This window comes from Buchnera aphidicola (Schlechtendalia chinensis), from assembly GCF_001648115.1.
Lineage (GTDB): Bacteria > Pseudomonadota > Gammaproteobacteria > Enterobacterales > Enterobacteriaceae > Buchnera_B > Buchnera_B aphidicola_N.
This window is the reverse complement of the sequence record NZ_CP011299.1, coordinates 346,029-576,714: the sequence shown is the minus strand read 5'-3', so window position 1 is coordinate 576,714 and position 230,686 is coordinate 346,029. Positions and strand designations below refer to the sequence as shown.

The window sequence follows — 230,686 nt, the reverse complement described above, 5'->3', positions numbered from 1 at the left end:
TTAGAACGTTTATATATTTTAAAATTTAAAATTAATTTTATAAAACGATAATATTTAATATAAATTTTATTAGTAAAATAGCGGGAAACGAGATTCGAACTCGCGACATCAACCTTGGCAAGGTTGCACTCTACCAACTGAGCTATTCCCGCATTAAAACAAACTTTATTATAAAAATTCAAAAAACACAAGTATTAACTTATAAAAGAATTTTTGGTTCTTAAAATTTAAATTCATAATTTAAATAATTATCGCATATTTTAGTTCAACTATGTCTTCAAAAAATTTTTTCGATAATGTTTTAATTCATTCACTGATTCATATAAATCGTTTAATGCAGTATGTTTTTTTTTAAAATTTTTGAATATTTTAACATTCCATCGCATTACTAGCTCTTTAATTGTACTAACATCTATTTGTCTGTAATGGAAATATTTTTCTAATGCAGGCATGTATTTAAATAAAAATTGTCTATCAGTACTAATAGTGTTTCCGCACATAGGTGATGTATTTTTCGGAACCCACTTTTTTAAAAACGAGATTGTTTCAGATTCAGCTAATGCTTCGTTATATAAACTGTTTTTTATTCGTTCTATTAATCCATTTTTAGTGTGAGTAGTAGTATTCCATTTATTCATTAATTTTAATTGAGAGTCTTTTTGATTAATAGCTATTATTGGTCCTATAGAAATAATTTTTAAGTTAATGTTAGTTATTAGGGTAGCAATTTCAATAATTTTGTGTGCTTTTGGATTTAATCCTGTCATTTCTAGATCAATCCATATTAAGTTTGAATTATTAATATTCATTTTATTTTTAAAAAAAATAATTGTTTTAGTATTATTATTTTTATTTTTGAGAAATATTGACTTTTTTTAGGTCATTTATACAAATAGTTATTCCAATTATTTCCCATAGTTTTTAAAATTTTTTTTATTTAAATATTGATAAAAATTTTTAATTTGTATTAAGAGTTGCAATAATTTAAAATATATATTCTCTAATCTTGATTTATTTTTTAAATGAAATTTAAATAATATTTTTTACATTAGAAGCAATACGTTTTTTATGTTTTATGTGTTTAGAAAAAACTCTTTTTTTTTGATTTTATATCTAAGATAAGAACTTTAAGTTAAAAGTCATATTAAAAAATTTTATGTGGTTTTGTTTAAAGTAGATAAATTTTTATTTTTAAACAAAACTCATTTGTTTTATAAAGATAATCTCAATTGAAATATATATTAAAAAAATTCAATATTATAATATTGAAAAATGATAAGTTTATGTGTCTTTTTTAAAATATATTTTTAATTTACCATAATAGTTTTTATTTTGTAAGAATATTTATATGATTAAAAAGAACAATTTTTTATGTTTTCAAAATAATGAGAAATTTTATGAAGAATATTAATCCTATTGATACGAATGCATGGAAGAGTTTACAAAAGCATTTTTATGAAATAAAAGACGTTCATATGCGAGATTTGTTTTTTCAGGATAACGAAAGATTTAATAAGTTCTCTATAAATTTTAATAATCAAATTTTAGTTGATTTTTCTAAAAATAGAATTACAAGTGATACGCTAAAAAAATTGTTAATGTTGGCAAGAGAAATTGACTTAACAAATTCTATTCGATCTATGTTTAATGGCGAAAAAATTAATCGTACTGAAAATCGTGCAGTTTTACATACAGCGTTAAGAAGTGATAGTAGTTCTATTATGTACAATAATAAAGATATCATGACTGATATAAAAAAAATGCTTGCAAAAGTTAAATTTTTTTCAGAATTAGTCATTAATGGATCTTGGAAAGGATGTACAGGAAAATCTATAACTGATGTAGTAAATATTGGTATCGGAGGATCAGATTTAGGACCTTCTATGGTAGTTAAAGTTTTGGGTTTTTATAAAAATCATCTAAATATGCATTTTGTTTCTAATATAGATGGTTCTCATATTTCCAGTGTTTTTAAAAAAATTAATCCAGAAACAACTTTATTTCTGATTGTTTCTAAAACGTTTACAACTCAGGAAACTATTACTAATGCTAATACTGCTAAATCATGGATGGCTAAACATTTAAAAAAAAATAATTTTATAGAACGACATTTTATTGCGATATCTGCAAATGTCAAGAATGTTATTGATTTCGGGATTAGTTTAGAAAATACGTTCATTTTTTGGGATTGGGTTGGAGGACGTTATTCATTATGGTCTTCCGTAGGACTATCAATATCGCTTGCTATTGGATTTGATAATTTTATATGTTTGTTAAGTGGTGCACGTTCTATGGATCATCATTATTTAAACACAGATTTGGACAAAAATATACCTGTTATATTAGCGTTAATTGGAATTTGGTATAATAACTTTTTTTTATCAGAAACTGAAGCAATATTTCCATATGATCAAAATATGCGCCGTTTTCCGGCTTTTCTTCAACAAACTAATATGGAATCCAATGGTAAAAATGTCGATAGGAATGGTTATTCTGTGCGTTGGCAAACAGGACCAATTGTTTGGGGGGAGCCAGGTACTAATGGACAACATGCTTTTTACCAATTATTGCATCAAGGAACTAAATTAATTCCATGTGATTTTATTGCGTCTATATGTCCAAATGGTCATCATTTTATGAACCATCATATACAGTTACTTTCAAATTTTTTTTCACAAACTCAAGCTTTAGCTTTTGGAAAATTTAAAAAGAATACTGAGAAAAAATTGGATAATGTTAAAAATGGTATACATAAGTCATTCGACGTATCTCTTTACAAAATGTTTGAAGGAAATAGGCCAAGTAATTCTATTTTATTATATAAAATTAATCCTTATAATTTAGGTTCTTTGATTGCTTTATATGAACATAAGGTATTTACACAAGGTATAATTTTTAATATTTTTACATTTGATCAATGGGGTGTTGAATTGGGTAAAAATCTTGCAAAAGATGTTTCTTTGAGTTTAAATGACAATAGTAAAGTAATAAAATACGATTCTTCAACTAACGGTTTAATAAATTTTTATAAATTTTTACGTTAATAAAGGAATATTAGTATTTATAAGTTGATGAGTATAAAGGGATATTAATAATTTGCATTTAATAATAATTACAACATTAATATTTGGAATAAACGATTATATTATGTTTTTTAATCAGTTATTTTGTAAGCATTTTTGCAACTTTTTAAATATAAAATTTATTTAAATTTAATAAATTTTAATAAGAATGTTACTTTTTAAGATAGATAATAATTTTAAATTGTGATTTTCGTATTTAATAACAGATTTTTAAACTTATGTTATAAATTATTTAATTTTATGTGTAAGAAGTAAATTTAAATATTTTTTAAAATAACCTTAATTGTGAAATGTATTATATGTATAAGTATATTTCACTTTTTATGAATAATTTATTTTTTTTAATTTATAAAATTATCATAATATAGTGTTTATGTGAGATTTTAAATATTTCATGTTTTTATATATATATTTAGAAAAATTATTACTTTTGTAAATTGAACTAATGGAGTAAGGGAAAGCATGTCAATGTTAATAAAAGTTAAAATTCAAAATATTGGTCGATTTTTAAGTAAAATGATTATGCCAAATATTAGTGCTTTTATTGCATGGGGATTAATTAGTGGATTATTTCTTCATTATGGATGGATTCCAAGTAAGAATTTAGAAAAAATCATAGATCCGATGATGATTTATCTTTTTCCAATTTTAATTGCTAGTACTGGAGGTCGTTTAATAAATGGTAAAAGAGGAGCGATTGTTGGAAGCATAGCTGTGATAGGAGCTATAGTAAGCACTAATTTTCCAATGCTTTTAGGAGCAATGATGATTGGTCCTTTGAGCGGATGGGTTGTTTTATATTTTGATAAAATTTTTAAAGGAAAAGTTGCTAGTAGTTTTAAAATGTTAGTAAATAATTTTTCAGCAGCAATTGTTGGGATATTATTATCAATAATATCTTTCTTTATTATAGGCCCATGTGTTGAAAAATTTTCTAGCATTTTAGAATATGGTGTAAATTTAATTGTTCAAAAGAATTTTTTACCTTTTATTTCAGTTCTTATTGAACCTGCAAAAGTATTATTTCTAAATAATGCTATTAATCATGGAATTTTTTCTTCTTTAGGTTTACAAGAAGTTAAAGAATTTAATAAATCTGTTTTTTATTTAATCGAATCAAATCCAGGTCCTGGACTTGGTGTACTTATAGCATTGTTATTATTGGAATATAATAATAAAGAATCAAATAGCTCTTTAAGAAATGCCGCAATTATTCAGTTTTTTGGTGGAATACATGAAATATACTTTTCTTATGTATTACTAAAACCTACATTAATCATAGCATTAATTTTAGGCGGAATGACTAATATTTTTATATTAACATTTTTCAATGGTGGATTAATATCTCCTGTTTCTCCAGGTTCTATCATATCAATTTTGGCTCTGACTCCGAAAGGGTTATATTTTGTTAATTTATGTGCAGTAATTATGTCTTTTTTTATATCTTTTTTAGTTTCATTTTGCATATTAAAAACTTTTAATAAAAATTATCAAAATTCTTCAAAAGGCGCATTGCAGAAATGTGAAGTTAAAGATATAGAATTAAACAATTTTATGACAAAAAATTGTAATAACAATTTTTATTTTGAAAGAAAAATAAAAAAAATTGTAGTCGCATGTGATGCAGGAATGGGTTCTAGCGCAATAGGTGCAGAAATGTTAAAAAAAATATTTAATGATTTTAAAATTGATATTATAGTTTTAAATTCTGCAATTGATTCTATTCCTGATGATTCCGATTTAGTTATTACTCATAAGAATCTTACTGAAAGGGCCAAAATAAAACATCCTAATTTTCAACATGTATCTTTGAACAATTTTTTAGATAATAATTTTTACCAAAATTTAGGAAAAAGTTTAATTAAAAGTAATGTTTGCGAGACTAATATTAATAGAAATAATGTTATACAAACATTAGAAAGCGGTATAGATATTAATAATTTTTTCTTTTTTACTAAAAAAAATATATTTTTAAATCAAAAAGCTAAAAATAAAGAAGAAGCTATTAGGTTTATAGGTTCAGAATTAGTTAAACAGGGATATGTAAAACAGGAATATATTTTAGCTATGTTAGAAAGAGAGAAAATTATGTCTACATGGTTAGGGGAATCAATAGCATTACCTCATGGAACTATAAAAGCAAAAGATTCTATATTGAGAACTGGAGCTATTTTTTGTCAATTTCCAGAAGGAGTTCATTTTGGAGATAACCCAGATGAAATTGCGTTTTTAGTTATTGGAATTGCAGCTCGAAATAATGAACATGTTAAAGTAGTAAGTGATATTACGAGTATTTTAGATGATAATGAAGTGATTAAAATTTTATCTAGTACTAAAAACGTCAATTATGTATTAGAATTGTTTCAAAAAAAACGGTTACGAAAATAAGTAGAAGTGAAGTTAGAGTTTTTAAAAGGAATAATTAATTACAATTGTAGTTTTAAACTAAAGCGTATTTTACTTTAATAAATATATTAAATATTTGGAAGAATTGATGAAAGCATTACATTTTGGTGCTGGTAATATAGGTCGAGGATTTATTGGACAAATTTTAGTAAACTCAGGATTTCATTTGATTTTTGCTGATATTAACAAGAATATTGTTAATGCTATTAACTTACATCATGAATACGATATTGAAATACTGGGCAACAACTCGCATTATGAGAAAATCACTGGAATAGAAGCTGTACATATTAAAGATCCAAAAATTTTTTCTGTTATAGCAGAATCAGATGTAATTACAATATCAGTTGGAGTAAACGTTGTAAGTTCTTTAGCATTATTAATTGCAAAAGGAATAGAACATAAAATACATTTAAAAAAAAATAATATTTTAAATATAATAGCGTGTGAAAATTGTTTTCGTTGCAGTTCTATTTTAAAAAAATATGTAATGAATGCATTACCTTCGAAGTATCATGAATATTTAGAAAATAATATTGGATTTGTAGATACAGTAGTAGATAGAATTGTATCTTTTAATAATACAAAAAAATGCAACATATTATTTGTAAGAGTAGAAAAATTTCAAGAATTAATATGTGATATTAATCAGTTTAAAGGTGATATTCCTAAAATTATTGGTATGAAATTAACAAAAAATCTAAATTCCTATAGTGAGCGAAAATTGTTTACTTTAAATACTGGTCATGCGATTACTGCCTATATTGGTTTATTGTATGGACATTCTCATATATACGATGCTATTTTAGATAAGAACATATACAACATTGTGCATGGTGCAATGAATGAAAGTGGGAATGTATTAATATCTCGATATGGTTTTGATAAAGTTAAACATAACAACTATATAAAATCGATAATATCTAGATTTAAAAATTTTTTTTTAGTAGACAGCTTAATGAGAGTTGGTCGTAATCCTTTAAGAAAATTATGCAAAAATGATCGTTTAGTTCAACCTCTTTTAGGAACATTAGAATATCAATATCCTAATATTAATTTGATTAAAGGAATTGCAGCTGCATTATGTTATAAAAATGTTAACGATAGTGAAGCAGTAAAACTAAATTATTTAATTCAATCAAAAGGAGTCAAATATGTTTTGTTGAAATTTAGTAATTTAGATCCAAAGTTGTCTGTTACACTTTTAATTAATAAATATTTTAACGAATTTAACAAAAAATTTATACTAAATAAGTAACATAAATTACTTATTCATAAAATTTTTTTCATGCTTTTTAAAACGAAACTATTATTTCTTTAGAGTGAAATGTATTTATATATTTGTATTATTAATTGTAAGATCTATTTTAATTCAATTTTATATTTGATAATGCGTTATTTAATAAATAATTAGCGATATTATAATTGTTTAGAGAATTTATTGTATGTTCATTAGTATATTACCAAAGATAGTAGCAAATTATATTTCTGCAGGGGAGATAATTCATTCTCCAGCATCTGTTGTAAAGGAGTTAATGGAAAATAGCATAGATTCTGGTGCTACGTGTATAAACGTTGATATTTTAAATGGTGGTTTGAAGTTAATTAATGTTCAAGATAATGGATGTGGAATTTGTAAGGAAGATTTAATAAAATCGTTATCACGTTATGCAACTAGCAAGATTAGATCAATTCAAGATTTGAAGCTTATTACTACTTTAGGATTTCGTGGAGAAGCGTTAGCGAGTATCAGAGCAGTATCTCGTTTAATAATATCATCTTGTTATTATTTGAGAAAAGAAGGATGGAGAGTTTGTTCTTTAAAAAAAAAATTCGAGAATCTTTGCAACCTATAGCTCATCTTCCAGGTACTACCTTAACAGTTATGGATCTTTTCTTTAATAATCCTGTGCGCCGAAAATGCATAAAGTCTGAATATTCTGAATTTATGAAGATTGATGAGATTGTACGCCGTTTGTCTTTACCCTATCATGAGATTAATGTACGTTTAAGTCACAATAATAAGTCAATTAGATATTATCATTCATCTAAAAGTGAAGTTGAAAAGAAGAATAGAATTGATGTTATTTGCGGTTTTTCTTTTACAAAAAAATCAGTATTTATTAAAAATAAATATAATAAAATGAGTATCTCGGGATGGGTATACGTGCATACTAAAAACGATTTAGAAAAAAAAATTCAATACTTTTATGTTAATAAGCGATCTGTAGAGAATAAATTTATACATCATTCCGTTCTTCAAGCAGCAAAAGAAGTTTATAAAAATTTGAATAAAATTTCTTATATTTTATATCTTTCTATTTGTCCTAGAGAGTTAGACGTCAACGTACATCCTGAAAAGAAAAAAATTGATATTTGTAATGTTCGTACAGTACATGGATTTGTGTATCAATCTGTTTTATTTTTTATAAAGGTACAACTTCATAAAATTTCTAGTAAAGATAAATCATCAAAATGGATTTTAAAAAATAAAAATAGTTCTGGCACTAACATTTTTTCGAAAAATCAATGTTTAGATAATGTGTCTGATTTTGAATCTAGCTCGTCAGATTTAAAATTAGATACTGTTAAATCAATCGAAAATAGTACTAAAAAAATATCTTTTTATAAAGATTTTTGGTTTAAGAAATATCATACTATGTTTGGAAATTTTTTGACATTAATAGATAAAAATTATTTGTTGTTAGAAAAAAATGAAAAATTGTTTTTATTATCTTTGCCTATGGCAAAACGATTGATTTATAAGTCTAAATTAAATTTAGGAGTAAAAGGTCGTGGTATTCAATTAAAACATTTTAATACTCCATATTGCGTTATTATAAATCAGAATCAACGAACGATTTTATGTTCATGTAAAGAAGTTTTGTGTCATATTGGAATAAATTATTTTCTATCTTTAAACAATGTACAATTTTATTCTGTTCCTTCAATATTTTCTACTCAAAATCTGAATAATATTATTTTAATCGTATTATTTTATTTAACTCGTGCAAATAAGGTAAAATTATCTACATTAGTACAAATTATTTTTAATAATATGAACGTTAATGTATTGTGTTGGAATCATTTACAAATTTTAGCGCTATTTTCAGAATTTAAAAAATATTGTTCAGATTTACTAAAAAATCCTCTTCCAGAACTTTTACAAAGTGTTAGTATTAATTCAGCGTTAAGTTATTTAAGAATATGATTATTAATAAAATTGAATTAGAAAAGAATTCATTAGTTATATTTTTAATGGGTCCTACTGCATGTGGTAAAAGTGCACTTGCAAAAAAGTTAAAAAAGTTACTTCCAGTCGAATTAGTTAGTGTTGATTCAGCATTAATTTATCGCGATATGAATATTGGGACAGCAAAGCCTACTAGTTTGGAATTGTTTCATTATCCATATTATTTAATTAATATCAAGGATCCTAAAGACGGATATTCAGCAAGCGAATTTCAAAAAGATGTTTTAAAAATAATAAAACGTATTATTTATGCAGGTAAAATACCTTTGTTAGTTGGAGGGACAATGTTTTATTTTAAAACATTATTAGAAGGTTTGCCTGAACTGCCAGAGCCTAATTTTGAATTTCGTTCGTATTTATGTTCATTAGCACAGAGAAAACATAGGAATTTTTTGCATAACATGCTTAAAATAGTTGATTTTGAATCTTCAAAGAGAATTCATTCGAATGATTTGCAAAGAATTTTAAGAATTTTAGAAATATTTTATATGTCAGGAAAGACGTTAACTGAATTAACAAAGTTTAAAAAGTATAAATTTCCATATAAGACTCTTCAATTTTCAATTATACCGAAGAGTAGGAATTGGTTAGTAGAAAAAATATTAATTCGTTTTGAAAAGATGTTATTGCTTGGATTTCAAAGTGAAGTTGAAAATTTATTAAATCGTGGAGATTTAAATATAAATTTACCTTCTATGCGTTGTGTAGGATATAGACAAATGTGGGGTTATTTAACAAAAGTTTTAAGCTATGATGAAATGGTGCAAAAATCTATAAGTGCTACTAAAAAGTTAGCTAAAAATCAATTGACTTGGTTAAATAATTGGAAAAATTTAAACGTATTAATAAATAATGATAATTTAGATACTTTGAGTTATGAAATTGTTAAAATTTTAGAAAAATTGAAATTATAATATTGTATAAAATTAGCACGTATATTTTATTATTTTAAACAATAATTATTATTTTTTTAAAATCTATATATTATTTGAGTTTTTTAAAAAAGTACTTTTGTTTAGCATTGTTCTGTTTTTTATAATGCATAGTTTAATTAATTTTATTTAAAAATATTCACATATATATTTATATAGTTTTATATATTTTATGAGAAATACATCCTATGTAATAAGATGTATTTTGCAATATAATACACTTAATTTAAATTTAATATGATTTTTTAAAAAATATAAAAATAAAATAATATATGGAGACGAACATGGTTTGGAATCAACCAAGTGAAAATGAACCTGAACTAGATCCTTGGAGTAAAAAAAATAAAAATTCAAAACGTTCTAAAAAGAGTAAAAATGGATTATGTACTTTAATCGATTTTAAAAAAATTTTTAATTTTTTTAAAATAAGAATGAAATTATTTTATGGAGGTTCAGGATTTTTTAGAAATGTTCAAAATTCTTCAATATTAGTTTTTATAATCACTTTATTCGTTTTAATAATTAATGGCTTTTATACTATTAAAGAAGCGGAACGTGGGGTAATTACAAATTTTGGAAAGTTTAGTCATTTGGTAGAACCTGGATTAAATTGGAGACCTGTATTTATTAGTCAAGTAACTCCTGTTAATGTTAAGTCAGTAAAAGAGTTAGCTACTTCTGGAATTATGCTAACGTCTGATGAAAATGTTGTTCGTGTAGAAATGAATGTACAATATCGTATTACTAATCCGTTACAATATTTGTTTTCAGTTTCTAATCCTGATGATAGTTTGCGAGAAGCAACTGATAGTGCATTACGTGGCGTTATAGGTCATTCTACTATGGATAGAGTTTTAACTGAAGGTAGAACTGTAGTTCGTAGTGAAACACAAAAAGAAATAGAAGAAACAATAAGACCTTATAACATGGGTATAACTATATTAGACGTAAACTTCCAGACTGCTCGTCCTCCTGAAGAAGTAAAATCTGCTTTTGATGATGCAATTGCTGCTCGAGAAAATCGAGAACAATATATTAGAGAGGCAGAAGCATACGCTAATGAAGTTGAACCGAAAGCTTATGGCCAAGCACAACGTGTTTTAAATAAAGCGAGGTCGTACAAATTTCAAATAATATCAGAAGCAAAAGGAGAAGCGATCAGATTTTTGAAAATGTTATCTATATATAAAACTTCAAAAAATATTACTGCGAATAGGTTATATATTGAATCGATGGAAAAAATTTTTAGAAATTCAAGAAAAATATTAGTTAACAACAATTTTTTATTATTTAATTTAGGAAGTTTATTTTCACAAGATAATAAAATTTCTAAAAATTCGGATTCTTTTCCTAGAAAACAAAAAATATTTGTAGATAATGATTTTACTTCTGAAAAAATAAATGACAATAATGCTATATCTAATATACTTAAAAAAGAAATAATGGATAAAAGGAAATCGAATTCTTTTAGAACTGATTGTCCGAGGAAAGGAAGAGAATAGATTATGAATAAAATTTTTTCAATATGTTTTGGAATAATATTTGTGTTTGTGTTTTTATGTTTTTTTATCGTTCAAGAAGGACAAAAAGGTATTGTATTACGATTTGGAAAAGTATTGCGCAATCATCAAAGTCAACCTGTAGTATATGATCCTGGTTTACATGTTAAGTTACCTTTCATTGATACAGCAAAAATTTTAGACTCTAGAATACAAACAATGGACAATCAAGCAGATCGGTTTGTTACAAAAGAAAAAAAAGACTTAATTGTTGATTCATATGTAAAATGGAATATTAATAATTTTAACCGATATTATTTAGCAACAGGAGGAGGTGATATTTTCCAAGCAGAAATATTGTTGAAACGTAAATTTAGTGATCGATTACGTTCAGAAATAGGGCGTCTTAATGTCAAACAAATTGTAACTGATTCTAGAGGGCAATTAACAACCAAAATTAGGGATTCTTTAAATACTGGAAGTACAGATTATGAATTGGATAATTCTATTAAAAAAAATAAAGGTATAATGTTAGATCGAGTAAATAATAAATATGATGCAATGTCAATAAATAATAATAGTATGACTGAATTAGGAATTAAAGTTATTGATGTGCGAATTAAACAAATTAATTTGCCTATTGAAGTTTCTGATGCGATATATAATAGAATGAGAGCAGAACGTGAAGCTGTTGCTAGAAGTCAAAGATCAAAAGGACAAGAAGAAGCAGAAAAAATTCGTTCATATTCTGATTATAAAGTTATTAAAGTTTTATCAGAAGCGCGAAGAATAGCATTAATTATAAAAGGTGAAGGTGAATCTGAAGCTTCGGGAATATTAGCACATTCTTTTAATCAAGCGCCTAAATTTTATAGTTTTGTCCGTAGTCTCCGAGCCTATGAAAGAAGTTTTAATAGTGGTCAAGACATTTTAATCATTAATCCAGATAATAATTACTTTTTTAAATATATGAAAAAATTTAGGAAGTAGTTTAAAACATATTATTATACAATTTTAATTTTTTTATATTTCATATTAGTATATGAAAATATTAGGTAATAATGTAATGATAAAAGAAAATACTGTTATTCTAGGAACTCAATGGGGAGATGAGGGTAAAGGGAAAATTGTAGATTTTTTAGCTAAGAACGTTGATTATGTTATTCGATATCAAGGAGGTCATAATGCTGGACATACTTTGGTTATTAATGAACAAAAGATAGTTTTGAGAGTCATACCTTCTGGTATCTTACATAATAATGTAACAGCAATAATAGCCAATGGTGTTGTGTTGTCTCCTATCCATTTAATTAACGAAATTGATATGTTAAAAAAACATGATTATCATGTTAAGAATCGGGTAATTGTGTCGAAATCATGTCACTTGATATTTAGTTATCACATTGCTATGGACATAGCTAGAGAGAAAAGACGTGGAAAAAGTTCTATTGGAACAACTCAATGTGGAATTGGCCCTGCTTATGAGGATAAAGTTGCTAGACGTGGATTGCGTGTGGGTGATTTGCAGGATTGGTCTTTGTTCTCTTTTCAAATAAAAGAAAATATAGATTATTATAATTATCAATTAGAAAATTTTTATCATGTTGAAAGTGTTGATTATAATAAAGTTTTAAACGGAATTTTTAAAGTAAAAGATGCTATCTTAAAGATGTCTAAAGATATTTCTGAATTTTTTGAAAGGTTTGTGAATGATAAAAAAATAATCATATTTGAAGGTGCTCAAGGTACTCTTTTAGATATAGATCACGGCACTTATCCATATGTTACTTCATCAAATAGTATTTCTAGTAGTGCTTGCACAGGTTCTGGAATAGGATTATCTAATATAAAATCTGTTTTTGGTGTAGCTAAATCATATTTGACTAGAGTAGGAAATGGTCCTTTTCCAACGGAAATTTTTGGAAGTTTGAATTCTCATATTTGTACTAAAGGAAATGAATTTGGTTCTGCTACAGGGAGGAAGCGTCGTATTGGTTGGTTAGATTCTATACTTTTGAAAAGGTCTATAAATATTAACTCTATATCTAAGCTATGTTTAACTAAATTAGATGTATTAGATGATTTGAAAGAAATAAAAATTTGTATAGGTTATAAGAATACAAAAAATCCTAATTTAAATAATAAAATTCCTTTTTGTCAAGATGATTGGCAATCCGTTGAACCTATATATGAAGTCATAGAGGGTTGGAATAATAAGACATCAGGATTAACTGATTTTTGCAAATTACCAATTTTAGCACAAAAGTTTATTCTTCGAGTTGAAGAAATATTAGACGTTCCTATTAACATAATATCAACCGGACCTGATAGAAATCAAACAATTATTAGAAATTTGTAATTTTTTTAGTAATAATTTAAAAATTTTCATCTTCAAACGTTTTTTATTTTATTTTTGAGATGTTTATTAAACTTTGATATTTTATTTTGGTTTTTAAATTTTGAAAATATTCGAAAATATTTTAGTAGTAGTTCACTATTTTATTATATTTTTGCTTTTAGTTTTTACACGTTTTGAGTTTTATACCTTATATTGAATATTTTTTATTATTCATGTATATTATGAATGTATTTTTAGCATTTTGAATATTTTTTAAAATATTTATTAATTTAAGTTAAATAAGTTTTCAAGAGGTATCTCGGTGAGAAATTATGAAATAATATTTTTAGTACATCCTGATTATAGCGAACAACTTCCTAACATTCTTGAAGAATATAAGAAAATAATTTTTGAAAGTAAAGGGAAAATTCACAGATTAGAAGATTGGGGAAGACGGCAGTTAGCGTATTCTATTCGTAGATTACATAAAGCGCATTATGTATTAATGAATGTTGAAGTATTTCCAAATGTTATTGAAAAGTTGTCAGATAAATTTCGGTTCAATGATTATGTTATACGTAATATCATTATGTGTGTTAAAAAACCAATAACAGAAGCATCTCCAATGATTCGTTCTCGAGAAGATAGAAAATTAGGTAATGCAGTTCATTCAGCATCTTAATAAGTATATTTTTAAAGCCTATTATTGGACAAAGAAAATTATTGAAAACGTTTTTTTATTGAATTATAGAAATTGAAAATTGTAAAGGATACTTTTATTATGGTACGTTATTTTCGTCGTCGTAAATTTTGTCGTTTTACTGCTGATAAAATTTATGAAATAGATTACAAAGATATTTCTATATTAAAAAATTATGTCACTGAAAATGGGAAAATTGTCCCCAGTAGAATTACGGGTACTAAATCTAAATATCAACGTCAATTATCACGTGCTATTAAGCGTGCTCGTTTTCTTTCATTGTTACCATATACAGATCAACATCGATGATTGTAAAATATAAAAGGATGATTTTATAAATGAAAATTATTCTCCTTAGTGGAATAAAAAAATTAGGAAATTTAGGTGATAAGATATGTGTTAAATCTGGATATGCGCGTAATTTCTTAATACCAAATGGAAGTGCTCTTATAGCTAATAAGGCTAATGTTAAGTTTGTTTCTCAAAAGAAAGAAAGTTTAGAAAAAAAATTATTGGATAAATTGCTTGTTGCTGAATTTCGAGCAAAAAAAATTCGAAAAGTCATTCAACCAGTTGTTATAGTATCGAAGTCTAGAAAAGAAGGTAAATTATTTGGATCTGTAGGATCTCGAGAAATTTCTGAAGCGTTATCTAAATTAAGTGGTATTAAAGTAAAAAAGGGAGAAATTCGTCTTCTTAGTGGAATTATCAGAAATATCGGAAAATATGATATAATTTTTAAACCGCATAATACTATTGATGTTTCTGTTAATATTAGTGTTGTACCTAATGAATGAATGGTTTTTAAGGTTAATAATAATTATTCTTAGAAGAAGAATAGAAGAATAGAAGAATATTATTTTAATTTGTAATAATCTTTTATATATATTTTTTTTAAAAGAGTTTAAATTAAAGTTTTTGTTTAATAAATATTTAAAATTTAACTATATTTTAGATTAATTTTTTTGGAAGTATTGTAATTTAATATTTCATATAAAAAATTTTAAAAGTTCAAATTTTAAATTGTTATCAATTTTAGTAAAACTTTTTTAAAGTTTTATGAAGATACTTTAAGTTATTAAAAATGAATGTTAATATTGATATTAAAATTCTAAATTCTTATATAGATGCTCAATATTCTTATCCTAGTTATGCAACTCCAGGTTCATCAGGTTTGGATTTGAGAGCATGTATTCCAAATAATATAGAAATTTCACCAAATTCTACTATTTTATTACCTACTGGAATAGCTATACATATAAAAGATCCTTTTATTTCAGCTTTAATTTTACCTCGTTCAGGTTTAGGTCACAAAAATGGAATTATATTGGGAAATTCAGTTGGGTTGATCGATTCTGATTATCAAGGTCAAATTATGATTTCTATTTGGAATAGAAGTAAACAATCGTTCACTATAATTTCTAGAATGAGAATAGCTCAGATAGTTTTTTTTCCCATTGTTAGGCCTACTTTAAATTTTGTAAAAAAATTTTCTATTGAAAACAATGTTAGAAAGGAAAGTGGATTTGGACATTCGGGATTAAAGTAATTTTTTAATATTTTTACGCATAAAAAGTTTTATGACATTGATTTCATTTTTATATTTTATTTTTTAAAGGTTGTCTTGTTCTATATTTTTTAAATAATGAATTAAATTTTTTTTACTTTTTATGTAATTAATTATATCTTTTATATGAATAATGGAAATTATTTTAAAATTTTGTTTCGTTTTTTCTTTGTTTAAAACTTCATTTTTATCAATTTTTCTATTTAGTGCTACTAATATATTTGATACTATATTTTTAGAACTAGAATGAGATTGAATAAGACTAATTATATCACATATTGATGATCCAGTAGTGATTACGTCGTCTAATAAAATAAAATTATTTTTTAATTTATTTCCGATAAAAATTCCTTTTTCTCCGTGATTTTTTATTTCTTTTCTATTGAAACAGTATCTTGCATTAATGTTAAAATGTTTTTGCAGTGCTATTACAGTTGATATTACAATTGGAATTCCTTTATATGCTATTCCAAACAACATATCACAATTAATATTTTGCTCTACAATTTTTTTAGCATAAAAAAAACCAAGTTTTTCAAGGTCTCTTCCTGTATTAAACAGACTAAAGTTAAAAAAAAATGTACTTTTTTTTCCTGATTTAAGTGTAAAATTACCAAATTGTAATATTTTTTTTTCAAGACAGAACTGAATGAATGTTTGTTTTAAATTATTCATTTAAATTCCAAAGATTTGGCCCCTGTTGGATTTGAACCAACGACCAAGCGATTATGAGTCGCCTGCTCTTACCACTGAGCTAAGGGGCCATGAATATTTAAATAAGTATTTCTTATTATAATAATATATATATATTATAATGTAAAATACTTATTTTTTACAGCTTTAATTTATTGACAATGTATTTTTTATTTGATAAAATTTTTCTTTCCTCTGTAGTTCAGTTGGTAGAACGGCGGACTGTTAATCCGTATGTCACTGGTTCGAGTCCAGTCAGGGGAGTTTTTTATTAAATTTGTTATATGATATATTATATGTTATGACATTTAAATTTAAATATATATAATTATTATGGTATTAGAATCGTGTGATTTTACATTTTTGTTTTATGACTATGAAACTTTTGGAATTCATCCTGCTTTAGATAAACCTTCTCAATTTGCATGTATTCGAACTGATATTCACTTTAATATTATTGATATTCCTAATGAGTTTTTTTGTTTTCCTCCAATAGATTATTTTCCTAATCCTGAATCAATATTAATAACTGGAATTTCTCCCAACTATGTAAAGAAATATGGTTTGAACGAATTTGAATTTACAGATAGGATCCATGAACAATTTAAAAGACCTAATACTTGTATTTTAGGATATAATAATATTAAGTTTGATGATGAATTTACAAGAAATATTTTTTATCGTAATTTTTTTGATCCTTATGAATGGAGTTGGAAAAACGGTAATTCTAGATGGGATATTTTAAATGTATTGAGAGCATGTTATGCATTACGTCCTAAAGGAATTAATTGGCCTTTTAGAAAAAATAGTGATTTTCCTAGTTTTAAATTGTCCGATGTATCTAAATATAACAATGTTAAACATTATCAAGCGCATAGCGCTATTAGTGATGTATATGCTACCCTTCAAATAGCAAAATTATTAAAAAGAAGGCAACCAAGATTATTTAATTATTTTTTTAAATGTCGAAATAAAAAACAGTTGTTAAAAATAATTGATATTAAAAATGTCAAACCTATGATATATGTATCTCAATTTTTCGGTGTCTTAAAAAAAAACGTTGGGTTTATTGCTCCTATTTTATGGCATCCAAATAATTTAAATATATTAATCGCTTTTGATTTAACAAAAAATTTTTCTATTTTTATTGAATATTTAATTAATATTAAGGGTACTATAGAAGATTATAGTCAATTTTTCAAGAGAGGTATTATATTCATTTACGTTAATCGTTGTCCAATATTGGCTCCTATTAATGTTATTAAAATTAAATTTTATGAAAGTTTTGGTATAGATTTTAAATTATTTAGAAAAAATTTATCATTAATACGTAATAGAATTTTTTTAAAAAAAAAATTAAAGGTTGTTATTGGTAATTTCGTAAAGGTTCAGTATGAAAATATTGATCTTCAATTATATAGTAAATTATTGAGTAGTTCTGAAAAAAATATAGTAAAAATTACACATAATTTTCTTAAAAAATGTTCTTTTGATATCCAATTTCCATTCTTAACAGATAGAATGAAATCGTTATTTTTTCGTTGTAGGGCTAGAAATTATCCTAATTTGTTAAATGAAACAGAGAAAGTTATTTGGAGAAAGTACTGTAATTCAGTAATGACTAAAGAAAAGATATCCACATATGTGGATAGAGTATCAGAACTATTAAAATTAAATAGCAAAAATTTTAAAAATGTTCTTTTGTTAAAAGACTTGTTAAGATATGTACGTAATATTAATAAAAAAATTTTACAAGCGTAATGTATTTTATTTTTATATGTTTAAAAATGTTAAATTTAACATTGTTTTTTATATTTAAATATTGCTAATATAGTTCTATTTTTTTAAATTTTATAAAATCATATTTTTTAAATACATTTAATAAATCTTTGTCTTTTTTAGACGTTCTCGACAAGTAAGCTATATTTTCATTTTTAACAAAGTTATTGTTCAAAATTTTATGAAGTTTTTTGGATATTAGAACATTGGAATCAATTATATTTATTTTGTTTAAAAATAATTTTTTTATTTTATGTTTTATAAAGTAAAAATGAGTACATCCTAGTATAATTGTATCTGGTGCTTCTATAGAAGTAATCCATGAGTTTAGTGTTTTTTTTATTAATTTCATTGAATTTGTTTTCTTTTTTAATTCTTCTTCAGTAATTTTAATTAATTTTTCATTGTGTAATGTTTTTATAATAATTCTAGGAGCGTAGAATTTAATTAAATTTTGAATGTTTTTGTTGTAAATAGTTGTTCTAGTTGCAAGTAAACCAATTGTTTTATTTTTAGTGGTTTTAATCGCTTTTTTTATGTTAGGTATAATCCCGATTATAGGAAAGTTAAATTTATTTCTTAATATTAGCAGACTAGTAACGCTAGCTGTATTACATGCAAGTATTGCTAAAGTAATATTTTCTCTAGTTGCAATGGTACTAATTATTTTTAAACATCTTGAAATAATAAACGATTCTTTTTTTGTTCCATAAGGAAAAGCAGCATTATCACACACATATATAAAATTTGCGTTTTTAAAATTGTTTTTAATTTTTTTATAGATAGATAATCCACCTAAACCTGAATCAAGAATTAAAATATTACATGCTATATTGATTTTGTTTGTTTTATATAAATTCATAATTTTTTATGATTTTTTATGAAAAGCAACGTTTTAGTTTTTGATGATATCGAATATTTTAAATATTTTTTATATTTGTTTTTTCTTAAAAAGAAATTTTATCATATAATTTTCTAATATTTTTCTATCATTGATATTAAACATATTTAATTTTTTTTCATTAATCATTTTTGTTTGTTGGAACATCCATTGTTTCCATGCATCTTTAGAAATTTTTTTATAAATTTTATCTCCGATTTTTCCTGGATATGGTTTCCGTTCTAGTTTGTCAGCATATTTGTTGAAGAATTGACAAAAGATTTTTGTATTCATTGGATGTTTTCCTTTAATTATATTTTTTTTACACAAGTATGGTACAATTCATTATTAATAATTTTTTTTATCGGAGATGGTATTCCAACTTTTTGAGGATTAGCAATATTTAACCAAATATTATTATCATTTTTTTTAATGAGAAATTTTTTGTGTATTTGAACTCGAATTGGAGTACAAAAAAGTTGAATATGTGAAAATTTGTGTATAAATGATTGACATATTTTTTTCTCATAAATATAAATATTTTTATTTTGTATCCATTTTAAAATTTCTAAAATTTTTTCAAATGTTGGAAAGTAATATAATCCTTTCCATATTTTTTTAAGTTGATTACGTTCTAAGAAAACAAAATTTTTATATTGAACAATTAAAAAAAGAATCTTTTTACTTTTTTTTTTTAATTGTAGGATATGTATTCCAATTATCATTTTTGAATGATAAACATGTTTTTATTAGAGGACATATTTTACATTTTGGTTTGGACTTTAAACAAATTAGTGATCCTATATCTATTATAGCTTGATTAAATTTGCTAGTGTTGTATATTGGTGTTATGAATTTTATAATATTCCACAATTTTTTTTCAATTGGTTCTTTTTTTTTAAAACTTATATTAAAATATCTTAATAGAAGCCTCTTTATATTTCCATCGAGAATACAACCATATAGGTTGAATCCGAATGATAAGATAGCTCCTGCCGTAGTTCGACCTATTCCTGGTAATTTAATGATATCGGAAAAGTGATTTGGAAATATTCCATTATAGTTTTTTACAACAATTTTAGAAGTATTGTGAACATTATGTGCTCTCGTATAGTATCCTAAACCACTCCATATATTTAGTATTTTATCAATTGAAGTGTGAGCTAATATGTTGATATTTGGGAAAATTTGGATAAATTTATTATAATAAGGTATTACAGAATTTACTTGTGTTTGTTGCAGCATAATTTCTGATATCCAAATTTTATAAGGATTATTTGTAATTTTCCATGGTAAATGTTTTCTACCATTTGTATGGTACCAATTTAAAACTATTTGTGAAAATAACGATGATGGGATCACGCAATAACCGGATTTTTAAATAAAAATTTTTGTTGTGAATTGAGTTAAAAATTATTATACATATTTTTTAACTCATCGTATATGTTCATTGAAAATTACATATTATTTGTAGGAATTGTAAATGTGTTATATATTTATTAGACTAAAATTATTTTTGTATTTCATATGATAAATAGTGTTATTACATCAAAATATTGCAAGAATGGAACTTTTTTGCGGAGAATTCAAAGTTTTGTTTCTAGAAATAGAAAACTGAGCGATTCTCAAAGTAATTTTATTAGTATGTATTGGCCAAAATTCGGAATAGATTTTTCACAATTTTATATAAATATTGATGATTATTTTCATTTTCATTTTCCATTAATATTAGAAATTGGTTTCGGAGTGGGTGATTCGTTGCTAAGATATGCGTTAAGAAATCCATCTAAAAATTTTATAGGAATTGAAGTTTATTTACCGGGTATTGTTTCATGTCTTAAACATATTAATTTTCATTCTTTAAAAAATGTTCGAATTATTTACCATGACGCAGTAGAAGTTTTAAATAATATGATTTGTGATAAAACATTACATGAGATTCAAATTTTTTTTCCAGATCCATGGCCAAAAAGACGTCATAGAAAAAGACGAATTTTTACAAAAATGTTCGCTCGTTTAATTCTTAAAAAATTAGTGTTTAATGGAATTTTACATATATCAACTGATTGTCAATCATATGCAGAAGAAATTGTTTCTATAGTTCATGACATTAGTGGATATTCTAATTTATCTAATTCGAACAGTTATATTTCTCGTCCAAAATTTAGACCTTTTACTAAATTTGAAAAAAAGGCAATACGTTTTAACAACTCTGTATTTGACTTAATGTTTAAGTCAGTGTGAAGTTATTTGGCATGAAATCTTACTTTTGCGTATTTTATAAAATTCTAATTTTTTAAGTTAGAAATATAGATTTCATAATTTATTGATTATTTATATTTTTTCTAGAATTTTCTTTTAATGTTATAAAATATTAAATATTTTTTTAAATACAAAATTTTTTGATAGTTATTATTGGTTTTATGAATATTGAGTTTGGATACGAATTTTGAAATTTATTTAAAATTTAATTAAGTTTTAAACAAGTTTAATTTATATAAATTTTTGTGTAAAAAAAAATTTTATTACAAGATTTTTAGCATTAAACAGATTTAATTTGAAAATATTTTAATAAGTTTTTTAAGTAATTTAGTTATACTTTTTTACAAAAATTTTGTGTTTTTAAAAACGTTTTGTTTATCTTATATTTTAGTAACTTTTAAGAATTTTAAAAGTCTATTTTATAGAGGTTGTAAAAAAATTAAAAAAATCATATTAGCTTTTATTACATTTCATTAATTTTTTATACATATTTTATTTTAAAAAATTTTTTAGAAATATATATATTCTTATAATAATTGTATCAATTATATTTTTTAAATAAAAGATGATTTTTTAAATTTTAAATAAATTTCTAATGTATATTTTTTACTTTTTTTTGTATTATTTTTAAATTTTTATCAAAAATCCTAAAATTTTTTAATATATGTGAATTTTATTTAATTTTTAAACGTTATAATTTTAGAAAATATATTATATTTTATAATTTTTTATATACTTAGTCTTTTAAATTTTTATATACGTTTTTATGTTTAACTCATTTTTTTTATTTATTATTTTGCATTTTTATATTAACTTTACGGTTTTTATTTACTTTTAAAATTTGATTAATATTTATTCTTCTAAAATTTTAAGTGATTTTAATTGCATTTTTTTGTTAGTCAAAATTTTACACATTAAATTTTAATTTTTTATCATAATATCGTAGAGTTTATGTACATATATTAAAAAACTTTAGGACGTTTCAATATATATGTATTTTTTTTTAAATATTATTACATTAAGTTTGTAATATACATTATTTAAATGTTTTATAAATTTTAGGAAAATATTCTTAGTATAAGGAATCATATTTATATATGAAGAGAAAATACAAAATTGCAGTTTTACCAGGTGATGGTATCGGACCTGAGATAATGAGAGAAGGATATAAAATTTTAAATGTACTTCAAAAAAATTTTTGTATGAATATTGAAACAAAAGAATATGATGTTGGTGGAATTGCAATAGATAGACATGGAATTGCACTTCCTGAAAGTACTTTGCGCGGATGCGAAAATTCTCATGCAATTTTGTTTGGAGCTGTTGGTGGTCCAAAATGGGAGAATTTATCGTCTTACTTACAGCCAGAAAGAGGTGCTTTGCTTCCTTTAAGAAAATATTTTAATTTGTTTGCAAATTTGAGACCAGCTCGTTTGTATTCTGGAATAGAAAACTTATCTCCTCTTCGATTTGAGATAGTTTCTAGAGGATTTAACGTTTTGTGTGTGCGCGAATTGATAGGAGGAATTTATTTTAATAAGAGAAAAGGAACAAAATATGTAAATTCTAAAAAGTATTCTTTTGATACTGAAATGTATTATCAATTTGAGATCGAGAGAATAGCTCATATAGCATTTAAATTAGCTTTAAGTAGAAAGCGTAATCTGGTTTCTATTGATAAAGCTAACGTATTGGAAACTTCTGTATTATGGCGAGAAACGGTTAATACTGTGTCATTAGAATATCCTGAAGTGAATTTATCTCATTTATATGTTGATAATGCTACTATGCAATTAATTAAAAATCCTGATAAGTTTGATGTAATTTTATGTTCTAATTTATTCGGTGACATTATTTCTGATGAATGTGCAATAATTACCGGTTCTTTAGGTTTGCTACCGTCAGCCAGTTTGAATGAAGCAGGATTTGGTTTATATGAGCCAGCAGGTGGTTCAGCTCCAGACATCAAAGGAAAAAATATCGCTAATCCTATTGCTCTAATTCTTTCAATTGGTATGCTATTTAGATATAGTTTTCAATTAATTGAAATTTCAAATATTATTGAATCAGTAGTATATGAAGTTTTAAGATTAGGTTATCGTACAAAAGATATCTTGCAAAAGAATAATAATCTTGTTAGTACTAGTGAAATGGGCGATGTTATATCTAAATTTCTATCTTATAGAAGAATACAATGAAAAAAACACTCTATCAAAAATTATATGATGCACATATAGTATGTGAAGAAAAAGATCATCTTCCAATCTTGTATATAGATTTACATTTAATACATGAAGTTACTTCTCCTCAAGCTTTTTGTGAAATGCGTTCTAAGAATAGATTTGTAAGACAACCGAATAAAACTTTTGCTGTTATGGATCACAATGTTCCAACGATTAGTAGAAATTTAGAACTTTCAACTGTTATAGCTAAGAAACAAATGAATGAATTAATCAAGAATTGTGAAGAATTTAACATTAAATTGTTTGATTTAAGCAATCCTAACCAAGGAATTGTTCATGTTGTTGGTCCTGAGCAAGGAATGATTTTACCAGGAATGACTATAGTTTGTGGTGATTCTCATACTTCTACACATGGAGCTTTTGGCACGTTATCTTTTGGGATTGGTACATCTGAAGTAGAACACGTTTTGTCTACGCAAACGTTAAAACAAGATCGTTTTAAAAGTATGAAAATAGAATTGAATGGTAATATTAATTATGGAACTACAGCAAAAGACATAATTTTATTTATAATAAGGCGTTTAGGGATATCTTGTGGATCTGGATATGTTATAGAATTTTCTGGAAGTTTAATTCCTCATTTGAGTATGGAAAGTAGAATGACGATATGTAACATGGTCATTGAAATGGGTGCAAAATCAGGAATTATTGCTCCGGATAAAGTTACTGTAGAATATTTGAAAAATCGTACATATGTCCCAAAAGGCAAAGATTGGAATTGTGCATTGTTGTATTGGAACACTTTAAAATCTGATTTAGGGGCGAATTTCGATAAGAAAGTAGTGTTAGATATATCTTCTGTTTCTCCTCAAGTTACTTGGGGGACTAATCCAAGTCAAACGATTTCTATTGATGAAAAAATCCCGGAACTTTTATCTTATTATGATGTTATTGAGAGAAATAGTGCAGAACAATCATTGCAGTATATGGGACTAGAACCTGGAATGTATTTAACAGATGTATCAATTGATAAAGTATTCATTGGATCATGTACTAATTCTAGAATAGAAGATTTACGTGATGTTGCAAATATTGTAAAGCATAAATGTATTTCTGACACTGTGCATGCCATTATTGTTCCAGGATCAGGTACGGTAAAACGACAAGCAGAGGAAGAAGGGTTAGATAAAATATTTGTTAACGCTGGATTTGAATGGCGTCATTCTGGCTGTTCCATGTGTTTAGCTATGAACGGTGATTGTTTGAAGAGTAAAGAACGTTGTGCTTCGACAAGTAACAGAAATTTTGAAGGTCGTCAAGGTAGAGGTGGAAGAACACATTTGGTTAGTCCAATTATGGCTGCGGCAGCAGCACTTTTTGGTCATTTTGTTGATGTTAGGAAATTATAATTATAATACAAATTTTTTTTTGGAAACATAAATATGGAAAAATTTACTTGTTATACTGGATTGGTAGCTCCTTTAGATATATCGAACATAGATACTGATGCGATTATTCCTAAACAATTTTTACAAAAGATTACTAAATCGGGATTTGGTAAACATTTGTTTCATAATTGGAGATATTTAGATAATTTAGGAAGAATTGAAAATCCTGATTTTTCTTTAAATCAAAACTTTTATAAGAATAGCACAATCTTATTGTCTCGAGAAAATTTTGGATGCGGATCATCGAGAGAGCACGCAGTTTGGGCTCTTTTAGAATACGGATTTAAAGTAATTTTATCGTCTAGTTTTTCTGATATTTTTTATAATAATAGTATTAAAAATGGTTTGTTACCTGTAGTACTGTCTAAAAATTTAATAGATCATTTATTTAATTTAGTTTTAAAGTTCCATCGTATATTTGTAACAGTAAATTTGATTGAGAATAAAATTTTAATAGATAACAAACATCATACATTTGAGATTAATCATTTTCATAAATGCTGTATGTTAAATGGATTAGATGACATTGATTTAACGTTAAAGCATATTGAAAAAATAAAATATTATGAAAGTAGAATCCCAAAATTTTTAAGTCCTTTCAATTAATTTTTAAGATGATTTTAAAACTATCTAATTAGTTTATAAAAAACATTATAAATATCATTTATATTCTAAATTTTTAGCATTTATATTATTTGTCATTGAATTAAAATAAATTTTTTATGATTATATTTTCAATGTTTTTTTATTTCTTTATATTTTTAATTTTTGATATGCAATACTATTTACATACTATGTATGTAGTTGAATCTTTTAATTTTTTAAAATATACAAAGAATCGTAATATATATTTTATAGTTTTAGTATGATTTTTTGAAATAAGCATACGCAATAAACGTTATTTAAAAGTTTCAGTGTTAACTAGTATTCGTAATAAAGAAAATTATTATTTCTTTATTTTATAAATTTTTCAAGAATATCATATTATAAATTTAATTTTTAGGAAGATAAATGAATCAACAATTAATTATTTTTGATACAACGTTAAGAGATGGTGAGCAATCTTTACAAGAAAGTTTAAGTGTTGAAAAAAAATTAAAAATAGCTTTTGCTTTAGAAAAATTAGGAGTTGATATTATAGAGGTAGGATTTCCTATTTCGTCTCCAGGTGATTTTAAATCTATTTGTATTATTTCCAAAAATATTAAAACTTCTAAAGTTTGTAGTTTAGCTAGGTGCATTGATAAAGATATAGATGTAGCAGCTGAAGCGATGAAAAACGCTGATTATTTTCGGATTCATATTTTTTTAGGCACGTCTTCTTTGCATATGGAATCTAAATTAGGACGAACGTTTAACGAAATCGTAGAAATGGCGGTTCGTTCTATAAAGAGAGCACGAAAATATACAGATGATATTGAATTCTCTTGTGAAGATGCAGGAAGAACAGATTTGGACAACTTATGTCGTATTGTAGAAATTGCAATTAGTTCTGGTGCAACGACAATTAATATTCCAGATACAGTCGGTTACACTATTCCTAGCCAATTTCAAGATATAATTACTTCTTTATATCGAAAAGTTCCTAATATTGATAAAGCAGTTATATCAATACATTGTCACAACGATCTAGGAATGGCTGTTGCTAATTCTGTTTCTGCTATACAAGCAGGAGCAAGACAAGTAGAAGGAACTATAAATGGAATAGGAGAACGTGCTGGAAATGCATCTTTAGAAGAAGTAATTATGGCTATTAAAGTACGAAATGACATTTTTAAATTAAATACTAATATAAAATATAAAGAAATTTATAATACTAGTCAAATAGTTAGCAAAATATGTAATATATCTATTCCATCTAATAAATCTATAGTAGGAGAAAATGTTTTTACACATTCTTCCGGAATACATCAAGATGGAGTATTAAAGAATCGAGAAAATTACGAAATAATAATTCCTGAAACTATAGGCTTGAAATCAAAATTATTAAATTTAACTTCTCGCTCAGGGCGCGCCGCTGTTAAACATTACATGTCTAATATGGGATATTTAGAAGATCATGACTATAATTTAAATAATTTATATGATTCTTTTCTAAAACTTTCTGATAGAAAAGGTAGAGTTTTTGATTATGATTTAGAAATATTATCTTTTTCTAATTCAAATAGTGAACTATTAGAATATTTTAAATTAAAAAGTTTTATTATTAAGTCTAGTTCGAATGGTACATCACATTTATCTATAAAAATTTTATGTGGATCACAAATTTATAATCGAGTTATTATTACTAAGAATGGATTGATATATGCAATATATAAAATATTCAATGAGATTGCGTCATTTAAGTTTAAAGTAAAAAATTTTGTAATGATGAATAAGGAAAATATTAATACTTTTGGGAATATTAAGATTGAAGCGTGCTATGGAAATCGAATTTTTTATGGAGTAGGTATCTCAAAAGATATCTTTGAATCTTTTATACAAGCTATGATTGATATTTCAAATAGTATTTGGAAAATAATATATATACGAAAAAAATTAAAAAAATCTTTATTAATGTAGTACTTTCATAACATTATTAATTTTTAAAATATGGATGTAAAAAGTATATTTAATTTTTACGTTCATATATATGATGTACAAATATTGAATTATTTATAAATAATAAATATATTTTAAAATGTTAAAGATGTTTTTATTATAAGAATTATGATTAGATGTTGTTTGAAAACCAACTTTCTAAAATTATAGCTGCAGATATTGAATCAATTCTCGATTTTCGTAATGATTTGAATCCGTGTTTTTCAAATAGTATTGTTTTTGCTTCTACTGTAGTCAATCTTTCATCGTGTAGATAGATTGGTATTTTAAAATATTCAAATATTTTTTTTGAAAATTTTTCTGATTCTTTTGTAATTTTTTGTTTTGTTCCATCCATATTTAATGGTAGTCCAACAATTATAAAATTTGGATGCCATTCATAGAATAGATTTTCAAATATTTCTATTTTTATTTTTTTGTTTTTTATTTTTATAGAAGGCAAAACTTGTGCAGTTTTTGTAATTTTTTGTCCTACTGCTACTCCAATATTTTTTCTTCCAAAATCAAATGCTAAAATGGTCATTTGTATGAATGTCCGTGATTTTATGTAGTTTATTTATATCAATTCTAACATTTAGATCTGAATTTTTTCATATTTTAGACATAAAAGTTCTAAATAATATTTTATTATTTTCTGATATTGTTAGCTATATACTATTTAAAATTTTTTCTATTTTCGTTCTTACTAGTACATACGTTTTATTACTAAGTTTTGAAAAAATAGTTTTTTAAAAGATAGATAGTTAGGAACTATTTTTTAACAGGCGTTTTTCTATGGAGTTTAAAATTATATTGCTTATAGATATTTTGCATTTAGATTGAATTTCATTTATACAAGTTGGACTAGTAATATTAATTTCTGTTAGTTTATTTCCAATGACATCTAATCCTACGAAATATAATCCGTTTTTTTTAAGTGTTTTAGATACAAAATTTGCTATATTCCAGTCATATCGTGTTAATTTTTTTACTTTTCCTGTTCCTCCTACAGCTAAGTTACCTCGATTTTCATTGATTTTTGGAATTCTAGATAAACACCAAGGAAATGGTTTTCCGTTGATAACTAATATTCTCTTATCTCCATTTTTAATTTCTGGAAGATAAATTTGCGATATACACAATTTTTTCCCGTGATTAGTCATAGTTTCAATAATGACCATTGTATTAGGATCATTTTTTTTTATTCGAAATATTGAGAATCCACCCATGCCGTTTAATGGTTTGATTATAATATCTTCATATTTTTGTAAAAAGTTGTGTATTTTAGAAATGTTACTAGTTATTAAAGTTTTGGGAATTAAATTAGGAAACCATATAGTAAACAATTTTTCATTAAAATTACGTAAACTTTTTGGTTTATTTATTACAAGAACTCCTTGATTTTCAGCTTGTTCAAGAATATAAGTGATATATATATATTGTTCATTAATAGGAGGGTCTTTTCTCATTAGAATTATGTCTAAATTTAATAGTGAGATATTTTTTTCTTTTTTAAAAAAAAACCATTTTTTAATGTTGTTCTTTAATGTTAGTAATTTTGCTTTTGCAAATGGTTTATTATTTTCGAGATATAAATCTAATAATTCCATGTAGTATATTGAATATTTTCTCTTTTGAGCTTCTAACAATATAGCAAAGCTAGAATCCTTTTTTATATTAATAGAACAAATAGGATCCATTACAATTCCTAATTTTATTTTCATTTTTTTTGCATTTATACTTGCTCTATATTAATCTTATTTTTTAATATCATTCAAATTCTATTTTTTAAGAATTATTATGTATTTAGAATAATAATATAGGTATTTTTTGTCAACTACATTATTATAGTTTTTTAAAGTGAATGTTAAAATTTTTTAAAAAACTATTTTGTACGTTTAATTTTTTTGTTTCTGAGTTTTTGAAACTTTACAAATATTGTTTTATATACTACAGATATTTTTATATAATAGTAAAACGTATTTTAAAAAGTTAGTCGAAATCATTTTTTTAAATTAATGCCTTTTAATTTCTTTTTATCACATTAGTTTTATTATTTTTTTAATATTGCATTTATAAAAAAAATTTTATTTTTCATAATAATTGGATTCAGAATAGTTATCAAATCGAGACCAATGACCATTAAACGTTAATTTAATTGTACCAATAGGTCCATTCCTTTGTTTTCCTATGATTATTTCTGCAATTCCTTTTAAATCTGTGTTTTCGTGATATAGTTCATCTCGGTATATGAACATAATTAAATCTGCATCTTGTTCCAGAGATCCTGATTCTCTTAAATCAGAGTTTATTGGTCTTTTATCTCCTCTTTGTTCTAACAATCTATTTAATTGTGATAATGCTATTATAGGAACATGCAATTCTTTTGCTAATGCTTTTAGTGTTCTTGATACTTCAGCAATTTCTAGTGTTCTATTTCCGATTAATGATGGAACTTTTATTAATTGTAAATAATCTACCATAATTAGGCTTAATCCATTGTTTTCGCGGTAAATTCTTCGTGATCTAGATCGCATTTCTGTAGGTGTTAGTGTTGATGAATCATCAATATACATGTTTTTTTTCTTTAATAAAATGTTTATTGTACTAGAAATTCGAGACCAGTCTTCATCGTTAAGTTTTCCGGTTCGTATTTTTTCTTGATTTACTCGAGATAATGAGGACAACATGCGCATCATGATTTGTTCTCCTGACATTTCTAAACTGAAAATTAATACCGGCTTTTCATAAGTCATCGCAATGTTTTCACAAATATTCATAGCGAATGTTGTTTTTCCCATTGAAGGACGAGCAGCAATAATAATTAAATTTGAAGGTTGTAATCCTGACGTTTTTTTATTGAGATCCTGATATCCTGTATTAATTCCGGTAATTCCTTTATTAGATGTATTAAGTAACTTTTCGATGTTTTTTAGAGTAGTATCGAGAATTTGTTCTATATTTTTAGGTTGAGAGTTTATCTTTAGACGGTTTTCTGTAATATTGAATATTTTAGATTCAGCTAAATTTAAGAGTTGTTCACTAGTTTGACCTTGTAAATTATATCCAATATGGATAATTTTCCTTGCTTCTTGAATTATTTCTCGAACAATAGAATGTTCACGAACTATTTCAGCGTAAGTTGAAATATTAGCAGTGCTTGGAATATTTTTAGATAATTCTGCTAAGTAAGAAAATCTTCCTATTTTTTCTAATTCTCCTTTTTTCTCTAAAGATTCTGATAACGTTATGAGATCAATAGGATATCCTCGATTTAGTAGACATTGCATTTCTCGGAAAATTAGTTTGTGAGGCAAACTAAAAAAATCGTTTTCTGTAATTTTTTCTGTTATGCAATCCCATTGTTCGTTATCTAACATTAGCCCACCTAATATAGATTGCTCAGCTTCTATAGAATGAGGTGGTATAATGTTTTCTTCAATTTGGTTATTGTATATTTTTTTTTGTGACATTTTTAACATAACACCAAAATTCAATCGTTTTAAGTATAAATTATATCTTTATTTTCAAAATAAGATATGTAACTAAAATAGTTTTACTATTAAATAAAAAGTTTTTGTTTTTAAATTAGACTTTTGATAAATTTATTGAATTTTAATAGTATAATGAATACTGGAATGTATATGAATTTTTGTTTTAAAATTTTTAATAATACGTTATTACTACTTTTAAGCAACAAATTTTAATGCTTTTTCTAATACTTTTATGTTAGAATTTTTTTTATACGAATTTTCAATGATATGTTGTTTCCACCTTTTACATCCATGAAATCCATGAAATAGTCCTAACATGTGTCGTGAAATATGTTTTAAAGGTGTTCCTGTGCATAATTCTTTTTCAATATAAGGATACATATTTTCTGTGAGTACTTTTATAATATTTTTTTTTAATTCAATAATTTCTGAATCTATTTGAGATAGTATAGAAGGATTATTATATATAGATCGTCCTATCATAACTCCATCAACGTACTTTAAATGCATTTTGGAATCTTTTATGGATTTGATGTTTCCATTAATAATTATAGTTAATTTTGGAAAATCTTTTTTTAGTGCATATACTATGTTGTAATTTAATTTTGGAATTGTTCTATTTTCTTTTGTACTAATACCTTGAGATAATGCTTTTCGTGCATGAATTATAAATTTTTGACATAGCCCGTATTTTGAAACGTTCTCTATAAGATTTTTTAGAAAGTAATAGTTATCATATTCATCTAATCCAATTCTTGTTTTTATACTTACTGGTATTGGACTTGCATTTACCATTATTTTGACAATATTTGTTAAAAGAGGGATATTTTTTATTAAATATATTCCGAACCCTGCATATTGTATTTTTTTAGAAGGACAGCCTACATTTAAATTTATTTCATCGTATCCTTGCAAATGAGCTATAATCGCGCATCTTTCTAATTTTTTGGGGTTTTTCCCAGCAACTTGGAGAGCAATTGGATGTTCATAAGTTTCTAAAACTTTATGTTTTGATTGAATTAAATGATCTTCAGTAATCATTTCAGTATACAATAATGTTTTTTTAGTGAATTGTCGATGTAAAAATCTGCAGTGTCGATCAGTGTAATGTAGCATAGGAGCAACTGAAAATTTGTAATAATTTTTCATGTTATTTTGTTAGATATTATGAATTGTTCTAAATGTATAATGTTTAATTAAATTACGATTAAAAGTTTGACATTTATTAATAGTATTAATATTGAATGTTTTAATGTTTTATTTTTATAAATTTTTCAAATAGAATTTATGTATTTATGAAAATTAATATGTTTCATGATATACTAAAAACTCATGAATTTACAATTATTTTAATAAAAATTAATAATTTTTTGAGTTGAGATCAAAATTATGGCTAGTAGAGGGGTAAATAAAGTTATCCTTATAGGATATGTGGGTCAGGATCCAGAAATTAGATATATGCAAAACGGAATAGCAGTGACTAATATTACATTGGCTACGTCTGAAAATTGGAAAGATAAGAATACTGGAGAGATAAGAGAAAAGACGGAATGGCATAAAATTGTTTTTTTTAATAAGTTAGCAGAAATTGCAGGAGAATATTTAAAAAAAGGATCTCAAGTTTACGTTGAAGGATCGTTACAAACTAGAAAATGGCAGGATCAAAATGGAATAGACAGATATGTTACAGAGATTATTGTTGGTGTAGGTGGAACAATGCAAATGTTAGGAAGTAGAAACGTAAACCATCAATCATCTCCTTTAGTAAAATCAAAAAATCACGTTTATGAATCTGAAAAAAGCGTGTTAAAAGTTCATGAGGATAGAGATAATTCTAAAAAGAATTTAGCTGTTCATTCTGATGATCTAGAATTTGATGATGAAGACATTCCTTTTTAAAATCTTTTTTTTGGTACTTAATTATGTATTATATATTGTTAGTATTCAAAAAATAGTTTTTTAAAATCTACATTTTTTATTTCTTGTTCTAACAGTTCAAACTTTTAGAAAATTCTAGTATTATTTTAGAAAATTTATATTTTTTAGAAATAAATGGAGCGTGAGCACATTTTTCCATTATTATTGACTTAGTGTGAGGCCATTTTATGTCTAAAATTTTAACTATTTCCTTTGGCACAAATGTATCTAGTTTTCCATATATTCTAAGAAATGGAATTTTTAGTTTAACTATTTCATTTCTCAAATCTGAAAATTGAAGTATTTTTAATCCTTTTTTGAGTGTCGACGTATTAGGTTTTGGATAAGATAAAATGTCTTTTTTAAGATTGAATATTTCTTCATTATAGTTTTGGTAAATAATTGGCTGCATATCTATAAAATTTTGAATAGTTTCTTCATAGTTTGTTGTTAGTTCATAATAGAGTTTAGATAACGTATGTGCACGAATTCCAGGCCAATTTTGGTGCATTAAGAAGCACGGTGAAGATGAAACGCTAATAAGTCCTTTAATTTTTTTTGGATAAAGTAAAGAAATTTTACTAACGATCAGTCCTCCGATAGACCATCCTAGCAATATAGAATTGTTGGGTATATTTTTTTCTAATAATTCAGCGGTTTTTTTTAAATTCATGAATTTTAATGTATTATTTTCCCCGAATCCTGGTAGATCTATGAGATGTATTGTAAAATTTACGCTTAATGCAGGAAGTAATGCATTCCAAATTTTTGAATTAAATCCAAATCCATGAATTAAAACTAAATTAATTTTTCCAGTTCCTATAGTGTTCCAATAAAAATTTTTCATTATATTGTAATTTTTAGTTATTTCTTTTTAATTGTGATATTTTACGAAATATAATATTTTTTTAAACTTAGTTTTGTATTTTATTGTGTAAAATAAATATTATATTTTATAAACAATTTTGAGGATTTTAGTTAATTTATTAATATTTTAAATTATATCAATATATGTTATAATTTCAAGAAAATGAGAACTTTTAAATGTTATGTGTTTTTTACTAAATACTTTTTAGAATACTATTAAATTCCAATTAGTTGAGTTTATACCATGATTAACATATCTAAATTAGCTCAAAATCATTTTTTAAACTTGCTTTCTAAACAAAAAAAGAATACTCATATTAGAGCGTTTGTAAGTTACCCTGGTACACCTATTGCTAAATGCGGAGTATCTTTTTGTTATCCAGAAGAAATTACAAAACATGATGTAAAATTTAGATATGACAAATTTCAGTTATATATTGATAAAATAAGCATGCCATATCTTAAAGATTCTGTTATTGATATTGTAACAGAAAATTTCCAATCTCAATTGACACTTTTAGCACCTTATGCTAAAAGATGTATCATAAAAAATGATTCTGCCTTAGAAGAAAGAGTAAAATTTTTTTTAGATTCTAAAATTAATCCACAATTGTTATCTCATGGTGGAAGAGTACATTTAATAAATATTACTCAATCAGGATATGTTGTCATAAAGTTTTCTGGGGGTTGTAATGGATGTTCTATGGTAGGTCGTACGTTAAAAGATGGAATAGAACGACAGTTATTAGTTGAATTTTCTGAATTTCAAGGCGTTTACGATGTTACAGAACATCATAAAGGAGAGCATTCGTATTATTAATATAAAATTATGTTTTCCAATATTAAATTGTGTTTGTTAAGTTTTTTAAAGTAATAAAAAATTCTTTTTATAATGTCTTTTTTTATTATTTCAATGTAAGAAATACTTTTCGACTTTTAAAATAGTTTTTTTAGATTTTTAAAAACATAAAAATTTTTATGTTTTAAGAATTTTTTGATTTTTGTGTATCTTAATTTATAATAAACTATTTTTAAAATTGTTATAAGTTTAAAAAATGCATTTTAAGAGTTAGATACATTTTAATCACATTTATTAAATATTTTAAAATTTTTGTGTAAGAATAGTTAGTTTGTGATCAGTATATTTTAATATTTCAAATTGTAGTTTTGTATTAAGTCAGTCAATTATTTTAAAAATAAAATTTAAACATAATTTTTTAAACTATGATTTTTAGTATTTTAAATTGTAAATACTAAATTGAATAGCAATTGAACGAAAATATTTTTGCGCGATTTTTTGTGAATGTATTCAATGTAAGTAGATTAAATTTTCATTTTTGAAATGCTTTCTATATTTAATAGATATTTTTATTAATGTCAATGTGTTTTTTAAAATAGTGTAATAATTAAATTTTTTTAAAAATTGTTACGTAATTTTAAAAAGAAGTTTATTAAATTTTTATTATTTTATATATTTTGTTTAAAATTTTTTTATTTAACGTTAATTTGGAGAACATATGAAACGCGCATTTATTCTAGTCTTAGATTCATTTGGGATTGGTTCAACAAATGATGCGCATGAATTTAATGATGTCGGAGCTAATACATTTGGTAACATAGTTAAATATTGTTACTTAGGAAAAGCAAACAATGGTCGTACAGGCTCTCTTCGTATACCTAATTTAACATCTCTTGGATTAGTAGAAGCTGCCAATAGGTCTATGAAAAAAAAAATGGTGGGAGTTGAAAAATGTGAAAATATTATAGGAAGTTATGCGTATGCTAGTGAAATTTCGTCAGGCAAAGATACGTCTTCCGGTCATTGGGAAATATCTGGAGTTCCAGTATTAGAGAAATGGGATTGTTTTAATAAGGTTATAAACAGTTTTCCAGAATATTTGTTAAAAAAAATTATTTTAGAATGCAATTTAGTTGGAGTGTTAGGGAATTGTCATGCTTCTGGAATTTCAATATTAAATGATTTTGGAGAAGAACATATAAAGACAAAAAAGCCTATCTTTTATACTTCTATTGATTCAGTTTTTCAAGTTTCTTGTCATGAACAGATATTTGGATTAAAAAAATTATATGAACTTTGTAGAAAAATTCGAAAAATATTAGATGAAGAAAACTTTAAAATCGGAAGAGTTATTGCTAGGCCTTTCACTGGAAACAAGAAATTTAATTTTTTAAGAACAGGAAATCGACGTGATTTTTCAGTGGAACCTCATGATACAACTATTTTAGAAAAAGTAATAAATGAAAAGTCTGGAAGTGTAATTTCAATAGGTAAAATTTCAGATATCTTTGCAGGAAAAGGAATAACAAAACAGGTTAATGCTATTGGTTTATCAAATTTGTTTAATTCTACTATATGTGAGATTAAAAAATCTACAAATAATACAATTGTATTTGTTAATTTTGTAGATTTCGATTCTTCTTGGGGACACAGACGTGATGTGTCTGGTTATGCGAAAGGATTAGAATGGTTTGATAATCGTTTACCAGAACTGTTAAAATTAGTACAAAGAGAAGATATTTTAATTATTACTGCTGATCATGGTTGTGATCCTACATGGATTGGCACTGATCATACTAGAGAAAATGTTCCAATATTAGTATATTGGCCAACTATTGAACCAACTTTTTTAGGTCATCGAGAAACGTTTGCAGATATAGCCCAAACATTAACAAAATATTTCAAATTATCTCCAATGAAGTTTGGAAAAGAAATGTTTTTTAAACGGTAAAAATATTAATATTACTAATGTGATTTTATAAAAATATAGGAAAATACATGGCAACTCCTCATATAAATGCAAAAAAGGGAGATTTTTCTGATTTTGTTCTTATGCCTGGTGATCCCATTCGAGCAAAATATATTGCAGAGAATTATTTAGATAATTTTAGAGAAGTAACTAATGTTCGTTCGATGTTAGGATTTACTGGAATTTATAAAGGAAAACGTATTTCTATTATGAGTCATGGAATCGGAATACCATCATGTTTAGTTTATGTAAAAGAATTAATTACAGAATATAATGTAAAAAAAATTATACGAATTGGTACGTGTGGAACAATTTGCAATAATATAAATATTAATGATGTTATTGTTTGTTTAGGTGCTTCTACTGATTCAAATGTAAATAGGTTGCGATTTAATGGTAATGATTTATCTTCTGTAGCAGATTTTGATTTATTATGTAATTTAGTATTAGCATCAAAAAATTTAGGATTTCATATTAAAGTAGGAAATTTTTTTACAACAGACTTATTTTATAAAAATAACGATGATTTTTTTAAAATGATTCAAAAATATAATATTGTTGGAATAGAAATGGAGACTTCTGGTTTATATTCTATATCTTTAGAACACAAAATTCAATCTGTTTCAATTTGCACAGTTTCTGATCATATTATTAGACAAGAAAAAATTAGTGTAAAAGATCGAGAATCTAGTTTAAATCGAATGATTGAAATATCTTTAAACTCAATGTTGATGTAATCAATTTAGAATTAAATAAATTATTTTTTACAATCGAATATTCAAAAATTTAAAGTGTTCTAAAAATTTTTGTATTTCATATTTTTAAATTAAATTTACGGTGAGAAAGGGATTCGAACCCTTGATACGGTTTAACGTATACGCACTTTCCAGGCGCGCTCCTTAATCCTCTCGGACATCTCACCTAAGGGTGTTTTTAGTTTTTACAATTAAAATATTTTTTCATTATTTTGCGATATAGTATACAATAAAAATTGAGAATTAGAAACTTTTTATCAAATATTGATTTTGAACTATATTTAGTTTTTAACTAGTCCAATTTATAGATAGTGTTAATTTTAATTTATTTGATTTAATTTAATATTCATATTTTATATTTCATATTTTATATTTATCATTTTATAATTTTTAAAGTAAAGATAATTTTATGAGATAACATTTTCTAAATATTAATTTTAAAAGTATAAATTTTTATACATTTATTGTAAACACAAAATTTATTTAATGTAATTAGAATATTAGTATATTTATTTTTGACATTTTATTCATTATTATTTTTGAAGTGTGTAATTAATAAAAAAAATGTTGATAACTGGAATTTTTTTTAATAAGAGTAATGATACTGATAGAACTTTAAAATAAAAGTATTCTACATTTAATTACACAAAAAAATTTTGTTGAATTCAAATTCAATCATTTTTTATATATTATAGAACATACTATATTTTATACTCAAATTAGTGATAGTTTTCATTATTATTTTAATTTTTTTGGATAATTTTTTTTATTGAGGAATAATATATTACGCATTTTATCTCCTGCCAGTGAAATTAACTGTGCATGGTTATTACTAACAAATTATTTTAAATAACATTACAAAAAATGGCAGAAAAAAGAAATATCTTCCTAATTGGCCCTATGGGTGCCGGCAAGAGTACTATTGGTCGTCAGTTGTCTCAAAGATTAAATATGGAATTTTATGATTCTGATCAAGAGATAGAAAGGCGTACTGGTGCTGACATCAGTTGGGTATTTGATTTGGAAGGTGAATTAGGATTTAGAAATCGTGAAAAACAAATTATTAGCGATTTGACTAATAAGCAAGGGATTGTGTTAGCCACAGGAGGAGGTTCTATTAAGTCAAAGGAAACTAGAAATAAATTGTCATCTCGTGGTTTTGTAGTGTATTTAGAAACTTCTATAGAACAACAAATTTCTAGAACTCAAAAGGATAAAAAGAGGCCTTTATTACAAATAAAGAATGTGCCTGTAAGAACTATTTTAGAAAAATTATCTAATGAGAGAAATCATTTATATGAGGAAATAGCTGATATTGTTATTAAAATGGGTGAAAAGAGTGTTAAATCAGTGGTATTCCATATTATAAATGTTTTAAACACAATTTAGTTTTTGAGTTTTTTACACAATATTTTTTTTGGAGTATGACAATATTGAAAAAATTAGAAGTAATTTTAGGAAGTCGAACTTATTTCATTCATATTGGATCATCCATATTTATATCAGATAATATTTTTTCTCCTTTAAAGTCAGATGATAAAGTTATGTTAGTTAGCAGTAACATAATATTTAAAATCTGGGGAAATAGTGTTTGTTCTTGTTTAAAAAATTTAGGAGTGAAATTAGATTGTTGTATTTTACCAGACGGTGAATCTAGTAAAAACTTTAGTTCGGTTGATCGCATTATTTCAAAGTTATTAAAAAATTTTCATGGACGAGATACCGTCTTAATAGCATTAGGAGGTGGAGTTATTGGTGATATCACTGGTTTTGTAGCTTCAATATATCAACGTGGAATTAAATTTATACAAATTCCTACTACATTATTATCTCAAGTAGATGCGTCTATTGGTGGAAAAACATCTGTAAATCATGTTCTTGGTAAAAACATGATTGGTTCATTTTGGCAACCTACTTCAGTTATTGTAAACCTTGATTTTTTATCTACTTTACCAAAAAATCAATTGATATCTGGAATGGCAGAAGTTATAAAATATGCCATCGCTTTTGATAGTGATTTTTTTAATTGGTTGGAAGAAAATATTGATTTCGTATTAAAGTTAGACATGAAAGCGTTATCGTATTGTATTTATAAATGTTGCGTTATTAAAAAAATGATTGTGGAACAGGATGAGAGAGAACATCATTTTCGAGCTTTGTTAAATTTTGGACATACGTATGGACATGCTATAGAAACTCATTTAGGTTATGGAAAATGGTTGCATGGAGAAGCAGTGTCCGTTGGAATGGTTATGGCATCTGAAACGTCTGTATTATTAGGATTATTAAGTATTTTTGAAAAAAACAAAATTGTTAATTTATTAAAAAAGACAGGTCTTCCAATATATGGCCCGGATAATATGAATTTTGATTCTTATTTTAAAAATTTTATGAGAGATAAAAAGGTTATGTCTGGTATAGTAAGATTAATATTACCCATTTCTATAGGAAAATCAGTTATTCGTTCTAACATAAGTAAAAGTATATTGACGTTAGCAATTAACAATTGTAAAAAAACGTAGGTTTTAGATTTGTTTTTAATTTTGTGTATTTATTCATTCTATGAAATTTAATTAAGAGTACATGAATGCTATTAATAAAGATTTTTTCAGTAATTTGTGTATAAAAATGTTGTTTAAACAATATAGAATTAAATCTCATAAAGATATAAACATTATTTTTTTGATATATAAAACAGAAATAAGAAATTTTTTACAGTATTTTATAAAAATGCGTTATTTTTTTGACATTAGTTTATAAAATTGTTTTAGGAAATATAATGAAAATTTTGTTAGCACCTTCTATTTTATCTGCAGATTGCTCTCGAATAGGAGAAGAGATTAAAAATGTATTGAAATCAGGAGGAGATATCATTCATTTTGACGTAATGGATAATCATTATGTTCCTAATTTAACTTTTGGACCTATGGTATTGCAGTCTATTCGCAATTTTGGAATTACATCTATTATCGACGTTCATCTTATGGTTACACCGGTAGATAGTTTAATTGTTCAATTTTCAAAAGCAGGAGCTGATTTTATTACTATTCATCCTGAGTCAACTAATCATTTAGATAGGTCTTTAGAGTTGATTAAAAGTTGTGGTTGCAAAGCAGGTATAGCTATTAATCCTGCTACTTCTTTGGGTGTTTTAGAATATGTTATTGAAAAATTAGACATAATATTATTAATGTCGGTTAATCCTGGATTTTCAGGACAAGAGTTCATACCAAGTACGTTTAAGAAATTATTAAAAGTTCGTAAACTTATTGATAAAAGTAATCGAAAAATTTTTTTAGAAGTTGATGGAGGTATAAATTTAACAAATATTCAAAAAGTTGCGTCGTATGGGGCAAATATTTTAGTTATTGGATCAGCTATTTTTAAATCAAAAAGTTATTTAAAAACTATTAAAGAAATGCGTGATCAATTAGTTTTTTAAAATTGTTACAATTTTATGATATGTTGTATTAAAAAATTATATAATATTTTTATATGGAATAGACATAGTGAATGTTTTAAAGAAAATTGTATTTAGTGCTATACAACCATCTGGGCAGTTAACTATAGGAAATTATGTTGGTGTTATACGTCAGTGGATTAAAATGCAGAATAGTTATACATGTTTTTATTGTATTGCCGATCTTCATGCTATTACTATACGTCATGTGTCTTCTGAATTACGGAAAAACATATTAGATACTGTTTCTTTGTATTTAGCGTGTGGAATTAATCCACGCAAAAATATTATTTTTCTTCAGTCACATGTTCATCAACATGCACAGTTAAATTGGTTTTTGAATTGTTATACTTATTGTGGAGAATTATCACGGATGACGCAATTTAAGAACAAATCCAAAAGAAGTATTAAAAATATTAATTCTGGATTGTTAAATTATCCTGTTTTGATGGCATCTGATATTTTGCTATATGATACGAATGTTGTTCCTATTGGTCATGATCAAATTCAACATTTGGAATTAACTAGAAATATTGCACGTAGATTTAATTCATGTTATGGAAACATATTTACAATTCCTGATAAGTATGTTTTTGGACGTAATTGCAATATTTTATCGTTACTGGATCCTGATAAAAAGATGTCTAAATCTGATTCTAATCGTAATAATGTCATTTTTTTATTAGAAAGTATAGATAGTATTTCTAAAAAAATAGCGTTAGCTGTTACTGATTCAAATAGTCCTCCTAGCATTCATTATGATATAATTAATAAAAAGGGAATATCGAATTTGCTTAATATTTTTTCTGGTTTAACTGATAGAACTATATCTAATTTAGAATTAGAATTTTCTGGAAAGTCGTATCAGGATTTTAAATCAGATATAATTGAAGTCATATCTGATTTTATAAAGAATTTGCAATCTTCATATTTTTATTATAGAAAAAATGAAGATTATTTAAAAAAAATATTAAATGATGGTGCATTCAAGGCGTGCATAAAAGCAGATACAATGCTAAAAAAAGTAAAGAGCGCAATAGGATTAATCTAGATTTTTTTTGTGCTAATTAAATTTATTAAAGATATTAAAAATACAATTCCATATAATATGTTAGATGTTATTAAAGCTGATATAAATCCGGAATGCTTTACAATTGGTCCTGTTACGATAAAAGTTAATAGTGTTCCTATCGTACCACTAGTTAAGATTAAGTTAATAATTTTAGGAGAAGGTTTTTTAGTTTGTTGAGAAGCTAAAGTGATGATAATAGTATAGATTGCGCTAGAAAAAAAACCTAATGAAATTATAAAAAATTGTAGTAAAAAATAACTATGCACGTGGTTGAATATATACATTAATAGTGTTGATATTCCTGTTAAAAATATAATTATGTTCTTTAAATTAAAATATTTTAATATGACGCTAAATACCCACATTCCTATCATGTATGACATCCAGAAGTTACTTACTAGTTTTCCAGATTGAATAATATTTAAATGAATTGATTTTATGACATATTCTGGAATCCATGATATAAAACTTAGTTGTCCTAATATGTACAGAAGTGCTGATATTGATAACAAAATAATGGAAATGTTCCATTGATTTTTATAATTATCGTTTTTAATTTTAGTATATGTTAATTTAGGAAATTTTAAATTTAACGTTAGTATAAATATAATTAAATAAAAAATTCCTATCAGAGGATAAATCCAATACCACGTAATGTGATTGAAAATTAAAAAAGTTGAAATAATTGGAAACGTGATTCCCGACATACTGAAGCATGAATCAGTGAGTAGTAATATAGAAGCTCTCTTGCTACCTTTATATAAATTAGTTATTAAAAAGGTGCCTATTGACATAGTTACACCACTCACTATTCCTAAAATAAATATACTTAAGGAAAACAATGCAATAGTATGGTAAAACATTAAAATCCATATAGCTATTATTGTAAGAAAAAATCCCATTATTAGTTGTTTTTTTAATGTAAAAATATTTATTAACCATGAGTTTAAAAAAATAGCAATTAGGATTCCGGCATTTAAAAAAGTAAAGGTATTACTCATTCTAGCAATAGGTATTCCGAAATATTTAGATACGTTTTCTAAGATTATTCCAGTTACAATAATTAGTGCTCCAGTTAAAGCGTAAGAACAAAAACTGATACAAGTAAGTCCGATAATATTTTTTTTCATTATTTTAAGTTTCCGTGGAATATATTTTTTAATGAATTTCTATATATTATAAAGTTAATAGTATATTTATAATTCTTATAGAACAATGATAACTGTTTATTAATTTAGATTAATACGGATTTTATTTTTTAATAATTTTAAGAATGTTCTTTATTCAAAAAAAAATTGAATTAGTGTATTATAATTTACATATATTAAAATATAATAAATATAGGAAAAGTATATTTTCAAATATTTCGTTGATTGTGTTTTTTTATTTCTTATGTAAAAATTTTACAAGTATTTTTTATGTTTGATGAAGAAAAATTTTTAATTTTTTGGAACGTTATTAAATTGTATTAAATTTTTGAAAAAATATTTAGATTGTTAAGATAAGTTAATGTTTGTGTTAACAAAGCAGTTAAGTTATCATTAGTTTTTTGATAATATTGATAGTATTATATTTATGCAAAACGAGTTAGTGATTTTACATTTTAGTCATGTTTAAAAAATGAATTGTATTATTTTTAAAAGTTTACATAGTTAAGATTTTAATTATACTTCGAAATTTTTATAATTAAATTATATATTATCATGTGAGAATCACATCAATTTAAATGTACTTCATGTAGTATTATGCATGCCTTTTAAAAAAATTTAAAATTTTTCTTTATATTTACAGCATATTGTCAAAAATTTTTCTAGTTTTTATACTTTTTTAAATTTATACATTTAAATAAATTTTTCAAAAATTTGTTATTTTCATATTTTTATATTTTGTATTATTTTTGAAAATTTTTTAATTGTTTAAAATTTTTATTAGTAATTGCACTAGTTAATAATTGACTATTTTGTAAAACAATACTTTATTTTTTTTTTTGGAGAGATCATGTTTTCGTTTTTAATTAAGGGAATAGTAATGTTATTTATGACATTTTTTACTTCTACGATAAATTCTAAAGAAATAGGTTCTACAATAGCGTCATCTTTTTCAAATACATCTGTTAATGAACCTTTTAAGAACGAATTTGATCAATGGTCTTATGCATTAGGTGTTTCTTTAGGAAATTATGCAAGCAATCTTTTTTTAGATCAGAGTAAGTTGGGAGTTTATCTTAGAAAAGATGTTTTTTTATCGGGAATTAAAGATTCGATTTTATTTAAATCTAAATTATCTTCCAAAATGGTTTCTCAAATATTAAATAAATTAGAAAAGAAATTGTCAATTTTAGAGGATAATATAGAAAATAAAATACTCAAAAAGAATGCTATTGAAGGAGAAAAATATGCAGAAAAGATTTTAGTTACAAAACACGCGAAACGTTCGAGTACGGGTTTAGTATTTTTAATAAAAAGAGAAGGAAAAGGGCTAAGTCCAAATAAGAATGATATTGTTACTGTTAATTATATTGGCACATTAACTAATGGTCAGGAATTTGATAATTCTTATAAAAGAGGAAAACCATTATCGTTTCCTTTAAACAGTGTGATTTTAGGTTGGCAAGAGGGATTAAAATATATAAAGGAAGGAGGTCGAATTGAATTAATAATTCCACCTTCATTAGCATATGGAACAAAAGGAGTATCTGGAATTCCAGGAAATTCTACTTTAATATTTGATGTAGAATTAATTAATGTACAACCTAGTTCACGATGATGTAATTAGTGTTCTATTTTAATATATATTTTTTTAAAATAAAGTTCAGGTTATAAGATGAAATATACGATTTTAGTTTCTGGTCCTCCTTATGGAACTCAAAATTCTAGTACTGCTTTTTTATTTTCTCATGCTATTATAGCAAGTAAAAATGAATTATTAAGCGTTTTTTTTTATTGCGATGGAGCATTAAATGCCAATAAATTAGCATCTTTTCCTCCTGATGAATGTAATTTGTTCAAAAAATGGACAAGCTTATGCTGTACTCATTCTGTAAAATTAAATGTATGTGTTAGTGCTGCACGTAGGAGAGGAGTGATAGATACAAAAATTGATAACAAATTCTCAACACGATTAGATGACTCTAAATCATCTTTCTGTTTCTCTGGATTGAGTGAATTAGTAAAATACATAGAAGTTAGTGATCGTGTCATGCAATTTTAGTGATTAATTTCATGAAAAATATAGCTTTTGTTTTTTCTCGTGTACCCCATGGTACTAGTTTAAGTCGAGAAGGATTGGATTCTGTTTTATCTATTTCTACGATTAATCAGAATGTTTCTATTTTTTTTATCGGTGATGGTGTATTTCAATTAATGAAATGTCAGTGTCCTGAGCACATTTTATCGCGAAATTATACGGCATCATTTGGTATTCTTCCTCTTTTTAAAATTAATAAGTTTTACTATTGTAAAAGTTCGTTAATTGAACGCGGATTATCGTATAAGCGTGATTTTTTACTGAAAGTTTTTTTTATAAATAGAAAATGTATACGAAAAAAATTAAATAATTATGATTTAATTATCAATTTTTAAGGGATTAATTAAATATGTTACACATTTTAATGCGTTCTCCTTTTCAAATGGATATAATGTTATTAATAGATTTTTTACGGGCTGAAGACGATTTAGTTGCACTACAAGATAGTGTAATAGTTATGGTAGAAAATAATATTTTCATTAATAAATTATTGTCTATTTCAGTAAATATGTATGCTATAAAACAAGATATTTATGCGCGTGGTATTCAAGGGATGGTGTCTAATGAAGTTAATATTATAGACTATGTGCAATTTGTATATTTAACTAATAAGAATAAAACACAAATGTCTTGGTGATATTTAAAAGTTCAATTTTTATCATGCTAAAAATTATATCATATAAAAATTTTTGTACAAATATTTTAAATAAACAATTAAGGTTTTTATGACTACAATTAATCAATTAGTCCGTAAACCTCGTTTACGAAAGGTTATAAAAAACAATGTTCCAGCTTTAAAAAAGTGTCCTCAGAAGAGAGGTGTATGTATTAGGGTTTATACAACTACTCCTAAAAAACCTAATTCTGCGTTGCGAAAAGTTTGTAGAGTACGTTTAACTAATGGTTTTGAGGTCACTGCGTATATTGGTGGAGAAGGTCATAATTTGCAAGAACATTCGGTAATTTTAATTCGAGGAGGACGAGTAAAAGATTTACCTGGAGTTCGTTATCATGTAGTACGAGGAGCATTAGATTGTTCCGGTGTAAAAGATAGAAAACAAAGTCGTTCTAAATATGGCGCTAAAAAACAAAAATAAAAAAATTAGAATTTTTTAAAATTATGAATATGTTTAAAAGGAATATCAATTTTTAGATAATTATTTATTTGGAGTATATTATGCCAAGACGCCGTGTTATTGGACATCGGAAAATTTTGTCAGATCCTAGATTTTCTTCTGAAATTGTTGCAAAGTTTATTAACATAATAATGGTTAATGGAAAGAAATCTGTTGCTGAAGAGATAGTATATAGTGCATTGAAAGTTCTATCTAAGCATACTAAAAAGAAAGAATTAGAATCTTTTGATTTAGCTTTGGAAAATGTTCGTCCAACTGTTGAAGTTAAGTCTCGTCGTGTTGGAGGTTCCACATATCAGGTTCCGGTAGAAGTTCGTTTAATACGAAGACATGCTTTGGCTATGAGATGGATAGTAGACGCTGCTAGAAAGAGAACCGATAAATCAATGTCTTTAAAACTAGCAAGCGAATTATTAGATGCAATAGATAGTCGAGGAGCTGCTGTAAAAAAACGTGAAGAAGTTCATCGTATGGCAGAAGCTAATAAAGCCTTTGCGCATTACCGCTGGTAGTTACGTTAGTTCAAATGCTATGAGTATTTCAAATTAATTTAGATTTAAATAAGAAGAATTAGTTGTATGAAGATTTTAAATTAGAGGAATATAATGGGACGTACTACGCCGATAATACAATATCGAAATATAGGAATTAGTGCTCATATAGATGCCGGAAAAACCACTACTACTGAGCGTATTTTGTTTTATACAGGAGTTAATCATAAAATTGGCGAAGTACATGATGGTGCTGCTACTATGGATTGGATGGAACAAGAACAAGAGAGAGGTATTACTATAACTTCAGCAGCAACTACTACTTTTTGGTCTGGAATGGCTAAGCAATTTTTGCCACATAGGATTAATATCATTGATACTCCTGGGCATGTGGATTTTACCATAGAAGTAGAAAGATCTATGCGAGTTTTAGATGGAGTTGTTATGGTGTATTGTGCTGTAGGTGGAGTACAACCTCAGTCTGAAACAGTATGGAGGCAAGCTAATAAATATAATGTTCCGAGACTTGCTTTTATAAATAAAATGGATCGTATGGGTGCTAATTTTTTTAATGTAATTAATCAAATAAAAACAAAACTTGGTGCTAATCCTATTCCTATTCAGTTAGCTATTGGATCAGAAGAAAATTTTGTAGGCATTATTGATTTAATTAAAATGAAGGCAATTTATTGGAATAATTTAGATCAAGGAGTTACTTTTACCTATGATAATATTCCTATTTATTTACAAGAATTATCTGAGCAATGGAACCGAAATCTTATCGAAGCTGCGGTAGAAAATGATGAACAATTAATGGACAGATATTTGATGGGACAAACAATTTCAGAGGAAGAAATAAAGTTTGCTCTTCGTAAAAGAACATTAAAAAATGAAATTATTCCTGTTACATGTGGATCTGCATTTAAAAATAAAGGTGTTCAAGCTTTGTTAGATGCTATAATTGAGTTTTTACCGTCTCCTAATGATGTCAAATCTATTAAAGGAATTTCAAAAACTGTACGAAACGATTCAGTTGTTCGTTATTCTAATGATCGAGAACCTTTTTCTGCATTGGCTTTTAAAATTGCTACAGATCCGTTCGTAGGAAATTTAACTTTTTTTAGAGTTTATTCAGGTGTAGTGAATTCTGGAGATGTAGTTTTTAATTCAGTAAAACATCAAAAAGAGCGTTTTGGACGTATTGTTCAAATGCATGCAAATAAAAGAGAAGAAATAAAGGAGGTTAGAGCAGGTGATATAGCTGCTGCTATTGGTTTAAAAAGTGTATCGACAGGAGACACTTTGTGTGATCCTAATCATTTAATTATATTAGAAAAAATGGATTTTCCTGATCCGGTAATTTCAATAGCAATTGAACCAAAAACTAAAGCAGATCAAGAAAAAATGGGAATAGCTTTAAGTCGGTTAGCAAAGGAAGATCCTTCCTTTCGGGTAAGTACAGATAAAGAATCAAATCAGACAATTATTTCTGGAATGGGAGAATTGCATTTAGAAATAATTATTGAGAGAATGAAAAGAGAATTTAGTGTTAGTGCTAATATAGGGCAACCTCAGGTTGCTTATCGTGAAACTATTAAAAATGTTATTAAGAATGTTGAAGGTAAGTATATTAAACAGTCAGGTGGGCGTGGTCAATATGGGCATGTTGTAATCGATTTATCGCCCTTTCGATCAACTGAAGAAAGTTATAAATTTGTAAATGATATTAAGGGAGGTGTCATTCCAGGAGAATATATTTCTGCTATTGATAAAGGAATACGCGAACAGTTAAATTGCGGTCCTCTGTCTGGTTATCCTGTTGTTGATATTGAGGTTCGTTTGCATTTTGGGTCTTATCATGATGTTGATTCCTCTGAAATTGCATTTAAACTAGCTGCTTCTTTAGCATTTAAAAGTGCTTTTAAACAAGCAACACCTGTATTGTTAGAACCTATTATGAAAGTTGAAGTAGAAACACCAGAAGAATATATGGGTGACGTAATAGGTGATTTAAATCGTAGACGAGGGGTAATTGAGGGTATGAAGGATTTATTAGTTGGAAAAGTTGTTTCAGCTCAAGTACCGTTATCGGAAATGTTTGGATATGCAACTGATTTGCGTTCTCAAACGCAAGGTCGCGCATCTTATTCAATGGAATTTTTAAAGTATTTAGAAGCCCCTAAGAATATATCGAATTCTATTATTGAGAAAAGAGAAAATAGATAATTTCTAATTTTATATTAAGATAAACGTTTTGAAAAGGGAAATAAAGTTGTGTCTAAAGAAAAATTTAATCGTTTAAAACCTCATATAAATGTAGGTACTATTGGTCATGTAGATCATGGAAAAACTACTTTAACTGCAGCTATAACTACTGTTTTGGCAAAAAAGTATGGAGGTTCGGCACGAGCATTTGATCAAATAGACAATGCTCCAGAAGAAAAAGCAAGAGGAATTACTATCAATACTTCTCATGTAGAATATGATACTTCTATGAGACATTATGCTCATGTAGATTGTCCTGGACATGCTGATTACATAAAAAATATGATTACTGGGGCAGCTCAAATGGATGGCGCTATTTTAGTAGTAGCAGCAACAGATGGACCTATGCCTCAAACGCGTGAACATATTTTATTGGGAAGACAGGTAGGAGTTCCTTATATTGTCGTTTTTTTAAATAAGTGTGATATGGTTGATGATGAAGAACTTCTTGAATTAGTAGAAATGGAAGTACGTGATTTATTAACACAATATGATTTTCCTGGTGAAAAAACACCAATTATAAGAGGTTCTGCTTTAAAAGCATTAGAAGGAGACGCTGTATGGGAAGAGAAGATTGTTGATTTAGCAAATACATTAGATTCATATATTCCTACACCTGAGAGATCGATTGATCAACCGTTTTTACTTCCTATAGAAGATGTTTTCTCTATATCTGGTCGTGGCACCGTAGTTACTGGACGTGTCGAAAGAGGAGTTATTAAAGTAGGAGAAGAAGTAGAAATTGTAGGTATTAAAGTTACTTCTAAAACTATATGCACCGGTGTAGAAATGTTTAGAAAATTACTAGATGAGGGAAGAGCAGGAGAGAACGTTGGAGTTTTATTGCGAGGTACTAAACGTGATGATATTGAAAGAGGTCAAGTTTTGGCAAAGCCGGGGACGATTACTCCTCATATAAAATTTGAATCTGAAGTGTATGTGTTATCTAAAGAAGAAGGAGGACGTCATACACCATTTTTTAAAGGATATAGACCTCAGTTTTATTTTCGAACTACGGATGTTACTGGATATGTTGAACTTCCGGAAGGAGTTGAAATGGTTATGCCTGGCGATAACATAAAAATGGTTGTTACATTAATTCATCCTATTGCAATGTCTGATGGTTTGCGTTTTGCAATTCGTGAAGGTGGGAAAACTGTAGGTGCAGGAATTGTAGTTAGAGTTGTTAGTTAACTTTTCACGTATATTGTTCATGTAGATTTTAAGTCAAGAAAAGAAGTTAGAATTTAGATCTTTTCTTGATTTCTTTATTAATTTTAAAAAAAATGTTTTGTTTTTTTAAGATATAAATCTTGAAAAAAATAATGAATTTTATTAATTCATGCTTTATAATATTTTGTGTAGTTTAATTTTTTTATATAAAAGAATAGGTTGCAATATTAAATATATGCTTCAGATATGTTCTAATTTTTTGTTAATTAATATTATTGTGTAAAATGACTATTGATTTAAATTTTTAAAAAATAAGAATATTTGTTTTTTTTATTTTGTAATATTATTGTAAAATTTTAAAAAAATTTTTAATTACATTAATTTTTGTAAATTGAAAATTTCATACTAACATACCCTGATTATGTTTGAAAAGGATAATGTTTTATACTTGTTATATTATGGGAGTTTCGGTTTTATGCAGCAAAACCAAAGAATACGAATTCGTCTTAAAGCTTTTGATCATCGATTAATTGATCAATCAACTTCAGAAATTGTTGAAACAGCCAAGAGAACTGGAGCACAAGTTCGTGGACCTATTCCTCTTCCCACACATAAAGAACGGTTTACTGTACTTATATCTCCTCATGTTAATAAAGATGCTCGAGATCAATATGAAATTCGTACGCATAAGCGTCTTATCGATATAGTTGAACCTACTGAAAAAACTGTTGATGCTTTAATGCGACTAGATCTCGCTGCCGGAGTAGATGTACAAATTAGCTTAGGTTAATTACTATATATGTAAATGCTTAGAGGGATTAGAAGTGCACATGATTGGTCTAGTTGGAAAAAAAATAGGAATGACTCGTATCTTTACTAAAGAAGGTACATCAATTTCAGTTACTATCATTGAAGTTCAAGAAAATCATATTGTTCAAGTAAAAACTGTAGATGTTGACAATTACAACGCTATCCAAGTTACTACTGGAACGAAGAAAAATAACAAATTAGTTAAATCTGAGATTGGCCATTTTTTACGTTCTGGAGTTAAAATCGGCCGTGGACTATGGGAATTTAGAGTTGAAAAAAATATATCGGATTTTCAATTGGGGAAATCTATAAACTTAAATTTATTTTTAAACGTTAAAAAGGTAGATGTAGTTGGAAAATCTAAAGGAAAAGGATTTTGTGGAACAGTTAAACGATGGAATTTTCGAACTCAGGATTCTAGTCATGGAAATTCGTTGTCTCATCGAGCACCTGGTTCTATTGGTCAAAATCAGACACCTGGTAGAGTTTTCAAAGGGAAAAAAATGGCAGGTCATTTAGGAAATAGTAGAGTTACAGTTCAAAATTTAAATGTAATTAGGATTGATCTCAAAAGAAATTTGCTACTTTTAAAAGGTTCGGTTCCTGGCCCGAAAGGAAGTGATCTCATTATTAAACCAGCAATTAAGGTTAAAGGAGTGAAAAATAGTGAAATTAGCGCTTAGAGATAAAGAAATTTTTATTAATGTATCTGAGACCGCTTTTAATTGTAATTTTAACAAGGCGTTAATACATCAAGTTATTATTTCTTATTTGTCTAGTCTACGTCAAGGAACTAAGGCTCAAAAAAGTCGTGCGGAAGTGTCTGGATCTGGGAAAAAACCATGGCGTCAAAAAGGAACAGGACGCGCGAGAGCAGGTTCTTTAAGGAGTCCTATCTGGAGGTCCGGTGGCGTAACTTTTGCAGCTAAGCCTAAAAATTTTTCTCAAAAAGTTAATAAGAAGATGTATAAGGGAGCATTGAGAAGTATTTTTTCTGAATTAATTCGAAAAAATCGTTTGTTTGTATTTGAAAATTTTTCTATAGATGAACCTAAAACTCAATGTTTGCTGAGTAAGCTAAAATCAGTACAAGTATATGATGTTTTAATTATAACTTTAATTAAAGATAATAATTTAATTTTAGCTTCTAGAAATTTACATAAAGTACATATTAAAACAACTAATGTTATTACTCCTGTTAGTTTAATTACATTTGAAAATGTTATCATTACTTTCGAAGCACTCAAAAAAGTGGAAAAACTATTGTTATGAATGACGAAAAAAGATTATTGAAAATATTTCTTTCTCCTCATATTTCTGAAAAATCTTCTATTTCTTCAGAAAAGTTTAATACTGTAGTAATTAAAGTTCCTATGTACGTTACTAAAAGTGATGTAAAAAAGGTTGTACAAAATTTGTTTAAAGTTCAAGTTAGTAATATTAATACGTTAATCATTAAAAGTAGAAAATTACGTAAAAATGGCCGAATAGGTTATTCAAGTAGTTGGAAAAAAGCTTACATTACTTTAAAAAAAGGACAAAATTTAAATTTTATTGGACACGAAGAATAAGAATAACAAGGAAAAAAGTAATATATGACAATTGTTAAATGTAAACCCACATCTCCTGGTCGTCGTCACGCTATAAAGTTAGTCAATTCTGATTTATATAAGGGTAAACCATATTCTCTTTTAAAACGAAAAAAAAAGAAAAGTAGTGGTCGTAATAATTATGGATGCATTACAACACGTCACATAGGAGGGGGTCATAAAAGAGCATATAGAATTATTGATTTTAAAAGGAACAAAGATAATGTTTCTGCTATTGTTGAAAGATTAGAGTATGATCCAAATAGATCTGCAAACATTGCTTTAATTTTGTATAAAGATGGAGAACGAAGATATATTCTAGCGCCAAAAGGTTTAAAAATTGGTTCGAAAATTTTATCAGGATTATCATCGGATATAAAAATTGGAAATGCGTTGCCTATGAAAAGTATTCCAGTTGGAACAATGCTTCACAATATTGAGATGAAACCTGGAAAAGGGGCTCAAATAGCAAGATCAGCAGGTACTAGTGTTCAACTAGTTTCAAAAGAAGAGTCATATGTTACTATAAGGTTACGTTCTGGAGAAATTAGACGTATAGAGTCAAAATGTAGAGCAACTATTGGTGAAGTTGGAAATGAAGAACATATGTTGCGAGTTTTGGGAAAAGCTGGTGCTTCTCGTTGGAGGGGAATTCGTCCGACTGTTAGAGGAACTGCTATGAATCCAGTTGATCATCCTCATGGAGGTGGTGAAGGGAGAAATTTTGGGAAACATCCTGTGAGTCCATGGGGATTACAAACAAAGGGTAAGAAAACTAGAAGAAACAAAAGAACAGATAAATTCATCGTAAAAAGTCGTAAAAAATAATTTAAGGAGGAAAGGTGTGTCGCGTTCTCTTAAAAAAGGTCCGTTTATTGATGTATCATTATTTAAAAAAGTAGAAAAAGCTGTTAAAGATCGTGACAAAAAGCCTATACGAACTTGGTCGCGTCGTTCCACTATTTTCCCAAATATGATTGGTTTGACAATATCTGTACATAATGGTCGTCAACATATTCCAATATTTATTACTGAAGATATGGTTGGACATAAATTAGGAGAATTTTCTATCACTCGTATGTATCGAGGTCATGTTTCTGATAAAAAAATTAAAAAACGTTAGGAGAAATATTTAATATGGAAGTATTTTCTAAACATCGAAAAGCTAAATCATCTGCTCAAAAAGTGAGATTGGTAGCTGATTTAATAAGAGGTCAAAAAGCCTTATATGCTTTGAATATTTTAACTTTTAACAAAAAAAAATCATCAATACTAGTTAAAAAAGTATTGCAATCTGCTATTGCTAATGCTGAGCATAACAATAATATGGATGTTCGTAACTTAATAATTACAAAGATTTTTGTTGATGAAGGTCCAACTATGAAAAGAATGATGCCTCGTGCTAAAGGTCGCTCGGATCGAATTTTAAAACGTACTAGTCATATTACTGTGGTTGTTTCTGATTGTTTATAATAGTTGGAGAGACTATAAATGGGTCAAAAAGTACATCCTAATGGAATACGATTAGGTATAATCAAGCATTGGAATTCTGTATGGTTTTCTAACACTAAAAATTTTTCAGAGATTTTAAATAGTGATTTTAAGGTTCGAGAATTTTTAAAGATGAAGTTATTCAAAGCTGCGATTTCTAGAATTGTTATTGAGAGGCCCTCAAAGAGCATTCGGATAACGATATATAGTGCCCGACCTGGAATAGTAATAGGTAAAAAAGGTGAAGATGTAGAAAAGTTACGATTAGCTATTACGAATATTGCTGGAGTTCCCGCTCAGATTAACATTTCAGAGGTTCGAAAGCCAGAGCTAGATGCAAAATTAGTTGCGGATAATATCACTTCTCAACTAGAACGTAGAGTAATGTTTAGACGCGCTATGAGACGTTCTGTTCAAAATGCTATGAGACAGGGAGCAAAGGGTATTAAGATAGAAGTTAGTGGACGTTTAGGAGGAGTAGAAATAGCAAGAAGAGAATGGTATCGCGAAGGTAGAGTGCCTTTACATACTTTGAGGGCTGATATTGACTATAATTCTTCCGAAGCTTACACTACATATGGTGTTATAGGTGTAAAAGTATGGATTTTTAAAGGAGAAATTTTAGGTGGTATCTCATCTGTTCCAAAGTTAGAAAAACCTACTGCTAAAGTAAAGAAGCGCCAGAGAAAATATAAAAAATAAGGAGAGAATTAAATGTTGCAACCTAAACGGACAAAATTTCGAAAAATGCATAAGGGTCGGAATCGTGGTCTTGCTGTTGGAACAGAAATTAATTTTGGATCTTATGGATTGAAGGCGATTGGACGAGGAAGATTGAAATCAAGTCAGATCGAAGCAGCTAGGCGTGCCATTTCTAGATCTATTAAGAGACAAGGAAAGATTTGGATTCGAATTTTTCCAGATAAACCTATTACTCAAAAACCGTTAGAAGTTAGAATGGGTAAAGGTAAGGGTAACGTTGAGTATTGGGTTGCTTTAGTTCAACCTGGTAAAATTTTGTATGAAATTGATGGCGTATCTGAAAATTTATCTAAGGAAGCTTTAAAGTTAGCTGCATCAAAGTTACCTGTAAAAACTATGTTTGTAACTAAGAGAATAATATGATGATTATAAAAAAAAAAACTGTCGAAGAGCTACGAGTAAATTTAATAGATTTGTTACGAGAACAATTTGGTCTTCGTTTACAATTTTCTTCTAAAAAATTACAAAAATCTCATTTGTTGCGATTGGTTCGTCGTAATATTGCTCGAGTTAAATATTTTTTAACTAACAAAGGAAAATAATACGGTGGGTAATAAGATTCGAACATTGTCCGGTTATGTTATTAGTAATAAAATGGAAAAATCTTTAGTTATTTCTATAGAGCGAATAATTAAACATCCCTTATATAAAAAGTTTATCCGACGTACAACAAAATTTCATGTTCATGATGAAAAAAACGAGTGTTCATTAGGAGATGTAGTAGAAATTCGTGAATGTCGCCCAATATCTAAAACAAAATCTTGGACTTTAGTTCGTATTGTTAAAAAGGCTGTTGTTCAATAGTAGATATTATTGACATTAACATGAATAGTATTTAAATATTCGCTATTCATGTTTGTTTTTTTAAATATTTTTTACATTTATATATTTTTTTACATAATAATTCATGTCTATAGGTTAGACATCCCAAATTTTATTGGATGTAATATGATTCAAGAACAGAGCGTATTAAACATAGCTGACAATTCTGGTGCTCGTTCTGCTATGTGTATTAAAGTTTTAGGTGGTTCGCGTCGGAGGTATGCAGGGATAGGAGATACTATTAAGGTTGCTATTAAAGAAGCTATACCTAGAGGAAAAGTAAAAAAAGGAGAAGTTTACAAAGCAGTTGTAGTAAGAACTAAAAAAGGAATAAGAAGAATTGATGGTTCTATTATTCGATTTGATACTAATTCTTGCGTTATATTAAATAATAATGATCAACCTATAGGAACAAGGATTTTTGGTCCAGTTACTCGTGAACTTAGAAATGAAAAGTTTATGAAAATTGTTTCATTAGCTTTAGAAGTTGTATAAAGAGAATTTGAAATTATGGCAGCTAAAATAAAAAAGAATGATCAAGTTATAATAATAACAGGAAAAGAAAAAGGTACAATTGGAATTGTTAAAAAAGTATTTCCTAATAAAAGAGTAATTATAGAAGGTGTAAATATAGTTAAAAAACATCAAAAGCCTGTTCCTTCACAAAATATAGTGGGAGGAATAATAAATAAAGAAGCTAGCATTCATGTTTCTAACGTAGCTATTTTAAATCCCCAAACAAAGAGATTAGATCGTATTGGGTTTAGAATAGAAAATAATAAAAAAGTCAGATTTTTCAAATCTAACAATGTTACTTTAAAGTAACGTGGAGCATTTCTGTGGTATGTTTTCAAGATTATTACAAAACTGAAATATTAAAAAAGCTTGTTGATAAATTTAACTATTCTTCTGTTATGCAAGTTCCTAATATTAAAAAGATTACTTTGAATATTGGTGTAGGGTTAGCTTCAGTAGATAAAAAACATCTTAACAATGCTATTTCTGATTTAACTAAAATTTCAGGTCAAAAACCATTAGTAACTAAAGCTCGAAAATCAATTTCTAGTTTTAAGATTCGAAAAGGATATCCAATTGGTTGCAAAGTTACTTTAAGAGGTAAGCGTAAATGGGACTTTTTAGAACGTTTAATTATGGTAGCAATACCTAGGATTCGTGATTTTCGTGGGTTATCTTTGAAATCTTTTGATGGAAGAGGAAATTATAGTATTGGAATTCGTGAACAAATTATTTTTCCTGAAATTGATTACGATAAAATTGATCGTATTCGAGGCATTAATATTACTATTACTACTACTGCAAAGTCTGATCGTGAAGGTCGTGAATTATTATCTGCTTTTAAATTTCCTTTTAGAAAATAAGGTAAAACCGTAAAATGGCCAAACAATGTATGAAAGCACGAGAAGTAAGACGTGTTAAATTAGCTAATAAATTTTTTTTGAAAAGAAATCGACTTAAAACTATTATATCAGATCGTACTTCTTCAGAAAAAGACCGTTGGGAAGCTATATTGAAATTACAGCAATTTCCACGTGATTCTAGTCCTATTCGTCAACGTAATCGATGTTTTCAAACTGGACGACCGCATGCTTTTTTAAGAAAATTCGGATTAAGTCGTATAAAGGTTAGAGAAGCGGCTATGAGAGGGGAAATACCAGGTTTGAAAAAAGCTAGTTGGTAAAACTTAAAACATATCTTTGGAGTGATGTATATGACTATTCAAGACCCTATATCAGACATGTTAACTAGGATTAGAAATAGTCAATCAGCTAACAAAATGTCAGTAGTTATGCCGTCTTCGAAACTAAAAGTAGCGATTAGTAAGGTTTTAAAACAAGAAGGATACATAAAAGATTATATTTTGAAAAGTTGTGCTTTTAAACCGGATTTAGAACTAATTTTGAAATATTTTAATGGTAAACCTGTAATTGAATATGTATTTAGAGTTAGTTCTCCTAGTTTACGAGTATATAACAAAAAACACAAATTATCTCAAGTTATGGCTGGTTTAGGGATAGCTATAATTTCTACTTCAAGAGGGGTTATGACTGATAAATCTGCGCGTCAAGCTGGTCTTGGTGGTGAAATTATTTGTCATGTAGCTTAAGTTGGAGAAGAATATGTCTCGTATAGCTAAGAAGTTAATTGTTGTTCCAGTTAATGTTCACATTACGTTAATTGGGCAAAAAATTATAGTTAAAAAAGAAAATAATGCTTTATGTTGTACTGTGAATAGTTGTGTATTGGTAACTTATGAAAATAACTGTTTATCGTTTAAAAGTAAGAGTTGCTCTTCTAAAGGATGGGCACAAGCTGGAACTTTGCGATCATTAGTGAATTCTATGATTATTGGTTTGACAGTAGGATTTTCTAAAAAGTTGCAATTGTTAGGTGTTGGTTTTAAAATTTCAACGATTGATTCGAAATTTGTTCATATGTCTTTAGGATATTCTCATTTAATTAAATATCTTATTCCAAAAGGTATTATTGTTGAGTGTTTATCTTCTGTCGAAGTTATTATTAAAGGTGCCGATAAACAGTTAGTTGGGCAAGTAGCAGCTAATATAAGATCATATAAAATTCCAGAATCTTATAAAGGGAAAGGAATTCGTTATAGCGATGAGATAGTCCGCATAAAAGAGGCTAAAAAGAAATAAAATGATAATTGCAATTAATAAAAAAAGTGCTCGTATGCGCAGAGCAGTAAAATTACGATGTAAATTAAAATCGTTTAAGTCTACTAGATTAGTTGTACATCGCACTTCTAGACATATATATGCACAAATTATTTCTTCTGATGGTTTTTCAGTATTGGTGGTAGCTTCTACTCTTGAAAAGAAATTATCACGTTTAGTTAAGTATACAGGAAATAAAGAAGCGGCTACTTTGGTTGGGACAGAAATTGCCAAAAGAGCTCTAAAAATAGGAGTTCAAAGTGTTTCTTTTGATCGCTCTGGTTTTCAATATCATGGTCGAATTCAAGCGTTAGCTGATGCAGCAAGAAAAGTAGGCTTAAACTTTTAAGGGAAAATAATGTAATGTCAATTTATTTGGATAAGAAAAGTAGTACAGATTTAAAAGAAAAATTAATTTCTGTAAATCGCGTTTCAAAGACAGTAAAAGGCGGACGAATTTTTTCTTTTACTGCTTTAACTGTTGTAGGAAATGGTAATGGAAGAGTTGGATTTGGATATGGAAAAGCTAGAGAAGTTCCTGCTGCCATTCAAAAAGCAATGGAAAAGGCGCGTCGAAACATGATTAATATTGTTTTGTATAAAAATACATTACAACATCCAATTTTTGAGTCATATACTGGTTCTAGTATATTTATGAAACCTGCTTCAGAAGGTACCGGAATTATCGCTGGTGGTGCAATGAGGTCAGTTTTAGAAGTAGCAGGAGTACATAATGTATTAGCTAAAGCTTATGGATCGACTAATCCTATAAATGTAGTTCGAGCAACTATAGTTGGATTAGAGAATATGAAATCTCCAGAAATGATAGCGGCTAAACGTAACAAGTCTATTCAAGATATTATGGTAAAGTAAAATGATTGAATATATTAGTATTACTCAAATAAAAAGTTCAATAGGAAGGTTACCTAAACATAAAGCAACTTTAACTGGATTAGGATTACGTTATATAGGTCACACAGTAAAGCGGGAAAATACACCTTCTATTCAAGGAATGATAAAAAAATTGTCTTACATGTTAAAGGTATTTTAAATAATATTACACTATAGAAGAATAAATACATGTATTTAAATAATATTTCTCCAGAAATTGGATCACGAAAGTTGTGCAAAAGAAAAGGTCGCGGAATTGGATCAGGTTTTGGAAAAACTTCAGGACGAGGACATAAAGGTCAAAAATCTCGCTCTGGTGGAAAAGTTAGTATAAGATTTGAAGGAGGACAAACTCCTCTTTATAGGCGAATTCCTAAAAATGGCTTTGTTCCTCTTGGTAATAAAAAAAAAATCGAGATTCGATTATCAGATCTGTTAAAATTTTCAAATGAAATTATTGATTTGAAGTTTTTGAAAAAGTGTAACTTTTTAAGTAAAAATGTCAAAAATGTTAAAGATGTTAAAATAATATTATCTGGAATAGTAACTGCTCCGTTAAATATTCGAGGTTTGTCTCTTACTAAAGGTGCATATAATGCAGTTAAAAATTTTGGTGGAAAAATTTGGAGTGATTAGAACGATATTATGATAAAAAAAAAATTAGGTGTAAATACTCAAAATAGTATCTCTAAATTTCTTGAATTAAAAAATAGGATTTTTTTTGTTATTTTTGCATTGATAATTTTTAGAATAGGATCATTCATTCCTATTCCTGGAATCGATACTGTAGTTTTATCAAATTTATTACAGAGTCAACAGGGAACTCTTGTAGAGATGTTTAACATATTTTCTGGAGGAGCGTTGAGTCGTGCATCAATTTTTGCATTAGGAATTATGCCATTTATATCGGCCTCAATCATTATTCAAATACTTACATTAATATATCCAAAATTCATTGAAATGAAGAAAGAAGGAGAATCAGGACGTAAAAAAATTAATACATATATACGCTACGCTACTTTAATACTTGCTATATTTCAATCTTTTGGAATTTCTATAAGTTTACCAAACATATCAGGATCGAATAGTTTAGTTTTTAATCCTAATATTTATTTTTATTGTATTTCTATTGTTAGCTTGGTAACAGGTACTATGTTTTTAATGTGGTTAGGCGAACTAATTACAGAAAAAGGTGTGGGAAATGGAATTTCAATAATAATATTTTCAGGAATTGTAGCTAGTTTACCTGATGCTATTGGACATACATTCGAAAAAGTTCGACAGGGTAGTTTGAGTTTTTTTTTGCTTTTATTAACTATAGTAATAATTTTTTTGGTTACGTTTTTTGTTGTGTTTATTGAAAGAAGCTATAGAAAAATTAACGTAAATTATGCAAAAGGTTATCATACTCGTCGTGCTTATTCAGAGCATAGTACACATCTTCCTTTAAAAATAAATATGGCAGGTGTTATTCCAGCAATTTTTGCATCTAGTATAATATTATTTCCAATTTCTATTGTTTCATGGTTTGGTGGAGGACACCATTGGAAATGGTTAACACAGGTTGCTTTTTATTTGCAGCCTAGTCAACCGTTATATATTTTTTTTTACACGATTACTATTGTTTTCTTTTGTTTTTTTTATACTGGGTTAGCTTTTAATCCTCGTGAAACTGCAGATAATTTAAAGAAATCAGGTGCTTTTGTTTCTGGAATTAGGCCTGGAATACAAACAGCTAAATATATTGATAAAATCATGCTAAGATTAACTTTAATAGGATCTATTTACATGATGTTCGTTTGTTTAATACCAGAAGTTATGCGTGTATTTATTGGAGTCCCATTTTATTTTGGGGGAACTTCATTATTGATTGTAGTTGTTGTTATTATGGATTTTATTTCTCAAATACAAACGTATATCATGTCTGCTCAATATGAATCTGTATTAAAAAAGGCTAATTTAAATCTTTAATATGATTAGTTTTAGTATTTATGTATTATAGGTAATAATTATGAAAGTTCGAACTTCAGTGAAAAAACTTTGCAGAAATTGTAAAATTATTCGTAGGAACAGTGTTATTCGTGTAATTTGTAGTATTGATCCCAAACATAAGCAGCGTCAAGGATAAATATTATAAAAAATTAATATAATTTATGAATATATTTTAACAATTAAATTTGTTATTAGAAATTTATAATACATTTAGATTAGTGTAGTATTCGAAATACGATACAATTATAGGGGTTTCATAGTGGCGCGTATTGCAGGAATTAATATTCCAGATAACAAACATGTGATTGTTGCATTAACAAGCATTTATGGAATAGGGAAAAAAAGATCTAAGCTCATTTGTGCTTTAACTAAAATTTCAGAGAACGTTAAGATAAAGAGTTTAAATGAAGATGAAATAGAACTATTAAGAATCGAAGTATCGAAATTTGTAGTTGAAGGTGATCTTAGAAGAGAAGTAAATTTAAATATAAAACGGTTGATAGATCTCGGTTGTTATCGTGGTTTGCGTCATCGAAAAAACCTTCCAGTTCGGGGGCAAAGAACAAAAACTAATGCTCGAACTAGGAAAGGGCGTCGAAAGTTGGTAAAAAAGTAGGACTATTATATGGTTAAAAAAGATTCAATTCGTGTTAAAAAACGTATTAAAAAACAGATATTAGATGGTGTAGCTCATATTCATGCTTCTTTTAACAATACTATTGTAGCTATCAGTGATAGACAAGGAAATGTTTTAGGATGGGCTACTGCAGGAGGTTCTGGATTTCGAGGATCGAGAAAATCTACTCCGTTTGCAGCACAAGTAGCTGCTGAACGTTGTTCAGAATTGGTAAAGGAGTATGGCATTAAAAATTTAGAAGTAATGGTAAAAGGTCCTGGACCAGGAAGAGAATCAACTATTAGAGCTTTGAATGCTGCTGGTTTTCGAATTACCAATATTACTGATGTTACTCCTATTCCACATAATGGTTGTCGTCCACCTAAAAGACGTCGGGTATAATTTTTCTTAGATTAGGAGATAGAAAGTGGCAAAGTATTTAGGACCGAAATTAAAATTATCCCGTCGAGAAGGAACAGATTTATTTTTAAAATCTGGGATTCGAGCAATAGAATCTAAATGTAAATTGGAACAATTTCCAGGTCAACATGGTTCTAAAAAATCACGTGTTTCAGATTATGGTATGCAATTGCGAGAAAAGCAAAAAGTTCGTCGTTTGTATGGAATTTTAGAATCACAATTTCATAACTATTATAAACGTGCTGTAAGATTAAAAGGTAACACAGGGGAAAATTTATTAATTCTTTTAGAATGTCGTTTAGATAACGTAGTGTATAGAATGGGGTTTGGCGCTACAAGATATGAAGCACGTCAGTTGGTAAGTCATAAATCTATTTTAGTGAATAATAATATAGTAAATATTCCATCTTATCAAGTTTCTCTTAGAGACATTATTAGCATTTGTAAAAAATCACACAAACAAACTCGTATCAAGGCAGCTTTAGAATTGTCAGAACAGCGTGAAAAGCCCTCTTGGATAGAGATTAATACGTCTAAAATGGAAGGTATATTTAAGAAGGTTCCTGATCGTTCTGACTTGTCTTCGGAAATCAATGAACATTTAATTATCGAGTTTTACTCTAAATGAGATGCTGTTTTGTAAAGGAGATGGCATGCAAAATTTTATAAATGGGTTTTTGAAACCGAGGTTAGTAGACGTTAAGCATATTAGTGTTACGCATACTGAAATTACTATTGAGCCATTAGAGCGTGGTTTTGGACATACTTTAGGTAATGCTTTGCGTAGAATTTTGTTATCTTCTATGCCAGGTTGTGCAGTAACAGAAGTGGAAATTGAAGGAGTACTTCATGAGTATAGTACTAAAGAGGGAATAAAAGAAGATATTATCGAAATTTTGCTAAATTTAAAAGGATTAGCAGTAAAATTATACGGAAAAAATCAAATTGTTTTAACTTTAAAAAAATCAGGTATAGGGGCAGTAACAGCATCAGATATTGAACATAATAGCGATGTTGAAATTATTAATCCTAATCATATAATTTGTCACTTAACTTATGACAATGTTTCTATAATAATGAGAATTAAAATAGAAAAAGGGAGAGGTTATGTAACTGCTGCTTCTAGGATGGGAATAATAGATAGAGAACATTCTATAGGAAAATTGTTAGTAGATGCATGCTATAGTCCAATTGAAAGAATTGTATATAATGTAGAAGCTGCTAGGGTTGCACAGAGAACTGATTTAGATAAGTTAATTATAGAAATGGAAACGAATGGTACTATCGATCCTGAAGAAGCTATTCGTCGTGCCGCTACAATTTTATCAAATCAGTTAGAAGCGTTTGTAGATTTAAAAGATGTGCGTGAACCAGAAATTCAAGAAAAAAAACCTGAATTTGATCCAGTTTTATTGCGGTCAGTAGATGATTTAGAATTAACAGTACGGTCTGCAAATTGTTTAAAAACAGAATCAATACATTATATTGGAGATTTAGTTCAAAAAACTGAAGTAGAATTGCTTAAAACACCTAATTTAGGGAAAAAATCTTTAACTGAGATTAAGGATGTTTTAGCAGCACGGAGTTTGTCTTTAGGTATGCGTTTAGACAATTGGCCTCCTATAAGTATTTTAGACGATTAATAAAAGTCATATATCGGATTGTATATAGAAAGGTTAAGTGCTAATGAGACATAGAAAAATTGGTAGAAAGTTTAATAGAAATCGTTCTCATGTTAAAGCTATGTTAAATAATATGGCATGTGCATTGTTAAATTATGAAGTTATAAAGACAACAGTAATTAAAGCAAAAGAATTGCGCCGTATAGTAGAACCTTTAATAACGCGATCTAAAATAAGTTCTATTGCTAATAGGCGTTTAATTTTTTCTAAAATTAGAAATAATAATATAGTATTTAAGTTGTTTAACGATTTAGGTCCACATTTTTTAAATAGATTAGGTGGTTATACTCGAATATTGAAATGTGGCTATCGATGCGGTGATAAAGCACCTATGGCATATATTCAATTGATAGATAGATTAAAAGACAAAAATCGAGATATGTCTAAAAAAATAAAATAATTAAATAAAATATGTTTTATATAATATATTTGTTTATATTGGAATTAAAATTTTGTCTTTTGAATAACAAACGGCATTACATGCCGTTCTGTTTTTTTTGCATATGAAATTCTTTATATCTGTTAATATTACATGTATTTTTTGGAAGACGAGTGTTAATTAAAAGTTTTATTATTCGAAAATAGTTATATTAATTTTTTTATTTTTATGAGAAGTTCTAAAATATTGGGTAATCTTATATATGCGGTATATCTGTTTTTTAAAGAGTTAATTCATTTTTTAAAATTTAGCTTTATGTTAAATAATGATTAAACTAATTGCACTCTTGGAATTAAAAATTTTTTTTTAAAATTTTTTAAATTGTGTGCATGCATTATTGTTTTTCCGGGAAGTTGTAACTTTATGATATTAAGTACATTTCTTTTAGTTTGTATCTGTAACCCATTTTTATTAATTAATATTATTTCTCCTTCTTTGTATATGTTGTTATGATATTGCATAATAACATTAGCTTTCCAAACTCTAATTAGTTTGTTATCTATTTTAAAAAAGCTTATTGGCCATGGATTAAAAGCTCGTATGCATCTTTCTAGAATAATTGCATCTTTTGACCAATTTAGTTGTGCATCCTGTTTTTTTATTTTACTAGAATAAGTTATTAGTTTGCTTTGTGAAACATAATGATCATAACTTAATGATAGCATTTTTAGTGCTAGCAGTGTTGTTTTATAACTTATAATACTAAGTTTATCTTGTAAACTTGCACTAGTATCAGTATTTTTAATTTTGCAAGATGAGGAACATAATATTTTTCCAGTATCAACACCTTTTTCCATCTTTATAATACTTATACCTGTTATTGAATCTCCGTATAGAATTGCGGATTGTATTGGAGTTGCTCCTCTCCATCTAGGTAATAAAGATGCATGTACATTAATACACCCTAATGGAAACATGTTTAGTATGTTTTCTGGAAGGATTAATCCATATGAAACTACTATCATTAAATCGGCATGAAGTTCATATAATTGGGTATGTAATTGTGTTATGTTTTCAATTTCTGGTTGAAAAATAGGTATTTTATGTTTTTTAGCAATTTTTTTTACAGGAGATTCTAGTATTAATTTTCCTCTTCCAGAAGGTTTGTCTGTTTTCGTAAGAACTCCAACAATTTTGTATTTGGCACGAATTATTTGTATTAAATGCTTAGCAGAAAAATCAGGTGTTCCTGCAAAAATAATTTTTAGTAGTTTTGAATGTTTCATTCTTGTTTTAGAATAGTAGTTTTAAAAGTTTTTAGAATACTTTTGGTAAAATATTACTGTTTAGATCTTTTTTGTAATCTATTAGCAATTTTCCAATTAAGTGATCGATTTCGTGTTGTATGCAAATTGCTAAAAGAGAACTGGCTTGTATTTTAATTTTTTCTCCAAAGTAATTTAGAGCAGTTACAACAATATCAGATGATCTAGGTATTAATGCTTTGTAATTTGAAATAGACAAACATCCTTCTTGTATACTTATTTTCCCGCTAGTTTTTACAATTTTAGGATTTATTAATGTCATTGGGTTTTTTAGTTCTGGAATATTATTAATTACTATAATTTGTAAATGAACGTTAACTTGAGTAGCAGCTAATCCGATTCCATCTTCAGAATGCATAGTTTCAAACATATTGTTAACGATTTTTTGCACTGATTTAGTTACCTTTTCAATAGGTTTAGCAACGATTCGAAGACGGTCATCTGGATACTTTAGTATTTTCAGTATAGACATATAACTTTTGAAATTTATATTTAAATTGAGGACGATATTTTATTATAAACATTTTTTTTTTGATTAATAGTTAAAGATAGAATCTTTGTTTATTCATATTTTTGGAAATGGATAGAAAATATAATATAATTAAAATGAAATTTTAGAATAATTTATACGAGTTTTTTAAATTTTATTTTAATTATATCATGTAAAAAATAGTTTTGAATTTTGGAACGCAAAATGGAGATAAATAGTGCATCATTATTTAAATGTGTTAATGTATTAAGAAATAACGATATTATTGCTTATCCAACAGAGTCAGTATTTGGACTTGGTTGCAATCCTCATAATAAAAACGCAATAATGAAATTGTTAAATTTGAAGAAAAGAATTCAGAGTAAAGGATTGATATTAGTAGCATCTCATTACAATCAAGTTAAATCGTATATTTCTGAACGAGATTTATCTTTTCAAAATAAAAGTATATTACTGAAAACTTATTTAGTTCCTATTACTTTTTTAGTACCTGCAAAATCTTGTGTACCATTTTGGTTAACTGGAAAATCAAAATTTTTAGCAATTAGAATTAGTTCTCATTTTTTTATAAAAAAACTATGTAATGAATTTGGAACAGCTATAGTATCTACAAGTGCTAATTACTCTGGTTCTAAACCATGCAAAACTCATGCGGAAGTTATAAAAAATTTTGGAAAAAATATTCCAATATTTCATGGAAAATTAGGGAATAGTCAGAATCCTTCTAAGATTATAAATCTTATTAGTGGAGAATTAATACGTGACTCTTAAAAAACATTTGAACGAATTTTCAGTTTTTGGAAATCCTATTAATCACACTAAATCTCCTTATATTCATCAATTGTTTTCTATCCAAACTAATATTGTTCATAACTATGATTATACATTTGTACCTATAAATAAGTTTCATACATGTGTCATTAACTTTTTTTCGAGTATAGGAATTGGGGCTAACGTCACTATTCCATTTAAGGAAGAAGCATTTTTGATTTCGGATACATTAACTAAACATGCTCAATTTTCAAGGTCGGTCAATACTTTAAAAAAATTAAAAAATGGGAAAATTATAGGAGATAATACAGATGGAAGAGGAATTTTGTATGATTTAAGGCGTTTAAAATTTATAAAATCTTGTGACAATGTTTTGGTAATAGGTTCTGGAGGTGCTGCTCGTGGAATAATTTTTTCACTATTATCTTATGGTTGCAATATTTTTGTTTTTAATAGAACTATTGATAGAGCTAAAAAATTAGTTAGTTATTTCAAAAAATTTGGTTCTATTTTTCATATTTTAGATATAGATTATAAAAATATAAAATTTAATGTAGTAATTAACACTATTGCTAATATAAAATCCAACAATTTTTGGAATACTATTGCATCTTTAATAAAAAAAAATGTTTATTGTTACGATATTAATTATTCTGAAAAAAATAATTATACTACTTTTCTTTCGTGGTGTAAAAAACAAGGTGCGTTATTTTTATCTGACGGTATTGGTATGTTAGTCAGTCAGGCTGCTTATTCTTTTTTATTTTGGCATGGTATTTTTCCTAAAATTGAACCAGTTATTTTAAGATTTCGATAGTTTTTTGTTTAAATTTTTATTTTTAAAATGATTGTTGTAAAGTTAAAAATTTTTAAAAAACTCTTGACTCTTTTATTGTGTTATGTAACATAGATATTATATATAATTCGAAGTATTATAAAAAATAAATTTTTATTTAAAATTTCTATTGAATTGTATTGCCAATTTTGTCCCCTTCGTCTAGAGGACTAGGACATCGCCCTTTCACGGCGGTAACAGGGGTTCAAATCCCCTAGGGGACAAGTTTTAAAATATTACAATTTATTTGTATACTATATTATATTAATGTGTTATTCTTTGTTTTATTTGTTAAACACTTACGAATATAAGTATATTAAATTTGTAATTGAGTTCTTTAAAAATTCGGAAGCAAAAAATATTTTATTGAATTATAAAATAAACATCTGTGGGTTGTAAGGTTAAGCATAAAAGCGTATATGGTGAATGCCTTGGCAGCCAGAGGCGAAGAAGGACGTGCTAATCTGCGAAAAGTATCGGTAAGTTGATATGACACGTTATAGCCGATAATATCCGAATGGGGAAACCCGATACCTATTCAAAATAGGTATCATTGTTAATTGAATTCATAGATTAACAAAGCGAACCGAGAGAATTGAAACATCTTAGTATCTCGAGGAAAAGAAATCAAACGAGATTCCCTAAGTAGTGGCGAGCGAAAGGGGAACAGCCTAGAACAAAATTACATTTTAGTTTTTAGTGGAAAAATTTGGAAAAGTTTACAATAAAAGGTGATAGTCCTGTACACGAAAATTACTAATTTTGTAAGTTCGAAAAGTAGGGCGGGACACGAGAAATCCTGTCTGAATATGGGGGGACCATCCTCTAAGGCTAAATACTACTGACTGACCGATAGTGAACTAGTACCGTGAGGGAAAGGCGAAAAGAACCCCGGTTAGGGGAGTGAAATAGAACCTGAAACCGTATACGTACAAGCAGTAGGAGCCTGTTTTTTAGGTGACTGCGTACCTTTTGTATAATGGGTCAGCGACTTGTATTCTGTAGCAAGGTTAACCGATTTTAAAGTAGGGGAGCCGTAGGGAAACCGAGTCTGAAATGGGCGATTTTTAGTTTCAGGATACAGACCCGAAACCCGGTGATCTAGCCACGGACAGGTTGAAGGTTAGGTAAAACTAACTGGAGGACCGAACCGACTGATGTTGAAAAATCAGCGGATGATCTATGGTTAGGGGTGAAAGGCCAATCAAACCGGGAGATAGCTGGTTCTCCCCGAAAGCTATTTAGGTAGCGCCTCGTGAATTCATCTTCGGGGGTAGAGCACTGTTTCGGTTAGGGAGCCATCCTGGTTTACCAATCCGATGCAAACTCCGAATACCGTAGAATGTTATCACGGGAGACACACAGCGGGTGCTAACGTTCGTTGTGGAGAGGGAAACAACCCAGACCGCCAGCTAAGGTCCCAAAGTCATAGTTAAGTGGGAAACGATGTGGGAAGGCATAAACAGCCAGGATGTTGGCTTAGAAGCAGCCATCATTTAAAGAAAGCGTAATAGCTCACTGGTCGAGTCAGCCTGCGCGGAAGATGTAACGGGGCTAAATTATGCACCGAAGCTGCGGCAATGAATCTTAAAAGTTTTATTGGGTAGGGGAGCGTTCTGTAAGCCGATGAAGATTTACTGTAAAGTATTTTGGAGGTATCAGAAGTGCGAATGCTGACATGAGTAACGATAAAATAGGTAAAAAACCTATTCGCCGAAATACCAAGGTTTCCTGTCCAACGGTAATCGAGGCAGGGTAAGCCGACCCCTAAGGCGAGGCCGATAGGCGTAGTCGATGGACAACAGGTTAATATTCCTGTGCTTAATGTTATTGTGAAGGGGGGACGAAGTAGGTTAAGTTAGCTAGGCGACGGTTGTCCTAGTTTAAGCGTGTAGGTATAAAAATTTGGCAAATCCGGTTTTTTTTAATCTGAGGCGTGATGACGAACTGTTTTTAAAACAATGAAGTAACTGATACCAAACTTCCAAGAAAAGCCTCTAAACTATAGATAATGTTAAATCGTACCCCAAACCGACACAGGTGGTTAAGTAGAGCATACTAAGGCGTTGAGAGAACTCGGGTGAAGGAACTAGGCAAAATAGTGCCGTAACTTCGGGAAAAGGCACACTGGTATTAGGTTAATAGAATTTACTTTTATAAGCTGAAACCAGTCTAAGATAACAGCTGGCTGCAACTGTTTATTAAAAACACAGCACTGTGCAAACACGAAAGTGGAAGTATACGGTGTGACGCCTGCCCGGTGCCGGAAGGTTAATCGAAGGAGTCAAGGGAAACCTAAAGCTCTAGACTGAAGCCCCGGTAAACGGCGGCCGTAACTATAACGGTCCTAAGGTAGCGAAATTCCTTGTCGGGTAAGTTCCGACCTGCACGAATGGCGTAATGATGGCCAGACTGTCTCCACCCGAGACTCAGTGAAATTGAAATTGCTGTGAAGATGCAGTGTACCCGCGGCAAGACGGAAAGACCCCGTGAACCTTTACTATAGCTTGACATTGAACATTGATTTTTAATGTGTAGGATAGGTGGGAAACTATGAACCTTTTACGCTAGTTTAAGGGGAGTTGACCTTGAAATACCACCCTTTAATAGTTAATTTTCTAATCTAGTACCGTTATCCGGTATGGAAACAGTGTCTGGTGGGTAGTTTGACTGGGGCGGTCTCCTCCCAAAGAGTAACGGAGGAGTACAAAGATTGGCTAATTACGGTTGGAAATCGTAAGGTTAGTGCAAAGGCATAAGCCAGTTTAACTGTGAGCGTGATAACGCGAACAGATGCGAAAGCAGGTCTTAGTGATCCGGTGGTTTCTGTATGGAAAGGCCATCGCTCAACAAATAAAAGGTACTCCGGGGATAACAGGCTGATACCGCCCAAGAGTTCATATCGACGGCGGTGTTTGGCACCTCGATGTCGGCTCATCACATCCTGGGGCTGAAGCAGGTCCCAAGGGTATGGCTGTTCGCCATTTAAAGTGGTACGCGAGCTGGGTTTAGAACGTCGTGAGACAGTTCGGTCCCTATCTGCCGTGGGCGTAGGAAGATTGAGGAGATCTACTTCTAGTACGAGAGGACCGAGGTGGACGCATCACTGGTGTTCGGGTTGTCATGCCAATGGCATTGCCCGGTAGCTAAATGCGGAAAAGATAAGCGCTGAAAGCATATAAGCACGAAACTTACTCCAAGATTAGTCTTCCCTGAAACATGTTAATGTTTACTGAAGGGACGTTGAAGACTACGACGTTGATAGGCTAGATGTGTAAGTGTAGTAATACGTTGAGCTAACTAGTACTAATGACCCGAGAGGCTTAATCTTACAACACCAGAGATGTTTAAATAATTATTCAATAAACAATTTTTTCAATCCGATTTTGATTATTTAAATACCAATATATTCAAATATTTAAAAAGCCTGGTAAAAATAGTGTTATGGTACCACCTGAAACCATGTCGAACTCAGAAGTGAAACATTTCAACGCCGATGGTAGTACGAGGTTTCCTCGTGTGAGAGTAGGACATTTCCAGGCTGAAAAATCCGAATCGTTTCGGATTTTTTTTTATATAAAAATAATTGCAATTTTATGTATAATGTTTAATTTTTATTTAAAAACATTAATCTTAAAAAACACTTTTTAAAAGTGTAAATTAATATTTATTCTATTTTTGATCTAAGATTTGTATTTGTTGTTAATACTGTTTTATTGAAGTTTATAATAAAATAATCAATAATCGTTGTACTAGCTTGTTATTTAAGTTTAGTGTATATTTTCATGTGAAGGTAATATAGATGTCTAAGATTAAAGGTAATGTGAAATGGTTTAATGAATCTAAAGGGTTTGGTTTCATTACTCCTGAAGATGGAAGCAAAGATGTTTTTGTTCATTTTTCAGCTATCCAAAGCAACGGGTTCAAAACCTTGTCCGAGGGTCAAAGTGTTGAATTCGAAATTACCGAAGGAGCAAAAGGTCCATCAGCGGCTAATGTTACTAGTTTATAATATTTACTAAAATACTTATAAATATTTTAAATTTTGTAATGCAGCTAATTGCTGCATTACAAATTTTTGTATGTTAAGGTTAGCTAATTTGTTTGTTTTCTTTATTTTTTATATTTGAGTAAATTTTTATGAGAAAAATATATTGTACTATAATTGTATTTATAATACCATTCGGACTATATTAATATTATTAAGTTCGTGATATAAACTTTCGATTTGTTTAAAATTGTTTGCACAAATGGTAATAGAAATAGATAGGTAATTACCTTTATTGCTAGATTTTATTTGAGGAATATAATCTCCTGGCAATTTGCATTGAATAACTTTTATTATTCGATCAATGAGTTCAGGTTGTGCTAGTCCAATAACTTTATAAGTAAATAAACAAGGAAATTTTAACATTTTTTCAAGTTTATTTTTCATGTTTGTTCCTATGTTTATATTTTTGAAATTAAACTGCATGTATTTTATGCAGCGAGTAATATTTTTAAAAATTAAATAATAGATAGTTTGAATTTTTGTATTTTTTCACTGATGATTTAATATTTTTGAAAATTAATTAAATATTTTAGTTTATTAATAAATGTTCGTTGAAAATGTATGTAATATGTTTAATAATTTTATGTATTTAATAATACGTTTATGTTTTTTAAATTTTAGTTTTTTATTATAAAAAATATAAATTAGTACTTATATTATGTATATAGACATTTAAATAAACAAATTATATTTTTAAATATTATTAGTTTTTTAGAATTTAAAAAAAATTTGTGTCTAGTAATTTAAAAAAAATTAAATGTTTTACAAAATCGTATTAGAGTATAAATAAAAACTTTTATACAATTTTTACATTATGAAAAGTTAGTGTGCTTAGTATAAAAATATTAATTACTTTTTTTACAATTAACATATTTTAAAAGATAATTATGCTAAATATTTTTAATTCTTTTACAAGAAAACGCGAAATTTTAAAAATAAATTCAGATAAAATGATTAAAATGTACGTATGTGGGGCTACCGTTTATGATTTTTGTCATATAGGTCATGGTCGAACGTTTATATTTTTTGATGTAGTATCTCGCTATTTACGTCATTGTAATTACAAATTAAAATATGTTAGAAATATTACAGATGTTGATGATAAAATTATTTCTAGGTCTGTTGAAAATAATGAAAATATCTCGGATTTATCTAACAGAATGATTTATCAAATGAATCAAGATTTTCTTAAATTGAATATTGATATTCCAGATTATGAGCCACGTGTTACAGAAAACATAAGTTGTATTATTAAATTTATAGCAAATTTGTTAGAAAATAAATTTGCATACATATCGGGAAATGGAGATGTAAAGTTTTCTATCGATCGATTTCCAAGTTATGGAGAATTGTCTCAGCGACGTGTTGAACAGTTTAATATTAGTAAAACTGCATTTAAAAGCAATAGTGAACGAAATCCTTTAGATTTTGTATTATGGAAACTTAAAGCGAAAGATAACAAATATAGTTGGACTTCTCCTTGGGGAAGAGGACGACCTGGATGGCATATTGAGTGTTCATCGATGAGTACTTCTATTTTGAATGACAGAATAGATATTCATGGTGGTGGAAAAGATCTATTATTTCCTCATCATGAAAATGAATTAGCACAGTCTACTTGTATTAATCGAAAATTTCAAGTACACCATTGGATGCATACTGAACTAGTCATTATTAATAATAAGAAAATGTCTAAATCTTTAGGAAATGCTTTACTTCTAAAAGATCTTTTAATGAATTATGACTCAGAGAGTATTCGACTTTTTTTATTGTCCACTCATTATCGTCATCCTTTGTATTTTTGTGAGTCTGGTCTAAGAAGATCTGAAATATTGTTAAGAAAATTATATTTCTCTTTGAGAAACGTTAATTTAACTTTGTTAGACGAATCTGGAAATAGTCATTTTAAATTGGATTTTTATAAAGCTTTAGATAACGATTTTAACATTCCAATAGCTTTGTCTATTTTATTTAGAATATCTCGTGAAATAAATATTTTAAAATCCAAATATAGTTTTAAAAATAGTAAAATTATAGAATTAGCATTTTTATTAAGAGAATTAGGTAGTATTTTAGGAATATTATTTCATGATCCAGAATTTTTTTTTCAAAAAAATGATCAGCCATTTTCAAATGAAGTTAAAAATATTAATTATTTTATACAAAAACGAAATAGTGCACGCCGTCAAAAGCAATGGGTTAAAGCAGATAAAATACGAAATTATTTATTAGGTTTAGGTATTATTTTAGAAGATTCTAAAAATAATACTTTTTGGAGAAAACTGAGATGATATTTTTTAAAATAGAAAATTAATACTTTTTAAAAAAAAATTGAATATTATAATTTAGTTATGTTCTATACAAGATTTTAGTGTATTTTTTAGTAACATTACTATAGTCATAGGTCCTACTCCTCCTGGTACAGGAGTTATATATGATGCATTTAAAATTGCTGATTTAAAATCTACATCTCCTACAACAGTTCCATTTTGTAATCTGTTAATTCCTACATCAATAACTATAGCTCCTGGTTTAATCCATTTTCCTTTCAAAAAGTTTTTTTTTCCTATTGCAATTACTACTAGATCTGCTTGTTTGACAAAATATTTAATATTTTTTGTAAATCTATGAGTTATTGTAGTCGTGCATCCAGAGAGTAATAGTTCTAGATTCATTGGTCTTCCAACTGTATTAGAAGCTCCTATTATAACAGCATGTAAACCTTTTATTTTAATATTGTAATGTTTAAGTATAGTAATAATTCCTAATGGAGTACATGGTCGCAATTTTGGGTATTGTTGACATAAACATCCTATATTGTATGGATGTAGCCCGTCTACATCTTTTTTAGGACTAATACTATGTAATATTTTTTTTGTATCAATATGATCAGGAATAGGTAATTGTACTAATATCCCATCAATATTTGCATCTTTGTTAAGAATATGAATAAGATTGGTTATTTTGTTTTCTTGAACATTTTTTGGAAATAACCAAACTTTTGAAATGAAACCTACTTTATTACAAGCTATTTGTTTATTTTTAACGTAAATTTTTGATGCGATATTGTCGCCAATTAATATTACTGCTAGTCCTGGAGGTCTCTTTCCTAGTTTTGATCTATCGTAAACTACTTTTTGAATTTTAGATTGTATTTCTTCAGAAATTTTTTTTCCATTTAGAATTTTTGTAAGCATTAAATTAACTCGATTGAAGTTTTTTTTATTAAAAATATATTTATAAATTTGGCAAAAAAGATTTTTTTAATACATGCAATGATATATACTATTCTAGTATTAAATTATTCTGTAGTAAATATTTTTTATTTATAAAAAATATTTACTATTTGTAAGTTCATAATTTTGAATTTTATAAAATTAAATTTACTAAATTGCGCTCTTAGCTCAGTTGGATAGAGCAACGGCCTTCTAAGCCGTAGGTCATAGGTTCGAATCCTATAGAGCGCATAAAAAGTTATACATAAAAATGAAAAGCTATTTAAAATTGTGTTATATATTGCTTTTTAAAATTCTAAAAATGTTTTTACGAATACTGTTTATATCCTTACTTCCATCTATAGTATGATATTCAAAATTTTTAGTTTTTGTGTATTTTTTAAAATATTTTATAAGAGGAATTGTGAACTTTTCATATTCTATTAATCTTTTTTTGATTGTTTTTTTATTGTCATCAGTTCTTTTACTTAAAATATTATTTATTGAACACTTTTCATTTTTTAGATGGTATATTTTTCCTGAAGTAAGGTCTATTCTTCTTCCTTGAATTCTTTCAAAAATAATTTCTTTTGGTATTTCGAATTCAAAAATATAATTGATAATTATTTTTTCTTGTTCGATCATTTGGGCTTGAGTAATTGTTCTAGGAAATCCATCAAGTATAAATCCTAGTTTGCAGTCGGATTTAGAAATTCTGTTTCGAACTAATTGAATGACTATTTCATCTGAAATTAATTTTCCATTGCGCATGAAATGTTGTATTTTTTGATTTAAAAGGGAATCACTATTGGCTATTTTTCTTAATATTTCTCCGGTAGATATTTTTGGAAGGTGATATTGATTTTCAATAAATTGAGCTTGTGTTCCTTTCCCTGATCCTGGTGCTCCAAGCAAGACAATGCGCATGATTTTTTATACCTATAAATTTCAGATTATTACATTTTTTAAAATTATAACAAATATATTAAATTTTTTATGTTTTTACATTTTAATTACAGTGTATTAAAAATTTGTTAATTCTATTTATAAATTTGTTAGGATCGTCTAAAGTATTTTTCTCGACAAGTAATGATTGTTCAAATAATATTTTTACCCAATTTTTAAATTTTTTGCTGTTAGTTTCGGTGCTTATTTTCTTTATGAGTTCATGATTTGGATTAATTTCAAAAATATATTTTATTTCAGGAATTGATTGTCCTGCAGAAGAGAATAATTTTGCCATTTGTGTAGTCATATCGTTAGAATCTGTAGTAACTATAGCAGGTGTTTGCGTTAGTTTATGAGTAAATCGAACATCTTTTATTTTATCTTTTAATATTTCTTTAACTTTGTTTAATAATAATTTCACATTTTCATTTATGTTTTTTTCTTGATCTTGAACATTATTATTTAATTTTTCGATAGATTTATCATATTTGCTTACTGATTGAAAAGATTTGCCTTTAAAATCAGTCATGTAGTTCATCATCCATTCGTCTATTTTATCGGTTAGCAATAATACATCAATATTTTTTTGTTTAAAAAATTCTAAATGAGGACTATTTATAGCAGAAGCATAACTATCTGTTGTAATATAATAGATTTTTTCTTGTTTTTTTTGCATATTGTCGATGTAGTTTTGTAATGATATTAAATTTTCTGATAAGGTAGTCTTTATTGAACGAAATCGTAAAAGGTTAGAAATAATTATTTTATTTTCAGGATCTTCAGCAGGACCTTCTTTTAATATTAAACCAAATTGAGACCAGAATAATTGATAAGACTCAGTATTTTTAGAGAGATTTTCTAATAATTTTAAGATACGTTTGGTGAGTGCTTTTTTTAAAGTTTTTACTAATTCATTTTCTTGTAATATTTCCCGAGAAACGTTTAATGGTAAATTGTTTGAATCGATAATTCCTTTTACAAATCTAAGATAGTTTGGCAGAAATTGTTCTGCATTATCCATGATGTATATTCGTTTTACATACAATTTGAGACCATGTTTATTTTCTCTATTCCATATATCCCAAGCGGATTTGGAAGGGATAAATAATAGAATTGTATATTCTTGAACTCCTTCGACTTTGTTATGAGTCCATGTAATAGGATCATTTGAATCATTTGTTAGTTTCTTATAAAAATTTTTATAATCATCATCTTTAATTTTAGATTTTTCTAAAGTCCATAGTGCTTGAGCTTGGTTAATTTGTTCCCATATGCTCGTTTTTGTTTTTTCATCATATGTATATATTTCTATTGGAATTGCAACATGATTAGAATATTTGTTAACAATTCTTTTTATATTCCATGATTCTAAGAAATTCTGTGCTTCTGATTTTAAGTATAAAGTTATTTTTGTTCCTCTATTTTTTTTAAAAATTTTTTTAACTTGATATTTTCCTTTTCCTTCAGATTCCCAAAGGACTCCTTCATTTTTATCTAATCCTCCAAATCTGCTTTTTACTAATACTTTTTTAGAAACTATAAATACTGAGTAAAATCCGACTCCAAACTGCCCAATTAAGGAGTTTTTTTCTTGAGTAGTTTTATTATAAGTTTGGAGAAATTCTTTTGTTCCAGATTTTGCTATTGTCCCTAAATTGTTAATAATTTCTTTATGTGTCATTCCTATTCCGTTATCACTGATAATTAAAGTATTGTTATCTTTATTTATACGTATTCTTATACATAAATTGGTATTGTTTTCGTATAATTCAGGTGATGATATTGTTTGAAACTTTAATTTGTCAATAGCATCTGAAGCATTAGAAACAAGTTCTCTTAAAAATATTTCTTTATTAGAATATAATGAATGAATCATCAAATGTAGTATTTCATTTGTTTCTGATTGAAATTCATATGTTTCCATTATATTAGTATTCATAAAGATTCCTTTTAACAAAAGTTTAGATGAAATGTTTTTTTTATTATTATAGTATTCATTTTACAATTTAGAATGTTATTTTTAGAATTAACATAATATCTCAAATAGAACGTATTTTCTAAAAGGATGTATCCAATTCTCTATTGAATGGAATTTCTGACGAAATAGAGGACATCTTTTTTTTGCGCAATTCTGACATTTTGCGAATTGCGTCATTAAAAGCTGCTACTATAAGATCTTCTAAGATTATTTTTTCGTTTTTTACAATTAACGTTGAATCTATTTCAATTTTTTTACAATTATTTGTGCCGATTAATGTCACTTTTACAATTCCAGCTCCAGATTCTCCAGTGACTTCTATACTAGATACCTCTTTACGTATTCTTTGCATTTTTTCTTGTATTTCTTGCGCTTGTTGCATTAAATTGTTTAATCCATTATTTGAGAACATTTTTTTTTGTTTCCTTCCACAATTATATTTAAGAAAATGGTATATTTTTTATTTACATCGTATTAATCTTAAATAGTTTTTAATTTTAAACTAACTTGTTTGATACTATTCTTAAAATTTTTATATGTTTTAAACGTTTTAATTATATTATTTTTGTTAATTATAAATTATATATTTTAAGAATTTTATTCTTAATTTATATATGTTTTATAGGATCTATATCAAGATGTAGCGCGCGTAGTATAGTCATTTCTACACCGATTTGAAAATTAGGAGCTATGCTTAATTCTTTTTGTCCTATTAGTAAAGTATGATAATATAGTTGAATGTCAGCATATTTTGATATTCTAGAGATTTTATATATTTGTTCATTATTGTTTGTATCTTTAAAGAATAAGTAATTTTGATCTATTTTTGGAAATGAAATTAACATAGATATTTGATACAATAATTTAAGCATTTCTATTAGTATGTTTTCCCAATTTATGTTAATTTTTCTTATATGTTCTAAAATTGATAAAATTTCTTTAAAATCTTTTCTTAATAGTGCTATAGTAATTTTTAATATTTTTTTATTATCTAATTTTCCTAACATATTATATACATTTTTAGTAGAAACTATTCCATTTCCTATAGAAATTGCTTGTTCTGTTAAGTTTAATGCGTCTCTTAAACTCCCTTCGGATTCTATAGATAGTAGATTTATCGCTTCTTGTTCAAAAAGTATATTTTCTTTAGAAAGTATAAATTTAACTCGTTCTGATATTTCAAATATACTTATAGGTTTTAATTGAAAATGCAAACAACGAGATAAAATAGTTTTAGGAACTTTCTCTAAATTTGTAGTAGCTAGAACAAACTTAATATGCTTTGGTGGTTCTTCGATAGTTTTTAAAAGATAATTAAAACTATTTTTTGAAAGCATATGGACTTCATCTATTAAATAAATTTTAAATTTCCCTTTTACAGGCGAATAATGAATATTATCTAGTAATTCTTTCATATCTTCTACTTTAGTTCGAGAAGCTGCATCTATTTCATACAAGTCAATGAATGTTCCTTTTTCTATTTCTTTACAGTTTGAGCATATTCTGCATGGAATGTATGAAATTCCTATCTGACAATTTAAACTTTTAGCAAGTAATCGAGCAATTGTCGTTTTTCCTGTTCCTCTCATACCATATAATAACCATGAATGATGTATACGTCCTAATTTTAATCCATTTTTTATAGCAGAGATAACGTTATTTTGTCCAACGATACTTTTAAAATATTTAGGACGCCATTTATTAGCTAAAATTTGATAGTTCATTATAATGAAAATTATAAAGAATTGATTAAGCATGTTAACATAAATAATAATTATAAAAAAGTTTTTGAATTTAGGTAGTGTTTTAAAATTTTATCAGTAGCTATGTTATGTTAAAATTTTACGAAAAAAAATTGCAATTAATAAAAATTGTATGTATAGTTAATATTAGAATTCTCTGTTAGTGTTTTAATGCTGTAATCTTAAAAAACTGGTCAGGATCGGAAGATAGCAGCCATATTAAGTAATTCAGGTATTATAATTTTACTAACAGAGGTTCTTTTTTTAATATTAATGTTATTTTAAAATAGTTTTAGTGTGTACTATAATTTTTATATAGTTTCCAGTAATGTTCTTTTTTGCTTATTAAATAGTTATGAGTACCTATTTCTACTATTTTACCTTTATAAAATACTAATATTTTATCTGCATTTTGTATTGTAGATAATCTATGGGCGATGACTATTAGTGTAGTTTTTAATTTTATAGAAGAGAGTATTTTTTGAATTTTATTTTCTGTTGCTAAATCTATGTTAGAAGTAGCTTCATCCAATATTAGTATTTTTGGGTTATGTGCTAAAATTCTAGCAATAGATAATAATTGTTTTTGTCCTATAGATAACGTATTTCCGTGTTCTCCTAGAAATTCATTTAATCCTTTTGGGAAAGATTGAACTAAATCAATAAGATGTACTTTTTTTAAGATTTTCCAAATTTTTTCTTCAGAAATTTTTTTTCCTAAAGTAATGTTTTCGAAAATAGAATCGTCTAATATAATTGGATCTTGTTGAACAATTGATATACCATTTCTTAAAACAGTTTTATCCAATGTGTTTATGTCTCTTTTATCTAGATAAATATGTCCATTTTTAACAGGATAATGTCCCATTAAAACTTGTGCTAAAGTACTTTTTCCGCTTCCTGTATATCCCACTAATGCTATGAACTGTTTTGAAGAAATGTATAGATTTATATTTTTTAATACATTATTATTATTTTTTTTGTAACAGAAGTTAAGATTTTTAATGCGTATTTCTCCTGTTTTTAAATCGTTATTATCTTTTCCATAATTTTGTTTTTTAGAATCTATTATTTTAAATATTCTTTCTCCTGCTACAATAGATTGTTGTAAAATAGATTGTTGAGAAGCAATAGTAATTAGTGGTTCATTAAGTCTTCCCAAATATGTTATAAATGCATATAATGTTCCAATTTCAAAGAATCCTGAAGGGTAAAATCCAAATAATAGTATTAATTCACACAATATTATAGATGAAAATAAACTAAGTAATGGTCTTAATAATATTCCATCTAGTTTAAGTATTTTCATACGATTTAAATAGTGTAATTCGCTGTTTTTTTTTATAGACTTTCTAAATTGTTCTTCTAATCCAAATTGTTGAATTACACTTATTCCATTAATAATTTCATTAAAAATATTGTATGTTCTAGTTGTATATAATCGGATTTTTTCTAACATAGGTTTACTATAATATTGATATAACAACATTATTATACATACTAATGGGAAAATAGTTATTGCTATGCTAGCCATTCTCCATTCTAATGCAAACATTGCTATCAAAGTAACACTAATTAATATAATACTTCGTAATAATGTAGCAATGAAAGTTTCATAAAGTTCTTTAATAATTTCTGTATCGTTAGTGACACATGAAATTAATTGTCCAATAGGTTTTTCATTGAATTGGTTCATAGGAAGTTCTAATGTTGATGACATTACGTTGAATCGCAATTTTTCAATAATGTTTATAGATATTTTGTTAAAAATCATATCTTGGAGATAGTTAAATAATGTTGATATAATTTGAAGAGAGATATATATAGTTGTTATAAAAAATATAACAGAAATGTGTATGTAACGTTTAGATAAACTAGTATGTATAAAATAGCTAATTAATATAGGACCTAATACTTCAAATATTGATGCTACTATTAAGTAAAAAAATCCTAATAGAAAATATTTTTTAAAATTTTTTCCATAATATAATAAACGCTTTAATATAGGCCAAAAATTTTTAAAATTTTTCATTTCATAATTTTTCCTTCACGTTTTTACTTTCTTTGCAATGTTTTTTGAAAAGAACATATAGAATTGTACCATTTTTCTGTTTCTTGAATTAAGGTAATATGTGTTCCTTTTTGTGTTATGGTACCATTTTGTAAAACTATAATTTCATTAGAATTAATTAATGTAGGTATTCGATGTGTACACATAATTATTGCGAGGCCATATTTTTTTAGCATATTCAAATTTTTTAATATTATTTTTTCAGTGTCTCCGTCTACTGCAGATAGAGCATTATCTAATATTAATATTTTTGATTTTGATAATAATGCTCTAGCAATAGCCACTCGTTGTTTTTGCCCGCCTGATAACATAATTCCTTTTTCACCTACTATGGTATTATATCCTTCTGGAAATTGAGCGATGTCTTGATGCAAATGTGATAAAAATGCTGCTTTTTCTATTTCTTGTTGAGAAGCGTTTTTTTTTCCTACCGCAATATTATTGAATATTGTGTCTGAAAATAGAAAAGTCGTTTGATCTACTACTGAAATTTTCTTTCTCCATTCTTGTATTCTAAATTGAGAAATAGGTATATCATTATATAATATCGTTCCATTAGACATCGAAAACTTTTTTTGAATTAGCTTTAATAGAGTACTTTTCCCTGATCCAGTAGGTCCGCAAATTCCTAAAATTTGCCCTGGATATATTGAAAAATTGATATTTTCTAATATTTTTATTGCACATTTATAATAATAAAAGTTTTGAATGTTAACTTTTAGCTTTTTAAAGTTAATTGGAATTTCTATATACTTTTTTTGAGGTGCTTTAATGCTCTTTAAAATCGACTGTATTCGTAGCCATGCTGCACTTCCTCTTTCTACTATATTGAACATCCATGCTAAAGCAAGCATGGGCCAGATCATTAGTCCGAGGTACATTATAAAACTAGTTAATTGTCCCATACTAATAGATCTTTTCCAGAATAACCATCCTCCAACTATTATTACTAACAAGTTAGATAATGAAATAGATAGATGTATTACTGGATCGAACATGGCATCAATTTTTGCGACGTTTTTGTTCTTTTGTCTCAAGTGTTTTAAAATTTTACAAAACTTTTTTATTTGGTATTTTTCTAATCCAAACGATTTAATTAAACTAATGCTACTTAAACTTTCTTGTGTATGATTGTTAAGATATGCGAATGCTTTTTGAGATTTTTGAAATCTATAATGTATTTTTTTTCCTATTTTATTTATTATGATAGCCATGATAGGCATTGGAAGTAGAGAAAATATTGTTAGTTTCCAACTAATTTGTGTAATCATAACAATTAGAACAGATATTCCCATAACCATGGAATCTATTAATGTCAATACTCCTTCTCCAGCTGCAAAAACAACTTTATCTACATCATTAGTTATTCGTGTCATTAAATCGCCTGTTTTATATTTAAAATAAAAAATTTGACTCTTTTTAACGACATGTTCATAGATTTTTATTCTTAGTTCTGAAGCAAGTTTATAAGCTGCTCCAAATAAAAAAATTCTCCACATATATCTAAGAATATAAATTGCAATAGAGATGCATAATATTATAGTGATCCAAGATAATGTTTGCATTCCATAAACTTTTTTTTCTACGATAGAATCTATCAAAATTCCTATTAATTTTGGTGGAAGCAATTGTAAGATAGAAATTAGAATTAATAAAAAAATTGCTGTTAAATATTTTTTCCATTCTCGTATAAAATACCAACCTAGTTGTTTAAATAAATACACGTAAATATCCTAGAAATTGTATAAAAAACATTTTTCGCGTATGCAACATTTAAAAAATTTTTAACTTTTTTTAAATATTCATTTAAAAATTAATAATTTTAAATTAATTTTCTGATAAATGTCTGCTATGTCTTGTAGTTTTAAAGTAGTTTGTAGTAAAAACTGTGTTTTAAATATTTTTTTGTTAATGAATTAACAACATTTATATTCAACATTTTAAATATTTTAATTTTAAATGTATATAATGTTGCACAAGTATGATTTATAGAAGACGTATGTAGTAGTGTTAATTTTTAAACAATTACTTAAAATTAATTAAACTATTATATTCAATTTGAGCTTGTGCATACAAGTTGTTCATAATAGAATTTAACGTCATATTTACATTATATTGTAGTAATTGTAATGCAATAAATTTCTTCTGATTTTCGGATAAGTTTATGTGTGTCATTTTAAAAAATTTTGCTATATATAAATTATTATTATCTTTAACAATAATAAAATAAACATTTTTTTTTGCATTAGGTTGTGGAAGATTGAATATTAATTTACTAAATTTGTTATTGTCGAATCTTGAAATTAATTGAGGTTCTTGAAATTTTAAATTTATTTTTTTTAATAATTTACTAGGTTTATGGTTTAATAGGTATATTATTTTTTTTGCGATAAAGAAATAATTTATATTATTTTTTTTGATTTTAGGAGTGAAATTAGCATTTCTATAGCGATTTTTTTCTATTTTTTTATTTTCTTCAAAGAAGTTTAATTTATTTACAGGTGCTATTGAAATCATTCTTCCTTGTGAAAATAATTGGTTAAAACGTGTAGTTTCGTTTTTTAAAGAGAATATAGAATTTATAATAGAAGATATGAACTTGTTTATTTTTAAATGTGTTTCAATTATATTTATATATTCTTTAGAACTGATACCTAATGTATTTAGAAAGAAATAATATTTTTGTATGTCAAAATTTTTATTTCTTGTAAAATTTTTTTGGTTATATATATAATTTTGAACATCATAATGTTTAATAGATATGTTTAATCTCTGAACATATTGTTTTAGTAGAGTTTCGTGTATTATATCTAACAAAACTTTTTTATATATTTTTTTTTTATATTTGTAAGAATATGCTTTATTTAATGTTTTTGTGTTAGAGTATGCATTACTTTTAATCAATTCAATTGCATATCTTCTTTGAAATTCTTGTAAACCAATTTCTTCATTATTAACTTTAATAATATATTGTTTATCATTTTTTGAACGGTAATAGTTTGATTTGGTTGTAATTAGAGTAAAAGAAATTATTATCAAAAATACTAGCATTATTATATTATACAGTATTAATTTTATTTTTTTTTTATTTATCATGAGTAGTTTTAATTTTTTTTAATATGATATTTTTTTAAAACGTTATTTTGACATTGACTGGCAATAATATTTAAATTTTTTTTTGCCAGTCTTTTTTAAGTTTTAGAAAATGTTGTATAAAATTTTTTGTTTATTTTTTATATGGTTTATTTTCTAATGATAAGTTTAAAACTTCTTCGATGTACTTCACTGGATGAACACAAATATTTGTAAGAATATTTTTAGGAATTTCTTCTAAATCTTTTTTATTTCCATGAGGAATTAGTACTTTTTTAATTCCTCCTCGATGAGCAGCCAATAATTTTTCTTTTAGACCTCCTATAGTTAAAATTTGTCCTCTTAATGTTATTTCTCCGGTCATAGCTATATCTGATCGTACTGGATTGTTTGTTAGACAAGAAACTATTGCTGTACACATAGCAATTCCAGCACTTGGTCCATCTTTTGGAGTAGCGCCTTCTGGAACATGTACGTGAATATCATGTTTTTCATGAAAATTATTTTTTATTCCTAATTTGTGTGCATGTGATCGTACTACAGTTAAAGCAGCTTGAATAGATTCTTGCATCACTTCTCCTAAAGATCCTGTATAAATTAGTTTTCCCTTTCCTAATATGCAAGCAGTCTCAATAGTTAATAGTTCACCACCAACTTCAGTCCAAGCTAAACCAATTACTTGCCCAATTTGGTTTTTATTAATAATTTTCCCATAGTTAAATCTTTGAACGCCGAGATAATCGTGTAAATTTTCGTTATTTATATGTATTTTTTTGAGTTGTTTTTCTAAAACTAAAGTTTTAACACATTTTCGACATATTTTTGAAAGTTCTCTTTCTAAACCGCGAACTCCTGCTTCGCGTGTGTAATATCTAATAATATTAATAATAACGGAGTCTTCTATTATTAATTCATTACTTTTTAAAGCGTTTCTTTTAATTTGTTTAGATTTTAGGTAAGATTTTGCAATGTTTAGTTTTTCATCTTCAGTGTAACCAGAAATTTTAATAATTTCCATTCGATCTAGTAGCGGTGCAGGAATATTTGTAGAATTAGAAGTTGCAATGAACATTATTTCAGAAAGATCATAGTCGATTTCTAAATAATGATCATTAAATGTAACATTTTGTTCTGGATCTAATACTTCTAACAAAGCAGATGTTGGATCTACTCGCATGTCATAGGACATTTTATCTATTTCATCTAATAAAAATAGTGGATTTTTTACTCCTGCTTTTGCAATTTTTTGAATTAATTTGCCAGGCATGGAACCTATATATGTTTTTCTATGTCCTCTAATTTCTGCTTCGTCTCTAATTCCACCAAGAGCCATTCTAATGTATTTCCTTCCAGTTGCTCGTGCTATAGATTTTCCTAAAGACGTTTTTCCTACTCCAGGCGGTCCTACTAAGCATAATATGGGTCCTTTCATTTTGCTAATTCTACTTTGAACAGCTAAGTATTCTAAAATTCGTTCTTTTACTTTTTCTAAACCAAAATGATCTAGATCAAGAATTTGCTTTGCTTCTTGTAAATTTTTTTTAATCTTACTTCTCTTATTCCAAGGAATTTGTAGCATCCAATCTATATAACTTCTGACTACAGTAGCTTCAGCAGACATAGGTGACATCATCTTTAATTTTTTTAGTTCAGCTTCTGTTTTTTCTTTTACACCCCTCGGCATTTTAGAAGAATTAATTTTTTGTTTAAAAATTTTATTTTCGTCTAAAGTATGATCCATTTCGCCTAGTTCTTTTTGAATTGCTTTCATTTGCTCATTTAAATAGTATTCTCTCTGACTTTTCTCCATTTGTTTTTTAACTCGATGTCGAATACGCTTTTCTAAATTTAGCAAATCAATTTCTGATTCCATAATCGCCATTATATGTTCCAGTCGGTCATTTGTATGGTACATTTCTAGAATAGATTGTTTTTCAGATAATTTTAATGGCATATGAGTAGCAATCGCATCTGATAACTGTTCTGCATTATCTACCTTAGACAAAGTATTTAGTATTTCTAATGGGATTTTTTTATTTAACTTTATGTATGTTTCAAACTGGTTTAGAGTAGCTCGAATTAATACTATTTGTTCTTTTTTAGGGATATTTGGAGCAATAATGGGTTTAATATGTGCAATAAAATAATCTCCATTATTTTTTAGAGTTTTTATATTTGCACGTTGCAGTCCTTCTACTAACACTTTTATGGTTCCGTCAGGAAGTTTTAGTGTTTGTAATATAGAAGCAGTTGTTCCAACTGTAAATAAATCTTTATCAGTAGGATCATCTATTTCAGCTTTTTTTTGAGCAACTAACATTATTTTCTTATCATTTTTAATAGAAGCTTCAATACATTTAATAGATTTTTCTCTTCCTACAAATAGTGGAATGACCATATATGGATAAACTACTACATCTCGTAATGGTAAGACTGGAATTTCAGTGTATTCAGAATGTTCTAGATTCATAAAACTCTCTCTTAGTTTCAATAATTTTTTAAATCTTATATTTAACTATCAATTTTTATTGTAGAACTATGATAAGTATGAGTGTTTTAGAGTTAAAATCTGATACTTAATTCTAAAATATTAAAATATAAAATAGAAAGTATTATTTTTGAAACTTTAACAATTTTTCAAAATTTTTAAAAAATTTATTACGAATTATTTTTTTTATATATTATTTTTGGTTTTGTTTTTCCATTAACTACTAATTTACTAATTAATACTTCTTTAACATTGTCCATAGAAGGTAAGTTATACATTGTATCAAGTAAAATAGATTCCATAATTGAGCGTAGTCCACGTGCACCTGTTTTTTTATTTATAGTTTTTTTTGCTATACATTTCATTGCTTCTGTTTGAAATTTCAATTGTACCCCTTCAACTTTGAATAGTGTTTGATATTGTTTTATTAGTGCATTTTTTGGTTTGCATAATATATCTATTAATTCTAATTCATTTAATTCATATAACGTTGCGAGAACTGGAAATCTTCCTACAAATTCTGGAATTAGTCCAAATTTAATTAGGTCTTTAGGCTCTATTTCCTTTAGTAGCTTTTTGTTTACATATTTTTTATTATTTTTACTAATTTTTGCGTTAAATCCAATTTCTGTTTTTATTTTTTTTCTTTTAAAAATAATTTTTTCTAATCCAAAAAAAGTTCCTCCACATATGAATAAAATTTTAGAAGTATCAATTTTGAGAAATTCTTGTTGTGGATGTTTTCTTCCACCTTGCATAGGAACTGAAGCTATAGTACCTTCAATTATTTTTAGTAAAGCTTGCTGTACTCCTTCTCCAGAAACGTCTCGAGTTATAGATGGATTTTCAGACTTTCTGGAAATTTTGTCTATTTCATCTATGTAAATAATTCCATTTTCTGCTTTTTGTATGTCATAGTTACATTCTCTTAACAGTTTTTGAATAATGTTTTCTACATCTTCTCCTACATATCCCGCTTCTGTTAAAGTTGTAGCATCAGTTATAGCTAATGGAACGTCAAGAAATTTTGATAATGTTTCTGCGAGCAATGTTTTTCCGCTTCCTGTTGGTCCAATAAGTAAAATGTTACTTTTTCCTAGTTTAATTTCAGATTTTAAATATTGTATACGTTTATAATGATTATACACTGCTACTGATAGAATTTTTTTAGTTTCATCTTGTCCTATAATATAGTCATCTAGATGTTTTTTTATCTCATGCGGTTTTGGAATGTTGTATTTTCTATTTTGTTCAGATGTATCGAATTCTACACTTTTATGAATAATATCGTTGCATAAGTGTACACATTCATTACAAATATAAATAGATGGTCCTTCTACTAGTTTTTTAACCTCTTTTTGGCTTTTTCCACAAAAAGAACAAAATAACAGTGCTTTATTATTATTTCGAGTATTGTCTGTCATTGTTTTTCCTTATGTGATTTAATAATATGTGGCAAAGAATATTATAATCTGCTTATATTCTATAGTTATGGAAATAACAATATTATATTAGTTTTAGATTTTTTAAGAGAAATTTATTTTCGATGATGTAAGATAGAATCAATTAATCCGTATTCAATTGCTTCTTTAGCGGAAAGAAAACAATCTCTTTCAGTATCTTGTTCTATTTTTTGCAGTTTTTGTTCAGTATGAATAGATAATAGTTTATTCATTCTTTTTTTAATTGTTATAATTTCTTTAGTGTGAATCTCGATATCTGAAACTTGTCCACTATATCCTCCTAACGGTTGATGAATCATAATTCGAGAATTTGGTAAACAAAATCTTTTTCCTTTTTCTCCTGAAGTTAAAATCAATGCAGCCATTGAACATGCTTGTCCAATACAAATTGTATTAATATTTGGTTTTACAAATTGAATAGTATCATAAATAGACATACCTGAAGAAATTGTCCCTCCTGGTGAATTTATATATATAAAAATATCTTTTTTTGGATTTTTAAATTCTAAGAATAGAATTTGAGCTATTATAGAATTTGCTAAATTATCTTCAATTATTCCAGTTAAGAATATAATTCTTTCTTTTAGCAATCTTGAATATATATCATATGATCTTTCTCCATATAGTGTTTTCTCTATTACCATAGGGATTAGTAATGCATTTTTGTTTTTTTTTTTGTTTTTTATGTTATATGACATAATTATACCGGTATATTTTATATTAAGGGTAATATTACATTGAGATAATATGCTTTAAAATTTTTTGTTTTTAAATTATGTAGTGTACAATCGCTTTTTATATCTAGAAAAATAAACTTTTCGTATGAAAAGTTTTGAACATAATTTCAATATATTATTTATTATTCAACGTATAGTATTGTTATTTTTTAATTTGTATTACAGAATTTTTTTTCTGCTTCATAAAAATTATATTCTTTTTCTTTTTTAATGGAATAGTTTAGGCATGTGGATATTATTTGCTGTTCTAAATCTATGTTGTTGAAGTACTGATTAATTTCTTTATTTTCATGATACAGTTTAATTAATTTTTTTTCGTGGTTATTAGATATTTTAATTTCTTTTATTAGCAATTGTATTGTTGACCAATTAGGTTTTAAAGAATAGTTTTTTATAAATTGATTAAATAAAATTTTAGAAAAAGCATAATATTTTGATTTCTCAATTAAATTTTGTTGATAAGTGGTTTTAAAGACATTTTTCTTATCTTTTTTATAAGAATTAATTTTTTTTGATTTTAAAATTAAAAAAGTATTTTTTATTATTGTAGAAGGGATATCAATAGAATTATTACATTTCATAAAATATTTTGTTATTTGTGTTTTTATTTGGTTATTAATAATAGTTTTTGCTTGATTGTGTAATATGTTTTGAATAGTTTGATATTGTTCTTTGTTTAATTGTAGTTTTTGATTGTTATAATAATTTTTTAAATTTTTTTTAAGTTTCTCAACTTTTTTTATAATAATTTCTGTTTTAAGTGTTGTTCCTGCGATATTTTTATCACAATGATGTTTTGAAAATGTGATGTTAATAAAAAAAGATTCGTTAACTTTTTTATTTAATATTATCCTCTCAATTTCTGGGAGTATTTCGTTTCTTCCAATAATAAATTGAAAATTGTGTAAATCATATTTTTTAAAACTATTATTGGAGTTGTGGTTGATGCAGGTAATAGTAACTCTGTTTTTTAGATTGATATAATTAAATGTTGTTTTCCATTCATTATTTTTTAAAAACTTTTGAGTTGCTTTTTGGACATCTGTTTCAGTAATATGAATTTTGGGAACGTTTATAATTAAGTCTTTCATATTTAAAATAATATTTGGATATATTTCAAACTTTATTAAATAATTGTAATCTTTTCCTTTTTCATAGTTTTTTAAAATAAATTCAGGTGTTCCAGCTACTTGAAAACTTTTTTTTTGAATTATTTTTGTGAAATGTTCTTTTATTAATTTTTCTAATATATTTTTTTTGATATTTTTTTTATAATAATTTTTTAAAATGTAAAGTGGTGCTTTTCCTATTCTGAATCCATCAACACGTATGGTATCTTTTAATTTTAAAAGTTCTTTTTGTACTGATTGTTTTATAATATTGTTTGGGATAGTAACATGAATATTCCGAGATAATTTTTCATTTCTCTTAATTTCGAGTTCCATCGTATTTCCTTAAAAATATTTTTAAATAATGTTGTAATTTTCATTTACAAAATATTTTAAAATGTAGTTTGTTTTGCGATTTTTAACAATTTTGAATTTTATATTTTTATTAAAAGTATTTTATACAAATAAAATGTTTGATAGATAATCGTTTTAAATATAATAGTTTTATATTTTTTATTTATAAACGTTTCTTTTAAAATAAGTTTAATTATATTAGATTTCTTCTTTTAAATTTTATTTACTATTTTTATATAATATATATTATTTTATGCATTTAGGAGAAAATAAATTTTTGTTTATTTTACTTTTCCATTCATATATTGTATATGTATGCAATGCTATCCCATGAATTTTATATTGAGTAATGCATTCAGACAACAAGTGGTATATTTTTTTATGTCTTTTTAATAAATTATAATTAACAAAGTCATCACTTACTACGACAATTTTGATATGTGAATAGTTAGAAGACAATTTATGTTTTTTGCTTTGATTAAATACTTTAATAATTTGTACATTAAGTACCGATGTTAATATATCTTTTATTTTTTTTATAATCATTTTTATATTTTTAGTTAGTGATAATCAATTTTTTATATTGAAATTATTTATTTAATTATTTTTAAAATATTGGGTAGTTTATTTCCATCATTTATTTTAAAATTTTAAATATAATTAATTTTTACTAAATTTTAGAGTTATTGTAAAAATTAAAAATATTTATTTTATAATTTTTAAAATTAAGTAAACATTTCTATAATGATGGAGTTTTCAATGAAAATTTAGTTGGTGCAAATATAATCTATTATTAATTACATGTCTATATTTAAAGATTTTTATTAAAATAATCATTTTATATAGGAAAAATTTTTAATTTAAGAATTTTAAAACAATATAATTTTTTAAGCACAAACATTGAGGTTATGAATGAAATTTTTAAAATGTCGTACATGCATTTTAAATTTTTTTTTGACAAGTTTTATTTTTACTTTATACGGATGTAGTAATGGGGTTTTAAATCCAAAAGGTTACATTGCTGTAGAACAACGATCTTTAATATTAACAGCTTTTTTGTCAATGTTATGTATTATCATTCCAGTATTTTTTATGACATTATTTTTTTTGATAAAATTTAGAGAGAATAATAGTAATGCTAATTATAAGCCAAATTGGTCAAATTCTCATATGATTGAATTGTTAGTTTGGGGTTTTCCAATTTTAATTATTTGTTTTCTTTCAATTTTATCGTGGAAATCATCACATGATTTAGATCCAAAGAAACTAATTATTTCTAATGTTAGACCGATTAAAATATACGTAGTATCTTTAGATTGGAAATGGTTATTTATTTATCCAAATGAGAATGTTGCTACTATTAATGAATTAGTATTTCCTGTTAATACTCCAATAATATTTGAGTTAACTTCTAATTCTGTAATGAATTCATTTTTTATTCCTTCTCTTGGAAGTCAAATATATACTATGGCAGGAATGAAAACTAAACTAAATTTAATTGCTAATGAATCTGGAATTTATAAAGGTATATCTTCTAATTATAGTGGAGTTGGATTTTCAAATATGAAGTTCAGAGTAATAATAACTAAAAACTATTTTTTCTTTAAAAAGTGGATACAAAAAGTTAAAAATTCTTCAGATAGATTAGATTTTTTATTAGGTTTTAGAAAAATAGCATATCCAAGTGAAAATGAAACGATTAAATATTATAAAAATGTGGAAAAAAACTTGTTTAACATAATTGTTAAGAAAAGTCAAGATATAAAAAAATAGTTTTGTTTTTTAAAAAAATGTCATTTTAAATGAAACGTAAGGATTCATATACTATGTTCGGTAGATTGAATTTAGATGCAATTCCATATCATGATCCTATCATAATGATTACATATTCTATGATTATTGTATGCTCTGTTTGTATAGCGATAATTATTACTTATTTTAAAAAATGGAATTATATATGGAGTGAATGGTGTTGTTCTGTAGATCATAAAAAAATTGCGATTATGTACATTTTTCTTGCTTTTGTAATGCTATTTCGTGGTTTCGTTGATGCTATCATGATGCGTGCTCAACAAGTTTTAGCTTCTTCAGAAGAAGGAATAGGATTTTTATCATCTCAACATTATGACCAGATATTTACGGCTCATGGTGTTATTATGATTTTTTTCGTAGCTATGCCATTAGTTATTGGATTAATGAATTTAGTAGTACCATTGCAAATTGGAGCTCGTGATATTGCGTTTCCATTTCTTAATAATTTGAGTTTTTGGTTAACTGTTAGTGGTGCTGTATTAATAAATCTTTCGCTCGGAATTGGAGAATTTGCACGAACCGGATGGTTGGGCTATCCACCTTTATCAGAAACAGAGTTTAGTCCTGGAGTTGGTGTTGATTATTGGATTTGGAGTATACAGTTGTCTGGTATAGGAACGACTTTAACAGCTATTAATTTTTTAGTCACTATTTTAAAAATGCGAGCATCTGGCATGTCTTTGTTTAAAATGCCTGTTTTTACATGGACTTCGTTATGCGCAAATGTTCTTATACTTGCTTCTTTTCCAGTTTTAACTGTTAGTTTATTATTACTTACTTTGGACAGATATCTTGGATTTCATTTTTTTACCAATGATTCTGGTGGTAATGTAATGATGTATGTTAATTTAATTTGGATTTGGGGTCATCCGGAAGTTTATATTTTAGTACTCCCCGTTTTTGGAGTTTTTTCTGAAGTAGTAGCTACTTTTTCTCGAAAAAGAATTTTTGGGTATGTGTCTTTAGTTTGGGCAACGATTGCAATTACTATTTTATCTTTCATAGTTTGGTTACATCATTTTTTTACTATGGGTGCGGGAGCTAATGTCAATTCATTTTTTGGAATAGCTACTATGATTATCGCAATACCAACTGGTGTAAAGATTTTTAATTGGTTATTTACTATGTATAATGGAAGAATTCATATGCATTCTTCAATGTTATGGACCATAGGTTTTTTGATTATTTTTTCAATAGGTGGAATGTCAGGTGTTTTACTTTCTTTGCCTGCAGTCGATTTTGTGTTACATAATAGTGTATTTTTGATAGCGCATTTTCATAATGTTATTATTGGTGGTGTGGTATTTGGATGTTTTTCTGGAATTTCATATTGGTTTCCGAAAATGTTTGGGTTTACATTATCTGAATCATGGGGGAAACGTGCGTTTTGGTTTTGGATTTTTGGATTTCTTTTCGCGTTTATGCCGTTGTACATTTTAGGTCTCATGGGAATGACTCGTCGTCTTAGTCAACATATAGATCATCAATTTCATTCTATGCTGATTTTATCTGCTTTTGGTACTTTTTTAATTTCAATTGGGATTTTATGTCAGATTATTCAATTGTTAGTGTCTATTCGAGATCGAAGTATTTGTAGAGATATGACAGGCGATCCATGGAATGGAAGAACACTAGAGTGGTCAACCTCTTCTCCTCCTCCATTATATAATTTTTCTATTATGCCTAAAGTATGTGTTCGTGATTGCTTTTGGGAATTTAAAAATGATAGCAGGAAAATAAATTTAAAAAATGTTGAGTATTCTGATATTCATATGCCTAATAAAACTAGTTTAGGGATTTTTATTAGTTTGTGTTCTGTAATTTTTAGTTTTTCATTAATTTGGAACATTTTTTGGATGTGTATTGTATCTTTTCTAATAATTATATATTTGTTAATAAGAAAAGGGTTTTATATTGATAATGGTTATATAATTTCTAAAGAACACGTAAAAAAAATTGAAGAAAAACGTATTAATGATCTTAAAAAATTAGGACTTAAATAATGGTTAGTAATTTAATAAATGAAAAATTAGATACAACTAAATTCAAAATTAGTGCTTTAAGTTCTAATAAATTTTTTGGATTTTGGTTATATTTAATGAGTGATTTTGTAATTTTTATAACATTGTTTTCTGTTTATATAGTTATGAAAGATAATATTGCTTATGGTCCATCTGGACCAGAGATTTTTAATTTTTTTATGATCATTTTAGAGAGTTTTTTTTTGTTGTTTAGTTCTTTTGCTTGTAGTTTTATTTTTATTAATTCAGAAAAGGATTATACGGGGAAAATTATATTTTGGTTAAGTATAACTTTTATTTTAGGTTTTTTATTTTTAGCATTTGAAACTTATGAGCTTTATGATCTTGTAAAACAAGGGCATGGTCCGTCGTGTAGTGGTTTTTTATCAGCTTTTTTTATGTTGTTAGTTACTCATGGTGCTCATGTTATTATAGCACTTTTGTGGATTTTAGTTATGATAAAACAATTAATTAAGTTTGGTATTACGTTAGAAGTTTATACGAGAATTATTTGTTTAAGTTTATTTTGGCATTTTTTAGATATAGTTTGGATTTTTATCTTTTCTATAGTTTATTTATTTGGAGTAGTAAAATGATTTGTTCATGTTTAAGAAAAGTTTTAAATTCAAAAAGTAAATATCTTTTTCAGTTTCTAAAATTTTTAACATTAATTATATTAACTATACTTCCATTTTTTTTAGTTATCAAACAAATATTTTTTAAAGAATTGACATATTTTTTAGTAACACTTTGTTTAATGATTCAAGTTTTGATTCATATAAAGTATTTTTTACATTTAAATTTTTCTAAAAAATACAAGTGGAATATTATATCAATAGTATTCACATTTTTAATATCAATTATTATTTTTTTTGGATCGTATTGGGTAATGAAAAATTTAAATCATAATTTATATATTAAAATAGTATGATATTACTTTTTATAGAATTGTTAAAACCAAAAATAATTTTTGGGAACTTAATATCTTCTTTAGGTGGTTTTTTGCTAGCTTCAAAAGGAAGTATAAATTATAAATTATTATTTTTAAATATGATTAGTGTATCGTTAGTCATTGGATCTTCTTGTATTTTTAATAATATTATTGATTCTGACATAGATAAATACATGAGTAGAACTAAGAACAGAATTTTGGTTACTAATACGTGTTTTTATAATTTATCTATATTTTTCGGTATTTTTTTAGGAATATTAGGGTTTTTAATTTATGGATATTTTGTAAATGTATTGTGTATGTTATTATCTTTTTTGGGTTTTATAATATATGTGGTATGCTATAGTTTATTTTTAAAAAGAAAATCGATATATTCAACGTTAGTTGGAAGCATATCTGGAGCTATTCCTCCTATTTTGGGCTATTGTTCTGTAACTAATTATATAGATTTGTGTGTTTTGAATTTGTTTTTGATTTTTTTTGTATGGCAAATTCCTCATTCTTATGCGATTTTTATTATGCATTTTAACGATTATAAGAAAGCTAATATACCTATTTTCCCTTCTTTTAGATCATTTTCAGAAACTAAAATTCATGTAAATATATTTATATTTTTGTTTTTAACATTTTCTTGCTTATTAACAGTTATGAAGTATGTTGGACACAAATTTTTCATTTGTATATTTTTTTTATCTATGATATGGATTTTTCTTTCAGAAAAAAAATATAAAAATGATTATGATCATGTTTTATGGGCAAAAAATATTTTTTATCATTCTATTTTACTAATTTTTGTGACAAATATCATGATGGCTCTTGATTATATTAATTAAAAATGTTTTATTAAAATTTTTTATATTATTTTTTAAAGACAATTTGATGGTTGTGGAACTCCTGCTATTTTACTTGCTTGTTGAGTTGGACCGAGAGGAAATAATTTAAATAGATAACAACTTGTCATTTTTTCAGTTTTTTTTTTAAAATTTTTATTAAAATTCTCATGGATGGTGTTAAATTGAATTTTAAATAAAAATCTCGAATAGTATATATAACTATCCAATGGTCTCGAGTAATAGTAATAGATTCTTTTTTTGCGATTTCTTTAGCTATTTTTTCACTCCAATTTGTATTTTTCTTAAAAATTTTGTCATTCATATAATTTTCTCACTTTTATATATTATAAAGTTTGTATATTTTTAAATTTTTAAAAGTAAAATTTTAATATTACAATATTTGATTTATTATATTAAAAATTACTTTTATTGCAATAAAAAAATGATTCATTATGAATATACTTAATTTTGATTTAAAGGAACGAAATATAATCATAGGGATATGTATTATTTTTTCTTTACGAGTAATTGGCATGTTTATAGTTTTGCCTGTATTTAGTACTTATGGAATTTTTTTAAAAGATAGTACTACATTTTTAGTAGGTGTAGCAGTTGGAATATATGGACTTTTTCAAGCTATTTTTCAAATTCCATATGGATGGTTATCAGATAAGATAGGCAGAAAATTTGTTATTATTTTAGGACTATTGTTTTTTTTTATAGGAAGTTGTATATGCTTTTTAAGCAATTCTATTTTTGGAATCATATTAGGACGTAGTTTACAAGGATCGGGAGCAATATCTTCGGTATGTATGGCATTATTGTCTGATGTAATATCAAAAAAAAATAGAACAAAAGCGATGGGATTATTAGGTATTAGTTTTGGAATAAGTTTCATTATTTCTGTGGTTATTAGTCCAATTATAGTTCAAATTTTTGGTTTTCGATATTTGTTTCTTGTAGGAATTTTATTATCTATAATATGTATTATAATAGTTTTTTTTGTAATTCCATCTTTTGTATCTTTTACCGAAAAATTTTATTTGAAGGACGAATTTAAGAATTTTATATATATATGCAAAAATTTTAAATTGTTTCAATTAAATTTAAATATCTTTTTTTTACATATGATATTAGTATTATATTTTTTCTTCATACCATTACAATTACGTTTTTATACATATTTTAGTCATATTTCATGGATTGTATATTTTATTACTATTGTGATTTCTTTTGTGATTGCATCACCCATTAGCAGTTATTTTAATAAAAACGAAAACAAAAAATTAGTAATTTTATTATCAATATGTGGATTAATGTTATCTAACTGTATGTTGTTATTATTTGAAAAAAATAGTTTTTTTCTTATTTTTGCAATACAAACGTTTTTTGTAGTTTTTAGCTTTTTTGAAATGATACTTCCAATTTTAGTGAGTGAAAATGCTCCTATACGTTATAAAGGAACTTCTATGGCAGTATATTCTATTAGTCAATTTTTAGGTTCTTCTATAGGGAGTGTTTTAGGAGGATTTTTTTTAAATAATTTTAATAGTTACTTTTTACTTTTTATTACTTTAATTTTAAATTGTATATGGTTTTTTGTTAATTTTTTATGTTTAAAAATGTAGTTTTCTTAAAATTTTGTTGGTATAGATATTTTATGTAATAGTCATAAATATTTATATATATAAAAGTATAATAACTATATATATAATATTAATATTCTAGGTTATGGTATAATGCTATTGAAATATCATTTTTAGAATTTTCTAGAGAGATGTTATTTTAATTTAGCTATGTTTTTTATAACGTGTTGTATTATGCAGTATATTAATATATATTTTATTTAAATTTGTTTGAAGTTAATTTCGTAGGTATTAAAAATGGATTTTTCGGAATTTTTGAAAGATAAACAAAATAGAATTGATAGATTTATATTAAACTTTTTAGAAAATTTGCCTTTTCAAGACACTTTATTGTTAGGTGCTATAAAATATGGAGTCTTTTCAGGAGGAAAAAGAATTAGACCTGTATTAATGTATATTCTTGGAGAAATATTTAAAATTCATATAAGCATTACAGATCATCTTGCTTCTTCTATTGAATTTATGCACTCGTATTCTTTAATACATGATGATTTGCCAGCATTAGATCATGACGAATTTAGAAGGAATAAGCTTTCTTGTTATAAAAAATTTGGAGAATCTACTGCTATACTAGCTGGAAATGCTTTGCAATGTTTATCTTTTAATATTTTAGCTCGTCTACATTTAAAAGAAATATCTGATAGTAAAAAAGTAAACATGATTTTAAATTTATCAAATTCTTCTGGAATATTAGGAATGTGTGCAGGTCAATTTTTTGATTTAGAATTTAAACGTAAGTCTGTTACATTAAATGAATTAGAACGAATGTATTGGTACAAAACTGGATCCTTAATTGACGTTGCAGTGCGATTCATGTTAACTTTTTGTTGTCAAGAAAATGACAAAATATTTTCAACATTTTTACAATATTCTAAAAACATTAGTTTTGCCCTGCAATTAAGAGATGACATTATTGATTTTAAAAATGATAAAACTCGTATAGATTTTTACCGACGGTCTGGTGAGAATTGTGTAGGAAACACTTTTCCTTTAATTTTAGGTTTACATAAATCCAAAGAAAAGTTAGAAGAACTTTATAAAAATGCATTACTATGTTTAAAAACGTTATCGGATGAATATATAGATGTTAAGTTATTAGCAGAATTAGCACATTACGTAATTATTTTTGATAAATAACTGTTATAATGAGTTTTTAATGATTATTAATCGTAAAAAATATCCGATATTACATTTTGCGCGTTCAGTTAAAAAATTAAAGTTGCTACCTATTGAAAAGTTACCTCAGTTATGTTATGAGTTACGTCAATATTTAATAGATATTGTTAGTAAATCTGGTGGACACTTATCTTCTAGTTTAGGTGTTATTGAAATAACAGTCGCATTACACTATGTATTTGATACTCCTTTCGACAATTTAATTTGGGATGTTGGTCATCAAACATATCCTCATAAAATTTTGACTGGAAGAAGTGATATTCAAGATATTAACAAAAAAAGTAAATTACATCCTTTTCCTTATAGGAAAGAAAGTAAATACGATGCTTTTGGTGGAGGACATGCTGCTACTTCCATTAGTGCTGGAGTAGGTATGGCAATCGCTTCAAACAAAGAAAACAAAAATAGACGAACTGTATGTGTTATTGGAGATGGAGCAATCACTTCTGGTATGGCTTTTGAAGCTATGAATCATGCTGGACATCATAATATCCATTTATTAATTATATTAAATCATAATAGTATGTCTATTTCTAAGAATGTTGGTGCTTTAAATTTATGTTTTTCAAAAATTTCCATTGATCATAATTTAATAAAAAAATATAAAGAAAGAAAAAATTTTTGTATTAAATCTGATTTTTTAAATAAGGATGTAGTATATCAAAAAGAGTATTTAAGAGATATGAAATTTTATAATACTTTTTTTAATGATTTTGGATTTCAATATTTCGGACCTTTGGATGGTCATGACATATTTTTATTAATTGATTTTATTAGTAGATTAAGTAGTCAAAAGTATACTAGCGTACTTCATATAATAACTAAGAAAGGAAAAGGTTATTTTCCTGCTGAGTTGAATCCGACAGAATGGCATTCTGTTCCTAAGTTTGATATAAATACTGGAAAAATTTGTTCTACTAGAAAAGATATTCTTACTTATTCTGAAGTGTTTGGAAATTGGTTGTGTACTATAGCTAAAAAAGATAAAAAGTTAATAGGAATTACGCCTGCTATGACAGAAGGTTCAGGAATGGTTAATTTTTCAAAATTTTTTCCTGAACAATATTTTGATGTTGCAATAGCAGAACAACATGCTGTAACTTTTTCTGCTGGTTTAGCAATTAGTGGATATAAGCCTGTTCTAGCAATTTATTCAACTTTTCTTCAGAGGGCATATGATCAAGTTATACATGATATAGCATTACAAAAATTACCAGTTTTATTTGCGATTGATAGAGGTGGAATAGTGGGACAAGATGGTGAAACGCATCAGGGAGTATTTGATCTAACTTATCTTAGATGCATACCAAATATTGTAATCATGACTCCAAGCGATGAGAATGAGTGTTTTCAAATGTTATATACCGGATATTGTTATCGCAATGGTCCAAGTGTAGTTAGATATCCGAGAGGTATGGGAATTGGAACATCTTTAAAATCAATGAATATTATACCTATTGGTAAAGGCATCATAAAACGATTTGGAAAAAAAATTGCTATTTTGAATTTTGGGCCATTATGTATTTTTGCCGAAAAAGTAGCTAAAAAGTTAGATTTTACTTTAGTAGATATGCGTTTTGTAAAGCCTCTTGATATCAATTTAATCTTATGTTTGACTAAAAATCATCATTTTTTTGTAACTTTAGAAGAAGGAATGGTTTCAGGAGGTGCTGGAAGCAGTGTAAATGAGTTTTTTATGAAAAATAAAATTACTATTCCTATTTTAAATATTGGAATTCCAGATATATTTGTTCCTCATGGCGATCAATCGGAAATTCGTAGAAAATATGAATTAGATTCAGATGGAATTTTGAAAAAAATTTTGTCATGGTTAAATAAATAATGTTACTATTTGTTTAATTTTTATGATTTCTAATATTTGCGGCAGCTTTGTCCAAAACACCATTAATAAATTTATGACTTTCTTCTGCTCCAAATAATTTTGCTAATTCTATTCCTTCATTTATTGTTACTTTGTAAGGAATGTCTTGTCTTTTTTTTAGTTCATAAAAAGAAATTCGAAGTATTGCTTTTTCTATCTGCCCTAGTTTACTTATTTCTCGAGATAAGTAAGGTTCCATTAATGAATCTAAGTACTTTTGATGTTTTGTTATTCCTACGATCAATTCATGAAAATATACTTTATCAATATTTTTTAAATTTTTTTTTTCAAAAAATTGATTTTCTATTTCTTCGATATTATTTTTAGTTAATTGCCACGAGTATAGCGCTTGTACTGCACATTCTCGCGCTTTTCTTCTAGCTAGAGGTTTCATAAATAAGTTGTATTTCCTTTTTTATTTTTTATTAAAATTAGTCTTATATCTTTTCCTATTTTTTTAACATTTTTGAAACTGAATTGAGGTACTAGTTGCAATTTTTTATAATTTTCTAACATAAATAATGGTTTTGAGTAGTTTCCTAACATTTTTGGTGCCATGTAAATTATTATTTCATTTACAACATTTAGTTTTAGAAAAGCTCCGGATAGTGATGCCCCTGTTTCTATTAAAACTTTATTTATTTGTCGCTTTCCTAATAATTTTAGAAGATCAATTAAATTAATTCTAAATGTATTGTTTTTTAATATTACTTGTTCTACATTTTTAGGCCAACGATTTCTGTCATATTTGAGACGTATTAATAATATTTTTCCGGGTTCTTTGATGCATCTATGAAATGGTGTCATGCGATTTTTACTATCTATAATAATACGGAGTGGTTGTTTAATCGTTTCTTGATTTTTTAAATATTTTTTTTTATCTTCTATTCTATGAATTTTTCTAACAGTTAATAAAGCATTGTCCATAATAACGGAGTGACTACTGCTAATTATAGCATCAGATTTTTTTCTATATATTTGAACATCTTGACGTGATTTAGATGACGTAATCCATTTACTTATTCCGTTTTTTAAAGCAGTTCTTCCATCTATTGAGCTAGCTAGTTTTAATTGAATCCAAGGTATTCCTATACGCATTCTTTGGAAAAACCCTTTATTTATACTCTCAGCTGCATAAGATATAATTCCTACTTTTACTATAATTCCTTCTTTTTTAAGCCATTGAATCCCCTTCCCAGATACCATAGGATTAGGATCTAAGGATGATATTACTACTTTTGCAACGCCTGCTTTAATTAATGCAATACAACAAGGAGGAGTTTTCCCAAAGTGACAACATGGTTCTAAAGTAATATATACTGTAGATTGTTTTGCTTTTTCTCCTGCTTTTTTCAAAGCATATATTTCTGCATGTGGTTTTCCAGACTTTTTATGCCATCCTGTCCCGATAATTATGTCATTTTTAACTATTATACATCCTACATTTGGATTAGGCGATGTAGTTAACTCTCCTTTTTTCGCTATTTTTATTGCTTCTTTCATGTAAAAGATGTCTTTCGCATTATTTTTCATAATTTTTACAGTAATAATTGCACAGATAAAAATAATTTTTAATCGTCTTATGAAATATTATTATATTGTACTAATCAATATTTATTCATTATTTTTTAAAAAATGGTTATATCCTTTACATGAAAAATTTATATTTTTTCCACGATAAAATATATTATATCCATTTTTAATGTGATCAATTTCTCCAATACAATTATATTGTATTCCTAGATGATTAATAGCATTCTTTAAGTTTGATATATTTTTTTTTGGTATAGTAAAACATAATTCATAATCTTCTCCAGAATTGGTAGCAAATTTTAACCATTTTTTTTTCGAAAAGTTTTCTTTTAAAACGTTAGAAATTGGTAACTTATTTAAATTAATATTTGCCCCACATTGACTAAAATTTAAAATTTTTTGTAAATCTGAAAATAATCCATCTGATATGTCAATAGCAGAACTAGCAATATTTCTTAATAATTGTCCATGCATGATTCTTGGAATTGGTCGTAAATGTTTTTTTACAAGATAATTGAGACTTTTTGTCATAGTTTTAGGTTTGTTTTTGAGTAAGAATAAACCCGCTGCGCTATCTCCCAGAGTACCAGTAACATATATTAAATCTCCAATTTTTGCTTTGTTTCTTAGCAAAGCTTGATTTTTGGGAATTATTCCATAAATACTTGCTGTTATGCTTAGCGGTCCTCTAGTTGTATTTCCTCCTATTAACTTCATATTATATGAATCTAATGTTTTGAATAAACATTCACTAAAGTGTTTTATCCAAAGAGCATTAATTTTTGGTAAGGTTAATGATATTGTAATCCATTTAGGTTTTGCCCCCATAGCAGCTAAATCACTAAGATTTACTGCAACAATTTTGTAACCTAAATCGGAAGGATGCATGTCTTTAAGAAAATGAATCTTTTCTGTTAACGTATCAGTACTGATCGCGAGAACATGATTTTTTGGAATTTTTACAAGTGCGCAGTCGTCACCAATATCTTGTATTACGTTTTCATCAAATTTTTTTAACGTTTTACTAAAATATTTTTTAATTATTTCGAATTCATCTAATATCATATAATATTGTAGTATCTTTTTTAATGTATATTCGATTATTCTATAAATTTATAAAGATTTTAATCTTAAAAAAAATATATCTTAATCATTATTAATTTTATTAATGATATTAATCATTTCTAATGTTACTAATGCTGATTCTGAGCCTTTATTTCCCATTTTTGTTCCTGAACGTTCAATTGCTTGCTGAATATTATTAGCTACAATTATTCCAAAAGAAATTGGAATTTTATATTGAATACTGATACTAGAAATTTTTTTGCTAATTTCATTCGAAAGTAGCGAAAAATGAGGAGTTTTACCTTTTATAATCGTTCCTAACACTATTATGGCATCGTATTTTTTTTGGCTAGCTATAATATCTGCAATAATTGGTATTTCAAAAGTTCCTGGTACGTGTATTATAGTTATATTTTCAGATTTGACTTGTCCAATTCGTTTAAGAGTATCGAGTGATCCACTTAGTAAATTTTGATTAATAAAATAGTTAAATCTGCTAATTATTATAGCAATTTTTTCTGTTTGTGCTAAGACAGTATTTTTAATTATTTTCATATGCGTAGTTTATATTTTATTTTGTTTTTAAAATTTTCATTGTTATTTTTTATTTTAATATCCAAACATATCCATAATGGTTATAAAACCCAGCTTTTATTCCGGCATGCTTTCCTATTCCTTGGTAAATATCTATTTTTTGTCCTTTAATTGATCCACCTACATCTAATGAAATTAAAATTCTATTTTCATATTTATTATTAAATTTTCCAAACTCATCTAGAATCGGAATTTGAGCTAGTATTATATTTCCTGGTTTTATGACATTTTTGTCTGTTGCTATAGAAGTTTTAGCAATTAAAGGTACAGAACTAGAGCCACATACTAATGTATTTTTGACTTGTTTAAAAAATACAAATGAGTTATTTATTTCTAACAAGTGTTTTGCTTCTAATGATGTGTGTTTAGAAAACCATTTTATTATAGATTTCATAGACATGTCTTCTTTCTTAATATCGCCATTTTTAATAAGAAAGTTTCCAATGCTTTTATAAGGCCATCCGTTTTCTCCAGAATATTTAAACAAAGTTAAAGGTTTATGAAAACCGTAATCAACGATTCCGCTACCTTGTATTTCCATAATGAAATTGTCCACTAATGAATTACTATATGCTAAAATATATTTTTTCTTTAGGATTCCATTATATATATTTTTCCTATTTGGTAATCGATTATATTTTTTTTGAAAGCTAGGCATAGCATAAATTGGATATTGAAATTTTTTTTCTGGTTTTTTTTTAGCGTGTATAATTGGAGTGTAATAGCTTGTAATTTTTATATTACCATAATTATTAATATTTTTTAATTTAAATAAATTTATTCCAAATAATTTTAAATATTTAATATCTCTATTAAATTTTAACCATTTATTTACTGATTTATACAATTTTATGTTTTTATTGTATAACTTTGGAGAAAATTTTTTTATTTTTTGAATTTGTCTTAAAACATCTTCTAAATTAGAGATTTTTCCATTAATAGCAGTATTAAGATTTTTTTTTTGTATTGTATTATTTATAACGTTGGGTTTATGAACTTTTTCAGAATTATTTTTTTTAAATGAACATAAACTTAAAATTGACGTTATTAATACTATAATAATTTTATTTTTCATGTTTTTAAAGTTTTTTTAAAAAAAAGATTGCATCTTTATTATAATATAGTATATTCTTAAATATAAGACGCGGGGTGGAGCAGTATGGTAGCTCGTCGGGCTCATAACCCGAAGGTCGTCGGTTCAAATCCGGCCCCCGCAACCAAATTTTTAATATTTGTAGTTTAAATAATAATTAGATATTAAATATAATATTAAACGTTTTAAGAATTTTTTAGTATTTTAATTTGTATTTAGTATGAACATTCATTTATAGAAAGTCCACTGCATCTTTTCGTTTCTTTTTGTATAGATCTTAAAAATATTTTTTTACTACTGTATACAGTTAGTTTTTTTTTAGGTCTTGTAACAGCAGTGTAAATTAATTCTTTAGTTAAAATTTCGGAATCAAAATTAGGTAATACTAAAGTTGAATGATAAAATTCTGATCCTTGGGTTTTATGTACTGTTGTAGCCCAATTTGTTTGAAACTTTGGTAGTAAATTAATTGGTATAGATCGTGTTTTTTCTTTATGATTACAAAAAAATGCTTTTAGTTCTTTGTTGTGATCATACATAATTACTCCTACATCTCCGTTATACAATTTTATTGTATAATTATTTTTTAAAATTAATATCGGTTGTCCAAAATATATTTCTTTACTATTAACATCGTTATTTTGAATGAATTTTAATTTTTTCATTCTTTTTTCTATTTCTTTATTTAAACCTTCGACTCCAAATGGACCATTTTTAAATATACACATTAATCTATATTTTTTAAAATTTAGTATTGCATTGAGAGGCATGTTTTTTTCTTTTAGGATATTCCAATAATTTTCATAATTTTCAACTAATTTTGAGATCATTTTTTTATAATCGTCTTTAGTTTTCAGAGAATAAAATTTAATATCACGATAGTTATTTAGAAATAATTTTTTGAAATTATTTGACGTATTCTGTATAATTTTTTTGGATACTTTAAAAATATTAGATTTAATATTAAAACGATAGTTTTTCGTTAAAATGCATATTTTATCGTTTATGTTGGAAAATTTGTAACCATTAACATGGTTAATTTCAAAAATATTAAAGTAATTTATAATTTTGATTATATTTTCGCTATATCCATGTTTGTAGTAGCTGTATATATCTTTTAAAACGTGTCCACAATTTATTGAAGGAAGTTGGTTGTGATCTCCTAGAAATATGATTCTAGTTTTTTTTGATATATTGTCAATTAATTTTTCCATAACAAAAATGTCAATCATAGAAGATTCGTCTATAATTAGTATGTCTATATCTAAAACAGTATTCTTTTTATCTGAGTACGTGTTTTGAATATTATTTATTTTTAAAAGTCTATGTAAAGTAATTGCAGGAGATATTAGAATACGTTTGTTGTTTTTAAAGAGAGGTATATTTAACATACATTTTTTAATAGATTCAGTAAGGTGATTTGCTGCTTTTCCTGTCGTAGCTGCTAATTGAATTTTTATTTTTTTTTTAGAAATAGTCATCATAACTTCTAATATATTTGAAACTATTGTGGTTTTTCCTGTTCCTGGACCTCCTATTATGAATGTTATTTTTTTAACAGTTGATAAAATAATTGCAATTTTTTGTGAATTTTCTGTACATTTTTTTAATAAAGTAATTATTTTTTCTTTAATAGAAGTTAATTGTTTTATTTTAATATTATTAGATTGAGAAATGAATTTAAAAATTTTTTTTTCTGCTATCCATGTTTTATAAAAATATATTTTTTCATTGAGAAAAATAAGAGGAGTAGCACGATTTCCATTGCTTATTATTGAACTTTTAAATATTTCTGGCTTAAAATTTTTTGACAAATTTGCCGTTTTCCATATTTTTTTAATTAAAGCATTGTTTTCTTTTTTATAAAATATTTTTTGTTCTTCAAAGTAAGATATTGGGAGACATGTATGTTTCATTCGAATCCAGTAATGTATACAAGCAGATAGTAACATAATTTTTTGAGATTCTTTTTGAGCTACAGAACAACAAAAAAAATAATCCAATGGGCAAATTATCTTTCTCGAAATAGCTTTTTTTAATAAAAATAAGATGTTCATATTATATTTTATTCGATTTTTTTAAAAAAATTGTTAAGTTCTATTATTTTATTTAATTTAGGTAATGTAAAGAACAGACCTGTATTCAAATTTCTATTTTCTATAGCTCTCAAGAATAAAACGTATATTCCTCCAAAATGTTTGAGAAAACAATAATTTTTAATTCTTTGTTTTAAATATCTGTGTAATGCAATACTATAAATTTGGTATTGCAAGTCGTAGTAGTTGGAAATTATTGCACTTTCTATATTTTCTATTGCGTAGCAATAGTTTGAATCTCCTAACCAGTTTGATTTATAATCTAATAAATAATATTTCTTCTTGCGTTTAAATACCAAATCTATTGATCCTGTGAACATGCCTTTAATAGGGTTTAAGTGCTCTGGAAAAAAGTTTTTATTTGGTCGATTTGACATCTTAAAAATTTCGTATAATTTTTTATTTGTTAATTGGTTTTCTATAGGAAAAAAGAATTTTAATTCTTTTATACAGTTTTCTTGGGATAATTTAGATAGTACAAGATTATCAGAATTTAGTGGTGTGTGTAATATTTTTTTTATCCATTTTTTTATTGATTCAGACCACGTTTTGCTAAAGTCATTTTGTATAAGTTGATGAGATATCCAATCATTATTAATTTTTTTTTTAAAATTAATGTTTTTTAAAATTTTATGAATAAATATTCCAAACTTTTTCCCTTTTGGAAAAGCATATGATGTTAGTTGAACTTTTTTTTGAGGTATTTCAGGTTTATTGTAATTAGTATTAGTATATATTTTTTTTGTTGGTAATATGTTTGATTTATATTCTTTTTTTAAATTTGAGTAGCTAGTTATTATATAGTTGCATTGAAATTTTCTTGTAAATATTTGATTACTTAAAGTATTAACTTTTACGATTTTTTCTTTATCTTTAATTTGAAATTCTGGTATTTTAGAAGTAGTTCGTATATTTTTGTTAGGGTCAATTTTTTTAAGTATTTCATTTAATTCTTCAAAATTTAACTTTTTATCTATTTTTAGGATATTTCCTAGAGCATTTTTATACAAATTTGAATAGTAATTTTCATGTTTTTTTACTTTACGTGTAATGAATGCAATTCCTACAAAACAATGTACTATTGCACGGGTTAATGCTACATATAGTAGTCTCATTTGTTCTGACAATAGTGTTTTTTCGTTTTTTAAATTTAATTTAATGTCGTTAAAAAGTTTGGATGTGTTATGATTATTGTAGTGAGTTGTGAAAAATGGAATACATACTATTGGATATTCGAGTCCTTTTGATTTATAAATAGTTACAATTTGCACATAGTTATTGTTATTTTTAATATTTATATAATCTTTATAAGGAACATCATTTTTGTTTACTATTTTTTTTTCTAACCATGATATTAGAATATGTTTGCTTTTATTTTTATTGCTTCTAATTTCTAATAGTTTGGTAATTTGTAATATATAATCAATGTTAGGTACATTTTTCTTTAAAGTATCATTTTGATGTTTTACTCTATAATTTATTATTATTTTATGAATAACGTGTGTAATGCCGAATTTTTCCCAAATGATTAAATATTTGTAAAATTGATTTATCAAATTTGACCAGAACGAATGTTTTTGCGTAATGCAATCGATTTTTTTGCTTTGAATAGATATAATCGTTGTTGATATCGCTCTTTTTAATGTAGCTTCATTTTTAGGATTTAAAATTGCTTGAAGAATCCATAATATTTCTATTGCTTCATTAGTGTGAAATACGCTTTCTCGTTTTGAAAGATATGTTGTTTTAATGTTTAGTTCTTGTAAAGCTATTTGCATAATATATGCTTCTTTTTTGTTATTTACTAATATACAAATATTTTTTTCAGATACAAATTCCGTTTTATTTTTATATGTAATAGTAGCATTTTTTGTTTTACCTTCGTTAATCCAAAACGAAATATATTTTGCATAGCTTTTAGATATCCATTTTTTATAATCACTGATTGTCGTTATTCTTTCTTTATTTAACAAAAACCGTAGAGCTGGTTGAATTTTTCCATTTATCTCAAATTTTATTTGTTTGTATTTATATCTTGATTTTAATGAAATGAATTTAATTCTAGAGTGCATAAAAATATTTTTAGTTCTTGAAAATAGTAAGTTTATACTGTCTATTATTTCTTTAGACGATCTCCAATTAATTTCAAGATGGTAACGTTGTTTTATATTTTTTGTTGCTTTTATGTATGATGAAATATCTGCTCCTCTAAATTCATAAATAGCTTGTTTAGGATCGCTGATTAAAACGAACAGATGTTTATTTGATGAATAAATTTTTTCAAATATTTTATATTGTTTATAGTTTGTATCTTGAAATTCATCAATTAACAATGCTGGATATTTCTTAGCGAGTGTATTTATAAAACTTTTATTTTTTTTTTCTAAAATTGAAATAACAAATTGAATTAAATCGTCGAACTCAAATATTCCTAATTGTTGTTTTCTTTGAGTAAAATGTTTTTTTATTTTTATAATCGTTTCTATTATAAATGCAGATTTTAACGAAAAATTTATTTTTAGAAATTTTTCAGTAATTTCAAATATCTCGTTTTCAGAAACACTTTCAGAATAATTTTTTTCGATTAAGTATTGTTTTTGAAAGTATTTTAGATCTTTTGGAATGTTAAGATTTTCTGATTTTGTTAAAGACCAAATTGTAATGTTATTAACCCATCTGTTTAAATTAGACTTAGTATAAACTTTTTTATTTGCTTGAGATTTATTAATTATACTAAATATTGTTTTATGATATTTTAACCATGTGTTTTTAAAGATTTTTATTTTTTTAATTAATATGTCATAACTTTGGACAATGTTTAATTTATTCTTAACATATTTTTTTTTTACAAAACTTTCATTTAACAGGAATGGAAATACTTTTTTTAACAAAAAACTTGGATTTTTAAAATATTTCAAAATAATGTTCAAAATATTTTTTGGTAAGTTTTTGAAGCATTCGTTCCAAAATGTAATACTAGATTGTAGATATAAATGATATACATTTTTTGCTATTTTTTTTTGAAAAAAAATATTAGATAAAAATTTGTTAATTTTTAAGGCTTGGTAGCAAAATTCATGTATAGTGTACACTTCTAATGTATGAATTGATTGTTCTGCTTGTGATAATAAATATATAGCTTTATCCAAGTTTTTAATTTTTTTAAATAAATGATATAAAATACAGTTTTCATTTTTTTTTAAGCAAGTTTTTTTGAAATCATGAATATATATTTTTATTCTATTTTTTAGTTCTTTTTTTGTATGCTTTGTAAATGTTATTACTAAAATTTCTTGAACTAAAAATGCTTTTTGAACTGAATTGTCTTTTCCAAGTCCTAGCAATAATTTTAAATATAAAGTAACTAAAGAAAATGTTTTTCCTGTTCCTGCTGATGCTTCAATTAATATTTTTCCTGATAGTGGAAAATGATTTGTATTTAAAATAGGTACAGATTTTTCTGATCTCATAATTTTCTTAATTATAAATTAATTTTTTATTGTATATTTTAATAGTTTTAGTTATTTTTTTGAGTATATTGTATTATGGGTAGTATCCATTTTTTAGCTGTTTCACATATTTTAGAAATATTCTCTTTGCTTAAAGTAGTTATTACCTTTTTTAAGTACAAATCGTTTTTTTCTCCCGAATTCCAATTATTTCCTTCCCATGTTTCGATTATTTTTTTTTTACTTTCAGAAATGCTTGTTTGTCTTTTTTTATGAATACATTTTAACCAATTAATTCCTGAATTTGTTAGCAATATAGGTTTGTTCATACCTTGAAAATATCCATGAACATATTTATTTAAAAGATAATTTGCTTTTTTACTTTCTAATTTTGTGAAAGACAAGTTGTCTTTGTTAAGTCCGAGTATAGTACTATTATTTCCAGTTGTATGTATAGAACAATAAATTAAGTGTTCTATCCATAGAGCAATTATATCTTTATTTTTTATAACAGTTGGTGTCCAACGTAGTAGTCCCTTTGGACTTATGTTTTTTAATGATCCAAAAAGTTCACATTTTTTTGTTTGTATAAAAATTTTCTTATGTGTCAACTTTTCTTTAATAGATTTTATTGTATTGTATAGTGGTATAATCTGAGATAAACAATTTTCCCAATATATCTTTCCTAAATTTCCAAGTGGTATAATACCTTTGTATCGATAGTATAGAAATAATTTTTTTATATTTTTTTGTTTTAATAAAAAATTTAGTATATCAATACTAATCCAGTAATGATCAATTTTTGTAATTGAATAATTTTCTTCATGTAAATTGATAGTTGTAATTGGATTCAATCTAATACCCAGTCGTTTATTAAAAAAATATTTGACTGGATGTTTCCAAAAAGATATTAAATCAGAAACATTAATTATATCACTTTGGATTTTTGGCAGAGTTTTATTAAAATTATTTGTGTTTATTTTTTTAAGTTGAGAAATTTTTAACCATGTTTCATTAAAACTTTGAAAATTAAAATTTTTAGAAAAATTTTTAGTATCGTATGGTTTGTTTGTATGGACATGATATAAATGAGAAAATAATTCTCTAGTATTTTTTTTTTCGCTTTTTTCTAATATGTAAAAATTTTTTGATATATAGGACAATAACTGGCTTATAATTATAGATGGTTCATGTGTTTCATAGTTGTTTTCAGAGTTTTTATAGTAACTGATTGATAGTATTTTTTTTGCAGATAAAAGAGTTTCTAAAAAGAAATATTTGTATTTGTGTTTTCTATTAGGATCACATATTCTTGGATATTTTTTTATTAAATTGAAATTTCCAGTTAATATTTTTTGAAAAACAAAGTTTTCATTCATTCCTAGTATATGAATAACTTTGAATGGTATATTTCTTAGTATAAAGCCATTGCAGAAAGTTACTTTTCCAAAGGCATGATTATAAATGTTTATTTTTTTTAAAAGATTTTTTTCTAACTCGTTTTTTAGTAAATTAATAGGAATTTTTTTTTCGTAATTTTCTTGTATTCCAGGATTAATAATTGTATCTAAAATTTTTTTTATATAATTTATTTCTTGATTTTCTATTTCATCCTGTACAAAAAGTTCATTAAGTAATTTTCCGAAAATAGTTTTCCAAGATTGTAGTGATTTTTGAGTAGACAATTTTTTTTTCCATTTTTTTAAAAATGATATAAATGTAACGAATTTGCTAAAATTCTCATAATCTTTAGAACTCAATTTATTATAAGGAACCATTTTGTTCCATGTAACGTAGTTAATATCGTTCATCGATTTTCCAAGAAAAATTTTTGATGCTTCATTACTAAAATCGCAAATTTTTATATTTTTACACGATTTATGTGTATTGAAATTTGCGTTTTCTTCAAATTGTATTTGAGATTTTTGAAGTATTTTACGTAAATTTTCTATTTTTTCTTCTGGTATTTGAAACTTTTTAAGTATAAAAGGATTTTCCAACAAACTAAAAATTTTCTCGTTATTAAGAAAAGTATCTGGAAGACTTAATATTTTAATAATGGTTTTTAATATCGTATATTTTTTTTGATGATTGTTGGATAGAATACAAAATGGAATATGATGTTTATTATTAATAGGATTAAATACAGATTTGATAAATGGAATGTATGAACTAATATCTTTGCTAATTATTAGTATATCGTGAAAGAATATGTCATAGTTGGAATTAAGTATACTTAACAAATTATCGTGTAAAATTTCTATTTCTCTTTTTAATGTTGAACACTCATGTATGGAAATAGATTTGTCATTTTTAAAGATTATATTTTTGTTTTTCTTTGTATTTTCGATATTTTTATAATTTTGAAGGTTGAAATCATTTTTTATTATTTTTTCTTGTATTTTTTGTAGTAAACAAGCAGGTTTTTTGATCTTGAATAGATTTACTTCTTTCTTTTGTATTAGGTTTGTGAGAATTGTGTATTCTAATGCATATTGTCCAAATGTTGAAAGATCGTTAGTGTTAATATTTGATTTTTCTTTTATGGATGTTTTGAGTTTTCTCGTGTTTTCAAAAAAGTGTAATATGTTTTTTTTTGTTAAATTAGTGTGGTATTTTTCTTGTTCTTTTTCAAAATTTTTTAGAATCTTTTTTTCTTGTTTATATGGAGTTACATAAAAAAAATGTATTTTACATATTGATTGTATTTTTTTTAAAAATATTAAGTTATATGGTGTTAAAAATTTATTTCCAAAAATAAAAATTCTAGATGGAAATTTATTCATATTATTTTTTTTTGTTTTTTCGTTAAATAGAAATAGAAAAGTAGAGAGATTTTGAATAGATTGATTTCTTGCTTTTATGTATTCTATGAGTGTTTTCCATAAACTTTCATATGATTTTATAGAGTTAGATTGTGTTCTTTTTTTTTTAAGTTTGTAGTCCATTCATATATCCAATCTGAACGATATAGTAAAAATTTTTCAAATTGTTTTGATAAGTAAGATACTATTTCGAACAATTTTATTTTTGAATTGCTTTTACTAATGAAGTTAGTAAAATTTTTAACATTTTTTATATTCATTATTTTCCAAATAATATGATATCTTTCAAATTCTAATTTCAAATTATTTCTAGAATTAACTTTTTGAAATATTTCCAATATAAAGTTATTAAATTGCAAAAATTTGATATTTGCAACTATTGAGTATTTTTTTGCTATGTAAATGTTAATCCAATGTTCTGTTTCTTTATTTGGAATTATAAAAAATTCTTGTTTAAGTGGATTTTTTAATGGTTTGTTTATAAAAATAGAACATGCTTTTTTTAAAAGAAGGTGAAAATTGTAAGATTTGTATAATGTAAACATATTTTTTACTAAGTTAATTGAATTTATTAATTGTTTTTTTTGTGACAACATATTTCAATTTTTGAATGAGAAGTACTTATATTGTTTAGATCTAATGTTTTTTTAAATTTTGCCATTAAATCCCAGTATACTATATTCAATTCATCTGTATTACTCCAACAACGTACGATAAAATTTAGTGAAGATGGAGTTAATTCACTTAATCCTACGACTATGTCTTTATTTTTTATAACTCTCTTATCTTTTTCTAAAACATTTTTTAATACTTTTATTACTAGATCAATGTCAGAGTTGTGTGCAACACTGATAATAAATTCATTTCTTCTAGTTTTTTCTCTGGAATGATTTATTATATTTCCTGATATAATTTTTCCATTGGGCATAACTACAATTTTTCCATCCAATGTTCTAAGTGTAGTGTAGAATATATGAATATTTAAAACTGTTCCAGATATGTTTTCTAGATTTACATATTCTCCAATTCGAAGTGGACGTAATATTACTAACAATACTCCTGCTGCAAAATTTGATAGTGATCCTTGCAAAGCTAATCCAACAGCCATTCCTGCAGCACCTAATATTGCTATGACAGACGTAGTTTGAACTCCAATACATCCTAGAGACGCTATTAAAAAAAATGTGATAACTATATATTTTGCTAAGGCAGAAAGAAACCCAGAGATAGTAAAATCAATATTTCTAGTGATTAAAATTTTTTTGATAACATTTGAAATTGCTTTAGCTATGAAAAACCCTATTACTAGAATCATGATAGATGACACAAGATTTATAATGTAACTTAATATTAGTTCTTGATTACGTATTAACCAATTTCCTGCGTGATTAATATCATCAACTACATTTATTTTTTTCATAATATTTATATTTTAAAAGTGTTTCTATTTTGATGTTATAACTTTATATAGTTAGTATTATATAGTGTGTATAAATGAATTTAAGAACATATAATTCTTATTTTTTAATGTAATTATATATAATTATTTTTATAAAGTATTATAAGATTTTAGTATTTTAAACATTTTTTGCAAATAGTTAAATATTGATATTTGAGAATACCGAATCCAAGTTCTGGGATCATAGTATTTTTTATTGGGTTTGTCTAATCCTAGTGGATTTCCTAATTGATTTTGTAAATAAATTTGATTCTTTTTATAAAATTTTAGTATTCCTTTCCAAGTTACCCATTGAACATCAGTATCTATATTCATTTTAACAACTCCATATTTAATAGATTTTTGAATATCTTGTAATAAAGATCCTGATCCTCCATGAAATACAAAATTCAACGGATTAAAAGATAAATTGTGTTTTTTTCTAACATATTCTTGTGATTGTTTTAAAATATTAGGTTTTAAATGAATGTTACCTGATTTATAAACTCCATGAACGTTTCCAAAAGATGCTGCAATAGTAAAGCAAGGATCAATTAAAGATAGTTTTTCATATGCAGTATTAACATCTATAGGTTTAGTGTATAATAAAGAATTGTCTATATCGGAATTATCAATTCCATCTTCTTCTCCTCCTGTGCAACCTAATTCTATTTCTAACATCATGTTAATGTTTTTAATTTCTTTTAAATATTCTGCACAAGTATTCAAATTGAATTGTAAGGATTCGTTTGATAAATCTATCATATGTGAAGTGAAAAGAGGAGTTTTATAAGTCTTAAAATATTTTTTCCCTTTTTCAATTAATTCATCTATCCAAGGTAATGTTTCTTTATTACAGTGGTCAGTATGTAAAATTACAGGAATTTTGTAGTATTTTGCCATTAGATGTACGTGTTGAGCACCTGATATAGCGCCTAGTATTGCTTGTTTATGTAATTTTTTTGTATTTAATCCTTTTCCCGCAATAAAGGTTGAACCTCCATAGGAAAATTGTACTATTATTGGGCTATTTGCTTTTTTTGCAGATTCTAAAACAGCATTTATGGAGTCAGTACCTACGCAGTTTATTGCAGGTATTGCAAAAAAATTTTTTTTGGCTATTTCGAACATTTTTAGTGCGTCAAGTCCATTAATTACACCTGGCTTTATAAAATTTAAAATTTTACACATATTAACATCCTATTGAAGAATAATAGATGGTAGCTATTTTTTAAATACGGCGTTCTAATAGTTTCATTATTGGAAGCTTTTTTTGTTCTAAAATTTTTAAAAGAGAACCTCCTCCGGTGGATACATAAGAAATTTTATTTTTTATATTTAATGTTTCTATTACAGATAAAGTATCTCCTCCTCCTGCTATTGAAAAAGCATTGTTGTTTTTCGCAATAGTTTCAGCAAGTGTTTTTGTTCCTTGTTGAAAGTTTTTAAATTCAAAAACTCCTACTGGTCCATTCCAAAATATGGTTTTTGCATTTTTTAATATTAATATCATATTTTTTATTGTATTTTTTCCAAAATCCATAATTTCTTCATTTTCTTCAATGTTCGAAACTTCTTTATTAACTCCTATACTATTTTCATTAAAAGTAGTGCTAACAAGGGAATCTGTTGGTATAAAAATATTATAATTATCGCGCAATGATTTAGCTTGATTTATAAAATTAGGTTCGTGTAGAGATCTACCAACGTTATTGTCAATCGCTATGAATGTATTAGCAATACCTCCACCTACTATTAATGTATCTGATATTTTTGCTAACGTTTTTAAAATGTTAAATTTAGTAGATACTTTAGCACCTCCAACAATTGTAACCATAGGTTTTTTCGGATTTTTGAGAATATTGTTCAATGTTTTTAGTTCTGATTCTAGTAGTAATCCAACACATGCAATTTTTGAATATTTTGAAAGTCCATAAGTAGATGATTCATTTCTATGTAATGAACCAAAAGCATCCATTACGAATATGTCACATAAACTGGCATATTTTTTAGATAGATGAGTATCATTTTCTATTTCGCCTTTATTAAATCTTACATTTTCTAATATGGCTAGTTCTCCTGAACATATTTCTATTCCATGTAAATAGTTTTTTAGAAAATGTACTTTCGTATTGTTAAATTTTTTCTTAAAATATTCATAAATAGGGCGTAATGATAGTTCTGAGTTGTATACTCCTTCTATTGGTCTTCCTAAATGAGAAGTTATAATAACTTTTGCATTTTCTTTTAATGCTAATTCAATAGTTGGTAGTGACGCATGAATACGAGCATAAGAAATAATTTTTTTATTTTTAATAGGTACATTTAAATCAGATCGTATGAGAACTCTTTTATTTAAAAGTTTTAAATCTGTTATTTTAATAGTTGACATTTTCTTTCCATATATTTATTTTTCATTAAAATTAAATTTTTAAAAGGTATACCAAATTTTAAGTTTATATCCTTTTCACGTACAATTATTTTTTAAAGAGATTTTTGTTTTAAAAATTTTTGTTGAAATTAGAACGTATATAGATATTTTTTGGTCTTTATTTTTAGCATTTAGAAGAATTTAAAATTATTGATTTTAAAGTTATATTAATATTTTTACATGTTTTGTTAATATTTGATATTGTGTTATAAAGTACAGTATATATTAAATTTTATAGGTATTAATTGTTAATTCTGAGTTTTTAGATTTTAAAGTATTTTTTTTATATTTTTTTTTTACATTAAAATGTATTTTATATACATTGTTAAATTTGAAACCAAGATTTTACACCATCTAAAAACATTTGAGTTGATAGCATAATTAAAATTAGTCCCATTAATCGTTCTAAGGCATCAACTCCTTTAGGTCCGAATAAACGTAAAAACATATTTGATAGTAATAAAATTATTGCCGTGCATGTCCACGCGATTAATAAGGATATCGTTAGATATGTTAATTTACTTAAGTATTCGTGTGACAATAATATTAATGTAGCTAAAAGTGATGGTCCTGCTATTAGTGGAATTGCTAGAGGTACTAAAAATGGTTCTTCATTTTTATTTTTTGTATTATTTTTGTTATTTTTAGAAGGGAATATCATTTTTATAGCTATTAGAAATAAAATTATTCCACCTGATATAGACACTGTTTCGGTTTTTAGATTTAAGAATTTAAGAATGTTTTCTCCAGAAAATAAAAATAATAACATTATTAATAAAGCTATTAACATCTCTCTAAGTAGTACAATACGACGTCGTTTTGGTTCAATGTTTTTTAATATAGACATGAATATTGGGAGATTTCCTAATGGATCCATGATTAGAATTAGTAAAATAGTCGAAGAGATCATTTCTTTCATAATTTAATTTTATTAAAATACTTTTATTTTTTTCAAATGCGTAAACATCATTTTTTAGATAGAACTAATCATAGACAATATTTACAAATTTCAATTTGATTAGAATTTAAAAGTTTAATAATTATAATGTTTTGGGTTATTTATTAGTATATATATTTGTGTTCATAAAGATATTAAAAATTAAAAAATATTTTTAATAACAATTAATTTTAAAAAATATTATATTAAAATTTTTTCAAGTTTTAATTTTTATCTTATTTAAATTAAATTTCATTAATAAAATCAACATTTTTTGTAAAAAAGAAGTTATATTATTTTTTAAGAGAATTTTATTAAAATTTCAAATTGAAGTTATGTGTGGTAATTTCTTTTTTTGCATATTTTTTTATGTTAGTGCGCATTAAAAATTTTTATTATAAATTTAATAATTCAGATTATTAATAATTTTAAGCTATTATTATATGGTGAAATAAATAGGAAATGAGAAATTCTGTGGGTTTAGTTGGATGGAGAGGAATGGTTGGATCTGTACTAATGGAACGCATGGAGAAAGAGAACGATTTTTCAAGTTTTAATCCGGTTTTTTTTTCTACATCTCAAATTCATGAAGAGGGACCTACTTTTAATGGAAAATATTATGGAAATTTAAAAAATGCTTATGATATTGATATATTGAAAGAATTAGATATTATTGTTACATGTCAAGGCAGTGAATATACTAATAAAATATATTATAAATTGAGAAAAAGTGGTTGGAAAGGATATTGGATAGATGCTGCTTCTTATCTTAGAATGAAAAAAGAATCAGTTATTGTTTTAGATCCAATTAATTTATCTGCAATTCACCAAGCTATTGACAACAATTGCAAAACTTTTATAGGTGGTAATTGTACAGTTAGTTTGATGTTATTGTCATTAGGAGGTTTATTTTCGAAAAAATTAATTGATTGGATGACAGTTTCTACTTATCAAGCGGCTTCTGGGAGTGGAGCCTCTCATATGGTTGAGTTATTAATGCAAATGAACGCAGTTTGCAAAGGTATTTCGAGTGATTTAAAAAATCCAGCTAAATCTATTTTAAAAATAGAAAAAAAAATTAATAAAATTAGTTTATCTGATGGTTTTCCAACTAACTGTTTTCATGTTCCATTAGTCGGAAATTTAATTCCTTGGATTGATGTTAAAACTGAAGATGGAAGAAGCAAAGAAGAATGGAAAATTCAATCTGAAGCTAATAAAATATTACTGTCTAAAAAAAATATACCTATAGATGGTTTATGTGTTCGTATTGGATCATTAAGATGTCATAGTCAATCGTTTGTAATTAAGTTAAAAAAAGACATTTCTTTATCAGAAATAGAAAAAATTTTGTCTCACCACAATCGTTGGACAAGATTAATTCCCAATGACGTTGATGCAACTATTAAAAATTTAACGCCTCTTTCAGTAACTGGAACTTTGTTCACCCCTGTTGGAAGAGTGAGAAAGTTAAACATAGGGAAAAAATATATATCTGCATTTACTGTAGGAGATCAATTGTTATGGGGTGCTGCAGAGCCTTTAAGAAGAATGTTGAAAATTCTTGTTAATCAGAAACTTGATTAAATTTTCTTAATTTGATTTTTTTTGCATCGTTTAAAATTATTAATACTATTCTAACAATTATTATGTATATTAATAATTGTTAGATATTTATCTTTTAATCTAATTTTTTAATATTTATAAAGAATTTCAAGATTTTTAAAAATATTTGAGTAACATTTTTGATTTTATATAACGATATTTTTGTTTTTAGGAACACATAAAGATAGTTTTCCCTTTTTTATCAAATATTGATAGGGTAATTTGTTAGTTTTAGAATTTAATAGAGAATGATTCATAAATCGACAAAAGTTCGGAACGTCTCTTATAGTTGATGGATCATCTGCTAATATTAGTAACATTTTTCCGGTACAAATTTCTCTAATTTTTTTTCTTAATAACATGAGAGGTTCAGGACAGTGAAGATTTCTTAAGTCTAAAGTTACGTATTTTTTGTCTTTTTTAATATTCATTTTTCATATTTTGACTTTATTTTTTTTTAAAATAGATGTATTAATTGTACAAATGATGTTTTCTTATATAATTGATAACTGGAATTGGCAACAAGTGCGAACAAGGAAACTTATTTTTTAAAAAGTAGCGAATTTTTGTAGAGGAAATGTCAATTTTAGGAGTTTGCGAAAAAAAAATATATCCTGAAGGATTATCATGTAATAAATAATAGTTTTTAGTTATATGTTTTTTCATCCAGTTTTTTAAAATTCCATTAATCACGTTATTTTTATGTAAAGAACGTTTTAATATTATTAAATGACACCATTTTAGTAGTTCTTCCCATTTATACCATTTATTTAAAGTAACTAAATTATCAAATCCGATAATGAATCCTAACGGTTTCTTGTAGCCTATTTTTTTTCGTAGTTCTTTTAATGTATCAATTGTATAAGATATTTTTTTTTTATTTCTAGATTGTTTATTTTAAATAGTGGTTTATTTTTTACAGCTAATTTGAGCATGTTAATTTTATGTTTTGTTAAGATATCTGATTTATGTTGGTAACTAGTATAGTTAGGTAGTAAAAATATTGTTTTAAAAAGAAGTTTTTGTGCTAATATTTCTGAAGTAACAGTATGACCATAATGAATTGGATTGAATTTACCACCTAATACTACGTATAATGATGTCATTTTTTTTTCCATATTTAATGCAAATTTTTTCAATTATTTTGACTAATTATATGTAATAAAATTTTTAATTGATTCCATATAAATTGTGTATGTTTTTTTTTAACATTAATTTCTATGTTCATGAGTAGTTTAATAGATCGATTTATATTATTTAAACTTTTATGACGAGCAATATTTATTAAGAATGAATGTCTATGCTTTGAAATTTTAAATTGTGTTAAAATGTTAATAAAATTTGTGAATTTTTGACGTTTTATCATTAATATTGCAAGTAAATTATTTTGTAAACTTCTTAATAGTACTGGATAACTATTATTTTTTATATAAAAATTATTTAAAATTTTTACAGATTTCTCAAAATTCCCGATTAAAATTGTATCAATCCATTCTTCTAATGTAAAGATAGCTTCGTTACTTATTATATTCTTAACATTATTGATATCTATTAGCGAATTTGGCCATATTAATTTTAGGACATTTAATGAATTATATAAAAACTCGATGTTATTTTTGTAAACTTTAAGTAGCAATTTTATTGCATCTTCTTGGATATTTATTTTTAAATCATGTATTTTATTTTGTGTCCAGACACTTAGTTCTTGATTTAGTAAATTTTCACATCTTATAATTGTACCTTTTAATTGAAATATTTTAAACCAAATATTGTTTGGCATATATTTAGATATATTTGTTTGAATAATTAAAAGCAAGTTGGAATTTAAAAAAATAGATAAGTTAGATAATTGCTTTTGGATTTCTGCAGTAAGTGTGTTTTGAGGTATATGTAGTATAATAATTTTTTTTTTAGAAAACAAATTATTATTTTTAAAAGTAGATATTATAGTATTAGATTTCAATTGGAATTGTATTTGACTTAATGTAGTTTTTAAAAATCCATTTTTTTGAGCTATAGAAAATATAATTTTTTTGCTTTCTTGTATAAAAAAATCGTTATTTCCGACAAGAACATAATAAGGTTTTAAACTTTTAAAAAAAATTGGAAATAGTTGTTTTGAATGAATTATATCCATAATGTAATTTTAAAAATTATTATAATTATTACTAATATAATAATGTTTATTAGATTTTTAATTGTTATTTTTGGATGTTGCATAGTTTATTATTTAAATAATTTAGATTTAATCAAATTTTTAAAAGATTTATTATTGCACAATTCTTTATAAATTATTTTAATTTCTAAATTGAAATTCCAATATTTTCATGAATAAAAAATATTTATTGTTTAATCGTTAATAACTAAGTTTACTAGTTTTTTTTCAACATATATTACTTTTTCTATATTTTTATTATTAGTGTATTTGAATATTTTTTTTTCTTTTAATATTTTTTTTAATAGTTCTTGTTTAGAATACTCTTTATCTATTAAAATTTTATGACGGAGTTTTCCATTTATTTGTATAATTATTAAATTAGAATCATTGAACATGAGATTTTCGTTAATTTTTGGCCATAAAATTTTTTGATAGTTTTTTGCATTTTTCGACAAATTGTTTAATAACATATAGCTAAAATGAGGAACGAAAGGATACAACATTTTTATTATGCATAATAATGTTTTATGTATTAACTTTTTATTTTTAGATTGACTTGATAAAGATATTTCAAAAAGTGCATTAGTTAATTTTATTATGCTTGAAATTGCTGTATTGAAAGCTTGCTTTTTACTAATATTATTTTCTACTTGTTTTACAACTTTATACAATAGCGAACATAGCTTTTTTTGATTTTTATCTAAATTTTTATAGTTTATTGGTACATTGGTTTCTTCGTATTCTTGTATATGATTATAACAAAATTTCCATAATTTTTTTAAAAATCTATACATTCCTTTAATTCCAGACTCTCGCCATTCTAATGATGCTTCTACTGGTGCAGCAAACATGATAAACAATCTTGTTGTGTCTGCTCCATATGTATTAATTACACTTTTCGGATCTACTCCATTTTTTTTAGATTTAGACATCTTGATCATGCCTGCATAGAATATTTTCGTTCCATTGTATGTAAAACTTTTTTTAATGCTTCCATCATGATTATATTTATAATTATTCGAATTAACATTTATCCAATGTTGATAATTATTTTCGTCAAAATAATAGAAAGCATCGGATAATACCATTCCTTGGCATAACAATTTTTTTACTGGTTCATCGGATTTTACTAATCCAAAATCTCTTAGTACTTTATGAAAAAAACGAAAATACATAAGATGCATTGTAGAATGTTCTATTCCTCCAACGTATAAATCGATAGGCAACCAGTGCTCAGCTGATCGTTTATTTATTATACTTTTTTGATATTGAATACAGGTATATCTAGCGTAATACCATGATGATTCCACAAATGTATCTAATGTATCAGATTCGCATGTTGCTATTTCCCCATTTATATTTATTGTTTTTTCTTTTTGTAAATTTAAAAAATCTTGATAAGACTCTGAATTATTAATATTTTGTGATAATTTTATTGGAAGATATTTATTTGGTATAGGTATAATTTTTTTATTTTTTAAAGTTGCCATTGGGATAGGAACTCCCCAGTAGCGCTGTCTTGAAACACACCAATCTTTCAAACGATAATGTATATTTTTTTTTCCTATTTTATTTTTTTCTAAATCTGACATTATGATATAACGTGCTTCTTTAGTACTTAAAAAATTATACTTTTTGGAATTGAATAAAATTCCTGATTTTATCATAGCTACTTTTTCTATTTTTGGAATTTTTCCATCTTTTTCGAAAACAACTGGTTTAATTGTTAGGTTGTGTAGTAAAGAAAAATTAAGATCATATTGATTGTGTGCTGGTATACCAAATATTTCTTCAGTTTCGTATTTTAATAACACGTAATTAGAAATCCATATGGGTATTTTTTCATTAGTTAGCGGATGTAAAGCAAATTTATTAGTATGAATTCCTTTATTTTTTTCAAATCTGTTGTTACATAATTTAGAATGATATTCATTTTTAATAAAAAATCGAATGTTTTCATTGGTATAGGATAGGATTTTAGATAATTCGTGAAATGGTGAAATAGCTATGTATGTTGCTCCCATTATTGTTTCAGGTTGAGACGTAAAGATATTAAGTGTTTCTATCATAGAATTAATTTTTACATTAATTGTAATTCCAGATGACTTTCCTATCCAGTTTGATTGCATTTTTTTAACTTTTTTGGGCCAATGTGGTAATTTTTTTAATCCATCTAATAATTCTTCAGCATATTTTGTAATTTTTATAAACCACTGAGAAATTTTTCGTTTAGCAACTCTTGTATTACAACGCCAACATAATCCATTAATTACTTGTTCATTTGCTAAGACTGTTTTATCTTTTTTACACCAATTAACTAATGATTTTTTTTTATATACTAACTTTTTTTTATACAATTGTATAAAAAACCATTGTTCCCATTTATAATATTCAGGATTACAAGTGGTAATTTCTTTATCCCAATCGTAACTAAATCCTAATATTTTTAATTGGTTTTTCATATATTTTATATTTTTTTGAGTCCATTCGTATGGATTAACATTATTTTGTATTGCTGCTACTTCTGCGGGTAATCCGAATGCATCCCATCCTATTGGATGCAATACATTTTTACCGATCATACGTTGATATCTAGCTACGACATCGCTAATAGTGTAATTTCTAACATGTCCCATATGCAATTTTCCAGACGGATAAGGGATCATAGAAAGACAATAATATTTTTCTTTTTTTGTATTATTAATATCTGAAAATTCATTATTGTTTTCCCACATTTCTTGAATTTCTGTTTCTATGTCTTTAGGAACGTATTCTTTTTTCATGTTTTTTCTTTTTTTTTAAAACTTTTCAAATTGATAAATAAATTGCACACATTTTATAATTTTTTTAAATAGAATATTTTGAAAAATATATAAGAAAATATTTTATTATACATTTTTTAATGAAAATTTTAAAACTTTAGAGAACATTGTGTTCTTATTTTCTTATCTTACCAGTAGAGTTGAATATTTATAATTTTTTAATTGTGTTTGGTGATTTCATAAGTTTTTAAATTTTTTTTAAGATATAACAAAGTTTTTAAGTGATATGCTGTTTTTTAAATAGTAAAAAAAATTTTATCTATAGATTTTCACAAAAATTAGAACTTTATAACATTTTATATTTTTTAATAATATTTTCATTTTTATTATTTTCTAATATATTTATTTATTAAATAAATGTTTTTGTCTTTATAACGTTTTGAAAATGTTTTAGGTATATTGTAATAATGATTTTCAAGGAAGTTAAGAAAAGATTTTATTTTTTAATTTTATATTACATAGGAATTAATTTTTTATATGAACCGTATTTTAAATGTAGAACAATAATATATTAGAATTTCAAATAAATAAATTGCTCATTAATGTTATATAAAAGTAATGTCAATAATTTTAGTACATGCGTATCTCTTTTTATTATAAATTTCGTTTTTTCATAAATTGTTTATAAAATATAAAATTATAATAAATTTACTTTAAAGAATAATGTTTTTTGCATTTATAGCATAATTATTTTCTTACTTTTTATAAAGCATGTTTTTTAATTTTTAGATATGTACTTTGATGGATTTTGTATATGATAATACATTTTACATTTTTTTAAGTCGGCGGAAATTTGAAGTAATAAAAATGTTATTTAAACATTTTTCGTTTGTTATATTATTTCTTCTCTAAAAGTTTGGGAAATTCGTTGTTTTTAGGAATAGTGACTTTTAATTGTATTATTCTTCTTTTATTTGCTACATGAACTTTAAATTTATATTCTAAAATGTTGATGGATTCACCTTTACTGGGAAGATGTCCAATTTTTTTCATAACTAATCCACCAATGGTGTCTACTTCTTCAGAATTAAAATTGGTTTTAAATGCATCGTTGAATTCTTTTATAGAAGTAAAAGATTTTATTATAAAATTATATTGATCTATTTGACGAATGTTAGATTCGCTTTTATCGTACTCATCATCAATTTTCCCTACAATTAATTCTAGTATATCTTCAATTGTAACTAGCCCTGAAACAGCTCCAAATTCGTCTATTACAATTGCCATATGATTTTTTTGTAATCGGAATTCTTGTAACATACAACTGACATGTTTGCTTTCAGGAACAACAACAGAAGGACGCAACATTTTTTTCATATCAAAGGAATTAGACGAACTTTTTATAAAAGGTAGAAAGTCTTTTGCGATTAGAAATCCTTCAACGTAATTTTCATCATAGTTCATTACAGGAAAACGTGAATGAGCAGATTTTATAATTATATCTAAACATTTTTTTAATGAGTAATTTAATTTTAGAGTTATCATTTGTATTCTAGGAATCATTATATCACAAATTTTTTGTTTTTTTATGTCAATTACTCCTTCTAACATATCACAGGTATCTTGATCTATTAATTTGTTCTTTTTTGAATATTTCATGAGTTTTAACAATTCTTCTGTACTTTTTGGCTCATCATGAAAAATTTGGTTTAATAAAATAGAAAAAAAGTTTTTTCTATTATTTTTATTTTTGTGTATTGAATAGTCGTCATTCATGACATCTTAGTTTAAATTTTATTGTATGTTAATTTTTTAAAAACTTTTTACAGAAGTTTCAAAGTTTTTATTTGAATTCAGCTGTTTTATATTGTAAGGATTTTGAAATCCTAAACGTAACATTGTTTTAATTTCTAAGTTTTTCATTTTTTTTAAGTTTTGTTTGTTGTCGTGATGATATCCTAATAAATGTAATGTTCCATGTATAATCATGTGTGCCCAGTGTGATTCTATTGATTTATGTTGTTCTTGAGCTTCTTTTTTAATAATTGCACTACATACTACTAAATCTCCGATGTATTGAGATTTGATTATGCGATTAGTAGTAGCTGGGAAAGATAATATATTCGTAGTTTTATTTTTTTTTCGATATTTAAAATTTAAAAATTTAATTTCAGATTTTTTAACGATTCGTATTGTTATTTCAACGTTATTTTTTTTTTAAAATAGATTGTATCCATTTTGCATACTTTATTCTTTTTGGAAAGTATTTTTTTTTTGAACAAGCTATTTGCAAATTTACAATGATTGATTTCATTAAATGTTTTTTTGTATTTTATGTGATTTAAAATTATTTTATGTAGCATTACAATACTTTTTAAAATTTTATCAAACTTTTTTTATGTATACTATTGTTTTTTAGTGTTTTATTAAAATAATTTTAGCATTTATTTTTAATGTAAAAATTAGTATTTAGCATTCTATTTTACAAATTTTTATTGCTAAACTTTTTAGAATAATACCCTTTAAGAGAATTAGAATTTATTTTTGTAATTTTTACATTAATAAATTGACCTATCATATTAGGCTGTCCTTCAAAATTAACTATTCGGTTATTTTCTGTTCTTCCATATAGTTCCATGGGATTTTTCCGAGATGGTCCTTCTACTAGAATAGATTGTATACTTCCTAACATTTTTTCATTCCACAATTTTGCATTTTTATTAATAAGCTTTTGAAGTTCATAAAGCCTATTTTTCTTTTCTTCTAAAGGTAAATTGTCTGGTAATTCTGCTGCTGGTGTACCTGGACGAGAAGAATATATAAAACTAAAACTCATATCAAAATTTATTTCTTTAATGAAGTTCAATGTTTTTTCAAAATCTTTTTGTGTTTCTCCCGGAAATCCAACAATAAAATCTGAGCTAATTTGAATATTTGGTCGATTCTTAGTTATTTTCTCAATAATTTTTTTGTATTCTTGAACACTGTGAGCTCTCTTCATTAATTTTAAAATTCGATTAGATCCACTTTGTACAGGTAAATGAAGAAAGCTAACTATTTTTTTCGTATCTAAATATGCTTCAATGATATCATCAGTAAATTCAATTGGGTTACTTGTTGTAAATCTAATTCTATCAATTCCGTCTATCAATGCAACTAATTTTAACAATTCTGAAAATTTACAAATTTTCCCGTCAAAAGTTTTTCCTCTATATGCGTTAACATTTTGTCCTAATAGATTAACTTCTCGAACTCCTCTTTTAGACAACATAGAAATTTCTAACAAGATGTCGTCAACTGGTCGGCTAACCTCATAACCTCTAGTATATGGTACGATACAAAAAGAACAAAATTTATTACAACCTTCTATTATAGTGACATATGCTGTTATTCCTGGAAAGTTTTGATATTCTATAAAATCAAATTTTTCAATTAGTGGAAAGTCTATATCAATAACATGTTTTTTGTTTTGTTTTACCATTTTTATCATATTTGGTAATCTATGTAGAGTTTGTGTTCCAAATATAATATCTACATAGTTTGCGCGTTTTCTAATTTCTTCTCCTTCTTGCGTTGCTACACATCCACCTACTGCAATAATAACGTTGGGATTATTTTTTTTTAATTTTTTCCACCTTCCCAATTGATGAAATACTTTTTCTTGTGCTTTTTCGCGAATTGAACAAGTATTAAGAATTAAAACATCAGCTATTTCAGGTATATATATTCGTTTGAAGTTGTGTTTTTTTTCTAATAATTGAGTTATCATAGATGAGTCATATTCGTTCATTTGACAACCCCAAGTTTTTATATAAATATTTTTTTCAGTCATAATTTAGTTATTCCGCTTTAACTCGTTCTTTAAAGAAACATAGTTTTATTTTGTGTTAAGCAAAATATTAGAAACACTTTTAGTTATGTAAATACGATTTATGAGGTATTTTATGCAAAAATTTCATTTTGAATAGTTAAAATGTTTTGTTTATCACTTTCAATTCTGAATATGCTATCTTGTTTAATATTGATTTTGAGTACTGCTTGTATCCATATTATTTTTGAGCAAATATTAACAGCAGATAAAACATATCCAATTTTTTTCCAATTAGTAATATCATTTTTAATTTCTATTATTGTTCCAATTTGTACTATTGCATTAAATTTCCCAGTTAGCCAGTGTAATTTATATTTGTTAAGTTTTTTAAAATGTGATTTAGAAATCATTTCTTGTCCGTAGTAGCATCCTTTTTTAAGATCTAATCCGAACAAATTTTCTAAGTTTAGTGCTTGTGGGAAGAATTTTCCACTATTTTCTTTGTCTAGAATGGGGAATTTAGAAGCAATGTCTAATGCTTCCCATGTTTTTTCATCATTTGTTTCTTTTTTTAATGTTAATATGTCATTTAAAACAATATCATTTTTTTTCGTAATTAGTAAAAATCTTTCAAAAGGAGAGTTAAACCATAACAATATGCTATTATTATTCTTACAAAGAGGAAAATTTTTATTTGGAATTTTTTTAAAATAATTTGATAATTTTATTTTTGTCTTTGCTCCAAAAATTCCTAATAAATATATATCGTTAGAATAAGATATTTTTATGTCGGAAAAGATAGAGTATTTTTTAAATTCTTTAATTTGCTTGTCTGAAATGCTTTTCCTTTGAAGGTACATATAATTATTATTAGTAATTTTAAATATTCTTAAATTACTATAAACTTTTCCATTTATATTACAATGTGCGCATATTTTGTGATTGTTTTCATTCAATGAATTCACATTAATAGTAATTTGGTTTTGAAGATATTTTTGACAATCTGAACCGGATATTTCTATTAAACTCCAATTATTTAAATTAGTTAAGATTATATCTTTTTGAGAAAGTTTTAACAAATATTCATCATTAAAATTAGACGTTTTCATATATGTTGTCTTATTATTATAGCTATTAAGAAATGCATTTTGAACATTTTTAGGTTAATAGATAGTTTTTCGTATTTTGGAAAATTAAAAGTGCTTTTAATAATTAAGTTTAATTTAAGTATTAGAGTATTAGTTTTTTGAAAATTTTACTAATGTTTTAGCTTTACGTAAGATAGCATTCAAAACGTTAAATTATTTTTTAAAATAATTATTTTGAAAATATATTTTTTGTTTTTAATACAAATATTTTTTAAAATGTAATTAAGAGAATTATAAATGATATATGAAATTAATGTAATAAAGCATCGTATTCAAATTTGTTTTAATAAAATTTATAATTTAAAGGTATTTCTTTGACTATGAAAATAAAAATATAAAACTTTCCGAAATAAATCGTGAATTAAAATTATGTCAATCTTGGGAAAATTCTAATTTAATAATTAAATTAAATCAAGAAAAAGGAATTTTAACTTCTTTAATTAATTCTATAGATCGTGCAGAATCTGATTTAAGGATGATAACAGAAATTTTAGAACTATCGATTAAAGAAAAAAATTCAAATTTATTATGTGATATCGTCGATGAGTTGAACATAATAGAAGTTACTATTAAAAAATTAGAATTAAATTATTTTTTTTCGAATAAGCATGATCGTTTGAATTGTTATTTAGATATACAATCAGGCTCTGGAGGAACAGATGCTCAAGATTGGGCTAATATGTTATTTCGAATGTATGTTAAATGGTCTTGTTACAAGAATTTTAAAATAGAAATTATTGAAAAAACTCATGGTGAAATAGTTGGTATAAAATCTGCTACGATTCAAATATTAGGAAAATATGCTTTTGGATGGTTAAGGACCGAAACTGGAATTCATCGTTTAGTAAGAAAAAGTCCATTTAGTTCTAATAATCAACGTCATACTTCTTTTGCTTCGGTTTTTGTATATCCTGATATTGATAATACTGTACAGATAAAAATAAATTCTTGTGATTTAAGAATTGATGTATATCGCGCATCTGGCGCTGGAGGACAACATGTAAACAAAACTGAATCTGCAGTGAGAGTCACTCACATACCTTCAGGATTAGTGACTCAATCTCAAAGTAGTCGTTCTCAACACAAAAATAAAAATATAGCATTGCGACAGTTAAAGTCAAAATTGTATAAGATGACTATGAATAAAATTAAAAGTGAAAAACAAATTTTGGAAATCCAAAAGTCAGATATAGGATGGGGCAATCAAATACGTTCATATATATTAGATAGTTCTAGAATTAAAGATTTGAGAACAGGAGTGGAAGTAAGCAATACTCAATCTATTTTGGATGGATTCTTAGATATATTTATTGAATCTAGCTTAAGACATGGTTTATAACATATTATATCATTGTTTTATTAAAATTAGTTAGAGGTTATATATATGAATGGATGTAATAATGAAGAAGTTCAAAGACGTAAAAAATTGTCCTTTATAAAGAAAAATGGTTTTAATTTTCCCAATGATTTTAAACCGAACATAAATTCTATAGAAATTAAAAATACATATAAATCTTATAGTAATAATAAATTAAAAGTATTAAAACTTTTTTTTAGTGTAGCTGGTCGTATTTTAAAGAAACGTGTTATGGGGAAAAGTTCTTTTTTTATTTTAAAAGATTGTGAAGGAGAAATTCAGTTATATGTTTCACAAAAAAATATTGTAGATAAGTTCTATGAAGATATGATTAAAATACTAGACTTAGGAGATATTATAGGTGCTGAAGGGAATTTATTTAGAACTCAAACAGGAGAATTATCTATTAATTGTAAAAAATTAAAATTGTTAACTAAATCATTAAAGCCATTACCAGATAAATTTCATGGATTATACAATAAAGAAGTTAGATATAGAAAAAGATATCTGGATCTTATTAGCAATAAGAGTTTGAGTTCTGTATTTAAAACTAGGTCAGATGTTATTATTAATATTAGAAAATTTATGTTAAAACATAAATTTTTAGAAGTAGAAACTCCTATGATACAAAATGTTCCAGGAGGTGCTACTGCTAGACCATTTGTTACTTATCATAATTCTTTAAATTTGAATTTGTATTTAAGAATTTCTCCTGAACTATATTTAAAAAGATTAATTATTGGAGGATTTGAACGTATTTTTGAAATTAATAAAAATTTTCGTAATGAAGGTATTTCAACTCGTCATAATCCAGAATTTACTATGATGGAAGTTTACATGGCTTATTCAGATTACAAAGATATGATGATGCTAACTGAAAGTTTGTTAAAAAAGATTGTGTTTTCAGTTTTAGGTAGTTTGAGGTTTGTATATGGAGAATATGAGTTAGATTTTGAAAAAAGTTTTCATAAATTAACAATGAAACAAGCAATATTAAACTTTAATTCTAATATCAAATTATCTGATTTGGAAAATTTAAAGTGTGTTTTAGAGATAGTGAATTCTCTTGGAATACAGGTAGAGAAAAATTGGGGAATAGGAAAATTAATATTAGAAATATTTAATAAAACAGTTGAGAAAAAACTAATTCAGCCTACTTTTATAACTGATTATCCTATAGAAGTATCTCCGTTGTCTAGACGAAATAATGTTTGTTCTGATGTTGCTGATCGATTTGAGTTGTTTATTTCTGGGTTTGAATTAGCTAACGGATTTTCAGAATTAAATGACTCAGATGATCAAAAAAGTAGGTTTTTGGAGCAAACAAGCAATCAATTTTCTAAATCTGAAGATAATTCGATATTCTATGATAAAGATTATATAACTGCTCTTGAATATGGATTGCCTCCAACTTCTGGAATGGGTATAGGAGTGGATCGATTAATAATGATTTTAACAAATCAAAAAAGTATTCGTGATGTTATTCTTTTTCCTATTCTTAAACCTATTTAGTTTTAAAAGTATATTTTAAATCGTTTATTTTTATAATACGTTGATACTTTAATATTAATAAAATTTTTTAATAATTTTATTAATTTCTATTTAAAATTTTTTGTACAAAATAACGTAAAATTTTTGAGAAATAATATGCTTAATTATAAAGAAAAAAAAAATATAGTTTTTAGTGAAACTAATATATTAAATTTAGTTAAACAATATGGTTCTCCCATATGGATATATGATTCAAATATTATTGTTAATAGAATTAGACAGTTACGTCAATTTGATATAATTCGATTTGCACAAAAATCTTGTTCTAATATTCACATTTTGAAACTTTTTCGCAAACATAGAGTAAAAATTGATGCTGTTTCATTAGGAGAAATTGAAAGAGGGTTAATTTCTGGATATAATTGTACTAATCAAGATATTATATTTACAGCTGATGTCATTGATAGATACACATTGGAAAAAATTGTTAAATACCATATCCCAGTAAATGTAGGATCTACAGATATGTTGAAACAAATTGGAACAGTATCTCCAGGACATTCTATCTGGTTAAGAATTAATCCGAAATTTGGTCATGGACATAGTACAAAAACAAATACAGGAGGAGAAAACAGTAAACATGGAATTTGGGATGTCAGTTTAGCAATACCACTTATAAAAAGATATAATTTGAAGTTAATTGGTTTACACATGCATATTGGATCTGGTGTTGATCATAAATATTTGTATAACGTATGTCGAGAGATGGTACAACAAGTTTTATATCTTAATCATGATATAGAAGTGATATCAGCGGGAGGAGGATTAACTGTTCCTTATAAGGAACGTGACGAGGTGTTTGATGTTAACAAATATTTTATGTTATGGAATATAGCACGAAAAAAAATTGCTGATTATTTGAAACATCCTATTAGATTGGAAATTGAACCTGGAAGGTTTTTAGTAGCAGAATCTGGGATATTGGTTTCTGAAGTGAGGTCAGTAAAGCGAACTAGTTCTAAATTATTTGTTCTTATTGATGCTGGATTTAATGATTTAATGAGACCGGTAATGTATGGAAGTTATCATCATATATCTGTTCTTCCAGGAGATGGACGGGAGATAGATAAAAACGATATTATAGAAACGATAGTAGGAGGCCCCTTATGTGAATCAGGAGACGTTTTTACTCAAAATGGTAAGGGCGATCTTAAAGTTAGAATGCTTCCTAAAGTTAGATTTGGAGATTATTTAGTCTTTCATAATACCGGAGCATATGGAGCTTCAATGTCGTCTAATTATAATAGTCGTTTACTAATACCAGAAGTTTTATTTCAAAATGGAACTTTTCGTTTGATTAGGAAACGTCAAACTATAAATCAATTGTTGGAATTGGAAAAGAGTTGCAAATAATTTAACAAGATATTCTTAGAATTATTCTTATTTACAAAAATGAAAGTATAATATACATTTTAGTCTATTAAAGTCTAAAAATTTTGTTAGACAAAACGGAATTAAAATAAAAATTTATGAATTATACTTACATATTATTTCCTAACTTTAACCCTGTAATTTTCTCTATTTTTAATATTTCTATGAGTTGGTATGGTTTCATGTATTTCTTAGGTTTTCTTTTTGTTTTATACAGAGGAAAAGTTTTTTTATCTAAAATAGGATTATTATATGAAGAAGTAGAAAGTATTATATATTTTGGTTTTCTTGGTTTATTTGTTGGTGGAAGAATAGGATATATAATTTTGTATAATCCATGGTTTTTTTTAAATAATGTTTCACATATTTTTAAGGTTTGGGAAGGTGGAATGTCTTTTCATGGAGGTTTGTTGGGGGTAATTTTAGTAATTTTTTATTTTTCTAAAAAATTTAATAAAAATTTCTTTTTAATTTCTGATTTATTGGTTCCTTTAGTTCCTATTGGATTAGGTGCGGGAAGACTTGGAAATTTTATTAATGGGGAATTATGGGGTCGAGTTGCACCAAATTTTCAGTTTTCTTTTTTGTATCCTACGTCTAAAGAAATAGATTTAGAAATGTCTAAATACGATTTTCAGTTAAAAATGTTAATGAGCAAATTTGGAGCTTTGCCTCGACATCCATCTCAAATTTATGAGTTTTTTTTAGAGGGCGTTGTTTTGTTTATTGCTTTACATTATTTTTCAAAAAAAATAAAAACTGTTGGAGTAGTTTCAAGTATATTTTTAATTTTATATGGGATTTTGCGTATTATAGCAGAGCTTTTTCGTGAACCGGATTATCAGTTAGGGTTCTTTTTTAAATTTTTTACAATGGGACAAATTTTATCTATTCCTATGATAATAGTAGGCTTTATAATAATTTATAAGTGTTATAAAAAAATAATCAAGAATTAGGTAAAACATGAATATTTATTTGCTTTTATTAAATAAGGTTTTGTGCGAAGGAATAAACAAAAAAGATCGTACTGGAGTAGGAACATTATCTATTTTTGGTCATCATATGAAATTCAATCTTAAATTTGGTTTTCCATTAGTTACTACTAAAAAATGTTCTTTCTCTTCTATTGTTTATGAACTTTTGTGGTTTCTTAACGGAGATACAAATGTAAAATATTTAAATGATAACAAAGTATTTATCTGGAATCCATGGGCAGACAAATTTGGAAATCTTGGTCCTATTTATGGTAAACAATGGAGAAAGTGGAAAACTGTAGATGGTACAGAAGTTGATCAAATAAAAAATGTTATCGAACAAATTAAAAATGATCCAAATTCTAGAAGACTTTTAGTTTCTAGTTGGAATGTTGGGGATCTTAAAAAAATGGCTTTATTTCCATGCCACGTATTATTCCAATTTTATGTCGTGAAAAATGTTTTGAGTTGTCAATTGTATCAGCGTTCTTGTGATGTTTTTTTAGGACTTCCTTTTAATATTGCTAGTTATGCTTTGTTAATGCATATGATAGCACAACAATGTTGTTTAGAACTCGGTGATTTTCTTTGGACTGGAGGGGATATACATTTATATAAAAATCATATCATACAAGCTAAAGAACAGTTATCGAGAGTACCGTTTCCTCTTCCAAAATTAATTATTCATAATAAACCTAAGGAAATATTTGATTATTCTTTTTGTGATTTTAGTTTGTTGAAATATAAATTTCATCCTGCTATTAAAGCTGATATAGCAATATAAAAATTACTTAAAAATTTTAAAAATGTTATTATTCATTTTAAATCATTATAAAATTTTAAACTTATTACATTTTAAAAAAAATTATGGTTAAAGGAATACTATTTATAATTTCTGCGCCTAGCGGAACAGGAAAATCTAGTTTGATTCAAGAGGTATTAAATACTAATTCATTATTTAAAATACAAGTATCAATATCTCATACTACTCGTATGATTAGACCAGGAGAACATAATGGAAGACATTACTACTTTATTTCTATTAACGAGTTTAAAACTATGATTAAAAACAAGAGATTTTTAGAATATGCAAAAGTTTTTAATAATTATTATGGAACGTCTCGCAAAAAAGTTTATAAATTGTTATTAGATGGTAATGATATCTTTTTAGACATTGATTGGCAAGGAGCGCAACAAGTACGTCATATAATTCCAGATTCTAAAAGTATTTTTATATTACCTCCATCTAAAAACGAATTATATAGACGATTGCGTAAAAGATCACAAGACAGTGATATTATAATAAATAAGAGAATGGAACGAGCAGTATCTGAAATGCAGCATTATGTTGAATATGATTATTTAATTATTAATGATGATTTTAAAGTAGCATTGTCAAATTTAAAAAAAATTGTTCAAGTAGCACATTTATCGAGAAAACGTCAAATTAAAAGTCATAATATTCTTATTAAAAATTTATTAAAAAAATAGGTACAATTTTTTTAATAAATTTTTAATAAGAATATTATTACATTTCTTTATAATTATTATAAATTACAATAATTATTTTTTATATATTTTTAAAGTTTTAAAATTTTCCAACACATTTAATAAATGTTATACATGTTTGTAACGTATGTTTAAATTACTGTTTTCTTAAAGCAACTTTTCTTTCATTTTCTTTCAGATACTTTTTTCTTAATCTAATTGATGATGGAGTTACTTCTACTAATTCGTCGTCGTTTATGAAACTAATAGCATATTCTAAATTAATTTTTAAAGGTTTTGTTAAAGTTATAGCTTCATCGGAACCAGATGCTCTCATGTTAGTTAATTTCTTTCCTGATAAACAGTTAACGGTTAAGTCATTTATTTTATTGTGAATTCCAATAATTTGTCCTTCATATACTTTTTCTCCGTGTTTTATAAACAACTTTCCACGACTTTGTAAGTTAAATAAAGAAAATCCTACTGAAAATCCTGTTTTATTAGATATTAATACACCGCTTTTCCGATGTCCAATATTTTCAAATTTTACTTTTTCATAATGACTAAAAGAGAAATCAAATGTCCCGTATCCTGAAGTGAGGGTAATGAATTCTGATTTAAATCCAATTAGTGCACGACTACTAAGAATACAATTAATTTTAATTCTATTTGTTGAATCTGTAGAAATATGAATAATTTTCCCTTTTCTTTCACCTATTAACTTCATAACAAGTCCCTGGTGATCTTGTTTTATGTTTATCATAACAGTATTAAACGGTTCTTGTATAATTCCGTTTATGTTTCGTTTAATAACTTTAGGACGTGATACTTCTAATTCAAATCCTTCCCTTCTCATATTTTCAATTAGTATTGACAAATGCAATTCTCCACGTCCAGATATTGAAAAAATATTAGAATTTTCAGTTTCTTTAATTTCTAAAGAAATATTATTAATTATTTCTTTTTTTAATCTATTAAGAATTTTTCTAGACGTGATGTGTTTGCCTTCTGTTCCTGAAAATGGAGAAGTATTTGTAGAAAACATCATTTCTACAGTTGGTTTATCGACTTTTAACTTTGGTAATGGTTGCACATAACTATTATCACAGATAGTATCAGAAATGTTTATGTTTGAAATTCCTGTAATTGCTACTATGTCCCCTGATTGAGCCAAATTAGTGTCTATTTTGTTTAAACCACGATAATTTAAAACTCTTCCTATTTTCCCAAAAGTTTTTAATCCCATATTATTAATTATAGTTACATTTTTGTTAGGCGTTATTGAACCTTGAGAAATTCGACCAATTCCAATGGTTCCTAAATAGTTATCATATTGTAACTGAGAAATTTGCATTTGGAATGGATTTTTGAGGTTAGTTTTTGGAGAAGGTGTATATTTTATCATAGCTTCATATAACGCTGACATGTCATTTCCCATGTTCTTGTAATCTATTCCAGATGTTCCGAGTAGTGCAGAAGTGTAAATTATAGGAAAATCTAATTGTTTATCAGTAGCATTGAGGTTTATAAACAATTCAAAAATTTGATCAATTACCCAATTGGGTCTCGAATTCTTTCGATCTATTTTGTTTATTACTACAATAGGATTTATTCCATAATCAAACGATTTCTGAGTAACAAATCGTGTTTGTGGCATTGGTCCATCTAATGCATCAACTACGAGTAAGACTGAATCTACCATTGATAAAATTCGTTCTACTTCTCCTCCAAAATCTGAATGACCTGGAGTATCAATAATGTTAATTCGGTATTTTTTCCATGTAATTGCAGCATTTTTTGAAAAAATAGTAATTCCTCGTTCTTTTTCGAGATCATTCGAATCCATTATTCGATCAGAAGTTTCTTTGTAACTTTTTAAAGCTCCTGATTGTTGTAATAATTTATCTATTAAAGTAGTTTTTCCATGATCAACGTGAGCAATAATAGCTATGTTTCTTAGATTTTTATTCATCTTTTTATATATCGTAAAAGAACAAAGAAATAATATTATTCTAAAATTTTTAAACAACAATTTAAATTTTAATTTTACCATATTTGTTTTGGAATAGTAATAATTTTGAAGTTTATTTATAAATTTAATTTTTCAAAATAAGTATATTGATTTTTTTTGAATAATTTTGCAATAATAAATGTAAACTTTTACGTTATATTTATAATGTAAAATTTTTATTTTTATGCAATAATTTTTATAATAAAGTTCGTTTTTGTAGTAAGGTTACAGGAATTATATTTTGTTTGAAAAAAATTATAATAGTACTATATTTTTAAAAAGTATTTTTAATATAAAAAAAGATAAATATAATCATGGATCTGAAGTAGCTTTCGTTGGATATTCTAATTCTGGAAAATCAACTGCTATTAATATTTTAACTAATCAACGAAAATTAGCTAGAGTAAGTAGAATTCCAGGAAGAACACAATCAATTAATGTTTTTCAAATTATTCCAGGAGTTCGTTTAATAGATTTTCCAGGTTACGGCTATTCTAAAGTTCCTTTAAGTATTAAATTAAATTTAAAGAATATGATTTTTCAATACTTAAGAGTACAGAAATGTTTAAGAGGGTTGATTATGTTAGTAGATGTTCGACGTTCTATTAGAGTTTTTGACAAAATTATAATCAATTTAGCAAAGTCATACCATATACCAGTGTTAATTTTGTTAAATAAAGTTGACAAAGTAATTTTTTCGGAACGACAAAAACGTCTAAAAGTTATACGTCAAGAAGAATTGATTTTATTAAATCATATAAAAGTAGAATTATTTTCTTCATTAAAAAAGATTGGATTGAATGATTTAAAATGTCAATTAAACTCTTGGATATTTGATAAAGCAAAAAAATAATGTTATTTCATTATTTTAATAACAATATTTTTTAAATTTTAAAATTATTATTTTAAAATATAAAGTATTTATATTGAATGTATCTTTTTACACTTTTATTTTTTTTATTATATATTTTATAGTTTTAAAATAAAAAATTTTTTACTATTTTAACATAAATTCTTATATTTTAAGAAATAGTATTATATTTTACTAATTTTCCTTGTTTTAGTAGCTTTACAAAGTTATAAAATTTATAGTGTTTAAATATATTTAATAATTCGTGGATAGACGGTTCAAACATTTTGAGTTCATTCAAAGATTTTTGCATTGAAACGTCAGTTCTTATTGTAGCAAGATTTTTTGAAATAAATGCTAAATTTTTATTTTTTATTAATTTTTTTACTATATTTTTAGCCCCTCTTAATGGATGATTAGTTATTTCATTAGTATTTATGTATATGTTTTTTAAAGATCCAAAAGTTTTCAAAAGAAAGGTTGCTGTTTTTTTTCCTATTCCCGGAATACCTGGAATATTATCTGATCTATCTCCCATTAATCCAAACAAGTCAGGTATTAATGTTGGATTTATTCCATATCTCTTTTTCATTTCTTCTATACCTAATATTTTGTTAGATTTCGTTTCCAGTATTTTTATATTGATACTTACTAATTGTGCGAAATCTTTATCATTAGTGCTAATTAAAGTAAATTTTTTATTCTTTTCTGCTTCACAAGCTAATGTTCCAATAATATCGTCAGCTTCGTAATAAGGAACAGTGATAACTGGGAATCCTATCATTTTTATAATTTTATACAATGGTTCAACTTGCACTCTTAGATTTTGTGGCATTTTTGGTCTGTTCAATTTATAGGAGTTAAATAAAGTATGTCTAAACGTTTTAGTAGGGGAGTCAAATATTAAAATTATTTTAGTTTTTGGATATTGAAACGATAGTTTTTTAAGAGTATTTATAAAACCATATATAGCTCCGGAGGGTACATTGCTATTATTTTTAAGAAATAGAGATGAATAGTACGCTCGATATAGACAAGGTGTGCCATCTATTAATAGATAATGAACATTATTTTGATTAAAAGTCATAAAATTTACAAAAAAAAGTTAAGTTCGTTTATAAAGATTATACTATAATTTTTAAAATATCAATTTAATGTGTCAACGTTTTTTACTTATAATACGTTATATATTATGATATTTACGATTCATTATTTATTTTTTTAATAAAGATTTTATTATATTTATATACTCTGCGATAAAAATTTTTGGTGATTTATAATTTATACTCTCATTTTTTACTATGTATTTTCCATTAACAATCATGAAAGGAACATAATTTAAATTTATTTCATTTTGAAGAATATTTTGATTATATATTATAGATTTCATAACAAAACTGTTCCAGAGAAATTGGAATTCTTTCTCAGTTATATGTGTTAATTTTAAAAATTCTTTTTTTAGAGTAACAAAATTTTGAATAGTTTTTTCTTTTTGAACTTTTTCAAATATAGTTAGTATAATTTTTTTTTCTACTCCGAGCATTTTAGAAATTTCCCAAATGTGAGTTAATGAATCACCTAGTTCTCCTCCTAGAAAATTGACATGGTATTTTTCGATTTTTATAGAATTAGAAAAACTTTTTTTAATGTGGTAATCGAGATTGTATTTTTTTTCTAGAATATAGCAATGCGGACATAAAAAAGAAAAAAATTCTATTATTGGAGGAGAATTTTTAATTTCTTTTTTAAGTATGCTGTATTTTTCACATTCCACTGAATGTGCGAAAGTACTTTTAAATCCCAGTATTAATATAATAGAAATCATTAAAAATTTTTTCATATATGTTTCAGTATTTAGAATTGTTTTAAAGTTTTGTAATTTTTAGAATTTAGATTTTATTATAGGAAAGATTAAACACATTTCATAAATTAATATTATATTAAAGTTTACTTTATTATATTAAATATAAAAAATGCGTATAATAATGTTAAAATTTTGCATATTTTTTATGGCTTTTATTACTTTTTTAATTTTTAAATTAAGTGAATTTTATGAATAAAAAAAATATGATACTTGATCACACTCCAATGATAAAGCAATATTTATCAATAAAATCAAATTATTGTGATATATTTTTATTATATAGAATGGGAGATTTTTATGAACTCTTTTATGAAGATGCTATACGCATATCTAAATTATTGAATCTTACTCTTACTAAAAGAGGATACTCTTTAGGTTCAGAAGTTCCTATGGCTGGTATTCCTGTAAGTTCATTAAATTATTATTTAAAAAAAATAATAGATTTGAGAGAATCTGTAGCAATATGTGAACAGAATGGAATTAAAAAATCATCTTCAGGATTGATTGATCGTAAAGTTGTTAAAGTTATTACCCCTGGAACAGCAGTAGAAGACTTTTTATTAGAAGAAGATAAAGATAATTTATTAGGTTCTATTTATTATAAAAATAAAAAGTTTGGATATGCTATATTGAATTTGTGCTCTGGAAGTTTTTGCATTTCCGAGCATTTATCCTGTGAATCGTTTATTTCTGAAATACATAGAACAAATCCCGAAGAATTATTGGTTCCTGAAAATTTTTCGAATAGTACGGTCATTCTAAATCGAAAGGGAATCCGATACAAATCATTACGCGAATTTGATTTTAAGTATGCTTGTAAGCAATTAGAAATTCAATTTGGCTTTGAAAGCATTTTAAATCTTAAAGAAAAAAATCTTGATTTGGCTATTCGAGCTTCAGGATGCTTACTATCTTATGCAAAATCAATACAATGTTTTTATTTACCTCATATAAAATCAATTAGTGTAAGATGTGATAACGATTATATTTATATGAGTGATGTAACGAGAAAACATTTAGAAATTTTTTTAAATGTTTCTGGAAAAAAAGAACATACACTTTTATCTATTCTCGATCATACTTCAACTTCAATGGGAAGTAGGTTGTTAAAACAATGGTTGAGTTCTCCTATTAAGGATACTTCTGTAATAAAGAATAGACATGCTGTTATTAAAGCGTTAAAAACTGTTTTTTTTTTATTAAAACCGCTTTTAAAGAAGATTGGTGATTTAGAACGAATTATTTCGCGTATTTATCTTAAAACTGCTTGTCCAAGAGACTTAATTTTAATGCGTGTAGCTTTAAATCAATTTTCTAAAATTAATTTTATATTAAATAATACAAACTGTTCATGTTTAAAAGATATCAGTTATTCAATTAAAGAGTTTAATTCGATTAAAGAATTATTAGAACGTTCTATAAAAGATTTTCCTTCGAGCACTATTCAGGAAGGGAATGTTATAGAGGATCGTTACAATTCTGAGTTAGATAATTGGAGATCTATAAAAGAAGGAACTTGTAACTATATCAAAAGTTTTGAGATAAAAGAACGTAATGATCTAAATATAAGTTCTTTAAAAATTAGATATAATAAAATCATAGGATATTATATACAAATTAGCAAAAGACATTTTGGGCTAGTTCCTGATCATTATATTCTTAGGCAAACGTTAAAAAATTTTAAAAGGTATTCTACTCAAAAGTTAATAGAATACGAATATAATATTATAAATGCTAGAGAAAAAGTATTAGAAATTGAAAAAAAGTTGTATAACGAAATTTTTGATTTCATTTTTCCTCATTTAGAATCTTTACAAAAGAGTTCGTTTTCACTATCCAAATTAGATGTTTTAAATAATTTGTCTGAACGAGCATGTACATTAAATTATGTATGCCCTATAATCCATAACAAATATGGGATATTGTTATCGAATGGTAGACATCCTGTTGTAGAAACTATTTTAAGAACTCCATTTATTCCCAATTCTGTTCATTTATCAAAGGAACAAAATACTTTGATTATAACTGGACCTAACATGGGTGGAAAAAGTACTTATATGCGACAAATAGCATTAATTGTTATTATGGCATGGATAGGTAGCTTTGTTCCAGCTAGTTATGCGAAAATTGGATATTTTGATAAAATTTTTACTCGAATTGGTTCTGCAGACAACGTAGCAAATGGAAAATCTACTTTTATGACAGAAATGGTAGAAATGTCTTATATATTAAGAAATGCTAATAAATATAGTTTGATTTTAATTGATGAAATAGGGAGAGGAACATCTATTAACGATGGTTTGTCTTTAGCTTGGGCTTGTATGGAATTTTTTGTAAAAAAAATTAAATCAATGACATTATTGTCTACTCATTATTTTGCATTAACTGATTTTAAAAATAATTTTTCAAATGTAAAAAATGTATATTTTGACGCTTTAGAATATAATAAGAAAGTTTCTTTTATGTACTCTTTAAAAGAAGGATCATATCGTAAGAGTTACGGATTAGCTGTTGCTGAATTAGCAGATTTTCCATCTTCTGTTATTGAAATGGCTAAAAAAAAATTTCAAGAGTTATCTAGCAGCGAGTAGTTATCCTTTTTGTAATATATCAATAATATTTAAATAATAATGTTTTAAAATATAAATTAGTTTGAAATATTAAAAGTTGTTCTAATTTTTTAAAAATTTTGAGGAGTTTTAATTTTTTAGATGAAATAATAATTACAATTTTAATAGCAATCACGACTCTCTAAATTATATTAAAATTTAAATTAATTTTAAAATTTTTAAAAATTTGTTATTTTAATGATTTTGTTAGATTTTTTTGACATTTTTTAAGATAGACGATGTCTACATATGTTATTTATTTTTTTCCAATGAAAGTATAAATTTATGTATATCTTTACTTTAGATAGTTCAATATTTTTCAATAAAAAATTAATTTTATGTTTTAAAAATCTAATTTTTCATATGCGTGTTAAAAGATGAAATGGTAAAATTGTATTTTTTGTAGTTACAAAAATTTTTTTATTAATATTAACTTTTGAAATTATTGTTTATAAAATTTATATAAAAATGTAAAGTTTACAATGATTATATATTTATATATAAATTTTATTATACCTTGAATAACATTAATAATATACGATTACAAATATTGAATTGCTAATTGAATATTTTTCAGAGTAAAAAATATGGTAATTGCAAAGATAAGTTTAATAGTTTTGTTTTTTTGGTTGCAAGTAAACTTTTTTATAGGAAAAAATGGATTATACGAGTATGTTCAATTATATAATAAAAATTTAAAAAAAGAAGAGAATATTTTAAACGTTCTAAACAGAAATAAAGAACTTTTATTAGAGATACAAGATTGGAATACTAGTGATGAACTAAAAGAAGAATTTGCAAGAAGTAAATTAGGAATGATAAAGAAAGGTGAAACTTTTTATCGAATTGTCTAAAATAGTAGTACTAATAATTTAAGAGAACGATACGTTTATAGAAATTTAAAAATAATTTTATGAATACTATTAATTTACTGCATTCTAGAATTTTTGCTGTTATTCCCGCAGCTGGAATTGGTAGTAGAATGTTATTAAATATACCTAAACAGTATTTAAAAATACAAGGGCATACTATTCTTGAACATAGCGTGAATTTTTTTTTGTCGCATTCTAATATATCTAAAATAATTGTTGTCTTAAATAAAAAAGATGTTTTTTTTAATACATTACCTATTTCGTCTCATCCACGCGTATTTTCTGTTTTTGGTGGGCGATTACGAATTCATTCTGTCTTATCTGGATTATTAGCAATTTCTAATGCGGATTGGGTAATTGTTCATGATGCTGTAAGGCCATGTTTAAATATTAATGATTTAAATAAAATTTTATCGTTAGTTAATACTAGTGCAATAGGTGGAATATTAGCGACTCCAGTATCTAATACTCTTAAATATAGTACAAATAACTCTGAAATTTTTAGCACTATTAATCGTAATCGATTGTGGAATGCGCTTACTCCACAGTGTTTTCCGTTAAAATTGTTAACGTTTTGCCTTAAAAAAGTAATAGATTCAGGAATTAATATAACTGATGAGTCATCAGCTATGGAATATTGTGGATATTTTCCTAAATTAGTGCAAGGATGCAGTAGTAATATTAAAGTAACTTATCCAGAAGATATTTCTTTTGTCAATTGTTATTTAAAAAGTAAATTTCATGAGAGAAGTAGCATATGAGAATTGGTCATGGATTTGATGTGCATGCATTTGGTGGTTACAAACCTTTAATTATTGGAGGGGTAATTATTCCTTATACGTATGGTTTAATTGCGCACTCTGATGGTGATGTTGTTGTACACACTGTTATAGATGCGTTAATAGGTGCTTCTGCATTAGGGGATATTGGCTCAATTTTCCCGAATACTAAAAAAGAATACAAAAATGTTGATAGTCGTATATTACTGCGGACAATATGGAAAATGATTTCAAAAAAAGGATATGTTGTTTCCAATATTGATATTACAGTAATTGCTCAAGCTCCAAAAATGTCAATTTATCGAAATATAATGAGAAAAAACGTTGCTATGGATATTTTATGTTCCATAGAAAATGTAAGTGTTAAATATACTACTACTGAAAAATTAGGATTTATTGGAAGAAAAGAAGGAGTAGCATGCGAATCCGTCGTAATGTTAAAAAAGAGATTTGATTAAACAGTGTTAAATATGCATAATAATAATTATTAAAACAATGTCTTTAAATATATTACACTTTTTTGTTTTATAAAAATCACGGTTTTTGTACATAAGACATAGCACATAAAATTTTTTTGAATTTTAAATTCTTAATGTATTACCAATAACCTTTGTAAAGAAATTATTAGATTTTTTTGAAGTCAAGTAATAATATGTATATTTTCTTACGTTTATAGTAAATTTTAAATAAAAATTAAAATTTGACCTTAAACAGTTTTTAACAACTTTTTTTTATTATATTAAAGTAATAGTATTTTCAAAAGTTTTTGGAATCAATTAAATTTTAAAATTAGTAAATTGTAATAATATCTTTATTTTTAATTTTCAAAATATATTTTTGGAAATATTAAGATTTAATAATATTAATAGTTTTTTGTGCGTAACAAATAGCAAATTGTTATTTTAAATTAAGTTTGCTATTTGTTACGATTGATAATTTGACGTTACATATTGATTTTAGGTGATTTAGTTACGTTTTTTGCAAAATTTTGAATTATTATTTAGTTGTTCTTCTATTCGTATCAATTGATTATATTTTGACGTGCGTTCAGATCTACTCATAGATCCAGTTTTAATTTGAGTAGATGCAGTTCCTACAGATAAGTCAGATATAAATGTGTCTTCTGTTTCTCCGGAACGGTGTGAAATAATTACAGCATAATTGGCTTCTTTCGCAATTTTTATGGTTTCCAATGTTTCGCTTAATGTTCCTATTTGATTTAACTTAATTAAAATAGCATTTGCTATTTTTCGATTTATTCCTTTTTTTAATAAGATCGGATTAGTAGCAAATAGATCGTCTCCAACAATTTGAATTTCTTTTCCTAATACTTTTGTTTGGTAAGAAAATCCATCCCAATCTGATTCATCTTGCCCATCTTCTATGGAAGTAATAGAGTATTTTTGAACTAAATTTTCTAGGTAATGTGTAAACTCCTTAGATGTAAAATCTTTTTTTTCTCCTGATAGTACATATTTTTGTGTAGATTTATCATATAGTTCAGAAGCCGCACAATCTAATGCTAAAGTGATATCTTTTCCTAATGTATATCCAGATTTTTCAATAGCATCTTTAATAATTTTTAGTGCTGATTCATTAGATTCTAAATTGGGAGCATATCCACCTTCATCTCCAACGGCTGTACTTAATCCTTTTATTTTTAAGATTTTTCCTAATGTGTGAAATATTTCCGACCCTATTCTAATAGCTTCTTTAATTGTTCTAGCATTTATTGGTTGTATCATAAATTCTTGTATATCTACGTTATTATTTGCGTGTTTTCCTCCGTTTATTATATTTATCATTGGAATAGGTATGGAAAAATTTTGTGAAGTTTTATTTAATTGTGAAATATGTTGATATAAAGGAATTCCTTGATATGCTGCTGATGCTCTAGCTGTTGCCAATGACACAGACAGAATAGTATTAGAACCTAATTTTGATTTATTTTGAGTACCATCTAATTTAATCATTATATTATCAATTTCAGTCTGATTATTAGAATCTTTATCTTTTAATTTTTTTAAAATGGTATTTTCAATTAATTTGACAGATTTGGTTACTCCTTTTCCAAAAAATCGTGAGTTATCGTTGTCGCGTAATTCTAGAGCTTCTTTTGAACCTTTTGAAGATCCAGAAGGTGACGAGGCTAATCCAAAAAAATTTCCAGTTACATGAACTTCGGATTCAACTGTTGGGTGACCTCGAGAATCTATTATTTCTCTAGCAATTATTTTTTCAATTTTAGACATAAACATGCTTCTCTATTATTTAATATATTTTTTAGAAGTTAAATAGCGTACTTTAAGTTTGATAATTTGTGTTACATTCATTTTTGTATTTTAAAGCTGCCTTAATAAAACTGGAGAATAGTGGGTGTCCATCTCTAGGTGTTGATGTAAATTCTGGATGAAATTGGCATGCAAGAAACCATATGTGGTTTGATAATTCAATTATTTCAACTAATGCTTTATTTTCAGATATTCCTGTGACAAATAATCCATGTTTTTCTATTTTTTTTAAAAAATAGTTGTTTACTTCATATCTATGTCTATGTCTTTCTAATATAATATCAGTTCCATATATTTTTTTACACAAACTATTTTTCTTTAAATGACATATTTGACTGCCTAATCTCATAGTACCTTGAAAATTATTTTTTACTTTTTGTCTTTTTGATGTTTTTCCTTGCTCCTGAATTAATGAAATTACGGGGTATTTGCATTTTGGACAAAATTCTGTAGAATTAGCTTCTCTTAATCCAACAACATTTCTAGCAAACTCTATTAATGCAATTTGCATACCTAAACAAATTCCAAAAAATGGAATGTTTTTTTCTCTAGCGTATTGTACAGATATTATTTTCCCGTTAATACCATTTTTTCCAAATCCACCGGGAATTAAAATTCCATGAAGGAGTTCGAAAGCATTTAAGTTTAATATGTTGACATTTCTGGAGTCGATTAACTTTATTTTGATAATTACACGATTTTTCAATCCAGCATGTTTCAATGCTTCTATAACAGATTTATAAGAATCTGGTAATTCGACGTATTTTCCAACAATTCCAATTGTTACTTCTGTTTTAGAGTTGCGTTCGTTGTATACAACTTGGTCCCATTCTGATAAATTAGCTTTGGGAGCAAAAATTTTAAAATGTTTACAAATTATATTATCTACTTTTTGCATACTTAATAGCTTAGGAATAGTATAAATAGATTTAACGTCTTTTAAAGAAATGACTGATTTTTCTGATACGTTACAAAATAAAGCAATCTTTTTACGTTCAGAAATAGATATTGTTTTTTTTGATCGACAGATCAATATATCTGGTTGTATACCAATTGATAATAGTTCTTTTACTGAATGTTGTGTTGGTTTAGTTTTTATTTCTCCTGTTACGGATATATATGGTACTAAAGTTAAGTGAATATATATAGTGTTTCTTTTTCCTAAATCGACGGCCATTTGACGAATTGCTTCTAGAAAAGGAAGAGATTCTATATCTCCGACAGTTCCTCCAATTTCAACGAAAATAATATCTTTATTTCTACCGCATGATAAAATTCTATTTTTAATAGCATTAGTAATATGTGGAATAACTTGAATAGTAGATCCAAGATAATCTCCATTTCTTTCTTTTTTAAGTACTTCGGCATAAATACTACCTGTAGTAAAATTATTTTTTCGAGTCATTTTATTTCTAATAAATCTTTCATAGTGTCCTAAATCTAAATCAGTTTCTGCTCCATCTTCGGTAACAAAGACTTCACCATGTTGTATAGGGCTCATAGTTCCTGGGTCTATGTTGATATATGGATCTAACTTTATAATAGTTACGTTGAGTTTTCGTGCTTCAAGAATTGCAGCTAAAGAAGCTGTTGTGATACCTTTTCCAAGAGATGATACTACACCTCCAGTTATAAAAACATAATGTGTTGTCATGTCCAACCAAAATTAAAATATTGTATTAAATGAGATTATTAAAAATAAAACAATAATATAATTTTAACGTTATATTAAATTGTTTTTTGAGTGGATTGTGCATAGTATTGTAATTAAAATATATTTATTGAGTATTACAATATGATGGCATTTATTGTTTTTAAATTTTTATATTTATGTGATATTTTTAAAATAGATTTTAGAATTTCAATATGAGTTAATAGTAATATTTGAAATTTTTTTTGTAATAAAATTGTTTATATTAATGAAAAATTGTTTAAAATATGGTTAATAAAAATTTTAACATGTTAATTTAGTTTTTTGATAAGATGCAAATTTTTAGAGATTTATTTATTAAGATTTTTAAAATTTTTTTTTAATTTCACTATTCTGTTGAACGTTAATTTTTGTTTAGAATCACAGTTTTTTTCAACGCAAAAATATCCTTCTCTTTCAAATTGGTATGTTTTTTCAGAAATGTTATTAAGAATACTAGATTCAATAAAGCCATGTTTAATAATTAATGAATTTTTATTTATATATTTTAAAAAATCTTCTTTAGATTCAGGATCTTTTAATATAAATAATTTTTCGTATAAGTTAAATTTAGCTGGTATCGCATTTTTTTTTGCAATCCAATGAATAACTCCTGAAACTTTTTTATTTATAGGATTTTTTCCTAACGTATTTTTATCATATGTACAAATAATTTCAGTAATATTATCATTATTATCTTTGATAATCTTTTTTGCGATAATAGTATATGCATGTCGTAATCTAATTTCGTTTCCAATTTTTAATTTTTTTTTAAATTGAGTTCTATTTTCACAAAAATCATAGCGATCAATATATATCGTATTACTAAAGATAGTTGTATGTGTTCCCATTGAGCTAATATTAGGATGATTAGGTACAGTTAAAATTTCACTATAGTTGTCTTCTAAATTAGAAATGTATACTTTTATAGGATTTATTATTGCCATATAGCGTGAAGTGTTTAAGTTTAAATCATTTCTAATACAAGATTCTAATAATGATAACTCTATTATATGATTTTGTTTTGTAACTCCTATTTTTTCACAAAATGTTCTTATGGAAGATGAAGTATACCCTCTTTTTTTTAGTCCAGATATTGTTGGTATTCTAGGATCATCCCATCCGGATACAATTTTATTAGTTACTAAATGCTTAAGTTTTCTTTTAGATAATACGCAATATTCTAATTTTAATTTAGAAAATTCGTATTGATGTGCGCGATGAGAAATACTAATATTTTTTAAAATCCATTCATACAATTTACGGTTGTCTTGAAATTCTAGTGTGCATATAGAATGTGTTATTTTTTCTAAAGAATCAGAAATACAATGTGCAAAGTCGTATGTAGGATATATACACCATTTATTTTTAGTTTGATGATGTTCTGAGAATAAAATTCTATATAATACGGGATCTCTTAGCACAATGAATGGTGACTTCATATCGATTTTGGCTCTTAAACATGCATCTCCTTCTGAAAAATGCCCATGTTTCATTTTTTTAAATAATAGTAAGTTTTCTTTTACGGTTTGCTTTCGATATGGACTGTTAATTCCAGGAGATGTTAATGTTCCTCTATATATTCGAATTTCTTCCTTAGTTAATTGGTCGACATAAGCTAATCCTTTTTTTATAAGCTCTTTTGCATATTTGTAGATAATTTCAAAATAAGAAGAAGTATAAAAAATATTGTTTTCTAAATTGCATTGTAACCATTTTACGTCTTTTATAATATTTTTAATATAATGTGCATTTTCTTTTTTTGGATTAGTATCATCAAATCGGAGATTAAATGTTCCATTAAATTGTTTAGCTAAAAAAAAATTTAAAAATATAGATTTTGCATGACCTATATGTAAGTATCCGTTGGGTTCGGGAGGAAATCTCGTTCTTACAGTTTTTACTCTTTTATTTTTTATATCTTTTAAAATTATTTTTTTTATAAAGTTTTGATTTTTTTGATTTTCGTTATTCATTATATTTCCTATAAACATAATCTTAAACAATAAACAAGACTAGAATAGAAAAATGTAGTACTATTTCTTGATGTTATTTTAATGTAATAAATATTGTTTTTTAAAAAATTGAATTTTAAAAATTCAATTTGTTTAAGATCATTGTTGACATTATTATTATAACACAGCATAATTTAAAGTATAAAAAATTTTTATATTTTTGGCTACGTAGCTCAGTTGGATAGAGCACAGCACTCATAACGCTGAGGTCACAGGTTCAATTCCTGTCGTAGCTATTTTTACTTGTAAAATAATTTTTTAATGCGGAAGTGGCGAAATTGGTAGACGCACCAGATTTAGGTTCTGGCACTGTAAAGTTTGCGAGTTCGAGTCTCGCTTTCCGCATTAACAAAAATTTAAAAATGTTATGTTTTGGGGTATAGCCAAGTGGTAAGGCACCGGTTTTTGATACCGGCATCCCTGGTTCAAATCCAGGTACCCCAGATTGAACATATAAAGAATTTTAAAAGTAGTTTAAGTTTCATTATAAAAATTAAAATTATATTTCTTATCTATTTAGATATTTTATTTTGATTAAAAAAATATATAGTTATTAGAATTCAAAGTAAATCAAATTTTTCTAAATAATTAAGTTTAGAATAGGTATTATTCTATGAATTCCAATGAATTAAAGAAATCTGTCGCAATGGCTGTATTGGACTATATTCATCCTGGAGAGATTATTGGAATTGGAACAGGATCGACCGTATATTATTTTATTAAAGCATTAAGTACGGTTAAAAATTTAATTCGTGGAGCTATATCGAGTTCTAATTCTTCAACTTTTTTTTTAAAGAAGTATGGAATTCCTGTTTATAATTTAAATGATATGAAATCATTAACATTATACATTGATAGCGCAGATGAAATTAACTTTAAATTACAAATGATCAAAGGAGGAGGTGCAGCATTAACAAACGAAAAGATTATAGCTTCTGTAGCTAAAGAGTTTATTTGTATTGCAGACGAATCAAAGTTGGTACAAGTATTGGGAGAATTTCCGTTACCGGTTGAAATTATACCCATGGCTACTTCTTGTGTACTTAATAAATTAAAGATGTTAGGAGGAAAACCTAAAGTTAGGAAAAATGTTATAACAGATAATGGAAATATTATTATTGACATTTACAACTTTAAAATATCAGATCCAATTGCAATGGAAAAAAAGATAAATTCTTTTCCTGGAGTAGTAAGTGTAGGATTATTTGCAATTCGTAAAGCAGATGTTGCATTGATTAGTACAGCATCTGGTATAAAAAAAATTACTAGAAATTAGTTCAATTGAAATAATTGTAAAAATATTTTAATAATGTTTATCCTATATTGTTAATTGTATAGCGTTTTTGGGGAAAATAGTTTTTTAAACAGAGAATTAATTATTTGTATTAGGTAGTATAAAAAATGTCTGTTCAATGCATAGATATAAAAATTTTTGGTCAATTTTTAAAAGTTAATTGTCCTAATGAGTTAAGAAATGATTTAAAAGTTGCAGCTAACTATTTAAATAAGAGATTACAGGATTTAAAAGTTAAAACTGGTGTTTCTAACATAGAACAATTGGTTTTAGTAACGGCATTAAACATTTCTTATGAATTAGAAAAAGAAAAAATAAAAATTAAAAATATTATTGTAAGGTCAAATAACATGATTTCTAAATTAAAAAAGCACAAAATTATTTGAATTTAAATATAGTTAATTTTTATATGTTGATAAGATATTACAACATATTTTTTTAATTTTATGGAATTACAATATATGATTAATAAGAGTCGCTATTTTCAAAGACAATATTTTAGGAATATGAGAAAAAAATTAAATATAGAAGATCGAAAAGAATTTTCTGATAGAGCATCTGATATAGCTTTTAATTGCAATGAATTGTTATCCTCTAAAAATGTTGCAATATTTATGTCTTTTGATGGAGAAATTGATACTAGTCCATTAATTTTAAAGTTGTGGCGTAAAAATTATAACGTTTTTTTACCAATTATTCATTCTTACTTGGAAAAAATATTGATGTTTGTACCATATTTTCCTGATACGATTGTAAAGTTTAACAAATTCAATATTATCGAACCAGAAATTGATAAAAAAAAAGATGTTTTGTTTTCTAAAAAAGATATGGATGTTATTATTGTTCCTTTAGTTGCCTTTAATAAAAATGGTTATCGCTTAGGGATGGGTGGTGGATTTTACGATAGAATTTTAAAAAATTGGAAAAAAGAAGAATTTGTTCCAATTGGATTAGCATATAGTTTTCAATTGTCAAATGAAATTATTCCTTCCTATTGGGAAGTTCCATTATTAAAAATTGTTACTCCTGATAAGTTATGGAGTTGGAATATTAATAGAGCATAAACTGTTTTAAAAAATTTTTTATGTTTATTGAAATGGTACAATTTTTATAATATACGATATTGATTTACTTATGTTCTTTAGTTTCTAGTACTGTTAGCTATTTTTTTAGATTTTTTTAGTTTAAACAGTAGAATTCAGAATTTTTAGTAATTTTAATTGTATGCAGTAATGAGAGTATTTTTTTAAAAAAATCTTTCATTACATTTAACAAATTTATTGGAATATTTTTAAAGATAATTTTTATTGAAAATTTTAGAATATTATTCTATCTTTTAAAGCAGTAGGAGTTTATGTAAGAGTTATGATTTCCTTGAATTTTAAAAATTAATTTATCTCTTTTGCATTCCCAATCACTAATTGGATATTTTTTATTCCATTCTTCAAATAATTTTTTTTGATCTTCTGAAATATTTAACTTGTACGTATTATTCATATATAGATAAGTTCTAGCAATAGCACCCTTAGAAATATTTGGAGGTTCGGCAATTTTTTTTTGAAAATCAATTTTCATAGAACACTGTCCATATTGATGTTTATTAGAATTATTTAATTCTCCATACATAAAATTACTGCGATCTGCATTAACTTCTCCAATTACAGGTTGTAAATTATGAAGATCTGTTTCTATTTTTTCATAATTTTCATCGTGATTACAATTCTTTCTTCCACCGTTTTTCCAGCATTTTTTTAAATGTCCAAATTGCCAAGCTGGCACTACATGTTCCCATTCTATTCTATTTGCTCTATTTTTATTTTTTCGAATTTTGTAACCGCATGATTTTAATTGAGGTATTCCTTTCTTCTTAGTCCATAGTATTTTACATCCACAATAAAAAGAACTTGGTGCATTTATATGAATTTTTTGTGCTAAAATTTTAATTTGACGAAAGTTTTTATAATGATGTTTTTGAATTTTGTTACTAGTTACAGAAATTGATATTAGTAAGAAGATTAATATGAAAAGAGCTTTAGTAAACATTTTAATTTGACAGAAATAAAATTAAAATTTTAGCAAAATATGTTTAATTTTACAATATTATTAAAAATATAAATAAAATAATTGTATATTTTATTTTCGGAAAATATGTTTTATATTTTTTATATATAATGTTTTGTAAATTTATTCGTTCTACTAAATGATGTTTTTATATTTGTGTTTTTCATTGTATTCTATTTCAAGTTGCATAATATGAGAACGATTTACTTCATTTATAAAATCATTTTCTTTTATTTTTTTAAATATTTCATTTTTTAATTTTTTTTTATTTTTAACTGCTAACTTCATACCTACATTTTTTATACTATCATTTATATATTTGTTTAAAATTCTTTCAGAATAAGTGTGATCTGTATGATCAAAACATATAAACATTTTTTGACAAATTTCTTTGTAATAATGTTTTTTTGATAAAATGTCTAAAATTTCTGCTATTTGAAATAAGTTTTCTATTAATTGTTTTCCAATTGATTCTAGCATTTTTCTTTGATTGTAAGTATTAATATATATTTTTTGTTGTGGTTTTCTACCTTTTAGATGAATAATTTCCCAGTTTTTTAAACAGTATTGAAAATCTTGATCAGTCATTTTAGGAGAATTAGCAATGGTGCACCAAATTAAGAATAAATCTAAAAATAATATTTGACTTTTTGTAATTCCGATGCATGAGAAAGGATTGATGTCTAAAGATCGTATTTCCACATATTGAATCCCTTTAGTTTTTAACGAATCTAACATATTTTCATTAGAAGATAACGCTCTTTTAGGACGAATAAAGGTATATAATTCATTTTCTGTTTGAAGAATATTAGTATTTATTTGTTTTAGATTACCATAAATATCTTTAAGTCCTAATTTTTCAAATTTTTTTGAGGGTGTGTTTATACCATATTTCAAAGATAATACGTAATCATTTAAAGAATTAAATGTTAATTTTAAATTTTTAATTGATTCATTTGTATGGCCGAGTTTACTTGATCTTAGAGAAGTTGACCATGGTAAATATAACATCCCATTTTTATTGCAAAATTTTAAATTGTTCTTTTTATTTTTGATAAAAAAAGGTTCAATAGCTGGAGATGCGCCAAATAAATATGAAATGATCCATCCGAAACGATAAAAGTTTCTAATTAAGCATAAATATCCATTAGAAATGGAATTTTTTTTAATATTTTTATTATTAATCCATTCGTTCCAAAATTCTTGAGGTAATGAAAAATTATAGTGTACTCCAGAAATGATGTTCATATATACACCATATCTATGTTTTAGTCCTTTTCTGTATAGTGTTTTCATTTTTCCAATATTAGATGTACCATAGTTTGCTAAAATTATAGAGTCTTCAGAATTTGAAAATGGAGGAAAACTAAATGGCCATAAATATTCTTTTTGTATTCTTTTCGTAACAAATATGTGAATATCCTTCAGAATTTTTAGCGTGGAGTTTAAATTATTTTTGGGAGGAGTAATAAATTCTAATAGTGATTCAGAAAAATCGGTAGTAATCCATTTGTTAGTTAACGCTGATCCTATAGAATAAGGATGACTGTTTTTAGAAATTTCTCCTTTTAAGTTTACACGCAAAGTTTCTCTTTCAATTCCTCTTAATATATTTTTTACGATATTTGGATTAGATTTTAACCAATGAATTTTTTGAAATATCTTCGGAATCAAATTAACCTCTTTTATAAATGTTAGTAATGTTAAGTATGTATGATCGTAATATTGATATTAGAATGCTATAAATTTTTTTAAACTTAGAATATATATACTGAATGGTTTTAGATGGGTATATAATTTTTATTTTTGTATATGCATCCGGAAGGATTTGAACCTCCGACCTCTCGGTTCGTAGCCGAGTACTCTATCCAACTGAGCTACGGATGCTGATTACAGTTTTAATTGGTGAGAGAGGGATTTGAACCCTCGATGCGAGAACATCGCATACTCCCTTAGCAGGGGAGTGCCTTCAACCACTCGGCCATCTCACCTGAAGTATATATTACTTATTTTAACATTTTTTTTTTAAAAAAGTTCATAATTTATACTTTGATTTAAGTCAGATTATCATATTGATTTTACATTGTATAGTAATTTTATATAAATACTAAGAACTATTTAAACTGTAAAAATAGTTCTTAGTATTTATATAAAATTATGAAATAAAGTGGTAAAAGCCAATATTTACAGCATCTCGCTGAAAAGAAATAGCAAGATGCTGACATGTTTAGCAGCTAGGTTTTTGGTTTTTTTCAGCTTGAATTCTTTGATATATTTCTTCACGATGTACTGAAATTTTTTTAGGAGCATTTACGCCAATACGTACCTGATTTCCTTTTACACCTAATACTGTTACAGATATCTCATCACCAATTATCAGTGTTTCGCCTACTCGACGAGTTAAAATAAGCATGTATTTTCCTTAAAACTTTAAAAAGAGTTTAGATTTATCTAAAAATCATTGGTAGCATTCCTAATTCTAGGCTAAACATAAATTTTAATACTTTGTATTTTTGTAAGTTTATTTTCTTAATATTTATATGTATTTAAATATCATTAATTAGAGATACTTTTCATAAATTAGAACTTATCCAATTTTTTATATTAGTAATTTCTTCCCTTAATGCGATTAAATTTTTTACGCTACCTTCAGCAATAACATCTTTTCCTCCTCCCTTTCCATTTAATTTTTTCAAAAATATATTTAGTAATTTGGAAGCAGAAATTTTTTTTGATACGTTAGAAGTAATTCCTATGATAAATATTGCATGGTCCTCAAAAATATTTACTAATATAATAATAGCTGATTTTAACTTGTTTTTAAGTTGATCTATTATATTTCTTAGAGTTTTAGAATCTTTATTACTAAACGTTTGCATAATAACGTTGACATTCTTAACAATAACGCAATTATTTGCAAGTTTATTGACTAATTTGCGGTTTTCTTTTGTGTATAAATTTTTTAATTTTTGTTCTAATTCTTTATTTTTTGAAATGATTTTTTGAATATTATCTTTAACATTTTTGCTTTTTGTTTTGAGAATTGTAGCAATATCTTCTAGTTCATTTTCTTTTTTATGAATAATAGATATAGCTATTTTTCCAGTTACTGCTTCGATTCTTCTAATTCCAGATGATACGCTTTTTTCAGAAATAATTTTGAATAAACCAATGTCTCCAGTTCTTTTGACATGAGTACCACAACATAGTTCAATAGAAAAATTGTCGATAGATAATACACGCACTTTTTCACCATATTTTTCTTGAAATATAGCTATGATGTTTTTGTTTTTCGCCTCTTTAAATTCCATAATTTCTGTTTTTACTAAAATATTTTGGTTTATCTTTTCATTAACTACGCTTTCAATTTTTTGTATATTTTGTAAATTGATAGAAGAATGGTGAGAAAAATCAAATCGTAAAAATTGATTTGTGATATAGGATCCTTTTTGAAAAATATGATTTCCTAATATGTTTCTTAATGATGAATTTAATAAATGAGTAGCAGAATGGTTAGATTGAATCATTGATCTTCGTCCAGAATCAATCGTTGCGTGAACTATATCGTTAATACTAAGATTTCCTGATATCAATTTTCCTATATGTCCAATAACGTCTCCAAACTTTTGGGTATCATAAACAGCAAATATTCCATTAGTATTATAAATTTCCCCAATATCTCCTATTTGACCTCCAAGTTCTGGGTAAAATGGAGTATTATCTAAAATTAGCATTCCTTTTTTATGTTTATCTTTTGGAACAGTTTGCAAATATGTGTTGTCAAAAATGATATTGGTAATAGAGGATTTTGATGTTTTAATATTATATCCTATAAAGTTAGATGATATACTATTTTTCCTTGGAATTGTAATTCCCGTATCATTTATAAAAAATTGTGCTTTTTTTGCTTTTTTTTTCTGGTTTTTTAAATTTTTTTTAAATTCTAACATATCTACAGAAATTTTTTTTTCGTGACATATTTCTGTAGTTAAATCTATTGGAAAACCGAACGTATCGTATAGTTTAAACGCTATTTCTCCTTTAAGAACGTTGTTCTTAAGTTTTGATATTTCTATCTCTAATAGTTTTAAACCTTTTTCAAGAGTATTAATAAATTTACTTTCTTCTAATTGTAATATACTTTCAATTTGTTTTTGTTTTTTTTCTAATATAGGTTTATATATTCCCATTGAGTTTATTAGAGTAGGAACAAGTTTATGTAAAAATAAGCTTTTTATTCCAAGTTTGTGTCCATGTTGTATTGCTCTTCTAATAATTCTTCTAAGAACATATCCATGTTTTTCATTGGATGGAACAATATTTTCAGATATGATGAAGGAACTGGATCGGATATGATCTGCAATAATGTTGATGTGTATGTTATTTAAATTATTTGTTTGACTCATTTTCACGATTAAATTAATTGTTGGTTGAAACAAATCGATTTCATAATTAGATGTTACATTTTGCATAATTGCTGCAACGCGTTCTAATCCCATTCCTGTATCAATTGCATGTCTAGATAATTTTACAATATTTCCATTATTTAATTTATTGAATTGCATAAACACAATGTTCCAAATTTCAATAAATCGTATTCCGTTGTTTGAATTATTTCCAGGAGGTTTTCCAAAAAGATTATTTCCTTTATCATAAAATATTTCTGTAGAAGGACCACATGGACCTGTATCACTCATTTGCCAAAAGTTTTCTGAAGTGTATTTTTGTTTGTTTTTGTTTCCTATTTTAATAATTTTTTCTTTCTCAATTTTAATAATGTTTTTCCATATATTATACGATTCTAAATCATGCTCATAAATAGTGACCCATAAATTTTTTTTAGGTAAATTTAACCATATCTTAGATGTGAGAAACTCCCATGCGTATATAATCGCTTCTTTTTTAAAATAATCTCCAAAACTAAAATTTCCTAACATTTCGAATAATGTATGATGTTTAGATGTATATCCTACATTTTTGAAATCATTATGTTTTCCTCCTGTTCGTAAGCAATTTTGAGTTGTTGTTACTCGGGTATATTGAGGATTAACTGTTTTTTCTAAAAATAATTTTTTAAATTGATTCATTCCAGAATTGGTAAATAGTAACGAAGAATCGTTTTCTGGAATTAATGAGCTTCCTGGAAGGATAATGTGTTTTTTTTCTTTAAAAAAACACAAAAACATTTCTCTAATTTCATCAGTTGTTTTTTTCATGTTTTTTGATATAGACTTTTTTTCAAAAGTGATTGTAGTTTACACTTAATACAAAAATTTTTGATATCATGGTATTTGAAAACTTTTATAAACATTTTATACAAATACTCTTTAATTAAAATGTATTCTTATGCATCAATATTTTATAGATTAAAACTCTTTTTAAAAAGTTTCTGTTCATGTGTAAAATATTAAAAATATTTTTTTAAAATATTTTAAAATGTTGTAGTATTATATACTAATCAATTTATAGTCATAACATTGCTTTTTTGAATATTACGAATTATTTTTCAATTTCATTATATTAAATCAATTTTCAGTTTTACATTTTAATTTTTTCATTTTTTTGGAATGTTTTATGATTAATTTTAAGAAATTTACAGTGATTGTTTCGAACACGTTTTCAAAAAAAACTCGATTAGATAAAGTTTTATCTAAGTTATTCTCTCAATATTCTAGAACTTGTATTAAAAAATGGATTGTAAATTTTAGAGTTAATGTAAATGGTAAAATTTTTGATAAGCCTAACATGTACGTTTCGTATGGAGATAAAATCATTGTTAGTATAGTGAATGAAAGCAATAATTTTGATAGTCCTCAAAATATCTCTTTGTGCATTGTCTATGAAGACAAAGATATTTTAGTAATCGATAAGCAAACTAATTTAGTTGTTCATCCTGGAGCAGGAAATAAGTGCGGTACTTTATTAAATGCATTGTTATATAGAAATAGTAGCTTTATGCACATTCCGCGTTCTGGAATTGTACATAGACTTGACAAGAATACTACTGGATTAATGATAATTGGGAAAAACATTATTTCTTATAATGCTTTAATTGAACTAATGCGATCTAGAAAAATTATTCGACAATATGAAACTGTTGTTCATGGACGAATGATTTCAGGAGGTACTATCATACGACCTATTGCAAGACATCCAACTCGACGAACTATTATGACTGTTAGTACTTCTGGAAAGAAAGCTATCACGCATTATAGGGTTATTAAACGTTTTTCTTATCATACTCATTTAAGAGTTAAATTAGAAACAGGACGGACTCATCAAATTAGAGTACATATGCTGGACATCCATTATCCATTGATAGGAGATCCAATTTATGGAAAAAAATATCAAAGTTTGAAAAATATATCTAAAGAAACATTTAAGATGGTTAAAGAATTTCCTAGGCAAGCTTTACATTCTAGTAAGTTATGTTTAAAACATCCAATTACAGGAGTACAAATGAAATGGAATAGTTGTTTACCAAATGATATGCTTCATTTATTAAAGCAATTAAACAAAAATGATATCGAACAATTTAATTATAATTTTTAGATATCAAATCTAACATATAATTTATATACATTCACACAATTCTTAAATTTTTATTTTTTATTAATAATTATATTTAAAAGGTTTACATAATTTTGTCTGAGAATAGATAATTTTAATTTATAATCTATGTAATTTTATTTTTTTATATTTTTAAAATTTTTTAAACTTTTTTTTGAAAGTATAAAAAATATTATATGATTACACATTATATTTTTTATACATATTTTTTTAAAAGCACTTTCTAATATTCAAATACTCAGAACTTTATTATAATAAAGTGCATGGTTTGGTATTGAATTTTTTAATATTTTTAAATTTTATTTTTTTGTGTTCTTTTTACAGCCGTTTTTAAAGCCCAAAAATACCCATCTAAACCAAATCCACAAATAACTCCAGATGAAATGTCAGATAACCATGAATGTGTTCGAAAGTTTTCACGAGCATATATATTTGAAATGTGTACTTCTATAAAAGGTATATTTATTCCAATTAATGCATCACGTAATGCTATGCTAGTATGTGTGAATGCACCTGCATTTATTATTATGTAATCTATTTTTTTTTTAGAGTCGTGTATTGCATTAATTAAAGTACTTTCTGAATTAGATTGTATATGATGTATTTTTGCATTTAATAGTTTTCCTTTATCGTTTAGTTTATTAATTAAATGCGTTAACGTATTTTTTCCATAAATATGAGGTTCTCGTTCTCCTAAAAGATTAAGATTTGGACCATTTATAATTAAGATATTAATAGGATGTTTCATGTTTTTACTTTAATGACATATTTCAATATATGAATTAAAAGTATTATATATTATTATATACGTATATATACTCTTTTATTACTTTTATTAAAATTAATTTAACATTTTTTAAGTTTTGACTTCTTCTGAATAGAATTCAAAACATATTAATTACAATATTAATATATTGTTTTGGTTTAGATACGTAAAATTTGTAAAATACTTTTTTTAGTTATGTATTCGAATTAGTGTATAAATGTCAAGTTTTTTTACATGTTTAAATTTCAAATAAGTGAGTGTAAATGGTTCTTCATTTAGTTACCGAATGTTTATTAACTTCAAATAAAATTACTCATCAAAATCTTTATGAAATTTTAAGTGATATTTCAAAAAATAAAATAGATTATTCTGATTTATATTTTCAATCTAAAAATTGTGAGTCATGGATATTAGAAGACAATATTATTAAGAGAGGAACATTTAATGTTAATCAAGGAGTTGGAATTAGAGTTATATCCGGAGAAAGTACTGGATTGTCCTATTCTAATGACATTACGCTGAATGCTTTAAGAAAATGTTCAACTTTAGCTAATGGTATTTCAAATAAAAAGTTTTTAACTTTTGTTAAACCTTTTTCCACAGTTATTAGTAAACCTTCATATACTTCTATAAATCCGTTAATGAATTTTAGTTCTCAGGAAAAAATAGAAATCCTTCATCGAGTCAATTCTATTGCAAGATCTTCTGATCGTCGTGTAATTAGTGTTAATGCGGTTTTAAGTAGTGAATATGAACAGGTGTTGGTAGCGGCTACAGATGGAGTTTTAGCAGCAGACATTCGACCTTTAGTTCGTCTTTCAGTAAATGTTGTTTTAGAATACGACGGTAAACGTGAATGTGGTTTTAGTGGGGGGGGTAGTAGGGATGGATACAATTTTTTTTTAAAAAATTACATTTCTAATGTTTCTTTAGTAGAACATTATGCGCAAGAAGCAGTGCGAATTGCCTTGGTTAACATATTTGCCAAAAATGCTCCTTCAGGAACTTTTCCAGTGGTATTAGGTCCGGGTTGGCCTGGTATCTTGTTGCATGAAGCAGTTGGACATGGATTAGAGGGAGACTTTAATCGGCAAGGCACGTCAATTTTTTCTAATAAAATCGGTCATAAAGTTGCTTCAACTTTATGCACTATAGTAGACGATGGAACAATTGAAAATAAAAGAGGATCCTTGACTATTGATGATGAAGGTGTTCCAAGTCAATACAATGTGTTAATTCAAAATGGGATTTTAAAAAGTTATATTCAAGATAAATTTAATTCTCGTTTAATGGGTGTTAATTCAACTGGAAATGGTAGAAGAGAATCGTATGCTCATTTGCCTTGTCCTCGTATGACTAATACTTATATGATTTCTGGAAATTCAATACCTAAAGATATCATTGATAGTGTAGAATATGGAATATATGCACTAAATTTTAGTGGTGGTCAAGTTGATATCACTTCAGGAAATTTTGTGTTTTCTACTTCTGAAGCATATTTAATAAAATTTGGAAAAATAGTTCATTCTATAAAGAATGTTATGTTAATTGGATCAGGTAGTAGTATTATGCAAGGAGTTTCTATGGTTGGGAACGATTTTTTAATAGATGGAGGGGTTGGAACGTGCTCCAAAAATGGACAAAATGTTCCAGTAGGTGTAGGTCAACCTACAATAAAATTAAATAATATCACAGTAGGAGGTACTTCATAGCGTTTTTAGATATTTCTCGATTAATTTTACGATTTCTACAAAATTTTTTAAATATTTTTAATTTGTGCAGTCAAATTGTGGTAAATATGACTGCATGATATTATTTTAAAAAAAAAGAAAAAATAATTAGTTTAAAGAATGTCATTTTTTAGTTAATAGTTCTTTAATTTTAGCTGATTTTCCTATTCTATTTCTCAAATAGTATAGTTTTGATTTTCTAACATCACCCCTTTTTTTAATGACGACGTTTCCAATGTTGTAAGAATTGATGTGAAATACTCGTTCTATAGCGTCGCCATTAGATATTTTTCTAACACAAAATGAAAAATTAAAGTTCCTGTTACGTTTGGATATAACTATACCTTCAAATAGCTGAATTCTTCTTTTAGATCCTTCTGATACCCATACTTGCACTTCTATTGTATCTCCTGTCCTAAATATAGGGATATTTTTTTTCATTTGTTCTTTTTCTATTATTTGAATAATATTCACATTAATAACGCCTTTTTTATATTATCATAAGTTTTTTTATTTCTATTTTACTTGTAAAATATCTTTTTTGAATTGCTCGAGTAAGTCAATTTTTTCTTGCGTAAGTACAATTTTTTTTAATAAATCTGGTCTTTTTTGCCAAGTTTGACCTAGTGATTGTTTTAATCTCCAGGTTTTTATTGCTTTATGATTTCCCGACAATAAGATGTTGGGAACAGATATATTTTGAAAAACTTTAGGTCTAGTGTAATGTGGACATTCTAATAATCCATTATGAAAAGAATCATATGATTTTAATCTATTTTTTCCTAAAGCTCCGGGAAGTAATCGACATAACATATCGATTAAAATCATAGCAGGTAATTCCCCCCCACTGAGTATGTAATCTCCTATAGAAATTTCTTCATCTATAATTTTGCTATGTATTAATCTTTCGTCAATTCCTTGATATCGTCCACATAATAATATTATTCGTTTTTTTTTTGATAGTACTGAAATTTTTTTTTGATTTAATTTGGATCCCTTGGGCGATAAGTATAATACTTTCGCACTGGATTTTATAATGGATTTAGCATGTTCGATAGCTAGTTTTAGTGGTTCTGCTTTCATTAGCATACCGAATCCTCCTCCGTAGGGACGATCATCAATGTTTCGATATTTATTCTTTACATAGTCTCTTGGATTTAAGATATTAATGTTAATAATATTTTTTTTTATTGCTTTTCTAGTAATTCCATAATTAATAATAGTTTGAAACATTTCTGGGAAAATGCTAATTATTGCTATTTGAAAAGGTGACATTGTTTTTTCAAGAATTTTGCTATTCAAAATTGTAATTCCAATCTACTATAATTGTTTTTTCAATGATGCTAACTTTTTTAATAATTTTTTTTTCAATAAAAGGTATTAATATATTTTTATTTACTTTAATATTATTTTTTGATTTATTGCTAATAACAAGAACATCATGAGCTGGTGTCTTAATTAAATTAGTTACTATTCCTAATTTTTGGTTTTGTATATTATATATAGAACAGGATATAATATCTTTCCAATAGTAATCTTCATTTTGAAGCTTTGGTAATATATTTGAATTAATATATATGTGACAGTTTTTTAATGTATTAGCCATACAACGAGTTTGAATATTTTCGATTTTTATTACAAAATACTTATTCCTATCTTTCCAACTTTGAACATGAGTAATTTTTTTTTTATTTTGAATGTACCAAGGAAAGTATTTAAAAATGTTTTTTTTATTTTCTGTAAAAGAAAAAACACGAATCCATCCTAGTATTCCATTAGGAGATCCAAATTGTGCAATTATTAAGTTTTTAAAACATTTATTTGTGGTATTTATAATATAATTTTCCTTTAAGTATTTTGTTTTTTTGAAAATGTTTTTACTAAATATTTTACTTTATTGGACATTAAAGCACCATTTTGTAACCAGTACTGTAGCCTTTCAAAGTTTAGATTGATATTTTTATTTTTTTTTGACGCTATCGAATCGAAAAATCCTATTTTTTCTATGAATTTTCCATTTCTTGGACATCTGCTGTCGGCAATTACTATTTTATAAAATGGACGCTTTTTAGATCCAATTCTTGCTAATCGAATTTTTACCATAATAGTTAAATCCTTTTGATAATTGTAATTGTTTTGAAATAGTATAACTCAAAAAAAAATATATAAAAACATTTCATTTTCTTAAAGATTTATTGTTAACAATTTTATTTATTCCTTTCATCATTTTACTTATCCCACCCTTTTTGATAGTATTTACCATCATTTTTATATTATTAAATTGTTTTAGTAACGAATTTATTTCTTGTATCGATATTCCTGATCCTTTTGCAATACGTCGTTTCCTCAATCCTTTTATTAATTCTGGTTTTTTTCTTTCTTCTATAGTCATCGAATGAATTATTGTTTCCATTTTAAATAGTAATTGTTCGTTTATATTGTATTGAATATTTTTAAATATTGTTCCTGTTTTTGGTAATTTATTTAATATTTTAGTAACGTTTCCGATTTTTTTAATTTGTTGTATTTGTACTAGTAAATCGTTATAACTAAATTTGTTTTGACTTTTTATTGTATGAGTGAATTTTTTAATGTTTTCTTTATTAATTTTATTTTTGATATTTTCTATTAGAGATAACATATCACCCATCCCAAGAATTCTGTTAACAATTCTATTAGGATGAAATATTTCAAATTCGTTTAAACTTTCTCCATGACTGATAAATTTAATTGGTTTCTTTGTAATAAATCTCATTGATAATGCAATTCCTGCTCTAGTATCACTATCTGTTTTAGTTATAATAAATCCGGTAATAGACATGTTTGTGTTAAAGTTATTTACAATATTTATTGCATCTTGCCCTACCATGGCATCGATTACTAGAAGAGTTTCAATGGGTTGAATTTTTTTTTGTATATTTGTGACTTCATCAATCATATATTTATCAGTATGGAGGCGACCAGCAGTATCAATCAATAGTATGTCATAAAGTTTTAATGCAGCAAATTCTAGTGCTTTAGTTACTATTTGTATTGGTTTTTGATCAATGTTAGAAGGATAAAAATCAATTTTTGCTTTTTTTGACAACACTTCAAGTTGCTTTATTGCAGCTGGACGATAAATATCGGTAGATACTAATAATATCTTTTTATTTTTAGTATTTTTTAACATTTTTCCTAATTTTACTATACTTGTAGTTTTACCGTGTCCTTGTAGTCCAACTATCATAATTACTGATGGATTTTGAGTTGATAAATTTAAATGATTGTTTTCTTTTCCTAGTATTTCTATTAATTCTTGCTTAACTATTTTTATTAACTCTTGACCTGGAGTAAAACTTTTTTCAATACTTTTTCCAATACAACTTTTAGATATAGAACTCGTAAAATTTTGAACTACTGATAATGCTACGTCTGCTTCTAGTAATGCTTGTTCTACTTCTCGTAGAGTTTCTTTAATATTTTTTTCAGTTAATTTCCCTTGGTTAGATAATTTATTAAATATTTTTGAAAATCGTTCTGTTAAATTTTTAAACATAATTTTTTACTCAACAATTAATTTATAAGTTTTTTGAATCAATTTTGTTAAAAATAGTATTTTTATTAGATCTATGACTTTGTGTGTATCATAATACATACTCTATTTTACCTTAGTTAAATAGAGTTACATTTAAAACTATGTAAAATTATTACTTAATAAAAATTTTGAAGGTTATTCGTCAATTGGATAACATCCTAATATTTTTATTATGGAAATATTATTTAATTTATGCAAAATATGTTTTATTTGATTTGTATTAACGTTATTTTTGATGTCAATAAAAATTGTTAATTCTGATGATGTTTCTAAAGTTTTATATGATTTTAATTGTCTTATCTGTAAATTATATTCTTTAATTGTATTTATGATCTTTTTAACTAACATTTCTTTATTTTTTATTAATACCATAATTTTTGTTATAGATGGGATGTTTTCTGGAACATCAATTTGATGTTTTTGTAATATTATAAATTTAGTTATATTTTTTGATATATTTGAAATGTTTCTAGATATAGTTTTTAATTTATATATTTTTTCACATTTTTCATTACCTAACGCAGCAGATGTATAGTTTTCACTTCTAGAAACTTTTTTCATTGCATCAGTAGTACTATTAGTATATTTTATTTTCCAATCTGGAAAGTGTTGAATGAATTTGCTACATTGTATAAAGGGTTGCTTATGACTATATATGGTTTTTATATCCATTAATTGAGTTTTTTTGTGAGATAGTAAACAATGATGTATGGGAATGTTGACTTCACTAATAATTGATAATTTTGTACTTTTTAAAATAGAATATGTTTCATCAATTGATCCTGAAGAATTGTTTTCTATTGGTAGTACTGCATAATCAGAATTGTTATTTTCAACATTTTCAATAACTTCTTGAAAAGTATGACAGAAATCTTTAGTAAAAAATTGGCATTCTTTATTTGCGTATTTTTTAGTAGCATCATAGGAATATGATCCTAAGTCGCCGAGAAAAGAAAATTTTTTTATTTCTTTTTGTTTACAATAATGATTTTGTATCCAATTTTTTTGAGTCAATACTGAATTTTTAATAATTATTTTGAACAATTTTTTAATATATGTATTTTCAAGGTTGCATTCTTTTCCAAATATAGTCAAATTATTTAATAAAGATTGTTCTCTTTCTACATCTTTTATGGGGAAATTTTTTTGTACTTTTATTTTCGCTATTTTTATTGCTATTTCTGTTCTTTTAGCGAGTAAGGTGATTAAGTCTTTATCTAATGTATTAATAATATTTCGTAATGCTAGTAAAGTACTCGTAGACTTCATATTTTACTGCCTTTCGCACTAATTTTGAGTATATGATTTTGAGAGAGCTATTTTAAAAATTTTAATTTTTATCATGATTTTAAAAAATATTAATTTCAGAATAGAAATCTTAACTAAAATAGCGGCATTTTAAATTAAAACTTTTTAATATTTATGAGTTTAAATTTTTTTGTATAATTTCATTATATATTTGAAAGTACAAAATATTAAAATGAATTCAACATTGTACTAATGTTTTTTATTTTAAAAATAATGATACATGTTAACTATTTTAAAGTATTTTTAATTTTTTTGTAGTATTATAAATACTCAAATTTAATAAGAATATGTATAATATATCTTTATCTTTTAAAATCCAAATGATGTCGATTAGTTTACTACAAAATATTTTTATAACATTTTTAATGTTGTTCTTGATTAGACTTTTTATAATTTTATTTTTATTTAAAATTGTTACAAAAATTTTTTAAAATTTGAATTTTATATGGACTCATTGAATATGAAAAGTTTTTCTGCAAAAACTCAGAGTATCGTAAGAACGTGGTATTGTATTGATGCTACAGGAAAAATTTTAGGACGATTATCTTCTTATGTTGCAGCAAGACTGCGTGGAAAACATAAAGTAGAATATACTCCTCATGTTGATGTTGGAGATTATTTAATTGTCATTAATGCTAGCAAAATATTAGTAACTGGTAAAAAGTATATTAATAAATATTATTATCGTCATACTGGATATGTTGGTGGTATTAAAAAGTTTACATTTAAAGATATGATTTCTCGATTTCCTACTAGAGTAATCGAAATAGCTGTTCGAGGAATGCTTCCAAAAGGTCCTCTTGGTCGCGAAATGTTTAAAAAGCTTAAAGTTTATTCGGATAATGATCACATACATATAGCACAAAATCCGAAAATGTTGATTATTTAATTAGGAAAAATAATGAACCGATATAATTATGGAACTGGTCGTAGAAAAAACTCTTCTGCTAGGGTGTTTCTCAGATCCGGGACAGGTAAAATTACGATTAATAATCGTACATTAAAAAATTATTTTAGTTGTAAAACGACTTCTATAATTATAAAAAAACCTTTAGAAATAGTTGATATGTCAAAAAAATGTGATTTATATATTACTGTTAAAGGTGGTGGAATTTCTGGACAAGCTGGTGCAATTCGTCATGGAATTACTAGAGCATTAATAGACTATGATGCTTCTTTTCGAAGTGATTTAAGAAAACTAGGATTTGTTACTCGTGATTCTCGTAAAGTTGAGAGAAAAAAAGTAGGATTGCGGAAGTCAAGAAAACGCCCTCAATTTTCTAAACGTTAATTTTCTCAAAGAAAATATTTAAAATTTTGGAATATTTATGCCCGGAGTTCCGGGTGGTTTTTTTTTATTTTCAATTATTTTGATATAAAAAATGTATAATATTGTGATTGTGTTAATTTTAAAAAAGATTAATAAAAATATTGGTTTTTTTAAATTTGAATAATAATATTATTATTTTAATTTTTAGTTGAGGATAATAAACATATTTTAAATTTTATTTTGATAGAATTCAGATTCTAAGATATTAGTACAAAATTCTACATTTCTAGAGAAAACATTTTTTTTTGAAAAATGTATGATGATATCTTTACACATTTGTTCGATACCTAACTTGGTTATAGAGGAAATTAAATAAAAGCGTGTTTGAATAGGATGTATTCTTTTTTTAATAAATATTGTGATAATTTCTATATCTCTTTTCTTTAATAAATCAATTTTATTAAATATTATCCATATTGGTTTATTTTTTAAATTTTTGTCATAATTTCGTACTTCTTTTAAAATTGTTTTTATGTTATTTAATATAATATATTGATTTTTTATTGAAATATCGACTATATGTAGTAATAGACGACATCTATTCAAATGTTTTAAAAATTGTATACCTAATCCTTTTCCTTGAGAAGCTCCTTCAATTAAACCCGGTATATCTGCAATTACAAAACTTGTACTTTTGCTAATTCTTACAGTTCCTAAGACTGGATTCAGTGTTGTAAAGGGATAGTTTGCTATTTTAGTTTTTGCTGAAGACATACTACTTACTAGTGTTGATTTTCCGGAATTCGGTAATCCCAATGTACCTACATCAGCTAATAACATTAGTTCCAATTGAATATCTCGTTGTTCTCCTTTAGTTCCTATAGTGCATCTTTTTGGTGTTCTATTTGTAGAAGATTTAAATCTTGTATTACCTAATCCATGCCATCCTCCTTTTGCAATTAATACTAGTTGCATATCTTTTACAACGTCGTCTATAATTTCTTTAGTATTATTGTCAATTATTCTTGTTCCAAGCGGAACACATATTATAATATCTTTTCCTTTTTTTCCTGATTTCTTTTTATTTTTTCCATTTTCTCCGTTTTGTGCTTTAAAAATTTTTTTAAATCTGAAATCTACGAGAGTATTTAAATTTCTATTAGCTTTTATCCATACATTTCCTCCGTTTCCTCCGTCTCCTCCATCTGGTCCTCCTTTTGGTATGTATTTTTCTCGTTTAAAACTAATGCATCCATCACCTCCATCTCCAGCTATAATACAAATTACCGCTTTATCTAAAAATTTCATTTTTTTGATATCCTTAGAGTTATATGTATTTTGAAAACCTTTTTATATTTTTGATACAATAACAATTGTTTTTAAAATTTATTATTATTTTAAATTTTCAAAAAAATTTTTATTTTTTTCACAAATTAAAAGTACCCTTGAAATGGATACTTTTAATTTGTGAAAAGTTTTTTTAAATAATGTTTCAGTTTTTACATGGAATAACATTTACAACTTTTTTTTGAATTAATCCTTTTCTTTGAAATTTTATTTTTCCTTTAATTTTAGCAAATAAAGTGTGATCTTTTCCGCAACCTACGTTTTCCCCTGCATGAAATTTTGTACCTCTTTGACGTACTATAATGCTTCCTGGTAATATTAATTCCCCTTCAAAACGTTTTACACCTAATCTTTTAGATCGTGAGTCTCTTCCGTTCCTAGTTGATCCACCTGCCTTTTTATGTGCCATTTATTTTCCCTTAATTTTTACAAATGTCTGTAATTAAAATTTTAGTATAAGATTGACGATGACCTTGATGTTTTAGATAGTGTTTTCTTCTATTAAATTTAGTTATATTGATTTTTTTATGACGTCCGTGTCCGATAATATCGGCTGATATAATACTTTTTCTCAGTATTGGATTTCCTATTTCTATCGTATTCTCATCTGAAATCATTAAAACATCTTTAAATTGAATTTTTTTTCCAACATCGTAATTTAATTTTTCCAGTTTTATAATTTGATTTTTCTTAACTTTATATTGTTTTCCACCATTTTTAAAAATTGCATACATAGCATTTTCCCACGTTTTTAACGTATTCTAAAATTTTAACGATTTTGTTAAATTTAAGTTGTACACTTTATTTTTAACATTGTCTAAATATAAATTTTAAAAAAAATTAAGGTTTTTAAAAGTTTTGTTGAAAATTCTAATTCAAAGTGTTTAAAAATTGTATTAGAAAATATTAGATTGTTTAGTTAATATAGTTTTTAAAAAAATATTTTTTTTAAATAACAAATACATATTTTCAAAATGTAAGTTAAGGACAGGCTATGAATAGAATTTTAATTTCAACATATTAACATTATTAAAATAAAGTTTTACTTGTTTTTTATCTTAGCACCTATGATCTTTAGTTTACTATAGAAATTTTCGTATCCTCGCGTAACAAAATTAGAATTTTTTACAATAGTGTTTCCATTTGCAATACATCCAGCTAATATTAAGCTAGAAGATCCACGCAAATCCGACGCAATAATTTTAGCTGAATGCAATTTTTTTACTCCGTAACAAAAGACTGAATTTTTTTTTACAATTGCTAGTGCTCCCATTTTTATTAATTCAGGTATGTGTATAAATCGATTCTCAAATATAGTTTCAGTAACTTTGCTGTTTCCAGTAGCAACTAAATTCAATAATGTAAATTGTGCTTGCATATCAGTTGGAAAACCTGGATATGGGGATGTTACGATATTTATAGCTTTTGGATTAATGTTAGACATATTGAGACTAACCCAATCATTTCCAGTTCTTATTCGTGCTCCGGTTTTAGTGAGCTTTTTTAATAAACAGGTTAACATTTTAGGCTTAGAATTATAACAAATTATATTTCCTTGAGAGATAGCTGCTGCTATTAAGAAAGTTCCTGTTTCAATTCTATCAGGTATAATTTTGTATGTGCCTCCATGTAATTTATTTACTCCTTTGATAATAATTTTATGACTTCCCGCACCGATAATTTTAGCTCCTAAGTTATTGAGAAAATTTGCGACATCAATAATTTCTGGTTCACGCGCAGCATTTGAAATAGTAGTTATTCCTAGAGCTAGAGTAGCTGTGCTCATAATTGTAACGGTTGCTCCTACACTTATTTTAGATAACGTGATGTTCGCACCTTTTAGTTTTCCTACTACAACTCCTATTATGTGGTTTTTGCATATTTTAATTGTAGCTCCTAACTTTTTCAATCCAAATATATGTAAATCAATTTTTCTTTTTCCTATGTTACATCCACCTGGAAATGATATTTTTGCATAACCGAATCTTGCTAAAAGTGGACCTAATATCCATATAGAAGCGCGTGTTTTTTTTGTCATATGATTGGATATAGCACAATTTCTTATTTGTCCAGCATTTAAATACATTTCTTTTCCGACTTTTATTTTAACTCCTAGTTTAGATAATATTTTGATTATATTTATAGTGTCTTGGAGTATTGGAACATTATACAATTCTATTGATTCTTTTGTTAATATTGATGTCAATAATATTGGTAATGCAGCGTTTTTTGAGCCAGATATTTTTACTTCTCCAGAAAGACTAGTAGGACCAGTTATATAACATGTTTTCATTGATTCTTAAGTAATAATTTTTTGTTATTCTCCCATTCTTTTAAAGAATATGTTTTTATTGAAACGGAATGAATAGTTTTATTTGAAATGTAGTCCATTAGTTTTGAATAAATCATTTTTTGTTTTTCTACTTCACTTTTATTCTGAAAAATATCATCAATAGCTATTATTTCAATGTAATAATTATCTCCTTTTACTTTAACTTTTTTTAATGATAAAGAGTTTTTTAATAAATTTTTTATTGATTCTATAATCATAAATTGAACGTTCCCAAAGTTTTATTAATTACATAATATCAGAACGTAACTTATGAATATATCTCTAATTTTTAGTCATGAGAAACATATTTAAGTGATTAAAACTTTTAATTTTTAATAAACATTAATGTTTTAGATTTTTAAATATTTGTAAAATTTCTAAAAAGTATATAAAAAATTATGAAAATACAAAATTATTTTTTATAATAGAATTCTGTTTTTAATTATATTTTCATTTTTTATATTTAGAAAACACTAAAATTAGTTTTTTATGAAAATTTAAAATATTTTAACTTGTACTTTTTAAATAATTTATTTTATATTTTAAAATGGTTTAATTTTAATTAAAACGTTTTTTGTCTTTATTTAATTTTAGTAATTTCTTAAATAATTTCTATAATTAATATTATTATATAGTTAAAATTAATGAAGAAATTTTAACTTTGTTACTAGTTTCTTATGGAATATTTTAAGGTGAAAAGATGAATAATCGAATTCCGATGACTTTACTAGGTTCTGAAAAGCTTCGTAAAGAACTTGAAACTCTTAAAAAAGAAAAGAGACCTAAGATAATAGCTTCTATAGTAGAGGCGCGTCAACATGGTGATTTAAAAGAAAATGCAGAATATCATGCTGCAAAAGAAGAACAAAGTTTTTGTGAAGGAAGAATTAAAGAAATTGAATTAAAATTATCCAAATCTCAAATAATTGATATTAAAAAGATGAAAAATTGTGGAATCGTTGTTTTTGGATCTACAGTTACTATTTGTAATTTAAGTATAAAAAAAACGTTTACTTATTGTATTGTAGGAGATGATGAATCAGACTTCAAATTGAACTTAATTTCTATTAATTCTCCTATGTCTCGTGGATTAATTGGTAAAAAGGTTAATGATATTGCTGTAATTCAAACTCCATCTGGAAATATAAAGTATAAGATATTAAAGGTAGAATATAAGTGAAGGTAATTGTTTAGTTATAAGAGACAATTTAAAGTACGTTTTTTTTGAAATATACATTCCTAAAAAAAAAACCAATATGATATTATTTATTTACAGTATTATAAATGTAATAGCTTTATTATAACATGAAAATTGCGAAGTTAATTTTAATATTTTAAAAATATTTATTCGTGTTTCACGTCTATTCAAATTAAATTGTTCTAAAAATTCTTAAATATTGTATAATTGTGATTATTTGTACATTATTTTTTAAACTATTTTTTGAAATAAACATTTTTAAGCGTGGTGTCATTAGTGTCTAAATCTCGTTCTTTGAGTTCTAAAAATTGGTTAAAACAACATTTTCGAGATCAATACGTAACCTTAGCTTTTAAAAAGAATGTTCGTTCTAGAGCTTACTTTAAATTAGAAGATATAAATAAACAGAATAAATTATTTAAAAAAGGAATGACTATAATAGATCTTGGTTCTTCTCCTGGAGGTTGGTCTGAATATGCAAGTAAAATTGTGAGAAATTCAGGACATATTGTAGCATGCGATATATTACCTATGTTGCCTGTTAAAAACGTTTATTTTTTGCAAGGTGATATTAAAAATTCGATTTTTTTAAACTCTTTATTATCTTTTATAAATAGAAAAGTAGATTTAGTTATGTCAGATATGGCTCCAAATATGACTGGATCTCGTTGCATTGATAATCCTCGTTTATTAGAATTAAATCGATTAGCGTTAAAAATCTCTAAAAGAGTATTGTGTAATCATGGAAAATTATTAATAAAATCGTTTTATGGAGAACAATTTAATGTGCTAGTTGAAGAAATAAGAACTTTGTTCATTAAAGTAAAAATTTTTAAACCTAATTCTTCTCGAACACGTTCTAGGGAAGTATATATTATAGCATCAGAGCGAACAAAATAATTATTTTATTTGTTTGTTTAATAGTTTTAAATTGTGAGGTTAATCTCTTGAGCGATATGGCTAAGAACTTAATTCTTTGGTTAGTAATTGCAGCTGTAGTGTTATCTATTTTTCAGAATTTTAATGCTAATAACATAAATTATCGAAAAGTAGATTATTCTACTTTTTTATCAGAAGTCAATCAAGATCAAATTCGCGAGACGTATATTAATGGGCGTGAAATTAATGTAGTTAAAAAAGACAACAGTAGATATACAACATATATTCCTATTCATGATCCTAAATTATTAGATACTTTATTAGTTAAAAATATCAAAGTAGTAGGAGAGATACAAGAAGATCCTAGCTTTTTAACTTCTGTTTTTGTCTCATGGTTTCCTATGCTGTTATTAATTGGAATCTGGGTTTTTTTTATGAGACAAATGCATATTGGTGGTGGAAAGGGCGCTATGTCTTTTGGAAAAAGTAAAGCTAGAATGTTATCTGAAAATCAAATAACAATTACTTTTTCTGATGTAGCTGGTTGTGATGAAGCTAAATCTGAAGTAAAAGAATTAGTAGATTATCTCAGGGAACCGAGTAGGTTTCAAAAGTTGGGTGGTAAAATTCCAAAAGGTATTTTAATGGTGGGTCCACCTGGAACTGGGAAAACCCTTTTAGCTAAAGCTATTGCTGGTGAAGCTAAAGTTCCTTTTTTTACTATTTCAGGATCTGATTTCGTCGAAATGTTTGTAGGAGTTGGTGCATCAAGAGTTAGAGATATGTTTGAACATTCCAGAAAATCTGCACCATGTATAATTTTTATTGATGAAATTGATGCTGTAGGTCGTCAAAGAGGAGCTGGATTGGGAGGTGGGCACGATGAACGGGAACAAACATTAAATCAAATGCTAGTAGAAATGGATGGTTTTGATGGAAACGAAGGAGTTATTCTCATTGCAGCTACTAATCGTCCAGATGTTTTAGATCCCGCTTTGTTAAGACCTGGTAGATTTGACCGCCAAATTTTTGTTGCATTACCAGATATTCGAGGTCGTGAGCAAATAATAAAAGTACATATGAAAAAAGTTCCTTTAGGAAAAGATGTTAATCCTATGATTATAGCTCGTGGAACGCCTGGATTTTCTGGAGCAGATTTAGCTAATTTAGTTAATGAAGCAGCTTTGTTTGCAGCGCGTACTGATCGTCAAGTAGTCTCAATGTTCGATTTTGAGCGAGCAAAAGACAAAATTATTATGGGAACTGAAAGACGTTCTATGGTAATAACTGATAAGCAGAAAGAGTCTACAGCATATCATGAAGCAGGGCATGTCATTGTAGGAAGATTAGTTCCAGAACATGATCCTGCTCATAAAGTTACTATTATTCCAAGAGGTAGAGCATTAGGAGTAACGTTTTTTTTACCAGAAGATGATGTATTAAGTTTAAGTAAAAATAAGCTAGAAAGTCAAATATCTACTTTGTATGGGGGTAGACTTGCAGAAGAAATAATTTACGGTTCTAATAATGTGTCTACTGGTGCTTTTAACGACATTAAAGTTGCGACTAGCTTAGCTAGAAATATGGTAACACAATGGGGATTTTCAAAGAGATTAGGGCCTCTTTTGTATTCTGAAGAAGAAGGTGAAATTTTTTTGGGTAGAACGGTAGCGAAATCAAAACATATGTCGGATGAGACAGCAAGAATAATTGATGAAGAAGTAAAATTGTTAATAGAGAAAAATTATCAAAGAGCAAAAAAAATATTGCGTGAAAATTTAGATATTCTTCATGCTATGAAAGACGCTTTAATTAAGTATGAAACAATTGATTCTTGTCAAATTAACGATTTAATGGAAAGAAAAACTGTACGCACTCCAGATGGATGGCATGAAAATAACAATTAAACTATATTTAAATTATTAATTTTTCTTTATTTTTAATTTTTAAAGTTATAATTAGTTTGATTTTATACAATGTTGTGTTTTTGATTTTAGTAAAACACATTTTAAGATGTTATTTTTTAAAATTTTTATTGCTATCTCTTATAAACATTTAAGAGATAGCTTACGATTATGAACAAAATTTTAAATATCATTTAAAGTCACGTTGCTTTTGTAATTTTTTCTCTAAAATTGTGTATTATAAGAATTTTTTTACAAAAGAATCATATAATTTACATACTTTTTTTATTATGAAATTTGACACTATTTTAAAATTTAAATTTTGATATAATTATAAGGATTAAAACTTGAACTCTAAACAATATTTTGGAACTGATGGTATTCGTGGAAAGGTTGGAATTTTTCCAATTACTCCGGAGTTTTTTTTAAAACTTGGAATAGTTATAGGAAAGTTATTATTTAAAAATAGTATTAGAAAAGTAATAATAGGAAAGGATACTCGAATTTCTGGTTGTATGTTAGAATCTGCATTGAGTTCGGGTTTATCCGCCTCTGGAGTTTATGTAATGTCTTTAGGAATAGTATCTACTCCAGCTGTTGGTTATTTAACAAAATTTCTAAGATTAGAAGTTGGTATAGTGATATCAGCGTCTCATAATTTGTTCGTAGATAATGGTTTGAAATTGTTCTTAAAAGAAGGTTTAAAAGCATCATCTTTTGTAGAACAAAAAATTGAAAAGGAATTAAAAAAACCTATAATTTATAGAAATATGATTCGTTGTTCTTTAATTAAGAAAGTGAATTTTGCGAATAAGGAATATATTAAATTTTGTAAATCTATTTTTCCATTTTACTTTAATTTAAACAATATTAAAATTGTATTAGATTGTGCTAATGGTTCAGTCTATAAGGTAGCACCTAGAATTTTTAGGGATTTTGGAGCAAATTTGATAACGATATCTGTTCGTCCTAATGGATATAACATTAATAAAAATTGTGGAGCAATTAATACTAATAATTTAAGAAAAAAAGTTTTATTTCACAGAGCAGATATAGGTTTAGCTTTTGATGGTGATGGAGATCGTGTAATTATGATTGACCATTTGGGAAATAGAGTAAATGGAGATCATATTTTATATATTTTAGCAAAATTTTTATTGTATTGTAAAAATAAAAAAGAAGGTGTAGTTGGTACTGTTATGAGTAATAATGGTTTGTTAATAGCTCTAAAAAAATTAAGGATTCCTTTTGTTAAAACTCAGTTAGGAGATAAAAACATAATAAAAAAATTGAAAGAAAACGAATGGACGTTTGGTTCAGAAAGCTCTGGCCATGTTATAATGTTAAATAAATCACCTACTGGAGATGGTGTTATTACTAGTCTACAAATTATAAAAATTATGGTCGATACTCGTTTAAGTTTATTTCAATTATGTTCTGATATAAAATTATTTCCTCAAGAAATGACGAATATAAAATTTTCGGAACATGATGTTGTTTTACAATATAAAAAAATTGAGTTTATTGTTTCTAAGTATAAGAAAACTTTAGGGAGATTTGGTCGTATACTTTTAAGACGATCTGGAACAGAACCTTGTTTTAGAATTATGATAGAAGATGAAGATAAAAACATTGTTTCTTTTATTTCTCATGAGTTAAAAAAAGAATTTTAGATTTGTTTCTACATTTTAAATTTGATTTTTTAAAATAATGAGGAAGGATATATGTATAATTGTTGTTTGGGAATTTTTATTTTTGTTTCTATTTTTTTAATATTTTTTATTATGATTCAAAATGGAAAAAATAGTGATGTAAATACTGTTTTCGGTTTAGAAAAATCGAAACAAATAATAACAAATTATAGCAATAATACATTAACTAAAATTATTAGTATATTAGCTTTTTTATTTTTTTTAATTAGTTTAATAATATGTAACGTTAATTATAATAATATATTTTAAATGATGTCTTAAGTATTTTTATTGAATAAATAGTTTTTAAATTGTACCGAGGTGGTGAAATTGGTAGACACGCTATCTTGAGGAGGTAGTACTTTTATTTAGTATGCGGGTTCAAGTCCCGTCCTCGGTAATTTTAATATAACAAAATCCCCGAACTAAACGGGGATTTTGTTATATTAAAATTACCGAGGACTTAAAAATTTAATAAAATTAAAATAATTTTTTAAATTCTAGTTATAATATTTAAAAATATTTTTATTAATTTAAGTGAAATTTTATTACTAATATGTAAAATTTTTGTTTTTGAAATTTTTATTTTTAAAAAACAAAATATATTTTTATTTTTAAAAGTTTGCCATGAGATATTTTAAATTCCACAATATTATTTTATGAATTGAGGTAAACTAAGATGAATAAAGAAGTCTTAGCTGTTGTGGAAGCTGTTTCTAATGAGAAATCTCTACCCCGTGAAAAAATTTTTGAAGCTTTAGAAAGTGCATTAGCAATAGCAACTAAGAAAAAATATAATCAAGATATTGATATTCAAGTAAAAATTAATCGAAAAAATGGAAATTTTAAAACGTTTCGTAGATGGTTAGTTGTTAAAGAAGTTTTAAATCCAACGAAAGAAATTACATTTGAAGCTGCTAAATATGAGAACGAATTAATAAAAATAAATGATTATGTAGAAGATGTACTAGAATCAGTTACATTTGATAGAATTACCACTCAAACAGCAAAGCAAGTAATTGTTCAAAAAGTTAGAGAAGCTGAAAGGTCAATGGTTGTAAATCAATTTAAAAGTCATATTGGCGAAATTGTAACAGGAATAGTTAAGAAAAATAATAGAGATAGTGTTACTTTAGATTTAGGAAATAATGCTGAAGCATTAATTCTAAAAGAAGAAATGTTACCGAGAGAAAACTTTCGGATAGGAGATCGCATAAAAGGTGTTTTATACTCTATTCGTCCTGAATCTAGAGGTGCACAGTTATTTGTTAGTAGATCTAGACCTGAAATGCTAATTGAACTCTTTAGAATTGAAGTTCCAGAAATAGGAGAAGAAATTATTGAGATAAAAGCAGCAGCTCGTGATCCAGGATCGAGATCTAAAATTGCAGTTAAAAGCAATGACAAGAGAATTGATCCAGTGGGTGCATGTGTAGGCATGAGAGGTGCTCGTGTACAAGCAGTTTCTAATGAATTATGTGGTGAACGAATTGATGTTGTGCTTTGGGATAGTAACTCAGCTCAGTTTGTTATCAATTCAATGGCTCCAGCAGATATTTCTTCTATTGTAGTAGATGAAGAAAGTCATTCAATAGATGTTGCTGTGCATTCCGAACATTTAGCACAAGCTATTGGAAGAAATGGTCAAAATGTTAGATTAGCTTCTCAACTGAGTAGTTGGGAAATTAATGTTATGACAACTGATGATTTGAAGTTAAAACATCAGAAAGAAGCTGATAAAATTTTAAGTATTTTTAAAAAATATTTAAAAGTTGATGAAAAATTTTTAAAAATTTTAGTTAAAGAGGGATTTTCTTCAATTGAAGAGTTAGTTTATGTACCTTTTAACGAATTATTAAATATCAATGGATTTAGAGAAGAATTAGCATTTTTAATTCGTTCAGAAGCAAAAAAAGCGCTAATTTCTATAGAGCAAGAAAATAAAAAAAATTTAGATAAAAAAAAACCTAGACAGGAACTTTTAAATTTAAGCGGTATGAATCAGGTAATTGCTGAAAAACTAGCAAAAAAAAATATTTATAGTTTGGAAGAATTAGCTGATCAAGGTATAGATGATTTAGTAGATATTGAAGAACTTAATGTTGATACAGCTGGTGCTTTAATCATGAAAGCACGGAATATATGTTGGTTTGGTGAAAAGGTATAAAATAGGAATAATTACAATTATGGAAATAGACATAAATATATTATCTAAAGAAATGAATATTTCAGTAGAAAAATTAGTACAAAAATGCGTTAAAGCAGGTATTATTAAAGATAATTATAATTTTTTAACTAAAAATGAAAAAAAAATTTTAGAAAAATATTTTAAGAATACTAACCATGTTTTAAAAAATACATTAACTTTAAAACGAAAAACCCGTAGTACTTTAAATATATCTAATATGGGAGGTAAAAACAAATGCGTATATGTTGAAATTAGGAAACATAAAACATATACGAAACCTAAAGAAGGTATTAATAATAGTACATTAGATGATGTTTCATATAACTCTATTAAAAACGAATATGAGTTATTGTCTAATTCAGAACAAAAAATTAGTCATTTTCATCATTCTGCTAAGAACGTTTCTAAGAAAAATGACACTTTAAATAATATAAAAAAAGATGTAAATGTCAATAATGCAGAAAAAAAGGTAAATTCTATATTCCAAAATATTGGTTGTAATAATGTTTCTTCTAAAAAAATAGAACTACAATATAATGAAAATGTTTTAAGTCCTATTCTCAAAGAAACCAAAAAAAACAAAGATAAAAAAAATAACTGGTCTAAAGATTTAATTCGAAAAAAATCACGTAATGTTTCTAATACAATTAGTGCTCGTAATTTTAATCGTTATACAGGGATAAAAGACAATAATCGTCTACATCATCAAAAAAAAATAAAAAATACAAATAATAGAAACAATAAAACGTATTTAGATAAAAAATTTAATCATGAAAATTATAAGAGTTTTAGTAATTTAGAGAAGAGTAATAAGGTTTGTCAAAATAGTACTTTACAACAAATATTTATGAAACCATCATGTGTTATTAATAGAGACATAACTATTAATAATGTAATTACGGTATGTGAATTAGCAAATAAAATGGCTGTAAAAAGTTCTGAAATAATTAAAAAAATGATGAAGTTAGGTTATATTGTCACTATTAATCAAAGTTTAGACAAAGATATGGCGCAGTTAGTAGCAGAAGAAATGGGTCATAAAGTTACTATATATCATGAAGATAAGTTGGAACAAGATATCATGAAAAATCGTGATATTAGTAATGAACGTGTACAAATTCGTCCTCCTATAGTAGCTATTATGGGACATGTAGATCATGGAAAAACTTCATTGTTAGATTATATTAGATTAACTAAAATTGCTTCTCAAGAAGCAGGTGGAATAACACAGCATATAGGTGCTTATCATATTGAAGTAAGAAAAAAAATAATAACGTTTTTAGATACTCCAGGACACGCGGCTTTTACTGCTATGAGGTCTCGTGGTGCTCAAATTACTGATATAGTGGTTTTAGTAGTAGCTTCTGATGATGGAGTAAAACCTCAAACTATTGAAGCGATACAACATGCTCAAGCAGCATCAGTTCCCATTTTAGTTGCAATAAACAAAATAGATAAACCTAATTCAGAACCTGAAAAGGTTAAAAATGAATTAATAAAATATAATATTCTTCCAGAAGAATGGGGTGGTGATAACATTTTTGTGAATATTTCAGCTAAAACAGGAGAAGGAATAGATAATTTGTTAAAATCTATTTTATTGCAATCTGAGATGTTGGAATTAAAAACAACAATTTCTGGAATGGCTACAGGTTTAGTTATTGAATCATTTTTAGACAAAGGAAAAGGTCCTATTGCTACAATTTTAATCCAAGAAGGTACATTAAAAAAAGGAGACATCGTATTATGTGGATTAGAATATGGGAAAATTCGTGCTATTAAAAATTCTTTAGGAAAAGAGGTGCAGTTTGCAAGTCCTTCTATTCCGGTTGAAATATTAGGATTATCAGGAATCCCTATAGCTGGAGATAAAGTTGTTGTTGTTGGTGATGAAAAGAAAGCTAAAGAGGTTTCAATATATCGCCAAATGAAATTTAGAGAAAAAAAGTTAACAAAAAAATCTTCGTTTAAGTTATCTAACATTTTTGAAAAAATTAAAAAAGATAAGATTTTGGAATTAAATATTGTTTTGAAATCTGATGTTCAAGGTTCGTTAGAAGCTATCTCAGATTCTCTTAATAAATTATCGGATAGTAATGCAAAAGTAAATATTATAGGAAAGGGAGTTGGAAATGTTACAGAGACTGATGCATATTTTGCTTTTGCTTCTAAAGCTATAATTATAGGATTTAATGTTAAAGCTGATTTTTCTGCACAGCGTATTATTGAATCTGAAAATTTAGATTTTCGACATTATTCAGTTATATATCACATTATTGATGAAATAAAAAGGTCTATACATGGTATGAGATCTCCTACATATAAACAAGAAATAATAGGATTAGCAGAAGTAAGAAATGTATTTAAGTCTCCTAATTTTGGTAGTGTTGCTGGATGTATGGTTATAGAAGGTATAGTGAGAAGACATGATTTAATTAAAATATTGAGAAAAAACAAAGTAATTTATGAAGGAAGATTGGAATCATTAAAAAGATTTAAAGAAGATACTAGCGAAGTTAGAAATGGAGTAGAATGCGGAATTGGAATAAAAAATTATAGCGATATTTGCGTTAGCGATTTAATCGAAACGTTCCGTTCGTTAGAAATTAAGACAACTTCACAATAATTTTTAATTTTTTTTGGTAATAGTGAGTGGAGAATTTATAGAAATGTTTCAATCAAATCGTCTTTTTCGTATATCTAAAGAATTACAAAAAACGATATCATGGATTATTCGTTATTCGTTAACAGATTCTCGCTTTAAAAATTTGATAACTATATCAAGAGTTAAAATTTCGCGTGACCTTTGTCATTCTAAAATATATGTTAGTATATTCGATAACAATGATAGTAATATGTCTCATAAAAATATTATGCTAATGTTGACAAAATCTTCACGATACATAAGATATTTATTGGCACAAAAAATTTGCTTACGTGTAATTCCTATTTTAAATTTTGTTTATGATGATTCGTATATTCAGGGTGTCAAAATTAGTAATTTGATTAATAGATCTTTTAAGAAATAAAATTGTTTAATAAACAAGGATAGTTAAATGTTTTTTAAAAAACGTACTATTATTAATGGTATACTTTTAGTAGACAAGCCAAGTGGTTTTTCTTCTAATCAAGTTTTGCAAACAGTAAAAAAAATTTTAAATGTAAAAAAAGCAGGTCACACAGGATCCTTAGATCCTATTGCTACAGGAATGTTGCCAATTTGTTTCGGGGAAGCAACAAAATTTTCTCAATTTTTAATTAATTCTAATAAACATTATCGAGTAGTTGCCAAGCTTGGACAAACTACAAAAACATCTGATTCTGAAAGCGCGATTATCAAATTTAGAACAATAAATTTCACATTTTCAAAATTAATTAAAATTTTGAATTCTTTTCATGGAATTATTGATCAAATCCCCTCTATGTATTCTGCGATAAAATATAAAGGAAAATCATTATATACATATGCTCGGAGAGGGGTTTGTATACCTAGAAACAGTCGAAAAATCGTAATTTATAAGTTAAAATGTGTTAATTACGAAAATTTTTGTTTAGAATTAGAGGTTTTGTGTTCTAAAGGAACTTATATTAGAACTTTAGTAGAAGATATAGGGGAAAAGTTGGGATGTGGTGCACATGTAATTAAATTACATAGAATTCAAGTAGGTAATTATCCTATTTCTCAAATGATTACAGTTAAAAAATTACAAGAGTTATATGAAAAAGATAAAAAATTTGTTTTAAAAGAGTTAACAAAATTTTTTATTCCTTTAGATTTTCCTGTGTTAATTTTCCCAGAATTAAACTTGTCTTTTGATAAATCAAAAAAAATAAAAAACGGAGAAAAAATAAAAATTTTTTATTATATTTATAGTCCTTTTGTTCGTATTACAGAGGGTGAAAATAGAATTTTTATTGGATTAGGAAAAATAAATAAGTTTCAAGAGTTATTTCCTTATCGTTTAATTTCTACTAATTTTTAAAATTTATTCTTAATACAAAAATTATATAATAATGTCTTAGATAATATGCTTCAAAAACATGAGTTGTAAGCTTTTTTACATTATTAACATATATTACATGGAGTATGGTAAAATGTCTCTTAACATTGTTTTTAAAAGTAGTGAATTGATTAAAAAATTTGGACTTAATGAAAAAGATAGTGGAAAATCTGAAGTACAGATTGCTTGGTTAACTAATAAAATTAATTGTTTACAACGACATTTTTCTGTTCATAAACAAGATCATTGTAGTCGACGTGGATTATTAAATATGGTGTCACATCGTCGAAAATTATTAAATTATTTGAAAAATAAAAATATATTACGTTATACTAATATAATTGATCAATTAGAATTGCGTCGCTAATCGACAAATAAAAATATGTTGTCTATATTAAAAATTTAAAAATTATTAAAATACTTTTTTAAAAGGGCAATAGCCCTTTTTAAAAAATTTTAGCTTTTTAAACATAAAATGTTTTAAATTTTTTAAAATCTTGAAAAAATTTAATTTATTTTAGAAACTATTACATTTTTTAGATGAACAAGGATTATAAGTATTAATTTATGTTTTGTAAATATGCAAATTGTAATATATTAAGGACATTATTTTGTTAAACCCTATTATACGTAAATTTCAATATGGTCAGAATACTGTTACATTAGAAACAGGTTTAATAGCAAGACAAGCTACTGCAGCGGTAATGGCTAGTATGGATGATACTTCAGTTTTAGTTACTGTTGTTAGTCAAAAAAAAATATCATCTGATCAAAATTTTTTTCCGCTAACTGTAAATTATCAAGAAAGAACATATGCTGCAGGTCGAATACCTGGCGGTTTTTTTAGACGTGAAGGTAGACCTAGTGAAAATGAAATATTAATTGCTCGTTTAATTGATCGTCCTATTCGTCCTCTATTTCCAAAAGGATTTTTCAATGATGTTCAAATTATTGCAACAGTTGTTTCATTAAATCCTCAAATTAATCCCGATGTTGTCGCTATAATTGGTGCATCTGCTGCTTTGAGCATATCTGGATTACCATTTTTCGGTCCTATTGGTGTTGCTAGAGTTGGTTACTTAAATCATAAATATATATTAAATCCAAATGTTGAGCAAATTAAATCTAGTAATTTAGACTTAATAATATCTGGGACAAAAAAGTCGATTCTTATGGTTGAATCTGGATCTAATATGTTTTCTGAAGATGAAATAATGGAAGCTATTACTTTTGGACATCAACAACAGCAAATAGTTATTCAAAACATTAATATTTTTGCTAGTAAAGTTACTATACCTATGTTAGACAATTGTTTACATACTATAGATGAAAATTTGAGATTACGAGTTATTGATTTATCTAAAGAATGTATCAATAATGCATATAAAATTATTGATACAAAAGAAAGAATGAAAACATTAAACAAAATTAAATTAGATACAATTTCTATTTTAACTAGTGAGAATTCTTTGATAAACGAGTCAGAAATTAAGTCCGTAATTCTCGATATTGAAAAAGATATAGTTAGAAACCGTATTTTGAATAGTAAGTTGCGCATAGATGGTAGAAAAAAAGATATTATTCGAGATCTAGACATTAGAACAGGAATATTACCAAGGGTACATGGATCTGCGTTATTTACGAGAGGAGGAACACAATCTTTGGTATCAGTAACATTAGGAACGTCTCGAGATGCTCAAAATGTAGATGAATTACTTGGAGATCGAACAGATAATTTTTTGTTTCACTACAATTTTCCTCCTTATTCTGTAGGAGAAATAGGTATTACAGGTTCTCCTAAACGTCGTGAAATAGGTCATGGGAAATTAGCAAAACGCAGTATATTATCAATAATGCCAAAATTGGAAAAATTTCCTTATACAATACGTGTTGTATCCGAAATTACTGAATCTGATGGTTCTTCTTCTATGGCTTCTGTTTGTGGAGCTTCTTTGGCTTTAATGGACGCAGGTGTTCCTATATCTTCAGCTATAGCTGGAATAGCTATGGGATTGATAAAAGAAAAAGACAATTTTGTAATATTATCTGATATCTTAGGAGATGAGGATCATTTTGGAGATATGGATTTTAAAGTCGCTGGAAGTGAAGCAGGAATTACTGCCTTGCAAATGGATATAAAGATTGAAGGTATTACTATCAAGATTGTAAAATTAGCACTTTATCAAGCTAAAAAAGCTAGAATACACGTTTTAAACGTTATGAAAAAGACATTAGAATTTCCAAGAAAGGATATTTCTGAGTTTGCACCTCGAATTCATACAATTCAAATAAATCCTGAAAAAATAAAGGACGTTATTGGCAAAGGTGGTTCAGTGATTCGCATGTTAACTGAGGAAACAGGAACTACTATTGAAATTGAAGATAATGGAACAGTTAAAATTTCTGCAATGATAAAAGAAAAAGCTAAAAATGCTATTCGTAGAATTAAAGAAATTACAGCTGAAATTAAAGTAGGTAAAATTTACACTGGAACAGTAACTCGTATTGTTGATTTTGGTGCATTCGTATCTATTGGATTTGGAAAAGAAGGATTAGTTCATATTTCACAAATTTCCAACAAGCGAATAGAGAAAGTTACAGATTATCTGTGTTTAGATCAAAAAGTTTTTGTAAAGGTATTAGAGATAGATAGGCAAGGAAGATTGCGATTAAGTATTAAAGAGAATCAAAAAGTATTATATTAAATTCTAGTTTATGTTAATAATATTTTGTGTTATAAAATATTTAAATAAGCATATTTAAAAAAAGAATAAATATATAGATTAACGCAATATATAAATATTAATTAATATAATTGTTTTAATTTTATTTGAAAAAGTATTATAAAACTTTAAGTTTTTTATACTTTATATATATATTAATAAAAAACACATTTAAACATTCAATAAAATTCATATCTTTCTTTATATATAATGGTTTGTATTTTATGAAACAAAATTTCTATAGTGTTTTATTTGATGCAAAAATAATTTTATTGTTAAGCTCTTTCATAGAGTTTTAGTGTTTTCCCAAATTATTTATTTTTGAGCCGGTTAACATTGTACAATGAAAATAAAAAAACATTGTTATTATGAGTTATGTAAACTGGCCACTGTAACTTAAGAGGCATATGCATTTGCATGATCCATATTGATAAAATAACGTTTTCTAGTTTAGGTTTAAATTCATCTATTGTAAAATCGCTTGATGATATGGGATACATAGAACCATCTCCCATTCAAATTGCGTGTATTCCACTTCTTTTAAAAGGTAGAGATGTTTTAGGAATGGCACAAACAGGAAGTGGAAAAACTGCTGCTTTTGCGCTACCTTTTTTAAATAATATTAAATTACATTTAAAAGCACCTCAAATTTTAGTATTAGCACCTACTCGGGAGTTAGCAGTTCAAGTAGCTGAAGCTTTTTCGCTTTTTTCTAAAAATTTAATTGGGATTTATGTATTAGCTTTATATGGAGGACAAAGATATGATTTACAGTTAAAAATTTTGCGTCAAGGTCCTCAAATTATTGTTGGAACTCCAGGTAGACTACTTGATCATCTTAAAAGAGGAACACTTAATTTATCTAACTTAAGCAGTTTAGTATTAGATGAAGCTGATGAAATGTTAAGGATGGGGTTTATAGAAGATGTAGAAGCTATTATGACTAAAATTCCTGCTCAACATCAAACTGCATTATTTTCCGCTACTATGCCTGACATTATTCGAAGAATTTCTAAAAGATTTATGAAAAATCCTAAGGAAATCAAAATTCGATCTAATACTATTACTCGCCCTGATATTAAACAAAGTTTTTGGATAGTATACGGGAGAAAAACTGATGCATTAATTCGTTTTTTAGAAGCTGAAGATTTTTCTGCTACTATTATATTTGTACGTACTAAAAGTGCGACATTAGAAGTTTCTGAGGTTTTAGAACGTAATGGTTATAATAGTGCTGCATTAAATGGTGATATGAATCAGTCTCTTAGAGAGCAAACATTAGAAAAATTAAAAGACGGAAGATTGGATATATTAATAGCTACAGATGTTGCAGCGCGTGGATTAGATGTTGATCGTATTAGTTTAGTTATTAATTATGATATTCCTATGGACGCTGAATCTTATGTCCATCGTATTGGTCGAACTGGACGTGCAGGAAGGACAGGAAAAGCACTTCTATTTGTTGAAAACCGTGAACGACGTTTGTTACGTAATATTGAAAGAATAATGAAATTAACTATGACAGAAGTTCCATTACCAAAAGTTGAATTATTAAACAAGCGTCGTTTAGAAAAGTTTTCTAAAAAAGTTCATATACAATTAGATAGTAAAGATTTAGACCAGTATCGATATTTGTTACCGAAATTGCAACCTGAAAATGAAATAAGTATGGAACTATTAGCAGCTGCATTATTAAAAATGGCACAAGGAGAACGTCTGCTCATTATGAAGCCTGATTCGTTGATGCATGTATCAGCTAAAAGCAAATACTCGAGAAGTTCTTACAATGGGAGTGATAAAAAGAGTAATTTTCGATTTCGACGCGAAAATAAAGAAAGTGGAAATATGGATTTATATCGAATTGAAGTTGGGAGAAATGATGGTGTAGAAGTTCGCCATATTGTTGGGACTATATCTAATGAAGGGGATATTAACAGTAGGAATATTGGGAGTATTAGATTATTTTCTACGTATTCTACTATTGAACTTCCAAAAAAATTATCAAAAAATATACTAAAATTGTTATTTCGTACTAAAATACTTAATAAACCAATCAACATAAAGTTATTTTATAATGTACAACGTAAAAAAAATTATTCTTTTGAAAGTGCAAAAAGAAAACGTAGTAACAATGTACATTGTACTTCTTCTAAATTAGTTGAATCAAGAAAAAATGTTAAGAATATTCCAAGAGACAATACAACTTTATTATCAAATCGTCGAAAAATATCTAAGTAGTTTTTAAATGTTAGAGACTAATATTATTTAATATGCTAAACATTCTTTTCTTAAATAAAGTTTAAAATTTTTATTTATATTTTAGATATATATGTTTTTTAGAATTTTAGTATTTTTAAATAATATTTATTTAATGAATTAAATAAAGTTACTAATATTAAAAATACATTTTTCATAAATTTAAACTAATATATAGTAACAAGGCAAAGGAAAACATTATTATTTCTTTGCCTTTTATATTTTATATAGTTATCTATTTTTTTTATAAGCAATTGTTTCAATTTCAATTGAAGCATTATAAGGTAATTTTGATACTTCAATGCAAGATCTAGTAGGAAATTGATTAGAATATTTCATAAAAAATTTTTTATATATGCTGTTTACAGAATCTAAGTTTTCTAAATTAGTTAAAAATATAGTAGTTTTTATAATATCTTTGACTTTTGCGTTATGGTTTTTTAAAATAGATTTAATGTTATTTAATATTTCTTTAGTTTGAACAATAATATTATTTTGAGTTTTATTGAATGTTTTAGAAATTTGTCCAGATATAAAAATTAGATTTTCAACTTGTATTGATGTTTTATAAGGGCCAATAGGATCAAAGTTTTCATTTAAATTTGTTGTAACTGTCATAGTTTTTTCTCTCTTAATGTTTATAAAATTTTAAGTTTTAAAACAATTATCATAAATGATATAATAAAAGTATTAGCATTGATTCATTAAAATAATATTTTTTTGAAATTCTTTTTCGCAATATTTACAAATTAAGTAAACGTTATTATTTTTTTTAAATTTAAAGCTAGAAGAAATTTCTAAATCATTACTAACACAATTACTATTAGGACACACTAATATTTTATTTATTCTGCTAGGTACAGTAGGAAAAATTTTTCCTATTAGATTATAATTATAAATATGGTTTACTGTAGCACATGGTGCATAGATAGAGAGTTGATTAATTTGATCATCTGTTAAAAATGTATTTTCAATTTTTATAATATCTTTTTTTTTTAATTTTTGTGAAGGAAGATTTAAACCTATAGTTACTCTTTGTTCTGTTTCAGTAAATTTAAATAAAGTTAGCAATTTAAAGCCAATTTGTGAAGGGATGTGGTCAATTACGCTGCCACAATTGATTGCTTCGACTTTTAATTTTTTAATTTGATTCATTATATATATCCTTATTTAATACTAGTGCTAATAATGCTTGTCGAGTATATATTCCATTTTTTGCTTGTTGAAAGTACCACGCATATGGTGTCTTATCTACATCTTTAGAAATTTCATTTATTCTAGGCAATGGATGCAAAATTTTAAGATTTTTCTTAGCATTTTTTAAATCAATGGCTTTTAAGACACATTTCGTTTTTATATTGACATATTCTGTAGATTCAAGACGTTCTTTTTGTATTCTTGTCATGTATAAAATATCTATTTTAGAAATAATTTCTTTAATATTATTGTACTTATTCCAAACAATTTTTTTTTCATGCAACATATTGTTAATATAGCTAGGCATTGTTAATGTATTTGGAGAAATGAAGAAAAAACGATTATTATTGAATTTTGATAATGCTTGAGTGAGAGAATGCACTGTTCTACCATATTTTAAATCACCAACCATGCCTATATTTAAATTATTCAGTTTTTTTTGGGTTTCACGAATTGTGAATAAATCTAGCAATGTTTGCGTGGGATGTTGATTAGCACCATCTCCAGCATTTATAATGGGGATTTTATTAGAAAATTCAGATGCTAATCTAGCTGCTCCTTCTTTAGGATGTCGAATAATAATTAAATCAACGTAGGTACTAATTACTGAAATAGTATCAGATAAACTTTCTCCTTTTTTTCCAAAAGAAGTATTATTTCCATCGGAAAATCCAATTATTGATGCTCCTAGCTTGAGTATAGCAGTTTCGAAAGATAATCGAGTTCTAGTAGAAGCTTCAAAAAAGCAAATGGCAACAATTTTATTTTTTAGTAATTTTAGATGATTTTTTTTTTAAGAGTATTAGCAATGTTTAAAATTAATTCTAACTCTTGTTTGCTTAAATCATTAATAGATATAATGTTTTTTAAATATAACGATTGATTCATTTTAAATTTTTTCCTTATTAGTAATAAGTATAAATGAATATAATTAATATTATATTTTGGAATAGATATAAAACGTTTTTTAAATTAAAAAATATTAATGATTTAATGTTAGATTCAATAATTTTAATAGTAAAATATTTTAAATTTTTACAAAAAGAAATTTTGTGTAAGACTAGTTATCATTAATGCTTTAATTGTGTGTAATCGGTTTTCAGATTGTTCAAAAATAATTTTTGAATTAGATTCAAATACTTGATTTGTAATTTCTATTCCAAATTTTAAGTTATTGTTTTTAATTATTTTTTTCCCCATAATAGTGTCTTTATCGTGAAATGCAGGTAAACAATGTAAAACTTTCGTATTAGAATTTTTAGTTAAATTTAACATTTTGGAGTTAACTTGATATTTTTTTAATAAATTGATATGAGTCTTCCATTTTGTTTCCGGCTCACCCATAGATATCCAAACGTCAGAATAGATAAAGTCCACATTTTTTACACCATCTTCGATATTTTCTGTACAAATTATGTTTCCATTATTTTTTTGTGCTTGTTCTCTACACTTTAAAAAAAAAGTTAGTTTCGGCCAAAATTGAGATGGAGAAACTAAACGTAAATCAAAACCAAAAAGTGCTGCAGCTTCTAATAAAGTGTACCCTATATTATTTCTTACATCTCCTACATAAGCAAATTTAATATCAGATAGACACTTTCTTAATGGTAATGTTTCTTGTATAGTTAATAAATCAGCTAATATTTGTGTAGGATGAAATCTTTCTGTTAATCCGTTCCAAACCGGAACTTCAGAATATTGTGCTAGGGTTTCTATTGCATGATGACTATGTCCACGATATTGTATTCCATTATACATACGGCTTAACACTCTAGCAGTGTCTCGTATTGATTCTTTATATCCTAAATGTGTACTTCCTGGTCCTAAATATGTAACGTTTGCTCCTTGATCAAATGCTGCCACTTCAAATGCACATCTAGTTCTAGTAGACTCTTTTTCGAAAATTAACACAATTTTTTTGTTTTTTAAATATTTTATTTCTCTTTTATTTTTTTTTGCACTTTTTAAAATTCTAGCAACGTTAATAATGTGCTTAACTTCATAAGTTTGAAAATCTAGTAGTCTAAGACAATTTCTTTTATATAACGAATTCACTTTATTGTCCTTAATCGAAAACTCAGTTTTTTATATATTTTTGAATGTTGAAATTTCTTATAACTTTTTTATATTAAGATAATAAGTTTATTTTTTTCTCATATTTGTTAATTTAAAATTATTATATTAAGAATAAAAAATTAACATTAAAGATTTTAACATTTTATTGATTACATTAATGGTTTTTTAAAAAATATTTTATTTTTTAATGCGAGTTCTTATGGTGTATTAAGTTTTTTTAAGTGTAAAATGTGTTATTGTATATTTTTTTTCTTTATTTATGTAATATTAATAAAAATTTTATAGAATACGATATTACCATATTCAAATTTTAATTTAAATTAAAATATATTTACAATGAATGAACTAATCATTATTCAAGTGTTTAAAATACTTTTTAAGATTGGTTAATAAAAATTAACGTTTTTATGTGAAATTTTTAATAGTTTTTTAATTTTTATTATTTCATAATGAATTTTATGTTAATTCGAGTGATTTTTTTAGTGTTTTAGTTTTTTAATAATTTATAAAATTATTAATGAAATCCAAACGTATATTTGCATTTTTAGGAGCGATATGAAATATAAAATTAATGACAGCAATTTTGATAATATAAATTCTGATTGTTTAATTTTTGGACTTTTTGAAGATTTAGAACTTTTTGGATTTGTTAAAGAATTAAATAAAAATTCTAATGATTATATTAGAAAATTGATTGAAAAAAAAGAAATGTCAGGAAAGTTAGGTCAATTTTTACTTTTATATAATCTTCCTAATGGTTTTTCAAAAAAAATCATTTTAATTGGATGTGGAAAAAAAGAATTTTTTGGTATTGATATATATAAAAAATTCTTTGAACATAGCTTAAATATTGTTAAAAAACTCCCTATTTCTAACATTAGTTATTTTTTTTCTGATTTGCATACAAAAAAGTTAGACATATATTGGAAAATTAGATTCGCTATTGAAACTATTCAAAACGTTTTATATTGTTTTGATAAGTTTAAAACAAGAAAGAAAAAATTGTTCAATTTTTTAAAAAATGTTATTTTTAGTATTAAAGAAAGTGACGATATATCATTAGCTAAAAAAGCTATTCTTCATGGAATGGCAATTTCAAAAGGTTTAAAATGTGCTAAAGATCTTTCGAATACTCCACCTAATATTTGTAATCCGTCATATTTGGCTCATAAATCAAAACAACTATCTTTAAAACATCCTCATTCGATGAAGACAAAAATTGTTGATCATAATGACATGAAAAATTTAGGAATGAATGCATATTTATCTGTTGGAATAGGATCCAAAAATAAACCACTTATGTCTATTATTAAATATAATGGAATTCAAAAAAATGATTTAAGAACAGTTGTTTTTATAGGAAAAGGAGTAACTTTTGATTCTGGAGGAATTTCCATTAAACCTTCTTCGCGAATGGATGAAATGAAATATGACATGTCTGGAGCAGCAGTTGTTTTTGGACTTATGGTAGTTGTTTCTGAATTAAAGTTACCTTTAAATGTTATAGGAATATTAGCAGGTTGTGAAAATATGCTAAGTGATAAATCCTTTCGACCTAGTGATATATTAACTACTATGTCTGGGAGAACAGTAGAAGTTTTAAATACAGATGCTGAAGGAAGATTGGTGCTATGCGATGTGTTAACATATGTTGAAAAATTTAATCCTAGCGTTGTAATTGATATTGCTACTTTAACTGGTGCTTGTGTCGTCGCGTTAGGAAATGATGTTACCGGATTGATGTCTAATAATACTATTTTAAAAAATGATATAAAGAGAGCTAGTGATCAAAGTAATGACAAAGTTTGGGAGTTGCCGTTATTTAAAGAATATTATAAATACTTAGAGTCTAATGTAGCAGATATCAATAATACTGGAGGAGCAGTCGCTGGTGCTATAACAGCAGCATGTTTTTTATCCAAATTTTCTAAAAAATACAATTGGGCTCATTTAGACATTGCTGGAACTGCATGGACTCCAGGTAAGAATAAGAGTTCTACAGGGCGTCCTGTGTCATTACTATCTCAATTTTTATTGAATATGCTTAAAAGTTCATAGAAAATTTTTGGATGTATAATTTTTAAATTTTTATTGAATATGATACTATTACTTTTTTACTAATTACTTTCAAAAAATGAAAAAATATTTCAATCCTATAGATATTGAAGAAAAATTATATGATTTTTGGGAAAAAAATGGTTATTTTAAGCCTGATTTTTCATGTAATAAGTCAAATTTTTGTATAATATTACCTCCACCAAATATTACTGGAAATTTACACATAGGTCATGCGTTTCAATATACTATTATGGATATTTTAGTACGATATCATCGTATGCAAGGAAAAAACACTTTATGGCAAGTTGGTACTGACCATGCTGGTATTGCTACTCAAATAGTTCTAGAAAAAAAAATATTATTAAAAGAAGAAAAGACTCTTAAAGAATATGGAAAAGAAAAATTTATAAAAAAAGCATGGGAATGGAAAAAAAAATCTATTCACAAAATTACTTATCAAATGCGTAGATTAGGTATTTCTGTAGATTGGACGAGGCAAAAATTTACTTTAGATCCTGAAATATCTTATGCAGTTAAACAAGCGTTTATAATTTTATTTAATCAAAAGTTGATTTATAAAAGAAAAAAATTGGTCAATTGGGATCCTATATTAAAAACGGTAGTATCTGATTTAGAGGTTCAGAATCGTAACTCTATAGGTAAAATGTGGTATATAAGATATACCGTGATAAATAACAATTCAGATATAGATAACGATGATATAAGTAACGAATATTTAACAATTGCCACAACTCGTCCTGAAACATTATTTGGAGATGCAGCAGTAGCTGTTCATCCTGAAGATAAGAGATATAAAAAATTTATAGGAAGAAATGTTTTAGTTCCATTAATTAATAGAGTTGTTCCTATTATTGGAGACTATTATGTTCAAATGGATAAGGGAACTGGATGCGTTAAAGTTACTCCTGCTCATGATTTTAACGATTTTGCAATAGGTGTTCGGCATAATTTGCCAATAATCAATATTTTTACTCTTGATGGTGACATTTCTGATACTGTACAGGAATACTGTTTGGATGGTAAACCTTCTAACATATACGATAAAGAAATTCCGTTAAAATATCGTAAAATAAATAAATTTTTAGCTAGAAAATTAATTATAAATGAACTAATTGAGAATAATCAATTAGAAAAAGTCGAAAATTACAATTTAACCATTCCATATGGAGATAGAAGTAATGCTATTATTGAACCATTGTTAACAAATCAATGGTATTTGAGCGTTTCTTCATTATCGAAGAAAGCTTTAGATTCTGTAAAAAATGGGGATATTGAATTTATTCCTAGAAGTTATGAAAATATATATTTTTCTTGGATGAGTAAGATAGAAGATTGGTGTATTTCTAGACAGCTGTGGTGGGGGCATCAAATTCCTATTTGGTATGATAAAAAAGGCAATATGTATGCTGGACATTGTGAACGCCATGTGAGAAAAACGTATAGTCTTTCTAAAGAAGTTGAACTAATTCAAGATGATGACGTATTAGATACGTGGTTTTCTTCTGGTTTATGGGTACTTGCATCGTTGGGTTGGCCTAAAGATATAAGTTTTTTAAAAAAATTTTATTCTACTGATGTTATTGTTAGTGGATTTGATATAATTTTTTTTTGGATATCTCGAATGATAATGTTAAGTATGCATTTTATGACAGATAAGCAAAAAAAATTAACAGTTCCTTTTAAAAAAGTATATATCACTGGTTTAATTTGTGATGAAAATGGAAGAAAAATGTCAAAGTCTGAGGGAAACGTTATTGATCCAATAGATATGATTGATGGGATTACATTAGAATCGTTAATCAAAAAACGTACAAAGGATATGTTATGTTCTAAATTGGAAATTCAAATTCAAAAAAGAACTAAGATTATGTTTCCTAATGGCATTAATGCTACTGGAACTGATGCATTAAGATTTACTTGTGCAGCTTTAGCTAGTCCAACTAGATATATTAATTGGAACGTTAATCGTCTTTTTGGTTATCGAAATTTTTGTAATAAATTATGGAACGCTAGCCGGTTTTTATTATTAAATATTGATATTGCAATGAAATTTCATGATGATAAAAAGGTACTTTCGATAGCTGACAAATGGATATTATTAAAATTTAACACTACAGTTAAAGAGTATAGATATGCCTTAGATACTTATCGATTTGATTTAGCTTCAAGTGTATTATATGAGTTTGTTTGGAACATATTTTGCGATTTTTATATAGAATTAGTAAAACCATTTATTGTATCTTGTTCAGATTTAGAATTAGTGGGAACTAAGCATACTTTGTTATATGTATTAGAATCAATATTACGGTTGGCTCATCCAATTATTCCATTCATCACTGAAGAAATTTGGCAAAAAATTCGAATTTTTTTAAATACAAAAGATGTCAATACTATTATGTTGTGTTCATTTCCAAAGTACAAAAAAAATTTTAATGATAATAATGTTTTGAAAGATATGAAACGAATACGATCTATAATAGAAATTGTACGTCAATATCGGAATAATATAAAATTGACTTATAAGACTCTGATACCTATATATTTTTACAATACTAGTTTAAAAATTAATATGTTAATAGAAAGTCATAAAGAGTATTTAAAAAAAGTTTTGTATTTAAAAGATATAACAATATTATTCGATAATAAAAATAGATCATCTTATCTATCATACTCATTTTTCGGATCGGAAATATTAATTCCTATATTAGGTAATTTTTCTAAAAATATGGAATTTGAACGGATTTCAAAAGAAATACTTAAGACAACTTTAAAAATAAAAAAAATAAAAAATCAATTATTTAATAAAAATTTTTTAAAAAATGCTCCACAAGAGATAATAAAAAATGTAAAAAAACAATTTAAAGATTTAAATATGAATTTGGAAAAGTTACTTTTAAAAAAGGATCAACTTCTCTAGAAATTTTTATTTGTATTTTATTATTTAAATTATCGAAATTATTTATATAAACATTACATAAAACATTGGAGCATCAAGTATATCATGATTATTTTACACAATTCTATTTCTAATAGTGAACTAAAAAATAATATGCTGTGTGATAATACTCCTAGAACCACTGTTTCTTTTTATAAATATTACTTTATTCAAGATCCTTATAAATTTAGAAATGATTGGTACATAAATTTTAATAATTTTAATGTTTTTGGAAGAGTATATGTTGCTCATGAAGGTATAAATGCGCAAATAAGTATTCCTCGTGCTAAATATTGTAGTGTTAAAAATTTTATTTATAATTATAGTAATGAATTGAAAAATATACATATTAATTATTCATTAGACGATAGAAAGTCTTTTTGGGCTTTACGTGTAAAAGTTCGGAATACCATCTTATTTGATAATTTGCACAAAAGTTCATATGATTTGAATTATATTGGAAAATATTTAGAAGCTAAAGAAGTTAATAAAATGTTAGACACAAAGGATGTAATATTTTTAGATATAAGAAACAATTATGAGTATAGAATTGGGAATTTTAACAATTCAATAAATTTTCCTGTGAATACGTTTAGAGAACAATTACAAAACATAGTTATTTTTTTAAAAAATAAGAAAGATCGAATAATTGTTATTTATTGTACTGGAGGTATTCGATGTGAAAAAGCATCATCGTGGATGCTTTGTAACGGATTTAAATATGTATATCAGATAAAAGGCGGAATTATTGGATATGTTAATGATGCCAAAAGAAACAACATTCCTATTAAATTTAGAGGGAAGAATTTTGTTTTTGATGCACGTATGAGCGAAACAGTATCGAATGATATTCTATCAAGTTGTTCTCAATGTGAAAATTTATGTGATACATATAAAAATTGTTATAACGATTTGTGTCATCGCCTATTTATTCAATGTATTCAGTGTTCTAAAAAATTTAATAATTTTTGTTCTGAAAATTGTATGAATATAAGACGTTTTAAAAATATATAAATAATGTATTTTATAAGTGTTAAGAATTTTAAAGTTTAATAGAATTAAAGAAATTTTTTTATTGTTTATTAAAACCTTACATTGGTTGTTGTTATGTCAAATAATTTTGTATATAGTTTAATAAAAATTTATTAATTAAGATAATAGCATTTTATTTCTAAAGTTTAAAAATTTTTAATTATAAATAGTAATTATTTTTGTTTTCATGAAAATTGTAGGTATAATTTAAAATTCGACATATTTTCATTCTTAAAAATTAAAGTTATTATAAATTTTATGTAAATTTTTATTCACAAATGTTTTTATCGTTGTGTGTTTCTAAGTATTCCCATCTTGAAAAATGTTTTTGTAAGTCTTTTTCTTCCATTTTTAATTGGGTCAAAAAATTTTTTTGTTCAGATAATGGTTTATGAAAAAAAAATGAAGTATTAATCTTATTTTGTAGTTTTTTAATTCGGATTTCTATTTGTTCTATTTTTTTAGGTATATTTTTTAGTTCTTTTTTTAAGTTATAATTTAAAGTTTTATTTTTTAAATTATTTTTAATTTTTGATAAATTATAATTTGTTTTTAGGGTAACATTTTTTTCGAATGATTTTTGAATATTTTTAGTACTATTTATATTTGGGAAATTTAAATATTTTTTAATTATTCCATTTTTTTCAAAATTCCAATATTTGTTTGCTATATTTTTTATAAATGTTTTATCGTGGCTTACTATTAATATTACTCCTTGATATTTTTTTAACGAGATTTCTAAATTTTTCAATGATTCTAAATCTAAATCATTAGTGGGTTCGTCTAATATTAAAATATTACTTTTTTTTAAAAACACTTTAGCTAACAATAATTTGTTAATTTCACCACCTGATAATTCTTTAGCTTTTAATCTTAATCTATCTTTTGAAAACAAAAATTTTTCTAAATATTTAAATTTATAGTATTTTTTATCATTAACAACAACCTCTTCGCTTTCATAGGACAAATTATCTAATACAGTTTTTTCTAAATTTATTAAAACTCTTTTTTGATCAAAATACGATATCTTAGTGTTAGGATTAGAATAAATGTTCCCAATTTTTGGTTGTAATGTTCTTACTATTAATTTTAATAATGTACTTTTTCCGCTTCCGTTTGATCCTATTAATGCAATTTTCTCGCCTTTTTTTATTACATCGGAAAAATTGTTTATTAAAATAGTTTTATTTTTATAAAAGTGTATATTTTTTAATTTTAAAAAAATATCCCCTTTATAATTTTCTTCATTAATTAGAATGTCTATTTTTTTTTCAGAAATTTTATTAATTTTTTCCATGGTTAGCATTTTTTTAAATCGTGTAATTCGATTTTCGTTTTTAGTAGAACGTGCTTTTACACCACTCTGAACCCATAATTTTTCTTTTTCTAGTTTTTTATTGAATTTTAAATTTTGTATTTTGATTAAATTTTTGTTAGTATTTTGAAAGTTTAAAAATGAATTATAATCTCCACTCCATGAAATTAAACATCCAGAATTTAAGTTAATAATTCTGGTGGATACTTTATTTATAAAAGATCGGTCGTGGGATACAAATAGTACACTTTGAGAATTATTTACTAAAAATTTTCCTAACCAATCAATTGCTATTATGTCTAAATGATTTGTAGGTTCGTCTAATATTATTAAATCAGGTTTTCGGATTAAAATTCTACCTAATTCTACTTTTCTCAAACATCCTCCAGAAAGTGAAGATAATTTCAAATTGCTATTTAATCCGAAGGTTTTTATAATGTTTTCAATTTTCTCTTTTTCTTTCCATAGTTCGTTTCTATTAGATTTTTCTTTTAATTGAGTTAATAATTTCAAATTATGTGATGATTTTTTCAATTTTTCGTTATTTAATTCGTAAAAGTAGTTTTTAAGATGCTCAGAGTCTTGTTCAAGGCCTTCATGAATAAATTCATATACAGATTTTTCATGATCTTCAATCATAGTTTGCTTTAAATATTCTATTTTTATGTTTTTTTTATGTATAATGAGTCCGTGATCTAAAAGTTCTTTTTTGGTAATAATATCAAGAAAAGTTGATTTACCTGTCCCGTTTCTTCCTATTAAACAAATACGTTCTTTTTTATTTATTTGAAAGTTCACATTATTTAATAATTTATTTTTATTAATAGAAAATCTTGCATTTTGCATGCAAATTAATGGCATAGCATACCTCTTTAAAAATTATTGTTATTCATAATTGCCTTAGACAAATAGTGTTCAAATAATTACTTTTAGTATTAAATTAACAATTTTATAAGTTTTCGAGAAAATATTTATTTTAATAAAATTTAACGATGTTTCAAACATATAAATATTAAAGTTTTCAAAATTTAAACATTATATTTAAAATGTAGTTATTGTGTTTATGTGTTTATTGTTTTTAAGTACATCTTTATAAATATTTTATTATTTTTTTTACGATCTTTGGACCTTTATATATTAATGAAGAATATATTTGAAGTAAGTGCGCTCCTGCATTTATTTTTTCTCGAGCTGATATTAGTGAATCTATCCCTCCAACTCCAATGATAGAAATTTTATTTTTTAGTTCTTTACTAAGTTTTTTTATTATGTTTGTACTTTTGTATTGTAATGGTCTGCCACTTAATCCACCAATTTCAGAACTATTTTTAAGTCCTGTTATAAGTGAAAAGTCTGTTGTAGTATTTGTTGCTATTACAGCATCGATATCATATTTAATTAAATTACTTGTAATATGAATAAGTTCTTGTTTGGATAAGTCTGGTGCAATCTTTATTGCAATAGGAACATATTTTTTGTGTAGTATTCTTAATTTTTCTTGAGTATGTTTAATTCCTAAAAGAATTTCTTCAAATAGTTTTCCATATTGTAGTTCTCTTAATTTATTTGTATTTGGAGATGATATATTTATAACAATATAGCTAGAAAGATGGTATATCTTTTTCATACAATAAATGTAATCCAATATTCCTTTTTTTATTGGTGTATTTTTATTTTTTCCTATATTTACTCCAATTACACCTTTAAAAACAGTTTTTTTTAAATTTGAAACAACTTTTTCTATTCCGTGATTATTAAATCCCATACGATTTATGAATGCGTTAGCTGGAGTGACTCGAAATAAACGTGGTATATCATTTCCATATTGCGGCTGTGGAGTAACAGTTCCAATTTCTATAAATCCAAAACCTAACATAGACAAAATATCAATATATACTCCATTTTTATCTAATCCTGCTGCTAATCCTAAAACATTCTTAAAATCTAATCCCATACATTTTACAGGTTTGCATAGATCTTTTCCAGAACTGATAAAATTTTTTCTAAAATGTGTTTTAAATTTTAAAAAATTTAGTGCTATTTTATGAGATCTTTCTGGATCAAAACAAAATAATATTTTTCGAATTAAATTATACAAATTAAAATACCTAAATTATGTATGTGCTTGAAATATAATACTTTTATAATTTTGTTTTACAATTCTATATAATTATATTGAAAAAAGTTACGATTTAATAATTTTATAAAATATACGATTTTAGAATATGAAAATCAAAAATTAAACATTAAAAATTATAATAATTATAAAACAATTTTTTACATATTATATCAATATATTACTAAAATATTTTATAATATTTAATTATAAACAGTTATTTGAAAATTTATTATGAAAATATGTAACCACCCAATACTAAAAACTTTTTTAGATACTGATGCTTATAAGTTTCATATGCAACAGGCTATTTTCTATTATTATCATAATGTTACTGTTTCCGCGCAATTTTTATGCAGAGGACACAACTTATTTGGAAAATATTCTGATACGTTAGTAAATCAAATTGAAATGATGTCTGAAAATTTGTATCTTACTGATGACGAATATACATACATGTCTTCTTTCCCTTTTTTTAAAAAAAAATATTTGTTATGGTTAAAAAATTTTCGATATAATTCTAAGCAAGTAAACGTGTGCAATAAAAATGGTGAATTATATATTCGTATACATGGATTATGGAAAGAAGTAATATTATGGGAAGTTCCTCTATTATCATTAATTAGTGAAATTGTTCATAAATCTGAATCTCCTAACATTAATTCAAAAATAGCTGTAGATTTTTTAAAAAAAAAATTGTGAATTTTTATAAAGCAACAAAAGATTTAGATATATCTAAATTAAAAATTATAGATTTTGGAACTCGAAGAAGATTTTCATATAATGTGCATTTTTCCGTTGTTGAGTTTCTAAAAAATAATTTTTCATGGTTAGTAGGATCAAGTAACTATCATATTTCTAGAATTCTAGGTATAAGCCCGGCAGGGACTCAATCTCATGAGTGGTTTCAAGCACATCAACAAATTAGTCCCGTTTTAAAGAATAGTCAAAAAATGGCATTAAAAGTCTGGTTGAAACAATATCCTAAAAAGTTAGGAATTGCTTTGACTGATTGTATTTCTATGAATTCTTTTTTAAAGGATTTTAATTTTAGTTTGGCAAGTTGTTATCAAGGATTAAGACATGACTCTGGTGATCCATTTAAATGGGGAAAAAAAGCTATTAGTCACTATCAATCTTTAGGAATTGATCCATTAACAAAAACTTTATTATTTTCAGATAATTTAAATTTTACAAACATATTACGTTTATTTCGTTTTTTTAATAAAAAAACTAATATAGTTTTTGGAATAGGAACACGGTTAACTTGTGATATTCCAAACGTAAATCCTTTAAATATCGTTATAAAATTGATAGAATGTAATGGAAAACCAGTTGCTAAATTGTCAGATAGTCCAGGTAAAGTATTTTGTTTAGATAAACTTTTTATAAAGGATTTAAAAGAAGCTTTTAATTTGTAATGCAAATACAATTTATTGAGTTCTTATCGTAATAAATAAGGGTGATATTATGGATATAGTTTCTATCTCTGATTTACATAGTAATAAGGTTAAAATAAATTCGAGTGTCATAATTAAAGGATGGGTAAGGCACAATAGAAGTTCAAAATCTGGAATTTCGTTTATTGACATGTATGATGGATCTTGTTTTCACACAATACAAATAATAGCACGAAACATTTTAGTTAATTATTACCAAGAAATTATAAAATTAACAGTTGGTTGTTCAATTGTTGTTTATGGAAAATTAATAGAATCATTAGGAAGGAATCAAGTATATGAAATTAATGCTAAAAAAATACAAATTGTTGGGTTAGTTAAAGATGCTTCTAATTATCCGATGTCGTCTAAGAATCATACAATTAAACATTTAAGAAAACATTCTCATTTAAGACCGAGAACTAATTTTATTGGTTCTATATCTAGGATTAGAAATGGTCTATTTCATGCATTGCATAAATTTTTATTTGATAGAGAATATTATTGGATTTCAACTCCTATTATTACAGGATTAAATTCTGAAGGAGGAGGTGAAATGTTTAGAGTTTCTACTTTAGATTTTTCAAATGTTCCTAAAAATAATTTTTCAAATGTTAATTTTGAACACGATTTCTTTGGTAGAGAAAGTTTTTTAAGTGTATCTGGACAATTAAGTTTAGAAGCATACGCATGCTCTTTGTCAAAAGTTTATTCTTTTGGTCCAATCTTTCGAGCAGAAAACTCTAATACTAGCAGACATCTTTCTGAATTTTGGATGTTAGAAGTAGAAACTGCTTTTTCTAATTTAAACGATTTAATAGTGTTATCTGAAAGTATGCTTCAATATTCTGTAAATTTTATATTAGAAAAATGTTCAGTAGATCTTGAATTTTTAAAAAAAACGTTGGATTTAAATATAATTTCTAGATTACAAGAATTTTCTAAAAGAAAATTTATTGTGATAGAATATAAAGAAGCCATAAGTATATTAAAAAAGTCGAACGAATTTCCTAATAAATCAATATTTTTAAATATGAATTTATTGTTAGAACATGAAAGATATTTAGTAGAAAAACATTTCAATTTTCCAATTATTATTATAAATTATCCTAGATCTCTCAAAGCTTTTTATATGAAATTAAATAAAGATAATGAAACTGTTGCAGCTATGGATTTGTTAGTTCCTAAAATTGGTGAAATTCTAGGTGGTTCTGAAAGAGAAGAAGAACTAAAAAATTTAGATGAACGATTTTCTGAATTTTCACTTAAAAAAGATAGTTATTGGTGGTATAGAGATTTACGAAAATACGGTACTGTTCCACATGCAGGATTTGGTTTAGGGTTTGAGCGTTTTTTGTCTTATATAACAGGAGTTAAAAATGTGAAAGATGTTTCTCCTTTCCCTAGAACTATTAAAAATTTTAATATTTAATGATCTTATTTATTATTTTTAAAACGTAATGTTGTAAATAACATTAACAATGCAAAAAATTTTTAATAACTTTTTTCTATTTTTAAAAAATTAAATTTATTTAAATTTTAAACGTATTTAAATATTTATATTTTAATTTCAATAATAGATTAAGTATTATAAATATTAAATTATTTAAGTATTATAATAATTTTGTTTTTTTTTGAATTTTTTAAAATTTTTATGGAAATAAAATAAAATTTGGTCTTCAAAATTAAACATTAACTTTTTTATATAATGTTATTATTTTATATTTTAAATTCGAAAATATGTATTATTTTATTAAATAATAATAATATTTTTTATTTTTTAACTTTATTAAAATATTTTATAGATTGTATATTAAAATAACATTTTTCCTAGTTTTTTTCCTCCTAAAAGATGTAAATGCAAGTGAAATATTTCTTGTCCAGCGTGTGAGTTACAATTGATAATTAATCGATATCCATTTTCAGAAATCTTTTTCTTTTTAGCTAAAACAGTAGCTATGTACATCATATGTCCTAATATATGCTTATTTTTCTCATTAATTTCATTAGTAGATCGTATTAATTCATTTGAAACGATGATTATGTGTACAGGAGCTATTGGATTAATATCGTTAAAAGCAGTTACATCTTTATCTTGGTAAATTATCTTAGATAAATCGTTTTCCTTTATTATTTTGCTAAAAATACTTTGGTTTTTCAAACTATATGCCTCTTATAAGAATTTTATAAAAATATTTAAAAATTTTAAGAATGTGTATTGATTTTTTAAAAGTATAAAGCATTTTAAAACAGTTTCTAAAATTTTTTAATTGTATTAATGGTTTAAAATATAATTATCAATTTCTGTCTTAATATTATCTGATTTAGTTCCGAATACTATTTGAACTCCTAACCCTGAAATAAGTATACCAGATGCTCCAAGATCTTTTAATTTCTTTTTATCAATATTAGATGTATTAACTACTGTAATGCGCAATCTTGTAATACAAGCATCTAAAGAAGTAATATTATTTTTTCCGCCTAAAGCTAATACTAAAATTGGAATCATTTCTTTTATATTTTTATATGATAATGTACTTTTGAAATTCTCTCTTCCTGGTGTTTGTAAATTAAATTTTTTTATAGCTATATAAAAAATTATATAATAAGTCAGTCCATATAACACCCCTATAATGGGAAATAACCATAAATTGTTACTATTTCCACTTAAAACTAGAAAATCAATTAATCCATGAGAAAAACTAGTTCCTGAACGCATATTAAAAAGAATGCAAATAGGAAATGACAATCCAGATAAAATAGAGTGGATTATATATAATATAGGTGCTACTAATATAAAGGAAAATTCGATTGGTTCAGTAATTCCAGTTAAAAAAGATGTTAACGCTCCAGATATCATAATACTTCCTATTTTTACTTTATTTTTTTTATGAGAACATTGCCATATTGCTAAAGCTGCAGCGGGTAAACCATACATCTTGAATATAAAACCTCCAGACAATTTTCCTGCAGTAGGGTCACCTGCCATATATCTAGCTACGTCTCCGTGAAATATTTGCCCTATTGAATTACTATATTCTCCAATTTGCATTTGGAAAGGAACGTTCCATATGTGGTGTAATCCGAATGGCACTAATGCTCTTTCCACTATGCCATATATTCCGAATGCTAACGTAGGATTTTGATATGCAGCCCATATAGAAAATATTTTTATAACATGTTCTATAGGAGGCCATATAAACGATAATGTTAAACCTATTAGAATTGCTGATAAACCGGAAACTATTGGAATAAATCGTTTTCCAGAAAAAAAACCTAAATAATCTGGAAGTTGAATACGATGAAATTTATTAAACATGTATGCAGAAATAGAACCAGCTATGATACCTCCTAATATTCCAGTATCTAAAAGATGCTGTTGATTTAGTTCTGTAATTGAAATTTTTAAAAATATAGAAGTCATTAATGAAAACGTTTTAGTCATGATTCCGTAAGAAATAACAGCAGCTAAAGCAGATACTCCGTCGTTTTTAGTAAATCCTAATGCTATTCCAATAGCAAAAATTAAAGGCATGTTAGCGAATACTGATCCTCCAGATTCAGACATAATACGTGAAACAATATTCGGAACAAAGTTAAAATTTGCAGATCCAATACCTAATAATATTCCAGCGATAGGAAGAACAGAAACTGGTAACATCAATGATTTTCCTACTTTTTGGAGATTTGAGAACATATTTTTAAACATGTTTTTTCAATTCCTGTAAATTATTATATTTAAAGTGATTATCAGAAAAAATATTGTATTTATGAGAGTATGTGCTCACTTAAAATTAGTTCAGAAAATATTGATAATTTTATTTTACACAACGTTTAAAAAACATTAAAATTTGATGGTTTTAATTTAAATAATTTAAAAAAATTTTGTGTAGTATGTTCCGAAAGTGTTTTAATGCTCACATTTTTTAATTTAGATACAAATAATGCTGTATCATACAAAAATGAAGGTTGATTTTCTTTTCCTCTGTGAGGTATTGGCGTTAAATATGGAGAATCAGTTTCTAATAACATTTGTTTTAACGGTACAAATTTAATGACTTCTCGAATGTGATCGGAATTTTTAAATGTTAAATTTCCAGAAAAAGAAATGTAAAATCCCATGTCTAATATCTTTCTTGCTGAATCTACATTTTCAGAAAAAGAATGAATTATTCCTTTACATTTATTTGATGTTTTTTCTTTTAAGATGGAAATTGTATCATTTATAGAATTTCTAGTGTGTACTAATAATGGTTTGTTGAGTTCTATTGCAGCATAAATATGTTTTCGAAACAATGTTTTTTGTAATTCAATATTATCCATTTGATGATAGTAATCCAATCCAGTTTCTCCTATTGCAACCACTTCCATATCTTTAGAATAATATATTATAGTGTCTGTTTTATATTTTTTTTGATTAATATGTAATGGATGAATTCCAAAAGATAACAATATATTCTTATTGTTTTTTATAAACTTTTTTACATGGTTAAAGTTTTTGATAGACGTAGTTACTGCTAATAGCAGTTTAACATGATTTTTTATAGATTTTTGTAATACATCTTCTATTCCTGAATGTATTTTACTATAATTTAAGAGATCAATGTGGCAATGCGAATCTACAAAAAACATAATATTCTCGCTTTTTAAAAATATTTAATTTATATGAAATGTTAAAATTTTTTCCCATCTTAATAATTGATCGGTTAACAATAATTCTGTATTAATTCCAGATATGTTAGTTAATTTACAATTACACTGCATCCATGATCTTAGACTAGTATCTAATAAAGTAAAGGAACATTTTTTTTTCAATCTATCTATTATATCTTTTTGATCTAAATTAGTGATATTGCTTTTAAAATTATATTTCATTTTCATTGCATCAAATAATATAGTACATAACCAAAAAATTTTATTTTCTACATATCCTAAACTAAAATTTTTTAGCATGTATAAAATGTCGTTTTTTTTTATAGCATGTTTCAACTCAAAAAAAAATTTTTCTCGCGTTTTCCATAGTGATTTAATAATGAAGTTATTAGAAGAAATAGGTGCTCCATTATTAATACGAAGTACGGTTTTAAAAATGTTTTTTTTTATGCCAGGATTTTTGTTTTTTAACCAGTGAATTCCAATAGTTTCTGACGGAACGGAAATTTTGTATAACATACATCGACTGTGTAATGTAGATAATAATTGATCAGAATAATAGCTAATTATTATAAAATATGTATTTTTAGGAGGTTCTTCAAGAATTTTTAATAAAGCGTTAGTTCCATATTCTGTTATCTTTGACATGTTAGGTAAGTATATTATTTTATTTTTATTTTTTTTAGGAGTATGAAATATTTGATTACATAACCATCTTATAGTATCCACTCCTATCATATCTTTTTTTGAAATTAATTTAACATTATACCAATCAGGATGAGTAGTTGCATACATTAGTTTACAATTTTGACATTTTTCGCAGTGAATATCACGTTTATTTTTGTTCGAACATAATAGCCATAATCCGATATTTTTGGCTAATGATTCAATTCCTATTCCTTTGGGTGCTTTCAATAAAATAGAATAATTTTTTTTATATTTTTTAAATTGATGAATAATATTATTATAGTATATAGTTAACCATGGATATAAATTCATATGTTTTCATTTAACCAAGAACAAAATTCTAATTTAAAATTTTTCTTTACTGTATTTAAATTATAATTGGCATTAATTTTAATAGTTTTAGAATCGTTGCGAATAAATTCTAAATATGCATGTCTAACTTGGATAAAAAAATTTAACGTGTTTTTTTCTATTCTATCCTTATTTTTTCTTTTAGTAATTCTTTCTAATCCAGTGGATGGTTTAACATCTAAATAAAATGTTATGTCTGGTATAACGTTTTTTAAAAATAGTGATTGTAATAATAATATTTTTTTTTTACTAATCTTTCTCCCCCCTCCTTGATAAGCTAATGATGATAATGCATATCGATCACTTATAATCCAATTTCCTTTTTTTAACTCTGGACTAATTACTAGTTTTGTTAATTGCACTCTAGCTGCATAAATTAATAAAAGTTCTGTTTCATAAAACATATATTCGTTTTTAATTGAATTTTTAATTAAATATCGTATTTTTTCAGATATAGATGTGCTTCCAGGATCTCTCAAAACTTTTACATGACATTTTTTATGTTTTAATAACAATTTTTTTAAAAAATAACAGATAGAAGTTTTCCCAGATCCATCTATTCCTTCAATTACTATAAATTTTCCATTTGACATGTATACAATTTCCGAGTAAAAGTTTTCTTTTAATAAATTCATAAAAATTTATAGTACATTTCTGTTATTTTTTTAAAATTTTTTCTTTATAAGATCAATTATTGATTGTACTGTAGTAAAATTTTCTGATTCTTTGTCTGTAATTTCAATGTTAAATTTGTCTTCTATAGTCATAATTAATTCAACAGTATCTAGTGAATCTGCACCAAGATCTTCATTTAAAGATGATGTCATATGAATTTCTTCTTTTTTAAAACCTAATTGCTTTGAGATTATTTTTACAATTTTTTTTTCTATATTTTTCATATACGTATCTATTTTCGCGTAATAATTTTAAAGTAGTATACTAATAATGAGATAAAGTATTAATTTTTTAAATTTTTATGGCATGTACATTCCTCCATTTATATGTATTACTTGCCCTGTAATATAGTTCACACGATCTGATACCAGAAATGAAACTGTTTCAGATATTTCATTAATCGTTCCAAATCTTTTTAATGGAATTTTAGATAGGTATTTCATTTTTTGAAATTTTGTTAAACGTTTTGTCATTTTAGTTTCAATAAAGCCAGGAGATATTACGTTAACACAAATTCCTTTAGAAGCAACTTCTAATGCTAGAGATCTATGAAAACCTAGTATTCCAGATTTAGATGCAGAATAATTAGTTTGTCCACAATTTCCTATATTTCCCATAATAGATCCTATTGTAACAATTTTACCATTTCTTTTTTTTATCATTTTTTGAACTATAGGTTTTGATATATGAAAGAGAGAGTTCAAATTAGTATTTAAAACTTTTTCCCATGTTTTATGCGTCATATTTATTAGTAATTTATCTTCTACAATGCCTATATTATTAATTAATATATCGATATTTTCAAAATTTTTATAGATGTTCTTGATAGAGTTTTTAATTGAATTTACATTGACGGTATTGAGAATGAAACTTGTTCCATTATTTTTTAAGTAATTATTAATAATCTTTATCCCAGATTGTGATCTGGAAGTTCCAATTACAATCATCCCCTCGCTAGCTAATTTTTTAGCAATTCCCTTTCCTATTCCACGACTAGCTCCTGTAACTAATGCAATTTTTTTTTAGAGTTCATATTTAGGTTTCACTCGGTTTTTTAAAAGATTGATTTAATAAATAATTTTTATTATTAAGTGAAACTGAAGGAATTGCAACAATAAATTTATTAATGTTAATTAGTGTGTTATTTAACCCTGCTTCTACAAAAATTGATACATTTTTTTTAGATAAATATGTAATGGTATCACACCATTTTACTGGATTATATAATTGTCTCATGAGTGCATTGCGAATAGCTGGAGCAGTAGTTTCACATTTTACGTCAACGTTATTGATGACTGGGAATTTTGGTGTTTCAAATACTATTGTTTCTAATACTTTTAAAAATTTTTTTGCAGCACTTTTCATTAATATACAATGAGAAGGAGGATTTATAGGTAGATAAAAAATTTTTTTAGCGCCATTTTTTTTGCAAGCTAAGCTGACTTCATGTACTATGTTTTTCTCTCCTGAAATTACTATATGATGTGGAGTGTTAATACAAGCTATTGAAACTTGTTCTAAATGTTTAAAATTTTCTAAAATTTTTTCAATATTATGCTCTTTCAATCCTATTATTACATGCATAGCTCCCATTTTTTTTTTCATAGATTCTTTCATAAATTGATGACGAATTAAAATTAATTTTATAGCATCACTAAATTTTAAAGAATTCGAACATACTAACGCTGAATATTCACCTAAACTATGTCCAGCCAATATTATTGGAATTTTTTCATTTGCGTTGTTCCATAATCTATACATAGCAATTGATGATGTTATTGCAATTAACCTAATATATTTACTATTGTTTATTATTTCTTGCGAATTATTTTTTATAAATCTATTTAAATTAAATCCAATATATTCAGAAGATTCATAAAACGTATTTTTTATAATTTTGTATTTTCTTATAAGATTTTTTAATACGTTTATGTTTTGAAATTCTTGACCCGGAAACAATATAGCATGTAAATGCACATTGACGTTCCTTTTGTAATAAAAATTTTTATAAGAAATTGCATTTTTAGTATTTTTTTTATAAAAATATTAAATACAAATTCAAAAGTGTAAAAAATGTAGTGGTTTAGATAAAAAATTCGTATAAACTAATTATTTTAACAGAACTTATACATTTATGTGTTATAGAGTAGTAATTGTATTCTAAAAATATTATTCGAACTACTTTAAAATTTTTTAATGTTTTAGAGAAGTGCTATTTTTTTAAGAATAGCACTATTTTAAAATACTTGAAATTTATTATGTAACAAACAACTATTATAATACTTTTATACCTTTATAATATTTTTTTGCAGTAATGTGATGTCTTATATGTGTTTCTCCTGAAGTTCGATCGATAGATAAAGATGGGATTTTTAAATGATCATGGGATCTTCGCATACCTCTCTTAGATCGAGTAGGTTTATTTTTTTGTACAGCCATTTTATATATCCATTTTATGTTATAACATTTTTATAAAACATATTATATACTTTAATCATAGTATAGTAATGTATAAGTTATTATATTTAGTTCAAAATTTTGATTATTATATAAATAATAATTTTAAAAATTTTTATAAAAAAATGTCATTTATAACGTTTTAATTATATTTCTTGTATTCGAGACATTTTTTTGAGATTATTTAAAACTTTCTTAAAAGCTATATCTAGAGGTGCTATTACGTTTATAAATTCTTGTTTTATTGGATGAAAAAAATTAACGGAAGTAGAATGTAACAATATTCTATTAATAGATAAGTTATTATTAATAATATTATCTAAATTAGCTTTTCCGTATTTTTTATCTAACACTATCGGATGATTTGCATATTTAGCATGCGCTCGAATTTGATGAGTTCTTCCAGTTTTTGGAGTGATTAACATCAAAGTATTATTATCATATATTTCTTGTATTTTAAAAAAGGTTTTTGAAGTTTTTCCGTGAATATGATTAATTGTAACTACATGATCATATTTTGATATTACTTTTAGTAAAGGAGCGGAAATGCATGTTAAATGTTTTGGCCACTGTCCATGTACTAAAGCTAAATATTTTTTTATAATTTTTCGTTCTCTGAGTTGTTTGTGTAAATCTCGTAAAACTGAGCGTTTTTTAGCTATAATTAGAACGCCTGATGTTTCTCTATCCAATCTATGAACTAAGTCAAAATATGTATTTATGTTTTTCAATATTCTGAGATACTCAATTACTCCAAATTTTATTCCACTTCCACTATGTACTGCTAAACCAGAAGGTTTATTTAATACTAATAAACAATCGTCTTCATACAAAATGTTGTCAGATAATAAAGAATATAATTTCGAATTTGGTGGAATGCCTTTTTTTATTTGGTATGTTTTCTTTAAAGGGGGGATTCTAATATGGTCTCCTATTTTCAACTTGTATTTAGGTTTTACACGCATTTTGTTTATTCTTACTTGTCCAGTTCTTAATATTTTATAAATTATGCTTTTTGGTGTTTTTTTAAATTTTTTTTTTAAAAAGTTATCTATTCTTTGCTTTTCATTTTCTTCAGTAATACGTAAAAATGATATAGGAAAATTATTACTCATATTTTATTGTCCTAAAAATTAAAATGTGTTTTTGAAAATTTTTAAAGCATTTTTTAACATATTTATGGTTTTAAGATAAACTAAAATTTTGAAATAGTATATTAGATATAAAAATGAATTTGACAATGTAGCTAAATTATATTTTATCTTTGTTAAAATTAGTTATCGTTATAGGTTTTGTTATACTAAAGTAGTGATAATTCTAAAAGTTAAAAGTAATAATAGAATTGTTTTGATCTTGCTTTACTAACATGGGAATATGTAAACGTGTTAACGCAGAAATTTATACGTTTTTTATAAATTTGAAAATTGAGAATTTTGTAATGAAGAAAATGTTAATAAACATTACTAAGAAGAGTAGGTCGCGTATTGCTCTCATAGAAAATCAAAAATTGTATAATTTTGATGTTGAGGACGTTAATCATAAACGGAAAAAGTCAAGTGTTTATAAAGGTAAAATAGTTCATATTGTACCCAGTTTAGAAGCAGTATTTGTTGACTACGGAACATGCAAAAATGGATTTTTACCATTTAGAGAAATTTCTTGTGAATATTTTTTTAATAAAAATATAACAAAAAATCGTTACAATATAAAAAATGTTTTAAAAAAAGGACAAGAGTGTATTGTTCAAGTTAATAAAGAAGAAAGAGGAAACAAGTGTGCTTTGTTAACCACTTTTATAAGTTTAGCTGGCAGTTATATAGTATTATTTCCTAAAAATCCAGGATTTTTAGGGATATCAAGAAAAATAAGTGGAAAATATAGAAATAGTATAAAAAAAACTTTACTTCTATTAAAAGTTCCTATTGAAATGGGAATAATCTTTCGAACAGCCAGTCTGGGAAAATCAGTAGAAATCTTACAAATCGATTTAATGTGTCAATTGCAAAATTGGAAGAAAATTAAAGAAGCTTATCAATCTAATTGTTCGCCGTGTTTAATTTATCAAGAAAATAATATAATATTTCGAGCTTTACGAGATTATCTTTATCATGATATTCAAGAAGTTATCGTTGATGATTCAAAATTTTTAGTTTGTATATATCAATACATATCTTTACTAGGAAAAAGTAATTTTAGAGATAGAATTAAATTATATACTGGAACCAGTTCTTTATTTAGTTATTATCAAATAGAATCTCAAATTAATTCTATCTTTCAACGTAATATAATACTTCCTTCAGGTGGGTCCATTACTATTGATACTTTAGAAGCGTTAACTGCTATTGATATCAATTCTTTTCGTTCTAATAAAGGTTTAGATATTGAAGAAACAGCACTTAGTACAAATTTAGAAGCTGCTAATGAAATTTCACGTCAATTGCGATTGCGAGATTTAGGAGGTCTAATTGTAATCGATTTTATTGATATGACAGCACCTCTTCATAAAAGATTAGTAATAAATCATTTTCGAAAAATTTTAAAAAATGATCGCGCACGTATTCAAATTGGAACGATTTCTAAGTTTGGTTTGTTAGAAATGTCTAGGCAGAGGTTAAATTCGTCCATGAATAAAATTAACCGAAATTTTTGTTCTAAATGTAATAGATTTTAAATAGCTAGAATAATTGTCTTAAATATTTCTATATTTTAAGATGTATAGAACAGAGAGCTTTAAGAAATTTTAACAATTTAATATTTCATAGAACTCAAAAATCTTATTAAAAAAACATTTTATTTTATTTTTTTAAGATGTATATAAATTAGAATGTGAAAATTTCCAATAAAATTTAAAATAATGAATTTATATCTAATGGTTTTTAAAAGTAAGCACATTATATAATTTCGATTACAAATAGCTCTCCCATGAAAAATTTATATGATGTTTTGGAAAAATCATGGGATGAATATTAGTATAGAATTTTTTATAATAAGCATATTTTACTTTATGCAATATTTAACATGTAGAATACTAATTTTAAAAACTATAAATAATTTCATTTAAAACAGTATACAAATTTTGGAAAGTTTTTTAAACTAAATTTTTACACAAAATATTCAATTAATTTAGTAATTTAATTGTTCTCGGTTATTGTTGTTTATTATGTTAATTTGCTCTTCAATTATTTTTGAAAATCCTAATCCTCTTTCGCTCATTTTCTGAGCAATAAATTGATCATACATATCTGTATACATGAGTTCTTGATTTTTATTGATTGAAACATCTTTTAAACAGCTATTTCTCATATTTTTTAGTATCATGTAAAGAAAAAGCCCTTCTATTTGTTTTGCTACTTTTTTGGTTTGTTTTGCATTGTTTCTTTCAACATTTTTAAATTCATTTACATTTTTGAAATTAGAATATATGTGATTTACAGAAAGATAAAATTTATTATCCATATTTATATAACCTCGATTTTGGCACGTAAGCATCCTACATCATGCATAGCTTGTAAAATTGATATTAATTCTACAGGTTTAATTCCAAGAGAATTCAGTGCGTGAACTATGTTATTAAGATTGACTGCTTGATTTATATACTTAACTTCATTTTCATTATAATAATCGCTTCTGTTATTTATTTCTTTTAAATGGTTGCTGCTTTCGTAAATTACGGGTTCAAAATGACGTCGATGGTGTTTAGCATCATTAATAATCATGGATATGTTACCATGTGCTACTGCACATGAATTAATTTTTACCTCACGATTCATAACGATGTCTCCAGTTTTGGTATTAATAATAACTTTTGCGTCTTGAACAGGTAAATCAATTTCAATATTTTGAATATTTGATAACATTCGAACTTGAGAAGTATTATTTTTTGGAGTATATAATTGTATTGTTCTAGAGTTCAATGCGATAGAAGAGTTTGGATATTGATTATTAATTTTATCACTAATTTTTTGAACTAAAGCAAAATCTTCGTTATTAAGCTGTAAAATTACAATTTTTTTATTTCCAAAATTAACACTCATTTCTTTTTCTACGATAGCTCCGTCAATTATTTTTCCACTATTGTATTGATTATCTGAATTTGATAAAATTAGATTTTGAGGATAATGTTGTTCGTTAACTGTAATACTTCCTTGAGCAATAGCGTATATTTGATTATTGATACTTCTCAAAGGAGTCATTAATAATATCCCTCCTTTTAAACTTTTTGCATTTCCAATAGAAGACACAAATACATCTATTTTTTGTCCTTTATGAATAAAACTTGGATATTTTGCAGTTACCATAACTGCAGCAATATTTTTAAGCTGTATATTTTTTTCTGAAGAAAATTCGATTCCTAGTTGAGCTAGCATATTTTTAAGTGTATTAACAGTATATGGAATGTTGGTGGTATCATCACCAGTTCCGTTTAAACCTGCGATTAATCCATAACCTATAAGTTGATTATCGCGTGTTCCTTGAATAGTTATTAAGTCTCTTATCTTATCTGCATGTGTATTCAAAATTATTAGAGAAAACATTATGAAAACATATTTTAATAATATTTTTTTAGACATAATATGCCTTATAATTGGTTGGTTATAAACTGATCAAATATTTTACAATAAAGACCAATGTCTTTCAAAATTTTTTAAAAATATTGTATTTTTAGAACACTGATTTTTTAAAAAGAGAAAATACTTAAAATTAAGCGCTGAAGCCAACCAATGTTAAGTTTTTTATTAATAAAACCTTCACTTTTATATTCAATATGAGCATTAGCTATTTGAGTAGAAACTACAGAATTGCCTTTAGAAATAGTACGAGGATTAATTATACCTGAAAAATGGATTGTTTCTACTTCTGAATTAACTGAAATTTTTTTTTCTCCTGATACTACTAAATTTCCATTAGATAAAATGTCATTAATGGTTACGGTAATTAATCCTGTAAATTTATTATTTGAAAAAGAACTCCCAGATCCTACAAAATCATTTTTAACAAATCCATTCAATCCTGGAGAAATTGAGGAATTATTTTTTGAGCGATCGTTTCCAAAATCTACTCCAAGATTAGTATTTTCGTTATGACTTAAATTATTAGATGAATTATTACTTGTACTAATACTTTCTTGTAAAATTACAGTAATAGTGTCTCCTACATTATGCGGTCTATAATCTTCAAAAAGTGGTTCAAAGAGATTTTTGTTTATTTCATTTTCCTGATAACTAGAATTTTTAATTAAACTTGGCCATTTTTGAGATAAACATGGAGATTTCGGTTTATATTTATATAAAGTTGTATGTGAACTTAAAGCACATCCATTTAGTAATAAAAGAAACATAAGTATTAAATGATGTCTAATTTTAAAATTAAGTAATATAATCACAAAATATTGCCCTAAAATAATAACAATTTAATGAAATTTTTATAGTTTATGGTATAAAAATTAAATATTATAATTGAGATAACTTTTGTAGCATTTGATCAGATGTGGTAATTACTTTACTATTAATTTCATAAGCGCGTTGAGTTTGAATCATGTTCACGAGTTCTTCTGCAATATTAACATTAGAAGTTTCTACATATCCTTGATATAACAGTCCTGTTCCGTTTGTACCAGGTAACGCTAACATAGGACTACCAGAAGCTTCAGTTTCTTGATACAAATTTTCTCCTAAGTTTGATAATCCAGAGCTATTTGTAAAGTTTACAAGATTTAGTTGCCCTCTATGCACTGGTTGAGATTTACCCTGTGTAGTAACAGTAACTATACCGTCTCTTCCTACATGCATATTAGTACTATCAGATGGGATTATAATAATTGGTTGAATAGGAAATCCACTATTAGTTACTAATTGTCCGTTTTGATCTACTTGAAAGGATCCGTCCCGGGTATAAGCTAAGCTTCCATCTGGAAGTAGTACTTGAAAAAATCCATTCCCATGTATAGCGATGTCTTTTGAAGAATCAGTTTTAGATAAATGTCCTTGATTATGAATTCTTTCTGTAGAAACAGGTCTAACTCCTATACCCATTTGTAGACCTGATGGTAAAGTAGTATCACCTGATGATTGTGATCCAGGTTGTCTTATTGTATGATAAATTAAATCTTCAAACATTGCTCGAGAGCGCTTGAATCCATTTGTACTCACATTAGCTAAATTATTAGAAATAACGTTCATATTAATTTGTTGTGCATCTAACCCAGTTTTTGCTATCCATAAAGAAGGTATCATATAGTGTGTTTCCTCTTAATTATTAACGTTTAAAAATTTATTGATAAGTTGTAAACTTTCATCACGATGCATTAAAATTTTCATATAAATATCGAACATTCTAGAATCTGAAATCATATCTACTATACTTTCAGGCAAATTTACGTTGCTGTCTTCTAGTGTTTCTGGTAATATATTTATATTATCATTATTTTTCAATTCTGAATTAATTTGATTTTTATCTTTTAAAAAATATAAACCATTATTACTATATTTTAAATTTTTTGAGTCAATACGAACTAACCTAATTTTATCTATTTTTTGATCAAAATTCTTATCATTGTTTGAAATACTTATTGTACCATCAGATAATATTTTTATGTCAGAATAATCTGGAACTGTTATAGGTCCGTTTTCCCCTATAACTACATTGTTTTGACTGCATATCTGTTGATTTTTATTTATTTGTAGATGTCCATTTTTAGTATAGGCTATTTCATTATTATTAACTTGTACTGCTAACCATCCATCTTTGTCTTTTATGGAAAAGTCTAATGGTCGTGAAGTATTTCTAAAAAGACCCTGTGTTTGATCATACGTCATTTCGGGTAAATAATTACTTTCTTTATCATTTCTATTCTCTAATATAACGTTTCGAGATAGTAATTTCGCTTTAAACCCTGTAGTAGATGCGTTGGATATATTATTAGCTAGTATTTCTTGATTATCTAAGAGTCTTCTAGAAGACATCATTATTATTTGTGTTAATGGTTTCATAATTTTACAATATTAAAAGTTGAAATTTAAGTAAATAGTTGAATTGATGTATAAATATTTTTTTATTATAACATCTTTTTTAGATATGTTACAAATTCTAAATGATTTTCATAATAAAATAATTTTTAAAGTTTTTTTAAAATAGTGTAAAATCTATTTTTAGAAAATACACTATTTTAATATCAATTTATGAAATGATATAGCTTAACATTTAAACTAACATTAAATAACGTTTTTATTAGTTTTTTAAGTTTTTTAGAAATATTTGATAATATTTTTAATTTGATAAATAATATTTATTGTCCTATTGTTAATGTTTTTAGAAACATAGATTTTGCGGTGTTTAACATTTCTAAATTAGCTTGATAAGCTCTTGATGCTGAAATAGCATTAATAGTTTCAGTAATAATATTAACGTTTGAAATTTCAGCAAATCCTTGTGAATCAGAAATTGGATTGTTAGGATCATATACTTTTTTAAATGGTGTTTGTGTGTCTTCTATTATTTCTTTAACTTTTACTCCTCCTAATATAGAATCCTTAGTATCATCAAATTCAAAGATAATTTTTTTTGCTATGTATGGGTATAATTTTCCATTTTTTTCAACTAAACTATCCATATTAGCCAAGTTACTAGCATGCATTTGTATTTTTGTAGATTGTGCTGTCATTGCTGAATTTGCAATGTCGAATATGTTTAATAAAGACATATATTATCCTTTTAATACATTCATAAGATTTTTAAATTTGTTATTTATAAAAGTGATGTTCATTTGATATAATAAACTATTATTTATGAAATTCACTTTTTCAGAGTCTACGTCTATTTTATCTTTTTTAATAATGTAATCCTTTTTTAGAAGTTCGTTATAATTATTAAATTTTTTATTTTTTGAAATGGAAATATGGTTTTTAGAAGTAAGAGTTAAATTGTCTACTTGACTAAAACGTTTTTTATTTAATAGTTGCTTAAATATTTTAGAGAAGTTTATGTCTAATGGTTGATAATTTGGTGTATCACTATTTGCAATATTAGATGCTAGTAGTTCCTGCCGATAAGAATACAAATTTAATATAAATGCATCAAAATCGAATGCTCGATCTAGTTTATCTAACATAGTTTTTCCTATAACGTTCTTAAAATGTTATTTTAATAATATAATATTCCATTTAAGAAGTGTATAAAATTTCAATAATTTTAGAAATTAATTATTACGTATTAAATGTTTTAAAAAATGTTATTTATTTAGAAACTATAATTAATGTTTATAGAAAAATTATTATACGTATATTTTTTAAATAAAAATTTGATAGATTTTTTAGATTTTCGGTTATTTATAATGTTAGGAGAAAATATGAACTTTAAAATGCGTATATTTTTATTGTTATTTTTTTTTATTCATTGTTCAGTACAAGCACAAGATTTTCAAGAGCACTTAATTAGTTTTCTGAAAGCATATGATCGTGTCCACTTTAATAATTCTATCATTGTTTTATGTAATGATTGTTCTCCTAAAACATGGGAAACATGCCCGTTTCCTAAATTTATTTTATTAGATTCTATAAAATCATCTGAATTTAATAATGTTAAAGTTATTTGTGAAAAATCTTACCATATTTTAAAAGTAAAATTTATTAATATAGGTGAATATTTTATAGCTTCTCGAAATATTGTAAAAGGAACAAAAATAACTGATAAAGATATTTTTGTTAAGTATGGACATTTAAACAAAATTCCAGTTGATGCATATACCAATCAAAATGATGTACTAGGTTTAGTAAGCACAAAAGATATCAAAAAAAATGAATTTATAACTAAAAGTTTGTTTTGCCCAATTTGGTTAATTAAACTAAATCAAAAAGTCTCAGTAATTATTAAAAGTTCAGGTTTTACAATTTTTGCAGAAGGAAACTCAATTAACAATGCGTACGAAGGTCAAGAAGTAAAAGTAAAATTAAATAATGGAACTATAATATTAGGAATAGCTAAAGATAGAAATAGTGTTATTGTTTATAAATAGTTATTTATTTTATTGCCCATTTCATTGTTTTTCCAGCTAAAAATGGAATAATTTTTTTACGTCCTATAACAATCTCTTTGGGAATTTTCCATTTTCGTTTAATAAAAGTTATAGTGCTTTTATTTTCTGGAAGTGAATAAAATAGTGGTCCGTTTTTTGAACAAAAAGATTCAAAATGATTTAATGCACGCATCTTTTCAAATATTTCAATATATATTGACAATGATGACAATGTGTTAAAAATTCCAGCTGATCCGCAATTGCTTTCTTTTCTATGGACATAATGTGGTGCGCTGTCAGTACCTAAAAAGAATTTTTTATTTCCACTAGTAATTGCTTTTTTAAGAGCATTTTGATGTATTTTAGATTTTAATATTGGAAAACAATATAAATGTGGTTTAATACCAGTACGTAACATATCATTTCTATTGTACAGTAAATGATGTGGCGTAATTGTAGCCGCTATATTGTTATTGGAAAATTTTACAAAGTTTACTGCATCTTTAGTACTAATATGTTCTAAAACAATTTTTAATTGCGGAAAGTTTTCTTGTAATTTAACTAGTACTGTATTAATAAAAACTTTTTCTCTATCAAATATATCAACGTTTTTATCCAATATTTCCCCATGAATTAATAGTGGCATACCTATTTTTTGCATGCGATCTAAAACTAGATTGATAGTGTTAATATTAGTGATTCCACTTTTAGAGTAACTAGTACTATTTCTAAAATACAATTTTGCAGCAAAAAATACTTTTTTATAAAAAGCATATTCAATATCATTAGGTTTGGTATCTTCCGTTAAATAGCAAGTTATTAATGGCTTAAAAGTAGAATTTTTTTTTAACAAATTCACTATATTTTTTTTATAATCTTCTCCAGATTGTATGGTAGTGATAGGGTTTTTTAAATTGGGCATGATCATGGCTCTTTGATAGAATTGACTTGTATATTTTACCATTTTTTGTAATATTTTCCCACTTCTGAAATGCACGTGCCAGTCATCTGGTTTTATTATGGTAATTTTTTTAACATCAACCATTTGAAAAATTCCTTATATAGTCGTTAAGATATGATAATCTTTTAAAAAATTAACAAAGTCTTAATCGATTTTGAAACCGATTAGTTAATGTACTTTCAAACGTTTTAAATATTTTTAAAAATTTTAAATCACATAAAAAAATTAATTAGTGGTTGTTAATTTAAATTATTGATAATAAAAATTAGAGAAAATTTACATTATGAATGTTTTAAAAAAATTAATTTCTTTAAGTTCTATAACTTTTTTTTCTAGAATTTTAGGATTTGTAAGAGATTCACTTATTGCGTACATGTTTGGAGTATCAGAAACAACAGATTCTTTTTTTTTAGCTTTTAAAATTCCAAATCTACTTCGAAGAATTTTTTCAGAAGGTTTTTTTTCTCAAGTCTTAATTCCTATTCTATCAAAGTATAAGAAAAATTGTAATATTAAAGTTATACAAAATTTTTTTTCTAATATATTGGGATTTATGATTGTTATTTTAAGTGTTGTCACAATTTTTGGAATATTTTTTTCATATGATATAATTTCGGTACTTGCTCCTGGATTGAATAACAGTTCATATAAATTTCGTTTAACAACAGAATTATTAAAGATTATTTTCCCTTATGTATTGTTTATTTCTTTAGGATCATTAATTGGATCGGTTCTTAACACTTGGAACTACTTTTTTATACCTGCTTGTTCTCCTGTTTTATTCAACTTAAATGTAATAATTTTTATCTTATATTTTTCTTCTTATTTTAAAGTTTCAGTTTTTTCTTTAGCATGGGCAGTTTTATTAGGTGGATTTATACAATTTATTTATCAAATTCCTTTTTTAAAAAAAATTGACATGTTAGTATTTCCAAAATTTTGCATCAAAATTTTGGAAATTCAAAAAATTTTCAATAAAATAATCGTAGTTATCATAGGGATTTCTACTAATCAAATTTCAATAATTATAAATACTATTTTTTCTTCATTTTTAGTAACTGGATCTATATCATGGATGTATTATTCCGATAGACTAATAGAATTTATTTCTGGAATTTTTGGGGTATCTTTAGGAACTATTTTGCTACCTTTGTTATCTAACAGTGTTGTTAACGCAAATCGAAAAGAGTATTACAAATTGTTAGATTGGTCACTCCGAATTGGGTGTTTAATAGCTATTCCTAGTTCTATTGCTTTAGCAATTTTGTCAAAAACAATAGTTATTGTGCTATTTCAATATGGAAATTTTTCAATTTATGATGTTATTATGACTAAAAATATTTTAATATTACATTCTATTGGATTGATTCCATTAATTTTGATAAAAATTATGTTACCTGGATTTTATTCTAACAATGAGTTTAAAACTCCTATATTAATTTCTATTTTTATATTAATTGTTACGCAAATGATGAATTTATTTTTTCTTTCATATTTAAATCAAAACAGTTTTGCTCTTTCTGCTAGTATTGCATCTTGGATACATTGTATTTTACTTTTTAGAAAATTACTCAAAAAAAAATTATTCTGTTTTGAACCGGGGTGGTTAATTTTTTTAGGAAAAATATTTGTTTCGGTTTTAGTAATGGTTAGTATTTTAACTGTTAATTTACATATTTTTTATAATTTGAGTTCGGAAATAATAATTGTTAAATTTTTTCAATTGTTTTTAATTTGTTTCTTATCTGGTTGTAGTTATTTAATAACACTTTTTGCGTTAGGATTACGCTTATATCATTTTTCATTTTTTATGTATAAAAAGTATTAAAGTGAAAATTTTTTTCGGAGGAAGAGGGATTCGAACTCTCGGATGATTACTCATCGGCGGTTTTCAAGACCGCTGCCTTAAACCACTCGGCCATTCCTCCATTAATGTAATTTTTTACATTTAGATAATATGATACAATATTAATTCATAAAATTAAAGATATTCTTACTGCGTTTAAAAATTTTGAATATTTTATAATAAAATTATTAATATTTAAGACTTGTAATTATTATTCAACGTTGGTAGAATTTATTCTTATGGCGCGTTGACAGATCGGTTATGTAGCGGATTGCAAATCCGTAAAGCCCGGTTCAATTCCGGGATGCGCCTTTTAAAAAATTTGTATTCTTTATCAAGCCCAGATGGTGAAATTGGTAAACACAAGGGACTTAAAATCCCTCGGCTGTATAAGCTTTGCGGGTTCGATTCCCGCTCTGGGCAAAATAATATGCTTTTACTAACTTGTCTTAAATTTTTTTATTTCATTTCTCTTATACGCTTGATAAACCTTAAAATTTTTATTTTTTAATAGAACATTGTATTCAAAAAAAGTGTTTCGAAAAAATTCATCACAAGACACATTTGAGTTTACTACAATTCTGATTTCACCGTTACGTTTTAAATATTTTGTAGAATTTTTAATAATTTTTTTTATACAATTTAAATTTTTTTTTGAATGTTCATGCCTAGGTGGATTAGATACAATTAAGTTAAATGTTTTATAAATATTTGAATAAATATCACTTTCGAATACTTCTCCTGAAATATCGTTATGTTTTAGAGTTAATTTACTAGATTCTAGTGCTGCTATGTTAATATCTGTTAATGTTATTTTGATTTTATTAAATTTTTTAGCTAGCGATATTGATAAAATTCCTGAACCGCATCCTACATCGAGAACATCTCCTTTTATCGGTTTTGTAAAAGTTGATATTAATAGTTGAGAACCTACATCTACTTTTTTATAACTAAATACTCCCGGAATAGTTTTTATATTTATGTTATTATAAAAATTATTATATATAAACGCTTTGAATTGAAATGTAGGTCTTGATACAATTTTCCCAGAAAATAAACAACAATGCTTCGCAGAATCTATTTTTGAAAATTTTATCCACATTTTAAATAAATTTTGTATAGTGTTTATTCCACTATTTTTTTTTCCAACTAAAAAGATAGAACTATTTTTTGGAATTATTGAAATAATATATTTTAAATGAAATATAGCTTCATATTTACTATATGGCCAAAAATACAATATGAGATTAGAATTTAAAATTGTTTTTTTTTTGGTAATAAGAGGAATTTTGTATTATATTCACATTTTTTAAAATTTTTCCATACATTAAATTGCTGTACACATATTGTTGCATTTTCTTTTAATTTATTTAAATATAGTTCATCATGTACGTTACCTAATATGAGAATTTTTTTTTTAAAAATAAATGAATATTCTTTAATATAATTTTATTTGCGTGAATCATAATCGTGATCTTTTAAGTTAATATTAAATATATTTTTATTTAAAATTATTGAAGTGTTTTCTACATATAACATATTAATAAAATATGTGTTTTTTTGTAAAGAACGTTATTTTGTGAACTTATTATAATTTTACAAATGTTTACATGAAATTTAAATTTTTGAATAATTTTTAATAGTTTGATATATGCTAAAAGCTACTTTTACAAGAAAATTATATTAATTTTTATATCACATAAAGTTATTTATATTTTCTTAAGCGTTCAAATTTTTAAATTCTTATATTATACTAATAAAATGACTGAATATTATTTAAAAGTCAAATGTTAAATAGTTAAGACATTCACAATATCTATAACAGTATTTAAAATAATGAAAATTTTTCCGCTAGAGTTGAGAGAAAATAATTTTAAGATATTAGTTCTTTATTTAAATACCGATTCAGTAGTATTAATAACTCAAGAACTTAATAAAAAACTTAAAATTTCTCCTAACGTTTTTAAAAACTTAGCTATAATAATTGACGTAGAAAAGATTCATAATATAAAAAATTGGGATAACATAAAAAATTTAATAATTTCATTTAATTTTCGAATTATAGGGGTTAGTGGTTGTCAAAATGATAACTTAAAAAAGTTAATTACAAAATCTGGATTGCTTGTCTTAGAAAAAAATCGAAAGTTATGTAATATTATTTATAAATTTAAATCGAACACTTGTTTAAATGTAAAAAATAATAGAAAAAAAACAAAAATTGTTGATTTTCCTGTCAGATCTGGTCAAAAAATTTATGCTGCCAATTCTGATTTAATTATTGCAAATAATGTTAATCCAGGAGCAGAAATAATAGCAGATGGTAATGTCCATGTTTATGGGAATATGAGAGGAAGAGTATTAGCAGGTGCTAATGGAGACATTACGAGTCAAATATTTTGTATAAACTTTTTTTCAGAATTAATCTCTATTGCAGGAGAATATTTGTTAAGTGATCAATTTCCTAAAAGCTTAATAGGAAAAAGTGTAAGGATTTATGTAAAAAATAAGAAGTTGAAAATTTTCAAAATTGATTAAAAATTTATTAAGGATATTGTCTATGACGCGTATTATTGCAGTAACGTCAGGTAAAGGAGGTGTAGGAAAAACAACTTCTAGCGCAGCTTTGGCAACAGGTTTTGCAAAAAAAGGACAGAAAACAGTTGTTATTGATTTTGACATAGGATTACGAAATTTAGACTTAATTATGGGTTGTGAACGTCGAGTAGTATACGATCTTATAAACGTAATTAATGGAGATGCAAATTTAAATCAAGCATTGATTAAAGATAGGAAAACAGAAAACTTATTCATTCTCCCAGCATCACAAACAAAAGATAAAAATTCATTAACCAAATTGGGTATTAATAAAATTTTTAAAGAGTTAATTGAAATGAATTTTGATATTATTATTTGTGATTCTCCAGCTGGAATAGAATCTGGAGCAATTTTGTCAATATATTTTGCAGACGAAGCTATTATTACTACTAATCCTGAGATTTCTTCTATAAGAGATTCCGATCGTATGTTAGGAATTATTTCATCAAAATCAAAGCGCTCACAAGATCAACAAGAGCCTGTAAAAGAATATATATTATTGACTCGATACAACCCTATTAGAGTAAGAAATGGAGAAATGTTAAGTACTAAAGACGTATTAGAAATTTTGAGAATACCACTGATTGGAGTAATTCCTGAAGATTCTTCTATTTTAAAAGCTTCTAATAAAGGAGAATCTGTGATTCTACATTCTGAATCTAATGCAGGACAAGCGTATTGTGATACCGTTGATCGTTTATTAGGGAAAAATATTCCGTTTCGGTTCATAAAAGAAAAGAAAAAAAGTTTTTTAAAACGATTATTTGGGAGATAAATATGGCCTTATTGGACTTTTTTTTATCTCGAAAAAAAAATACTGCTACTATAGCTAAAGAGAGATTACAAATTATTGTTGCTGAACGTAGAAAAAAAGATTTTGAACCAAATTATTTGCCTCAACTAAAACAAGAAATTTTGCGAGTAATTTGCAAATATGTTAAAGTCGATCCTAAATTGATCTCAGTTCAGTTAGATCAAAAGGGAAAAGATATTTCTATATTGGAATTAAATGTTACTATTCCTGATTAAGAAAAACAATGTATTAGAGTTTTTATAGTGTAAAAAATAAAATCTCTTAAAAATATTTAAAATTATCAAATTCAAAATTAAAATTTTAGATAATTAAATTTGAGTTTTTGTATTTTACTCAACTTTTGAGTTTTATTTTTGTTTATTAGAATATACTTTTTTGAAAATAAATTGGAAATATGGTATGAGAAAGTTGACACTTTTTATAACGACTATTTGATAAATATAAAGAAATAATAAATTCTGATTTTGGAAAACTTACATTAGTAAATTTTAAATTTTTATAAACATCTTGTGAAAATAATTTTAAATTGTCTCCTATTACTATCCATTTATTTTTCAGAGAGTACATTTTTTTTATAACTTCTGAAATAGTAAATATTTTTTTTGAATTTATAGTTTTCCAATAGTTTTTTTGCATTTTTTCGTGTTGTACTAAATATATTTTAGTTTCAGTTATTTTTAAAATTATCAATATTCGAGGCTGTTTAAATGTTTTCCAAGCTTGTTCAGCTATAATTAGTGTAGTAGATAAAGAAATAATAGGAATTCTTAATCCTAACGATAGTCCCTGAGCTATAGCAATTGCTGTCCTAGTACCTATAAAGTTTCCTGGACCTTTAGGAATTGCAATAATATCTATTTCATTGAGACATACAGAATTCTTTTTTAAAATTTTTTTAATCATTGGTAAAATATATTGAGTTTGATTTTTATTACATATCTTATTATCATTATATATGCAATTTTTATATAATAAAGAAACAGAACAATTAGAAATTGAAGTTTCAAATGCTAAAATTGTTTTAGACATATCTCTTTTAGAATGAATATTCTATATATAATAATTTAAATAAAATATTATTATACTAATTTGTTTTTTAATAAATATCAAGAATTTATAACTATGAATTATAGTATTCTAACATTCAGATTCCTTATCTTTAGTAATTCGCACTAAGTTAATACGATATTGTGTTGCTTCTACGATATAAAATTTAAGTGGAGGAATATGAATAGTTTCTCCTGGAACAGGTAATTCACCCTTTTGAGAAATTAATAATCCAGCTAAGGATGCATAACTA

Annotated in this window: 212 protein-coding genes, 16 tRNA genes, 2 rRNA genes, 1 other RNA gene and 4 pseudogenes (1 of these 235 running past the window's edge); 130 read left to right on the top strand and 105 right to left on the bottom strand. The window is 25.7% G+C overall.

What is annotated here, in order from left to right; translation table 11 throughout:
• Positions 1–79 precede the first annotated feature (79 nt).
• Positions 80–152 (bottom strand) — tRNA-Gly (locus tag XW81_RS02675).
• A gap of 117 nt (positions 153–269) precedes the next feature.
• Positions 270–809: an oligoribonuclease gene (gene orn, locus XW81_RS02670; protein ID WP_075474395.1), complete on the bottom strand. Its 540-nt coding sequence runs from the start codon at positions 807–809 to the stop codon at positions 270–272.
• Positions 810–1,397: 588 nt separating this feature from the next.
• On the opposite strand from orn, the gene pgi reads away from it, so the two are divergent.
• The 13 genes from pgi (at position 1,398) to dut (ending at position 15,760) form a co-directional block, all read left to right on the top strand.
• The gene (pgi, locus tag XW81_RS02665; protein WP_075474394.1) at positions 1,398–3,044 is read left to right on the top strand and encodes a glucose-6-phosphate isomerase; all 1,647 of its coding nucleotides are present in this window, start codon (positions 1,398–1,400) and stop codon (positions 3,042–3,044) included.
• 501 nt (positions 3,045–3,545) lie between these two features.
• Positions 3,546–5,471: a PTS mannitol transporter subunit IICBA gene (locus tag XW81_RS02660; RefSeq protein ID WP_075474393.1), complete on the top strand. Its 1,926-nt coding sequence runs from the start codon at positions 3,546–3,548 to the stop codon at positions 5,469–5,471.
• A 106-nt stretch (positions 5,472–5,577) separates the two neighbouring features.
• A complete protein-coding gene (locus tag XW81_RS02655; RefSeq protein WP_075474392.1) occupies positions 5,578–6,747 on the top strand; it encodes a mannitol-1-phosphate 5-dehydrogenase in 1,170 nt (389 codons plus the stop codon).
• A gap of 187 nt (positions 6,748–6,934) precedes the next feature.
• Positions 6,935–7,345, top strand: a complete 411-nt coding sequence (gene mutL, locus XW81_RS02650) for a DNA mismatch repair endonuclease MutL (RefSeq protein ID WP_075474391.1) — start codon at positions 6,935–6,937, stop codon at positions 7,343–7,345.
• Positions 7,294–8,700: a hypothetical protein gene (locus XW81_RS02645; RefSeq protein WP_082252574.1), complete on the top strand. Its 1,407-nt coding sequence runs from the start codon at positions 7,294–7,296 to the stop codon at positions 8,698–8,700. Before mutL ends, XW81_RS02645 begins: the two co-directional genes overlap by 52 nt.
• Positions 8,701–8,747: 47 nt before the next feature.
• Positions 8,748–9,656: a tRNA (adenosine(37)-N6)-dimethylallyltransferase MiaA gene (gene miaA, locus XW81_RS02640; RefSeq protein ID WP_228860903.1), complete on the top strand. Its 909-nt coding sequence runs from the start codon at positions 8,748–8,750 to the stop codon at positions 9,654–9,656.
• Between the two features lie 302 nt (positions 9,657–9,958).
• Complete coding sequence (gene hflK, locus XW81_RS02635; RefSeq protein WP_075474388.1) at positions 9,959–11,176, top strand: FtsH protease activity modulator HflK; 1,218 nt, start codon at positions 9,959–9,961, stop codon at positions 11,174–11,176.
• A gap of 3 nt (positions 11,177–11,179) precedes the next feature.
• A complete protein-coding gene (gene hflC, locus XW81_RS02630) occupies positions 11,180–12,163 on the top strand; it encodes a protease modulator HflC (protein WP_075474387.1) in 984 nt (327 codons plus the stop codon).
• Between the two features lie 79 nt (positions 12,164–12,242).
• Positions 12,243–13,532, top strand: coding sequence for an adenylosuccinate synthase (locus tag XW81_RS02625; RefSeq protein ID WP_154017319.1), 1,290 nt, complete (start codon positions 12,243–12,245; stop codon positions 13,530–13,532).
• 301 nt (positions 13,533–13,833) lie between these two features.
• The gene (gene rpsF, locus XW81_RS02620; protein WP_075474385.1) at positions 13,834–14,193 is read left to right on the top strand and encodes a 30S ribosomal protein S6; all 360 of its coding nucleotides are present in this window, start codon (positions 13,834–13,836) and stop codon (positions 14,191–14,193) included.
• Between the two features lie 99 nt (positions 14,194–14,292).
• A complete protein-coding gene (gene rpsR / locus XW81_RS02615) occupies positions 14,293–14,520 on the top strand; it encodes a 30S ribosomal protein S18 (RefSeq protein WP_075474384.1) in 228 nt (75 codons plus the stop codon).
• A 29-nt stretch (positions 14,521–14,549) separates the two neighbouring features.
• Positions 14,550–15,008: a 50S ribosomal protein L9 gene (rplI, locus tag XW81_RS02610; RefSeq protein WP_075474383.1), complete on the top strand. Its 459-nt coding sequence runs from the start codon at positions 14,550–14,552 to the stop codon at positions 15,006–15,008.
• Between the two features lie 287 nt (positions 15,009–15,295).
• Complete coding sequence (gene dut / locus XW81_RS02605) at positions 15,296–15,760, top strand: dUTP diphosphatase (RefSeq protein ID WP_075474382.1); 465 nt, start codon at positions 15,296–15,298, stop codon at positions 15,758–15,760.
• A 63-nt stretch (positions 15,761–15,823) separates the two neighbouring features.
• Here dut and pyrE read toward each other — a convergent pair whose 3' ends face one another.
• Both pyrE and XW81_RS02595 read right to left on the bottom strand, forming a co-directional pair.
• A complete protein-coding gene (gene pyrE / locus XW81_RS02600; RefSeq protein ID WP_075474381.1) occupies positions 15,824–16,453 on the bottom strand; it encodes an orotate phosphoribosyltransferase in 630 nt (209 codons plus the stop codon).
• A 16-nt stretch (positions 16,454–16,469) separates the two neighbouring features.
• Positions 16,470–16,542: transfer RNA gene (locus XW81_RS02595), tRNA-Ile, on the bottom strand.
• A 120-nt stretch (positions 16,543–16,662) separates the two neighbouring features.
• On the opposite strand from XW81_RS02595, the gene XW81_RS02590 reads away from it, so the two are divergent.
• Together XW81_RS02590 and sbcB are read left to right on the top strand one after the other, a co-directional pair.
• Positions 16,663–16,735: transfer RNA gene (locus XW81_RS02590), tRNA-Asn, on the top strand.
• A 69-nt stretch (positions 16,736–16,804) separates the two neighbouring features.
• On the top strand, positions 16,805–18,232 hold the full coding sequence (gene sbcB / locus XW81_RS02585; RefSeq protein WP_075474380.1) for an exodeoxyribonuclease I: 1,428 nt from the start codon (positions 16,805–16,807) through the stop codon (positions 18,230–18,232).
• A gap of 64 nt (positions 18,233–18,296) precedes the next feature.
• Here sbcB and murI read toward each other — a convergent pair whose 3' ends face one another.
• From murI to mutY, 3 genes and pseudogenes are all read right to left on the bottom strand, one after another.
• Positions 18,297–19,112 (bottom strand): glutamate racemase, encoded by an 816-nt coding sequence (gene murI / locus XW81_RS02580; protein ID WP_082252573.1) that lies wholly within the window; start codon positions 19,110–19,112, stop codon positions 18,297–18,299.
• Positions 19,113–19,181: 69 nt separating this feature from the next.
• Positions 19,182–19,424, bottom strand: coding sequence for an oxidative damage protection protein (locus tag XW81_RS02575; RefSeq protein ID WP_075474440.1), 243 nt, complete (start codon positions 19,422–19,424; stop codon positions 19,182–19,184).
• Between the two features lie 17 nt (positions 19,425–19,441).
• Positions 19,442–20,489: pseudogene (mutY, locus tag XW81_RS02980) on the bottom strand (A/G-specific adenine glycosylase).
• Positions 20,490–20,657: 168 nt separating this feature from the next.
• Between mutY and trmB the strand changes: the two are divergent.
• From trmB to leuA, 5 genes are all read left to right on the top strand, one after another.
• Entirely contained in the window at positions 20,658–21,374 is a 717-nt protein-coding gene (gene trmB, locus XW81_RS02565; RefSeq protein WP_075474379.1) for a tRNA (guanosine(46)-N7)-methyltransferase TrmB, read from the top strand.
• A 1,115-nt stretch (positions 21,375–22,489) separates the two neighbouring features.
• Positions 22,490–23,590 (top strand): 3-isopropylmalate dehydrogenase, encoded by a 1,101-nt coding sequence (leuB, locus tag XW81_RS02560; RefSeq protein ID WP_075474378.1) that lies wholly within the window; start codon positions 22,490–22,492, stop codon positions 23,588–23,590.
• Positions 23,587–24,984: a 3-isopropylmalate dehydratase large subunit gene (gene leuC / locus XW81_RS02555; protein WP_075474377.1), complete on the top strand. Its 1,398-nt coding sequence runs from the start codon at positions 23,587–23,589 to the stop codon at positions 24,982–24,984. Before leuB ends, leuC begins: the two co-directional genes overlap by 4 nt.
• Before the next feature lie 33 nt (positions 24,985–25,017).
• Positions 25,018–25,629 carry a 3-isopropylmalate dehydratase small subunit gene (gene leuD / locus XW81_RS02550; protein ID WP_075474376.1) on the top strand — a complete coding sequence of 204 codons (612 nt, stop codon included), beginning with the start codon at positions 25,018–25,020 and terminating at the stop codon, positions 25,627–25,629.
• 405 nt (positions 25,630–26,034) lie between these two features.
• Positions 26,035–27,585, top strand: a complete 1,551-nt coding sequence (leuA, locus tag XW81_RS02545) for a 2-isopropylmalate synthase (protein WP_075474375.1) — start codon at positions 26,035–26,037, stop codon at positions 27,583–27,585.
• Between the two features lie 151 nt (positions 27,586–27,736).
• On the opposite strand, the gene ruvX is transcribed toward leuA, so the two are convergent.
• The 4 genes from ruvX to dusA all read right to left on the bottom strand — a co-directional run bounded on the left by ruvX (position 27,737) and on the right by dusA (position 32,246).
• Positions 27,737–28,147 carry a Holliday junction resolvase RuvX gene (gene ruvX, locus XW81_RS02540; RefSeq protein ID WP_075474374.1) on the bottom strand — a complete coding sequence of 137 codons (411 nt, stop codon included), beginning with the start codon at positions 28,145–28,147 and terminating at the stop codon, positions 27,737–27,739.
• 220 nt (positions 28,148–28,367) lie between these two features.
• A complete protein-coding gene (gene gshB / locus XW81_RS02530) occupies positions 28,368–29,327 on the bottom strand; it encodes a glutathione synthase (protein WP_075474372.1) in 960 nt (319 codons plus the stop codon).
• A gap of 363 nt (positions 29,328–29,690) precedes the next feature.
• On the bottom strand, positions 29,691–31,085 hold the full coding sequence (gene dnaB, locus XW81_RS02525) for a replicative DNA helicase (RefSeq protein ID WP_154017313.1): 1,395 nt from the start codon (positions 31,083–31,085) through the stop codon (positions 29,691–29,693).
• Positions 31,086–31,292: 207 nt separating this feature from the next.
• Positions 31,293–32,246 (bottom strand): tRNA dihydrouridine(20/20a) synthase DusA, encoded by a 954-nt coding sequence (gene dusA, locus XW81_RS02520; protein WP_075474370.1) that lies wholly within the window; start codon positions 32,244–32,246, stop codon positions 31,293–31,295.
• A 240-nt stretch (positions 32,247–32,486) separates the two neighbouring features.
• Here dusA and ssb point away from each other — a divergent pair, with 240 nt between their 5' ends.
• The gene (gene ssb / locus XW81_RS02515; RefSeq protein WP_075474369.1) at positions 32,487–32,996 is read left to right on the top strand and encodes a single-stranded DNA-binding protein; all 510 of its coding nucleotides are present in this window, start codon (positions 32,487–32,489) and stop codon (positions 32,994–32,996) included.
• A gap of 88 nt (positions 32,997–33,084) precedes the next feature.
• On the opposite strand, the gene bioH is transcribed toward ssb, so the two are convergent.
• Entirely contained in the window at positions 33,085–33,861 is a 777-nt protein-coding gene (gene bioH, locus XW81_RS02510) for a pimeloyl-ACP methyl ester esterase BioH (protein WP_075474368.1), read from the bottom strand.
• 264 nt (positions 33,862–34,125) lie between these two features.
• Between bioH and XW81_RS02505 the strand changes: the two genes are divergently transcribed.
• The 3 genes from XW81_RS02505 (at position 34,126) to deoD (ending at position 37,386) form a co-directional block, all read left to right on the top strand.
• Positions 34,126–34,701, top strand: a complete 576-nt coding sequence (locus XW81_RS02505; RefSeq protein ID WP_075474367.1) for an NfuA family Fe-S biogenesis protein — start codon at positions 34,126–34,128, stop codon at positions 34,699–34,701.
• 697 nt (positions 34,702–35,398) lie between these two features.
• A complete protein-coding gene (locus XW81_RS02500) occupies positions 35,399–36,631 on the top strand; it encodes a phosphopentomutase (RefSeq protein ID WP_075474366.1) in 1,233 nt (410 codons plus the stop codon).
• A 47-nt stretch (positions 36,632–36,678) separates the two neighbouring features.
• Positions 36,679–37,386 (top strand): purine-nucleoside phosphorylase, encoded by a 708-nt coding sequence (gene deoD, locus XW81_RS02495; protein WP_075474365.1) that lies wholly within the window; start codon positions 36,679–36,681, stop codon positions 37,384–37,386.
• A 98-nt stretch (positions 37,387–37,484) separates the two neighbouring features.
• Here deoD and XW81_RS02490 read toward each other — a convergent pair.
• Positions 37,485–37,571 (bottom strand) — tRNA-Ser (locus XW81_RS02490).
• Positions 37,572–38,268: 697 nt separating this feature from the next.
• Between XW81_RS02490 and aroK the strand changes: the two genes are divergently transcribed.
• The 4 genes from aroK to trpS all read left to right on the top strand — a co-directional run bounded on the left by aroK (position 38,269) and on the right by trpS (position 41,915).
• Positions 38,269–38,793: a shikimate kinase AroK gene (gene aroK, locus XW81_RS02485; protein ID WP_075474364.1), complete on the top strand. Its 525-nt coding sequence runs from the start codon at positions 38,269–38,271 to the stop codon at positions 38,791–38,793.
• Positions 38,794–38,828: 35 nt separating this feature from the next.
• Complete coding sequence (gene aroB, locus XW81_RS02480; RefSeq protein ID WP_075474363.1) at positions 38,829–39,926, top strand: 3-dehydroquinate synthase; 1,098 nt, start codon at positions 38,829–38,831, stop codon at positions 39,924–39,926.
• A gap of 254 nt (positions 39,927–40,180) precedes the next feature.
• The gene (gene rpe, locus XW81_RS02475) at positions 40,181–40,846 is read left to right on the top strand and encodes a ribulose-phosphate 3-epimerase (RefSeq protein WP_154017318.1); all 666 of its coding nucleotides are present in this window, start codon (positions 40,181–40,183) and stop codon (positions 40,844–40,846) included.
• Between the two features lie 67 nt (positions 40,847–40,913).
• Positions 40,914–41,915 (top strand): tryptophan--tRNA ligase, encoded by a 1,002-nt coding sequence (trpS, locus tag XW81_RS02470; RefSeq protein ID WP_075474361.1) that lies wholly within the window; start codon positions 40,914–40,916, stop codon positions 41,913–41,915.
• Here the strand turns inward: trpS and tsgA are convergent.
• Positions 41,912–43,069, bottom strand: a complete 1,158-nt coding sequence (gene tsgA / locus XW81_RS02465) for an MFS transporter TsgA (protein WP_195182289.1) — start codon at positions 43,067–43,069, stop codon at positions 41,912–41,914. The genes trpS and tsgA overlap by 4 nt on opposite strands.
• A gap of 865 nt (positions 43,070–43,934) precedes the next feature.
• Here tsgA and fkpA point away from each other — a divergent pair.
• The 36 genes from fkpA (at position 43,935) to rplQ (ending at position 64,415) form a co-directional block, all read left to right on the top strand.
• Positions 43,935–44,702, top strand: coding sequence for an FKBP-type peptidyl-prolyl cis-trans isomerase (fkpA, locus tag XW81_RS02460; RefSeq protein WP_075474359.1), 768 nt, complete (start codon positions 43,935–43,937; stop codon positions 44,700–44,702).
• Positions 44,703–44,759: 57 nt separating this feature from the next.
• Positions 44,760–45,146, top strand: a complete 387-nt coding sequence (gene tusD, locus XW81_RS02455) for a sulfurtransferase complex subunit TusD (protein ID WP_075474358.1) — start codon at positions 44,760–44,762, stop codon at positions 45,144–45,146.
• An 11-nt stretch (positions 45,147–45,157) separates the two neighbouring features.
• Entirely contained in the window at positions 45,158–45,517 is a 360-nt protein-coding gene (tusC, locus tag XW81_RS02450) for a sulfurtransferase complex subunit TusC (protein WP_075474357.1), read from the top strand.
• Between the two features lie 14 nt (positions 45,518–45,531).
• Positions 45,532–45,819 carry a sulfurtransferase complex subunit TusB gene (gene tusB, locus XW81_RS02445; RefSeq protein WP_075474356.1) on the top strand — a complete coding sequence of 96 codons (288 nt, stop codon included), beginning with the start codon at positions 45,532–45,534 and terminating at the stop codon, positions 45,817–45,819.
• 88 nt (positions 45,820–45,907) lie between these two features.
• Positions 45,908–46,279 carry a 30S ribosomal protein S12 gene (rpsL, locus tag XW81_RS02440; protein WP_075474355.1) on the top strand — a complete coding sequence of 124 codons (372 nt, stop codon included), beginning with the start codon at positions 45,908–45,910 and terminating at the stop codon, positions 46,277–46,279.
• Between the two features lie 80 nt (positions 46,280–46,359).
• Positions 46,360–46,830, top strand: coding sequence for a 30S ribosomal protein S7 (rpsG, locus tag XW81_RS02435; RefSeq protein ID WP_075474354.1), 471 nt, complete (start codon positions 46,360–46,362; stop codon positions 46,828–46,830).
• Positions 46,831–46,923: 93 nt separating this feature from the next.
• Positions 46,924–49,035 (top strand): elongation factor G, encoded by a 2,112-nt coding sequence (fusA, locus tag XW81_RS02430; protein WP_075474353.1) that lies wholly within the window; start codon positions 46,924–46,926, stop codon positions 49,033–49,035.
• Positions 49,036–49,083: 48 nt separating this feature from the next.
• The gene (gene tuf / locus XW81_RS02425) at positions 49,084–50,268 is read left to right on the top strand and encodes an elongation factor Tu (protein ID WP_075474352.1); all 1,185 of its coding nucleotides are present in this window, start codon (positions 49,084–49,086) and stop codon (positions 50,266–50,268) included.
• A 454-nt stretch (positions 50,269–50,722) separates the two neighbouring features.
• Positions 50,723–51,037 carry a 30S ribosomal protein S10 gene (gene rpsJ / locus XW81_RS02420; RefSeq protein ID WP_075474351.1) on the top strand — a complete coding sequence of 105 codons (315 nt, stop codon included), beginning with the start codon at positions 50,723–50,725 and terminating at the stop codon, positions 51,035–51,037.
• 40 nt (positions 51,038–51,077) lie between these two features.
• Positions 51,078–51,740 (top strand): 50S ribosomal protein L3, encoded by a 663-nt coding sequence (rplC, locus tag XW81_RS02415; RefSeq protein WP_075474350.1) that lies wholly within the window; start codon positions 51,078–51,080, stop codon positions 51,738–51,740.
• A complete protein-coding gene (gene rplD / locus XW81_RS02410) occupies positions 51,724–52,329 on the top strand; it encodes a 50S ribosomal protein L4 (protein ID WP_075474349.1) in 606 nt (201 codons plus the stop codon). Before rplC ends, rplD begins: the two co-directional genes overlap by 17 nt.
• Positions 52,326–52,628 carry a 50S ribosomal protein L23 gene (gene rplW / locus XW81_RS02405; RefSeq protein ID WP_075474348.1) on the top strand — a complete coding sequence of 101 codons (303 nt, stop codon included), beginning with the start codon at positions 52,326–52,328 and terminating at the stop codon, positions 52,626–52,628. The genes rplD and rplW overlap by 4 nt, the downstream gene beginning before the upstream one ends.
• Positions 52,629–52,652: 24 nt before the next feature.
• The gene (rplB, locus tag XW81_RS02400; protein WP_075474347.1) at positions 52,653–53,474 is read left to right on the top strand and encodes a 50S ribosomal protein L2; all 822 of its coding nucleotides are present in this window, start codon (positions 52,653–52,655) and stop codon (positions 53,472–53,474) included.
• A 16-nt stretch (positions 53,475–53,490) separates the two neighbouring features.
• Complete coding sequence (gene rpsS, locus XW81_RS02395) at positions 53,491–53,769, top strand: 30S ribosomal protein S19 (RefSeq protein WP_075474346.1); 279 nt, start codon at positions 53,491–53,493, stop codon at positions 53,767–53,769.
• Positions 53,770–53,783: 14 nt separating this feature from the next.
• A complete protein-coding gene (gene rplV / locus XW81_RS02390; RefSeq protein ID WP_075474345.1) occupies positions 53,784–54,119 on the top strand; it encodes a 50S ribosomal protein L22 in 336 nt (111 codons plus the stop codon).
• Between the two features lie 18 nt (positions 54,120–54,137).
• On the top strand, positions 54,138–54,839 hold the full coding sequence (gene rpsC, locus XW81_RS02385; RefSeq protein ID WP_075474344.1) for a 30S ribosomal protein S3: 702 nt from the start codon (positions 54,138–54,140) through the stop codon (positions 54,837–54,839).
• Positions 54,840–54,851: 12 nt separating this feature from the next.
• Complete coding sequence (gene rplP / locus XW81_RS02380; RefSeq protein WP_075474343.1) at positions 54,852–55,262, top strand: 50S ribosomal protein L16; 411 nt, start codon at positions 54,852–54,854, stop codon at positions 55,260–55,262.
• Entirely contained in the window at positions 55,259–55,441 is a 183-nt protein-coding gene (gene rpmC, locus XW81_RS02375) for a 50S ribosomal protein L29 (protein ID WP_075474342.1), read from the top strand. The genes rplP and rpmC overlap by 4 nt, the downstream gene beginning before the upstream one ends.
• Before the next feature lie 4 nt (positions 55,442–55,445).
• The gene (gene rpsQ, locus XW81_RS02370; RefSeq protein ID WP_075474341.1) at positions 55,446–55,703 is read left to right on the top strand and encodes a 30S ribosomal protein S17; all 258 of its coding nucleotides are present in this window, start codon (positions 55,446–55,448) and stop codon (positions 55,701–55,703) included.
• Between the two features lie 144 nt (positions 55,704–55,847).
• Positions 55,848–56,216 carry a 50S ribosomal protein L14 gene (gene rplN / locus XW81_RS02365; RefSeq protein WP_075474340.1) on the top strand — a complete coding sequence of 123 codons (369 nt, stop codon included), beginning with the start codon at positions 55,848–55,850 and terminating at the stop codon, positions 56,214–56,216.
• Positions 56,217–56,231: 15 nt separating this feature from the next.
• Complete coding sequence (gene rplX / locus XW81_RS02360) at positions 56,232–56,546, top strand: 50S ribosomal protein L24 (protein ID WP_075474339.1); 315 nt, start codon at positions 56,232–56,234, stop codon at positions 56,544–56,546.
• 14 nt (positions 56,547–56,560) lie between these two features.
• Positions 56,561–57,100: a 50S ribosomal protein L5 gene (rplE, locus tag XW81_RS02355; protein ID WP_075474338.1), complete on the top strand. Its 540-nt coding sequence runs from the start codon at positions 56,561–56,563 to the stop codon at positions 57,098–57,100.
• 14 nt (positions 57,101–57,114) lie between these two features.
• The gene (gene rpsN / locus XW81_RS02350; RefSeq protein ID WP_075474337.1) at positions 57,115–57,420 is read left to right on the top strand and encodes a 30S ribosomal protein S14; all 306 of its coding nucleotides are present in this window, start codon (positions 57,115–57,117) and stop codon (positions 57,418–57,420) included.
• Positions 57,421–57,450: 30 nt separating this feature from the next.
• Positions 57,451–57,846: a 30S ribosomal protein S8 gene (gene rpsH, locus XW81_RS02345; protein WP_075474336.1), complete on the top strand. Its 396-nt coding sequence runs from the start codon at positions 57,451–57,453 to the stop codon at positions 57,844–57,846.
• Positions 57,847–57,859: 13 nt separating this feature from the next.
• Positions 57,860–58,396 (top strand): 50S ribosomal protein L6, encoded by a 537-nt coding sequence (rplF, locus tag XW81_RS02340; protein WP_075474335.1) that lies wholly within the window; start codon positions 57,860–57,862, stop codon positions 58,394–58,396.
• Between the two features lie 13 nt (positions 58,397–58,409).
• Positions 58,410–58,763, top strand: a complete 354-nt coding sequence (rplR, locus tag XW81_RS02335) for a 50S ribosomal protein L18 (RefSeq protein WP_075474439.1) — start codon at positions 58,410–58,412, stop codon at positions 58,761–58,763.
• 14 nt (positions 58,764–58,777) lie between these two features.
• Positions 58,778–59,287 (top strand): 30S ribosomal protein S5, encoded by a 510-nt coding sequence (rpsE, locus tag XW81_RS02330; protein ID WP_075474334.1) that lies wholly within the window; start codon positions 58,778–58,780, stop codon positions 59,285–59,287.
• 1 nt (position 59,288) lies between these two features.
• Positions 59,289–59,465 (top strand): 50S ribosomal protein L30, encoded by a 177-nt coding sequence (rpmD, locus tag XW81_RS02325; protein ID WP_075474333.1) that lies wholly within the window; start codon positions 59,289–59,291, stop codon positions 59,463–59,465.
• Positions 59,466–59,494: 29 nt separating this feature from the next.
• Positions 59,495–59,941 carry a 50S ribosomal protein L15 gene (gene rplO / locus XW81_RS02320; RefSeq protein WP_075474332.1) on the top strand — a complete coding sequence of 149 codons (447 nt, stop codon included), beginning with the start codon at positions 59,495–59,497 and terminating at the stop codon, positions 59,939–59,941.
• A gap of 9 nt (positions 59,942–59,950) precedes the next feature.
• A complete protein-coding gene (secY, locus tag XW81_RS02315; protein ID WP_416377902.1) occupies positions 59,951–61,276 on the top strand; it encodes a preprotein translocase subunit SecY in 1,326 nt (441 codons plus the stop codon).
• A gap of 40 nt (positions 61,277–61,316) precedes the next feature.
• Positions 61,317–61,433 (top strand): 50S ribosomal protein L36, encoded by a 117-nt coding sequence (gene rpmJ / locus XW81_RS02310; RefSeq protein WP_075474331.1) that lies wholly within the window; start codon positions 61,317–61,319, stop codon positions 61,431–61,433.
• A 123-nt stretch (positions 61,434–61,556) separates the two neighbouring features.
• Complete coding sequence (rpsM, locus tag XW81_RS02305; RefSeq protein ID WP_075474330.1) at positions 61,557–61,913, top strand: 30S ribosomal protein S13; 357 nt, start codon at positions 61,557–61,559, stop codon at positions 61,911–61,913.
• A gap of 9 nt (positions 61,914–61,922) precedes the next feature.
• Positions 61,923–62,315 carry a 30S ribosomal protein S11 gene (gene rpsK / locus XW81_RS02300; protein ID WP_075474329.1) on the top strand — a complete coding sequence of 131 codons (393 nt, stop codon included), beginning with the start codon at positions 61,923–61,925 and terminating at the stop codon, positions 62,313–62,315.
• A 25-nt stretch (positions 62,316–62,340) separates the two neighbouring features.
• Positions 62,341–62,961, top strand: a complete 621-nt coding sequence (rpsD, locus tag XW81_RS02295; RefSeq protein ID WP_075474328.1) for a 30S ribosomal protein S4 — start codon at positions 62,341–62,343, stop codon at positions 62,959–62,961.
• Between the two features lie 25 nt (positions 62,962–62,986).
• Positions 62,987–63,976: a DNA-directed RNA polymerase subunit alpha gene (locus XW81_RS02290; RefSeq protein ID WP_075474327.1), complete on the top strand. Its 990-nt coding sequence runs from the start codon at positions 62,987–62,989 to the stop codon at positions 63,974–63,976.
• Between the two features lie 43 nt (positions 63,977–64,019).
• Entirely contained in the window at positions 64,020–64,415 is a 396-nt protein-coding gene (gene rplQ, locus XW81_RS02285; RefSeq protein ID WP_075474326.1) for a 50S ribosomal protein L17, read from the top strand.
• A gap of 308 nt (positions 64,416–64,723) precedes the next feature.
• Here the strand turns inward: rplQ and fmt are convergent, their stop codons facing one another.
• Positions 64,724–65,680, bottom strand: a complete 957-nt coding sequence (gene fmt / locus XW81_RS02280; protein ID WP_075474325.1) for a methionyl-tRNA formyltransferase — start codon at positions 65,678–65,680, stop codon at positions 64,724–64,726.
• A gap of 31 nt (positions 65,681–65,711) precedes the next feature.
• Positions 65,712–66,191: a peptide deformylase gene (def, locus tag XW81_RS02275; protein ID WP_075474324.1), complete on the bottom strand. Its 480-nt coding sequence runs from the start codon at positions 66,189–66,191 to the stop codon at positions 65,712–65,714.
• A 222-nt stretch (positions 66,192–66,413) separates the two neighbouring features.
• On the opposite strand from def, the gene XW81_RS02270 reads away from it, so the two are divergent.
• The 6 genes from XW81_RS02270 to cspE all read left to right on the top strand — a co-directional run bounded on the left by XW81_RS02270 (position 66,414) and on the right by cspE (position 71,827).
• Positions 66,414–66,980 carry a Sua5/YciO/YrdC/YwlC family protein gene (locus XW81_RS02270; RefSeq protein ID WP_075474323.1) on the top strand — a complete coding sequence of 189 codons (567 nt, stop codon included), beginning with the start codon at positions 66,414–66,416 and terminating at the stop codon, positions 66,978–66,980.
• Positions 66,970–67,797 (top strand): shikimate dehydrogenase, encoded by an 828-nt coding sequence (gene aroE / locus XW81_RS02265; RefSeq protein ID WP_228860879.1) that lies wholly within the window; start codon positions 66,970–66,972, stop codon positions 67,795–67,797. Before XW81_RS02270 ends, aroE begins: the two co-directional genes overlap by 11 nt.
• 169 nt (positions 67,798–67,966) lie before the next feature.
• Positions 67,967–68,039: transfer RNA gene (locus XW81_RS02260), tRNA-Glu, on the top strand.
• A 175-nt stretch (positions 68,040–68,214) separates the two neighbouring features.
• Positions 68,215–71,146: ribosomal RNA gene (locus XW81_RS02255) — 23S ribosomal RNA — on the top strand.
• Between the two features lie 95 nt (positions 71,147–71,241).
• Positions 71,242–71,357 (top strand): 5S ribosomal RNA (gene rrf / locus XW81_RS02250).
• Positions 71,358–71,617: 260 nt separating this feature from the next.
• Positions 71,618–71,827, top strand: coding sequence for a transcription antiterminator/RNA stability regulator CspE (gene cspE, locus XW81_RS02245; protein WP_075474322.1), 210 nt, complete (start codon positions 71,618–71,620; stop codon positions 71,825–71,827).
• Between the two features lie 159 nt (positions 71,828–71,986).
• On the opposite strand, the gene ybeD is transcribed toward cspE, so the two are convergent.
• Positions 71,987–72,250: a DUF493 family protein YbeD gene (ybeD, locus tag XW81_RS02240; RefSeq protein WP_075474321.1), complete on the bottom strand. Its 264-nt coding sequence runs from the start codon at positions 72,248–72,250 to the stop codon at positions 71,987–71,989.
• Between the two features lie 503 nt (positions 72,251–72,753).
• Here ybeD and cysS point away from each other — a divergent pair.
• Entirely contained in the window at positions 72,754–74,157 is a 1,404-nt protein-coding gene (gene cysS, locus XW81_RS02235) for a cysteine--tRNA ligase (RefSeq protein ID WP_075474320.1), read from the top strand.
• A 54-nt stretch (positions 74,158–74,211) separates the two neighbouring features.
• Here the strand turns inward: cysS and folD are convergent, their stop codons facing one another.
• Complete coding sequence (folD, locus tag XW81_RS02230; protein WP_075474319.1) at positions 74,212–75,063, bottom strand: bifunctional methylenetetrahydrofolate dehydrogenase/methenyltetrahydrofolate cyclohydrolase FolD; 852 nt, start codon at positions 75,061–75,063, stop codon at positions 74,212–74,214.
• Positions 75,064–75,259: 196 nt separating this feature from the next.
• Here folD and XW81_RS02225 point away from each other — a divergent pair.
• A tRNA-Arg gene (locus XW81_RS02225) sits at positions 75,260–75,333 on the top strand.
• 42 nt (positions 75,334–75,375) lie between these two features.
• Here the strand turns inward: XW81_RS02225 and XW81_RS02220 are convergent.
• The 4 genes from XW81_RS02220 to dnaX form a co-directional block, all read right to left on the bottom strand.
• A complete protein-coding gene (locus tag XW81_RS02220; protein WP_075474318.1) occupies positions 75,376–76,008 on the bottom strand; it encodes an adenylate kinase family protein in 633 nt (210 codons plus the stop codon).
• Positions 76,009–76,090: 82 nt separating this feature from the next.
• On the bottom strand, positions 76,091–77,968 hold the full coding sequence (htpG, locus tag XW81_RS02215; RefSeq protein WP_075474317.1) for a molecular chaperone HtpG: 1,878 nt from the start codon (positions 77,966–77,968) through the stop codon (positions 76,091–76,093).
• A 118-nt stretch (positions 77,969–78,086) separates the two neighbouring features.
• Positions 78,087–78,419 (bottom strand): YbaB/EbfC family nucleoid-associated protein, encoded by a 333-nt coding sequence (locus XW81_RS02210; RefSeq protein WP_075474316.1) that lies wholly within the window; start codon positions 78,417–78,419, stop codon positions 78,087–78,089.
• A gap of 196 nt (positions 78,420–78,615) precedes the next feature.
• Positions 78,616–79,731, bottom strand: coding sequence for a DNA polymerase III subunit gamma/tau (gene dnaX, locus XW81_RS02205; RefSeq protein WP_075474315.1), 1,116 nt, complete (start codon positions 79,729–79,731; stop codon positions 78,616–78,618).
• A 176-nt stretch (positions 79,732–79,907) separates the two neighbouring features.
• Between dnaX and ffs the strand changes: the two genes are divergently transcribed.
• Positions 79,908–80,004, top strand: an RNA gene (ffs, locus tag XW81_RS02200) — signal recognition particle sRNA small type.
• A 37-nt stretch (positions 80,005–80,041) separates the two neighbouring features.
• Here ffs and XW81_RS02195 read toward each other — a convergent pair.
• From XW81_RS02195 to XW81_RS02160, 8 genes are all read right to left on the bottom strand, one after another.
• Positions 80,042–81,781: a SmdB family multidrug efflux ABC transporter permease/ATP-binding protein gene (locus tag XW81_RS02195; RefSeq protein ID WP_075474314.1), complete on the bottom strand. Its 1,740-nt coding sequence runs from the start codon at positions 81,779–81,781 to the stop codon at positions 80,042–80,044.
• A 23-nt stretch (positions 81,782–81,804) separates the two neighbouring features.
• Positions 81,805–83,544 carry an ABC transporter transmembrane domain-containing protein gene (locus tag XW81_RS02190; RefSeq protein WP_075474313.1) on the bottom strand — a complete coding sequence of 580 codons (1,740 nt, stop codon included), beginning with the start codon at positions 83,542–83,544 and terminating at the stop codon, positions 81,805–81,807.
• 301 nt (positions 83,545–83,845) lie between these two features.
• Entirely contained in the window at positions 83,846–84,871 is a 1,026-nt protein-coding gene (locus XW81_RS02185; RefSeq protein WP_195182282.1) for a SurA N-terminal domain-containing protein, read from the bottom strand.
• A gap of 175 nt (positions 84,872–85,046) precedes the next feature.
• Positions 85,047–87,383: an endopeptidase La gene (gene lon, locus XW81_RS02180; RefSeq protein WP_075474311.1), complete on the bottom strand. Its 2,337-nt coding sequence runs from the start codon at positions 87,381–87,383 to the stop codon at positions 85,047–85,049.
• A 188-nt stretch (positions 87,384–87,571) separates the two neighbouring features.
• Entirely contained in the window at positions 87,572–88,825 is a 1,254-nt protein-coding gene (clpX, locus tag XW81_RS02175; RefSeq protein ID WP_075474310.1) for an ATP-dependent Clp protease ATP-binding subunit ClpX, read from the bottom strand.
• 113 nt (positions 88,826–88,938) lie between these two features.
• Entirely contained in the window at positions 88,939–89,562 is a 624-nt protein-coding gene (clpP, locus tag XW81_RS02170) for an ATP-dependent Clp endopeptidase proteolytic subunit ClpP (RefSeq protein ID WP_075474309.1), read from the bottom strand.
• A gap of 188 nt (positions 89,563–89,750) precedes the next feature.
• Positions 89,751–91,046, bottom strand: a complete 1,296-nt coding sequence (gene tig, locus XW81_RS02165) for a trigger factor (RefSeq protein ID WP_075474308.1) — start codon at positions 91,044–91,046, stop codon at positions 89,751–89,753.
• Positions 91,047–91,310: 264 nt separating this feature from the next.
• A complete protein-coding gene (locus XW81_RS02160; RefSeq protein WP_075474307.1) occupies positions 91,311–91,610 on the bottom strand; it encodes a BolA family protein in 300 nt (99 codons plus the stop codon).
• Positions 91,611–91,976: 366 nt separating this feature from the next.
• On the opposite strand from XW81_RS02160, the gene cyoA reads away from it, so the two are divergent.
• From cyoA to cyoE, 5 genes are read left to right on the top strand one after another with little or no spacing between them, the layout of a single operon-like run.
• Positions 91,977–92,837 (top strand): ubiquinol oxidase subunit II, encoded by an 861-nt coding sequence (cyoA, locus tag XW81_RS02155; protein WP_075474306.1) that lies wholly within the window; start codon positions 91,977–91,979, stop codon positions 92,835–92,837.
• 53 nt (positions 92,838–92,890) lie between these two features.
• The gene (gene cyoB, locus XW81_RS02150) at positions 92,891–94,879 is read left to right on the top strand and encodes a cytochrome o ubiquinol oxidase subunit I (RefSeq protein WP_075474305.1); all 1,989 of its coding nucleotides are present in this window, start codon (positions 92,891–92,893) and stop codon (positions 94,877–94,879) included.
• Positions 94,879–95,493 (top strand): cytochrome c oxidase subunit 3, encoded by a 615-nt coding sequence (locus XW81_RS02145; RefSeq protein WP_075474304.1) that lies wholly within the window; start codon positions 94,879–94,881, stop codon positions 95,491–95,493. The genes cyoB and XW81_RS02145 overlap by 1 nt, the downstream gene beginning before the upstream one ends.
• The gene (locus XW81_RS02140) at positions 95,490–95,828 is read left to right on the top strand and encodes a cytochrome o ubiquinol oxidase subunit IV (RefSeq protein ID WP_075474303.1); all 339 of its coding nucleotides are present in this window, start codon (positions 95,490–95,492) and stop codon (positions 95,826–95,828) included. Before XW81_RS02145 ends, XW81_RS02140 begins: the two co-directional genes overlap by 4 nt.
• Positions 95,825–96,682 carry a heme o synthase gene (gene cyoE / locus XW81_RS02135; RefSeq protein WP_075474302.1) on the top strand — a complete coding sequence of 286 codons (858 nt, stop codon included), beginning with the start codon at positions 95,825–95,827 and terminating at the stop codon, positions 96,680–96,682. Before XW81_RS02140 ends, cyoE begins: the two co-directional genes overlap by 4 nt.
• A 32-nt stretch (positions 96,683–96,714) precedes the next feature.
• Here cyoE and XW81_RS02130 read toward each other — a convergent pair.
• Positions 96,715–97,004: pseudogene (locus XW81_RS02130) on the bottom strand (TusE/DsrC/DsvC family sulfur relay protein).
• Between the two features lie 130 nt (positions 97,005–97,134).
• On the opposite strand from XW81_RS02130, the gene XW81_RS02125 reads away from it, so the two are divergent.
• The 3 genes from XW81_RS02125 to dxs all read left to right on the top strand — a co-directional run bounded on the left by XW81_RS02125 (position 97,135) and on the right by dxs (position 101,347).
• Positions 97,135–98,310 carry an MFS transporter gene (locus tag XW81_RS02125; protein ID WP_075474301.1) on the top strand — a complete coding sequence of 392 codons (1,176 nt, stop codon included), beginning with the start codon at positions 97,135–97,137 and terminating at the stop codon, positions 98,308–98,310.
• Between the two features lie 255 nt (positions 98,311–98,565).
• Positions 98,566–99,465, top strand: coding sequence for a polyprenyl synthetase family protein (locus XW81_RS02120; protein ID WP_075474300.1), 900 nt, complete (start codon positions 98,566–98,568; stop codon positions 99,463–99,465).
• A 19-nt stretch (positions 99,466–99,484) separates the two neighbouring features.
• Entirely contained in the window at positions 99,485–101,347 is a 1,863-nt protein-coding gene (gene dxs / locus XW81_RS02115) for a 1-deoxy-D-xylulose-5-phosphate synthase (protein WP_075474299.1), read from the top strand.
• 13 nt (positions 101,348–101,360) lie between these two features.
• Here dxs and nusB read toward each other — a convergent pair whose 3' ends face one another.
• From nusB to mltA, 5 genes are all read right to left on the bottom strand, one after another.
• Entirely contained in the window at positions 101,361–101,780 is a 420-nt protein-coding gene (gene nusB, locus XW81_RS02110; RefSeq protein ID WP_075474298.1) for a transcription antitermination factor NusB, read from the bottom strand.
• The gene (gene ribD, locus XW81_RS02105) at positions 101,777–102,919 is read right to left on the bottom strand and encodes a bifunctional diaminohydroxyphosphoribosylaminopyrimidine deaminase/5-amino-6-(5-phosphoribosylamino)uracil reductase RibD (RefSeq protein WP_075474297.1); all 1,143 of its coding nucleotides are present in this window, start codon (positions 102,917–102,919) and stop codon (positions 101,777–101,779) included. Before ribD ends, nusB begins: the two co-directional genes overlap by 4 nt.
• An 81-nt stretch (positions 102,920–103,000) precedes the next feature.
• On the bottom strand, positions 103,001–103,984 hold the full coding sequence (gene thiL / locus XW81_RS02100) for a thiamine-phosphate kinase (RefSeq protein WP_075474296.1): 984 nt from the start codon (positions 103,982–103,984) through the stop codon (positions 103,001–103,003).
• 81 nt (positions 103,985–104,065) lie between these two features.
• A complete protein-coding gene (gene ribE, locus XW81_RS02095; protein ID WP_075474295.1) occupies positions 104,066–104,539 on the bottom strand; it encodes a 6,7-dimethyl-8-ribityllumazine synthase in 474 nt (157 codons plus the stop codon).
• Positions 104,540–104,588: 49 nt separating this feature from the next.
• Positions 104,589–105,653, bottom strand: a complete 1,065-nt coding sequence (gene mltA / locus XW81_RS02090; RefSeq protein ID WP_075474294.1) for a murein transglycosylase A — start codon at positions 105,651–105,653, stop codon at positions 104,589–104,591.
• Between the two features lie 68 nt (positions 105,654–105,721).
• Here mltA and XW81_RS02085 point away from each other — a divergent pair.
• Positions 105,722–105,798: transfer RNA gene (locus XW81_RS02085), tRNA-Met, on the top strand.
• 88 nt (positions 105,799–105,886) lie between these two features.
• Here XW81_RS02085 and recD read toward each other — a convergent pair.
• The 8 genes from recD to XW81_RS02045 form a co-directional block, all read right to left on the bottom strand.
• Positions 105,887–107,728, bottom strand: coding sequence for an exodeoxyribonuclease V subunit alpha (gene recD / locus XW81_RS02080; protein WP_082252570.1), 1,842 nt, complete (start codon positions 107,726–107,728; stop codon positions 105,887–105,889).
• An 8-nt stretch (positions 107,729–107,736) separates the two neighbouring features.
• Positions 107,737–111,237: an exodeoxyribonuclease V subunit beta gene (recB, locus tag XW81_RS02075; RefSeq protein ID WP_075474293.1), complete on the bottom strand. Its 3,501-nt coding sequence runs from the start codon at positions 111,235–111,237 to the stop codon at positions 107,737–107,739.
• 47 nt (positions 111,238–111,284) lie between these two features.
• Positions 111,285–114,164, bottom strand: coding sequence for an exodeoxyribonuclease V subunit gamma (locus tag XW81_RS02955; RefSeq protein ID WP_075474292.1), 2,880 nt, complete (start codon positions 114,162–114,164; stop codon positions 111,285–111,287).
• A complete protein-coding gene (locus tag XW81_RS02950; protein WP_195182281.1) occupies positions 114,119–114,586 on the bottom strand; it encodes an exodeoxyribonuclease V subunit gamma in 468 nt (155 codons plus the stop codon). The genes XW81_RS02955 and XW81_RS02950 overlap by 46 nt, the downstream gene beginning before the upstream one ends.
• Positions 114,587–114,612: 26 nt before the next feature.
• On the bottom strand, positions 114,613–115,461 hold the full coding sequence (mscS, locus tag XW81_RS02060; RefSeq protein WP_075474290.1) for a small-conductance mechanosensitive channel MscS: 849 nt from the start codon (positions 115,459–115,461) through the stop codon (positions 114,613–114,615).
• 129 nt (positions 115,462–115,590) lie between these two features.
• Positions 115,591–116,670 (bottom strand): class II fructose-bisphosphate aldolase, encoded by a 1,080-nt coding sequence (fbaA, locus tag XW81_RS02055; RefSeq protein ID WP_075474289.1) that lies wholly within the window; start codon positions 116,668–116,670, stop codon positions 115,591–115,593.
• Positions 116,671–116,710: 40 nt separating this feature from the next.
• Positions 116,711–117,871 carry a phosphoglycerate kinase gene (locus tag XW81_RS02050; protein WP_075474288.1) on the bottom strand — a complete coding sequence of 387 codons (1,161 nt, stop codon included), beginning with the start codon at positions 117,869–117,871 and terminating at the stop codon, positions 116,711–116,713.
• Between the two features lie 364 nt (positions 117,872–118,235).
• Entirely contained in the window at positions 118,236–118,829 is a 594-nt protein-coding gene (locus XW81_RS02045) for a YhgN family NAAT transporter (protein ID WP_075474287.1), read from the bottom strand.
• A gap of 480 nt (positions 118,830–119,309) precedes the next feature.
• Between XW81_RS02045 and asd the strand changes: the two genes are divergently transcribed.
• Positions 119,310–120,434, top strand: a complete 1,125-nt coding sequence (gene asd / locus XW81_RS02040; protein ID WP_075474286.1) for an aspartate-semialdehyde dehydrogenase — start codon at positions 119,310–119,312, stop codon at positions 120,432–120,434.
• Positions 120,435–120,598: 164 nt separating this feature from the next.
• Here the strand turns inward: asd and tusA are convergent, their stop codons facing one another.
• The 9 genes from tusA to ygfZ form a co-directional block, all read right to left on the bottom strand.
• A complete protein-coding gene (gene tusA, locus XW81_RS02035; RefSeq protein WP_075474285.1) occupies positions 120,599–120,883 on the bottom strand; it encodes a sulfurtransferase TusA in 285 nt (94 codons plus the stop codon).
• A gap of 40 nt (positions 120,884–120,923) precedes the next feature.
• The gene (locus XW81_RS02945; RefSeq protein WP_267471151.1) at positions 120,924–121,250 is read right to left on the bottom strand and encodes a nicotinate-nicotinamide nucleotide adenylyltransferase; all 327 of its coding nucleotides are present in this window, start codon (positions 121,248–121,250) and stop codon (positions 120,924–120,926) included.
• 47 nt (positions 121,251–121,297) lie between these two features.
• A complete protein-coding gene (locus XW81_RS02940; RefSeq protein WP_195182280.1) occupies positions 121,298–121,558 on the bottom strand; it encodes a hypothetical protein in 261 nt (86 codons plus the stop codon).
• Positions 121,559–121,587: 29 nt separating this feature from the next.
• Positions 121,588–122,589, bottom strand: coding sequence for a DNA polymerase III subunit delta (gene holA / locus XW81_RS02025; protein WP_075474284.1), 1,002 nt, complete (start codon positions 122,587–122,589; stop codon positions 121,588–121,590).
• A 212-nt stretch (positions 122,590–122,801) separates the two neighbouring features.
• Positions 122,802–125,393 carry a leucine--tRNA ligase gene (gene leuS / locus XW81_RS02020; protein WP_075474283.1) on the bottom strand — a complete coding sequence of 864 codons (2,592 nt, stop codon included), beginning with the start codon at positions 125,391–125,393 and terminating at the stop codon, positions 122,802–122,804.
• Positions 125,394–126,269: 876 nt separating this feature from the next.
• Positions 126,270–127,148 carry a CNNM family magnesium/cobalt transport protein CorC gene (gene corC, locus XW81_RS02015; RefSeq protein ID WP_075474282.1) on the bottom strand — a complete coding sequence of 293 codons (879 nt, stop codon included), beginning with the start codon at positions 127,146–127,148 and terminating at the stop codon, positions 126,270–126,272.
• A 36-nt stretch (positions 127,149–127,184) separates the two neighbouring features.
• Positions 127,185–127,541, bottom strand: a complete 357-nt coding sequence (gene ybeY, locus XW81_RS02010) for an rRNA maturation RNase YbeY (protein ID WP_228860900.1) — start codon at positions 127,539–127,541, stop codon at positions 127,185–127,187.
• A 313-nt stretch (positions 127,542–127,854) separates the two neighbouring features.
• Positions 127,855–129,204 (bottom strand): tRNA (N6-isopentenyl adenosine(37)-C2)-methylthiotransferase MiaB, encoded by a 1,350-nt coding sequence (gene miaB / locus XW81_RS02005; RefSeq protein WP_075474281.1) that lies wholly within the window; start codon positions 129,202–129,204, stop codon positions 127,855–127,857.
• A 110-nt stretch (positions 129,205–129,314) separates the two neighbouring features.
• On the bottom strand, positions 129,315–130,292 hold the full coding sequence (gene ygfZ, locus XW81_RS02000) for a tRNA-modifying protein YgfZ (protein WP_075474280.1): 978 nt from the start codon (positions 130,290–130,292) through the stop codon (positions 129,315–129,317).
• 279 nt (positions 130,293–130,571) lie between these two features.
• Between ygfZ and prfB the strand changes: the two genes are divergently transcribed.
• The 6 genes from prfB to gmk all read left to right on the top strand — a co-directional run bounded on the left by prfB (position 130,572) and on the right by gmk (position 137,075).
• A protein-coding gene (prfB, locus tag XW81_RS01995) for a peptide chain release factor 2 (RefSeq protein WP_154017316.1) occupies positions 130,572–131,670 on the top strand; the annotation gives its coding sequence in 2 pieces (ribosomal slippage) (positions 130,572–130,646 and positions 130,648–131,670; 1,098 coding nt in all).
• Between the two features lie 45 nt (positions 131,671–131,715).
• A complete protein-coding gene (lysS, locus tag XW81_RS01990) occupies positions 131,716–133,200 on the top strand; it encodes a lysine--tRNA ligase (RefSeq protein WP_075474278.1) in 1,485 nt (494 codons plus the stop codon).
• Between the two features lie 135 nt (positions 133,201–133,335).
• Complete coding sequence (lysA, locus tag XW81_RS01985; RefSeq protein WP_075474277.1) at positions 133,336–134,592, top strand: diaminopimelate decarboxylase; 1,257 nt, start codon at positions 133,336–133,338, stop codon at positions 134,590–134,592.
• Positions 134,593–134,708: 116 nt separating this feature from the next.
• Positions 134,709–135,566 carry a prolipoprotein diacylglyceryl transferase gene (lgt, locus tag XW81_RS01980; protein ID WP_075474276.1) on the top strand — a complete coding sequence of 286 codons (858 nt, stop codon included), beginning with the start codon at positions 134,709–134,711 and terminating at the stop codon, positions 135,564–135,566.
• A gap of 7 nt (positions 135,567–135,573) precedes the next feature.
• On the top strand, positions 135,574–136,368 hold the full coding sequence (gene thyA / locus XW81_RS01975; RefSeq protein WP_075474275.1) for a thymidylate synthase: 795 nt from the start codon (positions 135,574–135,576) through the stop codon (positions 136,366–136,368).
• Between the two features lie 83 nt (positions 136,369–136,451).
• Positions 136,452–137,075, top strand: a complete 624-nt coding sequence (gene gmk / locus XW81_RS01970) for a guanylate kinase (RefSeq protein WP_075474274.1) — start codon at positions 136,452–136,454, stop codon at positions 137,073–137,075.
• A gap of 154 nt (positions 137,076–137,229) precedes the next feature.
• On the opposite strand, the gene typA is transcribed toward gmk, so the two are convergent.
• The gene (gene typA / locus XW81_RS01965; RefSeq protein ID WP_075474273.1) at positions 137,230–139,044 is read right to left on the bottom strand and encodes a translational GTPase TypA; all 1,815 of its coding nucleotides are present in this window, start codon (positions 139,042–139,044) and stop codon (positions 137,230–137,232) included.
• 280 nt (positions 139,045–139,324) lie between these two features.
• Between typA and yihA the strand changes: the two genes are divergently transcribed.
• Entirely contained in the window at positions 139,325–139,936 is a 612-nt protein-coding gene (gene yihA / locus XW81_RS01960) for a ribosome biogenesis GTP-binding protein YihA/YsxC (RefSeq protein ID WP_075474272.1), read from the top strand.
• A 169-nt stretch (positions 139,937–140,105) separates the two neighbouring features.
• On the opposite strand, the gene XW81_RS01955 is transcribed toward yihA, so the two are convergent.
• Positions 140,106–141,020: a 5'-3' exonuclease gene (locus XW81_RS01955; RefSeq protein WP_075474271.1), complete on the bottom strand. Its 915-nt coding sequence runs from the start codon at positions 141,018–141,020 to the stop codon at positions 140,106–140,108.
• A gap of 126 nt (positions 141,021–141,146) precedes the next feature.
• Positions 141,147–141,773: a DsbA family protein gene (locus tag XW81_RS01950; protein WP_075474270.1), complete on the bottom strand. Its 627-nt coding sequence runs from the start codon at positions 141,771–141,773 to the stop codon at positions 141,147–141,149.
• 203 nt (positions 141,774–141,976) lie between these two features.
• Between XW81_RS01950 and mutS the strand changes: the two genes are divergently transcribed.
• The 4 genes from mutS to ispF all read left to right on the top strand — a co-directional run bounded on the left by mutS (position 141,977) and on the right by ispF (position 146,515).
• On the top strand, positions 141,977–144,388 hold the full coding sequence (gene mutS / locus XW81_RS01945; protein WP_195182279.1) for a DNA mismatch repair protein MutS: 2,412 nt from the start codon (positions 141,977–141,979) through the stop codon (positions 144,386–144,388).
• A gap of 605 nt (positions 144,389–144,993) precedes the next feature.
• Entirely contained in the window at positions 144,994–145,260 is a 267-nt protein-coding gene (locus XW81_RS01940; protein ID WP_075474268.1) for a septum formation initiator family protein, read from the top strand.
• Between the two features lie 59 nt (positions 145,261–145,319).
• A complete protein-coding gene (gene ispD, locus XW81_RS01935) occupies positions 145,320–146,039 on the top strand; it encodes a 2-C-methyl-D-erythritol 4-phosphate cytidylyltransferase (RefSeq protein WP_075474267.1) in 720 nt (239 codons plus the stop codon).
• Positions 146,036–146,515: a 2-C-methyl-D-erythritol 2,4-cyclodiphosphate synthase gene (ispF, locus tag XW81_RS01930; protein WP_075474266.1), complete on the top strand. Its 480-nt coding sequence runs from the start codon at positions 146,036–146,038 to the stop codon at positions 146,513–146,515. Before ispD ends, ispF begins: the two co-directional genes overlap by 4 nt.
• Before the next feature lie 507 nt (positions 146,516–147,022).
• Here the strand turns inward: ispF and eno are convergent.
• The 3 genes from eno to glnS form a co-directional block, all read right to left on the bottom strand.
• Positions 147,023–148,309: a phosphopyruvate hydratase gene (gene eno, locus XW81_RS01925; RefSeq protein WP_075474435.1), complete on the bottom strand. Its 1,287-nt coding sequence runs from the start codon at positions 148,307–148,309 to the stop codon at positions 147,023–147,025.
• A gap of 52 nt (positions 148,310–148,361) precedes the next feature.
• Positions 148,362–150,002 (bottom strand): CTP synthase, encoded by a 1,641-nt coding sequence (locus XW81_RS01920; RefSeq protein WP_075474265.1) that lies wholly within the window; start codon positions 150,000–150,002, stop codon positions 148,362–148,364.
• A gap of 347 nt (positions 150,003–150,349) precedes the next feature.
• The gene (gene glnS / locus XW81_RS01915; protein ID WP_075474264.1) at positions 150,350–152,014 is read right to left on the bottom strand and encodes a glutamine--tRNA ligase; all 1,665 of its coding nucleotides are present in this window, start codon (positions 152,012–152,014) and stop codon (positions 150,350–150,352) included.
• Between the two features lie 201 nt (positions 152,015–152,215).
• Between glnS and XW81_RS01910 the strand changes: the two genes are divergently transcribed.
• From XW81_RS01910 to XW81_RS01885, 6 genes are all read left to right on the top strand, one after another.
• A tRNA-Met gene (locus tag XW81_RS01910) sits at positions 152,216–152,289 on the top strand.
• A 27-nt stretch (positions 152,290–152,316) separates the two neighbouring features.
• Positions 152,317–152,398, top strand: a tRNA-Leu gene (locus XW81_RS01905).
• Between the two features lie 28 nt (positions 152,399–152,426).
• Positions 152,427–152,497, top strand: a tRNA-Gln gene (locus tag XW81_RS01900).
• Between the two features lie 169 nt (positions 152,498–152,666).
• Positions 152,667–153,329 carry a ribose-5-phosphate isomerase RpiA gene (gene rpiA, locus XW81_RS01895; protein WP_075474263.1) on the top strand — a complete coding sequence of 221 codons (663 nt, stop codon included), beginning with the start codon at positions 152,667–152,669 and terminating at the stop codon, positions 153,327–153,329.
• A 125-nt stretch (positions 153,330–153,454) separates the two neighbouring features.
• Positions 153,455–153,733 (top strand): cell division protein ZapA, encoded by a 279-nt coding sequence (gene zapA / locus XW81_RS01890; protein ID WP_075474262.1) that lies wholly within the window; start codon positions 153,455–153,457, stop codon positions 153,731–153,733.
• Positions 153,734–153,793: 60 nt separating this feature from the next.
• Positions 153,794–154,411, top strand: a complete 618-nt coding sequence (locus XW81_RS01885) for a 5-formyltetrahydrofolate cyclo-ligase (RefSeq protein ID WP_075474261.1) — start codon at positions 153,794–153,796, stop codon at positions 154,409–154,411.
• Positions 154,412–154,676: 265 nt separating this feature from the next.
• Here the strand turns inward: XW81_RS01885 and XW81_RS01880 are convergent, their stop codons facing one another.
• The 6 genes from XW81_RS01880 to alaS form a co-directional block, all read right to left on the bottom strand.
• Entirely contained in the window at positions 154,677–155,390 is a 714-nt protein-coding gene (locus tag XW81_RS01880) for an endonuclease (RefSeq protein WP_075474260.1), read from the bottom strand.
• A gap of 153 nt (positions 155,391–155,543) precedes the next feature.
• A complete protein-coding gene (gshA, locus tag XW81_RS01875) occupies positions 155,544–157,082 on the bottom strand; it encodes a glutamate--cysteine ligase (RefSeq protein WP_075474259.1) in 1,539 nt (512 codons plus the stop codon).
• A gap of 139 nt (positions 157,083–157,221) precedes the next feature.
• Positions 157,222–157,295 (bottom strand) — tRNA-Arg (locus tag XW81_RS01870).
• Positions 157,296–157,311: 16 nt separating this feature from the next.
• Positions 157,312–157,399 (bottom strand) — tRNA-Ser (locus XW81_RS01865).
• A 236-nt stretch (positions 157,400–157,635) separates the two neighbouring features.
• On the bottom strand, positions 157,636–157,821 hold the full coding sequence (gene csrA / locus XW81_RS01860; RefSeq protein ID WP_075474258.1) for a carbon storage regulator CsrA: 186 nt from the start codon (positions 157,819–157,821) through the stop codon (positions 157,636–157,638).
• A 160-nt stretch (positions 157,822–157,981) separates the two neighbouring features.
• Positions 157,982–160,624 (bottom strand): alanine--tRNA ligase, encoded by a 2,643-nt coding sequence (alaS, locus tag XW81_RS01855; RefSeq protein WP_075474257.1) that lies wholly within the window; start codon positions 160,622–160,624, stop codon positions 157,982–157,984.
• A gap of 358 nt (positions 160,625–160,982) precedes the next feature.
• On the opposite strand from alaS, the gene rluD reads away from it, so the two are divergent.
• Positions 160,983–161,960 (top strand): 23S rRNA pseudouridine(1911/1915/1917) synthase RluD, encoded by a 978-nt coding sequence (gene rluD / locus XW81_RS01850; RefSeq protein ID WP_075474256.1) that lies wholly within the window; start codon positions 160,983–160,985, stop codon positions 161,958–161,960.
• A 310-nt stretch (positions 161,961–162,270) separates the two neighbouring features.
• Here the strand turns inward: rluD and aroQ are convergent, their stop codons facing one another.
• Positions 162,271–162,726, bottom strand: coding sequence for a type II 3-dehydroquinate dehydratase (gene aroQ, locus XW81_RS01845; RefSeq protein ID WP_075474255.1), 456 nt, complete (start codon positions 162,724–162,726; stop codon positions 162,271–162,273).
• Between the two features lie 281 nt (positions 162,727–163,007).
• Here aroQ and tldD point away from each other — a divergent pair, with 281 nt between their 5' ends.
• Positions 163,008–164,456: a metalloprotease TldD gene (gene tldD, locus XW81_RS01840; protein WP_075474254.1), complete on the top strand. Its 1,449-nt coding sequence runs from the start codon at positions 163,008–163,010 to the stop codon at positions 164,454–164,456.
• A gap of 141 nt (positions 164,457–164,597) precedes the next feature.
• On the opposite strand, the gene rplS is transcribed toward tldD, so the two are convergent.
• The 6 genes from rplS to XW81_RS01810 all read right to left on the bottom strand — a co-directional run bounded on the left by rplS (position 164,598) and on the right by XW81_RS01810 (position 169,320).
• Positions 164,598–164,948: a 50S ribosomal protein L19 gene (gene rplS / locus XW81_RS01835; protein WP_075474253.1), complete on the bottom strand. Its 351-nt coding sequence runs from the start codon at positions 164,946–164,948 to the stop codon at positions 164,598–164,600.
• Between the two features lie 42 nt (positions 164,949–164,990).
• Positions 164,991–165,749 (bottom strand): tRNA (guanosine(37)-N1)-methyltransferase TrmD, encoded by a 759-nt coding sequence (gene trmD / locus XW81_RS01830; RefSeq protein WP_082252582.1) that lies wholly within the window; start codon positions 165,747–165,749, stop codon positions 164,991–164,993.
• Positions 165,750–165,768: 19 nt separating this feature from the next.
• A complete protein-coding gene (rimM, locus tag XW81_RS01825) occupies positions 165,769–166,233 on the bottom strand; it encodes a ribosome maturation factor RimM (RefSeq protein ID WP_228860898.1) in 465 nt (154 codons plus the stop codon).
• An 89-nt stretch (positions 166,234–166,322) separates the two neighbouring features.
• A complete protein-coding gene (gene rpsP / locus XW81_RS01820; RefSeq protein WP_075474250.1) occupies positions 166,323–166,577 on the bottom strand; it encodes a 30S ribosomal protein S16 in 255 nt (84 codons plus the stop codon).
• Positions 166,578–166,650: 73 nt separating this feature from the next.
• Positions 166,651–168,012 (bottom strand): signal recognition particle protein, encoded by a 1,362-nt coding sequence (ffh, locus tag XW81_RS01815; RefSeq protein WP_075474249.1) that lies wholly within the window; start codon positions 168,010–168,012, stop codon positions 166,651–166,653.
• Between the two features lie 174 nt (positions 168,013–168,186).
• Complete coding sequence (locus tag XW81_RS01810; RefSeq protein ID WP_075474248.1) at positions 168,187–169,320, bottom strand: chorismate mutase; 1,134 nt, start codon at positions 169,318–169,320, stop codon at positions 168,187–168,189.
• Positions 169,321–169,819: 499 nt separating this feature from the next.
• On the opposite strand from XW81_RS01810, the gene rplM reads away from it, so the two are divergent.
• On the top strand, positions 169,820–170,248 hold the full coding sequence (gene rplM, locus XW81_RS02875; protein ID WP_195182277.1) for a 50S ribosomal protein L13: 429 nt from the start codon (positions 169,820–169,822) through the stop codon (positions 170,246–170,248).
• A 12-nt stretch (positions 170,249–170,260) separates the two neighbouring features.
• Positions 170,261–170,650 carry a 30S ribosomal protein S9 gene (gene rpsI / locus XW81_RS02870; RefSeq protein WP_195182276.1) on the top strand — a complete coding sequence of 130 codons (390 nt, stop codon included), beginning with the start codon at positions 170,261–170,263 and terminating at the stop codon, positions 170,648–170,650.
• Between the two features lie 207 nt (positions 170,651–170,857).
• Here the strand turns inward: rpsI and cgtA are convergent, their stop codons facing one another.
• The 5 genes from cgtA to XW81_RS01780 all read right to left on the bottom strand — a co-directional run bounded on the left by cgtA (position 170,858) and on the right by XW81_RS01780 (position 174,526).
• Positions 170,858–171,937 carry an Obg family GTPase CgtA gene (gene cgtA / locus XW81_RS01800; RefSeq protein WP_075474247.1) on the bottom strand — a complete coding sequence of 360 codons (1,080 nt, stop codon included), beginning with the start codon at positions 171,935–171,937 and terminating at the stop codon, positions 170,858–170,860.
• A 184-nt stretch (positions 171,938–172,121) separates the two neighbouring features.
• Positions 172,122–172,385, bottom strand: coding sequence for a 50S ribosomal protein L27 (rpmA, locus tag XW81_RS01795; RefSeq protein WP_075474246.1), 264 nt, complete (start codon positions 172,383–172,385; stop codon positions 172,122–172,124).
• 10 nt (positions 172,386–172,395) lie between these two features.
• Positions 172,396–172,710, bottom strand: a complete 315-nt coding sequence (gene rplU / locus XW81_RS01790) for a 50S ribosomal protein L21 (RefSeq protein WP_075474245.1) — start codon at positions 172,708–172,710, stop codon at positions 172,396–172,398.
• A 308-nt stretch (positions 172,711–173,018) separates the two neighbouring features.
• Positions 173,019–174,269 carry a UDP-N-acetylglucosamine 1-carboxyvinyltransferase gene (murA, locus tag XW81_RS01785; protein ID WP_075474244.1) on the bottom strand — a complete coding sequence of 417 codons (1,251 nt, stop codon included), beginning with the start codon at positions 174,267–174,269 and terminating at the stop codon, positions 173,019–173,021.
• Positions 174,266–174,526, bottom strand: coding sequence for a BolA family protein (locus tag XW81_RS01780; protein ID WP_075474243.1), 261 nt, complete (start codon positions 174,524–174,526; stop codon positions 174,266–174,268). The genes murA and XW81_RS01780 overlap by 4 nt, the downstream gene beginning before the upstream one ends.
• A 482-nt stretch (positions 174,527–175,008) precedes the next feature.
• Between XW81_RS01780 and greA the strand changes: the two genes are divergently transcribed.
• The 13 genes from greA to XW81_RS01715 all read left to right on the top strand — a co-directional run bounded on the left by greA (position 175,009) and on the right by XW81_RS01715 (position 191,130).
• Positions 175,009–175,488: a transcription elongation factor GreA gene (gene greA, locus XW81_RS01775; protein WP_075474242.1), complete on the top strand. Its 480-nt coding sequence runs from the start codon at positions 175,009–175,011 to the stop codon at positions 175,486–175,488.
• A 285-nt stretch (positions 175,489–175,773) separates the two neighbouring features.
• Entirely contained in the window at positions 175,774–176,406 is a 633-nt protein-coding gene (locus XW81_RS01770; RefSeq protein WP_228860897.1) for an RlmE family RNA methyltransferase, read from the top strand.
• A gap of 56 nt (positions 176,407–176,462) precedes the next feature.
• Positions 176,463–178,292: an ATP-dependent zinc metalloprotease FtsH gene (ftsH, locus tag XW81_RS01765; protein ID WP_075474240.1), complete on the top strand. Its 1,830-nt coding sequence runs from the start codon at positions 176,463–176,465 to the stop codon at positions 178,290–178,292.
• Between the two features lie 344 nt (positions 178,293–178,636).
• The gene (gene glmM, locus XW81_RS01760) at positions 178,637–179,962 is read left to right on the top strand and encodes a phosphoglucosamine mutase (RefSeq protein ID WP_075474239.1); all 1,326 of its coding nucleotides are present in this window, start codon (positions 178,637–178,639) and stop codon (positions 179,960–179,962) included.
• 51 nt (positions 179,963–180,013) lie between these two features.
• A complete protein-coding gene (gene secG, locus XW81_RS02975; RefSeq protein WP_075474238.1) occupies positions 180,014–180,250 on the top strand; it encodes a preprotein translocase subunit SecG in 237 nt (78 codons plus the stop codon).
• 45 nt (positions 180,251–180,295) lie between these two features.
• Positions 180,296–180,380 (top strand) — tRNA-Leu (locus tag XW81_RS01750).
• 279 nt (positions 180,381–180,659) lie between these two features.
• Positions 180,660–182,147: a transcription termination factor NusA gene (gene nusA / locus XW81_RS01745; RefSeq protein WP_075474237.1), complete on the top strand. Its 1,488-nt coding sequence runs from the start codon at positions 180,660–180,662 to the stop codon at positions 182,145–182,147.
• A 19-nt stretch (positions 182,148–182,166) separates the two neighbouring features.
• Positions 182,167–184,794: a translation initiation factor IF-2 gene (infB, locus tag XW81_RS01740; protein ID WP_416377906.1), complete on the top strand. Its 2,628-nt coding sequence runs from the start codon at positions 182,167–182,169 to the stop codon at positions 184,792–184,794.
• Between the two features lie 43 nt (positions 184,795–184,837).
• A complete protein-coding gene (gene rbfA / locus XW81_RS01735) occupies positions 184,838–185,197 on the top strand; it encodes a 30S ribosome-binding factor RbfA (RefSeq protein WP_075474433.1) in 360 nt (119 codons plus the stop codon).
• Positions 185,198–185,224: 27 nt separating this feature from the next.
• Positions 185,225–186,151 (top strand): tRNA pseudouridine(55) synthase TruB, encoded by a 927-nt coding sequence (gene truB, locus XW81_RS01730; protein WP_075474236.1) that lies wholly within the window; start codon positions 185,225–185,227, stop codon positions 186,149–186,151.
• A 112-nt stretch (positions 186,152–186,263) separates the two neighbouring features.
• Complete coding sequence (gene rpsO / locus XW81_RS01725; protein ID WP_075474235.1) at positions 186,264–186,536, top strand: 30S ribosomal protein S15; 273 nt, start codon at positions 186,264–186,266, stop codon at positions 186,534–186,536.
• Between the two features lie 244 nt (positions 186,537–186,780).
• Positions 186,781–188,874 carry a polyribonucleotide nucleotidyltransferase gene (pnp, locus tag XW81_RS01720; RefSeq protein WP_075474234.1) on the top strand — a complete coding sequence of 698 codons (2,094 nt, stop codon included), beginning with the start codon at positions 186,781–186,783 and terminating at the stop codon, positions 188,872–188,874.
• Between the two features lie 435 nt (positions 188,875–189,309).
• Entirely contained in the window at positions 189,310–191,130 is a 1,821-nt protein-coding gene (locus XW81_RS01715) for a DEAD/DEAH box helicase (protein WP_075474233.1), read from the top strand.
• Positions 191,131–191,379: 249 nt separating this feature from the next.
• On the opposite strand, the gene XW81_RS01710 is transcribed toward XW81_RS01715, so the two are convergent.
• The 4 genes and pseudogenes from XW81_RS01710 to argF all read right to left on the bottom strand — a co-directional run bounded on the left by XW81_RS01710 (position 191,380) and on the right by argF (position 194,400).
• Positions 191,380–191,766 (bottom strand): Rid family detoxifying hydrolase, encoded by a 387-nt coding sequence (locus XW81_RS01710; protein ID WP_075474232.1) that lies wholly within the window; start codon positions 191,764–191,766, stop codon positions 191,380–191,382.
• Positions 191,767–191,838: 72 nt separating this feature from the next.
• Positions 191,839–192,303, bottom strand: a complete 465-nt coding sequence (gene pyrI, locus XW81_RS01705) for an aspartate carbamoyltransferase regulatory subunit (RefSeq protein ID WP_075474231.1) — start codon at positions 192,301–192,303, stop codon at positions 191,839–191,841.
• Positions 192,290–193,233: pseudogene (pyrB, locus tag XW81_RS01700) on the bottom strand (aspartate carbamoyltransferase). Before pyrB ends, pyrI begins: the two are co-directional and overlap by 14 nt.
• Before the next feature lie 147 nt (positions 193,234–193,380).
• Complete coding sequence (gene argF / locus XW81_RS01695; protein ID WP_075474230.1) at positions 193,381–194,400, bottom strand: ornithine carbamoyltransferase; 1,020 nt, start codon at positions 194,398–194,400, stop codon at positions 193,381–193,383.
• A 576-nt stretch (positions 194,401–194,976) separates the two neighbouring features.
• Between argF and XW81_RS01690 the strand changes: the two genes are divergently transcribed.
• The 3 genes from XW81_RS01690 to XW81_RS01680 all read left to right on the top strand — a co-directional run bounded on the left by XW81_RS01690 (position 194,977) and on the right by XW81_RS01680 (position 200,449).
• Positions 194,977–196,479 carry a leucyl aminopeptidase gene (locus XW81_RS01690; protein ID WP_075474229.1) on the top strand — a complete coding sequence of 501 codons (1,503 nt, stop codon included), beginning with the start codon at positions 194,977–194,979 and terminating at the stop codon, positions 196,477–196,479.
• Between the two features lie 76 nt (positions 196,480–196,555).
• A complete protein-coding gene (locus XW81_RS01685) occupies positions 196,556–199,417 on the top strand; it encodes a valine--tRNA ligase (RefSeq protein ID WP_075474228.1) in 2,862 nt (953 codons plus the stop codon).
• Between the two features lie 84 nt (positions 199,418–199,501).
• Positions 199,502–200,449, top strand: a complete 948-nt coding sequence (locus XW81_RS01680) for a rhodanese-related sulfurtransferase (RefSeq protein ID WP_075474227.1) — start codon at positions 199,502–199,504, stop codon at positions 200,447–200,449.
• A gap of 286 nt (positions 200,450–200,735) precedes the next feature.
• Here the strand turns inward: XW81_RS01680 and XW81_RS01675 are convergent, their stop codons facing one another.
• Together XW81_RS01675 and pyrD are read right to left on the bottom strand one after the other, a co-directional pair.
• A complete protein-coding gene (locus XW81_RS01675) occupies positions 200,736–202,643 on the bottom strand; it encodes an ATP-binding cassette domain-containing protein (RefSeq protein ID WP_075474226.1) in 1,908 nt (635 codons plus the stop codon).
• Between the two features lie 229 nt (positions 202,644–202,872).
• Positions 202,873–203,880, bottom strand: a complete 1,008-nt coding sequence (pyrD, locus tag XW81_RS01670) for a quinone-dependent dihydroorotate dehydrogenase (protein ID WP_075474225.1) — start codon at positions 203,878–203,880, stop codon at positions 202,873–202,875.
• Positions 203,881–204,132: 252 nt separating this feature from the next.
• Between pyrD and pncB the strand changes: the two are divergent.
• Together pncB and asnS are read left to right on the top strand one after the other, a co-directional pair.
• Positions 204,133–205,319: pseudogene (pncB, locus tag XW81_RS01665) on the top strand (nicotinate phosphoribosyltransferase).
• A 49-nt stretch (positions 205,320–205,368) separates the two neighbouring features.
• Positions 205,369–206,769: an asparagine--tRNA ligase gene (gene asnS / locus XW81_RS01660; RefSeq protein ID WP_075474224.1), complete on the top strand. Its 1,401-nt coding sequence runs from the start codon at positions 205,369–205,371 to the stop codon at positions 206,767–206,769.
• Positions 206,770–207,150: 381 nt separating this feature from the next.
• Here asnS and XW81_RS01655 read toward each other — a convergent pair whose 3' ends face one another.
• The 10 genes from XW81_RS01655 to XW81_RS01610 form a co-directional block, all read right to left on the bottom strand.
• A complete protein-coding gene (locus tag XW81_RS01655) occupies positions 207,151–207,498 on the bottom strand; it encodes a histidine triad nucleotide-binding protein (protein ID WP_075474223.1) in 348 nt (115 codons plus the stop codon).
• Positions 207,499–207,612: 114 nt separating this feature from the next.
• A complete protein-coding gene (ptsG, locus tag XW81_RS01650; protein WP_075474222.1) occupies positions 207,613–209,046 on the bottom strand; it encodes a PTS glucose transporter subunit IIBC in 1,434 nt (477 codons plus the stop codon).
• 125 nt (positions 209,047–209,171) lie between these two features.
• On the bottom strand, positions 209,172–209,969 hold the full coding sequence (locus tag XW81_RS01645; protein ID WP_075474221.1) for a YchF/TatD family DNA exonuclease: 798 nt from the start codon (positions 209,967–209,969) through the stop codon (positions 209,172–209,174).
• A 24-nt stretch (positions 209,970–209,993) separates the two neighbouring features.
• Complete coding sequence (locus XW81_RS01640; protein WP_075474220.1) at positions 209,994–210,989, bottom strand: DNA polymerase III subunit delta' C-terminal domain-containing protein; 996 nt, start codon at positions 210,987–210,989, stop codon at positions 209,994–209,996.
• Positions 210,986–211,621, bottom strand: coding sequence for a dTMP kinase (gene tmk, locus XW81_RS01635; RefSeq protein WP_154017309.1), 636 nt, complete (start codon positions 211,619–211,621; stop codon positions 210,986–210,988). Before tmk ends, XW81_RS01640 begins: the two co-directional genes overlap by 4 nt.
• Before the next feature lie 72 nt (positions 211,622–211,693).
• Entirely contained in the window at positions 211,694–211,927 is a 234-nt protein-coding gene (acpP, locus tag XW81_RS01630; RefSeq protein WP_075474218.1) for an acyl carrier protein, read from the bottom strand.
• 75 nt (positions 211,928–212,002) lie between these two features.
• On the bottom strand, positions 212,003–212,719 hold the full coding sequence (fabG, locus tag XW81_RS01625; protein WP_075474217.1) for a 3-oxoacyl-ACP reductase FabG: 717 nt from the start codon (positions 212,717–212,719) through the stop codon (positions 212,003–212,005).
• A 19-nt stretch (positions 212,720–212,738) separates the two neighbouring features.
• Positions 212,739–213,680 carry an ACP S-malonyltransferase gene (locus tag XW81_RS01620; RefSeq protein WP_075474216.1) on the bottom strand — a complete coding sequence of 314 codons (942 nt, stop codon included), beginning with the start codon at positions 213,678–213,680 and terminating at the stop codon, positions 212,739–212,741.
• A gap of 297 nt (positions 213,681–213,977) precedes the next feature.
• Positions 213,978–214,142 (bottom strand): 50S ribosomal protein L32, encoded by a 165-nt coding sequence (rpmF, locus tag XW81_RS01615; protein ID WP_075474215.1) that lies wholly within the window; start codon positions 214,140–214,142, stop codon positions 213,978–213,980.
• A gap of 164 nt (positions 214,143–214,306) precedes the next feature.
• A complete protein-coding gene (locus XW81_RS01610) occupies positions 214,307–215,275 on the bottom strand; it encodes an RluA family pseudouridine synthase (RefSeq protein WP_075474214.1) in 969 nt (322 codons plus the stop codon).
• 323 nt (positions 215,276–215,598) lie between these two features.
• Between XW81_RS01610 and XW81_RS01605 the strand changes: the two genes are divergently transcribed.
• Positions 215,599–216,831: an Rne/Rng family ribonuclease gene (locus XW81_RS01605; RefSeq protein ID WP_195182275.1), complete on the top strand. Its 1,233-nt coding sequence runs from the start codon at positions 215,599–215,601 to the stop codon at positions 216,829–216,831.
• 452 nt (positions 216,832–217,283) lie between these two features.
• Here the strand turns inward: XW81_RS01605 and XW81_RS01600 are convergent, their stop codons facing one another.
• The 7 genes from XW81_RS01600 to flgB all read right to left on the bottom strand — a co-directional run bounded on the left by XW81_RS01600 (position 217,284) and on the right by flgB (position 222,267).
• Entirely contained in the window at positions 217,284–217,616 is a 333-nt protein-coding gene (locus XW81_RS01600; protein WP_075474212.1) for a rod-binding protein, read from the bottom strand.
• A 2-nt stretch (positions 217,617–217,618) separates the two neighbouring features.
• Complete coding sequence (locus XW81_RS01595; protein ID WP_075474211.1) at positions 217,619–218,731, bottom strand: flagellar basal body P-ring protein FlgI; 1,113 nt, start codon at positions 218,729–218,731, stop codon at positions 217,619–217,621.
• Between the two features lie 107 nt (positions 218,732–218,838).
• Positions 218,839–219,543 (bottom strand): flagellar basal body L-ring protein FlgH, encoded by a 705-nt coding sequence (locus XW81_RS01590; RefSeq protein WP_082252563.1) that lies wholly within the window; start codon positions 219,541–219,543, stop codon positions 218,839–218,841.
• Between the two features lie 67 nt (positions 219,544–219,610).
• A complete protein-coding gene (flgG, locus tag XW81_RS01585) occupies positions 219,611–220,393 on the bottom strand; it encodes a flagellar basal-body rod protein FlgG (protein WP_075474210.1) in 783 nt (260 codons plus the stop codon).
• Positions 220,394–220,408: 15 nt separating this feature from the next.
• The gene (locus XW81_RS01580) at positions 220,409–221,149 is read right to left on the bottom strand and encodes a flagellar basal body rod C-terminal domain-containing protein (RefSeq protein ID WP_075474209.1); all 741 of its coding nucleotides are present in this window, start codon (positions 221,147–221,149) and stop codon (positions 220,409–220,411) included.
• Between the two features lie 296 nt (positions 221,150–221,445).
• Positions 221,446–221,859 carry a flagellar basal body rod protein FlgC gene (gene flgC / locus XW81_RS01575; RefSeq protein ID WP_075474208.1) on the bottom strand — a complete coding sequence of 138 codons (414 nt, stop codon included), beginning with the start codon at positions 221,857–221,859 and terminating at the stop codon, positions 221,446–221,448.
• 3 nt (positions 221,860–221,862) lie between these two features.
• Entirely contained in the window at positions 221,863–222,267 is a 405-nt protein-coding gene (gene flgB / locus XW81_RS01570) for a flagellar basal body rod protein FlgB (protein ID WP_075474207.1), read from the bottom strand.
• Between the two features lie 237 nt (positions 222,268–222,504).
• On the opposite strand from flgB, the gene flgA reads away from it, so the two are divergent.
• Entirely contained in the window at positions 222,505–223,170 is a 666-nt protein-coding gene (gene flgA, locus XW81_RS01565; protein ID WP_195182274.1) for a flagellar basal body P-ring formation chaperone FlgA, read from the top strand.
• Between the two features lie 4 nt (positions 223,171–223,174).
• On the opposite strand, the gene pyrC is transcribed toward flgA, so the two are convergent.
• Positions 223,175–224,215: a dihydroorotase gene (pyrC, locus tag XW81_RS01560; RefSeq protein WP_075474205.1), complete on the bottom strand. Its 1,041-nt coding sequence runs from the start codon at positions 224,213–224,215 to the stop codon at positions 223,175–223,177.
• 199 nt (positions 224,216–224,414) lie between these two features.
• On the opposite strand from pyrC, the gene murJ reads away from it, so the two are divergent.
• Complete coding sequence (murJ, locus tag XW81_RS01555) at positions 224,415–225,959, top strand: murein biosynthesis integral membrane protein MurJ (RefSeq protein WP_075474204.1); 1,545 nt, start codon at positions 224,415–224,417, stop codon at positions 225,957–225,959.
• A 15-nt stretch (positions 225,960–225,974) separates the two neighbouring features.
• On the opposite strand, the gene XW81_RS01550 is transcribed toward murJ, so the two are convergent.
• Positions 225,975–226,059, bottom strand: a tRNA-Ser gene (locus XW81_RS01550).
• Positions 226,060–226,218: 159 nt separating this feature from the next.
• On the opposite strand from XW81_RS01550, the gene XW81_RS02865 reads away from it, so the two are divergent.
• Both XW81_RS02865 and XW81_RS01545 read left to right on the top strand, forming a co-directional pair.
• Positions 226,219–226,289 (top strand) — tRNA-Cys (locus tag XW81_RS02865).
• A gap of 26 nt (positions 226,290–226,315) precedes the next feature.
• A tRNA-Leu gene (locus tag XW81_RS01545) sits at positions 226,316–226,400 on the top strand.
• A 16-nt stretch (positions 226,401–226,416) separates the two neighbouring features.
• Here XW81_RS01545 and XW81_RS01540 read toward each other — a convergent pair.
• The gene (locus tag XW81_RS01540) at positions 226,417–227,220 is read right to left on the bottom strand and encodes a methyltransferase (RefSeq protein ID WP_267471150.1); all 804 of its coding nucleotides are present in this window, start codon (positions 227,218–227,220) and stop codon (positions 226,417–226,419) included.
• Positions 227,221–227,813: 593 nt separating this feature from the next.
• Between XW81_RS01540 and minC the strand changes: the two genes are divergently transcribed.
• From minC to minE, 3 genes are read left to right on the top strand one after another with little or no spacing between them, the layout of a single operon-like run.
• The gene (gene minC / locus XW81_RS01535; protein WP_075474203.1) at positions 227,814–228,512 is read left to right on the top strand and encodes a septum site-determining protein MinC; all 699 of its coding nucleotides are present in this window, start codon (positions 227,814–227,816) and stop codon (positions 228,510–228,512) included.
• A 22-nt stretch (positions 228,513–228,534) separates the two neighbouring features.
• Positions 228,535–229,347, top strand: coding sequence for a septum site-determining protein MinD (minD, locus tag XW81_RS01530; RefSeq protein ID WP_075474202.1), 813 nt, complete (start codon positions 228,535–228,537; stop codon positions 229,345–229,347).
• Between the two features lie 2 nt (positions 229,348–229,349).
• On the top strand, positions 229,350–229,601 hold the full coding sequence (gene minE, locus XW81_RS01525) for a cell division topological specificity factor MinE (protein WP_075474201.1): 252 nt from the start codon (positions 229,350–229,352) through the stop codon (positions 229,599–229,601).
• 145 nt (positions 229,602–229,746) lie between these two features.
• Here minE and tsaB read toward each other — a convergent pair whose 3' ends face one another.
• Together tsaB and XW81_RS01515 are read right to left on the bottom strand one after the other, a co-directional pair.
• The gene (gene tsaB / locus XW81_RS01520) at positions 229,747–230,415 is read right to left on the bottom strand and encodes a tRNA (adenosine(37)-N6)-threonylcarbamoyltransferase complex dimerization subunit type 1 TsaB (RefSeq protein WP_075474200.1); all 669 of its coding nucleotides are present in this window, start codon (positions 230,413–230,415) and stop codon (positions 229,747–229,749) included.
• Positions 230,416–230,523: 108 nt separating this feature from the next.
• Positions 230,524–230,686: the 3' portion of a TerC family protein gene (locus tag XW81_RS01515; protein WP_075474199.1), read on the bottom strand. It continues 1,409 nt past the right edge of the window; only the last 163 of its 1,572 coding nucleotides appear in the window; its start codon lies beyond the right edge, outside the window; the stop codon is at positions 230,524–230,526.

Coding starts and splice junctions, on each gene's coding strand:
- dxs (WP_075474299.1), top strand. CDS start 99,485: ATGATTATTAATCGTAAAAAATATCCGATATTACATTTTGCGCGTTCA.
- XW81_RS01810 (WP_075474248.1), bottom strand. CDS start 169,320: ATGAAGTCTACGAGTACTTTACTAGCATTACGAAATATTATTAATACA.
- ssb (WP_075474369.1), top strand. CDS start 32,487: ATGGCTAGTAGAGGGGTAAATAAAGTTATCCTTATAGGATATGTGGGT.
- rpsC (WP_075474344.1), top strand. CDS start 54,138: ATGGGTCAAAAAGTACATCCTAATGGAATACGATTAGGTATAATCAAG.
- tusB (WP_075474356.1), top strand. CDS start 45,532: ATGTTACACATTTTAATGCGTTCTCCTTTTCAAATGGATATAATGTTA.
- flgA (WP_195182274.1), top strand. CDS start 222,505: ATGAACTTTAAAATGCGTATATTTTTATTGTTATTTTTTTTTATTCAT.
- XW81_RS01685 (WP_075474228.1), top strand. CDS start 196,556: ATGAAAAAATATTTCAATCCTATAGATATTGAAGAAAAATTATATGAT.
- alaS (WP_075474257.1), bottom strand. CDS start 160,624: ATGAAAAAAACAACTGATGAAATTAGAGAAATGTTTTTGTGTTTTTTT.
- XW81_RS01690 (WP_075474229.1), top strand. CDS start 194,977: ATGAAATATAAAATTAATGACAGCAATTTTGATAATATAAATTCTGAT.
- rpsJ (WP_075474351.1), top strand. CDS start 50,723: ATGCAGCAAAACCAAAGAATACGAATTCGTCTTAAAGCTTTTGATCAT.
- rplM (WP_195182277.1), top strand. CDS start 169,820: ATGAAAAGTTTTTCTGCAAAAACTCAGAGTATCGTAAGAACGTGGTAT.
- XW81_RS01710 (WP_075474232.1), bottom strand. CDS start 191,766: ATGACAGTTACAACAAATTTAAATGAAAACTTTGATCCTATTGGCCCT.
- rluD (WP_075474256.1), top strand. CDS start 160,983: ATGATTAATTTTAAGAAATTTACAGTGATTGTTTCGAACACGTTTTCA.
- truB (WP_075474236.1), top strand. CDS start 185,225: ATGTTTTTTAAAAAACGTACTATTATTAATGGTATACTTTTAGTAGAC.
- ispF (WP_075474266.1), top strand. CDS start 146,036: ATGAGAATTGGTCATGGATTTGATGTGCATGCATTTGGTGGTTACAAA.
- tmk (WP_154017309.1), bottom strand. CDS start 211,621: ATGTCAAATGGAAAATTTATAGTAATTGAAGGAATAGATGGATCTGGG.
- XW81_RS01885 (WP_075474261.1), top strand. CDS start 153,794: ATGGAATTACAATATATGATTAATAAGAGTCGCTATTTTCAAAGACAA.
- dusA (WP_075474370.1), bottom strand. CDS start 32,246: ATGAAAAATTATTACAAATTTTCAGTTGCTCCTATGCTACATTACACT.
- aroQ (WP_075474255.1), bottom strand. CDS start 162,726: ATGAAACATCCTATTAATATCTTAATTATAAATGGTCCAAATCTTAAT.
- rpmD (WP_075474333.1), top strand. CDS start 59,289: ATGATTGAATATATTAGTATTACTCAAATAAAAAGTTCAATAGGAAGG.
- rpmF (WP_075474215.1), bottom strand. CDS start 214,142: ATGGCTGTACAAAAAAATAAACCTACTCGATCTAAGAGAGGTATGCGA.
- dnaX (WP_075474315.1), bottom strand. CDS start 79,731: ATGAACTATCAAATTTTAGCTAATAAATGGCGTCCTAAATATTTTAAA.
- rplV (WP_075474345.1), top strand. CDS start 53,784: ATGGAAGTATTTTCTAAACATCGAAAAGCTAAATCATCTGCTCAAAAA.
- fmt (WP_075474325.1), bottom strand. CDS start 65,680: ATGAAACATTCAAAACTACTAAAAATTATTTTTGCAGGAACACCTGAT.
- rpsI (WP_195182276.1), top strand. CDS start 170,261: ATGAACCGATATAATTATGGAACTGGTCGTAGAAAAAACTCTTCTGCT.
- gmk (WP_075474274.1), top strand. CDS start 136,452: ATGGTTAAAGGAATACTATTTATAATTTCTGCGCCTAGCGGAACAGGA.
- hflC (WP_075474387.1), top strand. CDS start 11,180: ATGAATAAAATTTTTTCAATATGTTTTGGAATAATATTTGTGTTTGTG.
- XW81_RS02195 (WP_075474314.1), bottom strand. CDS start 81,781: ATGAAAAATTTTAAAAATTTTTGGCCTATATTAAAGCGTTTATTATAT.
- leuC (WP_075474377.1), top strand. CDS start 23,587: ATGAAAAAAACACTCTATCAAAAATTATATGATGCACATATAGTATGT.
- XW81_RS02185 (WP_195182282.1), bottom strand. CDS start 84,871: ATGCTAGTATTTTTGATAATAATTTCTTTTACTCTAATTACAACCAAA.
- leuS (WP_075474283.1), bottom strand. CDS start 125,393: ATGAAAAAAGAATACGTTCCTAAAGACATAGAAACAGAAATTCAAGAA.
- XW81_RS01955 (WP_075474271.1), bottom strand. CDS start 141,020: ATGACTTTTAATCAAAATAATGTTCATTATCTATTAATAGATGGCACA.
- XW81_RS01645 (WP_075474221.1), bottom strand. CDS start 209,969: ATGTTTTTTGTAGATTCGCATTGCCACATTGATCTCTTAAATTATAGT.
- XW81_RS01950 (WP_075474270.1), bottom strand. CDS start 141,773: ATGAAAAAATTTTTAATGATTTCTATTATATTAATACTGGGATTTAAA.
- tusA (WP_075474285.1), bottom strand. CDS start 120,883: ATGAATATTAAAAAAGACAAAAAATACGTAACTTTAGACTTAAGAAAT.
- fbaA (WP_075474289.1), bottom strand. CDS start 116,670: ATGTGTAAAATTTTAAATTTTATAAAGCCAGGTGTAATTAATGGACTT.
- sbcB (WP_075474380.1), top strand. CDS start 16,805: ATGGTATTAGAATCGTGTGATTTTACATTTTTGTTTTATGACTATGAA.
- XW81_RS02050 (WP_075474288.1), bottom strand. CDS start 117,871: ATGTCAACTATTAAAATAACAGATTTAAAACTTTTAAATAAAAGAGTT.
- ribE (WP_075474295.1), bottom strand. CDS start 104,539: ATGAAAATAATTAAAAATACTGTCTTAGCACAAACAGAAAAAATTGCT.
- tusD (WP_075474358.1), top strand. CDS start 44,760: ATGAAATATACGATTTTAGTTTCTGGTCCTCCTTATGGAACTCAAAAT.
- rplU (WP_075474245.1), bottom strand. CDS start 172,710: ATGTATGCAATTTTTAAAAATGGTGGAAAACAATATAAAGTTAAGAAA.
- rpmA (WP_075474246.1), bottom strand. CDS start 172,385: ATGGCACATAAAAAGGCAGGTGGATCAACTAGGAACGGAAGAGACTCA.
- ribD (WP_075474297.1), bottom strand. CDS start 102,919: ATGAAAAATAATGCGAAAGACATCTTTTACATGAAAGAAGCAATAAAA.
- holA (WP_075474284.1), bottom strand. CDS start 122,589: ATGGATATAATTCATTCAAAACAACTATTTCCAATTTTTTTTAAAAGT.
- rplI (WP_075474383.1), top strand. CDS start 14,550: ATGAAAATTATTCTCCTTAGTGGAATAAAAAAATTAGGAAATTTAGGT.
- hflK (WP_075474388.1), top strand. CDS start 9,959: ATGGTTTGGAATCAACCAAGTGAAAATGAACCTGAACTAGATCCTTGG.
- rbfA (WP_075474433.1), top strand. CDS start 184,838: ATGTTTCAATCAAATCGTCTTTTTCGTATATCTAAAGAATTACAAAAA.
- mutL (WP_075474391.1), top strand. CDS start 6,935: ATGTTCATTAGTATATTACCAAAGATAGTAGCAAATTATATTTCTGCA.
- secY (WP_416377902.1), top strand. CDS start 59,951: ATGATAAAAAAAAAATTAGGTGTAAATACTCAAAATAGTATCTCTAAA.
- acpP (WP_075474218.1), bottom strand. CDS start 211,927: ATGAAAAATATAGAAAAAAAAATTGTAAAAATAATCTCAAAGCAATTA.
- XW81_RS01880 (WP_075474260.1), bottom strand. CDS start 155,390: ATGTTTACTAAAGCTCTTTTCATATTAATCTTCTTACTAATATCAATT.
- pyrI (WP_075474231.1), bottom strand. CDS start 192,303: ATGAATCAAATTAAAAAATTAAAAGTCGAAGCAATCAATTGTGGCAGC.
- clpP (WP_075474309.1), bottom strand. CDS start 89,562: ATGTCATATAACATAAAAAACAAAAAAAAAAACAAAAATGCATTACTA.
- rpsK (WP_075474329.1), top strand. CDS start 61,923: ATGGTTAAAAAAGATTCAATTCGTGTTAAAAAACGTATTAAAAAACAG.
- XW81_RS02500 (WP_075474366.1), top strand. CDS start 35,399: ATGAAACGCGCATTTATTCTAGTCTTAGATTCATTTGGGATTGGTTCA.
- eno (WP_075474435.1), bottom strand. CDS start 148,309: ATGTCTAAAATTGAAAAAATAATTGCTAGAGAAATAATAGATTCTCGA.
- XW81_RS02140 (WP_075474303.1), top strand. CDS start 95,490: ATGATTTGTTCATGTTTAAGAAAAGTTTTAAATTCAAAAAGTAAATAT.
- greA (WP_075474242.1), top strand. CDS start 175,009: ATGAATAATCGAATTCCGATGACTTTACTAGGTTCTGAAAAGCTTCGT.
- ruvX (WP_075474374.1), bottom strand. CDS start 28,147: ATGACCATTTTAGCATTTGATTTTGGAAGAAAAAATATTGGAGTAGCA.
- rpsH (WP_075474336.1), top strand. CDS start 57,451: ATGACTATTCAAGACCCTATATCAGACATGTTAACTAGGATTAGAAAT.
- XW81_RS02950 (WP_195182281.1), bottom strand. CDS start 114,586: ATGTTTACATTATACAAATCTTACAATTTTCACCTTCTTTTAAAAAAA.
- XW81_RS02210 (WP_075474316.1), bottom strand. CDS start 78,419: ATGTTCTCAAATAATGGATTAAACAATTTAATGCAACAAGCGCAAGAA.
- gshB (WP_075474372.1), bottom strand. CDS start 29,327: ATGAAAATAAAATTAGGAATTGTAATGGATCCTATTTGTTCTATTAAT.
- ftsH (WP_075474240.1), top strand. CDS start 176,463: ATGGCTAAGAACTTAATTCTTTGGTTAGTAATTGCAGCTGTAGTGTTA.
- ispD (WP_075474267.1), top strand. CDS start 145,320: ATGAATACTATTAATTTACTGCATTCTAGAATTTTTGCTGTTATTCCC.
- XW81_RS02160 (WP_075474307.1), bottom strand. CDS start 91,610: ATGATTATAAAAAAAATAAAAGATATATTAACATCGGTACTTAATGTA.
- flgG (WP_075474210.1), bottom strand. CDS start 220,393: ATGATACCTTCTTTATGGATAGCAAAAACTGGGTTAGATGCACAACAA.
- miaA (WP_228860903.1), top strand. CDS start 8,748: ATGGGTCCTACTGCATGTGGTAAAAGTGCACTTGCAAAAAAGTTAAAA.
- XW81_RS01600 (WP_075474212.1), bottom strand. CDS start 217,616: ATGGATAATAAATTTTATCTTTCTGTAAATCACATATATTCTAATTTC.
- bioH (WP_075474368.1), bottom strand. CDS start 33,861: ATGAAAAATTTTTATTGGAACACTATAGGAACTGGAAAAATTAATTTA.
- recB (WP_075474293.1), bottom strand. CDS start 111,237: ATGAGATCAGAAAAATCTGTACCTATTTTAAATACAAATCATTTTCCA.
- ptsG (WP_075474222.1), bottom strand. CDS start 209,046: ATGTTTAAAAATATGTTCTCAAATCTCCAAAAAGTAGGAAAATCATTG.
- XW81_RS02955 (WP_075474292.1), bottom strand. CDS start 114,164: ATGGACTACAAACTTAAAAAAAAAAGAACACAATCTAACTCTATAAAA.
- XW81_RS01640 (WP_075474220.1), bottom strand. CDS start 210,989: ATGAATTTATATCCATGGTTAACTATATACTATAATAATATTATTCAT.
- murA (WP_075474244.1), bottom strand. CDS start 174,269: ATGAAAACATGTTATATAACTGGTCCTACTAGTCTTTCTGGAGAAGTA.
- orn (WP_075474395.1), bottom strand. CDS start 809: ATGAATATTAATAATTCAAACTTAATATGGATTGATCTAGAAATGACA.
- cyoA (WP_075474306.1), top strand. CDS start 91,977: ATGAAATTTTTAAAATGTCGTACATGCATTTTAAATTTTTTTTTGACA.
- XW81_RS02220 (WP_075474318.1), bottom strand. CDS start 76,008: ATGCGCATTGTCTTGCTTGGAGCACCAGGATCAGGGAAAGGAACACAA.
- XW81_RS02270 (WP_075474323.1), top strand. CDS start 66,414: ATGGAGATAAATAGTGCATCATTATTTAAATGTGTTAATGTATTAAGA.
- nusB (WP_075474298.1), bottom strand. CDS start 101,780: ATGAAACCTCTAGCTAGAAGAAAAGCGCGAGAATGTGCAGTACAAGCG.
- XW81_RS02125 (WP_075474301.1), top strand. CDS start 97,135: ATGAATATACTTAATTTTGATTTAAAGGAACGAAATATAATCATAGGG.
- XW81_RS01605 (WP_195182275.1), top strand. CDS start 215,599: ATGAAGAAAATGTTAATAAACATTACTAAGAAGAGTAGGTCGCGTATT.
- recD (WP_082252570.1), bottom strand. CDS start 107,728: ATGAACATCTTATTTTTATTAAAAAAAGCTATTTCGAGAAAGATAATT.
- rplN (WP_075474340.1), top strand. CDS start 55,848: ATGATTCAAGAACAGAGCGTATTAAACATAGCTGACAATTCTGGTGCT.
- cspE (WP_075474322.1), top strand. CDS start 71,618: ATGTCTAAGATTAAAGGTAATGTGAAATGGTTTAATGAATCTAAAGGG.
- tsaB (WP_075474200.1), bottom strand. CDS start 230,415: ATGTCTAAAACAATTTTAGCATTTGAAACTTCAATTTCTAATTGTTCT.
- cyoB (WP_075474305.1), top strand. CDS start 92,891: ATGTTCGGTAGATTGAATTTAGATGCAATTCCATATCATGATCCTATC.
- fkpA (WP_075474359.1), top strand. CDS start 43,935: ATGTTTTCGTTTTTAATTAAGGGAATAGTAATGTTATTTATGACATTT.
- secG (WP_075474238.1), top strand. CDS start 180,014: ATGTATAATTGTTGTTTGGGAATTTTTATTTTTGTTTCTATTTTTTTA.
- XW81_RS01780 (WP_075474243.1), bottom strand. CDS start 174,526: ATGATTATAGAATCAATAAAAAATTTATTAAAAAACTCTTTATCATTA.
- XW81_RS01940 (WP_075474268.1), top strand. CDS start 144,994: ATGGTAATTGCAAAGATAAGTTTAATAGTTTTGTTTTTTTGGTTGCAA.
- dnaB (WP_154017313.1), bottom strand. CDS start 31,085: ATGTTAAAAATGTCACAAAAAAAAATATACAATAACCAAATTGAAGAA.
- aroB (WP_075474363.1), top strand. CDS start 38,829: ATGACAATATTGAAAAAATTAGAAGTAATTTTAGGAAGTCGAACTTAT.
- leuB (WP_075474378.1), top strand. CDS start 22,490: ATGAAGAGAAAATACAAAATTGCAGTTTTACCAGGTGATGGTATCGGA.
- XW81_RS01580 (WP_075474209.1), bottom strand. CDS start 221,149: ATGAAACCATTAACACAAATAATAATGATGTCTTCTAGAAGACTCTTA.
- asnS (WP_075474224.1), top strand. CDS start 205,369: ATGGATATAGTTTCTATCTCTGATTTACATAGTAATAAGGTTAAAATA.
- def (WP_075474324.1), bottom strand. CDS start 66,191: ATGTCTATACTGAAAATACTAAAGTATCCAGATGACCGTCTTCGAATC.
- XW81_RS02120 (WP_075474300.1), top strand. CDS start 98,566: ATGGATTTTTCGGAATTTTTGAAAGATAAACAAAATAGAATTGATAGA.
- thiL (WP_075474296.1), bottom strand. CDS start 103,984: ATGATATTAGATGAATTCGAAATAATTAAAAAATATTTTAGTAAAACG.
- clpX (WP_075474310.1), bottom strand. CDS start 88,825: ATGACAGACAATACTCGAAATAATAATAAAGCACTGTTATTTTGTTCT.
- rplP (WP_075474343.1), top strand. CDS start 54,852: ATGTTGCAACCTAAACGGACAAAATTTCGAAAAATGCATAAGGGTCGG.
- rplW (WP_075474348.1), top strand. CDS start 52,326: ATGAATGACGAAAAAAGATTATTGAAAATATTTCTTTCTCCTCATATT.
- aroK (WP_075474364.1), top strand. CDS start 38,269: ATGGCAGAAAAAAGAAATATCTTCCTAATTGGCCCTATGGGTGCCGGC.
- asd (WP_075474286.1), top strand. CDS start 119,310: ATGAGAAATTCTGTGGGTTTAGTTGGATGGAGAGGAATGGTTGGATCT.
- XW81_RS01675 (WP_075474226.1), bottom strand. CDS start 202,643: ATGCCATTAATTTGCATGCAAAATGCAAGATTTTCTATTAATAAAAAT.
- XW81_RS01715 (WP_075474233.1), top strand. CDS start 189,310: ATGATCCATATTGATAAAATAACGTTTTCTAGTTTAGGTTTAAATTCA.
- murI (WP_082252573.1), bottom strand. CDS start 19,112: ATGAATTTATATAAAACAAACAAAATCAATATAGCATGTAATATTTTA.
- tig (WP_075474308.1), bottom strand. CDS start 91,046: ATGGAACTCGAAATTAAGAGAAATGAAAAATTATCTCGGAATATTCAT.
- typA (WP_075474273.1), bottom strand. CDS start 139,044: ATGAATAAAAATCTAAGAAACATAGCTATTATTGCTCACGTTGATCAT.
- rpsN (WP_075474337.1), top strand. CDS start 57,115: ATGGCCAAACAATGTATGAAAGCACGAGAAGTAAGACGTGTTAAATTA.
- XW81_RS02655 (WP_075474392.1), top strand. CDS start 5,578: ATGAAAGCATTACATTTTGGTGCTGGTAATATAGGTCGAGGATTTATT.
- XW81_RS01680 (WP_075474227.1), top strand. CDS start 199,502: ATGATTATTTTACACAATTCTATTTCTAATAGTGAACTAAAAAATAAT.
- ygfZ (WP_075474280.1), bottom strand. CDS start 130,292: ATGAAAACGTCTAATTTTAATGATGAATATTTGTTAAAACTTTCTCAA.
- flgB (WP_075474207.1), bottom strand. CDS start 222,267: ATGTTAGATAAACTAGATCGAGCATTCGATTTTGATGCATTTATATTA.
- XW81_RS02045 (WP_075474287.1), bottom strand. CDS start 118,829: ATGAAAGAAATGATCTCTTCGACTATTTTACTAATTCTAATCATGGAT.
- dut (WP_075474382.1), top strand. CDS start 15,296: ATGAATGTTAATATTGATATTAAAATTCTAAATTCTTATATAGATGCT.
- rplO (WP_075474332.1), top strand. CDS start 59,495: ATGTATTTAAATAATATTTCTCCAGAAATTGGATCACGAAAGTTGTGC.
- leuA (WP_075474375.1), top strand. CDS start 26,035: ATGAATCAACAATTAATTATTTTTGATACAACGTTAAGAGATGGTGAG.
- thyA (WP_075474275.1), top strand. CDS start 135,574: ATGAATATTTATTTGCTTTTATTAAATAAGGTTTTGTGCGAAGGAATA.
- rpsR (WP_075474384.1), top strand. CDS start 14,293: ATGGTACGTTATTTTCGTCGTCGTAAATTTTGTCGTTTTACTGCTGAT.
- rpsL (WP_075474355.1), top strand. CDS start 45,908: ATGACTACAATTAATCAATTAGTCCGTAAACCTCGTTTACGAAAGGTT.
- mltA (WP_075474294.1), bottom strand. CDS start 105,653: ATGAAAAATAAAATTATTATAGTATTAATAACGTCAATTTTAAGTTTA.
- XW81_RS02145 (WP_075474304.1), top strand. CDS start 94,879: ATGGTTAGTAATTTAATAAATGAAAAATTAGATACAACTAAATTCAAA.
- tusC (WP_075474357.1), top strand. CDS start 45,158: ATGAAAAATATAGCTTTTGTTTTTTCTCGTGTACCCCATGGTACTAGT.
- pyrC (WP_075474205.1), bottom strand. CDS start 224,215: ATGGTTGATGTTAAAAAAATTACCATAATAAAACCAGATGACTGGCAC.
- trmD (WP_082252582.1), bottom strand. CDS start 165,749: ATGTCACCTTTTCAAATAGCAATAATTAGCATTTTCCCAGAAATGTTT.
- rplC (WP_075474350.1), top strand. CDS start 51,078: ATGATTGGTCTAGTTGGAAAAAAAATAGGAATGACTCGTATCTTTACT.
- rplB (WP_075474347.1), top strand. CDS start 52,653: ATGACAATTGTTAAATGTAAACCCACATCTCCTGGTCGTCGTCACGCT.
- infB (WP_416377906.1), top strand. CDS start 182,167: ATGGAAATAGACATAAATATATTATCTAAAGAAATGAATATTTCAGTA.
- XW81_RS01920 (WP_075474265.1), bottom strand. CDS start 150,002: ATGACAACACATTATGTTTTTATAACTGGAGGTGTAGTATCATCTCTT.
- minD (WP_075474202.1), top strand. CDS start 228,535: ATGACGCGTATTATTGCAGTAACGTCAGGTAAAGGAGGTGTAGGAAAA.
- rpsP (WP_075474250.1), bottom strand. CDS start 166,577: ATGGTAAAAATTCGATTAGCAAGAATTGGATCTAAAAAGCGTCCATTT.
- minC (WP_075474203.1), top strand. CDS start 227,814: ATGAAAATTTTTCCGCTAGAGTTGAGAGAAAATAATTTTAAGATATTA.
- rplX (WP_075474339.1), top strand. CDS start 56,232: ATGGCAGCTAAAATAAAAAAGAATGATCAAGTTATAATAATAACAGGA.
- pyrE (WP_075474381.1), bottom strand. CDS start 16,453: ATGAATAATTTAAAACAAACATTCATTCAGTTCTGTCTTGAAAAAAAA.
- XW81_RS02645 (WP_082252574.1), top strand. CDS start 7,294: ATGGAGAGTTTGTTCTTTAAAAAAAAAATTCGAGAATCTTTGCAACCT.
- cgtA (WP_075474247.1), bottom strand. CDS start 171,937: ATGAAATTTTTAGATAAAGCGGTAATTTGTATTATAGCTGGAGATGGA.
- lysS (WP_075474278.1), top strand. CDS start 131,716: ATGAATGGATGTAATAATGAAGAAGTTCAAAGACGTAAAAAATTGTCC.
- XW81_RS02660 (WP_075474393.1), top strand. CDS start 3,546: ATGTCAATGTTAATAAAAGTTAAAATTCAAAATATTGGTCGATTTTTA.
- mscS (WP_075474290.1), bottom strand. CDS start 115,461: ATGAAAAAAATAAATGTAGTTGATGATATTAATCACGCAGGAAATTGG.
- fusA (WP_075474353.1), top strand. CDS start 46,924: ATGGGACGTACTACGCCGATAATACAATATCGAAATATAGGAATTAGT.
- XW81_RS02290 (WP_075474327.1), top strand. CDS start 62,987: ATGCAAAATTTTATAAATGGGTTTTTGAAACCGAGGTTAGTAGACGTT.
- cysS (WP_075474320.1), top strand. CDS start 72,754: ATGCTAAATATTTTTAATTCTTTTACAAGAAAACGCGAAATTTTAAAA.
- folD (WP_075474319.1), bottom strand. CDS start 75,063: ATGCTTACAAAAATTCTAAATGGAAAAAAAATTTCTGAAGAAATACAA.
- rpsG (WP_075474354.1), top strand. CDS start 46,360: ATGCCAAGACGCCGTGTTATTGGACATCGGAAAATTTTGTCAGATCCT.
- rpmC (WP_075474342.1), top strand. CDS start 55,259: ATGATGATTATAAAAAAAAAAACTGTCGAAGAGCTACGAGTAAATTTA.
- rplQ (WP_075474326.1), top strand. CDS start 64,020: ATGAGACATAGAAAAATTGGTAGAAAGTTTAATAGAAATCGTTCTCAT.
- XW81_RS01610 (WP_075474214.1), bottom strand. CDS start 215,275: ATGAGTAATAATTTTCCTATATCATTTTTACGTATTACTGAAGAAAAT.
- lgt (WP_075474276.1), top strand. CDS start 134,709: ATGAATTATACTTACATATTATTTCCTAACTTTAACCCTGTAATTTTC.
- XW81_RS02575 (WP_075474440.1), bottom strand. CDS start 19,424: ATGAATACAAAAATCTTTTGTCAATTCTTCAACAAATATGCTGACAAA.
- ffh (WP_075474249.1), bottom strand. CDS start 168,012: ATGTTTAAAAATTTAACAGAACGATTTTCAAAAATATTTAATAAATTA.
- cyoE (WP_075474302.1), top strand. CDS start 95,825: ATGATATTACTTTTTATAGAATTGTTAAAACCAAAAATAATTTTTGGG.
- nusA (WP_075474237.1), top strand. CDS start 180,660: ATGAATAAAGAAGTCTTAGCTGTTGTGGAAGCTGTTTCTAATGAGAAA.
- XW81_RS02505 (WP_075474367.1), top strand. CDS start 34,126: ATGATTAACATATCTAAATTAGCTCAAAATCATTTTTTAAACTTGCTT.
- tldD (WP_075474254.1), top strand. CDS start 163,008: ATGGTTCTTCATTTAGTTACCGAATGTTTATTAACTTCAAATAAAATT.
- glnS (WP_075474264.1), bottom strand. CDS start 152,014: ATGAATAACGAAAATCAAAAAAATCAAAACTTTATAAAAAAAATAATT.
- deoD (WP_075474365.1), top strand. CDS start 36,679: ATGGCAACTCCTCATATAAATGCAAAAAAGGGAGATTTTTCTGATTTT.
- zapA (WP_075474262.1), top strand. CDS start 153,455: ATGTCTGTTCAATGCATAGATATAAAAATTTTTGGTCAATTTTTAAAA.
- trmB (WP_075474379.1), top strand. CDS start 20,658: ATGATAAATAGTGTTATTACATCAAAATATTGCAAGAATGGAACTTTT.
- minE (WP_075474201.1), top strand. CDS start 229,350: ATGGCCTTATTGGACTTTTTTTTATCTCGAAAAAAAAATACTGCTACT.
- leuD (WP_075474376.1), top strand. CDS start 25,018: ATGGAAAAATTTACTTGTTATACTGGATTGGTAGCTCCTTTAGATATA.
- lysA (WP_075474277.1), top strand. CDS start 133,336: ATGCTTAATTATAAAGAAAAAAAAAATATAGTTTTTAGTGAAACTAAT.
- rpsE (WP_075474334.1), top strand. CDS start 58,778: ATGTCAATTTATTTGGATAAGAAAAGTAGTACAGATTTAAAAGAAAAA.
- csrA (WP_075474258.1), bottom strand. CDS start 157,821: ATGCTTATTTTAACTCGTCGAGTAGGCGAAACACTGATAATTGGTGAT.
- ybeD (WP_075474321.1), bottom strand. CDS start 72,250: ATGAAAAATAAACTTGAAAAAATGTTAAAATTTCCTTGTTTATTTACT.
- murJ (WP_075474204.1), top strand. CDS start 224,415: ATGAATGTTTTAAAAAAATTAATTTCTTTAAGTTCTATAACTTTTTTT.
- rpmJ (WP_075474331.1), top strand. CDS start 61,317: ATGAAAGTTCGAACTTCAGTGAAAAAACTTTGCAGAAATTGTAAAATT.
- flgC (WP_075474208.1), bottom strand. CDS start 221,859: ATGTCTTTATTAAACATATTCGACATTGCAAATTCAGCAATGACAGCA.
- rpiA (WP_075474263.1), top strand. CDS start 152,667: ATGAATTCCAATGAATTAAAGAAATCTGTCGCAATGGCTGTATTGGAC.
- XW81_RS01595 (WP_075474211.1), bottom strand. CDS start 218,731: ATGTCTAAAAAAATATTATTAAAATATGTTTTCATAATGTTTTCTCTA.
- lon (WP_075474311.1), bottom strand. CDS start 87,383: ATGAATCTAGAACATTCTGAATACACTGAAATTCCAGTCTTACCATTA.
- XW81_RS02940 (WP_195182280.1), bottom strand. CDS start 121,558: ATGACATCATTATACGTAGTATTAGGTGGTAAATTCAATCCAATTCAT.
- corC (WP_075474282.1), bottom strand. CDS start 127,148: ATGAATGACGACTATTCAATACACAAAAATAAAAATAATAGAAAAAAC.
- rplF (WP_075474335.1), top strand. CDS start 57,860: ATGTCTCGTATAGCTAAGAAGTTAATTGTTGTTCCAGTTAATGTTCAC.
- pgi (WP_075474394.1), top strand. CDS start 1,398: ATGAAGAATATTAATCCTATTGATACGAATGCATGGAAGAGTTTACAA.
- miaB (WP_075474281.1), bottom strand. CDS start 129,204: ATGACTGAAAAAAATATTTATATAAAAACTTGGGGTTGTCAAATGAAC.
- rpsO (WP_075474235.1), top strand. CDS start 186,264: ATGTCTCTTAACATTGTTTTTAAAAGTAGTGAATTGATTAAAAAATTT.
- htpG (WP_075474317.1), bottom strand. CDS start 77,968: ATGAATACTAATATAATGGAAACATATGAATTTCAATCAGAAACAAAT.